Annotated in this window: 210 protein-coding genes, 1 tRNA gene and 1 riboswitch (1 of these 212 cut by a window edge); of the genes, 136 read left to right on the top strand and 75 right to left on the bottom strand. The window is 69.7% G+C overall.

All coding sequences use genetic code 11. The features are described 5' to 3' along the window. A partial coding sequence (rfbA, locus tag NQ152_RS13950) for a glucose-1-phosphate thymidylyltransferase RfbA (RefSeq protein WP_257524444.1) occupies positions 1-820 on the bottom strand: 820 nt, incomplete at its 3' end. Between the two features lie 105 nt (positions 821-925). Here rfbA and NQ152_RS13955 point away from each other — a divergent pair. Genes NQ152_RS13955 through NQ152_RS13970 form a run of 4 tightly spaced genes read left to right on the top strand, consistent with a single transcriptional unit; the run spans position 926 to position 5,015 of the window. Next, a complete protein-coding gene (locus NQ152_RS13955) occupies positions 926-2,887 on the top strand; it encodes a DUF6541 family protein (RefSeq protein ID WP_257524445.1) in 1,962 nt (653 codons plus the stop codon). Between the two features lie 51 nt (positions 2,888-2,938). After that, the gene (locus NQ152_RS13960; protein WP_257524446.1) at positions 2,939-3,685 is read left to right on the top strand and encodes a glycosyltransferase family 2 protein; all 747 of its coding nucleotides are present in this window, start codon (positions 2,939-2,941) and stop codon (positions 3,683-3,685) included. Continuing rightward, positions 3,682-4,077 (top strand): DUF2304 domain-containing protein, encoded by a 396-nt coding sequence (locus NQ152_RS13965; protein ID WP_257524447.1) that lies wholly within the window; start codon positions 3,682-3,684, stop codon positions 4,075-4,077. Before NQ152_RS13960 ends, NQ152_RS13965 begins: the two co-directional genes overlap by 4 nt. Then, positions 4,074-5,015, top strand: a complete 942-nt coding sequence (locus NQ152_RS13970) for a glycosyltransferase (RefSeq protein ID WP_257524448.1) — start codon at positions 4,074-4,076, stop codon at positions 5,013-5,015. The genes NQ152_RS13965 and NQ152_RS13970 overlap by 4 nt, the downstream gene beginning before the upstream one ends. Here NQ152_RS13970 and NQ152_RS13975 read toward each other — a convergent pair. Next, positions 4,987-6,156, bottom strand: a complete 1,170-nt coding sequence (locus NQ152_RS13975; RefSeq protein WP_257524449.1) for a polysaccharide biosynthesis protein — start codon at positions 6,154-6,156, stop codon at positions 4,987-4,989. The genes NQ152_RS13970 and NQ152_RS13975 overlap by 29 nt on opposite strands. Positions 6,157-6,294: 138 nt before the next feature. Between NQ152_RS13975 and NQ152_RS13980 the strand changes: the two genes are divergently transcribed. Beyond that, on the top strand, positions 6,295-7,047 hold the full coding sequence (locus NQ152_RS13980) for a glycosyltransferase (protein WP_257524450.1): 753 nt from the start codon (positions 6,295-6,297) through the stop codon (positions 7,045-7,047). Between the two features lie 3 nt (positions 7,048-7,050). On the opposite strand, the gene NQ152_RS13985 is transcribed toward NQ152_RS13980, so the two are convergent. From NQ152_RS13985 to NQ152_RS13995, 3 genes are read right to left on the bottom strand one after another with little or no spacing between them, the layout of a single operon-like run. After that, complete coding sequence (locus NQ152_RS13985) at positions 7,051-8,157, bottom strand: acyltransferase (RefSeq protein ID WP_257524451.1); 1,107 nt, start codon at positions 8,155-8,157, stop codon at positions 7,051-7,053. Beyond that, positions 8,154-9,290, bottom strand: a complete 1,137-nt coding sequence (locus NQ152_RS13990) for an NAD(P)-dependent oxidoreductase (RefSeq protein WP_257524452.1) — start codon at positions 9,288-9,290, stop codon at positions 8,154-8,156. Before NQ152_RS13990 ends, NQ152_RS13985 begins: the two co-directional genes overlap by 4 nt. A 36-nt stretch (positions 9,291-9,326) precedes the next feature. After that, complete coding sequence (locus NQ152_RS13995) at positions 9,327-10,217, bottom strand: glycosyltransferase family 2 protein (protein ID WP_257524453.1); 891 nt, start codon at positions 10,215-10,217, stop codon at positions 9,327-9,329. A 294-nt stretch (positions 10,218-10,511) separates the two neighbouring features. Here NQ152_RS13995 and glf point away from each other — a divergent pair, with 294 nt between their 5' ends. The 3 genes from glf to NQ152_RS14010 are packed head-to-tail and all read left to right on the top strand — an operon-like array spanning position 10,512 to position 13,204. After that, complete coding sequence (glf, locus tag NQ152_RS14000; RefSeq protein WP_257524454.1) at positions 10,512-11,648, top strand: UDP-galactopyranose mutase; 1,137 nt, start codon at positions 10,512-10,514, stop codon at positions 11,646-11,648. 24 nt (positions 11,649-11,672) lie between these two features. Then, positions 11,673-12,464, top strand: a complete 792-nt coding sequence (locus NQ152_RS14005; protein ID WP_257502906.1) for an ABC transporter permease — start codon at positions 11,673-11,675, stop codon at positions 12,462-12,464. After that, entirely contained in the window at positions 12,464-13,204 is a 741-nt protein-coding gene (locus NQ152_RS14010; RefSeq protein ID WP_257502905.1) for an ABC transporter ATP-binding protein, read from the top strand. The genes NQ152_RS14005 and NQ152_RS14010 overlap by 1 nt, the downstream gene beginning before the upstream one ends. A 63-nt stretch (positions 13,205-13,267) precedes the next feature. Here the strand turns inward: NQ152_RS14010 and NQ152_RS14015 are convergent, their stop codons facing one another. Continuing rightward, entirely contained in the window at positions 13,268-14,263 is a 996-nt protein-coding gene (locus NQ152_RS14015) for a glycosyltransferase (protein ID WP_257524599.1), read from the bottom strand. Next, positions 14,263-16,173 carry a glycosyltransferase gene (locus tag NQ152_RS14020; RefSeq protein ID WP_257502904.1) on the bottom strand — a complete coding sequence of 637 codons (1,911 nt, stop codon included), beginning with the start codon at positions 16,171-16,173 and terminating at the stop codon, positions 14,263-14,265. The genes NQ152_RS14015 and NQ152_RS14020 overlap by 1 nt, the downstream gene beginning before the upstream one ends. A 143-nt stretch (positions 16,174-16,316) precedes the next feature. Here NQ152_RS14020 and galE point away from each other — a divergent pair, with 143 nt between their 5' ends. After that, a complete protein-coding gene (galE, locus tag NQ152_RS14025; RefSeq protein ID WP_257524455.1) occupies positions 16,317-17,309 on the top strand; it encodes a UDP-glucose 4-epimerase GalE in 993 nt (330 codons plus the stop codon). An 8-nt stretch (positions 17,310-17,317) separates the two neighbouring features. Here the strand turns inward: galE and NQ152_RS14030 are convergent, their stop codons facing one another. Together NQ152_RS14030 and NQ152_RS14035 are read right to left on the bottom strand one after the other, a co-directional pair. Beyond that, positions 17,318-18,649 (bottom strand): O-antigen ligase family protein, encoded by a 1,332-nt coding sequence (locus NQ152_RS14030; protein WP_257524456.1) that lies wholly within the window; start codon positions 18,647-18,649, stop codon positions 17,318-17,320. After that, entirely contained in the window at positions 18,646-20,046 is a 1,401-nt protein-coding gene (locus NQ152_RS14035; RefSeq protein ID WP_257524457.1) for an O-antigen ligase, read from the bottom strand. The genes NQ152_RS14030 and NQ152_RS14035 overlap by 4 nt, the downstream gene beginning before the upstream one ends. A gap of 86 nt (positions 20,047-20,132) precedes the next feature. Here NQ152_RS14035 and manA point away from each other — a divergent pair, with 86 nt between their 5' ends. From manA to NQ152_RS14055, 4 genes are all read left to right on the top strand, one after another. After that, the gene (manA, locus tag NQ152_RS14040) at positions 20,133-21,317 is read left to right on the top strand and encodes a mannose-6-phosphate isomerase, class I (protein ID WP_257524458.1); all 1,185 of its coding nucleotides are present in this window, start codon (positions 20,133-20,135) and stop codon (positions 21,315-21,317) included. A gap of 179 nt (positions 21,318-21,496) precedes the next feature. Further along, the gene (locus NQ152_RS14045; RefSeq protein ID WP_091705126.1) at positions 21,497-21,817 is read left to right on the top strand and encodes a WhiB family transcriptional regulator; all 321 of its coding nucleotides are present in this window, start codon (positions 21,497-21,499) and stop codon (positions 21,815-21,817) included. A gap of 103 nt (positions 21,818-21,920) precedes the next feature. Continuing rightward, positions 21,921-24,767, top strand: a complete 2,847-nt coding sequence (locus NQ152_RS14050; protein WP_257524459.1) for a glycosyltransferase — start codon at positions 21,921-21,923, stop codon at positions 24,765-24,767. Then, a complete protein-coding gene (locus NQ152_RS14055) occupies positions 24,764-26,182 on the top strand; it encodes a DUF5719 family protein (RefSeq protein WP_257524460.1) in 1,419 nt (472 codons plus the stop codon). The genes NQ152_RS14050 and NQ152_RS14055 overlap by 4 nt, the downstream gene beginning before the upstream one ends. 112 nt (positions 26,183-26,294) lie before the next feature. On the opposite strand, the gene NQ152_RS14060 is transcribed toward NQ152_RS14055, so the two are convergent. Next, a complete protein-coding gene (locus tag NQ152_RS14060; RefSeq protein ID WP_374113597.1) occupies positions 26,295-26,612 on the bottom strand; it encodes a metallopeptidase family protein in 318 nt (105 codons plus the stop codon). 270 nt (positions 26,613-26,882) lie between these two features. On the opposite strand from NQ152_RS14060, the gene NQ152_RS14065 reads away from it, so the two are divergent. Continuing rightward, positions 26,883-27,092 carry a DUF3499 domain-containing protein gene (locus NQ152_RS14065; protein WP_257502896.1) on the top strand — a complete coding sequence of 70 codons (210 nt, stop codon included), beginning with the start codon at positions 26,883-26,885 and terminating at the stop codon, positions 27,090-27,092. A 57-nt stretch (positions 27,093-27,149) separates the two neighbouring features. Then, positions 27,150-28,616 carry an adenosylhomocysteinase gene (gene ahcY / locus NQ152_RS14070; RefSeq protein WP_257524461.1) on the top strand — a complete coding sequence of 489 codons (1,467 nt, stop codon included), beginning with the start codon at positions 27,150-27,152 and terminating at the stop codon, positions 28,614-28,616. 160 nt (positions 28,617-28,776) lie between these two features. Here ahcY and NQ152_RS14075 read toward each other — a convergent pair whose 3' ends face one another. Then, a complete protein-coding gene (locus NQ152_RS14075; RefSeq protein ID WP_257502894.1) occupies positions 28,777-29,634 on the bottom strand; it encodes an RDD family protein in 858 nt (285 codons plus the stop codon). A gap of 16 nt (positions 29,635-29,650) precedes the next feature. Here NQ152_RS14075 and NQ152_RS14080 point away from each other — a divergent pair, with 16 nt between their 5' ends. From NQ152_RS14080 to katG, 3 genes are all read left to right on the top strand, one after another. Next, positions 29,651-30,646 (top strand): stage II sporulation protein M, encoded by a 996-nt coding sequence (locus tag NQ152_RS14080; RefSeq protein WP_257524462.1) that lies wholly within the window; start codon positions 29,651-29,653, stop codon positions 30,644-30,646. Between the two features lie 66 nt (positions 30,647-30,712). Further along, complete coding sequence (locus NQ152_RS14085; RefSeq protein ID WP_257524463.1) at positions 30,713-31,150, top strand: Fur family transcriptional regulator; 438 nt, start codon at positions 30,713-30,715, stop codon at positions 31,148-31,150. An 82-nt stretch (positions 31,151-31,232) separates the two neighbouring features. After that, complete coding sequence (katG, locus tag NQ152_RS14090) at positions 31,233-33,533, top strand: catalase/peroxidase HPI (protein ID WP_257524464.1); 2,301 nt, start codon at positions 31,233-31,235, stop codon at positions 33,531-33,533. Between the two features lie 66 nt (positions 33,534-33,599). Here the strand turns inward: katG and aqpZ are convergent, their stop codons facing one another. From aqpZ to NQ152_RS14120, 6 genes are all read right to left on the bottom strand, one after another. Continuing rightward, positions 33,600-34,418, bottom strand: a complete 819-nt coding sequence (gene aqpZ, locus NQ152_RS14095; protein ID WP_257502890.1) for an aquaporin Z — start codon at positions 34,416-34,418, stop codon at positions 33,600-33,602. 109 nt (positions 34,419-34,527) lie between these two features. Next, positions 34,528-35,835: a DUF58 domain-containing protein gene (locus tag NQ152_RS14100; protein ID WP_257524465.1), complete on the bottom strand. Its 1,308-nt coding sequence runs from the start codon at positions 35,833-35,835 to the stop codon at positions 34,528-34,530. Between the two features lie 37 nt (positions 35,836-35,872). Continuing rightward, complete coding sequence (locus NQ152_RS14105) at positions 35,873-36,802, bottom strand: MoxR family ATPase (RefSeq protein WP_257524600.1); 930 nt, start codon at positions 36,800-36,802, stop codon at positions 35,873-35,875. Positions 36,803-36,897: 95 nt separating this feature from the next. Further along, a complete protein-coding gene (locus NQ152_RS14110) occupies positions 36,898-38,076 on the bottom strand; it encodes a DUF4350 domain-containing protein (RefSeq protein ID WP_257524466.1) in 1,179 nt (392 codons plus the stop codon). Beyond that, complete coding sequence (locus NQ152_RS17305) at positions 38,073-38,750, bottom strand: DUF4129 domain-containing protein (protein ID WP_257502887.1); 678 nt, start codon at positions 38,748-38,750, stop codon at positions 38,073-38,075. The genes NQ152_RS14110 and NQ152_RS17305 overlap by 4 nt, the downstream gene beginning before the upstream one ends. Beyond that, complete coding sequence (locus tag NQ152_RS14120; RefSeq protein ID WP_257524612.1) at positions 38,741-40,264, bottom strand: hypothetical protein; 1,524 nt, start codon at positions 40,262-40,264, stop codon at positions 38,741-38,743. The genes NQ152_RS17305 and NQ152_RS14120 overlap by 10 nt, the downstream gene beginning before the upstream one ends. A 288-nt stretch (positions 40,265-40,552) precedes the next feature. Here NQ152_RS14120 and mtrA point away from each other — a divergent pair, with 288 nt between their 5' ends. The 5 genes from mtrA (at position 40,553) to hpf (ending at position 46,174) form a co-directional block, all read left to right on the top strand. Beyond that, complete coding sequence (gene mtrA / locus NQ152_RS14125) at positions 40,553-41,233, top strand: MtrAB system response regulator MtrA (protein WP_257502884.1); 681 nt, start codon at positions 40,553-40,555, stop codon at positions 41,231-41,233. Positions 41,234-41,241: 8 nt separating this feature from the next. After that, positions 41,242-42,948 carry an MtrAB system histidine kinase MtrB gene (mtrB, locus tag NQ152_RS14130; protein ID WP_257502883.1) on the top strand — a complete coding sequence of 569 codons (1,707 nt, stop codon included), beginning with the start codon at positions 41,242-41,244 and terminating at the stop codon, positions 42,946-42,948. Then, positions 42,945-44,627 carry an LpqB family beta-propeller domain-containing protein gene (locus NQ152_RS14135; RefSeq protein ID WP_257524467.1) on the top strand — a complete coding sequence of 561 codons (1,683 nt, stop codon included), beginning with the start codon at positions 42,945-42,947 and terminating at the stop codon, positions 44,625-44,627. Before mtrB ends, NQ152_RS14135 begins: the two co-directional genes overlap by 4 nt. Positions 44,628-44,726: 99 nt before the next feature. Next, positions 44,727-45,428 carry a phosphoribosyltransferase family protein gene (locus tag NQ152_RS14140; RefSeq protein ID WP_257524468.1) on the top strand — a complete coding sequence of 234 codons (702 nt, stop codon included), beginning with the start codon at positions 44,727-44,729 and terminating at the stop codon, positions 45,426-45,428. Positions 45,429-45,517: 89 nt separating this feature from the next. Continuing rightward, entirely contained in the window at positions 45,518-46,174 is a 657-nt protein-coding gene (gene hpf, locus NQ152_RS14145; protein WP_257502880.1) for a ribosome hibernation-promoting factor, HPF/YfiA family, read from the top strand. 74 nt (positions 46,175-46,248) lie between these two features. On the opposite strand, the gene NQ152_RS14150 is transcribed toward hpf, so the two are convergent. The 3 genes from NQ152_RS14150 to NQ152_RS14160 form a co-directional block, all read right to left on the bottom strand. Then, positions 46,249-47,598, bottom strand: a complete 1,350-nt coding sequence (locus NQ152_RS14150; protein ID WP_257502879.1) for a hypothetical protein — start codon at positions 47,596-47,598, stop codon at positions 46,249-46,251. 53 nt (positions 47,599-47,651) lie between these two features. Then, on the bottom strand, positions 47,652-49,385 hold the full coding sequence (locus tag NQ152_RS14155) for a DEAD/DEAH box helicase (protein WP_257524601.1): 1,734 nt from the start codon (positions 49,383-49,385) through the stop codon (positions 47,652-47,654). A 115-nt stretch (positions 49,386-49,500) separates the two neighbouring features. Further along, positions 49,501-50,106 (bottom strand): PadR family transcriptional regulator, encoded by a 606-nt coding sequence (locus tag NQ152_RS14160; RefSeq protein ID WP_257524602.1) that lies wholly within the window; start codon positions 50,104-50,106, stop codon positions 49,501-49,503. Between the two features lie 250 nt (positions 50,107-50,356). Here NQ152_RS14160 and secA point away from each other — a divergent pair, with 250 nt between their 5' ends. The 3 genes from secA to NQ152_RS14175 all read left to right on the top strand — a co-directional run bounded on the left by secA (position 50,357) and on the right by NQ152_RS14175 (position 55,021). Further along, positions 50,357-53,164, top strand: a complete 2,808-nt coding sequence (secA, locus tag NQ152_RS14165) for a preprotein translocase subunit SecA (RefSeq protein WP_257502877.1) — start codon at positions 50,357-50,359, stop codon at positions 53,162-53,164. A 138-nt stretch (positions 53,165-53,302) separates the two neighbouring features. After that, positions 53,303-54,529, top strand: a complete 1,227-nt coding sequence (locus NQ152_RS14170) for a pyridoxal phosphate-dependent aminotransferase (RefSeq protein WP_257502876.1) — start codon at positions 53,303-53,305, stop codon at positions 54,527-54,529. Between the two features lie 144 nt (positions 54,530-54,673). After that, positions 54,674-55,021, top strand: a complete 348-nt coding sequence (locus tag NQ152_RS14175) for a hypothetical protein (RefSeq protein ID WP_257502875.1) — start codon at positions 54,674-54,676, stop codon at positions 55,019-55,021. A 57-nt stretch (positions 55,022-55,078) separates the two neighbouring features. Here NQ152_RS14175 and NQ152_RS14180 read toward each other — a convergent pair whose 3' ends face one another. After that, positions 55,079-55,519, bottom strand: a complete 441-nt coding sequence (locus NQ152_RS14180) for an Rv3235 family protein (protein WP_257502874.1) — start codon at positions 55,517-55,519, stop codon at positions 55,079-55,081. 128 nt (positions 55,520-55,647) lie between these two features. On the opposite strand from NQ152_RS14180, the gene NQ152_RS14185 reads away from it, so the two are divergent. Beyond that, positions 55,648-56,247 carry a hypothetical protein gene (locus NQ152_RS14185; protein ID WP_257502873.1) on the top strand — a complete coding sequence of 200 codons (600 nt, stop codon included), beginning with the start codon at positions 55,648-55,650 and terminating at the stop codon, positions 56,245-56,247. A gap of 67 nt (positions 56,248-56,314) precedes the next feature. Here the strand turns inward: NQ152_RS14185 and NQ152_RS14190 are convergent, their stop codons facing one another. Then, positions 56,315-56,596 (bottom strand): helix-turn-helix domain-containing protein, encoded by a 282-nt coding sequence (locus NQ152_RS14190; protein ID WP_257502872.1) that lies wholly within the window; start codon positions 56,594-56,596, stop codon positions 56,315-56,317. Positions 56,597-56,694: 98 nt separating this feature from the next. Between NQ152_RS14190 and NQ152_RS14195 the strand changes: the two genes are divergently transcribed. The 3 genes from NQ152_RS14195 to NQ152_RS14205 all read left to right on the top strand — a co-directional run bounded on the left by NQ152_RS14195 (position 56,695) and on the right by NQ152_RS14205 (position 60,166). Continuing rightward, positions 56,695-57,324, top strand: coding sequence for an SAF domain-containing protein (locus tag NQ152_RS14195; RefSeq protein ID WP_257502871.1), 630 nt, complete (start codon positions 56,695-56,697; stop codon positions 57,322-57,324). Continuing rightward, positions 57,321-58,610 (top strand): P-loop NTPase, encoded by a 1,290-nt coding sequence (locus tag NQ152_RS14200; RefSeq protein WP_257524469.1) that lies wholly within the window; start codon positions 57,321-57,323, stop codon positions 58,608-58,610. The genes NQ152_RS14195 and NQ152_RS14200 overlap by 4 nt, the downstream gene beginning before the upstream one ends. Before the next feature lie 68 nt (positions 58,611-58,678). Then, positions 58,679-60,166: a sensor histidine kinase gene (locus NQ152_RS14205; RefSeq protein WP_257502869.1), complete on the top strand. Its 1,488-nt coding sequence runs from the start codon at positions 58,679-58,681 to the stop codon at positions 60,164-60,166. A 334-nt stretch (positions 60,167-60,500) separates the two neighbouring features. On the opposite strand, the gene NQ152_RS14210 is transcribed toward NQ152_RS14205, so the two are convergent. Then, on the bottom strand, positions 60,501-60,749 hold the full coding sequence (locus NQ152_RS14210) for a WhiB family transcriptional regulator (protein ID WP_019182239.1): 249 nt from the start codon (positions 60,747-60,749) through the stop codon (positions 60,501-60,503). A 248-nt stretch (positions 60,750-60,997) separates the two neighbouring features. On the opposite strand from NQ152_RS14210, the gene NQ152_RS14215 reads away from it, so the two are divergent. Next, on the top strand, positions 60,998-61,393 hold the full coding sequence (locus tag NQ152_RS14215; RefSeq protein ID WP_257524470.1) for a histidine kinase: 396 nt from the start codon (positions 60,998-61,000) through the stop codon (positions 61,391-61,393). Between the two features lie 7 nt (positions 61,394-61,400). Here NQ152_RS14215 and bcp read toward each other — a convergent pair whose 3' ends face one another. From bcp to aroA, 3 genes are read right to left on the bottom strand one after another with little or no spacing between them, the layout of a single operon-like run. Beyond that, positions 61,401-61,877, bottom strand: coding sequence for a thioredoxin-dependent thiol peroxidase (gene bcp, locus NQ152_RS14220; RefSeq protein WP_257524471.1), 477 nt, complete (start codon positions 61,875-61,877; stop codon positions 61,401-61,403). Positions 61,878-61,919: 42 nt separating this feature from the next. Further along, positions 61,920-62,969, bottom strand: coding sequence for a ribosome small subunit-dependent GTPase A (gene rsgA, locus NQ152_RS14225; RefSeq protein ID WP_257524472.1), 1,050 nt, complete (start codon positions 62,967-62,969; stop codon positions 61,920-61,922). Between the two features lie 11 nt (positions 62,970-62,980). Then, positions 62,981-64,357 carry a 3-phosphoshikimate 1-carboxyvinyltransferase gene (gene aroA, locus NQ152_RS14230; protein WP_257524473.1) on the bottom strand — a complete coding sequence of 459 codons (1,377 nt, stop codon included), beginning with the start codon at positions 64,355-64,357 and terminating at the stop codon, positions 62,981-62,983. 66 nt (positions 64,358-64,423) lie between these two features. Between aroA and NQ152_RS14235 the strand changes: the two genes are divergently transcribed. The 3 genes from NQ152_RS14235 to NQ152_RS14245 are packed head-to-tail and all read left to right on the top strand — an operon-like array spanning position 64,424 to position 66,707. Further along, positions 64,424-65,110, top strand: a complete 687-nt coding sequence (locus tag NQ152_RS14235) for a sigma-70 family RNA polymerase sigma factor (protein ID WP_306815990.1) — start codon at positions 64,424-64,426, stop codon at positions 65,108-65,110. Further along, positions 65,107-65,349, top strand: coding sequence for a zf-HC2 domain-containing protein (locus NQ152_RS14240; protein WP_257502863.1), 243 nt, complete (start codon positions 65,107-65,109; stop codon positions 65,347-65,349). Before NQ152_RS14235 ends, NQ152_RS14240 begins: the two co-directional genes overlap by 4 nt. Positions 65,350-65,402: 53 nt before the next feature. Beyond that, entirely contained in the window at positions 65,403-66,707 is a 1,305-nt protein-coding gene (locus NQ152_RS14245; protein ID WP_257524474.1) for a GNAT family N-acetyltransferase, read from the top strand. Between the two features lie 88 nt (positions 66,708-66,795). On the opposite strand, the gene NQ152_RS14250 is transcribed toward NQ152_RS14245, so the two are convergent. Further along, positions 66,796-70,533 (bottom strand): multifunctional oxoglutarate decarboxylase/oxoglutarate dehydrogenase thiamine pyrophosphate-binding subunit/dihydrolipoyllysine-residue succinyltransferase subunit, encoded by a 3,738-nt coding sequence (locus NQ152_RS14250; RefSeq protein WP_257524475.1) that lies wholly within the window; start codon positions 70,531-70,533, stop codon positions 66,796-66,798. Positions 70,534-70,707: 174 nt separating this feature from the next. Here NQ152_RS14250 and NQ152_RS14255 point away from each other — a divergent pair, with 174 nt between their 5' ends. The 3 genes from NQ152_RS14255 to NQ152_RS14265 all read left to right on the top strand — a co-directional run bounded on the left by NQ152_RS14255 (position 70,708) and on the right by NQ152_RS14265 (position 74,697). Further along, a complete protein-coding gene (locus NQ152_RS14255; protein WP_257524476.1) occupies positions 70,708-72,165 on the top strand; it encodes a GuaB1 family IMP dehydrogenase-related protein in 1,458 nt (485 codons plus the stop codon). Positions 72,166-72,310: 145 nt separating this feature from the next. Continuing rightward, complete coding sequence (locus tag NQ152_RS14260; RefSeq protein ID WP_257502859.1) at positions 72,311-73,645, top strand: hemolysin family protein; 1,335 nt, start codon at positions 72,311-72,313, stop codon at positions 73,643-73,645. Beyond that, on the top strand, positions 73,642-74,697 hold the full coding sequence (locus NQ152_RS14265; protein ID WP_257524477.1) for a hemolysin family protein: 1,056 nt from the start codon (positions 73,642-73,644) through the stop codon (positions 74,695-74,697). Before NQ152_RS14260 ends, NQ152_RS14265 begins: the two co-directional genes overlap by 4 nt. 149 nt (positions 74,698-74,846) lie before the next feature. Here the strand turns inward: NQ152_RS14265 and NQ152_RS14270 are convergent, their stop codons facing one another. Continuing rightward, entirely contained in the window at positions 74,847-75,914 is a 1,068-nt protein-coding gene (locus NQ152_RS14270; protein ID WP_257524478.1) for an NADH:flavin oxidoreductase/NADH oxidase, read from the bottom strand. 121 nt (positions 75,915-76,035) lie between these two features. Between NQ152_RS14270 and NQ152_RS14275 the strand changes: the two genes are divergently transcribed. From NQ152_RS14275 to NQ152_RS14290, 4 genes are all read left to right on the top strand, one after another. Beyond that, on the top strand, positions 76,036-76,869 hold the full coding sequence (locus NQ152_RS14275; protein WP_257524603.1) for an ADP/ATP-dependent (S)-NAD(P)H-hydrate dehydratase: 834 nt from the start codon (positions 76,036-76,038) through the stop codon (positions 76,867-76,869). A gap of 102 nt (positions 76,870-76,971) precedes the next feature. Beyond that, positions 76,972-78,192: a glycosyltransferase 87 family protein gene (locus NQ152_RS14280; protein WP_257524479.1), complete on the top strand. Its 1,221-nt coding sequence runs from the start codon at positions 76,972-76,974 to the stop codon at positions 78,190-78,192. 13 nt (positions 78,193-78,205) lie between these two features. Beyond that, positions 78,206-78,577 (top strand): thiamine-binding protein, encoded by a 372-nt coding sequence (locus NQ152_RS14285; protein WP_257502854.1) that lies wholly within the window; start codon positions 78,206-78,208, stop codon positions 78,575-78,577. Positions 78,578-78,638: 61 nt separating this feature from the next. After that, positions 78,639-79,457 carry an NUDIX domain-containing protein gene (locus tag NQ152_RS14290; RefSeq protein WP_257524480.1) on the top strand — a complete coding sequence of 273 codons (819 nt, stop codon included), beginning with the start codon at positions 78,639-78,641 and terminating at the stop codon, positions 79,455-79,457. A gap of 6 nt (positions 79,458-79,463) precedes the next feature. On the opposite strand, the gene NQ152_RS14295 is transcribed toward NQ152_RS14290, so the two are convergent. Next, positions 79,464-80,675, bottom strand: a complete 1,212-nt coding sequence (locus tag NQ152_RS14295) for a homoserine O-acetyltransferase (RefSeq protein WP_257524481.1) — start codon at positions 80,673-80,675, stop codon at positions 79,464-79,466. Between the two features lie 76 nt (positions 80,676-80,751). On the opposite strand from NQ152_RS14295, the gene NQ152_RS14300 reads away from it, so the two are divergent. Further along, positions 80,752-81,693, top strand: coding sequence for a hypothetical protein (locus NQ152_RS14300; protein ID WP_257524482.1), 942 nt, complete (start codon positions 80,752-80,754; stop codon positions 81,691-81,693). Positions 81,694-81,760: 67 nt separating this feature from the next. On the opposite strand, the gene NQ152_RS14305 is transcribed toward NQ152_RS14300, so the two are convergent. Beyond that, a complete protein-coding gene (locus tag NQ152_RS14305) occupies positions 81,761-83,083 on the bottom strand; it encodes a bifunctional o-acetylhomoserine/o-acetylserine sulfhydrylase (RefSeq protein ID WP_257502850.1) in 1,323 nt (440 codons plus the stop codon). A gap of 186 nt (positions 83,084-83,269) precedes the next feature. Here NQ152_RS14305 and NQ152_RS14310 point away from each other — a divergent pair, with 186 nt between their 5' ends. Genes NQ152_RS14310 through NQ152_RS14320 form a run of 3 tightly spaced genes read left to right on the top strand, consistent with a single transcriptional unit; the run spans position 83,270 to position 85,410 of the window. Beyond that, positions 83,270-84,055 carry an SDR family oxidoreductase gene (locus tag NQ152_RS14310; protein ID WP_257524483.1) on the top strand — a complete coding sequence of 262 codons (786 nt, stop codon included), beginning with the start codon at positions 83,270-83,272 and terminating at the stop codon, positions 84,053-84,055. 35 nt (positions 84,056-84,090) lie between these two features. Continuing rightward, positions 84,091-84,783, top strand: coding sequence for a uracil-DNA glycosylase (locus NQ152_RS14315; protein WP_257524484.1), 693 nt, complete (start codon positions 84,091-84,093; stop codon positions 84,781-84,783). Positions 84,784-84,798: 15 nt separating this feature from the next. Then, complete coding sequence (locus tag NQ152_RS14320; protein WP_257502847.1) at positions 84,799-85,410, top strand: GNAT family N-acetyltransferase; 612 nt, start codon at positions 84,799-84,801, stop codon at positions 85,408-85,410. A gap of 51 nt (positions 85,411-85,461) precedes the next feature. On the opposite strand, the gene NQ152_RS14325 is transcribed toward NQ152_RS14320, so the two are convergent. The 9 genes from NQ152_RS14325 to NQ152_RS14365 all read right to left on the bottom strand — a co-directional run bounded on the left by NQ152_RS14325 (position 85,462) and on the right by NQ152_RS14365 (position 94,454). After that, complete coding sequence (locus NQ152_RS14325) at positions 85,462-85,839, bottom strand: protealysin inhibitor emfourin (protein ID WP_257524485.1); 378 nt, start codon at positions 85,837-85,839, stop codon at positions 85,462-85,464. Then, positions 85,814-86,884, bottom strand: coding sequence for a M4 family metallopeptidase (locus tag NQ152_RS14330; protein WP_257524486.1), 1,071 nt, complete (start codon positions 86,882-86,884; stop codon positions 85,814-85,816). Before NQ152_RS14330 ends, NQ152_RS14325 begins: the two co-directional genes overlap by 26 nt. A gap of 204 nt (positions 86,885-87,088) precedes the next feature. Beyond that, on the bottom strand, positions 87,089-88,045 hold the full coding sequence (locus NQ152_RS14335; protein WP_257524487.1) for an endonuclease domain-containing protein: 957 nt from the start codon (positions 88,043-88,045) through the stop codon (positions 87,089-87,091). Between the two features lie 339 nt (positions 88,046-88,384). Next, entirely contained in the window at positions 88,385-89,185 is an 801-nt protein-coding gene (locus NQ152_RS14340; protein WP_257524488.1) for an ATP-binding cassette domain-containing protein, read from the bottom strand. Further along, positions 89,182-89,970 carry an ABC transporter ATP-binding protein gene (locus NQ152_RS14345; protein WP_257524489.1) on the bottom strand — a complete coding sequence of 263 codons (789 nt, stop codon included), beginning with the start codon at positions 89,968-89,970 and terminating at the stop codon, positions 89,182-89,184. The genes NQ152_RS14340 and NQ152_RS14345 overlap by 4 nt, the downstream gene beginning before the upstream one ends. Further along, positions 89,967-90,890, bottom strand: a complete 924-nt coding sequence (locus NQ152_RS14350) for an ABC transporter permease (RefSeq protein WP_257502840.1) — start codon at positions 90,888-90,890, stop codon at positions 89,967-89,969. The genes NQ152_RS14345 and NQ152_RS14350 overlap by 4 nt, the downstream gene beginning before the upstream one ends. Then, positions 90,887-91,837: an ABC transporter permease gene (locus NQ152_RS14355; protein WP_257524490.1), complete on the bottom strand. Its 951-nt coding sequence runs from the start codon at positions 91,835-91,837 to the stop codon at positions 90,887-90,889. The genes NQ152_RS14350 and NQ152_RS14355 overlap by 4 nt, the downstream gene beginning before the upstream one ends. Continuing rightward, a complete protein-coding gene (locus NQ152_RS14360) occupies positions 91,834-93,345 on the bottom strand; it encodes an ABC transporter substrate-binding protein (protein WP_257524491.1) in 1,512 nt (503 codons plus the stop codon). Before NQ152_RS14360 ends, NQ152_RS14355 begins: the two co-directional genes overlap by 4 nt. A gap of 143 nt (positions 93,346-93,488) precedes the next feature. After that, positions 93,489-94,454: an alpha/beta hydrolase gene (locus tag NQ152_RS14365; RefSeq protein WP_374113598.1), complete on the bottom strand. Its 966-nt coding sequence runs from the start codon at positions 94,452-94,454 to the stop codon at positions 93,489-93,491. A 49-nt stretch (positions 94,455-94,503) separates the two neighbouring features. Here NQ152_RS14365 and NQ152_RS14370 point away from each other — a divergent pair, with 49 nt between their 5' ends. The 4 genes from NQ152_RS14370 (at position 94,504) to NQ152_RS14385 (ending at position 96,897) form a co-directional block, all read left to right on the top strand. After that, a complete protein-coding gene (locus tag NQ152_RS14370; protein ID WP_257502836.1) occupies positions 94,504-95,013 on the top strand; it encodes a carboxymuconolactone decarboxylase family protein in 510 nt (169 codons plus the stop codon). Next, positions 95,010-95,738, top strand: coding sequence for a tyrosine-protein phosphatase (locus tag NQ152_RS14375; RefSeq protein WP_257524493.1), 729 nt, complete (start codon positions 95,010-95,012; stop codon positions 95,736-95,738). Before NQ152_RS14370 ends, NQ152_RS14375 begins: the two co-directional genes overlap by 4 nt. Before the next feature lie 73 nt (positions 95,739-95,811). Further along, a complete protein-coding gene (locus NQ152_RS14380) occupies positions 95,812-96,291 on the top strand; it encodes a siderophore-interacting protein (RefSeq protein ID WP_257524494.1) in 480 nt (159 codons plus the stop codon). A gap of 60 nt (positions 96,292-96,351) precedes the next feature. Next, the gene (locus NQ152_RS14385) at positions 96,352-96,897 is read left to right on the top strand and encodes a hypothetical protein (RefSeq protein ID WP_257524495.1); all 546 of its coding nucleotides are present in this window, start codon (positions 96,352-96,354) and stop codon (positions 96,895-96,897) included. Positions 96,898-96,907: 10 nt separating this feature from the next. On the opposite strand, the gene NQ152_RS14390 is transcribed toward NQ152_RS14385, so the two are convergent. The 4 genes from NQ152_RS14390 to NQ152_RS14405 all read right to left on the bottom strand — a co-directional run bounded on the left by NQ152_RS14390 (position 96,908) and on the right by NQ152_RS14405 (position 101,163). Beyond that, positions 96,908-97,378 (bottom strand): Fe-S oxidoreductase, encoded by a 471-nt coding sequence (locus NQ152_RS14390; RefSeq protein WP_257502832.1) that lies wholly within the window; start codon positions 97,376-97,378, stop codon positions 96,908-96,910. Then, complete coding sequence (locus NQ152_RS14395) at positions 97,375-98,196, bottom strand: arginase family protein (RefSeq protein WP_257502831.1); 822 nt, start codon at positions 98,194-98,196, stop codon at positions 97,375-97,377. Before NQ152_RS14395 ends, NQ152_RS14390 begins: the two co-directional genes overlap by 4 nt. Positions 98,197-98,317: 121 nt before the next feature. Continuing rightward, positions 98,318-99,067 carry a PspA/IM30 family protein gene (locus NQ152_RS14400; protein WP_257502830.1) on the bottom strand — a complete coding sequence of 250 codons (750 nt, stop codon included), beginning with the start codon at positions 99,065-99,067 and terminating at the stop codon, positions 98,318-98,320. Between the two features lie 77 nt (positions 99,068-99,144). Continuing rightward, a complete protein-coding gene (locus tag NQ152_RS14405; RefSeq protein ID WP_257524496.1) occupies positions 99,145-101,163 on the bottom strand; it encodes a TPM domain-containing protein in 2,019 nt (672 codons plus the stop codon). 192 nt (positions 101,164-101,355) lie between these two features. Between NQ152_RS14405 and NQ152_RS14410 the strand changes: the two genes are divergently transcribed. The 10 genes from NQ152_RS14410 (at position 101,356) to NQ152_RS14455 (ending at position 112,279) form a co-directional block, all read left to right on the top strand. After that, positions 101,356-102,387, top strand: coding sequence for a hypothetical protein (locus NQ152_RS14410; protein ID WP_257524497.1), 1,032 nt, complete (start codon positions 101,356-101,358; stop codon positions 102,385-102,387). Between the two features lie 80 nt (positions 102,388-102,467). After that, positions 102,468-103,304: a DUF3097 domain-containing protein gene (locus tag NQ152_RS14415; RefSeq protein ID WP_257502827.1), complete on the top strand. Its 837-nt coding sequence runs from the start codon at positions 102,468-102,470 to the stop codon at positions 103,302-103,304. A 106-nt stretch (positions 103,305-103,410) separates the two neighbouring features. Next, positions 103,411-104,073 (top strand): tRNA (guanosine(46)-N7)-methyltransferase TrmB, encoded by a 663-nt coding sequence (gene trmB / locus NQ152_RS14420; protein WP_257524605.1) that lies wholly within the window; start codon positions 103,411-103,413, stop codon positions 104,071-104,073. Then, positions 104,073-105,404 carry an MFS transporter gene (locus NQ152_RS14425; protein WP_257502826.1) on the top strand — a complete coding sequence of 444 codons (1,332 nt, stop codon included), beginning with the start codon at positions 104,073-104,075 and terminating at the stop codon, positions 105,402-105,404. Before trmB ends, NQ152_RS14425 begins: the two co-directional genes overlap by 1 nt. A 4-nt stretch (positions 105,405-105,408) precedes the next feature. Continuing rightward, complete coding sequence (locus NQ152_RS14430) at positions 105,409-106,299, top strand: CPBP family intramembrane glutamic endopeptidase (RefSeq protein ID WP_257524498.1); 891 nt, start codon at positions 105,409-105,411, stop codon at positions 106,297-106,299. A gap of 54 nt (positions 106,300-106,353) precedes the next feature. After that, positions 106,354-106,418, top strand: a riboswitch (guanidine-III (ykkC-III) riboswitch). Positions 106,419-106,430: 12 nt separating this feature from the next. Continuing rightward, positions 106,431-106,751 carry a multidrug efflux SMR transporter gene (locus NQ152_RS14435; RefSeq protein WP_257524499.1) on the top strand — a complete coding sequence of 107 codons (321 nt, stop codon included), beginning with the start codon at positions 106,431-106,433 and terminating at the stop codon, positions 106,749-106,751. Between the two features lie 1,029 nt (positions 106,752-107,780). Further along, on the top strand, positions 107,781-108,428 hold the full coding sequence (locus tag NQ152_RS14440; protein ID WP_257524500.1) for a type IV toxin-antitoxin system AbiEi family antitoxin: 648 nt from the start codon (positions 107,781-107,783) through the stop codon (positions 108,426-108,428). After that, the gene (locus NQ152_RS14445; RefSeq protein WP_257524501.1) at positions 108,421-109,266 is read left to right on the top strand and encodes a nucleotidyl transferase AbiEii/AbiGii toxin family protein; all 846 of its coding nucleotides are present in this window, start codon (positions 108,421-108,423) and stop codon (positions 109,264-109,266) included. Before NQ152_RS14440 ends, NQ152_RS14445 begins: the two co-directional genes overlap by 8 nt. Before the next feature lie 798 nt (positions 109,267-110,064). After that, the gene (locus NQ152_RS14450; RefSeq protein WP_257524502.1) at positions 110,065-110,850 is read left to right on the top strand and encodes a nucleotidyltransferase domain-containing protein; all 786 of its coding nucleotides are present in this window, start codon (positions 110,065-110,067) and stop codon (positions 110,848-110,850) included. A gap of 304 nt (positions 110,851-111,154) precedes the next feature. Next, complete coding sequence (locus tag NQ152_RS14455; protein ID WP_257502820.1) at positions 111,155-112,279, top strand: site-specific integrase; 1,125 nt, start codon at positions 111,155-111,157, stop codon at positions 112,277-112,279. 25 nt (positions 112,280-112,304) lie between these two features. Here NQ152_RS14455 and NQ152_RS14460 read toward each other — a convergent pair. Together NQ152_RS14460 and NQ152_RS14465 are read right to left on the bottom strand one after the other, a co-directional pair. Further along, positions 112,305-112,380: transfer RNA gene (locus NQ152_RS14460), tRNA-Arg, on the bottom strand. 42 nt (positions 112,381-112,422) lie between these two features. Beyond that, on the bottom strand, positions 112,423-113,235 hold the full coding sequence (locus NQ152_RS14465) for an SGNH/GDSL hydrolase family protein (RefSeq protein WP_257524503.1): 813 nt from the start codon (positions 113,233-113,235) through the stop codon (positions 112,423-112,425). 182 nt (positions 113,236-113,417) lie between these two features. Between NQ152_RS14465 and NQ152_RS14470 the strand changes: the two genes are divergently transcribed. The 11 genes from NQ152_RS14470 (at position 113,418) to NQ152_RS14520 (ending at position 127,567) form a co-directional block, all read left to right on the top strand. Continuing rightward, entirely contained in the window at positions 113,418-114,287 is an 870-nt protein-coding gene (locus tag NQ152_RS14470) for a transglutaminase family protein (RefSeq protein ID WP_257524504.1), read from the top strand. Positions 114,288-114,425: 138 nt separating this feature from the next. Further along, on the top strand, positions 114,426-116,093 hold the full coding sequence (argS, locus tag NQ152_RS14475) for an arginine--tRNA ligase (RefSeq protein ID WP_257524505.1): 1,668 nt from the start codon (positions 114,426-114,428) through the stop codon (positions 116,091-116,093). An 8-nt stretch (positions 116,094-116,101) separates the two neighbouring features. Beyond that, on the top strand, positions 116,102-116,923 hold the full coding sequence (locus NQ152_RS14480; protein ID WP_257524506.1) for a DUF2993 domain-containing protein: 822 nt from the start codon (positions 116,102-116,104) through the stop codon (positions 116,921-116,923). A gap of 154 nt (positions 116,924-117,077) precedes the next feature. Next, positions 117,078-118,526 (top strand): diaminopimelate decarboxylase, encoded by a 1,449-nt coding sequence (gene lysA / locus NQ152_RS14485; protein ID WP_257524507.1) that lies wholly within the window; start codon positions 117,078-117,080, stop codon positions 118,524-118,526. After that, entirely contained in the window at positions 118,523-119,848 is a 1,326-nt protein-coding gene (locus NQ152_RS14490; protein ID WP_257524508.1) for a homoserine dehydrogenase, read from the top strand. Before lysA ends, NQ152_RS14490 begins: the two co-directional genes overlap by 4 nt. Position 119,849: 1 nt before the next feature. Continuing rightward, positions 119,850-120,941, top strand: coding sequence for a threonine synthase (thrC, locus tag NQ152_RS14495; RefSeq protein WP_257524509.1), 1,092 nt, complete (start codon positions 119,850-119,852; stop codon positions 120,939-120,941). 91 nt (positions 120,942-121,032) lie between these two features. Further along, complete coding sequence (thrB, locus tag NQ152_RS14500; protein WP_257502812.1) at positions 121,033-121,959, top strand: homoserine kinase; 927 nt, start codon at positions 121,033-121,035, stop codon at positions 121,957-121,959. Positions 121,960-122,114: 155 nt separating this feature from the next. Next, on the top strand, positions 122,115-124,361 hold the full coding sequence (gene rho, locus NQ152_RS14505) for a transcription termination factor Rho (protein ID WP_257524510.1): 2,247 nt from the start codon (positions 122,115-122,117) through the stop codon (positions 124,359-124,361). A 21-nt stretch (positions 124,362-124,382) separates the two neighbouring features. Next, on the top strand, positions 124,383-125,462 hold the full coding sequence (gene prfA / locus NQ152_RS14510) for a peptide chain release factor 1 (RefSeq protein ID WP_257502810.1): 1,080 nt from the start codon (positions 124,383-124,385) through the stop codon (positions 125,460-125,462). A 352-nt stretch (positions 125,463-125,814) separates the two neighbouring features. Then, positions 125,815-126,771 (top strand): endonuclease domain-containing protein, encoded by a 957-nt coding sequence (locus tag NQ152_RS14515; RefSeq protein ID WP_257524511.1) that lies wholly within the window; start codon positions 125,815-125,817, stop codon positions 126,769-126,771. A gap of 394 nt (positions 126,772-127,165) precedes the next feature. Then, the gene (locus tag NQ152_RS14520; RefSeq protein ID WP_257524512.1) at positions 127,166-127,567 is read left to right on the top strand and encodes a hypothetical protein; all 402 of its coding nucleotides are present in this window, start codon (positions 127,166-127,168) and stop codon (positions 127,565-127,567) included. Between the two features lie 7 nt (positions 127,568-127,574). Here NQ152_RS14520 and epsC read toward each other — a convergent pair whose 3' ends face one another. From epsC to cysK (NQ152_RS14535), 3 genes are read right to left on the bottom strand one after another with little or no spacing between them, the layout of a single operon-like run. Continuing rightward, a complete protein-coding gene (gene epsC, locus NQ152_RS14525; protein ID WP_257524606.1) occupies positions 127,575-128,144 on the bottom strand; it encodes a serine O-acetyltransferase EpsC in 570 nt (189 codons plus the stop codon). 8 nt (positions 128,145-128,152) lie between these two features. Beyond that, complete coding sequence (gene cysK / locus NQ152_RS14530) at positions 128,153-129,103, bottom strand: cysteine synthase A (RefSeq protein ID WP_257524513.1); 951 nt, start codon at positions 129,101-129,103, stop codon at positions 128,153-128,155. A 26-nt stretch (positions 129,104-129,129) separates the two neighbouring features. Then, on the bottom strand, positions 129,130-130,068 hold the full coding sequence (gene cysK / locus NQ152_RS14535) for a cysteine synthase A (RefSeq protein ID WP_257524514.1): 939 nt from the start codon (positions 130,066-130,068) through the stop codon (positions 129,130-129,132). 124 nt (positions 130,069-130,192) lie between these two features. On the opposite strand from cysK (NQ152_RS14535), the gene prmC reads away from it, so the two are divergent. From prmC to NQ152_RS14600, 13 genes are all read left to right on the top strand, one after another. Then, the gene (gene prmC, locus NQ152_RS14540) at positions 130,193-131,074 is read left to right on the top strand and encodes a peptide chain release factor N(5)-glutamine methyltransferase (protein WP_257524515.1); all 882 of its coding nucleotides are present in this window, start codon (positions 130,193-130,195) and stop codon (positions 131,072-131,074) included. A 44-nt stretch (positions 131,075-131,118) separates the two neighbouring features. After that, positions 131,119-131,913: an L-threonylcarbamoyladenylate synthase gene (locus NQ152_RS14545; RefSeq protein ID WP_257524516.1), complete on the top strand. Its 795-nt coding sequence runs from the start codon at positions 131,119-131,121 to the stop codon at positions 131,911-131,913. Beyond that, the gene (locus NQ152_RS14550) at positions 131,910-133,088 is read left to right on the top strand and encodes an MraY family glycosyltransferase (RefSeq protein WP_257502803.1); all 1,179 of its coding nucleotides are present in this window, start codon (positions 131,910-131,912) and stop codon (positions 133,086-133,088) included. Before NQ152_RS14545 ends, NQ152_RS14550 begins: the two co-directional genes overlap by 4 nt. Further along, complete coding sequence (locus NQ152_RS14555; protein ID WP_257502802.1) at positions 133,085-133,594, top strand: hypothetical protein; 510 nt, start codon at positions 133,085-133,087, stop codon at positions 133,592-133,594. The genes NQ152_RS14550 and NQ152_RS14555 overlap by 4 nt, the downstream gene beginning before the upstream one ends. Positions 133,595-133,736: 142 nt before the next feature. Then, entirely contained in the window at positions 133,737-134,531 is a 795-nt protein-coding gene (atpB, locus tag NQ152_RS14560; protein WP_257502801.1) for a F0F1 ATP synthase subunit A, read from the top strand. Positions 134,532-134,577: 46 nt separating this feature from the next. Next, positions 134,578-134,814 carry an ATP synthase F0 subunit C gene (gene atpE, locus NQ152_RS14565; RefSeq protein WP_257502800.1) on the top strand — a complete coding sequence of 79 codons (237 nt, stop codon included), beginning with the start codon at positions 134,578-134,580 and terminating at the stop codon, positions 134,812-134,814. A gap of 27 nt (positions 134,815-134,841) precedes the next feature. Next, complete coding sequence (locus NQ152_RS14570) at positions 134,842-135,408, top strand: F0F1 ATP synthase subunit B (protein WP_257502799.1); 567 nt, start codon at positions 134,842-134,844, stop codon at positions 135,406-135,408. Next, positions 135,408-136,199 carry a F0F1 ATP synthase subunit delta gene (locus NQ152_RS14575; RefSeq protein WP_257524517.1) on the top strand — a complete coding sequence of 264 codons (792 nt, stop codon included), beginning with the start codon at positions 135,408-135,410 and terminating at the stop codon, positions 136,197-136,199. The genes NQ152_RS14570 and NQ152_RS14575 overlap by 1 nt, the downstream gene beginning before the upstream one ends. Before the next feature lie 78 nt (positions 136,200-136,277). Beyond that, positions 136,278-137,918, top strand: a complete 1,641-nt coding sequence (gene atpA, locus NQ152_RS14580) for a F0F1 ATP synthase subunit alpha (RefSeq protein WP_257502797.1) — start codon at positions 136,278-136,280, stop codon at positions 137,916-137,918. Between the two features lie 18 nt (positions 137,919-137,936). Continuing rightward, on the top strand, positions 137,937-138,833 hold the full coding sequence (locus NQ152_RS14585) for a F0F1 ATP synthase subunit gamma (protein WP_257502796.1): 897 nt from the start codon (positions 137,937-137,939) through the stop codon (positions 138,831-138,833). Between the two features lie 26 nt (positions 138,834-138,859). Then, entirely contained in the window at positions 138,860-140,308 is a 1,449-nt protein-coding gene (atpD, locus tag NQ152_RS14590; protein WP_257502795.1) for a F0F1 ATP synthase subunit beta, read from the top strand. Between the two features lie 2 nt (positions 140,309-140,310). Beyond that, entirely contained in the window at positions 140,311-140,571 is a 261-nt protein-coding gene (locus tag NQ152_RS14595; RefSeq protein WP_257502794.1) for a F0F1 ATP synthase subunit epsilon, read from the top strand. Between the two features lies 1 nt (position 140,572). Next, a complete protein-coding gene (locus tag NQ152_RS14600; protein WP_257524518.1) occupies positions 140,573-141,322 on the top strand; it encodes a YaaA family protein in 750 nt (249 codons plus the stop codon). 4 nt (positions 141,323-141,326) lie between these two features. Here the strand turns inward: NQ152_RS14600 and NQ152_RS14605 are convergent, their stop codons facing one another. Then, complete coding sequence (locus tag NQ152_RS14605) at positions 141,327-141,830, bottom strand: DUF4282 domain-containing protein (protein ID WP_257502792.1); 504 nt, start codon at positions 141,828-141,830, stop codon at positions 141,327-141,329. A gap of 174 nt (positions 141,831-142,004) precedes the next feature. On the opposite strand from NQ152_RS14605, the gene NQ152_RS14610 reads away from it, so the two are divergent. The 5 genes from NQ152_RS14610 (at position 142,005) to NQ152_RS14630 (ending at position 149,383) form a co-directional block, all read left to right on the top strand. Beyond that, positions 142,005-142,793 (top strand): DUF5684 domain-containing protein, encoded by a 789-nt coding sequence (locus NQ152_RS14610; protein ID WP_257524519.1) that lies wholly within the window; start codon positions 142,005-142,007, stop codon positions 142,791-142,793. Between the two features lie 97 nt (positions 142,794-142,890). After that, positions 142,891-143,889, top strand: a complete 999-nt coding sequence (locus NQ152_RS14615; protein WP_257502789.1) for an aldo/keto reductase — start codon at positions 142,891-142,893, stop codon at positions 143,887-143,889. A 167-nt stretch (positions 143,890-144,056) separates the two neighbouring features. Further along, entirely contained in the window at positions 144,057-144,872 is an 816-nt protein-coding gene (locus tag NQ152_RS14620; protein WP_257502788.1) for a PP2C family serine/threonine-protein phosphatase, read from the top strand. A gap of 72 nt (positions 144,873-144,944) precedes the next feature. After that, positions 144,945-147,785, top strand: a complete 2,841-nt coding sequence (locus NQ152_RS14625; protein WP_257524520.1) for an FtsK/SpoIIIE domain-containing protein — start codon at positions 144,945-144,947, stop codon at positions 147,783-147,785. Positions 147,786-147,817: 32 nt separating this feature from the next. Then, positions 147,818-149,383, top strand: a complete 1,566-nt coding sequence (locus NQ152_RS14630) for an APC family permease (protein WP_257524521.1) — start codon at positions 147,818-147,820, stop codon at positions 149,381-149,383. A 19-nt stretch (positions 149,384-149,402) separates the two neighbouring features. Here NQ152_RS14630 and ald read toward each other — a convergent pair whose 3' ends face one another. Both ald and NQ152_RS14640 read right to left on the bottom strand, forming a co-directional pair. Then, a complete protein-coding gene (ald, locus tag NQ152_RS14635) occupies positions 149,403-150,518 on the bottom strand; it encodes an alanine dehydrogenase (protein ID WP_257524522.1) in 1,116 nt (371 codons plus the stop codon). Between the two features lie 58 nt (positions 150,519-150,576). Further along, positions 150,577-151,566, bottom strand: coding sequence for an asparaginase (locus NQ152_RS14640; protein WP_257524523.1), 990 nt, complete (start codon positions 151,564-151,566; stop codon positions 150,577-150,579). A gap of 52 nt (positions 151,567-151,618) precedes the next feature. On the opposite strand from NQ152_RS14640, the gene NQ152_RS14645 reads away from it, so the two are divergent. After that, positions 151,619-152,149, top strand: a complete 531-nt coding sequence (locus tag NQ152_RS14645) for an OsmC family protein (RefSeq protein ID WP_257524524.1) — start codon at positions 151,619-151,621, stop codon at positions 152,147-152,149. Here the strand turns inward: NQ152_RS14645 and NQ152_RS14650 are convergent. Next, positions 152,146-152,862, bottom strand: coding sequence for a 1-acyl-sn-glycerol-3-phosphate acyltransferase (locus tag NQ152_RS14650; protein ID WP_257524607.1), 717 nt, complete (start codon positions 152,860-152,862; stop codon positions 152,146-152,148). The two genes, NQ152_RS14645 and NQ152_RS14650, sit on opposite strands and share 4 nt — an antisense overlap. 181 nt (positions 152,863-153,043) lie before the next feature. Here NQ152_RS14650 and NQ152_RS14655 point away from each other — a divergent pair, with 181 nt between their 5' ends. Both NQ152_RS14655 and NQ152_RS14660 read left to right on the top strand, forming a co-directional pair. Continuing rightward, positions 153,044-153,997, top strand: coding sequence for an FKBP-type peptidyl-prolyl cis-trans isomerase (locus tag NQ152_RS14655; RefSeq protein WP_257502781.1), 954 nt, complete (start codon positions 153,044-153,046; stop codon positions 153,995-153,997). A 104-nt stretch (positions 153,998-154,101) separates the two neighbouring features. After that, on the top strand, positions 154,102-155,190 hold the full coding sequence (locus NQ152_RS14660) for a 1-deoxy-D-xylulose-5-phosphate reductoisomerase (RefSeq protein ID WP_257502780.1): 1,089 nt from the start codon (positions 154,102-154,104) through the stop codon (positions 155,188-155,190). 123 nt (positions 155,191-155,313) lie between these two features. Here the strand turns inward: NQ152_RS14660 and NQ152_RS14665 are convergent, their stop codons facing one another. After that, positions 155,314-156,933 (bottom strand): Mur ligase family protein, encoded by a 1,620-nt coding sequence (locus NQ152_RS14665; RefSeq protein ID WP_257524525.1) that lies wholly within the window; start codon positions 156,931-156,933, stop codon positions 155,314-155,316. Between the two features lie 181 nt (positions 156,934-157,114). On the opposite strand from NQ152_RS14665, the gene NQ152_RS14670 reads away from it, so the two are divergent. After that, positions 157,115-158,458 (top strand): site-2 protease family protein, encoded by a 1,344-nt coding sequence (locus NQ152_RS14670; protein WP_257524526.1) that lies wholly within the window; start codon positions 157,115-157,117, stop codon positions 158,456-158,458. A gap of 105 nt (positions 158,459-158,563) precedes the next feature. Here the strand turns inward: NQ152_RS14670 and NQ152_RS14675 are convergent, their stop codons facing one another. Continuing rightward, positions 158,564-160,516 carry an anthranilate synthase family protein gene (locus NQ152_RS14675; RefSeq protein WP_257524527.1) on the bottom strand — a complete coding sequence of 651 codons (1,953 nt, stop codon included), beginning with the start codon at positions 160,514-160,516 and terminating at the stop codon, positions 158,564-158,566. Between the two features lie 283 nt (positions 160,517-160,799). Here NQ152_RS14675 and ispG point away from each other — a divergent pair, with 283 nt between their 5' ends. After that, positions 160,800-161,951 (top strand): flavodoxin-dependent (E)-4-hydroxy-3-methylbut-2-enyl-diphosphate synthase, encoded by a 1,152-nt coding sequence (ispG, locus tag NQ152_RS14680; RefSeq protein ID WP_257502776.1) that lies wholly within the window; start codon positions 160,800-160,802, stop codon positions 161,949-161,951. A gap of 129 nt (positions 161,952-162,080) precedes the next feature. Here ispG and NQ152_RS14685 read toward each other — a convergent pair whose 3' ends face one another. Beyond that, positions 162,081-163,100, bottom strand: coding sequence for a 1-aminocyclopropane-1-carboxylate deaminase (locus NQ152_RS14685; RefSeq protein ID WP_257524528.1), 1,020 nt, complete (start codon positions 163,098-163,100; stop codon positions 162,081-162,083). Positions 163,101-163,280: 180 nt separating this feature from the next. Here NQ152_RS14685 and NQ152_RS14690 point away from each other — a divergent pair, with 180 nt between their 5' ends. Continuing rightward, positions 163,281-165,080 carry a proline--tRNA ligase gene (locus NQ152_RS14690; RefSeq protein ID WP_257502773.1) on the top strand — a complete coding sequence of 600 codons (1,800 nt, stop codon included), beginning with the start codon at positions 163,281-163,283 and terminating at the stop codon, positions 165,078-165,080. A 12-nt stretch (positions 165,081-165,092) separates the two neighbouring features. Here the strand turns inward: NQ152_RS14690 and NQ152_RS14695 are convergent, their stop codons facing one another. Further along, positions 165,093-165,599 carry a pyridoxamine 5'-phosphate oxidase family protein gene (locus tag NQ152_RS14695; RefSeq protein WP_257524529.1) on the bottom strand — a complete coding sequence of 169 codons (507 nt, stop codon included), beginning with the start codon at positions 165,597-165,599 and terminating at the stop codon, positions 165,093-165,095. Between the two features lie 59 nt (positions 165,600-165,658). Then, positions 165,659-166,480, bottom strand: a complete 822-nt coding sequence (locus tag NQ152_RS17310; protein WP_257524530.1) for a DUF1206 domain-containing protein — start codon at positions 166,478-166,480, stop codon at positions 165,659-165,661. Positions 166,481-166,541: 61 nt separating this feature from the next. On the opposite strand from NQ152_RS17310, the gene NQ152_RS14705 reads away from it, so the two are divergent. The 5 genes from NQ152_RS14705 (at position 166,542) to rbfA (ending at position 173,211) form a co-directional block, all read left to right on the top strand. After that, positions 166,542-168,374, top strand: coding sequence for a lipase family protein (locus NQ152_RS14705; protein WP_257524531.1), 1,833 nt, complete (start codon positions 166,542-166,544; stop codon positions 168,372-168,374). Positions 168,375-168,482: 108 nt separating this feature from the next. Beyond that, entirely contained in the window at positions 168,483-169,469 is a 987-nt protein-coding gene (gene nusA / locus NQ152_RS14710; protein WP_257502769.1) for a transcription termination factor NusA, read from the top strand. A 41-nt stretch (positions 169,470-169,510) separates the two neighbouring features. Further along, a complete protein-coding gene (locus NQ152_RS14715; protein ID WP_257502768.1) occupies positions 169,511-169,783 on the top strand; it encodes a YlxR family protein in 273 nt (90 codons plus the stop codon). Between the two features lie 58 nt (positions 169,784-169,841). Then, complete coding sequence (gene infB / locus NQ152_RS14720) at positions 169,842-172,664, top strand: translation initiation factor IF-2 (protein WP_257524532.1); 2,823 nt, start codon at positions 169,842-169,844, stop codon at positions 172,662-172,664. 58 nt (positions 172,665-172,722) lie between these two features. Beyond that, positions 172,723-173,211: a 30S ribosome-binding factor RbfA gene (gene rbfA / locus NQ152_RS14725; RefSeq protein ID WP_257502766.1), complete on the top strand. Its 489-nt coding sequence runs from the start codon at positions 172,723-172,725 to the stop codon at positions 173,209-173,211. Here the strand turns inward: rbfA and NQ152_RS14730 are convergent. Continuing rightward, positions 173,121-174,506, bottom strand: coding sequence for a glycosyltransferase (locus NQ152_RS14730; protein WP_257524533.1), 1,386 nt, complete (start codon positions 174,504-174,506; stop codon positions 173,121-173,123). The genes rbfA and NQ152_RS14730 overlap by 91 nt on opposite strands. A 63-nt stretch (positions 174,507-174,569) precedes the next feature. Here NQ152_RS14730 and NQ152_RS14735 point away from each other — a divergent pair, with 63 nt between their 5' ends. Beyond that, positions 174,570-175,214, top strand: a complete 645-nt coding sequence (locus tag NQ152_RS14735) for a TetR/AcrR family transcriptional regulator (RefSeq protein WP_257502764.1) — start codon at positions 174,570-174,572, stop codon at positions 175,212-175,214. Here the strand turns inward: NQ152_RS14735 and NQ152_RS14740 are convergent, their stop codons facing one another. Beyond that, entirely contained in the window at positions 175,215-176,081 is an 867-nt protein-coding gene (locus NQ152_RS14740; RefSeq protein WP_257524534.1) for an A/G-specific adenine glycosylase, read from the bottom strand. It abuts the gene before it with no gap. A gap of 161 nt (positions 176,082-176,242) precedes the next feature. Here NQ152_RS14740 and NQ152_RS14745 point away from each other — a divergent pair, with 161 nt between their 5' ends. The 13 genes from NQ152_RS14745 (at position 176,243) to NQ152_RS14805 (ending at position 189,160) form a co-directional block, all read left to right on the top strand. Then, positions 176,243-176,827: a hypothetical protein gene (locus NQ152_RS14745; RefSeq protein WP_257524535.1), complete on the top strand. Its 585-nt coding sequence runs from the start codon at positions 176,243-176,245 to the stop codon at positions 176,825-176,827. Between the two features lie 24 nt (positions 176,828-176,851). Then, positions 176,852-177,538 carry a uridine kinase gene (locus NQ152_RS14750; protein ID WP_257502761.1) on the top strand — a complete coding sequence of 229 codons (687 nt, stop codon included), beginning with the start codon at positions 176,852-176,854 and terminating at the stop codon, positions 177,536-177,538. Next, positions 177,538-178,428 carry a tRNA pseudouridine(55) synthase TruB gene (gene truB / locus NQ152_RS14755; protein ID WP_257524536.1) on the top strand — a complete coding sequence of 297 codons (891 nt, stop codon included), beginning with the start codon at positions 177,538-177,540 and terminating at the stop codon, positions 178,426-178,428. Before NQ152_RS14750 ends, truB begins: the two co-directional genes overlap by 1 nt. After that, positions 178,425-178,793 carry a hypothetical protein gene (locus NQ152_RS14760; protein WP_257524537.1) on the top strand — a complete coding sequence of 123 codons (369 nt, stop codon included), beginning with the start codon at positions 178,425-178,427 and terminating at the stop codon, positions 178,791-178,793. The genes truB and NQ152_RS14760 overlap by 4 nt, the downstream gene beginning before the upstream one ends. 24 nt (positions 178,794-178,817) lie before the next feature. Next, a complete protein-coding gene (locus NQ152_RS14765; RefSeq protein ID WP_257524538.1) occupies positions 178,818-179,267 on the top strand; it encodes a hypothetical protein in 450 nt (149 codons plus the stop codon). Beyond that, positions 179,264-180,223 carry a bifunctional riboflavin kinase/FAD synthetase gene (locus tag NQ152_RS14770; protein ID WP_257524608.1) on the top strand — a complete coding sequence of 320 codons (960 nt, stop codon included), beginning with the start codon at positions 179,264-179,266 and terminating at the stop codon, positions 180,221-180,223. The genes NQ152_RS14765 and NQ152_RS14770 overlap by 4 nt, the downstream gene beginning before the upstream one ends. Positions 180,224-180,520: 297 nt before the next feature. Beyond that, positions 180,521-181,528 (top strand): deoxyribose-phosphate aldolase, encoded by a 1,008-nt coding sequence (gene deoC, locus NQ152_RS14775; protein ID WP_257524539.1) that lies wholly within the window; start codon positions 180,521-180,523, stop codon positions 181,526-181,528. Between the two features lie 73 nt (positions 181,529-181,601). Beyond that, positions 181,602-183,137, top strand: a complete 1,536-nt coding sequence (locus NQ152_RS14780) for an aldehyde dehydrogenase family protein (protein ID WP_257524540.1) — start codon at positions 181,602-181,604, stop codon at positions 183,135-183,137. Beyond that, positions 183,134-183,994 carry an aldehyde dehydrogenase gene (locus NQ152_RS14785; protein ID WP_257524541.1) on the top strand — a complete coding sequence of 287 codons (861 nt, stop codon included), beginning with the start codon at positions 183,134-183,136 and terminating at the stop codon, positions 183,992-183,994. Before NQ152_RS14780 ends, NQ152_RS14785 begins: the two co-directional genes overlap by 4 nt. A gap of 97 nt (positions 183,995-184,091) precedes the next feature. Beyond that, positions 184,092-184,991 carry a glycerophosphodiester phosphodiesterase family protein gene (locus NQ152_RS14790; RefSeq protein ID WP_257524542.1) on the top strand — a complete coding sequence of 300 codons (900 nt, stop codon included), beginning with the start codon at positions 184,092-184,094 and terminating at the stop codon, positions 184,989-184,991. A 32-nt stretch (positions 184,992-185,023) separates the two neighbouring features. After that, a complete protein-coding gene (locus NQ152_RS14795) occupies positions 185,024-185,668 on the top strand; it encodes a hypothetical protein (protein WP_257524543.1) in 645 nt (214 codons plus the stop codon). 204 nt (positions 185,669-185,872) lie between these two features. Next, entirely contained in the window at positions 185,873-188,035 is a 2,163-nt protein-coding gene (locus NQ152_RS14800) for a DEAD/DEAH box helicase (protein WP_257502752.1), read from the top strand. Positions 188,036-188,131: 96 nt separating this feature from the next. Next, entirely contained in the window at positions 188,132-189,160 is a 1,029-nt protein-coding gene (locus NQ152_RS14805) for an ATP-dependent 6-phosphofructokinase (RefSeq protein WP_257502751.1), read from the top strand. A gap of 306 nt (positions 189,161-189,466) precedes the next feature. On the opposite strand, the gene NQ152_RS14810 is transcribed toward NQ152_RS14805, so the two are convergent. The 3 genes from NQ152_RS14810 to NQ152_RS14820 all read right to left on the bottom strand — a co-directional run bounded on the left by NQ152_RS14810 (position 189,467) and on the right by NQ152_RS14820 (position 194,468). Further along, positions 189,467-190,399, bottom strand: a complete 933-nt coding sequence (locus NQ152_RS14810; protein ID WP_257502750.1) for a hypothetical protein — start codon at positions 190,397-190,399, stop codon at positions 189,467-189,469. A gap of 291 nt (positions 190,400-190,690) precedes the next feature. Then, on the bottom strand, positions 190,691-192,808 hold the full coding sequence (locus tag NQ152_RS14815; RefSeq protein WP_257524544.1) for a S9 family peptidase: 2,118 nt from the start codon (positions 192,806-192,808) through the stop codon (positions 190,691-190,693). 40 nt (positions 192,809-192,848) lie between these two features. Beyond that, positions 192,849-194,468 carry an MFS transporter gene (locus NQ152_RS14820; protein WP_257524545.1) on the bottom strand — a complete coding sequence of 540 codons (1,620 nt, stop codon included), beginning with the start codon at positions 194,466-194,468 and terminating at the stop codon, positions 192,849-192,851. A gap of 246 nt (positions 194,469-194,714) precedes the next feature. Between NQ152_RS14820 and NQ152_RS14825 the strand changes: the two genes are divergently transcribed. The 5 genes from NQ152_RS14825 to NQ152_RS14845 all read left to right on the top strand — a co-directional run bounded on the left by NQ152_RS14825 (position 194,715) and on the right by NQ152_RS14845 (position 199,467). Further along, positions 194,715-196,010 carry an inorganic phosphate transporter gene (locus NQ152_RS14825; RefSeq protein ID WP_257502747.1) on the top strand — a complete coding sequence of 432 codons (1,296 nt, stop codon included), beginning with the start codon at positions 194,715-194,717 and terminating at the stop codon, positions 196,008-196,010. After that, positions 196,007-196,342 carry a peptidase gene (locus tag NQ152_RS14830; RefSeq protein WP_257524546.1) on the top strand — a complete coding sequence of 112 codons (336 nt, stop codon included), beginning with the start codon at positions 196,007-196,009 and terminating at the stop codon, positions 196,340-196,342. The genes NQ152_RS14825 and NQ152_RS14830 overlap by 4 nt, the downstream gene beginning before the upstream one ends. Before the next feature lie 35 nt (positions 196,343-196,377). Continuing rightward, complete coding sequence (locus NQ152_RS14835; RefSeq protein WP_257524547.1) at positions 196,378-197,289, top strand: phosphodiesterase; 912 nt, start codon at positions 196,378-196,380, stop codon at positions 197,287-197,289. A gap of 167 nt (positions 197,290-197,456) precedes the next feature. Then, positions 197,457-198,941, top strand: coding sequence for an aspartate ammonia-lyase (locus tag NQ152_RS14840; protein WP_257524548.1), 1,485 nt, complete (start codon positions 197,457-197,459; stop codon positions 198,939-198,941). A 64-nt stretch (positions 198,942-199,005) separates the two neighbouring features. Further along, a complete protein-coding gene (locus NQ152_RS14845; RefSeq protein ID WP_257502743.1) occupies positions 199,006-199,467 on the top strand; it encodes a DUF4190 domain-containing protein in 462 nt (153 codons plus the stop codon). A 68-nt stretch (positions 199,468-199,535) separates the two neighbouring features. On the opposite strand, the gene NQ152_RS14850 is transcribed toward NQ152_RS14845, so the two are convergent. Beyond that, positions 199,536-200,402 (bottom strand): fumarylacetoacetate hydrolase family protein, encoded by an 867-nt coding sequence (locus tag NQ152_RS14850; RefSeq protein WP_257502742.1) that lies wholly within the window; start codon positions 200,400-200,402, stop codon positions 199,536-199,538. Positions 200,403-200,466: 64 nt separating this feature from the next. On the opposite strand from NQ152_RS14850, the gene NQ152_RS14855 reads away from it, so the two are divergent. The 4 genes from NQ152_RS14855 (at position 200,467) to NQ152_RS14870 (ending at position 204,234) form a co-directional block, all read left to right on the top strand. Continuing rightward, positions 200,467-201,699 carry a PrsW family intramembrane metalloprotease gene (locus NQ152_RS14855; protein WP_257502741.1) on the top strand — a complete coding sequence of 411 codons (1,233 nt, stop codon included), beginning with the start codon at positions 200,467-200,469 and terminating at the stop codon, positions 201,697-201,699. A gap of 205 nt (positions 201,700-201,904) precedes the next feature. After that, positions 201,905-202,273, top strand: coding sequence for an FKBP-type peptidyl-prolyl cis-trans isomerase (locus NQ152_RS14860; RefSeq protein WP_257502740.1), 369 nt, complete (start codon positions 201,905-201,907; stop codon positions 202,271-202,273). 183 nt (positions 202,274-202,456) lie between these two features. Continuing rightward, positions 202,457-203,017, top strand: coding sequence for a YceI family protein (locus tag NQ152_RS14865; RefSeq protein ID WP_257502739.1), 561 nt, complete (start codon positions 202,457-202,459; stop codon positions 203,015-203,017). 167 nt (positions 203,018-203,184) lie between these two features. After that, entirely contained in the window at positions 203,185-204,234 is a 1,050-nt protein-coding gene (locus NQ152_RS14870) for a DUF2776 domain-containing protein (RefSeq protein WP_257502738.1), read from the top strand. Positions 204,235-204,240: 6 nt separating this feature from the next. Here NQ152_RS14870 and NQ152_RS14875 read toward each other — a convergent pair whose 3' ends face one another. Further along, positions 204,241-205,170: a DMT family transporter gene (locus NQ152_RS14875; protein ID WP_257502969.1), complete on the bottom strand. Its 930-nt coding sequence runs from the start codon at positions 205,168-205,170 to the stop codon at positions 204,241-204,243. A 151-nt stretch (positions 205,171-205,321) separates the two neighbouring features. After that, entirely contained in the window at positions 205,322-206,629 is a 1,308-nt protein-coding gene (locus NQ152_RS14880) for an MFS transporter (RefSeq protein WP_257524549.1), read from the bottom strand. A 152-nt stretch (positions 206,630-206,781) separates the two neighbouring features. Between NQ152_RS14880 and rpsO the strand changes: the two genes are divergently transcribed. Continuing rightward, positions 206,782-207,051: a 30S ribosomal protein S15 gene (gene rpsO, locus NQ152_RS14885; RefSeq protein ID WP_019180606.1), complete on the top strand. Its 270-nt coding sequence runs from the start codon at positions 206,782-206,784 to the stop codon at positions 207,049-207,051. 162 nt (positions 207,052-207,213) lie between these two features. Here the strand turns inward: rpsO and NQ152_RS14890 are convergent, their stop codons facing one another. Both NQ152_RS14890 and NQ152_RS14895 read right to left on the bottom strand, forming a co-directional pair. After that, positions 207,214-208,242: an isopenicillin N synthase family oxygenase gene (locus NQ152_RS14890; protein WP_257524550.1), complete on the bottom strand. Its 1,029-nt coding sequence runs from the start codon at positions 208,240-208,242 to the stop codon at positions 207,214-207,216. Positions 208,243-208,322: 80 nt separating this feature from the next. After that, positions 208,323-209,534: an acyltransferase family protein gene (locus tag NQ152_RS14895; protein WP_257524551.1), complete on the bottom strand. Its 1,212-nt coding sequence runs from the start codon at positions 209,532-209,534 to the stop codon at positions 208,323-208,325. 77 nt (positions 209,535-209,611) lie between these two features. On the opposite strand from NQ152_RS14895, the gene NQ152_RS14900 reads away from it, so the two are divergent. The 4 genes from NQ152_RS14900 to NQ152_RS14915 all read left to right on the top strand — a co-directional run bounded on the left by NQ152_RS14900 (position 209,612) and on the right by NQ152_RS14915 (position 213,867). Then, on the top strand, positions 209,612-210,592 hold the full coding sequence (locus NQ152_RS14900) for an alpha/beta fold hydrolase (RefSeq protein ID WP_306815993.1): 981 nt from the start codon (positions 209,612-209,614) through the stop codon (positions 210,590-210,592). Between the two features lie 156 nt (positions 210,593-210,748). Beyond that, positions 210,749-211,957, top strand: a complete 1,209-nt coding sequence (locus tag NQ152_RS14905) for an LLM class flavin-dependent oxidoreductase (protein ID WP_257524610.1) — start codon at positions 210,749-210,751, stop codon at positions 211,955-211,957. A gap of 1 nt (position 211,958) precedes the next feature. Next, on the top strand, positions 211,959-212,603 hold the full coding sequence (locus NQ152_RS14910) for an FMN reductase (protein ID WP_257502733.1): 645 nt from the start codon (positions 211,959-211,961) through the stop codon (positions 212,601-212,603). Between the two features lie 109 nt (positions 212,604-212,712). Next, positions 212,713-213,867 (top strand): N(5)-(carboxyethyl)ornithine synthase, encoded by a 1,155-nt coding sequence (locus tag NQ152_RS14915; protein ID WP_257524552.1) that lies wholly within the window; start codon positions 212,713-212,715, stop codon positions 213,865-213,867. A 110-nt stretch (positions 213,868-213,977) separates the two neighbouring features. On the opposite strand, the gene NQ152_RS14920 is transcribed toward NQ152_RS14915, so the two are convergent. Genes NQ152_RS14920 through NQ152_RS14930 form a run of 3 tightly spaced genes read right to left on the bottom strand, consistent with a single transcriptional unit; the run spans position 213,978 to position 214,605 of the window. Further along, entirely contained in the window at positions 213,978-214,163 is a 186-nt protein-coding gene (locus NQ152_RS14920; protein WP_257502731.1) for a hypothetical protein, read from the bottom strand. A gap of 13 nt (positions 214,164-214,176) precedes the next feature. Beyond that, positions 214,177-214,407, bottom strand: coding sequence for a hypothetical protein (locus NQ152_RS14925; protein WP_257502730.1), 231 nt, complete (start codon positions 214,405-214,407; stop codon positions 214,177-214,179). Between the two features lie 12 nt (positions 214,408-214,419). Continuing rightward, positions 214,420-214,605: a DUF5302 domain-containing protein gene (locus NQ152_RS14930; RefSeq protein WP_257502729.1), complete on the bottom strand. Its 186-nt coding sequence runs from the start codon at positions 214,603-214,605 to the stop codon at positions 214,420-214,422. A 368-nt stretch (positions 214,606-214,973) separates the two neighbouring features. On the opposite strand from NQ152_RS14930, the gene NQ152_RS14935 reads away from it, so the two are divergent. The 3 genes from NQ152_RS14935 to NQ152_RS14945 all read left to right on the top strand — a co-directional run bounded on the left by NQ152_RS14935 (position 214,974) and on the right by NQ152_RS14945 (position 219,290). Beyond that, positions 214,974-217,265 carry a polyribonucleotide nucleotidyltransferase gene (locus tag NQ152_RS14935; protein ID WP_257524553.1) on the top strand — a complete coding sequence of 764 codons (2,292 nt, stop codon included), beginning with the start codon at positions 214,974-214,976 and terminating at the stop codon, positions 217,263-217,265. 291 nt (positions 217,266-217,556) lie between these two features. Continuing rightward, positions 217,557-218,591, top strand: a complete 1,035-nt coding sequence (locus NQ152_RS14940) for an aldo/keto reductase (protein ID WP_306815994.1) — start codon at positions 217,557-217,559, stop codon at positions 218,589-218,591. Between the two features lie 96 nt (positions 218,592-218,687). Further along, positions 218,688-219,290: a histidine phosphatase family protein gene (locus NQ152_RS14945; RefSeq protein WP_285178289.1), complete on the top strand. Its 603-nt coding sequence runs from the start codon at positions 218,688-218,690 to the stop codon at positions 219,288-219,290. Here NQ152_RS14945 and NQ152_RS14950 read toward each other — a convergent pair. After that, the gene (locus tag NQ152_RS14950) at positions 219,287-219,799 is read right to left on the bottom strand and encodes a GNAT family N-acetyltransferase (RefSeq protein WP_257502726.1); all 513 of its coding nucleotides are present in this window, start codon (positions 219,797-219,799) and stop codon (positions 219,287-219,289) included. The two genes, NQ152_RS14945 and NQ152_RS14950, sit on opposite strands and share 4 nt — an antisense overlap. 78 nt (positions 219,800-219,877) lie before the next feature. Here NQ152_RS14950 and dapB point away from each other — a divergent pair, with 78 nt between their 5' ends. Together dapB and NQ152_RS14960 are read left to right on the top strand one after the other, a co-directional pair. Then, positions 219,878-220,690 (top strand): 4-hydroxy-tetrahydrodipicolinate reductase, encoded by an 813-nt coding sequence (gene dapB, locus NQ152_RS14955; RefSeq protein WP_257502725.1) that lies wholly within the window; start codon positions 219,878-219,880, stop codon positions 220,688-220,690. Then, a complete protein-coding gene (locus NQ152_RS14960) occupies positions 220,687-221,136 on the top strand; it encodes a hypothetical protein (protein ID WP_257502724.1) in 450 nt (149 codons plus the stop codon). Before dapB ends, NQ152_RS14960 begins: the two co-directional genes overlap by 4 nt. Here NQ152_RS14960 and NQ152_RS14965 read toward each other — a convergent pair. The 4 genes from NQ152_RS14965 to NQ152_RS14980 form a co-directional block, all read right to left on the bottom strand. Further along, positions 221,133-222,056 carry a TIGR01777 family oxidoreductase gene (locus NQ152_RS14965; protein WP_257502723.1) on the bottom strand — a complete coding sequence of 308 codons (924 nt, stop codon included), beginning with the start codon at positions 222,054-222,056 and terminating at the stop codon, positions 221,133-221,135. The two genes, NQ152_RS14960 and NQ152_RS14965, sit on opposite strands and share 4 nt — an antisense overlap. Beyond that, complete coding sequence (locus NQ152_RS14970) at positions 222,049-222,474, bottom strand: OsmC family protein (protein WP_257502722.1); 426 nt, start codon at positions 222,472-222,474, stop codon at positions 222,049-222,051. Before NQ152_RS14970 ends, NQ152_RS14965 begins: the two co-directional genes overlap by 8 nt. Positions 222,475-222,574: 100 nt before the next feature. Continuing rightward, complete coding sequence (locus tag NQ152_RS14975; RefSeq protein ID WP_257524555.1) at positions 222,575-223,168, bottom strand: DUF4395 domain-containing protein; 594 nt, start codon at positions 223,166-223,168, stop codon at positions 222,575-222,577. After that, a complete protein-coding gene (locus NQ152_RS14980) occupies positions 223,161-223,598 on the bottom strand; it encodes a thioredoxin family protein (protein ID WP_257502720.1) in 438 nt (145 codons plus the stop codon). Before NQ152_RS14980 ends, NQ152_RS14975 begins: the two co-directional genes overlap by 8 nt. Positions 223,599-223,720: 122 nt before the next feature. Here NQ152_RS14980 and NQ152_RS14985 point away from each other — a divergent pair, with 122 nt between their 5' ends. From NQ152_RS14985 to NQ152_RS15000, 4 genes are all read left to right on the top strand, one after another. Continuing rightward, on the top strand, positions 223,721-224,530 hold the full coding sequence (locus tag NQ152_RS14985; RefSeq protein ID WP_257502719.1) for a thymidylate synthase: 810 nt from the start codon (positions 223,721-223,723) through the stop codon (positions 224,528-224,530). Next, positions 224,527-225,048, top strand: a complete 522-nt coding sequence (locus tag NQ152_RS14990) for a dihydrofolate reductase (protein ID WP_257502718.1) — start codon at positions 224,527-224,529, stop codon at positions 225,046-225,048. Before NQ152_RS14985 ends, NQ152_RS14990 begins: the two co-directional genes overlap by 4 nt. A gap of 160 nt (positions 225,049-225,208) precedes the next feature. Next, complete coding sequence (locus NQ152_RS14995; protein WP_257502717.1) at positions 225,209-225,865, top strand: hypothetical protein; 657 nt, start codon at positions 225,209-225,211, stop codon at positions 225,863-225,865. After that, a protein-coding gene (locus NQ152_RS15000) for a YhgE/Pip domain-containing protein (RefSeq protein ID WP_257502716.1) crosses the window boundary here: on the top strand, positions 225,862-226,861 show its 5' portion. It continues 812 nt past the right edge of the window; 1,000 of the gene's 1,812 nt are visible here — the first part of the coding sequence; its start codon is at positions 225,862-225,864; its stop codon lies off the right edge, out of view. The genes NQ152_RS14995 and NQ152_RS15000 overlap by 4 nt, the downstream gene beginning before the upstream one ends.

A 226,861-nucleotide genomic window follows, 5' to 3' on the forward strand; every position in this document is an offset into this window, starting at 1 on the left:
TGACCAGCTTCTCCGCACGCTCCCGGAGCTGGTCATCGCTGAGGAACCCCTGCCGCCAGGCGACCTCTTCGGGCACCCCGATCCGCAGCCCGGTGCGCCGCTCCATGGTGCGCACATAATCCGCCGCATCCGTCATCTGATCGAACGTGCCGGTGTCCAGCCACGCGGTGCCGCGGGGCAGGACCTCCACCTGCAGCGCGCCGCGCTCCAGGTAGGCGCGGTTCACGTCGGTGATCTCGTACTCCCCGCGGGGGGAGGGGGCCAGGGTGCGGGCGATGTCGATGACGTCGTTGTCATAGAAGTACAGGCCCGGTACGGCGTAGCTGCTCTTGGGACGGGCGGGCTTCTCCTCCAGTGAGACCGCGGTCCCGGCAGCATCGAATTCCACGACGCCGTACGCGGTCGGGTCGGCGACCCAATACGCGAAGATCGCCCCGCCCTCCACATCCGAGTACCGCTTCAACTGCGTGCCCAACCCCGGCCCGTACAGCAGGTTGTCGCCCAGGACCAGGGCGACCTTGTCGGTGCCGATGAACTCCGCGCCGATCGTGAACGCCTGCGCCAGCCCATCCGGGGACGGCTGCCGCGCGAACGTCAGGTTCACCCCGAACTGCGACCCATCCCCGAGCAGCCGCTCGAACTGCTCCGCATCATGCGGGGTCGTGATGATCAGGATGTCTCGAATCCCGGCCAGCATCAACGTCGACAGCGGGTAATACACCATCGGCTTGTCGTACACCGGAATCAGCTGCTTGGAGATCCCCAACGTGATCGGATGCAACCGCGTCCCCGAACCACCCGCCAGAATGATGCCTTTCACCATCCCATGGTGTCACAGGCACCGGCTCACGCTTTTCCCAGCGGGGGCATCGGTATCCTGAATCGTCCGCCGAGTCCTGTGCGGTCTCTGAGAGGTCATCCATCCGTGCAGTGGTTCGCGTTCATGTGGGCGGCAGTGGCCACCCTTCTTCTCCTGGGTGTCATCGGGGTTCCACTCGCCAGGATCATCGGTCTGCGCGGATTCGCCGCCATTGCGATCGCGCCCGCGTTCGCGGTCACCGTGGTCGGCCTCGCCGCCGTGGTCGCCCCCTGGATCGGCCTACGTTGGTCCGTGCTGCCCGTGCTGCTCGTGGCTATCGTTCTCGGGGGAGCGCTCTTCGCGGTCCGTTATGCGACGCGTCGCTGGGAACCCGCGCGCGCACCGCGGCGCCCCTTCGACGCCTGGCTGCTCCTGGCCGTAGTCGTTGCAGCAGCCCTGCTCACGTATCGAGTCACCGTGATCGTGGGCAGCCCCGAGAACATCTCGCAGACATTCGACAACATCTTCCATCTCAATGGAATTCGTTTCGTGCTGGACACGGGCAACGCATCCTCGCTGTGGTTGGGGCACATGACCAACCCCGACGGTGGATTGGCGTTCTACCCCGCAGGGTGGCACGCGCTCGTCGCGCTGGTCGTCCAGATCTCCGGCGTGGCAATCCCGGTTGCGGTGAACGGGGTGACCGTGGTCGTCTCAGCCGTCCTGTGGCCCCTCGGTGTCCTGCTGCTCGCGCGCACGCTCTTCGGTCGCTCCCACGTCCTTGCCGTGTCCACCGGCGTGCTCGCTGCCTCACTCCCGGTGTTCCCGATCCTGTTGATGGACTACGGAGTGCTGTATCCCTACCAACTGGGGCTCGCGCTGCTGCCGGCCGCCCTCGCCGCGACTCTGAAAGCGCTCGGCCTGGTCGGCGGCAGACGGACAGCGCCCGGACAGTTGTGGTGGACCGTGGCAGTTCTCGGCTGTCTCCCCGGCCTGGCGCTCGCGCACCCGGGCGCCATCGTCGCGTGGCTTGCGCTGACCGCTCCCATGGCCGTGGCATTCGCAGTGCGCAGACTCCGCAGCGCGAAAAGCACGCTGATGCGCTGGGTCGTGGTCGTCTCGTTCGCGGTCTACCTCGCTATCGGCGCCGTGCTTCTGGACACGCTCAGACCCCCGCTGGAGGCGCGGGGGTGGCCGCCGCAGATGAGCATGCTCGACGCCGTGTGGGACGTGCTGACGATATCCGCGTGGTACCACACGCCCGCCCTGCTTGCGGCTGTGGCGGTCGCAGCCGGCGTCGTCTGGGCGATCATCGCGCGCTCGGCCCCGGGACTGATCGCGCTCGGGATGTACGTGGTCGTCGCAATCCTCTACCTGGCGGTTGCGGCACTGCCGCTGCCTGCGCTGCGTGACGCACTCACGGGCGGCTGGTACAACAACTTGCCCCGTGTCGCGGCACTTCTGCCGTTCGTGCTGGTGCCCCTCGGTGCCTACGGCGCCGCCTGCACGTGGAGCTGGCTGGGGCGGCGCAGACGGGTGAACAAGCTGTCACGCGCACTGCCCCGCGGGCTCAAGGGCGCCGTCGGGATCGCAGCGACCGCGCTGGCCGTACTCGGACTCCAGGTTTCATCGCTGTCCCCCGTGTGGGTCGCGGAACAATGGACGGGGAGTGTGTTCATCATGGGCCCGGATTCTCCTCTGCTCAGCTCGGACGAAGCGGAGCTTCTCTCGCGGCTCGATGAGCATGTCCCCGCGGGGGTTGCGGTCGCAGGCAGCCCATGGACGGGGGCGTCATTGGCCTACGCGCTCGCGGACCGTCCGGTGCTGATGCCTCACACACTCATGGAGATCAGCGCCGAGCTCCGCGCCGTGAACGAGGGGCTGTCCAGCGCGACACCCGATGGCGCCACGTGCCGCGCGATCGACGACCTCGGCGTCGGCTTCGTCCTGGACTTTCCTGGCCCTGAGGTTCACCCGGGCGAGCACGTCTTTCCGGGGTTGCAGAATCTTGCAGATTCGGGTGCGGTGCGACTGGTTGACCAGGAAGGCGATGCGCGCCTGTACGCGGTGACCGGTTGTGGATTCTGATGCACCGCAGATCAAAGAGCCTTCCTGCGCCGTCGGTAGAATGACGGGACCATGACCGAATCGCCCGATCGCGTGCTGATCATCGTGCCTGCCTGGAACGAAGCCCGGAACGTCGGCCACACGGTGCGCGAGATCCGCGCGGCGAGCCCGCAGTACGATGTCGCGGTCGTGGACGACGGATCGACCGACGACACCGCCGAGATCGCGCGCGCGGCCGGAGCCACCGTCATCTCGATGCCGTTCAACCTGGGTGTGGGGGGCGCGATGCGCACGGGCTTCACATACGCCCAGCGGCATGGCTACCAGCGGGCCATCCAGGTGGATGCCGACGGCCAGCACAATCCTGCGGACATCGGCAGGGTGCTTGCCGGCCTCGAGGTCGCTGACATCTCCATCGGGGCCCGCTTCGCGGACGTGGGCGACTACCAGGTGCGCGGACCACGACGATGGGCGATGATCTTCCTCGCCAAGGTGCTCTCCCGCGTGGCGCGGACACGGCTCACGGACGCGACCAGCGGGTTCCGGGCGGCCGGGCCGCGCGCGATCGCGCAGTACGTGCGCTACTACCCGGCCGAATACTTCGGGGACACCCTGGACTCGCTGGTCGCGGCCTGCCACGCGGGACTGACCGTCACCCAGGTTCCGGTGGCGATGCGACCACGCATGCACGGGACCTCCACGCAGGGCACGGTCGGAGCCACGATGTACCTTCTGCGCGCCGTCTTCGCCCTGAGCCTCGCGGTGATGCGCCGAGCGCGGCCGGCGCGGCCCGCGGCGCTGCAGGAGACGCCGGCATGATCGTCGTCTTCAGCATCGCGCTGGCTCTGCTGATCCTGGTGATCGTGGTGTGGATGCTTCTCGCGCGCAAGCTGCGCGAGAAGTACGCCGCGATGTGGCTGATCATCGGCCTCGCGGTCCTGGTTCTGGGCGTGTTCCCTCAGTTGCTGCTCCGGCTCACCGAGACTCTCGGCGTTCAGGTTCCCGCCAACCTCCTGTTCTCGCTCGCGATCGTGCTGCTGCTGGGTGTGACGCTGCACCTGTCGTGGGAGCTGTCCCAGGCGGAGGACGAGATCCGGCGGGTAGCGGAGGAGGCGGCCATCGCGCGAACGGAGATCGCCGCGCTGCACGATCGTGTGGCGGATCTGGAGCGGACCGCCCACCGTCCCGGTCCGGGCGGAACCGGCGCGTGACCGCAGACGGAGTGTGGGCGGTCGTCACGTCGTATCGCCCCGAGGCCGGACTGCTGCGCGCCCTCACTGCGCTGAGCGACCAGGTCGACCAGATCGTCGTCGTCGACGACGGCAGCGGTCCGGAAGCGGCGCCGGTTCTGGAAGCGGCGCAGAGCGCGGGCAGCCGAGTCGTCCGGCTCCGTGACAACAGCGGCATCGCCGTGGCACTGAACGCCGGCATCCGCGCCGCGCTGGACCAGGGCGCGCGAGCCGTCGTGACGTTCGATCAGGACTCCGTCGTGCAGGCCGGCTTTGTCCGCGCCCTGCTGACAGCGCGGGATGCTGTTCGCCGGACCGGGCGGAGGCATGGCCCGGTGGTCCCCGAGTACTTCGCCGACGTGCGCCAAGTGCACTCCGTCGAACACGACGGCACTCTGGTGGCCCGGCACGCCATCCAGTCCGGCATGCTGCTGGATCGAGAATTGCTCGAGACGGTCGGCCTCATGCGGGAGGACCTGTTCATCGATTTGGTCGACACGGAATTCGAGCTGCGGTGCGCAGCAGCAGGCCTTCCCACGATCGCCGCTCCGGGTCTCACGCTCGCGCACGCCCTGGGTCGTCAGTACGAGCGACGGATGCTCGGTCGCATCGTCCGGCTTCCCGGGATTCCGCCTGTCGTGACGCTGAGCAATCCGTTCCGGTACTACTACCGGGTGCGGAACCGCCTCGTCGTCAACCGCGAGTTCTGGCGCGCGCAGTTCGGCTGGGTGGCTCGGGACACGCTGCTCGAAGCGCTTCACTACGGCAACGCACTGCTGCTGGCACGGCCCCGCCGCGCGCTGTGGCGACTGTACCTCTCCGCAGCGCGCGACGCCCGCCGAGGGCGGATGGGGCGGATGCCGAGTGGTCTTGCCGAGCTGGCGTCGACGATCAGCTGGGCTGCTCCGCCGGCGGAGTGACATCATCGCGCCGGGCGAGCCGCAGCGAGCGGACAGCCGGTATCAGCAGCACGGCGAACGCCGTCGCCTCCGAGGCGGCAACGCCGAGCGCGACAAGTCCCGCCGAGCCCAGCGTCGAGCCGGTGACCATCGTGACGATACCCACGATCGCGGCCGCCAGGGTGGCGGCGAAGACCAGGCGGTAACGGTGGGCAGGGATCAGGACGTTGCGGATCAGCGGGGTCGTCGCGGACAGGAAGAAGAAGGCCACCCCGAAGAGCGCACTCGGCAGTGGCGCGGCTGCGACACTCGCCCCGAACAACAACCCGGTCGCCCACGGCCCGAGCAGGCCGATGGCAAGCCCTCCCAACAGTCCCAGCGCCACGTGCGAGACGATCGCAAGGCGGTGACGACGGTGGCGGTCCGACGCTGCCGGGTCCAGAACCCACGCCTGGAAGGCGTTGCCGAAGGCGATCACGGCCATGACGGCGATGCGGTACGTGCGATCGGCGGAAGCAAAAGAGCTTGCCTCGGCGGCGTTCAGGCCGGCTGTCGCGATGGGGATCGCTGTGGAGCCGTAGGCGTTCCCGGTCGCGTCGATGGCGGCGGTGGGCACCAGCGTGCGCAAGACGGTCAACAGGCCGCGGGATCGCACGTCGCCCCGCATCCCACCGTGGGCCGTGATCCGCGCGTGCGTCGCGAACGCCGGAACAGAGAACGCCAGCAGCAGGATCGGATACCACAGCACCTGACCGGTCAACCCGACGACGGGCAGGGAGATGGCCGAGGCAGCGAGCTTGGGCAGTGCGTCGAACAGCATGAGCGCCCGCGGGTTGCCCTGGCCGATGCAGAACCATGCGGGCGTGAAGCCCCCGATCGTCATCGCGACCGCCACCGCGACGGACTCCAGCCGGTACGAGGGGCCGGAGATCACGAAGGTCGCAAGCGCTGCGGCGGGAACGGCGATCACCGAGGTGACCAGCCGGGAGCGGATGCTCTCGTGAAGGATGACCGCACGCTCCTGCACCGAGCTGGTCCGCGCCACCCGCACGGGTCCGACGACGCCCCACCCGAACAGCACACCGACCATGCCGAGGATGCCGATCGACTGACCCGCCGAGAAGTTCGCCCATCCGTCGGCGCCGACGACGCGCGAAATCACGGGAAGTATGATGAAGGGAGCGAGCGCCGAGAGGATCGGTGCCCCCGTGAAACCCGCGAGCCTGAGCATGAGCGACCGCATCGGAAGCCAGTTTAGTGCCGGAGCCCGCTTTGACGCGTCGAAGGGCGGCCAGGCCCCGTGAGTGAGCCCGTGTTCGTCAGCGTCTGCATGGCGACGTACAACGGGTCCGCCTATGTCGAGCACCAGCTCCGTTCCATCCTCGCCGAGCTGCTTGCGGGCGACGAGGTCGTGGTCGTGGACGACGCGAGCACCGATGACACGGTCGCCGTGGTGGAGGCCGTCGGCGACGCCCGGGTGCGCGTCATCCGTCAGCCCGCGAACCGGGGGTACGTGCGCACATTCGAGACGGCCCTGCTCGCCGCCCAGGGCGAGGTGATCCTGCTCGCCGATCAGGACGACGAGTGGGTCGCCGGCCGGCGGGCGATGCTCGTCTCGGCCGCGCAGGCGGCCGGGGTCGCGGCATCCAATCTGGAGCTGCTCGGAACGGGGGAGCCGCTGCGCTCGCCGCTGTCGGGGCGACCCTGGCTGCTGCGCGAGGCGACCTCGCGGCAGCGGGTGCGCAATGAGCTTCGCATCCTCGCGGGAGTGGCACCGTACTTCGGGTGCGCCATGGCGGTGCGGCGGGACATGCTGGCCGCGATCACGCCGTTCCCCGCCTTCTTGACCGAATCGCACGACCTGTGGATCGCGACCGTCGCGAACGCGACCGGCCACCTGCGCCACGTCGAGCCGGCCACCGTGCGGCGGCGCGTCCACGCGGCCAATGCGTCCTCGCCGCGCCCGCGCGGGGTGCGGCGCGCCCTCGGTTCCCGCTGGATGCTGGTGCGCGCCTGGCGCGAGGCGCTGCGGCGTCGCCGCGCGCTGGGCTGAGCCTCACGCCTGCTGGATATCGCCCGGGGGACCGACGGGTTCCGGCCGCAGGTGACCGCCGTGCGGCCGGACCCGCAGCATCGCCGGTCGCTCGATCAGCACCCAGCTGAGCCAGGCCAGCGCGAAGGTGACGATGACGGTGATCAGGATGTAGAGGGGCATGCCGAGCGCGGCACCGCCGACCAGCACGACGAGTTGCTGGACCGGCCACGCGTAGATGTAGAACCCGTAGGAGACGTCGTTGCGCGCGATCCACGCCGGCTGCGGCACCCACGTCGACAGCGAGAGCAGGCCGTAGGCCAGCAGTGGCGCGGAGGCCTGCCCGCCCCACCTCGGGATCACCCAGATCAGCAGCACGGCGGCGACGAGCGCCGCGATGCCCAGGATGCGGTTGACCCCCCACTTCTCGATGAGGAAGAACATGAGCGAGCCGCCGAGGAAGAACGGCAGGAGCCGGGCGAACAGCTCGAAGCTGACGTCCAGGCCGACACGCTGTGCTCCGCCGATGAACGCGTACATCGCGACGCTCAGGAGCCAGAGGACGCCGATGAGGACCGGCGACCGCCGGAACAGCGCGACGAACCCGAGCACCCAGACGACGAGATAGCAGAGGAATTCGTAGAAGAGCGTCCACAGGGAGCCGTTCCACGCTCCCGGGTACGGAACGCCCTGAAGCGTGGCCCCGATGCTGTAGTGATCGATGTGCAGGGCGAGGTTGCCCCAGACGTACTGGAATGGCGTGATGGGCGTGGTGAGGAACCCGGCGAACGAGCCCTGCTCGATCAGGAGCGCGATCGGCGCGAACAGGAACGCCGTCACCATGAGCACCACCACGAACGCGGGATAGATGCGCGCGATACGGTGCAGCAGGTACTCGCCGGGCGAGGTCCGCAGGCGGCTGCGGGTGATCAGGAAGCCGCTCAGCACGAAGAAGCCGCCGACCGCCCAGCCCCCCAGGTTCTCCCCCTGGATAGAGGGGCCGGTGCCCTGCCCCGCGATGTACCAGCTGTGCGCGAACAGCACCAGGGCGGCGAGGATCAGGCGGAAGAGGTTGAGGCTGTTCCTGCGGTAGGGGTACGGCGTGCCGCGCAGCGCTGCCGGCAGCGTCACTTCAGCAGGTTCCGTGAGGCCATCTCCTCGAGGGAGCGCTGGTAGCTGTCATCCTCGATCGGTTCGGTGAGCACCCAGTCCACGAAGCGGGCGACACCTTCGCGGAACTCCACGGCGGGGGTGTAGCCCAGGACCTCCCGCAACCGGGTCGTGTCCGCGATGTTGTGGCGGATATCGCCGAGGCGGTAGTTGCCCGACACTCGCGTGGGCACGCGCGTGCCGAAGGCGGCGAAGAGCGCGTCGACGACCTCGAGCACCGTGGTGGCGGTGCCTGAGCCCACGTTGAAGACTCCGCCCGCGGCATCCGGGTTCGTCGCCGCACGGAAGGTGGCTTCGACGACGTCATCGATGTACACGAAGTCGCGGCTCTCCAGTCCGTCCTCGAAGATGTTGATCTCTTTGCCGGAGCGGACCAGGGTCGAGAAGATCGACAGGATGCCGGTGTACGGGTTCTTGAGGGACTGCCCGGGTCCGTACACGTTCTGATAGCGCAGCGACACCGGTTCGATGCCGATGGTCGGGGCCACGGTGAGGATCAGCGACTCCTGCATCTGCTTGGTGATGCCGTATACCGACGACGGGTGCAGTTTCGCGTTCTCGTCCGTCGGGATGACGCTGAGCGGCCCGGCCCCCGGGATATGCACGTCGAAGTCACCGGCCGCCATGTCGGCGTCGGTGCGATGCGAGGGGTAGACGATGGTCCCGTCCGGCGCGCGGTAGGCGCCCTCGCCGTAGATGGAGCGTGACGACGCGATCAGTATCCGCCGCACGGTGTGCGGCTCGTTCGCGAGCAGGTCGAGCAGCTTGGCGGTCCCGCCGACGTTGGTCTCGGTGTACCGGTCGATCTCGTACATCGACTGGCCGGTGCCGGTCTCGGCCGCCAGGTGCACGACGACCGTCGCACCGGCGATCGCGCTGCGCAGATCCTCCGTGGAGGTGACCGTTCCGCGGATCACGGTCGCGACCCCGTCAAGGGACCGCAGCAGGGGCGATGTGGTCGCCGGGTCGGTCCCGTGCACCTGCGGGATCAGCGCATCGAGCACCGTGACCGTGGACCCGGCCTCGACGAAGCGGCGGGCCAGGCGAGTGCCGATGAAGCCGGCTCCGCCCGTGATGAGCACATGATCGGACATGCGGGTGACTCCTGGGATGGGGACCCGCGAGCCGGGTCAGAGGGCGACGATGTGCGCCAGGGTCGATTCTATCCCGGTGCGGTTTCCGCCTCGGAGGACTTTGGGCAGCTCGGTGATCGCATGCAGTCGGGACATCACGCGCCAGCGTGCGGTGCGGGCCGTGCGCGTCCAGCGCTTCTCCACCGCGAGCCGGCGTGCCTGCGCATAGTAGGAGCGCTCGTCGGTGAAGCGGCGACCGTCCAGCAGCGTCTTCTGCGAGGCGCTGCCGCCGTGCCGGCGATACGAGAAGGCGAGCCTCGGATTGTACGCGAGGGTGCCGCCTTCGAAGGCGATGTCCATCAGCAGGGCCAGATCCTGGATGATCGGCAGTCCGTCGCGGAAGTCGATGCGCTGGAGGGTCTCGGTCCGGAACGTCAGCGACGGCCAGTACAGCCAGTCGCCCCGGATCAGGCTGGTCGCCATCCGCTCTCCGGTCAGCACGGCGATCCCGTCACCGCCGCGCGGAGCCAGCATGCGTTGTTTCACGCGGTCCGCGAGCAAATGAACCGGCGTGCCGTGCTGGTCGATCACCTGGACGCCCGGCTGAATAACGTCGGCGTGCGGCACCGCGGCGATGGTCCGGCCGATCACATCCAGGTAGTTCGGATGCACCAGGTCGTCGCAGCCGAGGATGACGATGTGCTCAGTGGTTGCTCGACGGATCGCCTCACGATAGTTCTCGGTGATCCCGAGGTTGACGCGGTTGCGGGTGTAGGAGATCCGCGCATCGTCGAGCGCGGCGAAGTAGGCCGGGACCGACTCGTCCGGGTAGCAGTCATCGATGACGATCAGCCGCCAGTCCGGGTTGCGCTGAGCGCGCACCGAATCGACGGTCTCGAACAGCAGCGCCGGGTCGCCCCAGAAGGGCACGAAGATCTCGATTGTCATAGCCACTCAAGCGTAGGTCCAACGGCCGGGAGGATCCTCTGCGCCCATGATCGGCGTCCCGTCTGCGGCGTTGCCTTCGCGCGACTCGGGTGCGACGCGTGGGAGTCCGAGCCAGTCCCGCGGCGGCGGCAAATCGGGGCGGGGCATGGTGGCGGTGCTGACCGGGCCACCGCGTTGCCACGCCAGAGGTGAGGGCAGCTCTCAGACGGCGGTCGATAGAATGATCTCGCGGCGGTGCGATCGGCCCGCCGCGCCGCCGTGTCTGCGGCGACCGCGAACCAAGAGGGCGCACACATGGATCTTCTCGTCGTCGGCTCCGGCTTCTTCGGTCTCACCATCGCCGAACGCGCGGCATCCGACGGTCGCAAGGTGACCGTCATCGACCGCCGTCATCACATCGGCGGCAACGCCTACAGCGAGAACGAGCCCCAGACCGGCATCGAGGTGCACCGTTACGGGGCACACCTGTTCCACACCTCCAACCCGAGCGTGTGGGAGTACGTGAACCGGTTCACGACGTTCACGAACTACATCCACCGCGTGTACACGAACCACAAGGGCGTGGTGTACCCGCTGCCGATCAACCTCGGCACGATCAACCAGTTCTTCCAGGCCGCGTACTCTCCGGACGAGGCCCGCGCGGTCCTCCGCGAGCTGTCGGCTGAGTTCGATGTGAAGGATGCCGCGAACCTCGAGGAGAAGGGCATCGCGCTGATCGGTCGCCCCCTGTACGAGGCGTTCATCCGCGATTACACCGCCAAGCAGTGGCAGACCGACCCGAAGAACCTGCCTGCCGAGGTGATCAGCCGACTGCCGGTGCGGTACAACTACGACAACCGCTACTTCAACGACACGTGGGAGGGTCTGCCCACTGACGGATACACGGCGTGGATCGAGCGGATGGCCGATCACCCCAATATCGAGGTGAAGCTCGGAGTCGACTTCTTCGACGAGCGGCAGCCGCTGAACAAGGCGGCCACCGTCGGACAGGTCCCGATCGTCTACACCGGGCCGATCGACCGGTACTTCGACGATGCCGCGGGCGCGTTGTCCTGGCGCACCCTAGACTTCGAGGAGGAGGTCCTCAGCGTCGGCGACTTCCAGGGCACGCCCGTGATGAACTACGCCGACGCGGACATCCCGTATACGCGCATCCACGAGTTCAAGCACTTCCATCCCGAGCGCGCTGACCGCTACCCGGCCGACAAGACCGTCATCATGCGCGAGTTCTCCCGCTTCGCCACGCGCGACGACGAGCCGTACTACCCGGTGAACACCGCCGAGGACCGCGCGGGCCTGCTGGCCTACCGGGAGCTCGCCAAGGGCGAGAAGGACGTCTACTTCGGCGGCCGTCTGGGCACCTACCAGTACCTCGACATGCACATGGCGATCGGCTCGGCGCTGTCGATGTGGCACAACCAGCTCGCGTGACGCCACCCCCATAGACTCGACTCCGTGACCACAGCCGCCGTCGGCGCTCCCGGCTCGCCGAGGCGCTACCTCCACGCGTTGTGGCTGCTCTCCGCGCGGGACCTCCGCGTCCGCTACGCCACGAGCGCGCTCGGCTACCTGTGGTCCGTCCTGGACCCGCTCGTGATGAGCCTGATCTACTGGTTCGTCTTCACGCAGGTCTTCGGCCGCGGCGTCGGGGAGGAGCCGTACATCGTGTTCCTGATGTCGGCGCTGCTGCCGTGGATGTGGTTCAACTCGTCGGTGTCCGATTTCACCCGCGCCTTCAACAAGGATGCGCGGCTGGTGCGCTCCACCGCGATCCCGCGGACGATCTGGGTGAACCGCATCGTGCTGAGCAAGGGCATCGAGTATCTGCTGTCCATCCCGGTTCTGGTCCTGTTCGCCGTCTTCGCCGGCGCGACCGTGGGCTGGGGCTTGCTTTGGTTCCCGCTGGCGGTGCTGCTGCAGGGGATCCTGCTGGTCGGGCTGGGTCTTCTCGTCGCGCCGCTGTGCGTGCTCTACGCCGACCTGGAGCGCACCACCCGACTCATCCTGCGCGCGCTGTTCTACGCGTCGCCGGTCATCTACGGTGTCTCGGACCTGCCCGCGCCCTTCTCCGAGATCGCCGCCTTCAACCCGCTCGCGGGCATCTTCACGCTGTACCGTGTCGGATTCTTTCCGGATCAGTGGGACACCTTCAGCGTCGTGCTCGCCGCCGTGATGAGCGTGGTCTTCCTCTGCCTCGGCATCCTGGTGTTCCGTAGCCTGGAGCGTCCCGTGCTGAAGGAGCTGTGATGACCGGACTGGCGATCGAGGTGCGCGACCTGGGCGTCCGGTTCCGTCGCAACCGCAGAGGGCGGCGGAGCTTCAAGGATCTGTTCGCGGATTCGTCGCGCCGGTCGAAGCCGGGCGAGTTCTGGGCGCTGCGGAACGTGTCCTTCGACGTGCGGCCGGGGGAGTCGATCGGAGTGGTCGGGCGCAACGGACAGGGCAAGTCGACGCTGCTCAAGCTCGTGGCCGGCGTGCTGCTACCCGACGAGGGCGCGGTGACGGTGCACGGCGGCGTCGCCCCGCTGATCGAGATCACCGGGGGGTTCGTGGGCGATCTGACCGTGCGCGAGAACGTCCGCCTGACCGCCGGCCTGCATGGGATGTCACGGGCCGAGGTGGCGCGGCGGTTCGACGGAATCATCGATTTCGCGGAGTTGCGCGACTCCATCGACACGCCCTACAAGCACCTGTCGAACGGCATGAAGGTGCGTCTGGCCTTCTCCGTCGTCTCCCAGCTCGAGGAGCCGATCCTGCTCGTCGACGAGGTGCTGGCCGTCGGCGACAAGGCCTTCCGCGAGAAATGCTACCGGCGCATCGACGAGCTTCTGGCCGAAGGCAGGACGCTGTTCTTCGTCAGCCACAATGAGCGGGATCTGCGGCGCTTCTGCACCCGGGGCCTGTATCTGGACCGGGGCGCGCTCGCACTGGATGCCCCGATTGGCGAAGTGCTGGACCGTTACAACGCCGACTACAACGGGGGCTGACCGGACGGCTCGGCCGGCAACGCGGGACCGGAGCCCGGCGGAGCAGAGCAGTCCGGGCCGCCGTCAGCGGGCGGTGGCCGCAAGCGGCGGCATCGGCTGCCAGGAGGAATCCCGGGCGATCCGGCGACCGTCCCGAATGCCGCGGAACAGGTTGCTCGTGCCGCGGACCGTGTGCTCGACGGCGAAGAGCCGGATGAGCTCCTTGACGAACGTGAGCGCCGTCCCGGCACCGAACAGCATCGGGTTGTAGACACCCAGCGAACGGTAGTAGTTCTTCATGTGGCCGCGGTTGCGCATGATGTAGTACCGATACGCATTGCTGCTTGCGTTCATGTGGCGGATGCCCATGTCCCACTGCTTGATCTCGCGCGTCCGCCGCAGCACAAACTCGTTCACGATCACCGAGGTGGTCTTGCGCGAGGCGAGCCAGCCGTACATCTGGTCGTCCCAGTAGATGAAGAAGCGAGGATCGGGCAGGCCGATCTGCTGCACGATGTCGCGGTGGATGAACATCCCCTCGAAGCAGCCGGAGTTCATCTCCTTGAAGCCGGTCTCGTCGAAGCCGGCCGGGGCGAACGGGATCGGGATGCCCAGCGGCTCGGCAACCCGGTACTGCCAGTAGAACTCGCTGCCGTCGTAGTCGTAGCGGCGCCCTTGGATGCTCTTGAACCGCGGCGCCCAGGATCCCATCCGGGCCAGGCCGTCGGGCAGCACCTCGACGTCGTCGTCCATGAGCCACATCCAGGTGGAGCCGAGCTCGTACGCGACGCGCATCCCCTCGCTGAAACCACCCGAGCCGCCGGTGTTCGTCTCCAGCCGCCGGTAGACCAGCTCCGACCCGAGACGCTCCCGGAAGGACTCCACGACCAGCGTGGTGTCGTCCACGGACGCGTTGTCGATGATGACGACGTGCCCGGGCTTCGGGTCCATGCGCGTGATGCTCTCCAGCAGCCTCGTCAGCAGTCCCGAGCGGTTGTACGTGACGATCGCGATCGTGGCCGATGCCGGATCGAACGCCGGTTCCGTCTCGAGACCCTCGTGGCGCGAAGGGGATACGATCACGAGCTTTCCCCGAACGTACGGCGCCACTCCGCCAGCGATGTCATCTCTGTCTGGGCGCGGCGGTAGCGCTGCGACAACGCAGGCCACTCCCTGCGGAGTCGGCGATGCAGGCGGACGCTATCGAGGAGCATGCGTCGATAGTTTGCCCGGTTGCGCACGTACTTGTTCTGGCCCGACCCGTCCGCAGCGCTGACCAAGGCGGAGTCGTAGAGCGGCAGGCGCCACCATTGCGCGTCGAGCTTGCCGAATTCGACCTCCGGCTGGCTGACGTTCTCCGGCCTGGGGGCGTGGAACCAGTGCGAGACCAGCGTCACAGCCGTGAACCAACGCAGCTTGAGGCCTGTGGGATTGTCGAGTTCATGCAGAGAGGCCCGCTTGAAGACTTGGCGACCGCGTCGAGATCTGAGCGGGACCCCGGTGTCCTTGTGTACCCGCGTCTCGGGAAACTTCTTTGCGAGGTCGCGGGCTGCGGGCATGGCGGTGGCCAGGTTCGCCCGCATATGCTCAGGACCGGACAGGACATCGCGCAGGGCGCGATGGCGCAGTGCCACCGGATAATACTGCATCATCATCAGATGCTTCAGATCCACTCGTCGGCTGTGCTTTAGCAGGCGACCGCCGCGCGGCACCGGGGAATGCAAGAGGCCTGCCACGATCCGGTTGCGGGCATGGAAGTATGCCTGCCAGTCGATTGAGTCATCCTTGCCGACCCAGGAGACATGCCACAACGCAACACCGGGCACCGACACGGTAGGGAAACCAGCGTCGCGAGCGCGCAAACAGTACTCCGCGTCGTCCCATTTGATGAACGCGGGCAAAGCGAGCCCGACGGCACGAATGACCTCAACGGGTATCAGGCACATCCACCAGCCGTTGTAATCGGCATCGAGACGCATGTGCAGCATGGGTGTCTGGCGGAGGTTGGATGCCGAGAAGTCGTGAGGAAGTTTGTCCTGGTAGAGCGCCCGCCACATGAAGGGCTCGTCGTCCACCACCTCGGCCCAGGCATGCAGCTTCGGGCGATCGAGGAGGTCGAACATGTGTGCGCCGACAATGGTGGGAGTGGACGCGTAGCGCCCGAAAACGATGGAGCGTCGCACCGACTCGGGCTCGAGGCGGACGTCGTCATCCAAGAGCTGTACGAAGTCGCTTTCAGGACGGTCCAGCGTTTCCGCCATCGCCCGCGAGAACCCTCCCGAGCCGCCCAGGTTCGGCTGCGTGATGACCTGAAGGGTATCCCCCAGTGTGGCGGCGACCTCTGCGAACTCCGGCTGCGCATCGACCCGGCGGTCGCCCTGATCAACAACGAAGATCCGGTCGACGACCTCAAGAACATCAGGCTCTGCCGCGAGGTTCAATAGGGTCCAGATGCAGTAGTCCGGTTTGTTGAACGTCGTGATGCCGATGGACGCTTTGCCCATGCGCGCGGGTTCCTGCTCCGTGGTCCACTCCGCGCCTTGAAAGAGCACGTCTTTGTCGTCGGCGACGAGGTCGAACCAGATCCAACCGCCGTCGCTGAACTGATCGAGCTGGAGTTCGAACGAGTTCGTCGCATCGCCGTCTGCTTCACGGGTCTCAAGGCGCTGACTCACACCGGACCCGGTGGACCGGTAGATCAAGATGGTGCAGGGACCTTCGGTGCGAACAGTCAGCGTCACGTGTCGCACCGCGGTCCAGTGCTGCCAGTATGAAGCCGGGAAGGCGTTGAAGTAGGTGCCGAACGACACGCGCCGCCCCGCGAGGATTCGCGCCTGATGGCGCCCCAGGATGTTTCCCATGTGTGCCAGGTTCGACACGCGAACCGGCTCGTCGTCGATGATCGACCACGTCTCCGGGTCCGCGTAGAGAGGCAGCAGATCGGGATCGCGATCGAGGGGGAAGACGACATTCTGCAGGACGTGAGGCACGTGGAAAACTCCGAAAAGACGGCGACTGGCGCCGAGTCGTGGGGCCGGGAGTAGCCTACCCTCCGATCATGAGGATCTTCTGGATCCGCCGCCTGCCGTAGCCTCAACTGCGTGGGTGCTGCAATCGAAGGGCGAGCGGTGCGATGAAGGTCTTGATCACCGGGGGTGCAGGGTTCATCGGCAGCACGGTCGCATCGGCGTGCATGGATGCCGGAATCATCCCCGTGATTCTGGATGACCTTTCCACCGGCCGCGAAGCTTTCACGCGTGGTCGGTTGTTCTACCGAGGAGATATCGCGGACGCCTCCCTCCTCGACCAGATCGCTGCCGATCACCCTGACCTTTCGTTCGCGATCCACTGTGCGGCAAAGGTGGTCGTCCCCGACTCGGTCATAGATCCGCTGGGCTACTACGACACGAATGTAGCCAAGACGATCGAGCTGCTCCGCGGCCTGCAACGCAACGGCATCGGCAAGGTCATCTTCAGTTCCTCTGCTTCCGTCTACGACGCGGAGGACGGCGGCGCCGTGACCGAGGAAGGGCCGATCCAACCGGCCAGCCCATACGCCCGGACGAAGGCGATGGTCGAGCAGATCCTCGCCGACAGTGCGGGTGCCGGGGATTTGCGAGCCATCGCGCTTCGATATTTCAACCCGATCGGCGCGGATCCCCAGTCTCGGAGCGGTCTTCCCCAGCGCGACCCGTCGCATGTGCTGGGCCTGTTGATCTCCGCGCATCGGCACGGTGGAACCTTCACCATCACCGGAACAGACTGGCCGACGCGGGACGGGTCGGGACTGAGGGACTTCATCCACGTGTGGGACCTCGCGCGCGCGCATGTCCAAGCGGTTCGGCGCTTTGACCTCGTCACAGAGAAAGCGGCCTTCCGTGCCGTCAATGTCGGCGGGGGCACCGGAACGACCATCCGGGAACTCGTCGCCGCGTTCGAGCGGGTCACCGGGGCCAGCGTCGACGTGCGCATCGGGCCCCGCCGCGCCGGTGATGTCGCGGGCGCGTACGCGGACGTGCAGCGGGCAGCGGATCTGCTCGGCTGGCGGGCAGAGCTGACCATTGACGAAGGCATTCGCGACTCGCTCGCGTGGGCTGAGTCCTTCGACTCAGCGTCGGGGCACTGAGCCCCGGGCTACGCGTTGGAAGGCCGACCTTCCTGGATACGCGGCAGGTCCGGCCCACCGCCGATCGCATCGATGCGCTCCCGCCACGAGCGGGATTGACCGGCGCGCACCGCGCAGAGCACGAGCAGGAGCCAGCCGAATCCGAACAGCGCGAAGCTCTCGAACATGGAATTCACCAGCAGGGTGATCAGCAGCAGCGGAGTCCACGCGTAGATCACCGAGCGGCGCTCGCTCGCGTCCAGCCACGACCGCACCAGGGCGGTGCCCACGAAGGCGGTGAACAGCAGCAGCCCGGCCCACCCGAGCTGCAGCAGCACGTCGAAGTACGCGTTCAGGCCGGTCGCATGGCTCGTGCGCAGTCCGTAGTTGATGGCGTTGAACGGGAACACCTGGGGATCCCAGGGGCCGAACCACCCCCAGCCCTGCACGGGCTTGGAGCGCAGATAGTCGACCATCGTGTTCCACAGGTCCACGCGCATCGAGAAGTCGGTGCCGGCTCCCAGGAAGGCGATGATCGGATGCCGTGCCGCGTAGCCGATGATCACGCCCACCACCACCAGCCCGCCGAAGGCGAACTGCAGAGCCGACCGCCGCTCCGGGCTCGTGTGCCGCACCAAGGCCAGCGCACCCACGGCCAGGCCCACGGCGAGTGCGAGGACCAGGACGGTGGGGGAGTCGCTGAGGGCAGCGAGGCCGCCGGCGAGCACGACGGAGTACACCGACACGCCGACGCGCACGGACTGGGTGCGGTACTCGATCAGGAACGTGATCAGGGCGATCACCGCGGCGAAGCCCAGCAGGTTTCGCGTGCCGAAGATCCCCTGGATCGGGCCGAGCTGGGCGATGTCGCCCTGGATGCCGAGAAACCGGAAGGGCATGTCCAGGATGACGCCGGCGAGTATCTCGACGCCGAGGGAGATCGACAGCAGCACGCGCATGACGTCGCCCAGTGCGCGCGCGGTCTGCAGCGTGTCGCGGACATGACCGATCGTGACGGCGAGGAAGGCCAGGGCGGCCGTGGAGACCCAGCCCCACAATGACGTCGAGGGGCTCTGGCTCCAGAACGCGCTGATCAGTGCCCAGGCCACGAACAGCACCAGCGTGGTCGGCACGAGACGCACGAGCGAGATCTCCCGGCGTCGGGAGACGAGGATGCCGATGCCGAGCAGGCAGAGGCCCACGATGATCGAGACGTAGGTGACGCGTCCGGCGATCTTCTCGATCGCGAAGGAGGAGAAGACCGCGCCCAGGACGGCGATCGTGTACGCGCGGGCGAGCGCGGCCGACCCGAGCAGTCCGATCCAGCGCGCGGGGCCGGCGCCTCGTACCGGGTCGGTCACGAGGCCCGCGTGGTCAGCTCGCCACGCTCGATGGCGATGCGCAGCTCGGCGGCGCCTTCGCCGATGTGCGGCGACTGCTTCATCTTGAACGGGAGCATGACCAGGAACAGCCAGCCCCACAGCAGCAGCGGACTGGATTCGGCCAGGCCCTGCACCAGCAGGATGGCGCCGACCAGCGTGGGCAGCAGGGTCAGGGGTGAGTACGGCCGGTCGGCCCGCAGATCCCATCGGGGTCGGTCGACGGCGAAGAACCACGAGCGCCAGATGTAGGCGAGGTAGGCCATGGCGAGCAGGGCGACGCCGATCGCGCCGAGTTGGAAGAAGACGTCGATCCATACGTTGTGCGCCTGCATCACGGACTGGCCGTGATCGAGGATCCACCCGTCGAACGCCGGATCGCTCGTGATCCACGGGGTGGAGAATCCCCAGCCCAGCACCGGCCGCTGCATCGCGCGATCCAGCACCGCCTGCCAGATCATCTCCCGGCCGGTCAGGTCGGTGCTGCGGCCGAGCGCTGCGAAGATCGTGTCGCGCAGCAGCCAGAACGCCGCAGCGCCGCCCAGCCCGACCACGGCGAACCCGATGTAATACCGGGTGCGCTCGCCGGGGCGGCGCGCGCGGCGCATCAACAGCACCGTCACCAGCACGATCACCACAGCCGCCGCGGCCACGTACGCGGTCGCCGATGCCGCCCGATAGAACAGGTAGTCAGCCAAGACGATCCACCCGCCCAGCAGAACGCGGCCGGCCGCGCCGGCGGCGAAGCGGATCGCGAACACGACGATCGCCAGGAGGGCGACCGGTCCGAGCAGATTGGCGTTGCCCATGATGCCCTGGATCCGGCCTTCGTCGAACAGGTTGTTCCGCGACCAGTACAGGATCGGGTCGACGGGCTCGGTGCGAGGCACGAAACCGGGCAGCAGGGGCACGCGGACGAACAGTGCGACCCAGAGCTCGAAGATCAGTGACAGCGCGAGGACCCACTTCAGCGCCGCGGAGGTGGCGCGGATCACTTCGCGCCAGGTCAGCACACTCCCGATGAACAGTGCCTGCAGAGTCGTGATGCCCAGCAGCAGGAGCGTGAGCGCGGTCGCCTCCCGCCACTGCGACCAGATGATCGACAGCGCGGCCCACAGCACGTACGCCATCGTGAACCAGGGCAGGCGGCGCCACTGCACCGGTGGCCGCACCGCGAACCACAGTCCGAGTGAGAGCACCCCGCCGGCGATCGTCACCACCGCCGTCGGCAGCTGGCCGATCGCGTTGATCCACGCCGTGCCGGACAGCGCCATGAACAGCACGAAGATGCACCAGCCGCGGAGCATCAGGTGACCCGTCTTCTCGCGGACCGGTGCCGCCGGCGGGGTCGACGCCGGGTGCTTCGTGTAGACGGCCATCGTCTGATCAGGGTAGCGCCTGGCCCGCAACCCCCGTGCGCGATGACCAGTGCGGCGATGACGGTGCCCGACTCTACGCTGGAGGCATGCTGGTGCCCCTTGCGAACACCCCCCGCGACTACGACTGGGGCAGCGTCACGCTCCTGGCCGGGCTGGAGGGCCGGGATCCCTCCGGGCGCCCGGAAGCGGAGGTGTGGTTCGGCGATCACCCGGGAAGTCCCGCGCTGGTGCCGGACGGACGCCCCCTCGGTGTCTGGCTCGCCGAAGAGGGCGCGCGCACCGGCGCTCCTGCCCACCTTCCGTACCTGCTGAAGCTGCTGGCCGCGGCATCCCCGCTGTCCATCCAGGCGCACCCCTCCCGCGCGCAGGCGGTCGCGGGTTTCGCGAAGGAAGAGGCGGCCGGTGTGCCCCGGGATGCGGCGGAGCGGACGTACCGCGACGAGAACCACAAACCCGAACTGATCGTCGCGCTCAGCGAGACCTTCACCGCGCTGGCCGGACTCCGGGAGATCGCAGCCACGCGTCGGCTGTTGCAGGCGCTGGGCCCGGCAGCGGCCGGCCTGGCCGCCAGGCTGAACGGGCCGGATGCCGCGGCCGCACTGCGCGACGCGCTTGGGTGGCTGCTCTCCGGTCAGGCGCAGCCCGACGTCGAGGCGATCATCGCGGCCGCAGCCACGACCGACGACGCAGAGTTCGGCCCCGAGTTGGCACGCATGAAGGATCTCGCTGCGCGGCATCCCGGTGACCCCGGCGTGGTGGTGGCGATGCTGATGAACCTGGTCACCCTGCACCGCGGTGAGGCGGTGTTCGTCCCGGCGGGTGTGCTGCACGCGTATCTGGAGGGACTCGGCGTCGAAGTCATGGCGGCCAGCGACAACGTCCTGCGCGGAGGGCTCACCGCCAAGCACATCGACGTCGCCGAACTGCTCGACGTCCTCGATTCCACACCGGGGCCCATCCGAGTGCTGCGTCCGCAGCGACTCGGCGGCGGGGCGGCCCGGTACGAGACGGATGTCGCCGATTTCGCGCTGCTGCGCGTCAGCGTCGCGCCCGACGGGTCCTCTCGCGTGCCCGTGACCGGGACCACGATCGCACTCGCCACGAAGGGAGTCCTCGAGGTCCGGGGCAACCGGTCGGGCGAGGCGGTCGAGCTCCGCCCGGGACAGGCACTGCTCGTGACCCCGGACGAGCAGCACGTGATCCTTTCCGGTTACGGAGAGCTCTTCCTGGCTCTGCCCGGGTCGGCATCCGCGGGTGCGGGCGGGTCCTGACGTGAGATGATGCCGCGTCACGGTCCCGCGCGGACGATCGCGACACGCCGACGGCGCGTCGTAAACGTTCAAGCGCCAGGTGAGGCTTTACGATCTGCGACTTGACCCCAGCGAACTACACCGGTGTAATTATCACTACACACGCGAGCCAGCGTGGGGTGAGAAGGTGGGAGAGCGAGATGACGGGTTACCGTTCCGGCGTTCCCGACAATTGGTTCGTCGATCCTGTTCAGCTGGGTGTGCCGGGGGTGCGTCGCCCGCTCGAGGGTGAGGACGGAAACCCGCTGGGCTGGCAGACAGACGCACTGTGTGCGCAGACCGACCCTGAGGCGTTCTTCCCTGAGAAGGGCGGCTCCACGCGAGACGCGAAGAAGATCTGCACCACGTGCGACGTCCGGGGCGAGTGCCTGGAATATGCGCTGCAGAACGACGAGCGCTTCGGCATCTGGGGCGGGCTCAGCGAGCGCGAGCGCCGCAAGCTCAAGCGCCGCGCGAGCTGACGCGGCCGCGTCGCCGCGCCGGTACGGCGACGACGGCCGGTTCCGGCCGACAGCGGCGCGTACACCCGGCGCGGCTGATCCACGCGCCTAGGCTGTCCACGTCATGCCCGCCAGAGTCCACGCCATTCTCGTCGTGCGCCCCGATGGGCGCACCCCCGCCGCGCACCATCTGCGTCGCACCCTCGCCGCCCTTGCGGAGCAGAGCCGACGGGTCGATGCGCTGACGATCGTGGTCTGCGGAGACGACGCCGGCGTGACCGCCGTCGCGGCGGCATCCGGAGCCGAATCGGTCATCAGTGCACCCGCGTCGACAGGATTCGCCGCCGCGACCGCGATGGCGACGCTGCGGTTGAGCGGCGACGCGGTATGGATCCTCGCACAGGACACCGCGCCGGAACCGGAGGCGCTCAGCCGTCTGGTCGGCGCTCTCGAGCTCGGGCCGTCAGTCGCCTTCGCCGCCCCCAAGCTTGTGCGCTGGGATGACCGTGCCGAGATCGTCTCCCTCGGCGTGAGCATGACGGCGTTCGGTCGCAGCGTCGGCCTGGCCGATCACGAACTGGATCAGGGTCAGCACGACGCGCGCGAGGACGTGCTGGGCGCCGACATCCGCGGCATTCTGGTCCGGACCGAGGTGTGGCGCGAACTCGGTGGGATCGATCGCGGTCTGGTGGGCGCGGACGAAGGCCTCGATCTGGGCGTGCGGGCACGGCTCATCGGCGGGCGGGTCCTGCTGGTGCCGACCGCTCTGGTCGCAGTGGCCGGAGACGGCGTCGCGGGGCTCCCGGCACCGCTGACCGGCGCGCGGCGCCGGCGCCGCGCGTTCGCGTCCCGCACGGCTGAGCTGCATCGTCGCCTCGCCTATGCGCCGCCGCCGGCCGTGCCGTTCCTGTGGCTGGCGATCCTGCCGACCGCGCTGTGGCGGTCCGTTCTGCAGATCGTCCGCAAGCGGCCGTCTCTGGTCTGGCCCGAGTGGGGGGCGGCGGCGGTGGCGACTGTGAGCCTGCCGGCCGTCGCGCGGGCCCGCTCGCGCATCCGCACCACGCGCACGGTGTCGTGGGCACAGCTGGCGCCCCTGCGGGTGACCCGACGGGACCTGCGCGAGCAGCTCGACGACGATGCCGATTCGACGGCCCCCTCCCGGCGGGGAGAACTCCGGTTCTTCACCGGCGGGGGTGCATGGCTGGTGCTCGGCGCCGTGGTGGTCTCGATCGGGGCGTTCCCCGCTCTTGCGGCGTGGCCCGTTCTCGGCGGCGGCGGCCTGGAGCCCCTGGCGGCCACGGCTGCGCGGCTGTGGGGCGACGCCGCTTACGGTCTGCGCGCCTCGGGCCTGGGCACCATCGGGCCGGCCGATCCGTTCGCGGCGGTCCTGGCCATCGTGGGCAGCCTCTGGCCCCTGGAGCCCTCCCGGGCCCTGGTGGTGCTGTGGCTGCTCGCGCTGCCCCTGTCCGCACTGGGTGGGTGGTTCGCGGCCACGCGGGTGACGGACCGGCCGCTGCTGCGCTTCGCCGGCGGTGCGATCTGGGCACTTGCGCCCACCCTTCTGGCCGCGCTCGTGCAGGGCCGCCCCAGCGCGGTCATCGCCCACCTGCTGCTGCCCTGGCTCTTCTACGCCGGTTCCGTCGCGCATCGATCCTGGGTCGCGTCCGGAGCAGCATCCGTGGTCTTCGCCGCCGTCGCCGCCTCGGCACCGTCCCTCGTCCCCGCGCTGATCGTGATCTGGCTCGCCGCGGTCATCCTCACCCTGATCCTGCGGCGCGGCCGCGGGGTCGCCAGGGTGATCTGGCTGGTCGTGCCCGCCGCGCTGCTGGCAGCTCCGATCGTGTGGCACCAGCTGCGCGTGGGCAACCCGCTCGGACTGCTCGCCGACCCCGGACTGACCTGGCTGGGCGGCCAGGTGGGCGCGGACACCGCCGGTCGCGCCCTGCTGGCCGCAGGCATACCGACCTCCGACATCGTCGGGTGGGTCGGCTTCGTGCCGGGGTGGCCGACGTGGTGGGTGCCGCTGCTGGCTGCGCCGGTCGCGCTCCTTGCGCTCATGGCGCCGCTCACGCAGCGCTGGGCCGCCGGAGTCGCCCTCCTGGTGATCGCCGCACTCGGCCTGGCGACCGCCTTTGCAGCGGTCGGGATCTCGGTCGCCTTCGCGCAGTCGCTGCCCGTGCCGCTGTGGCCCGGCGCCGGCCTCAGCCTGGCCTGGCTGGGGGTGCTCGGCGGAGCGTTGGCCGCACTCGATGTGGGACTGGCGCCTCGGCTCGCCGCCGCGCGCAACGTGGCGGCGGTTGGCGTGGTGCTCGCGCTGACGGTGCTGGCCCTGCCCAGCCTCTCCGCGATGGCGCGCGGCACCGCCCTCCTGAGCAACGGTCCCCCGAGCACGCTGCCGGCCTACGTCAGCGCCGCCGGACGCGAGGATCCCGATGTCGGGACGATGATCCTGACGCCGCAGAACGCCGGGGGAGTGTCCGCACGGGTCGTGTGGGGTGGGAGCGAGACGCTGAACGGTCAGGCGACGATGATCTCGACGCGCGTGAAGGCGACCGCTGCAGACGAGGCGATCGCGTCCCTGACCGCGGACCTGGTCACCTCCACCACGGATGCCGCTGTCGCCGTCCTGGCCGGGCACGGCATCAGCTTCGTGCTGCTGGCGCCGAGTCCGGGTGCCGAGTCGGACACCGCACGCGCCTTCCGCCTCGCAGCGGCCACCGCCCTCGACCAGCGCGACGGTCTGGACTCCGTGGGCGAGACCGCCAAGGGAGTGCTCTGGCGTGTCACGCAGCCCACCGAGCCGCGGGCGCAGGCGTCGGCATCCGTTCATGAGGTCGCGCGGGGGATCGCGCTGGCGCAGCTCGCCGCCGTCGCCGTCGCTCTGCTGCTCGCGGTTCCCACGGCGGCGTCGCGCCGCGAGGCTCGGCGCACCTCTCGGGTCGTCGGCCCGCACTGGCAGGAGGGTCGATGAGCGACCGGCGTGTATTCCGCTGGGCGAGCACCAGCGCACGGCTGCTGGTGGGCACCCTGGTGGCGATCGGATTCGTCATCGCGGTGGTCACTGCCGTCTCTCTGCCGTGGCCGACCGCGGCCCGCGAACCGGTCGCGATCACGGCGATGCCGGCGCCGTCGGCGAGCGTGGTCGTCTGCCCGGGCGGGCTCCTCGCGCTCGGCCGGGAGCTGGAAGACGCGGGCCGCATCGTGACGGCGGCGCCGCAGACGGTGATCAGCGGCGTGGCGCAGGGGCGTCCGGTGCCGACGACGCGTCCGCTCACCACGCCCGCTTCGGACGGATCGGCGCCGGCCACGGCAGTGGTGGCCGAGCCGGTGGACGGCACCCGCACCGATGTGGCGGCATCCGGATCGTCCACGATCGTCGCGGAGGACCTGAGCGGATTCGCCGCGGCCGCCTGCCGACCTGCCCTGATGGAATCCTGGCTCGTGGGCGGATCCGCGGCGACAGGGGCGTCGGACACCGTCCTGCTCGCGAATCCGGGAACGGTCGCCGCGACCGTGCAGCTGACCGTCTTCGGCGCGAGCGGTCCCCAGGTTCCCGCGGGTGCCGGTGAGCTGGTCGTCGGTCCCGGCGCCCAGGCGGTGCTCCCGCTGGCCGGCCTCCAGCTCGGTGAGCAGAGCCCCGTCATCCGGGTCACCGCGACCGGCGCCCCGGTGCAGGCGGCGCTGCAGACGAGCATCACACGCACGCTCGTCCCCGGTGGCGTGGACCAGGTCGGCGCGACCGTGGCGCCGGACCGCATCCAGGTGATGCCCGGGGTCACGGTGACCCAGAACCCGGACGCGGAGGGCTCCTCGGATGCCGCGACCGTCGTGCGCATCCTCTCACCGGATCAGGACACCACTGCCGTGATCACCGCGTCCGCGGTCGGGACCGCCGCATCGAACGCGGCGCCCACCACGGTCCCGCTCACGGCGGGCATCCCGACCGAGGTCGACCTCGGCGGGCTGGCGACGGGTCTGTACACCGTCGAGGTCTCGGCGGACACGCCGGTGGTCGCAGCGGTGTGGCAGACCACCGGATTCGGCGAAGGCGCGGACTTCGCCTGGTACAGCGCGGCACCGCCGGTCACCGGAGAGGGACTGTTCGCGACACCCCCCGGGCCGACCCCGGTGCTGACCCTGGCCAATCCGACTGAAGAGCCGGTGACCACCGCGGTGGAGGCGGTCGATGGCGGCTTCGTCACGGAGGTCACCGTTGCGCCCGGTGAGAGCGCCTCGGTGCGGCTTTCCGCGCGCACCGTCTACCTGCTCGAAGCCGGAGGCGCCGGCATCCGTGCCGGTCTGTCGCTCACCGGCGACGGCGCGCTCGCCGGTTTCCCGGTATGGCCCTCGGATGCCGCGGCGCCGCAGGTCACCGTCTACCCGTAGGCACGTCACCACGGACGTGGCTACGCGCGGTCCGGTGCTGCGGAGATCTGGCTACGCCGCCTTCGGCGGCCCGGTGCTCCAGTAGTGGCCCAGCCGCTGATCGACGCGCGGCTCAAAAGTATCGGAAGCGCTCCGGACCGAGATCCCACGGGTCGCGGTCGAGGTATTCGGCGGCCGCGCGAAAGACGCTGCCCTCGATCATGATCCGCCGGTGCAGATCGTCGTCGCGGTGCAGATGGCTCAGTCGCTCGATGGGCAGCCGGTAGAGGATGATCCGCTTCTCGTCGGTCAGCACCCGCCACCGGGGGATGCCGTCATCGTCAGCCGCCGGCGGCATGTCGCCGACTTCGAAGCTCACGTCGCGAAGCTCCGGCCATGCCGAGCGGAGGAACTCGGCGGCGGTGCCCACCGCCAGATCGAACCGCTCCACGCGCGTTTCCAGCGGAGGAAGCGGCGGACGCACGATGGGGCTGCGGCCCTCGCGTCCGTGGCGGCCGTGACGGGCCGGTCGACGGACCGGTGCGGCCGTTTCTTTGCTCCGTCGCCATACCATGCGTCCATCTTATGGGCCCAGCGGGAAGCGGCTCGGGGTGTGCGACACCAGCCGGCTGACCGACCAGATACCGGATTCGCGCGCGCGGGACCGGCGCTGCGGCGCGGCATCCGGTCGATCCCTGCGCCGCTGGATAACGTGGGTGCGATGCGCCAGAGACTCTGCTCGAAGGTGGGATGCGCCCGAGAGGCGGTCTCCACCTTGACGTACGACTACCCCGACCAGATGGCCGCCCTCGGTCCGCTGGGTGCCGGCGGTGACCCGCACGCGCACGACCTGTGCGCCATCCACACCGATCGGCTGTCGATGCCGCGCGGGTGGGTCGTGGTTCGGCACGAGACCATCGCGCAGCGCTGACTGCGCCATTGCGCTGAGCCCAGTCCGCCTTCCCGAATGGTCTGGGAGAATGGGCGGATGAGCACCGACCTCACCGCCCCCGCAGTGCTGAATTACCGCGTCGCCGATCTGGCGCTCGCCCCGGCGGGCCGGCATCAGATCCGGCTGGCCGAGAACGAGATGCCCGGCCTGATGGCCCTGCGTGCGGAGTTCGGTCCGTCGCAGCCGCTCGCCGGCGCGCGCATCGCGGGGTCGCTGCACATGACGGTGCAGACCGCCGTGCTGATCGAGACGCTGGTGGCGCTGGGCGCGCAGGTGCGCTGGGCCAGTTGCAACATCTTCTCCACCCAGGACGAAGCCGCCGCCGCCATCGCCGTCGGCCCGCACGGGAGCCCGGATGCGCCCGCCGGGGTTCCGGTGTTCGCGTGGAAGGGTGAGACGCTCGAGGAGTATTGGGCGTGCACCGATCGGATCTTCGACTGGTCTGCGGAGGGATTCGACGGGCCCAACCTGATCCTGGACGACGGCGGCGACGCCACCATGCTGGTGCACCTGGGCGTGCAGTTCGAGGCGGCCGGCGAGGTGCCCGATGCCGCCGAGGGTGACGCGCACGAGTACCGCGTGGTGCTGCAGACGCTCCGCGCCAGTCTCGCGGCCGACCCCGAGCGGTGGACGCAGATCAGCCGCGAGCTGATCGGGGTGACCGAGGAGACCACCACCGGTGTGCATCGGCTGTACGAGCTGGCCGCGGCCGGACAGCTGCTGTTCCCGGGCATCAATGTGAACGACTCCGTCACCAAGTCGAAGTTCGACAACAAGTACGGCATCCGCCATTCCCTGCCGGACGGACTGAACCGCGCCACCGATGTGCTGATCGGCGGCAAGGCGGTCTTCGTGGCCGGCTACGGCGATGTCGGCAAGGGCGCGGCCGAGGCGCTGCGCGGCCAGGGCGCGCGGGTCATCGTCGGCGAAGTGGATCCCATCTGCGCGCTGCAGGCCGCGATGGACGGATTCCAGGTTGCACGCCTGGAGTCGGTGCTGGGAGAGGTCGACATCGTCGTGACCGGGACCGGCAACAAGGACGTCATCACCGTCGAGCACCTGCTCGGGCTGAAGCACCTGGCGATCGTGGCGAACGTCGGTCACTTCGACAACGAGATCGACATGGCCGGGCTGGAGCAGCTCGCCGGCGCCGAGGCGATCGAGATCAAACCGCAGGTGCACGAGTGGCGGATGCCGAACGGACGCAGCGTGCTCGTGCTGAGCGAGGGACGCCTGATGAACCTCGGCAACGCGACCGGGCATCCGTCCTTCGTGATGAGCGCGTCCTTCACGAACCAGGTGCTCGCCCAGCTGGAACTGTTCACCAACATCGAGCAGTACCCGGTCGGCGTGTACGTGCTGCCGAAGGCGCTCGATGAGAAGGTGGCGCGCCTGCACCTGGCCGCGCTCGGTGTCGAGCTGACCGTGTTGACGCCCGAGCAGGCCGCGTACATCGGGGTTCCCGTGGACGGCCCGTACAAGCTGGACCACTACCGGTACTGAGCTCCGCAGTCACACGTTGCGCCCTCCGGCGGCTCCGCGCTCGCCGGAACTGACCGCGGACCGCTGCGCGCCTCCGAGCGAAAAGGGGCTCCGCAGTCAGTAACTGCGGAGTGCGGGGGCTACCGGGTCGCGGAAAGCGACTGCGGAGCAGCGCGCCGTCTCAGCGCTCCGGGAACCCGCGGGGTGCTCCAGTCGGACCGGTCAGCGCCGCCACCCGCTGCTGCTCGAGCTGCAGGGCGCGCAGCTCGCGGTCCCGCCGCACCGCCACGACCGCGCGCAGGAACGTCTCCTCGTCCACGGCGGGCACGGGCGAGACGTGCACTGCCGCCTCGGCGGCGAGGGTTGCCGCGAGCCGAGCCCGCGCAGGCGGCTGCATGGCGGCCGCGCTCTGGGTGAACTGGGCGATGCGCCGAGACAGTCGATCCGGGAGGCGGGCGACGTCCGCCACTGCGGCCCAGCCTGCCAGCGCCGGCGGCACGGGCGGCCCCGGCGGCGGAAGCCGGGGTGTGCGGGTGCGCTCGGAATAGGTTCCGGCCAGAAGATCGCCGAGCCGCTGGGCACGGGGCGTGAATGCGCCCACCAGCGCAGCGACCGCCCCCAGGGTGAGCCAGATCTCGAGGACCCCGGTGAGTGCGCGGATGAACGCCTGCCGGAAGCCGGACGCACCTCCGTCGGTGCGCACGATCCGGCCCCCTACCGCGAGCTTGCCGAGACTGCGACCGCGGGTCATCGTCTCGACCACGGTCGGGATGACGACCGTGACGGTGACCAGGACGGTGACGCTCAGGATGGGCAGCGCGACCGCGTCCACGAGGCTCTGCCCGACGAGCCACGAGGTGACGAGCAGGAACAGCAGGAGCGCGCCGATGCCGACCAGGACATCGATCAGCGCGCCCAGCCCACGCAGGAAGAACCCGACCGGCTGCACGTCCAGCGCAACGGCCTCGCCGGTGAGCACCTCGTCCTGCTGGATCTCGATCACCCGCGCGGGCGCGACGGGGGGATCCGAAGCGGGCATGGGTACAGTAAACCAAATGGACCTGGACGCCCTCACCCTCGCGCGGCGAGACGAATGGGCGCGGCTGGACGAACTGAGCAGGAAGCGACGGCTCACCGGCGCGCAGGTCGATGAGCTCGTCACTCGCTACCGGGCGGCGTCGGCGGATCTCGCCGACATCAAGAGCTCGGCCGGTCGCACGGCTCAGGGCGACTACGTCTCGACCATGCTCGCCCGCGCCCGGCTGCGTCTGACCGGTGCACCGGAGAACGTCGCCCGCCAGATTCCGCGCTTCTTCGCGCTGCAGCTGCCGGCTGCCCTGTATCGCGTGCGCTGGACGACGCTGGTCATCGCCGTCGGCTTCATCGTGGTGGCGGTGCTGGTCGCGTTCTGGGTGTCCCGGGATCCCGCACTCGTGGCCTCCCTCGGCAGTCGTGCCGAGCTCGAGTACTACGCGCAGAACAGTTTCACCGACTACTACAGCGAGAATCCGGCAGCGGTGTTCGCGGGCACGGTGTGGACGAACAACGCGTGGATCGCCGCGCAGTGCGTACTGTTCGGGATCACCGGTGTGTGGCCGCTGATGGTGCTGGTGCAGAACGCGGTGGGTGTCGGGACCGCGGCCGCCGTGATGCTCGCGTTCGACCGCGGCGATGTCTTCCTGCTGTTCATCCTGCCGCACGGGATGCTGGAGCTGACGTGCATCTTCGTCGCCGCGGCCGCGGGACTGCACATCTTCTGGGCCTGGGTGGCACCCGGACCTCGCACGCGCGGTGACGCGCTCGCCGCGTCCGGCCGATCCCTCGCCACGATCGCGGTCGGACTGGTCATCGCGCTGGCCGTCTCGGGCGCGATCGAGGGGTTCGTCACCGCGCAGCCCTGGCCGTGGGCGCTGAAGATCGGGATCGGCGCGGTGGCGCTGGCCGCCTTCCTGCTGTACATGCTGGTCGTCGGCGGTCGCGCGCACCGTCGCGGTGAGACCGGCGACCTGCCCGAGTACGAGGCGGGCACGGCCCGGCTCGTCGCCGGCTGACCCGCGGGACGCCGCCGGCCGCCGTCGCGGCCTGTTTTGAATCGCTAAAAAGTGTAGGCTGGTGTCATGACCGACGCAGAGCAGCACAGCGCGACGGCGGACGCGATCCGCGCCGCCGGGCTCCGGGTCACCGACTCCCGACGTGCCGTGCTCGACGCGCTCCGTCGGCATTCGCACGCGAGCGTCGATGCGATCCACGCCGACGTGCTGCCCGGCATCCCGAGCACCAGTCCGCAGTCCGTCTACAACGCGCTGGCCGACTTCACCGACGCCGGACTGGTGCGTCGCATCGAGCCCGCCGGGCACCCGATGCTGTTCGAGCTGCGGGTCGGCGACAACCACCACCACCTGATCTGCAGCGGCTGCGGCCGGATCGAGGACGTGGACTGCGTCGTCGGCGAAGCGCCCTGTCTGCAGCCCTCCGATGCGCGCGGATTCACCGTCACGGCCGCCGACGTGACCTTCTGGGGTGTCTGCGCCGAGTGCGCCTCGCTCCCGGCCTGAGATATCGGCCCACCCACTGCCACGACAACCCCAAGGCCGCTGATCCTGAGCGGCCGCTGACCCCCCAAGGGAAGGACACCCCATGACCGACGAGACGATCCCCGAGATCGGCGAAGACGCGAGCGGCATCGACCAGGCCGTCACCGACATCGACACCCCGGTGGACGAGCGCGCCGACGGCGAGACCCGTCCGCGCCCGAACGAGGCGGAAGCCTGCCCGGTGATCCACGGGCAGCCGCACCCGACGACCGGCTCGGCCAACGCCGTCTGGTGGCCGAACCAGCTGAATCTCAAGATCCTCGCGAAGAACCCCGCCGTGGCCAACCCGCTCGGCGAGGACTTCGACTACCGGGCGGCGTTCCAGTCGCTCGACCTGGCTGCGGTGAAGGCGGACATCGCCGAGCTGCTCACGACCTCGCAGGACTGGTGGCCGGCCGACTTCGGCAACTACGGCCCGCTGATGATCCGCATGGCCTGGCACAGCGCCGGAACCTACCGGATCACCGACGGTCGCGGCGGCGGCGGCACCGGACAGCAGCGGTTCGCGCCCCTGAACAGCTGGCCGGACAACGTGAGCCTGGACAAGGCACGGCGTCTGCTGTGGCCGGTGAAGAAGAAGTACGGCCAGAACCTGTCTTGGGCTGACCTGATCATCCTCGCCGGCAACGTCGCCCTCGAGTCCATGGGCTTCAACACGTTCGGCTACGCCGGCGGCCGCCCCGACGTGTGGGAGCCGGACGCGGACGTGTACTGGGGTCCCGAGACCACGTGGCTGGGCGACGAGCGCTACACCGGTGACCGCGAGCTGGAAAAGCCCCTGGCCGCCGTGCAGATGGGTCTCATCTACGTCAACCCCGAGGGCCCCAATGGAGAGCCCGACCCGCTCAAGTCCGCGCACGACATCCGCACCACCTTCGGCCGGATGGCCATGAACGACGAGGAGACCGTCGCGCTGATCGCCGGCGGTCACACCTTCGGCAAGACCCACGGCGCCGCGCCGGACTCCAACCTCGAGGGCAACCCCGAGTCGGCCGGACTGGAGATGCAGGGCCTGGGCTGGAAGAACAACTTCGGCACCGGCAAGGGCGATGACACCATCACCTCGGGCCTGGAGGTCACCTGGACCTATCACCCCACGCGCTGGGACAACGAGTTCTTCCACATCCTCTACGCGTACGACTGGGAGCTCATGCGCAGCCCCGGCGGTGGCCACCAGTGGCGGCCGAAGAACGGGATGGGTGCGGACATGGTGCCGCTGGCCCACTCGGACGGGCGTCGTGAGCCGCGCATGCTGACCAGCGACATCGCGCTGCGTATGGACCCCGAGTACGACAAGATCTCGCGGAAGTTCAAGGACGACCCGGTGGCCTTCGGCGACGCCTTCTCACGTGCGTGGTTCAAACTGACCCACCGCGACATGGGCCCGATCGACCGCTACCTGGGCCCCGAGGTGCCCACCGAAGAGCTCATCTGGCAGGATCCCGTGCCGGTCGTCGACCATGCGCTCATCGACGCCACCGACGCTGCCGCGCTGAAAGAGCGCATCCTGGCGACCGGACTGTCGGTCGCACAGCTGGTGACCACCACCTGGGCTGCCGCATCCACGTTCCGTGGCAGCGACAAGCGCGGCGGCGTGAACGGCGCCCGGATCCGCCTGGAGCCGCAGAAGGACTGGCAGATCAACCGCCCGGCCGAACTGGCCACCGTGCTGGCTGCGCTGGAGGGCGTGCAGGCCGAGTTCAACCAGGACCGCACCGACGGCAAGAAGGTGTCGCTGGCCGACATCATCGTGCTGGCCGGCAACGCAGCGGTCGAGCAGGCGGCACGGGCGGGCGGCGTGGAGGCCGAAGTCGACTTCCACCCGGGCCGCACGGACGCCACGCAGGAGCAGACCGATGTCCTGTCCTTCACGTATCTGGAGCCGGCCGCTGACGGGTTCCGCAACCACTACGGACGCAACGCGGTCCTGCCGCAGGAGCACCACCTCATCGACAAGGCGAACCTGCTCACCCTGAGCGCGCCCGAGATGACCGTGCTCGTGGGTGGTCTGCGGGTGCTCGGCGCTAACTGGGACGGTTCCGAGTACGGCGTGTTCACTGACCGTCCGGGCGTGCTGTCGAACGACTTCTTCGTCCGGCTGCTCGACCTCGGCACGACGTGGACGCCGCTGGATCCGGGTTCGCAGGCGTTCGAGGGCACGAAGGACGGTTCCGGAGCCGCGGTCGGTCGCGGCACCCGCGTCGACTTGCTGTTCGGCTCCAACTCCGAGCTGCGTGCCGTCGCAGAGGTCTACGCGAGCGACGACGCGCAGGAGAAGTTCGTGCGCGATTTCGTCGCCGCGTGGGGCAAGGTCACCGAGCTGGACCGCTTCGACCTGGTCTGATCCCGCAGACGCAGGAGGCCCGTCCCCGACTGGGGGCGGGCCTCCTGCGTGCGCAGTGCGCTGCCGCTACCGCACGCGCGCTTCGCGCTGTGCGGCCGGGGCGACCCGGGGCTCGAACAGCGCGCGGTGCAGGAAACCCGCGAGCACGCCGCCGACCAGCGGGAACACCAGGAACACCCAGAGCTGGATGAGCGCGTCGCCGCCGCCGTAGATGGCCGTCGCGATCGAACGGGCCGGGTTGACCGAGGTGTTGTCGATCGGGATCGACGCGAGATGGATGAAAGTCAGGGTCAGGCCGATCGCGATTCCGGCGAAATTGCCTGCGCCGCGCTTGGCGTGGGTCACGCCTAGGATTACGAGCACGAAGATCGCCGTGAGGAGGACTTCCGCGGTGATCGCGGCCCCCAACCCGAACCCGCCAGGCGAGTGTTCGCCGAAGCCGTTGCTGGCGAAACCGCCGTCCTGCGCGGCGCTGAGCCAGTTGCCCGGTCCGAACAGCCCGATCAGCACGATCAGAGTGGTTCCCAGCGCCCCGCCGACGATCTGGGCGACGATGTACCCGGGGGTGTCCTTCCACGCGAACCGGCCCGCGGCGGCCAGGCCGAACGTCACCGCCGGATTGAAGTGGCCGCCCGAGACCGGCCCCCACGTATAGATCGCGGCGAGCAGGGTCAGGCCGAACGCGAGGGCCACCCCGACGAAACCGACACCGAGCGAGGTGCCGTTCTCGCTCGCGCCGAAGTCGGCGGCGAACAGGGCGGTGCCGATCGAACCGAAGACGAGCACGAACGTGCCGAGCGCCTCCGCGACCAGCTTCGTCGCGGTGCTGGCCTGGTCGGCGCCGGCCTCGTCGGCTCTGCGCGCACTGCTGGGGGTATCCGACATGGCGGACTCCTTTCCTCGTCGTGAGCGTAGCCCTCCGGCAGGGGCCGCCAACAGAGTATGTCGTCGCGTGTCCGCGCGGGCGCCGGACCTCGTACGTCCTCCGCGGGGCTCAGAGGCGACCGGCGGCCTTCAGCGCCAGGTACCGGTCGGCGATCCTCGGCGGCAGCGCCTCGGCCGACGCAGCGACCGCCTCGGCGCCCGCTCGGCCGATGGCCGCGGCCACCCGCGCCGCGTCACGGACCGTCTGCTCGTGCGCGGCGGCCCGGTACACGCCCGCTGCGTTCCCGCGGTCGTCATCGGCAGCGGCATCGTCTGCGACGGTGACCGTGCCGACCAGGACGTGGGCCCGGCGCGAGAGTGCCGGCAGCGAGCCGAGGAAGCCACGGGCGGATTCCGGTGCGTCCTGCGCCGTCAGGATCACCACGAGCGACGGCCGCGAGCTGAGTCTGCGCACCTGTGCGAACGCGGCATCCCAATCCGTTTCGATCAGCTGCGGCTCGACCGGTGCCATCGCCTCCACGAGCGCGGGCAGCAGCGCCGGCCCGTCCACGCGGGTGACGCGAGCACGGGCGACGCGGTCGAACATGAGAAGGTGCGTGTGATCGCCCGCGCGCGAAGCGAGCGCTGCCAGCAGCAGTGCGGCCTCCATCGCGGCATCCAGTCGTACGCCGTCTCCCACCCGTGCGGCGGCCGTGCGTCCCGTGTCCAGCAGGATCACGACATGGCGGTCCCGCTCGGGGCGCCACGTGCGCAGCATCGTCGCGCCCGCGCGCGCGGTGGCGCGCCAGTCGATCGAGCGGACGTCATCCCCGCGCACGTATTCGCGCAGGCTGTCGAACTCGGTGCCCTGCCCGCGGACCTGCACACTGGTGTTGCCGTCCAGCTCGCGCAGGCGGGCCAGTCGCGAAGGCAGGTGCCGACGGGCGGTGAACGGCGGCAGCACTCGCAGCGCGCCCCGGCTCGGTATCCGCGCCTGACGCCCGGCCAGTCGCCACGGCCCGTCCGCGCGGACCACGACGAACGCAGAGCTCAGTTCGCCCCGGCGCCGGGGCAGCAGCGGGACCACGATCCGCCGACGCTCCCCGGCGGGCACGTCGACCGCCGGGCGGTCGGGCGACGCGCCCGCGGTGGGCTGCCAGGCGTCGCGGATCTGACCGTGGAGCCGCCGCGCACCGGTGTTCTCCAGCCACAGCTCCGTCTCCACGGGCTCTCCGAGCAGAGCGCGGCCCGGCACCCGGCGGTGCACCCGGATTCGGCGCGGATCGGCCGCGGCGGCGGCATCGGCGAGCGCGAGGGCGGCGCACAGCGCAAGCCAGACCGCGGCGGCGGCCCAGGCGTTGAGGCCGGCGACCGAGAGCAGCACGACGGGCACCGTGCCGAGTCCGACCAGAAGCGGCACGCGGCCGGAGATGAACACTAGAGGTCCTGATCCGCGGGAGCGGTCTGGAGCCGACTCACATGGGTACCCGGGTCTGCTGCAGCACCGAGCCCAGCACGGCATCGACGGAGACGCCTTCGAGCTCGGCGTCCGGACGCAGGCGGATGCGGTGGCGCCAGGTGGGCACGAGCATGGTCTGCACGTGGTCGGGGGTGATCGCCGGGTACCCGCCGAGCCATGCCCACGCCTTCGACGCGGCCAGCAGCGCCGTGGTCGCGCGCGGGCTGACGCCGAGCTGCACCGAGGGCGAGCGCCGGGTCGCCTGGGCCAGATCGACGATGTAGGCCAGGACGTCGTCGGCCACCATGACCGCCGCCGCGGCCCGCTGCGCCGCGCGGATCTCCGCGGCATCGACGGTCTGCTGCAGCCCGGCGGCGGCGAGATCCTGCGGGTCGAAGCCCCCGGCGTGGCGGCGCAGCACCGTCAGCTCGGCGTCGCGGGGCGGGATGTCCACGATCAGCTTCAGCAGGAAGCGATCCAGCTGCGCCTCCGGCAGCGTGTAGGTGCCCTCCTGCTCGATCGGGTTCTGGGTGGCGGCGACGATGAACGGCTCGGGCAGCGGACGGGCGACGCCGTCGGTGGAGACCTGTCGCTCCTCCATGGCCTCCAGCAGGGCGGACTGCGTCTTCGGGGGTGTGCGGTTGATCTCGTCGGCCAGCAGGACGTTGGTGAACACCGGACCCGCGCGGAACTCGAACTCGCCCGCGCGCGCGTCGTACACCAGGGATCCGGACACGTCGCCCGGCATCAGGTCGGGCGTGAACTGGATGCGCTTGGTGTCCAGTCCCAGCGCACCGCTGAACGCCCGCACCAGCAGCGTCTTCGCGACGCCGGGCACCCCTTCGATCAGCACGTGCCCGCGCGCCAGCAGGGCGATCAGGAGGCCGGTGACAGCGCCGTCCTGGCCGACCACGGCCTTGCCCACCTCGATCCGCACCCGGTTCATGGACTCCCGCAGTGCGGCGTCGTCGAGGGCGGGGCTCGCGGATGCCGGGGCGGCAGCCGTCTGCTCGCCGGCTGCGTCGCGCGGGCTGGGGTCTGTCATCGGGTGTTCCTTTCAGGACGCACGGCCGTCTGCACGGTCTGCTCGAGGGCGCGGAGGTCTTCGCTGAGCGCGACGAGCTCCGGGTCGGTACGGGGCAGTTCGTCGATGAGGATGCGCCGGACCCTGCCACGGTCCAGTCCGGCGCGGGCGGCCGTGGCATCCGAGATCTCGGCGGCGGAGGCGGACGGACCCAGGCCCAGCGTCCGGGACAGGCGGGTGAGCGCCCCGATGCGCAACTGGTCGGCCGCGTGCAGCGCATCGCGGGCGTGCGCATACAGTCGCGCGCGTCCCTCGGTCGTCTCCGCTGCACGGACGGTCACCGGCATCCGCTCGGCGACCAGTGGACCGAAGCGGCGGCCGCGCCAGATCGCGGCGGTGATACCGGCCACCAGGAGCAGCACGATGACCGGGCTGACCCACGGGGGCGTGAGCTCGCCCAGTGAAGCGTCCGCGTCGGCGAGGTCGCTGTCGCCGATGTCGGGCAGGTACCACACGAGCGTGGCATGCCGGCCGAGCAGATTCACCGCGAGGGCCGCGTTGCCCTCCGCGGCGAGGTGCTCGTTGGTGAACAGAGCCCGGCCGTCCACGGCGACCGCCCGGGCTCCGGCGTCGTCGCCGACGAGCAGGCCGTATCCGCCGCCGGTCGGGAAGCACGCCGTGGCCTGCGGACCGGGTGCGTAGATCGCGCCGGGCGAAACGGGTCCGGCGCGCTGCGCCTCGGGCAGGGCGCACGCGGGCGGGACGGCCTGGCCTGGACCGACACCGTGCGGGGTGGCGCCCGGCAGCAGCAGTCGCAGGGTGCGGGAGCGAGGCTCGATCAGGACGACCTCTGTCGCGGCATCCGCGACAGAGGTGAGGGCATCGTCGGACAGGTGCGGCGCATCGGCCATCGCCAGGGTCGCCGCACCGCGGCCGAGTGCATCCTCTGCGGAGGCTCGATCGCGCGCCACGATGACATCCACTCCGTGTTCGCTGAGGATCTGGGTCAGCGCACGGGCGCCGGTCGGACCCGCCGACTCCGGGTCGAGCGCCTCGCGCTCGGCCCACTGCCCGATGCCTGCCAGAGCGGACCCGGCGATCCCGACCGCGACGAGCGCGGCGGCGATGACCATCCACCCGGCGATGGGCCGACGGCGCCCGGCGGGCGCGGCGACGGTGTCGGCTGCGGCGGTCACGTGCTCGCCCCGACCAGGACCGGCAGCACCGGTCGGGTGGCGCGGACGGTGTCCTCCACGGCCCCGATGCGCCGGTACAGTTCCTCGGTACCCGGTCGGCGCAGGTAGCGGACGTCCTCGAACGCGGCAGCGGCCGATTCCAGCTGGTCCGCGCAGGCCGGGTACGCGCGCGCGGCGGCCCGGGCGAAGGCATGCACGGTCGCACCGGGCGGGGTGTCCACGGCTCCGCGCTCGAGTAGTCCGCGGGCCAGTGCCCGGAAGCGGAGGATGATCGCGGTGTCCCAGTCGCCGGCGGCGGCGGAGGATGCAGCGTCCCGGCGCAACTGGTCGGCGCTGCGCTGCTCGTCCGCACCGAACAGGTCGGCCGGACCGCGAGAACGGGCCGTGAACCGCGGGACGCCCCAGATCAGGAAGGCGGCGAGGATCACCAGTCCCACCACCACGGCCGCCACGACAGCGACCCAGGGTCCCCACTCGCCGGGAAGCTCGGACGAGAACAGCGACTCGAAGAAGTCGGCGATCGCCCGTGCGATGCGGTCGAGGGGGGTGGGTTCGGCGATCGCGTACCGTGGATCGGCCAGTTCCCGCTCGGCCCACCTGCGCGCTTCTTCGCGATCGGGGACGAGCGGCGGCACGGACGCGGCCAGCCGGGAGAACACGCCGGCTACGACCACGGCGACTCCGGGTCGATCGCACTGCCGGCCGAACCGGGTGCGGTCCAGCGCGTCGCCGACGGCGGTTCATCCTGCGTGCCCCGCTGCGTGGGGTCGGATTCCGCTGCGGTGGCGGGCTCCGCGGGTGGGACCGATGCGGCCGATGACGGGTACCCGGGCTGGGCCGGGTGGCCGGCCGGGGCCGCATCGGGCCGCGCCGCGGCAGGGGGAGCCGGCGGCGGGGGATACCCGGGATACCCCTGCTGCGCGGGATACCCCTGCTGCGCGGGATACCCCTGCTGCGCGGGATACCCCTGCTGCGCGGGATACCCCTGCTGACCGGGATAGCCCTGCTGCGCGGGATACCCCGGTGCGTACCCGGCGGGGGCCGGGGGCTGCGGCTGGGCCGGCGCATACGGCTGTCCCGCATACGCGGGGGGATAGCCCTGCGCGGCCGGATAGCCGGGCGCCGCGGGGAAGACCGGGCGCGGCGCGATCTTCCGTCCGATGTTCTCCCGGTACGGATCGGCCAGACCGATCGCCCCGGCGTCGCGTCGCTCGACGTAGGCGAGCAGGTCGATGTCCAGGCCTTCGCGTCGCATCCGGCAGTCGATGTAGATGAGGGCCGTCGCCGTGCCCTGTACCACGACGGCCACGGACTGGATGAGCAGCGTGACCACCTGGGTCAGCACCAGTGCGACCAGCATGCCGATGATCGCGGACGGTTCCGGGTCGCCGGTCGGGCTGATGATCGTCGTCAGCCCGGTGGTGAGGAACGAGAACGGGATGCTGATGACCTGCGAGAGCGCCCCGAACGTGAGCGAGATGATGACGATCGTGCCCAGCGCGGCCCAGAACCGGCCGCGGATGAGCACCCAGGAGCGGGCGATGGCACCGCGGATGGTGGCCTGCTCGAGGATGATGGTCGCCGGGACCAGCAGCAGTTTGGTGGTCAGCCACAGCGCCAGCGGGATCGCGGAGAGGATCACGAGGATGGTCAGGGCGACCGCGAGGGGCAGCGCGGCCACGCCGACCGCGATGATCGCGACGGCGACGATGCCGATCAGGACCAGCACCGCCAGGGTGAGCAGCAGGGAGTATCCGATCAGGCGCCACGCCACCGGCTTGACCCGCTGCCACAGTGCACGCAGTGTCAGCTTCTCGGCGACCGCGGCGTGCGCGACCTCGCTGACCACGACGCCCTGCACGATCACCCCGAGCGCACCGGCGGCAAGACCCAGGACGAGCGCCGTGATGGAGGTCAGGGCGATCGAGCCGGCCATCACGGCCTCGAACTCGTCGGTTCCCTCGCGGAGCGTGTCCAGCCGCGTGAACGAGGCCACCGCGACCGCGCCGACCCCGAGCAGCACCAGAAGGTACGCGGCCGTCTGCACGCACAGCGCGAAGCCGAGCAGGACGCGGGGGTTCTGCCGCAGAGCGGCGAAGGACCGTCCCAGGATGATGCCGAAAGTCAGCGGATGCAGCGGGATGATGCCGGCGCGGGATGCCGGTGTCCAGGCCGGATAGGCGGTCACGGATGGCCCTCCTCGTGTCGACTGTGTCGTTCCGGGCCTCGGGCCCCCGACCATGACGTGCGGACGAGCCCCCTGCCGGGCTCGGACCAGACCACGGGCGCGCTGACGCGCCCCCGGGCTGAGCCACTATCGTGTCACACCGACCGGCCCCGACAGCGGTCCTCCGGTGCGCGCGCGGCCCGCGTTCGGCCTGTCCACAGCCGGTGTCCACTACTCTGTGGGAAGCGCACGGGGAAGGCGTGAGAACGGCGCGCGCCCCGGCCCGACGCAAAGGACGAAACGCGGGAGATGACATCACGCATCCTGGTGGTCGATGACGACACGGCCCTGGCCGAGATGATCGGCATCGTCCTTCGCACGGAGGGATTCGAAACGGCGTTCTGCGCAGACGGTTCCAAGGCGGTCGAGACCTGGCGTGCCGAGCGTCCGGATCTGATCCTGCTGGACCTCATGCTTCCCGGGATGGACGGCATCGAGATCTGCACGCGGATACGCGCCGAATCCGGGGTTCCGATCATCATGCTCACCGCACGCACCGACACCGCGGACGTGGTCAAGGGCCTCGAATCCGGCGCTGACGACTACATCGTGAAGCCGTTCAACCCGAAGGAACTGGTCGCGCGCATCCGCACCCGGCTGCGCCCGGCCGCGCAGCAGGCGAACGAGACGCTGCGCATCGGCGACCTCACCGTCGACGTGGCCGCCCACGAGGTGCGCCGCGACGAGTCGCCGATCGCGCTGACACCGCTTGAATTCGAGCTGCTGGTGGCGCTGGCCTCGAAGCCGCAGCAGGTCTTCTCTCGGGAGATGTTGCTGGAACAGGTCTGGGGCTACCACTACAAGGCCGACACCCGCCTCGTCAACGTGCACGTCCAGCGCCTCCGCGCCAAGGTGGAACTCGACCCCGACAACCCGAAGATCGTCACGACGGTGCGCGGCGTCGGCTACCGCGCCGGCGCCGTGGTGTGAGGTCCTCGATGCCCCCCGCAACGGCGGTGACGGCATCCCGCCTCCCGGCGACCGCGTGGCGTGACTGGCGCTCGTGGCCGGACAGCCTTGCGAATCTGTGGCGGCGCTCGCTGCGGTTCCGGACCATCCTGATCACGCTGGCGCTGACGGCCCTCGCGATCCTCGTCGCGTGCATCTGGATGGCGCTGGCGATTCAGAACGATCTGTTCCAGGCCCGCAAGGACCAGGTGCTGCGCGATTCGCTGCGGGCCACCCAGGCGGCACAGGCCACTCTGGATGCCGCCGCCGTCCAGGGCGACACGGTACAGATCCAGAACCTGTGGAACAGCGTGCGGGCCACACTGGCGGAGCGGTCCTCGACCGACATGATCGCCGCGTTCCGGATCGATCGGACCCCGTCCCAGCTGGCGCCGCAGGACTTCACCACCCCGGGGCTGACCGAGCAGGTGATCTCCGAGGGCATGCACGAAGCGGTGCAGTCGGACGCGGCGCAGCAGTGGTGGCAGTCCGTCGAGCTTCCCCTGACGAACGGACCGGTGCCCGGGATCATCGTCGGTCAGCAGCTGACGGTTCCCGACGTGGGCGGCTACGAGCTGTACCTGGCATACGACCTGGACAGCGCGTCTCAGACCCTCGGCTTCGTGCAGACCACGCTGTGGATCGTCGGCAGCTCCCTGGTCGTGCTGATCGGGGCGATCTCCTGGTTCGTTCTGCGCTCGGTGACGATCCCCATCGGCGAGGCGGCGGACACCAGTGCCAAGCTCGCCGCCGGAGAGCTCGGCGTGCGCCTGCCCGTGCGCGGCGAAGACGAGCTGGCCACCCTGGGACGGTCCTTCAACGCCATGGCCGACAGCATCGAATCGCAGATCAAGGAGCTCGCCGATCTTTCCCTGGTCCAGCAGCGATTCGTCTCGGATGTCTCGCACGAACTGCGCACACCACTCACGACCATCCGGCTGGCGGCGGACATGATCAACGACCACCGGCAGAGCTTCGATCCCGCCACCGCGCGCGCAGCCGAACTGCTGAACGCGCAGGTGCAGCGTTTCGAGACGCTGCTGACCGATCTGCTCGAGATCAGCCGCTACGACGCCGGTTCGGTGCAGCTCGAGCTCGAGCCGACCAGCCTTGCACACCTCGCCGAAGACGTGATCGCGTCGATGCATCAGCTGGCCGAACAGCACGGCACCGACGTGCGTCTGGTCGCTCCGGGGGGCTATTCGCCGGTCGAGATGGACCCCCGCCGAGTGCGCCGCATCGTGCGCAACCTCCTGGGCAACGCGATCGAGCACGGTGAGGGCAGGCCGATCGTGATCACGGTCGACAGCGACCAGCAGGCGGTTGCCATCGGCGTGCGCGACTACGGCCTCGGCATGACGCCGCAGGACGCGGAGCGGGTGTTCGACCGGTTCTGGCGCGCCGATCCTTCGCGCACGCGCACGATCGGCGGCACCGGCCTGGGGCTGTCCATCGCGCTCGGCGACGCGCGGCTGCACGGCGGCGAGCTGGCCGTGTGGTCCGATCTGGGCCGCGGTTCCCACTTCGTCCTGACTCTTCCCCGCCACGGCGGCGTCCTGACCGCCCCCTCGCCCATCCCGGCGGATCCGGGGGATGACTCCGGCGCCGCACTGGAGGACTTCGGCCTCACCCAGCCCATCCAGATCCCGACCGGCGAGGTCCGGGCGGATGCCGCGACCCGGGGGAGTGCATCGTGAGAGCGCGTCGGGGCATCGCTGCCGTCGTCGCGGCCGCAGCCCTCGTCCTGTCCGCGTGCGCCGGTCTGCCGGCCGGCGGGCCGGTGAATCCGGGGCTGGCGGCGGGGGATGATGCGTTCTCGCCGGAGTTCCTCTTCCGTCCCGACGAGCCGCAGCCCGGAGCGACCCCCGAGCAGATCGTCGAGGGCTTCATCCGCGCCGGGTCCGGTCCCGGACCCGCGGCGAACTGGGACGTCGCGCGCATGTTCCTCGCGCCATCGATCCGGGAGACCTGGAAGCCGGAGGCGAGCGTCACGATCGATGTGCCGGACGAACGCACTGCGGTCGCGCCGACCGAGGGTGCCGTGTCAGTGTCCCTGGTCGCGGTGGCGACGGTGGACCAGACCGGTGCCTATCAACCGGCCGAGGCGGGCATCACCCAGCTCTCGTTCCACCTCGCCCAGCAGGACAACGGCGAGTGGCGGATCACCGAAGCGCCGGATGGGGTGGTCGTGGACCGCGACGTGTTCGCGAATGTCTTCCACCGCTATTCGCTGATGTTCTTCGATCCCACGTGGCAGTTCCTGGTGCCCGACGTGCGCTGGTTCCCGACCACTAACGCCGCGACGCGGATCGCCGGAGCTCTGGTGAACGGCGCGCCCAGTCCCTGGCTTCTGGATTCGGTGCGCAACGCCTTTCCCGAGGGCGTCTCGCTGGCCCGCCCCTCCGTGCCGTTGGAGTCCGGAGTGGCCCAGGTGGCGCTCAGCGCGGACGCGCTGCTGATCGAGCCCACGACCCTGGACCGGATGCAGACCCAGCTGACCGCGAGCCTGGCCACCGCCGGTGTCTCCCGGGCTCAGATGTCGGTCGAGTCCGCGCCGCTGATCGCCGAGCCGGTCGCCACCCGCTCCACGCGGGTGACCGGTCCGCCTCTGGTGCTCACCGAGGAGGGGTTCGGCTTCCTCGCGGGCGACGAACTCACGCAGATCCCCGGTCTGTCGTCGTCGATGGCCAACGTGATTCCCACCGCCATCCAGGTCGCCACCGACCGGGACTTCGCCGCCGTGCGGCTCGTGGACGGCACGGTCGCGCGCGTGCCGGCGGGAGGCGGTGTCACCGTGGTGGACTCTCGAGCCGGTCTGGTCAACCCGAGCGCCGACCCGTTCGGCTACATCTGGAGCGTTCCGCGCGACCAGCCCTCGGCGGTGACGGTGTTCTCCGCCGGGGGCCAGCAGTTCCCGATCGCCGACGCCTGGCCCGGAGCGACGCAGATCGTCGCCATGACGGTGTCGCGGGACGGCGCGCGGCTCGCGGCGCTGCTGGTCGCCGGTGACCGGACGGAGGTGCGGGTGGCCGGTGTCGTCCGCGGCGACGACAATCAGCCGATCCGGATCGGCGACCCGGTGCCTCTCGGTGTGCTCTCCGGCGCGGGGGCGGGTCTGACCTGGCTGGACGACGTCAGCCTCGGCGTGCTGACAGCACGTGCCGAGGGGCCGCTGTTCACCGAGCAGCTGGCCGGGGGTCCCGGTTCGACCATCGACGCGCCGATCGGTGCCGCATCGATAGCCGGGGCGAACTCGATCTCGAGCGTCCGCCTCCGCGCCGAGGACGGGTCGCTATTCGTCAAGCGGGGGGCGAACTGGCAGCGCACCACCGGCGGCGTCCTCGTCCTGGCCACCCAGCAGGGCTCCCCCCCGTAGCCGCCGCCCGCATTCCTCCCCAGCCCGGGCGGGTTCGATGTCATGCACGGACGAGCCGCCGTCCAGCCCTGCGGCGGCGCATGGCGTCATCGTGGGCGAGTGGAGCAAACCGGATGGGTCGGCACGACGGTGCGCGAGGCGCTGGGCGGCGCGCTTGCGCTCGTGTTGCCGATCGCGTGCGCCGGATGCGCTGAGCCCGACGTCGCACTGTGCGAGGACTGCCGCGGCCTCCTGCTGCCGTCCGTCGAGCACAGCCTCCCGGGGGTGTGGAGCGGTCTGCGATTCGAAGGGGTGACCGCCCGGGTGGTGCGCGCCCTGAAGGAGGACGGCCGGACCGGTCTGGCCCGCCATCTTGCGCCGGCGCTGCGGGCCGCAGTGGGTGCGGCGGAGGCCGCGGCATCCGCACCTCCCGACGGGGCCGCATCGGCCAGCACGACCGTCGTCGTGCCCGTTCCGACCTCGCGTGCCGGCTACCGGCGCCGCGGCTACCGGGTGGTCGAACTGGTGGCGCGCCGCGGTGGCCTGCGGCCTGCGCGGCTGCTGCGGATCGGGCGCGTCACGGCCGATCAGCGCGGTCTGGACCGGGCCGAGCGCCGCCGGAACGTCGCCGGCTCGCTGGTCGCAGGCGGCGTCGAAGGCCTGCGCGTCGTCGTCGTCGATGACGTCGTGACGACCGGAGCGACCCTGGCCGAGGCGGTCCGCGCCCTGCGGGCCGGCGGCGCCGAGGTGATCGGGGCTGCGGCCATCGCGGGCACACCACGGCACGGCGCAGGCAGTGACGCATTCGCGACTCCCAGGTGACAGGCGACCCGGGGCCGGGATAGCGTGGGGATGACAAGGCGACTCAGGGTCCGCCCTTGGCCGGGCGGACCGGAACAAGGAGGTCAAGGATGGAAACCAGCATTGTCGGCGTGGGAGTGGGCATCACCGATCGCTTCCGCTCGGTTGTTGACGACAAGACCGCCCGCATCGAGACCCTTGCGCCACGCGCTCAGCGCGTGGATGTCAAAGTGACCCACCGGGCGTACCACAACGGTCGCATGGAGGACGAAACGGTCGAGCTGACGCTCACCGGGCGGGGTCCTCTGGTTCGGGCCGAGGCAACAGACGCCGACAAGTTCGCCGCGCTGGACATGGCGGTGGACAAGCTGTGCGAGCAGCTGCGGCGCGCGAAGGACAAGCGCGTCGATGCCCGCAACCACCCGCGCGGTGCCAAGTTCGAGAAGGAGAGCGGCGAGCTCTCCGGCATCGACGTGCAGCCGGCATCGATGGATGTGATCCAGGCCGTGGCCACCGGAGAGATCCCGGTGGTGGCCGGCGGCCAGGACGAGGCGGATTACACCCCCGTGGTCATCCGCACGAAGGAGTTCGACCCGGAGTGGATGTCTGTCGAGGAAGCCGTTGACCGCATGGAACTGGTCGGGCACGACTTCTTCCTGTTCATCGACGCGCGCACCGATCACCCCAGCGTCGTGTACCGCCGCAAAGGCTGGGATTACGGCGTGATCTCTCTGACCACCCAGACGGCGCCGGCGGCAGTCGCGTAGCGACCGAGAGCTCTGGTCCGCTCAGTGGAGCGCACGGAAAACGGGATGCCTCGCACGAGGCATCCCGTTTTCCGTCAGTCGAACATGCCGCCCAGCAGGCTGCCGATGACCAGGCCGCCGAGGATGCCGCCCATCGGATCCCCGCGACGCTGGCCGCCGTCGTCGCCGCCGCCGTAGCCCCATCCGCCGGGTCCGCCGGGGGGCCGCGACTGGTCGATGTCGCGCTGCGCGAGCTGAAGCCCCTCGCTGGCGAGGTACGCGATCCGGCGCGACATCGCCAGCGCCTGCTCGCGGTGATCCTCGTCGATGACGGTGGCGGCGGCGGCCGAGGCGCCCAGGTAGCGGTCGAGGTCGAGACGGATCCGCTCCGCTTCGGCCACGCGCGTGCGGGCGTCGGCGCCGATCCAGCCGCGGTGCCCGGCGATCACGTCGCGCGCCACCGCCAGCTGCCGGTCCGCGTCGTCGATGGAGTGACGGACCTGCTCGAGCGGGGGGATCTGGCGCGCTGCCCGCTCGCGCGCGGTCTCGATGGCCGCGTCCAGGCCGGTGTTGGCCGCGCGGAGGCGGGTCAGGTCCGTGAACGGATTGGTCTTCGCGCCGACCGGCGGCAACGAGGCGAGCGCCTGCTCGAGCGAGGCCACGGCGGTGGCCACCCCAGGCACGGCCGGGGCGTTGCGGGCCTCGACCAGATCACCGCGCGAGTCCTCCACGACCGCGGCGAGCGTGGATTCGGCTCGGAGCGCCTCGATCTCGAAGGTCTCGACGGCGTCGATCAGCGCGACCGCGCGGCGCCCCGCCTCGATCGCCGTCTCCAGTGCCAGATTCGCCTGCTCCCGCTGCCCGGCTTCGCGGCGACGCGACGCGATACCCGCGCTGTGCTGAGCGAACTTCAGCAGCTGCTCGGCTTCATCCGCGTTCTCGGCGACCTGCCGCAGGGCATCGTCGGAGTAGCGCTCCGCCAGGCGGGCGATGGTCTCGCGGGTGTGGGGGAGGCGGGCACGCTGGCGCTCCGCATCCGCCTCGAGTGCGGCGAGGATCTCGGGAGCGCGTCGGGCCTTGGCGATCGGCTCGGCGAGCGCCGCCGTGCGGTCATCGAGCAGCTCCTGAGCCCACTCACTGAGCTGCACGATCCGCGCGTTGCGGGTGCGCAGCTCCTCGGGGGTGTCCGGGATCTCGTCGAAGTTCAGCTGATTGAGGTGGAAGGCCTCCTGCAGGTGCTGGCGCACCGAGGTGAGAGCCTCGCGCAGCTCGCGGGTCGGCCCGACGCCCAGTTCCGCCTCGGCGAAGTCGAGCTCGTCGGTGGTGACGCGGAGTCGCTCGTCGGCCTCGACCAGCGCCCTGCCCGCGCGCCGGGCCAGGTCGGCGTCCTGCGCCTCCAGCGCTTCCTGCTCTTCTCGCTTGCGTTTACCCCAGAATCCAGCCATGAGTAGATCCTAGGTTCGCTTCCGGGGTGCACGTCTGCGGTTCGCCGACGCGGTCACGCGTCGTCGACGGAGTCCCGATGACGCGGTTTGCGCGCAGGACGGTCGTCTGCGTCCGGCCGGCGCGGTCCGCCGGAGTCCGGGCGCAGCTCGATGAGCTTTCCCGAGATGCGCGTGTCGGCGAGTCGTGCGAGCGTCTCGGCGGACAGGTCGGCCGGCAGCTCGACGAGCGAGAAGTCGGGACGGATCTGGATCGCACCGAAATCGCCGCGGCTGAGTCCGCCTTCGTTGGCCAGCGCGCCGACGATCTGGCGCGGCTCGACGCGGTGGCGTTTGCCGACAGCCAGGCGATACGTGGCCATCCGGCTGTTGCTGGTCCGCTGACGCCGCTCGGGGCGCTCAGCGCGGTCGTCGCGGTCGAATCGTCCGGGCCGCTCGCCGCGGTCGCTGCGGTCGTCGCGGTCGAATTTCTGTCGCGCCGGTTCCGGCTCCAGCAGCAGCGGCGATTCGCCCTGGGCGACGACGGCCAGCGCCGCGGCGACATCGACCTCGGGGACGTCGTGGTGGCGCACGTAGTGGGCGATGACGTCCCGGAAGCCGGCGATCCGATCGGTCTGATCCAGCGCCGCGGTGATCCGGTCGTCGAAGCGGGCAAGGCGGGTCACGTTGACGTCTTCGGCGGTGGGCAGCTGCATCTGGGTGAGCGGCTGGCGGGTCGCCCGCTCGATCGCCGAAACGAGGCCGCGCTCGCGCGGGGTGACGAAGCTGATCGCGACGCCGGTGCGTCCGGCGCGGCCGGTGCGGCCGATGCGGTGCACGTAGGACTCGGGGTCGGTGGGGATGTCGAAGTTGATCACGTGCGAGATCCGGTCGACGTCCAATCCACGGGCTGCGACATCCGTCGCCACCAGGATGTCGAGCTTGCCGGACTTGAGCTGGTTCACGGTCCGCTCGCGCTGCACCTGGGCGATGTCGCCGTTGATCGCGGCGGCGCTGTAGCCGCGTGCGCGCAGCTTCTCCGCGACCTCCTCGGTCGCGGACTTGGTGCGGGCGAACACGATCATGCCCTCGAAGTTCTCCACCTCCAGGATGCGGGTGAGCGCATCGATCTTCTGCTGGAAGGACACGATCAGGTACCGCTGCGTCGTAGAGGCCGAGGTGGTCGTCTTGGTCTTGACGGTGATCTCTTCGGGGTCGTGCAGATACTGCTTCGACATGCGGCGGATCGCGGCCGGCATCGTCGCGGAGAACAGAGCGACCTGCTTGGTCGACGGCGTGTCGGCGAGGATCGTCTCGACATCCTCGGCGAAGCCCATTTTGAGCATCTCGTCGGCCTCGTCCAGCACCAGGTACTTCAGCTCGGACAGATCCAGCGTGCCCTTGTCCAGGTGATCCATGATGCGCCCGGGCGTGCCGACGATGATGTGCACGCCCCGGCGCAGTGCGGACAGCTGCACCCCGTAGCCCTGACCGCCGTACACCGGCAGCACGCGGACGCCGCGTGTGTGCGAGGCGTACTTCTCGAACGCCTCGCAGACCTGAAGCGCGAGCTCGCGCGTGGGTGCGAGCACGAGCGCCTGGGGCGACTTCTGCGACACGTCCAGGCGGTCCAGGATGGGCAGCGCGAACGCCGCCGTCTTGCCGGTTCCGGTCTGCGCGAGACCGACGACGTCGCGTCCGGCCAGCAGCGTCGGGATCGTCGCAGCCTGGATGGCGGACGGGGTCTCGTACCCGACGTCGCGGAGCGCCTTGAGCACCGCATCGCCCAATCCGAGGTCGGCGAACGTCATCGCGGCGGGCTCCTCAGGAGCCGCGGCCTCGACGGAGACATCGTCTGTTGACACAGTTAAGGGTAAGGCGTCCGCCTGAGAGCTCACACCGCACCCACCACCGGGGCGATGCGGCTCAGGCGATCGCGACCGTCTCGACGCGCGCCGGGCGCCCCCGCTTGGGACGCTCGCTGGCCAGTGCGAGCGGCGTCGCGGCTTCCGGATGCCGGGACAGCAGGCGCTGGGTCTCCTCCAGCCACCGCAGCTCTGCTTCGGCGTGCGCGATCCCGGCCTCGGCGATCAGCGTGCGGCCCAGCTCCTGCGGACCGGGCAGCGACGCAGCCGCGCGTGCGACCCGGGTCAGCTCGTCCAGCTGCGCCCGGGAGGCCCGCTGCTGCGCGCGGATGATGCCCGCGACGTCCACCCCCGGCAGGCTGGTCGCGACGGCGAGCTTGGTCGCCAGTTCGTCGCGGGCACCCTGACTCCGCTCGACCGGGGCGGCCAGCCATGACGCCACCGCGGCGGAGCCGGCATCCGTGATGGCGTAGTACACGTGCCCGTGGCTGTCGGTCTCCCCCTTCTGGACGAACCCGTCGCGCTCGAGCCGGTCCAGGGTGTTGTAGATCTGCCCGACATTCAGCGGCCGGCTGGAACCGGTCCGCCGCTCGAACTCCGCCCGCAGCTGGTACCCGTAGCAGGGACCTTGGTCGAGGATGGCCAGCAGGCTCTGCCGCACCGACATGGGAACTCCCGCTTCTGTCTGCACGCCCGTTGCATGCATACCCGGTATGTAGTCACGGAGTATATGCATACCGGGAAAGCACCGCGGGATGCCGGGATCCCGCGTGTCGGTCGCCGCGCGCGCCGCATGCGCTCTCAGTCACAGGGCACTCCAAGGTCACAGGCGGATAACATGACTGGGTATGCCTGTGCGCTCAGCGTCGGGCGGCAAAGGCGCGGATCGCGCCGCACCTGACAGATGGAGATGCTTCGTGGCCAACGCTCTCGAGAAACTGCTTCGTGCCGGGGAGGGACGCATCCTCCGGCGCCTCAAGCAGGTCGTGAAGGCGGTCAACGCCCTCGAAGAGGACTACGCGCACTTGACCGACGATGAGCTGCGCGGTGAGACCGCAGAGCTGCGCGCCCGCTTCGAGGCCGGTGCCACCCTGGACCAGCTGATGCCGGAGGCCTTCGCCGCGGTGCGCGAGGCGTCCAAGCGCACCCTGGGCCAGCGGCCGTACGACGTGCAGATCATGGGCGGCGCGGCGCTTCATCTGGGCAACATCGCCGAGATGAAGACCGGTGAGGGCAAGACGCTGACCGCGGTCTTCCCGGTGTATCTGAACGCGATCGCCGGCAAGGGCGTGCACGTGATCACCGTCAACGACTACCTGGCGTCCTACCAGTCCGAGCTGATGGGGCGCATCTACCGGGCGCTCGGGATGACCACCGGCACCATCGTCGCCGGTCAGACCCCGGACATCCGCCGTCAGCAGTACGAGGCGGACATCACCTACGGCACCAACAACGAGTTCGGGTTCGACTACCTGCGCGACAACATGGCGTGGCGCAAAGAAGACCTGGTCCAGCGGGGGCACTACTTCGCGATCGTCGACGAGGTCGACTCGATCCTCATCGACGAGGCCCGTACTCCGCTGATCATCTCGGGGCCGTCCTCGGGCGAGGCGAACCGGTGGTTCGTGGAGTTCGCGAAGATCGCCAAGACCCTCGAGGCGGGCGTCGACTACGAGGTCGATGAGAAGAAGCGCACCATCGGCGTGCTCGAGCCCGGCATCGAGAAGGTCGAGGACTACCTCGGCATCGACAACCTGTACGAGTCGGCGAACACCCCCCTCATCTCGTTCCTGAACAACTCGATCAAGGCCCTCGCCCTGTTCAAGCGCGACACGGACTACGTCGTGATGAACGACGAGGTGATGATCGTCGACGAGCACACCGGCCGCATCCTGGTCGGGCGGCGCTACAACGAGGGCATCCACCAGGCCATCGAGGCCAAGGAGGGCGTGCCGGTCAAGGCCGAGAACCAGACTCTGGCGACCGTGACGCTGCAGAACTACTTCCGCCTGTACGAGAAGCTCGCCGGGATGACCGGTACCGCCGAGACCGAGGCGGCGGAGTTCATGTCCACCTACCAGCTCGGCGTGGTCCCCATCCCGACGAACAAGCCGATGATCCGCAAGGATCAGTCCGACCTGGTGTACAAGAACGAGCAGGCCAAGTTCGATCAGGTCGTCGAGGACATCGTCAAGCGCCACGAGACCGGTCAGCCCGTCCTGGTCGGCACGGTGAGTGTCGAAAAGAGCGAGTACCTGTCCCGGCTGCTGGCGAAGAAGGGCATCAAGCACGAGGTCCTCAACGCCAAGAACCACGCCCGCGAGGCGGAGATCGTCGCCCGCGCGGGACGCCTGGGCGCGGTCACCGTCGCGACCAACATGGCCGGCCGTGGCACCGACATCATGCTGGGCGGCAACGCCGAATTCCTCGCCGTCCAGGAGATGAAGGCCAAGGGCCTGGACCCGGTCGAGACGCCGGAGGAGTACGAGGCGGAGTGGGATGCCGTGTACGAGGGCACCCGCGAGCACGTCGCCGAGGAGGCGACCAAGGTGGTGGAGGCGGGCGGCCTGTACGTGCTGGGCACCGAGCGTCACGAGTCGCGCCGCATCGACAACCAGCTGCGTGGACGTTCCGGCCGCCAGGGCGACCCGGGGGAGAGCCGCTTCTACCTGTCGCTGACGGATGACCTGATGCGCCTGTTCCAGTCCGGTGCGGCCGAGGCGATCCTCGCGCGCACGAATTTCCCGGACGACGTGGCCATCGAATCGACCATGGTCTCGCGCGCCATCAAGAGCGCGCAGTCTCAGGTCGAAGGGCGCAACGCCGAGATCCGCAAGAACGTCCTCAAGTACGACGACGTCCTGAACCGTCAGCGCGAGGCGATCTACTCCGACCGCCGGCACATCCTCGAGGGCGATGACATCGCCGATCGCGTGCAGCACTTCATCGAGGATGCGATCAACGCCGTGATCGACGATCACACCTCCAGTGGACACACCGAGAGCTGGGACTTCGATGCCCTCTGGACCGAGCTGAAGACGCTCTACCCGGTGGGTGTCACGATCGACGAGGTCGTCTCCGAGGCGGGCACCAAGGGTCGCATCACACCCGAAGGGCTCAAACGCGAGATCCTCTCCGACGCGAAGATCGCGTACAGCAAGCGCGAGGAGACCCTCGGCACGGCCGCAACCCGCGAGCTGGAGCGACGCGTCGTGCTGCAGGTGCTGGATCGCCGCTGGCGTGACCACCTCTACGAGATGGATTACCTCAAGGACGGCATCGGCCTGCGCGCCATGGCGCAGCGCGACCCGCTGATCGAGTACCAGCGCGAGGGCTACCAGATGTTCCAGTCCATGATGGGGCAGATCAAGGAGGAGACGGTCGGGTACCTCTACAACCTCGAAGTAGAGGTGCGTCGTCCCGCCGAAGGCGACGGCGAGGCTGCCGAGGTGCAGGCCAAGGGGCTCGCGATCGTTCCGGTCGAAGGCCAGCGCCTGGAGTACTCCGCGGCCAACGACGCCGGCGAGGTCGAGGTCCGCAACGACCGCGGTCAGGTGCAGCAGGCTGCCACCAACCGTCTTCGTCAGGCCGCGGCATCCGCTGCCCCCGCCGCAGCACCCGTGAAGGAAGCTCCGCGTGGAGCGTTCGGGCAGCGCACGGATGCCGCACCGGCGGCCGCGCCGCAGAACCGGGCGCAGCGCCGCGCGGTCGACAAGAAGAAGTGAGGGCCGCGGGCCAATCCTGACCCGCTGGCCCTCTCGGACGTGGCGGTGGGCCCGCTTTTCGGGCCGGAGCGGCGCTGCCGTGACGCTGTCGATGCGCCGGCGCGCATCGATCCACGTCGCGGCAACTATCCTGAACCGATGAGCCCCCTCCGCCCCCTGGACCAGTCGAGCAAGCTGAAGGACGTTCTCTACGAGATCCGCGGGCAGGCGCTCGTCGAGGCGCATCGCCTCGAGAGCGACGGGCACACCATCCTCAAGCTGAACACCGGTAACCCGGCCGGGTTCGGGTTCGAGGCGCCGTTCCAGATCGTGCGGGACATGATCGAGGCCATCCCGCGCGCGCACGGGTACAGCGACAGCCGCGGCATCATCTCCGCGCGCCGGGCGGTGGTGTACCGCTACGAGCAGCTGGAGACCTTCCCCGCTTTCGGGCCGGACGATGTGTTCCTCGGCAACGGCGTGTCCGAGCTGATCACGATGACCATGCAGGCGCTGCTGGATGAAGGCGACGAGGTGCTCATCCCGGCGCCGGACTACCCGCTCTGGACGGCGATGACCAGCCTCGGCGGCGGCACCCCGCTGCACTACCGCTGCGATGAGCTCAACGGCTGGCAGCCGGACCTGGAGGACATCCGCGCGCAGATCACTCCCCGCACCAAGGCGATCGTGGTGATCAATCCGAACAACCCCACCGGCGCCGTCTACACGCGAGAGGTGCTCGAGGGCATCGCCGCCATCGCGCGGGAGCATTCGCTGCTGCTGCTGTCCGACGAGATCTATGACCGCATCCTCTTCGACGATGCCGAGCACATCCCGATGGCCACCATCGCACCCGACCTGCTGTGCCTGACCTTCAACGGCCTGTCCAAGACCTATCGCGTCGCCGGATACCGCTCGGGCTGGCTGGTCATCACGGGCCCGCAGGATCATGCGGCGGGCTTCCTGGAGGGCATCAACCTGCTCGCCTCCACGCGCCTGTGCCCGAATGTGCCCGCGCAGCACGCCGTCCAGGCGGCACTGTCGGGGGTGCAGTCGATCGACTCGCTCATCGCCCCGACGGGCCGGCTCCACGAGCAGCGGGATGCCGCGTGGCAGGGTCTCGAGGCGATTCCGGGTGTCAGCTGCGTCAAACCGGCGGGCGCGTTGTACGCGTTCCCCCGTTTCGATCCCGAGGTGTACGAGATCCGCGACGACGCCAAGCTCGTCTACGACTTCCTCGTGGCCGAGCACGTCCTGCTGGTCCAGGGGACCGGATTCAACTGGCCCACGCCCGACCACGTCCGCATCGTGACGCTGCCCGAGGCGAGGGTGCTGTCCGAAGCCATCGAACGGCTCGGGAACTTCCTGTCCTCGTACCGGCAGTGACCGGTCCGGGGTAGGGGTTCCGCCGCCGACCTCCGCACAGAAGGCCGTCCGGGCGCGGCTCGCCGATCTGTGTGTGACGAGGGGCGCGGCCGCGGCATCCGTCAAGCCCTTCCGGGGCCGCCGCACGGGTCCTATCGTGACGACATGTCCATCGAACTGAACAAAGCCGCCCTCCGCAACGCCCGCTCGCTCGTCCGCGACGGAAAGGTCGTCCGTGACGAGCGCGACGACTGGTCGGAGGCGGCGCCCACGGCGGACGAGGAGAACGCGTTCATCGAGCGGGAGGGATGGACGGAGTATTCGCACTGGCACCTCGGCGTCGATCACAGCGAGAACGCGGAGACGAAAGGCGCGTACTCGTTCCCCTTCGGCGACTTCCGCAAAGTGCACCGATCCGGTGTGATCGCCGGCGAGAGCCGCGCCGGTCAGTTCGATCACATCGAGATCCGCGACGCCCTGAAGAAGCTGCTGGAGCTCATCGACACGGAGTGATCCGCTCACGGTGCGGAAACCTGGCTGCAGCGACGCCGGATCAGACCCGGAGCCCGGTCAGAGGAGGGCGAGGGACGTGGCCCGCCAGCGTCCGTCCATGCCCTCCAGCCGCAGCGCGACCGCCCGGGTACGCGCGGGACCCTGCACGATCACGACCGCCTCGAGCACACCGTCCGCCGGGGACGAGTGATGCACCGACAGCAGCGCATGCACCGGGCGCTTCGCGGGCACGCCCCGGGCGCTGCGGGCGCGCGCGGCCAGGTTGGCGCGGGTCACCAGCTTGCGGTACGCATCCTCGGTGAGCCAGCGTGCGAGCTGGTCGACCTCGCGCACCCCTGCGAAGACTTCGAGCACCCCGCGCGTGAGGTTGCGCAGGAACGGCTCCGGGGCGGGAAGGTGCGTGGACGGTGTGCGCTGCGGGGCGAAGAACTCCGAGAGCTCGAGCGCACCGACCGGCGCGGAATCTGCGCGGGCGGCCCGCGAGGGCGTCGTTGCCATGAGTGCCAATCTCGACGGGGGGATGTCTTGCGGAAATTAGACCACGAGGCAAGTACCCGGAAGAAGACTCGAAATCCAGCTGTGGAGAACTTCTCATCCAGTCGTGATGATTGCCCTACTCTCGCTGGGTGCGCTGGGATCGCTTCTTCGACGACCTCGAAGGTCAGCTCGCTTCGGAGTGGGAGGCGGAGCGCGCGGCGCTGGACACCGAGGCAGAGCGGCTGCGGCTTTCGCGGGTCATCCTGCGGGAACGGCTGAGTGCGCTCATCGGTCGCAGCCGCGAGACTCCCGCCCCGTCCTTCGAAGTCGCCGACGGCACCGTGCTGGCCGCGGAGGTGACCGGCGTCGGCGCGGACTGGGCGGCGCTGGAAGGCGGTCGCTCCGGCGCTCTGATCGTACCGTTCGGCGCCATCACGGCCATCGGGATGCCGCACGCGGATGTGCTGCGCAGCGCGCGGCCGGCAGCCGGTCCGGTGTCCCTGGCGGAGCGGATGACGCTCGGCTTCGTGCTGCGCGACCTGGTGCGTCGCCGGGTCTGCATCCGGGCGCATCTGGTGCACGGACGAATGCTCGCCGGAACGATCGATCGCGCCGGAGCGGACCACTTCGACATCGCCCTGCACGAGCCGGGAACGCCGCGGCGTGCTACGGATGTCACCGGGCACCGCCTCGTGCCGTTCTCGGCACTGGCCTGGATCCGCCTGGACGCGGGTGCGGCACTGAGCTGACCGACTGCCGCGCGTTCGACGGGCGCTCGCGCGGTGCGACCCGGTCGACGACCGGTGGCCGCGCCCCTCAGTCCGGCGTGCCGACGATCCCGGTGCCCCACAGCTCCGGGAAGCTGGCCTCGTTCGACTGCCGCCACAGCGCCATGCGCCGTGCCTCCTCGGTCTGCGCGTCGAGGTATTCCGCCACGCTGGCCTCTTCGATCCGCCAGCGCGCCGGGGAGCCCACCCGCATTCCGCGCAGACGGCGCTGTTCCACGAGGGCCATGACCTCATCGACCGTTACTCCGAGCACCTCCGCGACCTGTGCCGGAGCCAGCAGGCGCACGTCAGACGTCGGAATCCCGGACATGTCCCCATTATGTGGGCGGGCCGATCCGTGCCGATGGAGCACACGCGCGCTGTGGATAACCGCGGCGGCGATTCGGCGCTCTGCGTCACGATGGTCTCATGACCGCACTCGAGACCGCTCGGCCCCGACCGCGTGCCTTCTGGGGGGACGTGAGGTTCATCCTCGGCATCCTTCTGGTCATCGCCTCGGTCGCGGGTGTCTGGTTCGTCGTGACCGCTGCCCGGCAGACCGCACCGGCGTTCGCGGCCAGTCGCACCATCGTGCCCGGTGAGGCCATCTCCAGCGACGATGTGCGCGTGGTGGAGGTGGCTCTGGGGCAGGTCGGCGATGCGTACCTGTCCCCGGACGTGCTGGCCGACGGGATGGTCGCCACCCGCACCATCGAATCCGGCGAACTCGTTCCGCGCGCCGCGGTCGGGGATGCGGACGGCCTGCGCACCACCAGCCTGGTCCTGCGCAGCGCCGTCGACGTGCCCGCTTCGGTCGACGCCGGAACGGTGGTCGAGGTCTGGGCTGCGCCGCTGCTCGAGCGCGGACGCTACGACGCGCCGCGCATCCTGGTCGCCGACGCGACCGTCGTCTCGGTGACCCGCGATGACTCGATGATCGGTGGCGGTTCGGCCGCGCTGGAGGTCGTCATCCCGCGAGCCGACGTCGCGGCTGCGCTCGCCGCGATGGCGGACGAGTCGGCGCTGTCGGTCGTTCCCACGTCGGGCGCGACGCCGTGAGGGTCATCGTCGCGGTCGACGAGCCGCACGGCAGCGCGCTCGCGGACGGGCTGGAGCACGAGCGCGTCGAGGTCGTCGCGGTGGTCGCGGCATCCGCTCTGTCCCTGGCAGCGGAGGACGGCGCTCGCGGGACCGAAGGTGAGCGGGTCGCCGGAGCCCTCGCCGAGGCCGACGTCGTCGTGCTGGAAGTGTCTCGGGCGTCCCTGACCGCGGCGTGCGTTGCGCTGTGCGATCGCAACGCCGTGCGGATCGCCCCGCTCAGCAAGGGGCCGGCAGATGACCGGATCGCGGCGGCGTTCGGCCTGGAGCAGACGCTGCCGCTGGGGGTGGAGGCGTGGCAGCTGGCGGAGCGGCTCGCCGGCTCACCCCTGCTCGGGACGACGCACCGCCCGAGTCGGCATCGCGATGCGAGTTCAGAGGCGCCGCGGATCATCGCAGTGTGGGGACCCGCCGGCGCGCCCGGACGAACGACGCTTGCCATCGAGCTCTCGGTCGAGCTGGCCCGCGGGGGTCGGCACGTCGGGCTCGTGGATGCCGATTCGCACGCTCCGTCGATCGCGCTCGCGCTCGGGCTGGCCGACGAGGCGCCCGGGTTCGCCGCCGCATGCCGGCAGGCCGAGCTCGGGGGACTGGACGGCGGCGAGCTCACCCGCATCAGCGCACCCATCGGCCACACCGGGGTGGATGTGCTCACCGGCCTGAACCGTCCCTCGCGCTGGCCGGAGCTGAGTGAGTCCCGGGTGGCGACAGCGCTCGGCGCGTGCCGCGAATGGGCGGACCACACCGTCGTCGACATCGCGGCGTCCCTCGAGCGCGACGAGGAGATCATGAGCGACCTGGACGGCCCGCGCCGCAACGCCGCCACGCTGTCCGCGCTGCGCAGCGCCGACCTGGTGGTCGCCGTCGCGGCCGCCGACCCGCTGGGTGTCTCCCGGTTCCTGCGCGCCTACCCGGAGCTGCGCGCAGCGATCGGGGCGACACCGGTCGCGGTCGTGGCGAACCGCCTGCGGCCCGGCGCACTCGGCATCGATGCGCGGGGCCAGGTGCGCCGCACCCTGGATCGCTTCGGCGGCGTGACGGACGTCTGGTTCGTGCCCACGGATACCCGCGCCGCCGATGCCGCGCTTCTGGCGGCGCGTCCGATCGGCGAGGTCGCTCCGCGCTCGCCGATCCCGCTTGCGGTGCGACGGCTCGTCGGTGAGGGTGTCGCTCCCGTTCCGGCGCCGGAACGGCGCATCCGGCGCAGCTCGCGCCGCCGCCTTCCCGCGGTGGCGGCGTCCGCGTAGCCGGCTTCCGGCAGCGTCGCCGTGAGCACGCGACGGTGCCGGAAGCGGCCCGACTCTAAGCTTGAAGGATGTCGACGCTCAGCGATCTCGTCTACGCCCAGGGCCGTTCGAGTGCGGAGGACGTCGAGTGGCTCCACCGCCTCGCCGGGGACGGGCAGCTGCTGGCCGACCTGGCCTTCGCGGACATCGTCTTCTGGGTGCCCACTGAGGACGACTCCTTCGTCGCCGTCGCACACACCCGACCCAGCGGCGCGGCGACCCTCTTCTACCGCGACATCGTCGGGGATCGGGTGCGACCGCAGTGGCGCACCCAGGTGCGGGACGCGTTCCAGGGCACCCGGATCGTCGATTCGGCATCCCCGGACTGGTTCGAGGAGACTCCGACCCGTGTCCGGGCGGTGCCGATCGTCCGCTCGCGGGGAACCGAACCGGCGCTGACGATCGGCGTCCTGACCCGGCACACCAATCTCGGTGAGGCCCGCACGCCGTCGCGGCAGCAGATCACCTTCAACGACTGCGCCGACGACCTGTTCGGCATGATCGGGTCCGGCGAGTTCCCCGACCTGGCGGCGCCCACCGCGCCGCGCCGCGGCGCGCCTCGGGCATCGGACGGGCTGATCCGGCTGGACGTGGACGGCATCACGACGTTCGCGAGCCCGAACGCGCTGTCGGCGTTCAACCGGCTCGGCTTCGACGACGAGCTGGAGGGGGAGTCGCTGATCGAAGTCGTGACGCGGATCATGCCCGGCCGGCGCGAATTCGACGAGTCGCTGCCGGTCGTGGTGACCGGCCGCGCACCGTGGCGGACCGATATCGAAGCGCGTGGCGTCACCGTCTCGCTCCGCACGATCCCGCTGCGCGATCGCGGCACCCGGATCGGAGCGATCATGCTCTGCCGTGATGTGACGGAGATCCGCCACCAGGAGCAGGAGCTGATCACCAAGGACGCGACGATCCGCGAGATCCACCACCGGGTCAAGAACAACCTGCAGACGGTCGCCTCGTTGCTGCGGATCCAGGCTCGCCGCTCGCACAGCGAGGAGGCCCGCGAGGCCCTCACGCAGGCCATGCGCCGCGTGGCGGCGATCGCCGTCGTTCACGACACACTCTCGGAGGGTCTGGCGCAGAACGTCGATTTCGACGAGGTGTTCGCCCGCGTCCTCAAGCTCGTCGCCGAGGTCGCGGCCGCGCCGAACACGCGCGCCCGCACCCACTCCACGGGCCGCTTCGGCACGCTCCCCAGTGCGTATGCGACGCCGCTCGCGCTGGCGTTGACCGAACTGGTCACCAACGCCGTGGAGCACGGGCTCGCCGGGAAGGAAGGCGATGTGGAGATCGTCACCGAACGCACCGAGGAGCGCCTCGAGGTGCGTGTGCGCGACAGCGGGTCGGGCCTGCCCGAGGGGCAGGTCGGGCAGGGCCTGGGCACGCAGATCGTCCGCACCCTCATCCAGGGGGAGCTCGGCGGCACCATCGACTGGCACACGCTTGTGGGCAGCGGCACCGAGGTCACGATCGACATCCCGATGCGCTACATCGAGCGCGACAATTCGTAGCTCAGGACCCGGCTGCAGGGCCCAGTAGCCGGCTGCCGATCAGCAGCCGGCTGCCGTCCGTCGCAGCGCCCTTGCCCGCCCTGCCGGTCGCCGGAACTCCGCATCCGCCCTTTCGCGTCCCACTTGTGCATGCTCTGTGCGGCGTGTCGCATGCCGAAGTGGGACACGACCGAGGGGCACCGGACCGACGGGGGGAGGCGGGCCGTCGAAGGACAGGGGAGGCGGGGAGTCGACGAGGGAGGCGCCGAGGACGATGGAGGCGCGAGCGGGCGCTTCTGTGCGGCGCAGGCGCTTCTGCGCGGCTGCGAGCGCGGGGGTGTGGAGGGGACCGCTGTCAGGAGGCGCGACGAGCGCGAGCGGCGCGGCGCTTGAGGGCACGGCGCTCATCCTCGGAGAGCCCGCCCCACACGCCGGAGTCCTGCCCGGATTCCAGGGCGTATTGCAGGCAGATCTCCGTCACGGTGCAACGTGCGCAGACGGATTTGGCCTTCTCGATCTGATCGACAGCAGGGCCGGTGTTCCCTACGGGGAAAAACAGCTCGGGGTCGACGGTCAGGCAGGCAGCCTTATCGCGCCAGTCCATGGGAATGCTCCTTGTGACGGTGATGGGGTGTTACAGAGCCCGGATTCGGGTCCGCTACCCTGTGGGGATGTGCGAGAGATGTCTCGCCCCACCTCGCTGTGGGAGCACACTGCTCTAACAATGGTCCCACAGCGGTCTGCGCGAATCAAGGGTTCAGCGGCACGTTAAGTACCGTTTTGCTGAGGATCCGCCGCATGGTGTAGAGGGTTTCGACAAAGCCGTGACGGCTGACAAGAGGGTTCTGATCAATGCGTACACACACGGTGGACCGGCTCGCGGCGGTCGTGCTGGGACTCGAAGGACTCGCGGTGGCAGCGCTGGTGGGCTGGCAGATCTGGGCGCTCGCCGCCGGTGACACCGGCGCGGTGGAGACCGCCATCGCGTTGCTGGTCCTCACCGCCGTCGGCGCGGCAGCAGTGCTGGCTTTCGCGGTGGCCACCTGGCGGGGGCAGTCATGGGGCCGCTCCGGTGGAGTGGTCACGCAGCTGCTCATCCTGGCCGTCGCGCTGGGCGCGGTGACCGGCGCCTACTCGTCTGCTGCCACCGGGCTCGCCCTCGCCGTCCCCGGGCTGGTCGCGCTCGTTCTGCTGGTGCTCGCCGTCCGCGCAGCCGGCCGTCGAGCCGGGGGAGCGGCGCCCGAATAGCGAGCGTTCAGCCGTCCAGTCCGACGAGCTTGCGCACGCGCGCGACGTGCCCGGTGGCCTTCACGTTGTACAGAGCCTCCTGGATCCCGCCCTCGGGGTCCAGCACGAACGTCGAGCGGATGACGCCCTGGTAGACCCTGCCGTAATTCTTCTTCTCGCCCCACGCTCCGTACTGGCCCAGAACGGTGTGCTCGGGGTCGCTCAGCAGGTCGTAGGTCAGGCCGTCCCGTTCACGGAAGCGCCGCAGCTTCTCGGGCAGATCGGGCGAGATCCCCAGGACGGTGTAGCCCGCGGCCTTCAACGGCGCGAGGCTGTCACGGAAGTCGCACGCCTCTGTCGTGCAGCCCGGCGTCATGGCCTCGGGGTAGAAGAAGAGCACGACTCCGTGGCCGCGCAGATCGTGCAGGGAGACGCGTTGGTCATCCTGGTTCAGCAGGGTGAAATCGGGGGCGGGGGATCCGGGCTTCAGGACGATGGTGCTCATCCCCCCAGAGTAGGGCGATCCACGTGCGTGGGGGATGCCGCGTCAGGGCTGATGGTGATGGCCGAACGTCAAGAGCAGTCGCTGCAGGGAGTCCAGCCGCGCCGGGCCGTTCGGCCCCAGGCGCCCCTCGGCGACCGCCTCCACGATGGCGCAGTCCGGGGCGTCCGGAAGGTGGGTGCAGCCGCGCGGACAGTCCTTCGCGACCTCGGCGAGCTCGGTGAACGCGCCGAGGATGTTCGCCGGATCGACGTGGCCGAGGCCGAACGAGCGCACGCCGGGTGTGTCGATCACCCATCCGTTGCCGCCGTCGCCCCGATAGCGCAGCGACACCGTGGAGGAGGAGGTGTGCCGCCCGCGCCCGGTCACCTCGTTGACGTGCCCTGTCGCGCGCATCGCACTCGGCACGAGGGCGTTCACGAGCGTGGACTTGCCGACGCCGGAGTGCCCGACGAAGACCGTGGAATGACCGATCAGCTCCGCGCCGATCCGCTCCAGCGGCATCTCCTCCTGCGCGCTGGTGAACACCTCCAGATCGAGCCCCTCGAAGTGCGAGAGGAACTCGGCAGGGTCGGCGAGGTCCGTCTTGGTCACCACGAGGAGGGGGCGCACCCCGGCATCCAGCGCCGCGACCAGATAGCGATCGACGAGGCGTTCACGCGGTTCCGGGTCGGCGGCGGCGACCACGATGAGCATCTGATCCGCGTTGGCCACGATGATCCGCTCGACCTGGTCGGTGTCGTCGGCGGATCGGCGCAGCAGGGACGTGCGCTCCTCGATGCCGACGATGCGCCCGAGGGTCCCCTCGTCGCCGGAGATGTCACCGACGACGCGCGCGCGATCGCCGGTGACGATCTGCATCCTGCGCAGCTCCCGTGCACGTGTGGCCGAGACGCGGCGCTCGTCTGGCGCATCCTCGTCCACCAGGACCGTGTACCGGCCACGATCGACGCCGAGCACACGGGCGATCACGGCATCCGCATGCGCGGGTCTGCGCTTGGTGCGCGGACGATTCGCCTTCGGATTGGGCCGCGCACGCAGCGTCGTCTCATCGAACTCGGGTTCGTCGTCCTCATCGTCCTCGAGCCAGCTCACCGGGCGCGACCTCAGGAGACCAGATCGTGCAGGGGCTGCGGTCGGGCGTCGTCATCCGGCGAGCCGTCCAGCATCGCCTGCCACAGCTCCGGGAACTCGGGAAGGGTCTTGGCCGTGGTGCCGATGTCGTCGATCTCGACGTCCGGCACGGCCAGCCCGATGAGGGCCCCGGTGGTCGCCAGCCGGTGGTCGTGGTGTGCACGCCAGGTGCCGCCGTGCAGAGGGCGGGGGACGATGCGGATGCCGTCGGGCAGCTCGTGCGCCTCGCCTCCGCGGGCGCGCAGCTCGCTCACGAGCGCTGCGATGCGGTCGGTCTCGTGCCCGCGGATGTGGCCGATCCCGTAGAACGTGCTCGGAGCATCGGCGAACGCGGCGAGCGCGACGAGGGTGGGCGTGAGTTCGCCGGCGGCGGACAGGTCCAGGTCCACACCGGCGATGCCGCTGCCCGCGGTCACCGTGAGCGACCCACCGCGGCGGACCGCACGCGCACCCATCAGCGAGAGGATCTCGGTCAGCATCGCACCGGGCTGCGTCGAATGCGCCGGCCAGCCGGTCACCGATATCGAGCCGCCCGCGATCATCGCCGCGGCCAGGAACGGCGCGGCGTTGGAGAGGTCGGGTTCGATCGCGACGTCCTTCGCCCGAACGGGACCAGCCGGCACGACCCACTCGCCCGGGGCGGGGCGCTCGACGTGGACGCCACGGTGGGCCAGGGATTCGATCGTCATGTCGATGTGCGGCATGCTCGGCAGGCGCTCGCCGCGATGGATGAGGTGCAGTCCGACATCGAAGCGGGGAGCAGCCAGCAGCAGACCGGACACGAACTGGCTGGAGGCGCTCGCGTCGACGACGACCTCTCCGCCGCGGACGTGCCCATGGCCGCGCACGATGAACGGCAGGGACCAGTGCCCGCCGTCATCGATGTCCACACCGACATCGCGCAGCGCCTTGATCATCGTTCCCATCGGGCGGTGCAGGGCGCTCTCGTGGGCGGTCAGCGTTACGTCCCCCCGCGCGAAGCCGGCCAGCCCTGCGACGAAGCGCATCACGGTCCCGGCCTGCCCGCAGTCGACCTCAGTGGCTCCCTGCAGCGGCCAGAGGGGGGTGATGACGAGGTCGTCGCCGTACTTGCCGGCGCCCGGGGTTCGCTCGGTCCCGATGCCGAGCGCGCGCAGAGCCGTGATCATCCGGGCCGAGTCGTCGGAGTGCAGGGGCGAGGTCAGGCGGCTCGGGCCGTCGGCCAGCGCCGCGAGGATCAGCTCACGGTTGGTGAGCGACTTCGATCCCGGCACTGTGACGGTCGCCCGCAACGGGCCGTCGGCGGTCGGTGCGGCCCATCGGCCACGCGCCGATGGTTTCGGGGGTTGGGAATACCGGTCACCAGTCATCGGGTTCTACCCTACTGAACCGTTGCGAACAACAAGCCGCGACGTAACCAGCAGAAAGTGGGCCGTATGATCGCCCTGCTCGATCGGCCGGTCGCCGACGACGTTTCCGCGCTCGCCCTGGCCTGGGACCCCGCCGCCGTAGACTTGCGCGTGATGAATGACGAGGCAGAGGACGCCACCGACGCGCGCACCCAGTTCGAGGTGCAGGCGCTTCCTTTCATGGATCAGCTCTACGCGGCGGCGATGCGGATGACCCGCAACCCCGCAGACGCGGCCGACCTCGTGCAGGAGACGTTCGTGAAGGCGTTCGGATCCTGGGCGACGTTCACCCAGGGCACCAACCTGAAGGCGTGGCTGTACCGCATCCTCACCAACACCTACATCAACATCTATCGCAAACGGCAGCGCGAGCCCTACCAGGGCACGATCGACGAGCTCGAGGACTGGCAGCTGGGCGGGGCGGAATCGACCACCGCGACCAGCAGCAGGTCGGCCGAGGCTGAGGCGATAGACCGGATGCCGGCATCCGTGGTGAAGGATGCGCTGCAGGCGATCCCCGAGGACTTCCGGTTGGCGGTGTACCTTGCGGATGTCGAGGGCTTCGCATACCAGGAGATCGCCGACATCATGAAGACACCCATCGGCACGGTCATGAGCCGCCTGCATCGTGGCAGGCGGATGCTTCGTGAACTGCTGGCGGACTATGCGGCCGAGCGCGGGATCAGCGCAGCCGCGACAGGGAGCAGGAAATGACCGACTGCGGCTGTGAGAAGGCCCGACGCGACCTGGAGGAGTACCTCCGGCACGAGGTGTGCAAGACATCGCAGAGCGACATCGCCCAGCATCTGGAGAACTGCCCCAGCTGCCGGGACGAGGCGCTCGTATCCCGCACCCTGACCGAAGTGGTCGCCCGTGCGTGCAAGGAGACCGCTCCTGAGGAGCTGCGCGATCAGGTGCTCAGCCGCTTGCGCGCGGCGCAGGCCACCCACTGAGGCAGGCGGCACCCGCTACCTCGCCGTGTCCGGCGGCTGGGTAATCTGGGCTCATGGTTGCCCGCGACTGGAAGAACGCCCCTGCCGACCCCGCAGCAGTCGCCGCCGTCGCGGCGACAGGTCTCGAATACCGCGTGATCGACACCGCCGATGCAGCGGTGTTCGACCCGTATCTGCAGGCCGAGACGCGAGGATTCCTCTCCGGTGAGCAGAGCGAGGAGCAGCTGGGCGGATCCCGCGAGGGTCTGGCCTTCCGCCGTTTCACGGGTGTCTACGATCCGGCTGCGCTCGACACGTCCCAGCCGGTCGGGACCGTCAATTCCTGGGTCACCGAGATGAGCATGCCCGGCCGTCGCGGCATCCCGATGTGGGCGATCAGCGGCGTCACCGTCGCCCCCACGCACCGCCGCAAGGGCATCGCACGCGCCATGCTGGAGGGCGAGCTGCGAACCGCCGCCGACCTCGGGCTGCCCCTCGCCGGGCTCACTGTGTCCGAGGCGACCATCTACGGGCGCTTCGGCTTCTCACCCGCGACCTTCGCCACCGACTGGTCGATCGAGACGAAGCGGGCGATCTGGGCAGGTCCGCGACCGGAGGGTCGCTTGGACTTCGTGGACCGGGAGCGCCTGCGTGACATGCTCGGCGAGGTCCACGACCGGGTACGCCCGGCCCGTCCCGGTGAGATCGAGGGATGGCCGGGGCTGTGGCGTCGCATGTCGGGGACGGCGCCGGGACAGGAGAACGCCCACAAGGTGCGCGGTGTGCGGTATGCCGATGCCACCGGCGCCACCCGGGGGGTCGCGGTCTACCGCCTCTCGGACGAGGGAGCGGACTTCACCAAGCACGAGCTCGAACTGCACCAGCTGGTCGGTGAGACCCCGGACGCGTACGCGGCGCTGTGGCGGTTCATCCTGGAGCATGACCTGGTATCGGTCGTGAAGGCCTCGCTGCTGTCGGTGGACGAGCCGCTGAGGTGGATGATCGCCGACCAGCGCGGCGCGAAAGTCGAAACGTCCGAGCACGGGTGGCTGCGCATCCTCGACGTGCCGGCCGTCCTGACCGCCCGGACCTACGCCGCCCCCGGCTCCTTCGTGCTGCGCGTCACGGATCCGCTCGGATTCGCGGACGGCAGCTGGCGGCTCGAGATCGACGACACGGGGAACGCGACCGTCGTCGCGGCCGATGCGTCGCCGGACCTCACGCTGTCGGTCAACTCGCTCTCGTCGCTCCTGCTGGGCGGCGTGCGGGCTGCCACGCTTGCCGCGGCCGGACTGGTGGACGCGCGGCCGGCGGCGCTCGCCGCGTTCGAGGCGGCCTTCACCGCCCCGGCATCGCCGTACTTGAGCCTCTGGTACTGACCCTGCGTCCGGGGGCGCATCGGCCCGGACGACGAAAAGCGGATGCCGCGGGAACTGCTCCCCGCGGCATCCGCTCGTCGACGCACGCTCAGACGGTGAGAGCCCGCTTCAGGATCTCCGCCTGCTCGCGGGCGTGCACCTTCGGCGACCCGGTCGCCGTCGATGCCGCCGATGCCCGTGAGATGCGCGCGATCGTGCGCCCGTGCAGGTGCTTGACGACCTCGAGGGCGATGAACGGCCACGCGCCCTGGTTCTCCGGCTCGTCCTGCACCCAGAACAGCTCCGCGTCGGGGTAGCTGTCCAGAACCGCGTTGAGCTCTTCGATCGGGGCGGGGTAGTACTGCTCCAGGCGCACCAGGGCGACCTGCGGGTTGGGGTTCTTCTCCAGCTCGGCCTTGAGGTCCCAGTGGATCTTGCCGGCGTGCAGCAGCACGCGCTTGACGGCCTTGCGGTCCAGATCGCGCGAGTCATCCAGCACCGGTTCGAACTTTCCGGTGAGGAAGTCATCCACGCTGCTGGTCGCACCGCGCAGGCGCAGCATCGCCTTCGGGGTGAACACGATCAGCGGACGCCGCGGACGGGCGTACGCCTGCCGGCGCAGCAGGTGGAAATACGATGCCGGCGTCGACGGGCGCGCGACGATCATGTTGTCCTGCGCGCACATCTGCAGGTAGCGCTCGATGCGCGCCGACGAGTGGTCGGGCCCCTGCCCCTCGTAGCCGTGGGGGAGCAGCAGCACGACGCTCGACTGCTGGCCCCACTTCTGGTCTGCGGACGAGATGAACTCGTCGATCACGGACTGGGCGCCGTTGGCGAAGTCGCCGAACTGCGCCTCCCAGAGCACCAGCGCATCTGCGCGCTCCACCGAATAGCCGTATTCGAACGCCATCGCCGCGTACTCGCTGAGCAGCGAGTCATACACCCAGAAGCGGCCCTGGTTGTCGCTCAGATTGGCCAGCGGGATCCACTCCTGGCCGTTGGCGCGATCGTGCAGCACCGAGTGGCGCTGCACGAACGTGCCGCGGCGCGAGTCCTGACCGGCCAGGCGCACCGAGGTGCCCTCGAGCAGCAGCGAGCCGAACGCCAGCAGCTCGGAGAAGCCCCAGTCGATCGAGCCGTTGCGGCTCATGTCCAGGCGCTTCTCCAGCAGTTGCTGCAGCTTCGTGTGCACGGTGAAGCCGTCGGGCTTGTTCACGAACGCATCGCCGATCATCTGAACGACCTCGCGGGACACGCCCGTCGTCTCCGGAGCCCCGACGGCGGGTTCGAGGATCGCCTCCGTGACGATCGGCGAGGTGCCCGTCTCAGCCGCGTGCGTCTCGGCGAATGCGACCTCCAGACCGTCCTGGAAGTCGCGCTTGGCCTGCTCGTACTCCTCTTCGGTGATGTCGCCGCGGCCGACCAGGGCTTCGACGTACAGGCGGCGGACCGAGCGCTTCGCCTCGATGAGGTTGGTCATCAGCGGCTGCGTCATCGAGGGGTCGTCTCCCTCGTTGTGACCGCGGCGGCGGTAGCAGACGAGGTCTATCACGACGTCGCGGTGCCAGCGCTGACGGTACGCGAAGGCGAGCTGCGACACGCGGACCACGGCTTCGGGGTCGTCGCCGTTCACGTGGAAGATCGGGGCCTGGATGGTCTTGGCCACGTCCGTGGCGTACACGGAGGTGCGGGCGTCCTGCGGCACGGTCGTGAACCCGACCTGGTTGTTGACCACGACGTGGATGGTGCCGCCGGTGCGGAACCCGCGCAGCTGCGACATCTGCAGCGTCTCGACGACCACGCCCTGGCCGGCGAAGGCCGCGTCCCCGTGGACGAGGATCGGAAGCCAGGAGAACGAGCCGATCGGCTTGCGATCCTGCTTGGCCCGCACGATGCCCTCGAGCACGCCGTCGACGGTCTCCAGGTGGGACGGGTTGGCCGCGAGGTAGACCGGCAGCTCTTCGCCGCGGTCATCCACGAACGTGCCCTCGGTGCCGAGGTGGTACTTCACGTCGCCGGAGCCGCTCTTGCTGCCGACGGCGACCGAACCCTCGAACTCGCGGAACACCTGGCCGTACGTCTTGCCGGCGATGTTGGTGAGCACGTTCAGCCGCCCGCGGTGGGCCATGCCGATCGCGGTGCCGTCCAGCCCGGCATCCGCCGCGCCCTGCAGGATCTCATCCAGCAGCGGGATGAGGGACTCGCCGCCCTCGAGGCTGAAGCGCTTCTGGCCGACGTACTTCGTCTGCAGGAACGTCTCGAATGCCTCGGCCTGGTTCAGCTTGCTCAGGATGCGCAGCTGCTCGTCGTGACCGGGCTTCTGGTACTTCAGCTCGACGTTCTCCTGGAACCAGCGGCGCTGCTCCGGGTCCTGGATGTGCATGTACTCGATGCCGATGGTGCGGCAGTACGAGTCGCGCAGCACACCGAGGATGTCGCGCAGCTTCATCTGACGCTTGCCGCCGAATCCGCCGGTGACGAAGTAGCGGTCCAGGTCCCAGAAGGTCAGACCGTGCTGCTCGATCTCCAGGTCGGGGTGCGTGCGCTGCACGTACTCGAGCGGGTCGATGTCCGCCATCAGGTGGCCGCGGACGCGGAAGGAATTGATCAGCTCCTGCACCCGGGCGGTCTTGTCGACCCGCTCGGCCACATCCACGTTGATGTCCGCCGCCCACCGGATGGGAGCGTACGGGATGCGCAGCGCGGCGAAGATGTCCTCGTAGAAGTCGCGCTGCCCGATGAGCAGCTCGTGCACCTTCTTGAGGAACTCACCCGACCCTGCGCCCTGGATGACGCGGTGGTCGTACGTGCTGGTGAGGGTGATCGTCTTGCCGATCGCCAGCTCGTTCAGAGTCTTGTCGCTGGAACCCTGGAACTCGGCCGGGTACTCCAGCGCGCCGGCGCCGATGATGGCGCCCTGCCCCTTCATCAGGCGCGGCACGGAGTGGACCGTGCCGATCCCGCCCGGGTTGGTCAGCGAAATGGTGGTGCCCTGGAAATCGGCGGCGGTCAGCTTGTTGCCGCGCGCGCGGGTGATCAGGTCCTCGTACGAGACGAGATACTCGCTGAAGGTGAGCGTGTCGGCGCGCTTGATGCTCGGCACCAGCAGCGCGCGCGTGCCATCCGGCTTGGGCAGATCGATGGCGATGCCGAGGTTGATGTGGGCGGGGGCGACCACGGACGGTTTGCCGTCGATCTCCGCGTAGAAGACGTTCTGGCTCGGGAACTCCTTCAGCGCCCGGATCAGCGCCCAGCCGATGAGGTGCGTGAAGCTGATCTTGCCGCCGCGCGTGCGGGACATGTGGTTGTTGATGACGATGCGGTTGTCGATCATCAGCTTCGCCGGGATGGTGCGGACGCTGGTCGCGGTCGGGACGGTCAGAGACTCGTCCATGTTCACGGCGAGGGTCTTGGTCATGCCCTTGAGCACGGTGACCTTGTCGGCTTCGGGGTTCTCCGTCGTGGCGGACGGGGCGACCGCGGGCGCCTGCGCCGGGATCGGCTGCGGCGCCGCCGGCCGTGCAGTGGTGCGGGCCACCGGCTGTGCACCCAGCACGGGAATCGGAGCGGTCACCGGGTGCGGGTCCTCGGCCGGGGCGGACGGTGCTGCGGAAGGCTGCGTCGGCGCAGCGGGCGCACCGTCACCGGTCGTCCCCGGAGCGGTGGTCCCAGGCCCGTCCGTCGCCGTCGTGTCCACGGGGTGATAGGCCTCGAGGATCGGCCACCACGCCTTGTCCACTGAGTTCTTATCCACCTTGAACTGCTCGTAGAGTTCGTCGACGAGCCATTCGTTGGCTCCGAACTCTCCCTCGCTCGACACTCCGACGCCCGTGATCTGGCTCGACACGCTCGATCGCCCGCTTTCATGAGACTTTTGAGAGCGTGCGGGGCGCTTGAATTGCCCACACGCACGACTGTTAAGCCTAACTCAGTCTGGTGTGGCCGTCCCCGGAGGGGAAGGGGGCAGGGGAACACGATTGCTCATCCTTATCCGCACAGCAAGAGTCACTACCCTTTCGGTATGGAGTTCTACGGTGAACAGCCCGAAGTGGACCTGACCTATTCGGACGTGTTCCTGGTGCCACGCCACTCGTCCATCACGAGCAGGCTGGATGTGGATCTCTCCCCCGGAGACGGAACGACCGCGACGATTCCGCTCGTCTCGGCGAACATGAACTCGGTCACGGGGGCACGACTGGCCGCGACGCTGGCCCGCCGCGGCGGGTTGGGCGTGCTGCCTCAGGACATGCCCCTGCAGGAGCTGGATGCCGCGATCCGCTGGGTCAAGGGTCAGCCGGTCCGCTGGGACACCCCGCTCGTGCTGCCACCCGACGCGACCGTCGCCGACGCGCTCCGGCTCCTGCCCGCGACCGAGGGCCACGGCATCGTCGTGGCGGAGGCTTCGGCCGGGCCGGTGAACATCGACGCCGTCCTCGGCGTCGTGCCGGCAACACGCCTGGGCACAGCCCTGTCCGATGCGCGCCTGGGTGACCTGGCGCGCAGTCGGACGGCATCCATCGACGCGGACGATGTGGAAAGCGACCGCCACGCCTTCGACCTTCTCGTCGCCGCCGACGCCGAGACGGTCTGCGTCCTGCATCACGGCTTCGTGGTCGGCACCCTCTCCCGACGCAGCGCGCTGCGCTCCACCCTGTACCGCGCCGCGGTGGACTCCGCCGGACGCCTCAGCGTCGCGGCAGCGGTCGGGATCAACGGCGACGTGGCCGCGAAGGCGAAAGCGCTCGCCGCCGCAGGAGTCGACGTGCTGGTCGTGGACACCGCCCACGGCCACCAGGAGGGGATGCTGGAGGCGCTGCGCACCGTCGCCGGCCTGGATCTGGGCATCCCGATCGCGGCCGGCAACGTCGTCACGGCCGAGGGGGTGACCGATCTGGTCCGATCCGGGGCGGACATCCTCAAGGTCGGCGTCGGTCCCGGCGCCATGTGCACCACCCGCATGATGACGGCCGTGGGTCGTCCGCAGTTCTCCGCCGTGCTGGAGACCGCGGAGGCGGCCCGGATGCTGGGTGCGTCGGTATGGGCGGACGGAGGCGTGCGCTACCCGCGCGACGTCGCCCTGGCGCTGGCTGCGGGGGCGGCATCCGTCATGATCGGCTCATGGTTCGCCGGCACGATCGAGTCGCCCGGCGAACTGCAGGTCGATGAGGCCGGACGCGCCTACAAGGAGTCGTGGGGGATGGCCTCGACCAAGGCCGTGCACGCCCGGTTCGGCCGGATGGATCCGTACGACCTGGCGCGCAAGGAGCTGTTCGCCGAGGGCATCTCCTCCTCGAAGATCTACCTGGACCCGCTTCGTCCCGGCTTGGAGGACCTGATCGACATGATCACCTCGGGCGTGCGCTCGTCGTTCACCTACGCCGGTGCCGCGTCGGTGGCCGAGTTCCACGAGCGTGCACGTGTCGGGCTGCAGTCCGCCGCCGGCTACGAAGAGGGCAAGGCACTGCCGGTCAGCTGGTGACTGCGGCCTCGGACAAGCCGGCGGCGGCGCTCACGTGGACGTGATCCGCACGACTGCTCTGCCGTAGACTGACCGGCACGATGGACGACCCCCCCAGTAGACGCTCGCCCCACTGCCAGCCTTCCTCTCCGGGGGGTGATGCGTGATGGAGTACGTCATGCTGGGCGTGGGGCTCCTGCTCACGGTCGGGACCGGCCTGTTCGTCGCAAGCGAGTTCGCGCTCGTCAATCTGGATCGTGCGGATCTCGAGGCACGCCGCGACGCCGGCGAGACCCGCCTGGCGCTGACCATCAGCGCGCTGCGGATCACCTCCACGCACCTCTCCAGCGCGCAGCTGGGCATCACGCTGACCACGCTGCTGACCGGCTACGCGATGGAGCCGGCGATCTCCAGCCTGCTCAGGCCGGTGTTCGCGGCATGGGGATGGCCCGAGGGTGTGGCAGCGCCGCTGGCCGTGTTCGTGGGGATCACGATCGCGACGATCCTGTCGATGATCCTGGGCGAGCTGATCCCGAAGAACTTCGCGCTGGCCGTTCCGCGCCAGACGGCCAAGCTCGTGATGCCGTTCCAGGTCGGCTTCACGATGGTGTTCCGTCCGGCGATCGCGTTGCTCAACGGCAGCGCCAACGGCGTGCTGCGCCTCATCGGCGTCGAACCGAAAGAAGAGCTCTCCGGCGCCCGCACGGCTGAGGAGCTCTCCAGCCTGGTGCGCCGTTCGGCGCTTGCGGGCGTCCTCGAGGAGGACACCGCATCCCTTCTGGATCGCAGCCTCAGGTTCGCCCGGCTCACGGCCGCGGACGTGATGACCCCGCGGCCGAGCATCCACGCGCTGTCCGCGGAGGACTCGGCGGAGGATGTCATCCAGCTCGCCCGCCGCACCGGACACAGCCGCTTCCCGGTGTACGAGGAGTCGATGGACGACATCGTCGGCATCGTTCACCTGAAGGCCGCGGTCGGCGTTCCCCGCGACCGCCGCCGCGACGTTCCGGCAGCGGCGCTGGCGACCGAGCCGCTGCGCGTGCCGGAGGCCGTGCACCTGGACACCCTGGTGTCCGAGCTGCGGGCGCGGGGCTATCAGATGGCGATCGTGGTGGACGAGTACGGCGGCACCGCCGGGGTGGTCACCCTCGAAGATCTCGTCGAGGAGATCGTGGGCGAGGTGCTCGACGAGCACGACCGTCGCCGCGCCGGCATCATCCGCGGCGAGGGATCCCTCAGCTTCCCGGGCGATCTGCGCCCCGATGAGGTGCGCGATCGCACCGGCATCCGCATTCCGGAAGGCGATGTGTACGACACCGTGGGCGGGTACATCATGAGCGTCCTGGAGCGCATCCCTGTGGTGGGCGACAAGATCCAGATCGATGACGGCACGCTGGATGTGCAGCGGATGGACGGCCGCCGGGTCGACCGGGTCCGCTTCACCCACACTCCGGCCGCCGAACCGGCGCAGGATGCCGCGGGGCGGGGTGAGCGCTCATGAACGACTGGGCCGGAATCGCGTGGCTGTTCGTGCTGCTGGCGTTCAACGCCTTCTTCGTCGGAGCCGAGTTCGCCGTCATCTCGGCGCGCCGATCGCAGATCGAGCCGCTCGCCGAGAAGGGCTCCCGCTCGGCGAAGACCGCGCTGTACGCGATGGAGCATGCGACGCTCATGCTGGCGACCAGCCAGCTGGGCATCACGATCTGCTCGCTGCTGATCCTGAACGTCTCCGAACCGGCGATCCACCACCTCCTGGCCGAGCCGCTGGGGCTGACCGGCCTGGGCGAGGCGATGGTGGACACGATCGCGTTCCTCATCGCGCTGCTGCTGGTGTCCTACTTGCACGTCGTGTTCGGCGAGATGGTGCCCAAGAACCTCGCGTTCTCGGTGCCCGATCGGGCCGTGCTCATGCTGGCGACGCCGCTGGTGTGGGTCTCGCGCGTCTTCCACCCCGTCATCGTGGCGCTGAACTGGATCGCGAACCACGCCGTGCGCCTGTTCGGGGTCGAGCCTCGCAATGAGGCGGCCTCGACGTTCACGCTGGACGAAGTGACCACGATCGTGAACCAGTCCCGGATCGAGGGGGTGCTGGACGACGCGGCCGGTACCGTCTCGGCGGCGCTGGAGTTCACCGACAAGAGGGCCAAGGAGATCGCGGTCCCGCTCACACAGCTGGTGACCCTGCCCGTGTCGGTGACGCCCGACGAGATCGAGCGATCCGTCGCCAAGCACGGATTCTCGCGGTACGTGATCGTGGACGCCGCCGGCATCCCGATCGGGTACGTGCACCTGAAGGACATCCTGCGCGCCGCCGAAGGCCCGGATGCGGCGGCCGACATCGCCCAGCCGATCCCGAGAAGGCGCATCCACCAGATGGTGCCCGTGCTGGAGACGACCGACCTCGAGGACGCGCTCGCGCTCATGCGTCGCGCCGGGCGCCACCTCGCACAGGTGCGCAACGCGGCGGGCGAGACGACGGCGGTGCTGTTCCTGGAGGACATCATCGAGGAGCTCATCGGAGAAGTGCAGGACGCGACCCGACGCCGTCGCTGACTCCGCCGTGCGCACGGCTTTCCGCCGAGCGCACGGCTTCTCGCCGCCGCCAGGTCGTGCGTTCGGCGCCAGGTCGTGCGCTCGGCGCCGGGTCGCGCGCTCGGCGCCGGGTCGTGGGCTCGCGGAGGAGCCTCGACGTCTGGGACGGGTCAGGCCGCGCGGGCGCGCAGGTACTGCTTCGGCCAGTAGTCGATCTCGACACCGAGCTCGCTCGCGGCCCGCAGCGCGAAGTGCGGATCGCGCAGCCACTCGCGCCCCGCCATGACCGCATCGGCATCGCCGGCGGTGAGCACGTCCTCCGCCTGCGCGGCGTCGGTGATCAGGCCCACCGCGCTGACCGGGACCCCGGCGCCGCGGCGGACGTGCGCGGCGAAGCCGACCTGATACCCCGGCGCGGTGAGGACCTTCTGATGCGCGACCAGTCCGCCGCTGGAGATGTCGAAGAAGTCCGCCCCGCGCTCGGCAGCCCACGCCGCGACCGTGGTGGTCTCCGCGACGTCCCAGCCGCCCTCCGCCCAGTCCGACGCCGAGAAGCGGACGAAGATGGGCGCGTCGGGCGCGGCATCCCGCACCCTCTCGACGATGCGAAGCAGCAGCCGGGCGCGGTCCGGCAGCGGACCGCCGTACTCGTCCGCGCGGAGGTTGGACAGCGGCGAGAGGAACTGGTGCAGCAGGTAGCCGTGGGCGGCATGGATCTCCAGGACCTGGAACCCGGCCTGCACGGCGCGTCGCGCGGCCGCCGCGAAGTCCTCGACGACGGCGTCGATCGCGGCGGTGTCCATGGCGTGCGGGGCGGCGAACCCGTCGAACGCGATCGCCGAGGGCGCCACGGTCGGCCAGCCGCCGGCATCGTGCGGCACCGAGCCGCGGTGGCCCGACAGCGGGGACCAGGTCGAGGCCTTCCGCCCGGCGTGGGCGAGCTGCACCCCGGCGAGGGCTCCGCGGGCCCGGATCGCGGAGACGATCGGAGCCCACGCGTCGCGCTGCGCGTCGTTCCACAGCCCGGTGTCATCGGGCGAGATGCGTCCCTCGGCCGAGACAGCGGTGGCCTCGGCCATGACGATGCCGGCCCCGCCGGAGGCGAACTGGGCCAGATGGGTGTGATGCCACTCCTGCGGTACTCCCGCGACGGCGCTGTACTGGCACATCGGCGCGACCCACAGGCGGTTGCGGGCGGTGAGACCGCGCAGGGGCAGGGGGGAGAAGAGCAGGCTCATCGAGGAACTCCAACGCGGGTAGGGTGTGGGCATGTCCGGTGCCGACGTGTTTCGTTCCGGCACGGCAGGTGCCGACGTGTCTCGTTCGGCGACGTCCGGATCCGGGGCGTCCCACTCGAGCATGGTCCATCCGTGGACGGTGCAGGACACCGCCGTCGTGCTACGGAGACCAACCGTTGACGATGACAAGTATTCCCGCGGCGTCCTGGGCGTGCGCACCGGATCCGACGCCTATCCCGGCGCGGCCGTGCTCGGTGTCGAGGCCGCGTGGCGCACCGGCCTGGGCATGGTGCGCTACCTCGGGCCGGCCGTGCCCACCTCGCTCGTGCTGCAGCGGCGTCCCGAGACCGTCACCGCCGACGGACGCGTCCAGGCATGGCTGATCGGATCCGGTACGGATGCGGCGGTCAGATCGGATGCCGAGACGGAGGCGCTGCGCGGCATCCTCTCCTCGTCGCTGCCCGTGATCGCCGACGCCGGTGCCCTGGATCTGGTGCCCGGCGCGACGGGTCCGCTGATCGTGACCCCGCACGCCCGGGAGCACGCGCGTCTGCGCGCGGCGCTGCGCCTGTCCGAGGTCGCTCCGGCGGATGAGGGCGCACGCGCCGCGGCCGCCGCGGAGACGGCCGGGGCGCTGGGGGCCACGGTGGTCCTGAAGGGTGCGGTCACGATCGTGGCCGCACCGGGCGGGTCTGTCACAGCAGTCTCGGCCGGCACGCCGTGGCTTTCCACCGCGGGTACCGGCGACGTCCTGGCCGGCGCCATCGGCGCGCTCGTGGCGGGCGCGCGATCCGCCGATGATCTCAGCGCACTCGCGGCCGCCGCAGTGTGGCTGCACGGCCGCGCGGCGACCTTGGCCGCCGACGATCTGGGCCCGCTGGGCGGGCCGGTCACCGCGATGGATGTCGCGGCGGCTCTGCCGCGCGCGGTGGCGGAGGCGCTGTCGGCACCCTGAGCGCCGACGTGCGGAACCGGCCGAGCCGGAACCGGCCGAGCCGGAACCGGCCGAGCCGGAACCGGCCGGGGAGTGCTGCGCACGGCCGCCTAGAATCGACAGGTGTCGAGACGCGCGGTGCTGTGGATCGGGTTCGCGATCGTCCATCTCGTCGTCGGCGTCCTCGGCTTCGTCCTCCCCGGCCAGGCGATGGGCGATGTGACCAACGTGTACGGCCCGTGGTCCGCTGCCGCGATGGAGGGCCGGGGGATCGTCGGGATCACCGAGGCCTGGGTCTACCCGCAGCTCGCGCTGGTGCCGATGTTCCTCGCGCAGGGATTCACGTGGGTCGCGGGCTACGAGGTCGCGTGGGCGATCCTGGTCACGATCTGCGACGCGCTGGCCTTCGCTCTGCTGGTGGGCAACGGCCGCGCCCGCGGAAGGATCGCGGGGGCATGGTTCTGGCTGGCGTTCATCCTGCTCCTCGGCCCCGTCGGCATGTACCGGCTCGAGGGGGTGACTGTCGCACTGTCCGTGACGGGCTGCCTCTGGCTGATCCGGCGTCCCTGGCTCGCGTCGATCCTGCTGGCGGTCGCGACGTGGATCAAGGTCTGGCCGGCTGCGCTGCTGGTCGCGGCGCTGATCGCCGTCCGGCAGCGCCTCGCCGTCATCGGCGGGGCGCTGATCGTGTCCGCCGCCACCCTGATCGCCGTGGTCGCGTCCGGAGGCGGACGCTACGTGTTCGGCTTCATCACCGGCCAGACCGACCGCGGACTGCAGCTCGAGGCGCCGGTCAGCGCCTACTACCTGTGGCGCGCGGTGCTGGGCATCCCTGGCTCGTTCATCTACTACGACCGCGACCTGCTCACCTTCCAGGTGGCCGGTCCGCACGTCGAGGCGGTGATCGCCGTGATGACGCCGCTGCTGATGATCGCCGTGCTCGGCGTGGCGGCGCTGGGCGCGTACAAGGCCTGGCGCGGCGCATCCTTCCTCAGACTGTTCCCGCCCCTGGCGCTGTCCCTCGTCCTGGCGTTCGTCGTGTTCAACAAGGTCGGATCGCCGCAGTACATCGCGTGGATCATCGCGCCGCTGGTGATCGGCCTGGTCGTGGACCGCGGTCGCTGGTGGGCCCCCGCCTGGCTCGGCCTGGGCATCGCCTTGCTGACCCAGCTGGTCTATCCGGTGATGTACTGGGCTCTGCTGAACGCCGGCGCGATCCCGACCGCGGTCCTGACCCTTCGCAACGCGCTCCTGGTCGTGCTCCTGGTGTGGATGACCGTCCGCCTCGCGCGCGTTCCCGAGCGCGCCCGCGCTCGTCTGCCCCTCGCCGTCCCGCTCGCCTGATCCGGAGGTCCTCATGCTCGTCGCCTTCTCCGTCGCTCCCAGCGGCGCACCCTCGGTCGCCCCGCGTGGCTCCGCTGAGCCGACCGGCCCCGCGCCCGCAGACGCCTCGGTCCACGACGCCGTGGCCGCGGCCGTCCGGATCGTGCGCGAGTCGGGACTGCCGCACCGGACCACCTCGATGTTCACGGAGCTCGAGGGGGAGTGGGACGAGGTCTTCGACGTGGTCAAGCGTGCCACCGAGGCGGTGCTGCCGTTCGGTTCGCGTGTCTCGCTGGTGTTGAAAGCGGACATCCGTCCCGGCTTCAGCGGTGAGATCGACGGCAAGATCGAGCGTCTGGAACGCGCCCTGGACACTCCCGGGGACAGCGACGTCGAAGCGGTCTGACGCTCAGCGCACCGCACGTCCGCAGCCGCAGCCGCACGATCGATCGCCCTAGGCTGGTCGGATGCCAGAGCCGACATCCTCCGACCGCGCCGTCCAGGCCCTGGAGGACGTGACCGCGGACACGCGTCCGCGGCTGCCCGGTGACGGAACCGATCCGCACGTCCCGGTCGCCGCGACCGTGGTGATCGTCCGGGATCGGCCGGCCGGACCCGAGATCCTGATGATCGAGCGACCCGACCGCGGCTCGTTCGCCGGGGCGTGGGTCTTCCCGGGCGGCAAGCTGGAGGACGCCGATCGCGCGGCTGCGCACGCTCTGCCGAGCCGCCCCACTGCGTGGCGCCCGCGGCCGGTCGCGGACGAGGGCACCCTGCGCGCCACGGCGGACGAACTGGCCGCCGCCCATCATGCCGGCGCGCGGGAGACCGAGGAGGAGACCGGCCTGCGGGTGGATGCCGCGTCCCTCGTGGCCCTGTCCTGCTGGGATCCGCCGCCGGGGATCGCGCTGCGCATCAGGACATGGTTCTTCCTCGCCCTCGATCCCGGGGGTGCACTCACCCTGGCACCGGACGAGGTCGCGAACGCCCGGTGGGTTCAGCCGGCCGAGATGCTGGACCGCCACGGCCGCGGAGAGGTGACGCTGTACCCGCCGACGTGGGTGACGCTGCACGAACTGGCAGCGCAGCCGGATGCGGCCGCCATGCTCGGGATGGCCCGGATGAGCGGCATCCGCCGATTCGAGACCGTCGCGCGACGCGGTGGCGAGGGCCCCATGCTGCTCTGGCAGGGCGACGCGGCCTACCACGACGCAATGGGCGACGCGCCATCCCGGCACCGTCTGGAGATGGCCGCGCTGCCCTGGATCTACACGCGCACCGACTGATCCGGGTCAGCGGGCGGGTGACTCCAGCAGTCGCCGCAGGTGCGCGCCGACGGCGGTCGACTCGATCAGGAACCCGTCGTGTCCGAAGTCGCTGGCCAGCACCACCGCGCCGTCCCCCAGAGTCCTCCGCACGTTCCGGGCGATCCGGTGCTGACCGTCGACCGGGAAGAGACGGTCGCTGTCGATCCCGAGGACCAGGGTGCGCGCCGTGATCCGACCCAGAGCCTCCTCGACTCCGCCGCGGTCACGCCCCACATCGTGCGAGTTCATCGCCTCGACCAGCGTGATGTAACTGTTCGCGTCGAACCTGCGGGTGAAGCGGTTGCCGTGGAAATCCAGGTACGACGCGACGGCGAACCGTCCGCCGTGCCCGAGCGGACTGACTCCGGACTGCCATGACCGCTGGAAGCGCTGGTTCAGCTCGGTGGGGGAGCGGTAGTTCAGCAGCGCCATGCGTCTGGCCAGAGCCAGCCCCCGGTGCGGCCCGTCGCCGTCGCCGGCGTCGTAGTACTCGCCGCCCTGGAATCGAGGATCGATGTGGATCGCTTCCAGCTGCACCGAGTTCAGCGCGATCTGGTCGGCGGTGTTGACCGGTGGCGCCGAGAGGATGCCGAGGCGCTCGACCCGGTCGGGTGCGGTGATCGCCCATTCCAGGGCGTGCATCCCGCCCATCGACCCGCCCACGACACCGGCCCACACGTCGATCCCCAGTGCGTCAGCCAGGCGCACCTGTGCGGCGACCTGGTCGCGGACCGTGAGATAGGGAAAACGCGAGGCCCACTCGTAGCCGTCCGGCGCGATGCTCGACGGGCCGGTGGAGCCCTGGCAGCCGCCGAGCATGTTGGGCGCGACCACGAACCAGGTGTCGGTGTCGATCGGCGCTCCCGGACCGACGATGTCGTGCCACCATCCCTCCGTGGGGTGGCCCGGCCCGGCGTCGCCGCGCACGTGGCTGTCGCCGGTCAGGGCGTGCAGGATCAGCACGGCGTTGTCGCGCGTGGGGGACAGCTCCCCCCAGGTCTCGTAGGCCAGCCGGTACGCGGGCAGCTCCTGCCCGCCCTCCGTCCGGAAGGAACCGAACCCGGCGAAACGGCGCTCGCCCACCGGATCGCCGTCGCGCCATGCCCCGGTGGCCGGTGGCCGGCCGAGCAGCATCCGTGCGTCCGCCTCCGTGATCGGCGCGCTCGGCACCGTGTCTTCGGAGGTCTGCCAGTCCATCCGCCCATTCTCCCGTGTCCGCGGGGGTCCCGATGGCGTGTTACGCGTGTCCGCCGGTGGGAGTACCGTGCTCGGCATGGATGTGATCGAATACCTGCTCGACTCCGATCCCGCGATCCGCTGGCAGGTGCTGCGGGACCTGACCGGCGCACCGGAGGACGAGGTCGCCGCCGAGCGGGCGCGTGTGGCCACCGAGGGGTGGGGAGCGCGGCTGCTGGCCGACCAGGCCGAGAACGGCCTGTGGGACGACGGGGTCTACCGGCCCGGGTGGGTCGATGAGAGCCGGCCGTTCTACGACGCGTGGACCGCCACGCATCCTTCGCTCGAGCTGCTACGGGATTTCGGTGCCGATCCGCAGGCGCCCGAAGTGGTGGAGGCGATCACCCTGGTCCGGGAGAACGTGCGCTGGGACCATGACGGTCAGCGATACTTCGACGGCGAGGTCGAGCCGTGCGTCAACGGCGGAGCGCTTGCGAACGCCGCGTACTTCGGGCAGGACGGGGCGCGCATCGTCGAGACGCTGCTGGCCGGTCAGCTGCCCGACGGCGGGTGGAACTGCTGGGACGAGGACGGCACGAGCCGCTCGTCGTTCCACTCCACCGTCTGCGTGCTCGAGGGGCTGTGGGCGTGGGAGCAGGCGACCGGCGGCTCGGATGCTGCGGCGGCAGCGCGCGCGAAGGGGGACGAGTACCTGCTGGAGCGGCGTCTGTTCCGACGCGCATCCACCGGGGAGACGATCGACCCCCGGTTCACGATGCCGTCCTTCCCGACCCGGTGGTACTACGACGTGCTGCGTGGGCTCGACTACCTCCGTCGGGCGCATTCCGAGCGCGACCCGCGCTGCGCGGAGGCCGTCGAGCTCGTCCGCGGCAAGCAGCTCCCGTTCGGGCTGTGGAAGCTGGAGCAGACCCACCAGGGTCCCACCGCGTTCGCGATGGAGGGCGAGCACGAGGGGTTCCCGAGCCGGTGGGTCACGCTGCGGGCGATGCGCGTCCTGCGATGGTGGGACGACGCCTGAGAGCGTGGCCGGACGACCGAACGCCCGGCCATGAGGTGACCGGGCGTTCGGATGCGGAACGCAGCGCTCAGGCGCGAGCGGCCTCGCTGACCCGGCGCGCAGCGGCCAGCGCCTGCTCGAGGTCGGCCTTGAGGTCGTCGATGTTCTCCAGTCCGAGCGACAGACGCACCAGGCCCGGTGTGACGCCGCTGGTGAGCTGCTGCTCGGGGGTGAGCTGCGAGTGCGTGGTGGAGGCGGGGTGGATCACCAGCGAGCGGACGTCGCCGATGTTCGCGAGGTGACTGAACAGGGTCAATGTGTTCACGAACTCACGGCCCGCCTCGACACCGCCCTTCAGCTCGAAGGACAACACGGCGCCCACGCCCTTGGGGGCGTACTCGTTGGCCTTGGCATACCAGGGTGAACTGGGCAGGCCCGAGTAGTTGACCGAGGCGACGTCGGGGTGATCCTCCAGCCACTCGGCGGTCTCCTGAGCGTTCTGCACGTGGCGTTCGATCCGCAGCGACAGTGTCTCGATGCCCTGGATCAGCAGCCATGCGCTCTGCGGGGAGATGGCGGCACCGAGGTCGCGCAGCAGCTGCACACGGGCCTTGATGATATACGCCAGGCTGTCTCCGACCGCCGCGGTGTAGCTGGCGCCGTGATAGCTGGGATCCGGAACGGTCAGGCCGGGGAACTTGTCGACGTTCTTGGACCACTCGAACGTGCCGCCGTCGACGATGACGCCGCCGATGACGGTGCCGTGGCCGCCCAGGAACTTCGTGGCCGAGTGCACGATGATGTCCGCACCGAACTCGAAGGGCTTGATCAGGTACGGGGTGGCGATCGTGTTGTCCACGATGAGGGGGACGCCGTTCGCATGCGCGACGTCGGCCACCAGGCGGATGTCGAGGATGTTGATCTTCGGGTTGCCGATCGTCTCGGCGAAGAACAGCTTGGTGTTCGGCCGGACGGCCGCGCGCCACTCCTCCGCATCGTCCTGGTTCTCGACGAACGTGACGTCGATCCCGAGCTTCTTCAGCGTGTACTTGAACAGGTTGTACGTGCCGCCGTAGATCGAGCTGGAGGAGACGATGTGATCTCCCGCCTCGGCGATGTTCAGCACCGCGAACGTCTCGGCCGCCTGGCCGCTGGCGACGAGGAGGGCGCCGGTGCCACCCTCGAGAGCTGCGACGCGCTGCTCGACGACATCCTGCGTCGGGTTCTGGATGCGCGTGTAGATGTTCCCGAACTCCGCCAGCGCGAAGAGGTTGGCGGCGTGCGTGGTGTTGTCGAAGACGTAGGAGGTCGTCTGGTAGATGGGGGTGGCGCGGGCTTTGGTCACCGGGTCGGGCTGGGCGCCGGAGTGGATCTGCTTGGTCTCGAAACGCCAGTTCTCGGGTGCGGACATGTGCGTACTCCTGCGGGTCTGTCGGGCGGCGGCGGCGGACACCGCGGCCTGAACCGAGACTAGGCAGTCTCGTGTTCGTCGACAACGAAGGGGAAATGTGACGTAACACCCCGCAGCGCGGCGGCGACACCCGCAGACCGGCAGGCGCGGTGCTGAAGGCGACGCGAACCTGGGTAGCGTTGTCGCATGGCGACGCGACGTGCAGTGGTGACCGGGGCGAGTTCGGGGATCGGTGAGGCCGCCGCGCGCGCGCTCCGCGCCGGCGGATGGGACGTCGTTGGCGTCGCGCGACGTGCCGACCGTCTGCAGGCGCTGGAGGAGGCGACCGGCGTGGTCGCGTTCGCGGCGGATCTGACCCGGCAGGAAGACGTCGATGCGCTCGCCCTGTGGCTGGCCGACACCGGACCCGTCCACGCGCTGGTCCACGTCGCGGGCGGGGCACGCGGCACCGAGCGGGTCGAGGACGCTCGTCCCGCCGACTGGCAGTGGATGTTCGAGGCGAACGTGCTGTCCGCCCAGCGCCTCGTGGCGGCGCTGCTTCCTCAGCTGCGTGCGGCCGCGGCATCCGACGGCCATGCCGACACCCTCTTCGTGACCTCCACCGCAGCGGTGACGGCCTACCCGGGCGGCTCCGGATACAACGCGGCCAAAGCGGGCGAGGCGATGCTCGCGCACGCGCTCAGACTCGAGCTGAACGGGGAGCCGATCCGCGTGATCGAGGTCGCGCCGGGCATGGTGTTCACCGAGGAGTTCACCCTCAACCGGCTGGGCGGTGACCAGTATGCTGCCGAGCGGGTCTACGAGGGCGTGGCGAACCCGCTCACCGCCGAAGATGTCGCAGACGTCATCGCCTACGCGCTGAACGCGCCCGGTCACGTGAACCTGGATCTGATCACGATGCGCCCGGTGGCGCAGTCCGCGCAGCACCTGCTCGCGCGCGGTCCGCTCCGGGTGCGCAACGCCGAGGTCTGACCGCCTCACGCCGAGACGAACCAGGAGCCTGAGGGATGCCCCGGTCACTGACGCAACTCGCCGACGCCGGCCTGATCGATGCCGGGTGGGCGGGGGCGCTGGCTCCCGTCGCGCCGGTGATCGCGGAACTGGGGGAGCGTCTGCGTGCGGAAACCGCCGCCGGTCGCGGCTACCTGCCCGCCGGTGACCATGTGCTGCGCGCCTTCCAGCGCCCGCTGGCCGGCGCGAAGGTGCTCATCGTCGGCCAGGATCCGTACCCGACGCCGGGTCATCCGATCGGCCTGTCCTTCGCCGTGGACAAGCACGTGCGGCCGCTTCCGCGGAGCCTGTCGAACATCTACCGGGAGCTGAACGAGGACCTCGGGTTCCCGCCCGCGCCCCACGGGGACCTGTCCGGGTGGAGCGATCAGGGCGTTGTGCTGCTGAACCGCGTGCTGACCGTCGCACCCGGAGCACCGGCATCCCACCGCGGGTGGGGGTGGGAGAAGGTCACCGAGCACGCCATTCGCGAACTGGTCGCCCGCGGAGGGCCGCTGGTGGCGATCCTGTGGGGGCGGGATGCCGGTAACCTGCGCCCGCTGCTGGGAACCACCCCGATCGTCGAATCGCCGCACCCGTCTCCGCTGTCGGCGAACCGCGGCTTCTTCGGGTCGCGGCCGTTCTCGCGGGCGAACGACATGCTTGTCCAGCAGGGTGCCGAACCCATCGACTGGCGACTGCCGGGCTGAGCGTAGGCTGTCGGCATGCTGGAGGAGGAATACGACCGCGACCGTCGCAGGCTGCCGCGCCACCTGCGCAGACTCCCCGCGCCGGAGCCGGAATTCTCCTTCACGATCCGGCCGGTCGAGGACCGCGACATCCCCGACATCCGGGAGATCTACAACTACTACGTGACCAACTCCGTGGTCACCTTCGACGAGAAGAAGTGGACGTTGGCCCAGTGGCGGGACAAGGCCGCGTACCTGGCCAAACTCAAGCTCCCCTTCCTGGTCGCACAGTCGCCGTCCGGCCAGATCCTCGGGTACGCGCTGGTGCAGCCGATGTCGAGCAAGTCCGCGTACCGCTACTCGGTGGAGAACTCGATCTACCTCGGGCATGCCGCGGCGGGCAAAGGCCTGGGCCGTGCGCTCCTGCAGGCGCTCATCGAAGCCTGCGAGGCGGCCGGGATCCGCGAGATTGTGGCGGTGATCAGCGACAAGGGCGCTGAGGCATCCATCGCCCTGCACGAGAAACTGGGCTTCGTCGAGGTCGGACGCATGGGACGGGTGGGCTTCAAGTTCGGCCGGTGGCTGGGGACGATCTACATGCAGAAGCACCTCAAACCCCCGAAGAAGAAGAGCCTCTTCCGGCGGTGACCGGCGTCCGGGACCGGCGCGGCGATGGGTCGCCGGGGGCGGTCGTGGGCGCTAAGGGCGGGCGGGCGACCGCGCGGCCGACCGCACCGCGTCGATGAGGTCGCGCCACGGCCCCTGCACTTCGGGATCGGCCAGCGCCGCCGCACGCTCCGCGTCGCCGCAGCGGGCGTCCACGTGCCATACGAAGCGATCCGCGCCACTCGGGGGCAGCGCGCGGCCCGGAGTCGCGGCATCCCACGGGCATTCGTCGATGAGCGCGATCCACTGCGGCGCGGCGTCGGCGTCGGGCTGCGCGCGCCACGTCCGCCGCAGTCCGGCGAATCCCCCGGTCCGCGTCACGGTGACGGCGATCGCCGTCCCGCCGTGATCCCCGCTGTGGTTCGCCGCCTCGGCGCCCGCGCTCTCAGGCGATTCCGCCGCTTCGTCCATTCCGCACACCGACGCCCGTCCAGCCCGCTCGGACCGCATCGACCTCCTCCGAGTCCTCACCGTACTCCGCCTCGGCCGCGGCCAGGGTGGCGGCGGCGAAGGCCGTGAAGTCCGCCGTCGAGGACAGCGACCCGGAGGTGAGGGCGCGGTACCAGATCAGCCCAGCCCGCTCCCAGGCGCGGCCGCCGAGGGCTCGGGCTGCGAGGTAGAACGCATGGTTGGGGATGCCGGAATTTATGTGCACGCCGCCGTTGTCGTCACTGGTCTGCACGTACCCGTCCATATGCGCCGGCTGCGGGTCACGGCCGAGGACGTCATCGTCATACGCCGTTCCGGGTGCGGCCAGCGAGCGCAGCGCGACTCCCTGCACGGCCGCGGTGAAGATGCCCGCGCCGATCAGCCAGGAGCCCTGCTCGACCGTCTGCCCCAGGGAGTGCTGCTCGGCGAGCGCGCCGAAGACGTCGGACACGGACTCGTTCAGCGCCCCCGACTGGCCCTCGTAGACCAGGCCGACCTCGTGCTCGGTCATCCCGTGCGTGAGCTCGTGCGCGATCACGGACAGTGAGCCGGTGAATCCGACGAACACCTCGCCGTCGCCGTCGCCGAACACCATCCGCTCGCCGTTCCAGAAGGCGTTGTCGTAGTCGCGGCCGTAGTGCACGGTCGCCAGCAGCGGACTGCCGGCGCCGTCGATGCTGCTGCGGCCATAGGCATCCCAGAAGAAGTCGAACGTGGCCCCGAGCCCGTCGAAGGCCTCATCGACGGCGACGTCGCCGCTCGGCGGGTCGTCCTCGCCGCGCACGCGGACACCGGGCAGCTGCTCGCGGTTCTGCGCGTCGGAGACCGTGCGGTCGGGTGCCGGTCCGCTCTCCACGACGAGTGTTCCCGGCTCGCCGATCGATATGCGCAGACGGGAGCGGACCGGCCGGTACTCGCGCGGGGTCTCCAGCGTGCTCCGCGCGGCCTCGGCGGCACGCGCCCACGCGGGCTCCTGCACCGCGGCGATCCTGGCAAGCAGATACGGAGGGACGATCGCGTGCGTCATGGTTCGAGGCTAACCCTCGCGCCCGACACGCAGACCGGATGCCGCGCCCCTCGCGCGTCGCCGCGCTGCTCGCCTGTCGCGTCGCCGCCCCGCTCGCCTGTCGCCTCGCCGCCCTGCTCGCCTGTCGCGTCGCCGCCCCGCTCGCCTGTCATGACACGCCGGGCGGGCTGGCAGTTCGTGACGGGCGAGCGAACGGGCGCCGGGTCAGGACCGCTGCGCGATCGCTGCGCGCACGCGGGCGATGAACGTGCTGGGATGCGCGAACAGTTCCGCCTTCGTCACCCGGATCACCTGCCAGCCCGCCGCCGCGAGCCGCTCGTAGCGCAGGATGTCGTGTGCCCACTGTTCCGGGTCGAGGAGGTGGTGTTCGCCCTCGTACTCGATCCCGATCTTCAGGTCCGGGTAGGCCAGATCCACGCATGCCAGCCGCACACCCGCCTCGAGAACGTCGACGTTCAGCTCAGGCTCGGGCAGGAGCGCGCTCACGAGTGTCAGTCGAGCCACGGTCTCCGGCCGCGAAGCGGAGCGCGTGCGTAGCTGCGGCAGGGCAGCGCGGAGCGCGGGGATGCCCACCCGGCGTCCGGATCGAACGGCTGCCTCGAGTTCGGCGAGCGTGGCCAGTGGTGAGGGCACCCGCCAGTCCCGGATGGCAGCGTCGCCGGCCGCAACGAGGTCGTAGGGATCGCGAAACGTCGCACCGAGCATCGCCCACGTCGAGGCCGGAGATGCGACGAGCAGCCCGGTTCGTGCATCACGACGGATCGTGGTCAACCGCGGCGTGGTCTCGTGACCACGAACGCCCCGGCTCCGCGGAAGGCGCAGCGGCGGGAACACGGCGACATCGACCTCCGGACGCTCCACCAGCGACCGCGGAACGGGGAGTCCCCAGATGACCGCGGCGGTGAGGTGGCTGAAGAAGTGTCCGTCGGCCATCCACTCGGCGTACTCGCGGGCAAGGCGCAGGTGATCGCGTTCGGCCGGACCGAGGGGCCGGCCGAATCGGTCGAACTCATCGTCGCCCGGGTCGGGGCGGGCGCGGACACCGTGGAAGGGTCTGTGCAGATCCGTTCTTCTGAGGCGCGAGGCAGGCACGCCGGCGCGGATCGCGGCAGCGACGCTGAAATGAGCGCCGAGGCTGGCCGGCAATGTAGGTTCACGCATCCGCCCAGGGTGTCCGCCTCCGGACCGCGCGCTGTCCAGTCCGCGCGGTTTCGTGGATCGCGGGTGCGGCGGGGCCCCTGTGTAGGAAGCGACGCACAGCCGCCGACTCCTGCTCGCCTGTCACGACGCGCGGGGCGGGCCTGCGGTTCGTGACGGGGGAGCTGACTGACGGCCGCCGACTCCTGCTTGCCTGTCACGACGCTCTGGGCGGGTCGGCGGTTCGTGACGGGGGAGCTGGCCGACAGGTGCTGACTGCCTGCTCGCCTGTCACGACGCGCCGCGCGGGCCTGCGGTTCGTGACAGGAGAGCCGAGGGCGGAGCGGGCCCTACCCGCGGTGGTCAGGACGAGCCCGGCTCGATGACCGGGATCGACGCGAGCAGGCGCCGCGTATAGGCGACCTGCGGCTGCATCAGGACCTTTTCGGTCGGGCCCTCCTCCACGATGCGGCCGTCCTTCATCACGATCACTTCGTCGCAGAGGTTCTGCACCACGCCGATATCGTGCGAGACCAGCACGAGGGTCAGCCGGTCGCGCACACGCAGCTCGCGCAGCAGCTCGAGGATCTGGGCGCGGACGGTCACATCCAGGGCCGAGAGCGGCTCGTCGCCGACCAGGAGCTTGGGCCGGTGCACGACCGCCCGCGCGATCGCGATCCGCTGACGCTGGCCACCGGAGAACTCGTGCGGGAACCGCTCGGCCATCTCCGGCTCCAGCCCGACCTCTTCGAGCACCTCCCGCACGCGTGCGCGGCGGTCACCCTCGATGCCCAGCGCCCAGAGCGGTTCGCCGATGATGCGTCCGACGCTCATCCGCGGGTCCAGCGACGCATACGGATCCTGGAACACGACGCCGGTCTCGCGGCGCAGCCAGTGCAGCGAATGGGCGCTGGCTGCGGCATCCACCGGTCTGCCGTCGAACTCGACGGTGCCCGCGGTCGGGACATCCAGCGCAAGCAGCAGCCGCACCAGGGTGGACTTGCCAGACCCGGACTCGCCGATGATGCCGAGAGCCGATCCGGCGCGCACGTCCAGATCCGCATCCGCCAGCGCGGTCGTGTACGTCGTGCGCTCGAACATGCTCTGCCGCGGGACCGGATAGCGGCGCGTCAGCCCGCGGGCGCGCACCAGGAACTGCGTCATCGCACACCCCCGGGGCGCCAGAGCGTGGCGGTCGCATCCCGCAGCAGCCCCTGCGTGACGGGGGAGGAGGGCGCGCTCAGCAGCGTCGAGATGGGCGCGGTCTCCACGACGCGGCCGTGCTCGAGCACGACCCCGTGCGTCGCGATCTGGGACAGTACCGCGAGGTCGTGCGTGATGAAGACCAGCGACATGCCGTCGTCCTGCACGAGCGAGAGCATCAGCTCGAGGATCTCGGACTGGATGGTCACATCCAGCGCCGTGGTCGGCTCATCCGCGATCAGCAGGCGCGGCCGGCAGGCGAGCGCCATCGCGATCGCGGCACGCTGACGCTGACCGCCGGAGAGCTGGTGCGGGTAGCGGGCGACGATGCGCTCCGGATCAGGCAGGGCGACGCGGGATGCTTCGGCGATCGCCCTCGCGCGGGCCTGCGTACGCGACAGGCCCTCGTGGATGCGGACCGACTCGGCGATCTGACGACCGATCGTGCGGATCGGGTTCAGCGCGGTGCGCGGTTCCTGGAACACGATGCCGATCTCATCGCCGCGCAGCGTCGCGAGCTCGCGGTCGGTCATGCCGATCAGTTCCCGCCCGTTCCAGCGGACGCTGCCACCGGCCTCCGCGCCGTCGGGCAACAGGCCGAGGATCGCAAGGGCGGTCAGGGACTTGCCTGATCCGGACTCGCCGATCAAACCCACCCGCGCGCCGTCGGGCACCGCGAAGGACACGCCGTCGACGACCCGGCGGCCGTCGATGTCGACGCTCAGATCCGTCACTTCGAGGCTCACGCGACCACCTCCGGGACGTGCCGGATCGCCCCGCGTGGCGGGTGCAGCGGGTCTCGGCCGCGCGAGAGCGTCGGGTCGGTGGCCTCCCGCAGCGCATCACCGAGCAGATTCAACCCGAGGACCGTGAAGGTGATCGCCAACCCCGGCCACAGCACCGACAGCGGATAGACCGTGATGTACTGCTGCAGCTCGGCCAGCAGCAGACCCCAGGACGGCTCTGTGACCGGGGCGCCGAAACCGAGGTAGGACAGACCCGCCTCGGCGAGCACCGCGACCGCCATGCCCCAGGACAGCTGGACGATGAAGACCGGGGCGACGTTGGGCAGCAGATGACGCCACAGATTCTGCAGGGGGGAGAGCCCGGAGGCCCGCCCGGCCAGCACGAAGTCGCTGTGCAGCACGCGGCGCAGCTCGGGTCGGGTCACGCGCGCGATGTTGACGCCGAAGCCGATTCCGACCGACCAGATCACCACGGCCAGCGATCCGCCCCACACCGCGCTGATCATCATGGCGATGATCAGCACCGGGAATGCGATCAGGATGTCCACCAGCACCGCGACCGACTCGCGGATCCACCGCGCGGTCAGGGCACCGAGCCCGGCCAGAGCGATGCCGATGAGGGTCGCGATCACGCCGGCTCCTACTGCGACGACCACGGTCGTGCGCGAACCCGCCATGAGCAGGCTCAGGATGTCGCGGCCGGACCCGTCGGTTCCCATCAGGTGCGGCCAGCCCGGCAGCGCCCACCGGTTCGCGATCTCCACCTGGCGCGGGTCGAAGGGCGTCCAGAACAGCGCCACGAGCGCCGTCAGGGCAACCACCGCGACCACGACCAGACCGAACCGGCCGGTGGACAGTGCCCACAATCGACGTAGCCACCTCCAGCGTCCGGCGTGCGCGCCTGGGCTGACCGCGGTCATGTCGCCTCCCGTTGCCGCGGGTCAAGGACGCGGTGCACCAGGTCGACGAGGAATCCGACGACCAGGACGAACCCGGTCAGCACGAGCAGCTCGCCCTGGACCTTCGGCAGGTCGCGTCTGCTCACGTCGTCCACCAGCATCCTGCCCACTCCGGGCAGCGTGAACAGCTGCTCGATGACGACCGCGCCGACGATGATCCCGGCCACCTGCAGGCCCAGCACGGTGACGACGGACAGCCCGACGTTGGGCAGGCCGTGCCGGATGAGGGCGGCGTTGCGCGTCAGCCCTTTCGCGGCCGCGGTGCGGACATAGTCCTGACCGATCGCCTGCATCGTCGCGCTGCGCACGAAGCGCATCAGCATTGCTCCCTCCACGATGCCGATCGTCAGCGCAGGCAGCAGGAGCGAGCGCAGCGCGGCAGCGGGATCGTGCCACCCGGCGCGCGGAAAGCCCTGCGCGGGCAGCCAGCCCAGCCACACCGCGAAGACGACCACGAGCATCATGCCGGCCCACACCACCGGGACTGCGGCCAGCGCCTGCGCGCCGACGCTCAGCGCCGTGCCCGCCGCGCGGCCGCGGCGCATCGCGGAGAGGACACCGAGCGGCAGGCTGAACAGCAGCGCGATCGTCATGGAGAGGATGCCGAGCGGGACCGTCACCTGCGCCTTCTCGGCCAGCTCCGCCGTCACGCTGGAGCCGGTCAGCAGCGAGGAGCCGAGATCCCCGCGGAACACTCCGCCGATCCAGTCCAGGTACTGAACGGGCAGCGCCTGGTTCAGCCCGAGGCGTTCCCGGATCCCCTCGATCTGCTCCGGCGTGCTGTTGGTGCCGGCGATGAGCTGCGCGATGTCACCGGGAAGCACTCGCAGGGTCAGGAAGATCAGCACGCTGGCGACGAGAAGACCGAGCAGGAGCAGGGCCAGCCGCGTCAGCGTGTAGCGGATCACCCGTTGCTCTTGGCGAGCTCTGCGAGGTTGAGGCGCTCGTTGACGTTGACCGACGGCATACCCGTGATGTTAGTGCCCACCGCGACGACCGAGGCGCCGTTGTAGAGCCAGTCGGCGGCGGCGTCCTCAGAGACGATGCGCGCGGCATCCGCGAGCAGTTCTGCGGCGGCGCCTTCGTCGGTGGCGGCCAGGGACTGCGTGAACAGGGCCTGCACCTCGGGGTTGTCGTAGGTGAAGTAGTAGTCCGGATCGGCCCAGTTCTCGAAGTCGCGTGCTTCGGTGTGCAGCACGAAGCTCAGGTCGTAGTCCTGGTTGATGTAGACGTCGTTGAGCCAGGTGGGGAAGTCGACCGAATTGACCTCGAGCGTGATGCCCACCTCGTTCAGGTCCGACACCAGGATCTGCGGGATGGTGGTGGAGTAGAAGCTGGGGATGGTCAGCTCCAGCGTGATGTCCTCGGCGCCGGCCTCGGCCAGCAGGTCCCGCGCGGCGTCCGGGTCGTACGGGGCGACGTCGGCGAGGTCCTCGAAGCCCGGATCGAGGGAAGGGATGGGACCGTACATCGTCTCGCCGGAGGCGAGCGCCTCGACGAACGCGTCGTGGTCGATGGCCTGGCGGATCGCCTGACGCACCCGCTTGTCGGCGAGCGGCCCCGAGGTCTGATTGAACGCCAGCGTGCCCTTGTCGGTGGACGGGCCGGTGACCAGGGCGAACGCGCCGGTGGCCTCGACCTGCTCCTGCAGATTCGCGTCGAACCCGGTCACCGCGTCGACCTCACCGGCCAGGGCGGCGTTCAGCGCGGCCTGGTTGTCGGGGATGTAGTCGAAGACGACCTCGGCGACCTGCGCTTTGTCGCCCCAGTAGGCCTCGTTGCGGGCGAACGTGATGCTGTCGCCCTGGCGCCAGCCGGCCAGCGTGAACGGGCCGGTGCCGTTGGCCTTGGTCTGGTAGTCGACGGTGTCACCCTCCTTGAGGATGAGACCGGCCCGCCCGGTGAGGTTCCACAGCAGGCTGGAATCCGGTGCGCTCAGCGTCAGCACGACGTTCTGGCCGTCCGCGGCGATGGTGGCCACGTTCGCCAGCCGCCGCGAGTCGCTCCACTCCGGGGTGTTCTTGCGGGTCGTCAGCGTCCACACCACATCCTGCGGGGTCAGCGCCTGGCCGTCGTGGAAGGTGACCCCCTCGCGCAGCGTGAACGTATAGGTCAGACCGTCCGGCGACACATCCCACTCCTCCGCCAGCGCCGGGACGATGTCCTGCTCGGCGGTGCGGGAGATCAGCCCCTGATAGATGTTGTCCACCAGGATCTGATCCAGCGCGGCGCCCGCCGTCTCACGGATGTCCAGGTTGCCCGGCTCGAGCACCAGCCGGATCACCGCGGACGCATCCGGGTCGGGTGCGCTCGAGGTGGTCGGCTCGGGCGTCGCACTGCCACTGGTGCACGCCGAGAGCAGCAGCGCTCCTGCGGCGAGGAGGGCGGTGGCGGCAAGGGTGGTGCGGCGGAGCATGGGGGTCCTTTCGGAGGAGCATCCGATTGGTGCTCGGATGCCGGGAGCGGGCGACTCTGCGGGAATCAGGTCGGTCCGGTAGTCCAGCCTAGAGAACCGGCGAACCAGGGGGCGTGCCCGTTACGCGGAACGCAATACAAGTGTTAACCCTTCCCCGCGATGGTCCGCAGGTGCTCGGCCAGCCCAACCGGGACCTCTTCCTGCAGATTGTGGCCCGAAGGCAGGACAGTCAGGGATGCCGCGGGAACGCGCTCCGCGAATTCCGCGGCGTCCTGGTCGGTGACGTAGCCGTGGTCGCCGCGCAGCAGGGCGATCGGCGCGCGAACCTCGGCCAGGTCGTCCCAGCCGGTCGCGGACAGCACCGCCGAGACGGCATCCGACGTGGCCGGCTGAGCAGACGCGGCCGCGCCGGATGCGGCATCCGGGGATGCCGGCCGGTCCGCCGGCGCCGCTGCGAGGTGGGCGAAATGGTGCTTCCATTCCACCCGTCCGTCCGCCCGGACGCGCGAATTGAAGTAGACCCCGCGCTCGGCCGCGCGGCGGGTGCCGCCGAGGCCGAACGCCATCGCGCGGTCCACGAGCTCATCGCGCGATGACCAGTCGACGGGTCCGGCGAAGAAGTCCCGGATCTGGGCGGGCCCGGCGTTCGGGTTCACGCCCGGGGTGATGTCGAGGATCACCAGCTGTCTGACCAGATCGGGGCGGGATGCCGCGACGGCCGCTGCGGTGAGCCCGCCGAGCGAGTGGCCGACCAGGATCTGCGGGGCATCGGTCCACGCCTCGAGGGCGGCGACGACATCGGGGGCCAGGACGCGACCCGTGTAGGCGAAGTCGGCGCGCCATGAGGAGTCGCCGTGGCCGGGCAGGTCGATCGCGAGAGCGGGCATGCCGAGCGCGAGGATCGTCGTGTCCCAGGTGTGCGCGTTCAGACCGGCGCCGTGCAGGAAGGTCAGGACCGGAGGCGCCTCGCCGTAGCGCACCGCGCTCAGCGTGCGGCCGTCTGCGAGGGCCAGCTCCAGCCGCTCGGCGGGGGGGATCTGCGCCGCGATCCCGGCGTCGGCGGCCTGCTCGGGCAGGAAGGAGAACTCGTCGATGGGTTCGCTCACCATGTCATTGTGCCCTTCCCGTGTGCTCGGTGCCGCTGAGTAGGCTGAACGCATGAGCGAACTGGCGCGGGTACACCTCTCCAAGTCGGCACCGGAGGCGTACAAGACCTTGTCCGCGTTCTCCAAGACCGTCGGCGGGATCGCCGATGATGCGGGGATCGATGCGCGCCTCCGGGAGCTCGTGCAGATCCACGTGTCGCAGCTGAACGGTTGCGCGTACTGCGTCCGGGTGCATCTGGAACGGGCCGAGAAGGCCGGGGTCACCGCCGACACCATCGCGCAGCTGCCGGTGTGGCGTGAGTCCGGCGTGTTCACCGAACGCGAGCGGGCCGGACTCGAGCTGGCGGAGTCGTTCACGTTCGTTTCGGACGAGGGCATCCCGGACGAGGTCTACAACCGCGTCGGTGGCATCCTCACCGAGAGCGAGTACGTCGCCTTGAGCTGGATCCTGGTCGCGATCAACGCCTTCAACCGCGTCGCCATCGCCGGCCGGTACAGTGTTCCGTCCCGCGAGGACATGGCGGGGGAGGACCGCGACGCCGCGTCCGGCGCGGTGTGGTGAGCGCACCCGCCGATCCGGTCGTCCGTGGCGCCGTCAACTTCCGCGACGTCGGAGGTCTTCCGGCGGGCGCTGCGCGCACCCGCTCCGGAGTCCTCTACCGCTCGGGGAACCTGGCCGGTCTCGAGGACGACGGCGTGATCGCGCTGGGCGGACTCGGCATCCGTCGCATCATCGACCTGCGCGCGGATGACGAGGTCGTGCACGCGCCCAGCCGGCTCGGGGGCCTGACGCTGCGCACCCAGCGGGTGCCGCTGTTCCTCGGCTCGGTGGCATCGATGTTCGAGGAGGACATCTCGCTGGATGAGATGTACCGGCGACTGGTCGAGGACTCCTCGACCCGTGTGGTCGATGTGGTGCGCGGCATCGTCGCCGATCAGCCGGTGCTGGTGCACTGCACCGTCGGGAAGGACCGCACCGGCGTCACGGTGGCGCTCGCCCTGGCCGCGGCGGGCGTGGATGAGGACGCGATCGTCGCGGACTACGCCCGCACCGAGGGTCTTCTGCCGCAATGGCGCAACCGGCACGTCGTCCAGCTCCTGCGGCGCCTGCACCCCGAGGCGGTCCACCTCGAAGATCTCGCGACGCGGTCACCGGCGCCGGTCATGCGGACGCTGCTGTCCCGCGTCATGGCCGGGTACGGGTCGGCAGCCGACTACCTCTTGGCGCACGGGCTGAGCGAAGGGGAGCTGACCGAGCTGCGCCGGGTGCTCCTGCGCGCGGACTGACCGTCCCGGCGCCGCCAGGTTCGCCCGCAACCAAGGTTAGGCAACCCTTGCCCAGGGGTATAGTGAAGGTGCCATGATCTCCAGCACCGAGCACAACGCCGCCGCCTGCCGCGCCTCGCGGCACACGCGCGTCCAGCATTTGATCACGGCGGACGAGTCCTCGCTCGCCGAGCTGGAGGCTCTGCTTGCCACGCTACCGATCTGCTCGACCGGCCGCGTGTTCATCGAGGTTCCGGACGCGTCCTGGTTCGGTGGCGACGGACAGGACGACCTGCACGTGCCCAGCCGAATGGTGGTGACGTGGCTTGATCGCGCCGCGCGCACCGGGTCACCGGGGTCGGGTCGGGCCTGCACGCCGGGACAGGCCTTGGCGCGTGCGGTGACGGCATGGGCCGACGAGATGCTCTGCACGGACGATGACCACACGCGGATCTTCCTGCTGGGCGGCTACCTCGGAACGGCCGACATCGTGGACCACCTGACCGACCGCAACGGCGTCGCAGCGGACAGCATCCACACGCCGGAGCGCTTCGGGCTGGCCACCGCGCGCTGAGCCCCGGAGCTTCGCAGCGCGGCGCCGCTGCCACTGGCGCACCGTCGCTACACTCGCGGCATGACGGCAGTTCCGCCCATCCCCGCTCCCGTCCGCGTCGATCCGCGCGACCTGCGCCTCCCCAGGTGGGTGATCGTCTGGCTCACGGTCTCAGCGATCATCCAGACCTACGACGCGTGCTACGTCCTGCTCGGCCCGCTGTCGCACGAGGGCGGCCCGCTGGCGGCGATGTGGCCTGGCCATGTGTTCTACGGATCATTCGACCACCGCTATGCGCAGTTCGACGCGTTCGGCAGTGCGCAGAGCTGGGCGAACCTGCTCGAGGTCATCGTCATCGTGTGGGCCCTGGCGCACGCGAGGCGCTGGTCGGGCGTCGTGGTCGCTCTGGTCGTGACGGTCGCGACCTTCTGGAAGACCGTGATCTATTTCCTGGTGGAGATCTCCAGCGGTCTGGAGATGACGCGGCAGTCGCTCGAGCGCGGCGACCTCGTCGGCTTCCTCATGGTCGCGGTGCTTCCGAACGCGTTCTGGATCGCATTCCCGCTGGCGGTCGTGATCGTCCTCGGCCGTCAGGTGCTGCGCGTGGGTCGGGCCGCCGGCGCGTGAATCGGCCGGCTCAGGCGGGGGATGACCGGCCGGGCCGGGAACGGGGCACGTAGTTGCCGTCCTCCAGCCCCGCTTCGATCTCGAACCGGTTGCGCAGCGGGTCGCGCCCGGCCAGCAGGTACAGCAGGGGCATCAGGAATCCGTAGGTGCGCCACTGGCGCGCGTGGACCGCCTCGTGGGCGAGCACCCGCTCGGTGACCGGCGCATCCCCGGTCAGGTAGCACCCGCCCACGCACACCCCGCCTCGGCGGTAGGCCCAGCGCGGCAGCCCGCGGAACACCCACAGTCCTGCGCGTCGTTCGATGCGCCCGGTGCTCCACATCGCCCCCCAGATCCAGCCCACCACAGTGCCGTAGAGGTAGCCGGCGTGGCTGACGGGCGAGTCGAGGAACGGCAGGAACCGATCCAGGCGCCTGCCTCGCGCGACGGCGCGATCGGCCTCCGCGCGCCATCCGGCCGGAGGGCTCGGGATCGGGCTCACGCCAGGGCCCCGACGATTCTCAGGATCGTGCCGAGGTCCTCGACCGCCGCCGTCGGCGAGGGCGGGGCGAAGCCGGTGATGCTCGATCCGGCGAGCGGCAGTGCGGCGCGCACCTCCGCGATCGACCCGAGCAGGTCCGCGAGCGGGACGCCGAACGGTACCGACGCCGTCACGCCGGCCATCGCCGCCGGGTCCAGGACGTCCAGGTCGACGTGGATGTAGACGGCCGTCGCTCCGGTCGCCGTGACCGCCTCCGCGAGGGCACCGTGCCGGCTGAGGGTCGCAGCATCCAGCGTGCGCAGTCCGAGATCCGCGACGGCGACCTCCTCGGCGGGCTCGTACTGCCGCGCGCCCGCGATCACGACGCGAGCGGCCGGTACGTCACCGGATGCCAGGCCGAGGCCGTCCGCGCCCTCGCCCAAGATCGCGCGCAAGGTCATGCCGCTGAACGCCCCGGACGGTGAGGAGTCCGGAGCATGCAGATCCGGGTGCGCGTCCAGCCACACCACGGCCAGCTCGGGATGCCGCCGCACGGCGTGCCCGACACCGCCGACCGCGATCCCGCAGTCGCCGCCGATGAGCATGACCGGCTCGGAATGGGGCGCGAGTTCGAGGTCGACCTGATCCCGGGTGCGGCGCAGCGTGCTGTAGCGCTGCACCCCGGTTCCGATGGTCTCGCCCGCCTCGAGTGGCACCTCGATGGTGGTGGAGGAGGCGCGGGGCAGATCCCCGGCGATCGCCTGCGCGCCGTCGATGAGCTGCATCGCGCGGGAAGAAGGCGATCCCTGCCACTGCGGGACGATCACGAATCGGGCCATGTCCTCATCCTCCCGCAGGTCCGCCGTGCTCGCGTACGCGCCGCACGCTCTGCTTCCGCTGACGGAGAACGGGCGGAGCCCCGGAAGGGATCCGCCCGTTCGCTCCTGCTGCTTACGGCGTCTACGGCGCCGTCGGCGCGTCGATCGCCTGCTGTCCGGGAGCACCGGACTTCAACTCGGCCAGACGCGTTTCCACCTCGCTGAGCTCGCCCAGGTCCTCGAGGCTGTTGAACTGCGCATCCAGACTGGAAGCAGCCAGCTCCTCCTTGCCCTGAGCGAGCGCCTCCTGCCGACGGATCTTGTCCTCGAACCGGCCCAGCTCGCTGGTCGGATCGAGCACGTCGATGGATTTGACGGCGTCGTGGACCTTGTTCTGCGCCTCGGCGGTCTTCGCACGCGCGAGCAGCTCGCTCCGCTTGCTGCGCAGCTGCTCGAGCTTCTGCTTCATGCCGTTGAGGCCGTCCTTGAGCTTGGCGACCACCTCGCTCTGCGACGCGATCGTCGGCTCGACCGCCCGCGCCTCGCGCTCCGAGCCGATCTGGCGCTGGAGGGCGATCTTGGCCAGGTTGTCGAACTTGTCCGCGTCCGCCGTGGAACCCGCGGCGCGCAGCTGATCGGCCTTCCGGCTGGCAGCGAGTGCCTTGTTGCCCCACTCGGTGGCTTCCTGGATGTCTTCCTCGTGGTCGCGCTCCAGAAGACGGAGGTTGCCGATCGTCTCTGCGATCGCCGCCTCGGCATCGGCGATGCTGTTCGAGTAGTCGCGGACGAGCTGGTCGAGCATCTTCTGAGGGTCCTCGGCGGAGTCGAGCATCGAGTTGATGTTCGCCCTCAGGAGGGTCGAGATGCGACCGAAGATGGACTGCTTTGCCATCCGTGTTTCCTTCCTATCGATGATTCGGGAACGTACGTGTGTGACGAGTCTGCGGGAATCCGTGGCGCGGGGCGTGCTCAGAAGCGACCACCCCCTCGGCGACCGCGGGTGCCGCCGCCGCCGAAGCTGCCCGGACTGATCCGGCTGCGCCCGCCCCCGCCACGCATGCCGCCCATGCCCCCGGAGGACCCGCGGCCGGAGCCGCCACCGAGCATCGAGTTGATCACGATGCCGCCCAGGATCGCGCCGAGCATGCCGCCGCTGTCTCCGCCGCGACTGCCGCCGCCGAGTCCGCCGAGCATGCCGCCCATCCCGCCGCCCTGAAATGCGCCGACGTCGGTCTGAGCGTGTTGGATCGCCTGGCCGGCGAGCTGATTGGCGCGCTGCGCGTACTGCAGCGCCTGCTCCGGATCGGCCGACTGCAGCTGCTGCGCCTGGGCCAGCGCCGCGCCCGCCTCGGCCAGTCGCGTGCGCGCCGCCGCCCCGATCGCGCCGCGTCGCGCGGTGATGTAATCCTCGGCCGCAGAGACCTGCGCCTGGGCCTGCATGATCTGCTGGCCCACCATCTGCCGGGCACGCTGCGCCTTCGCCGCCGCGTCCCGCACGCCCGCCACGACGCCGTCGATCTGGGCGTTGGCGGCCTCCAGGCTCTGCAGGGCCTGCAGCGGCCGGCGCGCGGAGGAGGCGAGGTTCGCCTTGGCCGCGTCCACCTGCTGCCGCGTCGCCGCGATCGCCGCCGCGACGCGCCCGTCGGTGTCGGGAAGGGCGGATGCCGTGGCGATGTCGCCTTCGAGTTCGATGATCAGCTCCGCGGCGCTGCGGTCGCCCTCGGCGAGATCCCGGCCGAGCTTGTCGATCGCCTCCTCGAGAAGGACGGCCTGGCCGACCGATTCCTCTGCGGCACGGATGCTCACTGCGGCCTCACCGGATCTGCCCGCCCCGATCGCGGCATCCGCAGCGGCCAGCTGCTCGTCGGCGAATACGATGCGCTGGCTCGCCTGCTGGGCGTTGTCGGCAACGGTCGCCAGCGCTTCGGGCGCGTAGGCGGCGGACAGCGTACGCAGGTGCGCCGCCGCCTCTTCGATGGATGCCGCGGCCCGATCGCGCTGGGTCTTCACGCGCGCGAGGGCCTCCGGGGCGTTCTGCTCGAGCCGGCGCAGTTCGTCGAACGCGGCGGCCTTGTCGTCCAGGCCCGCGTTGGCCTCTTCGCACAGCCGGATGATCTCGGCGTTCCACGCGCGGGTCTGCTCGTCGGTGTCCTCGGTCGTGTCATCCAGCTGCTGCTTGAGAGTGAACGCCGTGTTGAGGTTTTCGTGCGCCTTCTGCAGCGCCTGCTGGAATTCGACGGTGGCCGCGTCGCCGAACTGAGCCCTGGCGAAACCGAGCTCCTGCTCACTCGTCTTGACGGCGTCGTCGGTGTGGACCAGGGCCGATGACGCACGGCGGGCGAGCTCCTTGACGTCGATCCGTTCGATCGCGGGTTCCGCCCCACCGGCGACCTGTCCCCTTCTGCGCCGGTTGCGCAGCACCAGGACGATCGCCACGACCGCGATCGCGGCGATCACCAGGAAGATGATCAGACCCGTGGGGAAGCCTCCTCCGCCGGCGCCGGATCCGGAGCCACCGTCGGCAGCGTCGGAGAAGCCCGCCGCAGCGGTGTCGACGGCGCCCACCCAGTCCTCGTCGGCCAGGCGGGGCTGCACGGTCTGCTCGATCGTTCCGAGCTGCTCGAAGGTCACCGGGCCTTCGGAGTCGCCCGAGATGTAGAACTGACGGGTTTCGGTCGCGACCGCCAGCAGATACTGCGTGGGGCCGAGCCCGTTGATCTCAGCGGTCGTGTTCGCCCAATCCTCTGAACTGGTGGGATCGGTGAACTCGTCGACGAACACGACCCACAGGTCGACCCCGGTGTCGGCTTTGAGCTGCTCGAGGCGGGTCTGAGCCTGGTTCGCCTGGGCGCTGGAGAGTGCGCCGACGTCATCGAGCACGTACCCCACGCCGAGTGTGACCGGGTCCGTCGCCGACGCGGTGCCGGACGCGCCCGCGAACAGCAGGGTGAGAGCCGTCGTGAGCGCCACTGCCCATCGCGCACGCATCGTTCCCTCCTCGGGGACGCGCGGCGCAGGCCCCGGGCATCGAGTCTATGCAACCCGTGGGCGGGAGGCGAGCGCGGGGACCGGTGCTCGGACCGCGAACGCTCCCTCAGCTGCGGCCGCACCGGAACGCCATCCGGCGCCGCTGCGAACGGCCGAATATCAGCAATACTGAGAATTCGACAGAGGGGGACCATGTCCGTACTTTCCATCGTCGCGTCGTCGGGATCGGTGCTCACCGCGGCGCTGCTGGTGCTGACCGGTTCACCCGCCGCCGCCGCAGAGACCGCGCCCCCGCCTCCCATCGACCTGGTCCTGCACCTTCCGGCCGGCCTGAGCGTCGAGGACCTTCGGGCGCCGGGCGACCATGGCTCCCTCGCGGTGGCGGGGTGTCCGGCCGACGGAGCACTCCTGCTCGCCTCCACGTTGCAGAGTCCGACCGGGGACGGCGGCGTCGTGGAGGTGCCGATGAGGCTGGAGACCATGCCGGGGTCCGACGACGGGCCGGTCGCGTGGCAGCTGCGGGGGATCAGCGCATGGCTGGCCGCGAACGATCCCGGACCGCTCTCGAGCGTGCTGCTGGAGGCGTCCTGCATGCGGCCCGGGAACGAGACCGCACGAGTCACCGCCGTGCTGCCTCCGGTCGACGCCCCGCTTCCCATCGACCTGGTCCTGCACCTTCCGGCCGGCCTGAGCGTCGAGGACCTTCGGGCGCCGGGCGACCATGGGTCCCTCACGGTGGCGGGGTGTCCGGCCGACGGAGTACTCCTGCTCGCCTCCACGTTGCAGAGTCCGACCGGGGACGGCGGCGTCGTGGAGGTGCCGATGAGGCTGGAAACGGTGCCGGGGTCCGACGACGGGCCGGTCGCGTGGCAGCTGCGGGGGATCAGCGCATGGCTGGCCGCGAACGATCCCGGACCGCTCTCGAGCGTGCTGCTGGAGGCGTCCTGCATGCGGCCCGGGAACGAGACCGCACGGGTCACCGCCGTGCTGCCTCCGGTCGACGCCCCGCTTCAGTCCCTCCCCCCGACGACGCCGGGGACCCCGGTGCCCGAGGGTGGCGTGGACCCCGCGACCGTGCCCGCGGCATCCGAGCCCAGCGCCGCTCCGCGGATGCTGGCGGAATCCGGAGCCCCGACCCTCGCGGCGTGGCCGATCGTCGTCGGCCTCCTGCTCATCTTGACCGGCAGCGCAGCGGTCGCCGCCCGCGGCCGCAGAGTCCACTGAGGGAACGGGTTTCGGCGACCTCGTCGTGTGAGCGGCCGCCCGGAGCGCGGCGCAGGTAGCGTGTCGTCCTCGGAGGACTGATGGACGATCGATACGCGGCAGACGTGCTCGCAGCCGGATGGCGCGACACCCATCGGCGACCGGTTCCGGTGCTCGCCGCCGCCCGGGATGTCGTGGTCGAGGTCGCCGCGGACGGGTTCTGCGGAGCGGTCGTCGGAGTCGCCTCCGGCCTGGTCGAGCTCGAAGACCGGCACGGGCGCCGCCGGCTGTTCCCGCTCGGCCCCGGATTCCTCGTCGACGGTGCCGATGTGGTGCTGACCGCACCGGCGGTCGCGGCGGCACCGCGCACGGCGAAGCGGACCGCGTCCGGATCGTTCGCTGCGCCCGAGGCCCGCGCGCGGGTGGCGCGGGCCAGCCGAATCCTCGTCGAAGGCCGCCACGATGCCGAGTTGGTGGAGAAGGTGTGGGGTGCCGACCTGCGCGCCGAGGGCGTCGTCGTGGAGTACCTGCAGGGCGTCGACCTGCTCGCCGAGACGCTCCAGAACGAGCCCCCGACCGCGGAGCGCCGCTACGGGGTCCTGGTCGATCACCTCGTGCCGGGTTCGAAGGAATCGCGGATCGCCGATTCGGTGGCCCGCGGACCGCACGGGCGTTTCGTCCGCATCGTCGGGCACCCGTACGTGGACGTCTGGCAGTGCGTCACCCCCAAAGCGATGGGCATTGCGCGCTGGCCGGACGTTCCGCGGGGAACCGATATCAAGGTCGGGACCTGCCGCGCGCTGGGCTGGCCGTCCGACACGCCCGCCGACCTGGGCATGGCCTGGCAGCGCATCCTGGCGCGCGTGCACAGCTACCGGGACCTGGACCCGGCCCTGCTCGGCCGCGTCGAGGAGCTGATCGACTTCGTCACCGACTGAGCGACCCGGCGATACCGGAGTCGGCGCGCGTGGTTAGCCTGGAGGGGTGTCCGACCCTTCCACGTTCCGCGATCGCCCCGTGTCCTTCGTCCGCCGCAACGGCCGGATGACCGATGGGCAGGAGCGCGCCTGGACGGACCTCGCCCCGCGGTACGTGCTGGAGGCACCGCGCGACGACGCGGCCACCAGCGTGCGCCCCGGCGCGGCGATCGATCCGCGCGAGGTGTGGGGGCGGGATGCGCCGCTCATCGTCGAGATCGGGTCCGGACAGGGCCATGCCATCATCCACGCGGCCGCCTCCCGCCCGGAGGCGGACTTCCTCGCGATCGAGGTGTTCACCGCCGGGCTGGCGCGGACCATGCTGGGTGCCGAGCGCGCGGCCGTCGAGAACCTGCGCCTGGTCGAGGCGAACGCGCCCGAGGTCCTGGAGCATCTGCTGCCGCCGGCATCCGTCGACGAGCTCTGGGTGTTCTTCCCGGACCCGTGGCACAAGAACAAGCACACCAAGCGACGGCTGGTCACCCCCGAGTTCGCCACCACCGCCGCCGGCGCCCTCCGCGACGGCGGCACGCTGCGCCTGGCCACGGACTGGGAGCAGTACGCCCGGCAGATGCGAGAGGTGCTGGATGCCGCACCCGAGTTCGAGCGCGCATTCCAGGGCGACTGGGCGGAGCGGTTCGACGGGCGGGTCCTGACGGCCTTCGAACGCAAGGGTGCTCGCGCCGGTCGCGCGATCCGCGATCTCAGCTACGTCCGCCAGCACCGGTAATGAGCGAGGCGGAGGAGGCGGCATCCGCTCCGGTGGCCGGGTCCGCCGCCGATCGGAGGCCGGACCGCGATCGCTGGCGGGTGCTCCGCCCCCTCGCGCACCGCGATTTCCGCGCCCTGTTCGCGGCCGTGGTGCTGTCGATCTTCGCCGCCGGAATGTGGGCGGTCGTCATGGTCTACGCGGTCATCGCCGTCGGCGGGGGACCGCTGGACCTGTCGCTGGTGGCGGCGGCCAACGCGACCGGACTGCTGGTGTGCGCGATTCCGGGCGGGATCGTGGCGGACCGGGTGTCCCGCCGGCTGATCGTGCGCACCGTCTCGCTCGCGGACTTCCTCGCCATCACCTCCGTGGTCGTCGTCGGAGCGTACGGCCCGGTCGGCATCGTGCAGCTGGTCGGGGTGGCCTTCGTCCTCGGCGCGGGCGCCGGGTTCTTCTTCCCCGCGTACAGCGCCATCCTTCCGCGCATCCTGCCGCCCGGCCAGCTTCTGGCGGCGAACGGGCTGGAAGGCGCCATCCGCCCCGCCTTGCAGCAGGCGGCCGGGCCGGCCGCGGCCGGGATGCTCCTGGCCGCGTTGATCCCCGCCCAGGCCGCGGTGGTGATCGCCGTCGCCCACGGCGCCGCGTTCGTGATCCTGCTCTTCCTCGGACCGGAACCGGTCCCCCCGGGCGAGGACAGCGGTGCCGGCGGAGCGGCTCCGGTGCACACGAGCGTGTTCGCCGACCTCCGCGAGGCGGTCGTGTTCACCGTGCGTACCCCGTGGCTGCTGTGGACCCTGCTGTACGCCACCATGTGGGTGCTCGTGGCGGTGGGCCCCGAGGAGGTGTTGCTGCCGTTCCTGACCCGCGAGCGGGTCGGCGAGGATCCGCGCCTGTTCGGGTTCCTGCTCGCCGTCTACGGAGCCGGCGGGGTACTCGGGTCCATCGTCGTCTCCTCGAGGAAGCTCCCGCGGCGGTACCTGACCACGATGAACCTGGTCTGGGGCGTCAGCACCCTGCCCTTCGTGGTGGTCGGACTCACCGACCAGTACTGGCTGCTCCTGCTCTCGCTCTTCATCATCGGCTTCGGCTTCAGCTACGGCAACGTGATCTGGGGAACCCTGCTGCAGCGCAGGGTCCCGCGACACATGCTCGGGCGGGTGTCCAGCCTGGACTTCTTCGTCTCGCTGGCGCTCATGCCTCTGTCCATGGCGATCGCCGGGCCGCTCGCGGAGGTGCTCTCCCTGCAGACGATCTTCATCGGCGCCGGCATCCTTCCGCTCCTGTTCGGCATCGTCGCGATCCTCGCCGCGCGCATGCCGCACGACGAGCTGGCGCATCCGCTGACAGACTGAACAGATGCCCGCTCACCCCGCCGCCGTGCTCGGTATCCGCCCCAAGGTCTCCGTCGGACTGATCCCCGCCCTGCTGGTGTGCCTGGCCGCGCCCGCGTTCTTCGTACTGCAGATCGCCTGGCTGGGCTGGGCACTTCTGGCCGCCGGGATGCTGAGCGCCTGGCTGCTGCGCTCGCGCACGGATTCGGAGGCCGCCGCGGCCCACGCGAACGTCGGCGCACCGGAGACGCGGACCCCGAGCCTGGTGCGGGACCTCTCCCTGATCACCCTCGGAATGCTCATCGTCAGCGCGATCCCGCTGGCCGCGGAGCTGGACAACCTCGCCTTCCTGCGGTTCGGCCTCGCGCTGGGCGGTGCGGTGGTCGTGCCGTATGCGGTGTCGCGGTTCGTCTTCCGCGATCACGCGATCCGCTTCCCGTGGCGCGGCGGCGGCCGCTGGACGGCATTCCAGTGGACCTGGCTGGTCGCCGTCCTGGCCCTCGGCTGGCTGATCCTGCCGTTCTACTTCATCACCTCCGGTGTCTACACGAACTGGCCGGTGGTGGACACACCGGAAATGATCGCGCGCCTGTTCGTCGGTGTGGGCGCCGTCGGCATCTGGGACGAGCTGTTCTTCATCTGCACCGTCTTCGCCCTGCTGCGACGGCACTTCCCGGACTGGCAGGCCAACCTGCTCCAGGCGATCGTGTTCGTCTCGTTCCTCTGGGAACTCGGGTACCAGGCGTGGGGACCGCTGCTGACGATTCCGTTCGCGCTTCTGCAGGCCTACATCTTCAAGCGCACCCGGTCGCTGACGTACGTGGTCACCGTGCATCTCCTCTTCGATGCGGTGGTGTTCCTCGTGCTGGTGCACGCACACAACCCCGGCCTGCTGGACGGCCTGTTCCTCATCTGACGCACGCGCGCCGCGGTGCACAGCGTGTGCGCAGCGCGACGCGGTAGCCTGGAACGCGGATCCTCTCCCGGATCCCCGGACGACGGATCAGTACCCGGTGAGCGACAAGACTGGCCATGGAGGCGAGTCCCGTGTCGTGGGTCATCCTTGTCGTATCCGGCGTCCTCGAAGCCGTCTGGGCCACCGCGCTCGGCAAGTCCGAGGGGTTCACGAAACTCTGGCCGAGCGTGCTCTTCGCCGTCACGCTGACCGCGAGCATGGCGGGTCTGGCGTGGGCGATGCGCGACATCTCGACGGGTACCGCCTACGCCGTGTGGGTCGGGATCGGTGCCGCGCTGACTGTCGGCTACGCGATGATCACCGGTGCGGAGCCGTTCTCGATCGTGCGTCTGCTGCTGATCCTGGGACTGGTCGGCTGCATCGTCGGCCTGAAGCTGGTGAGCGCGGAATAGGATGCGCGGATGCCGCGGCCGGAGCACACCGGATGCCCGTTCATCCTTCACCTTCAGCTTCATGTCGAAGTGATGTGAAGCCGAACTCTTGACGCGCATGCCGGGCTGAGTATCTTTACTTCTGCGGAGAGAAAACGGAAACGAAAGGAACCCGCAAGGGAACTCGATACGGAAACCGAACATCGCAGACGATCGGCCCGGGGCTTCGGCTCCGGGCCGATCTTCGTTGCCGTCGGCGCATGGGTCCACGGCGCCTGGAGATGTGAAAAGCCGCCCCGAAGGACGGCCTTTCACGTCTGTGCCCCCGACTGGAATCGAACCAGCGACCTTTGGTACCGGAAACCTCATTCGGGTCGGCTAATGGGGGCGATGACCTGCGAAAACCGTGTGATTCCGCGGGAGTACAGACGAGTTGCATCATCAAGATTCGAATGGATTCTCAAAGAGTGTTGTCATTTTGTTGTCACGCGAGGCAGGTGGAGAGGGTTGTCGGCGGACGCTGAAACCCCCGGCTCACGGACCCTTGGCCTCCTGACCCACCACGGTCTTGCTCGCGCTCCGGCAATCAGCGAACAAGCGATCGGCGCAGCGCAGTGTCCGACGTGAGCGATTGCTGATGGGTCATGGGTGGGGCGTCGGCTCGATAGGCGGCTAGCCACGGCCGGAGCCGGGGATGTCCATGTGGAGCACGCGCAGCGAAGCGAGCATGAACGACATTGACATTCCCAAGCGCAGGCTGAGGCTGGGCCGTCGAGGCGATGGCCTGTCGCGATCACTGGCAAGTGTCGCTGTGACACGAGTTATCGCCGTTTCGGCGGTGAGTCGAGAGGTCGACGTCGGTCCAGTCCGTCGGCGTGAGAACTCAAGAGGGGACGGCGGGCGGTCAAGGATGCGACTTCGCGGTTGTGACGGAGATCGGGACCGCGTATTGATGGGGCGAGAAGTTTGTAGCCGCGGATAGACGTCTGATGCGATTTACTCATCGGAAATCTACGCTGGGCGTATACTTTCGATGACTAGAGGAGCATCATGACCGCGGACGTCGACATCGTGCGCGCTGTCGCGCGGGCGCCACTTCGCACACTGCGCCTTAAAGATATGCCCGAGCTGGCCCGGAATACATGGCGGGCGACGGACCGCTTGGTCGAGCAGGGCGCGCTGGTGCGATTGACTCACGGTGTCTACACGGCGCCTCCCGATGGCCGCGATGGTCGGAAGTGGAAGCCACCGTTGGAGGCGGCCGCCCTCGCGCTTGCGACTGCCCGCTTTGGCGCTCGAGAAGCCGCGCTCATGGGTGTCAGCGCCGCACGCCATTGGGCTGCCATCCCCCGGGCGATCGGGGTCGCCACGGTTGCGGTGCCCCGGCGCGGATACGCACCTCTCAATATCGAGGGAGGTGGTCTCGTCAAGTTCGTCCCACGAAGGATGGAGGCCCTCGAGCTCGTTCTGGAGCGCACAGGACTCGGGGACGGGCTCGTCACGACACCCGAGCAAACCCTTTTCGACCTGCTGGGCCGCACGGATCGCGAAGGGCTCGGCCGCGAAGTCGCTGGCGCCATTGAGAACCTCACGGCGCAGGTCCAGCCGGACGAGTTCGCCGAGATCATCGCGCGCGCGCGCATCGTGCCCTCCGGCGCACGGGACATGCTGAATCGACTGGAGAAGTCGAATGGCTGAGTGGAGAGCCGAAGACCACCCTCGGGATGTCGACGGACGATTCGACGACCCTGAACGCAGCTCTCCCAAAGTCGTCCTCCCCACGCCTGTCCCAGGGGTCCTCGAAGACGACGAACGGGAAAAGATCGAGGACACATTCGGTGTTGACTCGGAGCAGGTCACCCGGGACCATGTCATCTCACACGCACTCGCCGCCATCAGTAGCGTGGGCACCGACGACATCGTCTTCTTCGGAGGCACTGCCCTGTCCCGCACGCACCTCACAGACCTGCGCCTGTCGGAGGATATTGACCTCATGGCGTTCGGAGACAGATCAGCCATCGCCGACAAGATCGAGAGCGCCCTCACCCGTCAGCTGCGCCGTAGCTTCGGCACAGTGACGTTTACCCCGCGGTTGAAGAACACGAGGCACCCGGATCCCTCCGTGATGCAGGTGGGCGATGTGCGCGTGCAGATCCAGTTGCTATCGTCCGAGGGCTATCCGCCGTGGCCGACCGAGGTCGTGGATATCGAGCAGCGCTACAGCGACGCTCCGCCCGCGCGCTTAAGGGTGCTCACCCCTGCAGCGTTCGTCGCATCGAAGCTGTCGTCGTGGAGCGACCGGGAAGCCCCGCGAGACCTCTATGACCTATGGGCCCTCGCCGAGGCGGGGTACATCGACGCGACCGCGTCCGAGGTATTCCGGCGATGGGGTCCGTACACGAGCGCGTCCAAGGTCTCCTTCACGCGCCTTCCATCCGCTGCCGAGTGGAGTGCATCGTTGGAACATCAATGCCTTCCGGTCGTCACGCCCCAGGAGGCAGCCGACCGGGTGCGCGATGCACTCCAGGATCTCTGACCGACCACGCTCGACAAGGGCAGAACCCGGCCTGAGTCGGCATTAGACCTGTGCGGACTCAATCGCGGTGGACGCTCCTCAGGTGGACAACGTTCGGCTCGATTTCGGTCGCTTGCTGAGCGCTTGGCGGCTTAGTCCGGACCACGTCGAGAGCATCGCCCACGACACGTCGACTCGTCGCAGCGTGTGGACCAGTTCATCCCGCTCTTGGAGCAGGGCGCGTTCCGCTCGATGTAGCTTCTCGAGCTGGCGTGAGATGTCGCGAAGACGCGTGAGTCCGTCTTCACGGCCGCCCCAAACGAGTTGGAGATCTCGGTTTGCTGCGGCTGAGCGTTCCGCTTCAGCCAGCTCCCTTGCTCGCTCACGTGCCACTGCGGCGGCGGCGTCGTTGGCTTCCCGCTGCCGGCGGTACGCTTCTTCGCGGCGAACTTTTGGCTTCGTATACCTGCTTCGTGCCATGCAACCTGGTTTACACGGCATCCCAGACATTGCAAGGGATCGGAAGCCACCCACTTATAGTGCCTGCGTGCATTGCTGTTCTCGAGTTTCCGGGCTCGGCGCGCTGCTGGATCGCTCGGGGGGTCTGCCCGAGGTGAGGGTCTGCGCCTGAGCGCGCGCGAGGGCCATTCAGCTGCGGGTGGGACCGCTATCGGGCTTCAGCGAGACCCGGTCTACCGCAACGCGCCGTCGCTGCGTGAACGCTCCAGAGGCTTGCCTTCACTCGGCGTGCGCGCGATGAACGTGAAGGGACCGGGGTTGCGCACATCCCGCGGAGCGCGTCCGCGGTACCTTCGATCGGTGCGCTCGGTTCCCTTATCGCTTGATCCGTTCGTGATCGCTGAGATCGACCGACGCCTCTCGAGTGTGTCCACCGAGGAAGATGTTCGGATTCCCTGGGCGATCGAAAGCGGAAGCCGCGCGTGGGGTTTCCCCTCCCCCGACAGCGACTACGACTGCCGGTTCCTGTTCTTGCGGACTCGAGACGACTACCTGTCACTCTGGCCAGCCCGCGATGTGATCGAGACACCGCTCGACAAGATCTATGACGTCAATGGGTGGGACGTCGCGAAGGCGGTCAAGCTGATCGCCAAGGGCAACGCGACAGCCGTCGAGTGGCTTCGTTCGCCGATCGTCTACGCCGGGGACACGTCGTTCCGCGATGAATTGCTGACCCTCGCCGATGAAATTGTCGAGCGCGGCGCGATCGGCCGCCATTACCTGCATGTCGCAAAAAAGCAGCGTGCCGGCACGCCCACGCTGAAGCGCTTCTTCTACGGACTGCGACCGGCTGCCGCGCTGCGATGGCTTGAGACGCACCCGACAGCAGTGGTGCCACCGATGGATCTGCCGACGCTGCTGGCGGAGAGTGATGTCAGCGACGAGGTGCATCGCGCTGCGCTCGAGCTGATCGCTCTGAAGGCGGAGACCCGGGAACTGGGCGCGGCCCCGGCGCCAGCCGTACTGGAACGCTTTGTCGTTGTACAGCTTGAGCACGCCGAACACTTCGAATCAGAGCCAGTCACTAACGACATGGACCGGACGTGCGCCCTCGCGGATGCCTTCATGCGAACGCAACTCGATTGACCGACGATCGGGGCGTTACCGATGTCGTTCACGTCCCGCAACCGGGCATTTATGGCACCCATCGGTGAATAGCCGACCGGCGAGGACCAGCTTTCGGGTCGGCGCTTCCCAGCACCAACGATCAGTTGTCACCGATTCGTTCCTCACGCCCGCCAGTTACTTGGTGGAGTAACAGGTCGGCGCGGGCAACGGTTCCGGACGGCTCGAAGCTGGCCGAGACGACAGCGCTCTCGACATCTCCGCGGAGACAGAGCACAATGTCGCCCAGGAGGCCGGCTGTGAGTAGCGCTGATGGGTAGCGCTGATGGGTAGCGTCTACCCCTACACAACGGCCGGCGGCGCGAAGCGGTACCGGATCAGCTACCGGCGCCCCGACCATTCGCAGACCACCGAGCGCGGGTTCGCGACGAAGCGCGATGCGGAAGCGCGTCTCGCTGAGCTCGAAGTGTCGAAGAATCGCGGCGAGTACGTCGACCCGGCCAGCGCGGAGGTCACGATCACCACGCTTGGCAAGGAGTGGCTGCAGCAGCGTGAGGGCGTGTTGAAGCCGTCGTCGATGCGGCCGCTGCAGTCGGCTTGGTCGAAGCACGTGGAGCCGAAGTGGGGTGCCCGGAAGATCGGGAGCATCCGTCATTCGGAGGTGCAGACGTGGGTGTCGACGATCGCGGGCGGATCCACGACCATCCGACGCGCGCACGGAGTACTCGCCGGCATCCTCGACACTGCCGTCCAGGATCACCGCTTGACGCGCAACGTCGCCCGCGACATCTCATTCCCACCGAAGACTCGCAATGCGCGCAGGCACTATCTCGCTCACGCGCAAGTGCAGGGCCTCGCCGACAACACCAGACACCCCACCCTCGTCCTGTTCCTGGCGTATACAGGCCTCAGATGGGGCGAGGCGACCGCACTACGCATCAGACACGTTGACACGCTCAGACGGCGCGTGAGGGTCGAAGAAAACGCCGTCCTGGTATCGGCGGAGGTGCACGTCGGGTCACCGAAGACGCACCGCTCGAGGTCAGTCCCCTACCCCGAGTTCCTCGCCCTCCCCCTCGCACAGCTCGCCGAAGGCAAGACGCGTGACCAGCTGCTGTTCGGAGACGGCACAAATCACGTGAAGATCCCCGCGTCACGCAACGGATGGTTCACCGCGGCCGTACGCGCCTCACAGGCTGCCGATCCCGACTTCCCGAGAGTCACGCCCCACGATCTGCGCCATACGGCCGCGTCGCTCGCTGTACAGGCCGGCGCACACGTGAAGTCCGTGCAGCGGATGCTCGGCCACGCGTCAGCCGCGATGACTCTCGATGTCTACGCAGACCTGTTCGACGACGATCTCGACACCGTCGCGGCTGCTCTCGATCAGGCGAAGCGCGACTCGATTGTTGTCACGGTGTTGTCACGAGAAAGGGATCGCAAGGTCTGAATGACCCGCGATCCCTTGTCCCGTATGGTGCCCCCGACTGGAATCGAACCAGCGACCTTTGGTACCGGAAACCAACGCTCTATCCCCTGAGCTACGGAGGCGTACCGATCGAGGTTATCACCGGGCGCGGCGCTTCGTTCGCGTCAGGGGCCGATCGGGTCCGGCCGACGCGGACCGTCGGCCGCGGCATCCGTCCCCTCGCCGAGTCCCGCGAGCGCTTCGGCGAGGCGCGTCGCGAGGTACGCGTGACCGTCCGTCGAGGGGTGGTCACGGCCGATCGCCGTGTCGATGACCTCGGCGTAGTTCTCGGTCGTGATCCAGCCCTCGGCAATCGGGGAGATGTACCACCAGCTGCGGGCCGCCGCCAGGTCGGCCAGGTCCGCGTCGATGCGCGCGGTCGCTGTCTCCACCGGCAGCACCTGCGGGGCCGGACCGAGGATGACGACGGATGCCTCGGGGTAGAGCGCCGCCAGCGCATCCCACGCCGCGGTCACCGCCTCCCGGTAGCCGCTGTCCGGCAGGCGCCGGTCGTTGATGGAGCCCTCGATCAGAACCAGGTCCGGATCCAGAGCCGGGTCGAGGGCGGCGATGCGCTGGCCGTAGGAGCCTCCGTCCAGGCCGGGTTTGAGATAGCCGCTGCCACGGACGCCGTCCACGGTGGTGTCCCAGCCGAGTCGCTGGCCGATCACGTACGCGTACCCGAGCGAGGGGAGGGATGCCGCCGACCCGTACGTCCAGGAGTCCCCGAAGATGAGCACGCGCGGCTGCTCGGGCAGCGCCAGCGGAAGCGGCCCCGCCACGGCGGCGACGGCATCCCGGCCGGTCGCGACCACCGCGCCGGGGTCCGCGGTCCACGGCCGGACAGCGGCGACCGCGCACACCGCGGCGACCGCGAGCGCCGCGACGGCCAGCGGCCAGAACCGACGTGCGCGTCGGGCGGTGGCGGGCGGGTTCACGTCAGAACAGTAAGCGATGATGCTCGCTGCGCAGAACACGCGTCTGCGCACGTCGGGGCGGGGCGACCTCCTGCCCGCAAACGGGCGCGATTCCGGGGCGGTGGGGCTCGCCGCCGCGGCGCCGGAGGAACCTGATTCGCGGTGCGCGCGAAGCAGTCGATCCGGCGTGCGAGGATACTCCGGTGCAACGCTTCGTGACCGCTGAACTGGACCTTGAACTGGGGTCCTCCGTCGACCTCATCTTCCAAGTCGCGGCGGCCCAGCACGTGCCGCTGGTGAGCGAGGAGCTGACCTTCACCCAGGGCGAGCGGGTCTACACGCCCACCGAGATCGTCGACCAGTCCGGAAGCCGTCTGCACCGGCTCACCGGCGAGGCCGGCCGACTGGAAGTGCGCTACCACGCCACCGTCGAGGGGCAGATCACCAGCGGCCGCACCAGCGATCTCGAAGCGATCACCTACCTGCGGCCGAGCCGGTACTGCCAGTCGGACGAGGTCTTCAGCCAGGCGCGCCGCCAGTTCCGCGGGCTGCAGGGCCACGAACTGATCGCGGCCGTGTCGGAGTTCGTCGCGACCAGTACGACGTACACGCCAGGACTCAGTCAGGGCACCGACAGCGCGGTGACCACCCTGATGACCGGCCAGGGCGTCTGCCGCGACTACGCGCACGTCGTGATCTCGCTGCTGCGGGCGATGGACATGCCTGCCCGCTACACCGCGTGCTACGCGCCGGGTCTGCAGCCGATGGACTTCCACGCCGTCGCCGAGGCCTTCCACGACGGGGCCTGGTACGTCATCGACGCCACCCGGCTGGCGGACCGGCGCTCGCTGGTGCGCATCGCCACCGGGCGCGATGCCGCCGACTGCGCGTTCCTCAGCTATCACGGCGGACACGTCGCACTGGCGCACATGCGCGTGGACGCGTGGGTCATGCCCGACGCGGCCTCCGCCGGGGGCCTGGAGGGCGGGGGCGGGCCGGACGTGCCCGCGGCGGCAGAGGCGGCATCCGATCCCCGGCTGGACGATTTCACCACGCCGGTGCAGCTGGCCTGACTGTCGGCGCCACCCTTTCCCCCGGGTTCCAGGCGCTTCGCCTGTCACGACACGCCGACGGGGCCGGCACTCGGTGACAGGGGAACCGGTGCGGGGGACAGCGGGGCTCACAGCTCGGAAACGTAGACTGGTGCGGCCATGAACCCTGCCGAACTCTCCGCCGCCCTGCTCGCCATCGTCAGCCCGCTCGCCGAGGCGCGCCGAGAGGGTTCCTCGGCAGGGCTGACCGCCGCCGACCTCCCGCTGGATCGCCCGAAGAACCGCGACCACGGTGACTGGTCCTCCAACGCGGCGTTGAAGCTCGCGAAGGCCGTCGGAGCGAACCCGCGCGAACTGGCGACCGAGATCGCGGCCGGACTCGCACGGACGGCGGGGGTCGCGAGCGTCGAGGTCGCCGGTCCGGGCTTCATCAACATCCGCCTGGATGCCGCGGCCGCCGGCGCGCTCGCCAAGACGATCGTGGACGCCGGTGCCGCCTTCGGCACCAACGATTCGCAGCACGGCAACGCGATCAACGTCGAATTCGTCAGCGCCAACCCCACCGGCCCGCTGCACATCGGGCACACGCGGTGGGCCGCGCTGGGCGACTCCATCGCCCGGCTGCTGCTCGCCAGCGGCGCGACGGTGGCCCGCGAGTTCTACATCAACGACGCGGGCGTGCAGATGGACCGGTTCGGGCAGTCGGTGCTCGCCTCGGTCAAGGGCGAGCCCGGTCCGGAGGGCGGCTACGCCGGTGCGTACATCGACGACCTGGCCCGTCGCGTCCTGGAGGCTCGTCCGGACCTGCCGGACCTGGATGCCGCCGAGCAGGTGCTCGTCGCCCGCGACCTGGCCTACGGGTTCCAACTCGGTGAGCTGCAGGCATCCCTGGCGAAATTCCACGTCAACTTCGATGTCTGGTTCTCCGAGCGCACGCTGCACGCGGTGGGCAGCGATGGCGAGCCCAGCCTGATCGACGAGGCGGTCGAGCGGCTCCGCGCGCAGGGCCACGTGTTCGACAACGACGGCGCGGTCTGGGTGCGCACCACCGACTTCGGTGACGACAAGGACCGCGTCATCCGCCGCTCCAACGGCGAGTACACCTACTTCGCCGCGGATGCCGCGTACTACCTGAACAAGGGCGATCGCGGGTTCGCGCACAAGATCTACCTGCTCGGCGCCGATCACCACGGCTACGTGCACCGGTTGAAAGCCCTCGCGGGCGCCGCCGGTGACGACCCCGAGAAGGACATCGAGGTCCTGATCGGCCAGCTGGTGTCGATCAACGGCGCACGGCTGTCCAAGCGCGCCGGCAACATCATCGAGATGGACGACCTGCGCGAGTGGCTCGGCACCGATGCGCTGCGGTACTCGCTGGCGCGCTACCCGGCCGACTCGCCGCTCACCCTGGACCCCGAGCTGCTGCGCAAGCGGACCAACGACAACCCGGTGTTCTACGTGCAGTACGCGCACGCCAGGACGCACAACGTCGCACGCAACGCCGTCGGCGCCGGCGTCGACCGCAGCGAATTCGCGCCCGAGCTGCTGGACCACGAGACCGAGTCCGCGCTGCTGGGCGCGCTGCAGGAGTTCCCCCGCATCGTGGCGTTCGCGGCCGAGGTGCGCGAACCGCACCGTGTGGCCCGCTACCTCGAGGAGCTCGCCGGGCTGTACCACCGCTGGTACGACAACTGCCGGGTGATCCCGCTCGGCGACGAGCCCGTCGGCAGCGTGCACCGCACCCGGCTCTGGTTGAACGATGCGACCGGACAGGTGCTGCGCAACGGGCTCGACCTGCTGGGCGTGGACGCGCCGGAGCGGATGTAGGCGCAGCCATGACGGCCGCCCAGACCCAGCCCACCGAGCCCCTTCCGGAATGGGCCTACACCGAGCAGGCGCCCCGGAAGCGCCGCGGGGCGTGGCCGTGGCTCGTCGCCGTCCTGGTCGTGGCAGGTCTGGCCCTGGCGGCGTGGTTCGCGGGGGAGTGGATCGCCCGCGACATCGTGGCCTCCACGATCCGGCAGCAGGTCATCACTCAGCTCGCGCTGCCGGCCGACCAGGAGGTGGACGTCGCGGTCGAGGGGATGGTTCTTCCGCAGCTGATCGCGGGCAGCCTGGACGATGTCACCATCGCATCCGATGACGTCGCACTCGGCGCGTTGGTCGGCGATGTGACCGTCCGGGCGCAGGACATCGCCATCCGGGGGGATGCCGCGGCCGGAGCGGCGTCGGCGACCGTCGTGCTCGACACCGAACAGCTCCGTAGTCTGCTGTCCACGGTCGAGGGTTTCCCCGCCGAGTCCGTCGGCCTGGCAGAACCGAACGTCACCATGACCACCGAGCTGCGCCTGTTCGGTCTCGCCCTGCCGATCGGGGTGGCGCTCACCCCCGGCGCGGTGGACGGGGACATCGTGCTCACGCCGGCATCCCTGCAGCTGGCCGGCAACGACGTGTCGGCCGAAGCGCTCCGAGCGCAGTTCGGCGCCGTGGCGGACACGGTGCTGCGGGACTGGACGATCTGCATCGCGTCGTACCTGCCGGCCGGGGTGCGGCTTGCGGGGATCTCGGTGACCGGTGAGCAGGTGGTCGCCGATCTGGACATCGACGGCGCCATCGTCCGCGACCCCGCGCTCCAGCAGCCCGGTGCCTGTGCGTGAGGATTGTCACCGAAGCGTGCTGTGCAGATGCCGTGCCATAGACTTCTGGGGACCGCCCGGCGCGTGAGTCCGCCGCTGCCGCGGCACACCCGCTGAGCCCGGGCTCACCCCCGCAGCAGTCGCGCCGAAGCACCCTTTCCACGATTGGTTCGAGTTGTCCGTCTCTCCTTCGCTCGCCCCGGACTGGCTCCTGCCCCCGGACGATGCGAACGCGCTCGCCGCCGGCGTCTGGCCGACAGCCGCGAAGCGGGACGACGAGGGTGTGCTGCGGTTCGCGGGAGTGCCGGCCACCGACCTGCGCGACCGATTCGGCACCCCGCTGTATGTGGTCGACGAGGACGAGGTCCGCACACACGCACGGCGAACCCTCGCCGCCTTCCGGTCCGCGACCGAGCCGTACGGCGTGCAGGCCCGCGTCTACTACGCCGGCAAGGCCTTCCTGTGCGCCGAGGTGGTGCGCTGGGTGACCGGCGAGGGCCTTGCCGTGGACGTGTGCACCGGAGGCGAACTCGCCGTCGCCCTCGCGGCAGGGGCCGACCCCGCCCGCCTCGGATTCCACGGCAACAACAAGAGCGTCGCAGAGCTGCAGAACGCGGTCGACGTCGGCATCGGCTCGATCGTGTTGGACAGCTGGATCGAACTCGAGCGGCTGGCCGCGATCCTGGAGCGCCGCACCGCGGACGATGCCCCCGCGCAGGCCGTCCTCGTGCGCGTCAACAGCGGCGTGCACGCCGAGACGCACGAGTTCCTGGCGACGGCGCACGAGGATCAGAAGTTCGGCTTCACACTCGAGGAGGCCCCGGCCGTGGTCGCTCGCATCCGCGAGCTGCCCGCGCTGGTGTTCGCGGGTCTGCACTGCCACATCGGATCCCAGATCTTCGGCACGGCGGGCTTCGAGGAGTCCGCGGCGCGGATCGTCGAACTGCACGCGACCCTGCTGGCCGGCGGCGAGATCCCGGTGCTCAATCTCGGCGGCGGGTTCGGAATCGCCTACACCTCCGCCGATGACCCCACGCCGATCGAGGCGCTCGCCTCCGGCATCGTCGACGCCGTGGCCCGCGAGTGCGAGGTGCGCGGCATCCCCATGCCCGACCTCGCCTTCGAACCGGGACGGGCCATCGTGGGGCAGGCCGGGGTGACCCTGTACGAGGTCGGCACGACCAAGCCGGTCGAGATCGGCGCCGGGGCGCAGCGACTGTACGTGAGCGTGGACGGCGGAATGAGCGACAACGCGCGCCCGGCGCTGTACGGCGCGCAGTTCAGCGCGCGGATCGCGTCCCGCGTGAGCGAGGCGGCGCCCGCACTGGTGCGGGTGGTCGGCAAGCACTGCGAGTCCGGTGACATCGTGGTGGATGCCGAGTACCTTCCGGCGGACATCGTCCCGGGCGACGTGCTGGCAGTGCCGGCGACCGGCGCGTACTGCTTCTCGCTCGCGAGCAACTACAACTACGTGGCGCGTCCGCCGGTCGTCGCGGTGCGCGACGGCTCCGCACGGATCATCGTGCGCGGCGTGAGCGTGGACGACCTCCTGGCCCACGACGCCGGCCTGGACGAGACACCCGCCTTCGGCGGGGACGACGACGCAACAGAGGGAGCCGGATGATCGACCACCGCCGACTGAGAGTGGCGCTGCTGGGGGCCGGGGCCGTGGGCTCGCAGGTCGCCGCGCTGCTGCTCAAGCACGCGGACGAACTCGCCGACCGCGCCGGGGCAGCGCTGGAGCTGGTGGGCATCGCCGTGCGCGACCTGGACGCGCCGCGTGAGACCGATCTGCCGCGAGAGCTGTTCACCACGGACGCGGAGTCCCTCATCGTCGGCGCGGACATCGTGATCGAGCTGATCGGCGGGATCGAGCCGGCCAAGACGTACCTCCTGCAGGCGATCAACTCCGGCGCCGACGTCGTCACCGCCAACAAGGCGCTGCTGGCCACCCACGGACCGGAGATCTTCGACGCCGCCGACCAGGTCGGCGCGCAGGTCTACTACGAGGCGGCGGCCGCCGGCGCCATCCCGATCATCCGTCCGCTTCGCGATTCGCTCGCCGGCGACCGCGTCCGGCGCATCATGGGCATCGTGAACGGGACGACCAACTACATCCTCGATCGCATGGACAGCGAGGGCGCCGACTTCGCGGACGTGCTCGCACAGGCGCAGGCCCTCGGGTACGCCGAATCGGACCCCACCGCCGACGTCGAAGGCTACGACGCCGCGCAGAAGGCGGCGATCCTGGCCAGCCTCGCCTTCCACACGACGGTGCCGCTGGATGCCGTGCACCGCGAGGGGATCACCTCGATCGACACGTCGACCATCGACTCGGCGCGCCACGCGGGCTACGTCATCAAACTGCTGGCGGTCTGCGAGCGAATCGCCGCAGAACCGGGTGCGGACGCACCGGAGTCGATCTCGGTGCGCGTGTATCCGGCGCTGATCCACCGGCATCACCCGCTGGCCAGCGTCCACGGCGCCAACAACGCCGTCTTCGTCGAAGCCGAGGCCGCCGGCAACCTGATGTTCTACGGCGCCGGTGCCGGCGGCGTGCAGACGGCGTCCGCGGTGCTGGGCGATGTCGTCTCCGCGGCCCGACGCCACATCGCCGGCGGCGTCGGCGTGGCCGAGTCCACCCGCGCGAACCTGCCGATCGTCCCGATCGGCCACGTCACCACCCGCTACCAGATCACGCTCGAAGTCGACGACCGGCCCGGCGTGCTCGCCACGATCGCCGGCATCCTCAGCGATGGCCGAGTGTCGATCGCCACGGTGGAGCAGACCGTGATCGATGACGCCGCCCTCGGCGTCCCCGCTGCGCGGCTGGTCATCGGAACCCACAAAGCACGAGAGCAGGACCTCAGCGACACCGTCGATCGACTCGCCGCCAGCGGCGTGGTCGAACGGGTCGTGTCGGTGCTGCGTGTAGAAGGAGATTGACATGGCACACGTCTGGCGCGGAGTCCTCCGCGAATACGCCGATCGGCTGGGAGTCACGGGTGCGTCGACCGTCGTCACGCTCGGCGAGGGCGGTACGCCGCTGCTGCCCGCGCCCGCGCTGTCGCGTCGCACCGGGGCGGACGTCTGGGTGAAGTTCGAGGGGATGAACCCCACCGGCTCGTTCAAGGACCGCGGCATGACCGTTGCCGTCTCGCGGGCGATCGAGCACGGCGCGAAGGCGATCATCTGCGCCTCCACGGGCAACACCTCGGCATCGGCCGCGGCGTACGCCGCCCACGCCGGGATCACCGCCGCAGTGCTGGTCCCCGAGGGCAAGATCGCCATGGGCAAGCTGAGCCAGGCGGTCGCCCACAACGGCCAGCTGATCCAGATCCGCGGCAACTTCGACGACTGCCTCGAGATCGCCCGGGAGCTGGCCGATCACTACCCGGTGCACCTGGTGAACTCGGTCAACCCGGACCGGATCGAAGGCCAGAAGACGGCGGCCTACGAGGTCGTCGAGACGCTCGGCGACGCTCCGGACTTCCACTTCATCCCGGTGGGCAACGCGGGCAACTACACCGCCTACTCACGCGGATACCGCGAGGAGGCCGACCGCGGCATCTCCACGCGCGTGCCGCGCATGTTCGGCTTCCAGGCCGAGGGCAGTGCACCGCTGGTGCGCGGCGAGATCGTCAAGAACCCCGAGACCATCGCCAGCGCGATCCGCATCGGCAATCCGGCATCGTGGGAGCTCGCCCTGGAAGCACGCGACGCGACCGACGGGTATTTCGGCGCGATCGACGACGACCGCATCCTGGCGGCCCAGAAGCTCCTTGCCGGCGAAGTGGGCATCTTCGTGGAGCCGGCCTCCGCGATCAGCGTCGCGGGTCTGCTCGAGCGCGCCGAGGCCGGGGTCATCCCGCAGGGATCGCGGGTCGTGCTGACCGTCACCGGCCACGGGCTGAAGGACCCCCAGTGGGCGCTGCGCAATGCGGACGGCACCCAGGTGGAGCCCACGATCGTGGAGGCGACCACGTCGGACGTGGCATCCGTGCTCGGCCTGACACCTGCCCCGGCGGGTATCGCGTGAGCGCACGCTCCGCGCGCGTCCGGAATCCTGCGGACCGGCCGCCGCACCCGGCCACCGGGCGAGGCGGCGCGGAACGCGGCGGGTGCGGGGGATGACCACGCGGTCGGTTGCGGTACGTGTGCCGGCGACCAGTGCCAACCTCGGACCCGGGTTCGACACGCTGGGTCTGGCGCTGAGCGTCTACGACGAACTCGTGGTCAGCCGGATTCCCGGCGACGGCGTCGAGGTGACCGTCGAAGGTGAGGGCGCCCAGGACGTTCCCCGCGACGCGTCGAACCTGGTCGTCCGCTCGATGGCGTACGCGTTCGAGTCGGTCGGCCGGCGGATGCCCGGCGTGCGGCTGGAAGCGCGCAATGTCATCCCGCACGGACGCGGCCTGGGTTCATCCGGTGCTGCGGTCGTCTCCGGTCTGCTCGCGGCCAAGGGCCTGCTGGCCGGAGACGTCGAGTTCGGCGCCGACACGTTGCTGCGCCTGGCCACCGAGCTGGAAGGCCATCCCGACAACGTCGCCCCCGCCCTGTTCGGCGGTCTCACCATCGCATGGGTGGACGAGTCCGGCCCCCAGCACAAGAAGCTCCTCGTGCACCGGGGCGTCTCGCCGTTGATCTTCGTCCCGGAGTCCACGATGTCCACGAGCGTCGCGCGCAGTCTGCAGCCGCTGCAGGTGCCGCGCGAGGATGCCGTCTTCAACGTCTCGCGGTCCGCACTGCTGATCGCCGCGCTCATGCAGAGCCCCGAGCTGCTGCTGGCCGCGACCGAGGACAAGCTGCACCAGAGCTACCGCGCACAGGCCATGCCGGACACGGACCGCCTCGTGCAGAGCCTCCGCCACGCCGGTTTCGCAGCCGTCGTCTCCGGCGCCGGACCGAGCGTCCTGGTGCTCGCCGACGGCCCCGGACGGCGGCTCGCAGCGGCCGATCTGGCGGCCCGTTCCACGGACACTCCGTGGGAGGCGCTCATGCTCGCCGTCGACTTCAAGGGTGGTACAGTGAGGGACATAACGGAGGGTTCCACGTAGCTACGTGAATCTGGCCTCCGCTCGCAATCTGCGAAACTCTGCGCGACCCCCGCCTTCCCAAGTTCGAAGCCTGTGAAGCGGCGCGGGCTGACGTCCGTTGTGGCGTGCGTCTCGCGCAGACATGATCATCCACACGTTTCATGTAGGGAGAACTCGTGGAGTCCATCTCCGAGATCCAGACCGCCGATGCCAATGGGGAAGAGCGCACCGAAGCGCCCGAATCCATCGAGAACGTCGACGCCACCGCGACCGAGAACGTCGCCGAGACCACCGCGGACCGCGCCCAGGCGCCCGCCGAGCCCGAGAGCCCAGCCGAGGAGGGCGCGGCGCAGGGCGATGCCGCACCGGCCGATGAGCCGGCCGCAGCCGAGACCCAGGCCGCTGCGACCGAGGTCGCCGCCGACGCCCCCGCCGACTCGCCGGTGGATGCCGCACCGGCCGCGACCGAAGCACCCGTCGAGCCTGCGCCCGTCAAGGCGCCGCGCAAGCGCGCACCCCGCCGTGCGAAGAGCACCGACGTCGCGACCGCCGAGCCGGCCGCCGCAGCGGCGCCTGCCGCAGTAGAGCCCGCCACCGAGGCGCCCGCCGCAGCAGAACCCGCCGCTGCCCCCGCGACGGACGCCCCCGCCGCAGAGGTCCCGGCAGTCGCCGAGGCCTCCGAGGCTGGCGATGCATCCGCCGCCGCCGCCCCCGCTGTCGAGGCTCCCGCTGTCGAGGCCCCCGCCGTCGAGGCTCCCGCTGTCGAGGCCCCCGCTGTCGAGGCTCCCGCTGTCGAGGCTCCCGCTGTCGAGGCTCCGGCCGAGGCGCAGACCGCCGACACGGCCCCCGAGACCACTGGTTCGGCACGGCGCCAGTCCGCACCGCGCTCGAAGGCTGCCGAGAAGCCGTCGAACGGCGAGAACGGCGAGTCCGCGGACGCTGCTGACGGAGGCGACTCCGGCGAGGGCCACGGCGACGGTCAGGGCGAGGAGACCCCCAGCCGCAGCCGCAGCCGCAGCCGGAACCGCAACCGCAATCGCAACGCTCAGGGCGGCCAGTCCGCCCCGGCGGCCCCGGCAAAGGGCGACGCCGACGCGCAGAGCGCCCCGAGCGCCAAGCTGCAGAGCCAGGCACCGGCATCCGACGCCGACGACGAGGGCGGGCAGGCGGGCAACCGCAACCGCCAGCGCAACAAGCGTCGCGGCCAGGGCGTCGCCGACGAGTTCGACACCGAGATCGGCGAAGACGACGTCCTCGTGCCGATCGCCGGCATCCTCGACGTGCTCGACAACTACGCGTTCGTCCGCACCACCGGCTACCTGCCCGGCACCAGCGACGTCTACGTCTCGCTCGGCCAGGTCAAGAAGTACAACCTGCGCAAGGGCGATGCCGTCGTCGGTGCCATCAAGCAGCCGCGCGAGGGCGAACAGCCCGGGCGCCAGAAGTACAACGCGCTGGTCAAGGTCGACGCCGTCAACGGTCTGTCGGTGGAGGATGCCGCGGAGCGCGTCGAGTTCGGCAAGCTGACCCCGCTGTACCCGCAGGATCGCCTGCGCCTGGAGACCGCGCCGGAGAAGCTCACCCAGCGGATCATCGACCTGGTCGCGCCCATCGGCAAGGGCCAGCGCGGCCTTATCGTCGCGCCGCCCAAGGCCGGCAAGACGATCGTGCTGCAGCAGATCGCGAACGCGATCGCGACGAACAACCCCGAGGTCCACCTCATGGTCGTGCTCGTCGACGAGCGCCCCGAAGAGGTCACCGACATGCAGCGCACGGTCAAGGGCGAGGTCATCGCCTCGACCTTCGATCGTCCCGCGGAGGATCACACCACCGTCGCCGAGCTGGCTATCGAGCGCGCCAAGCGCCTCGTCGAGCTGGGTCGCGACGTCGTTGTGCTCCTGGACTCGATCACCCGTCTGAGCCGCGCCTACAACATCTCGGCCCCGGCATCCGGTCGTGTGCTCACCGGTGGTGTCGACGCTTCGGCGCTGTACCCGCCCAAGCGCTTCTTCGGCGCGGCACGCAACATCGAGAACGGCGGATCGCTCACGATCATCGCGACCGCTCTCGTGGAGACCGGCTCGAAGATGGACGAAGTCATCTTCGAGGAGTTCAAGGGCACCGGCAACAGCGAGCTGCGCCTGTCGCGTCAGCTCGCCGACAAGCGGATTTTCCCCGCGGTGGACGTGAACGCGTCCAGCACGCGTCGCGAAGAGATGCTGCTCTCGCCCGACGAGGTCAAGATCACCTGGAAGCTGCGTCGCGCCCTCGCCGGCCTGGACACCCAGCAGGCTCTCGAAGTCGTGCTGGGCAAGCTCAAGGAGACGCAGTCCAACGTCGAGTTCCTGGTCCAGATGCAGAAGTCGATCCCCGCGCCGACCGGCGGTGGCAGCAGCCACGGGCACGAGAACAGCATTCGCTGACGCACGTCGTTCGGAGCATTCATGTTCGAATCGGTGAAGACCCTCATCGAGGAGCACAAAGCCGTCCAGGAGGAACTCTCCGACCCGGCTGTGCACGCCGATGCGGCGCGCGCCAAGCGCGTCAATCGGCGCTACGCCGAGCTGTCGCGGATCGTCGCGGCGTACGACGCGTGGACGGCGGCCACCGGCGACCTTGAGGCCGCTCAGGAGTTCGCCAAGGAGGACGAGGCGTTCGCCGCCGAGGTGCCCGCGCTCGAGGAGCGCGTCGAGGAGACGCAGGAGAAGCTGCGGCGCCTCCTCATCCCGCGCGACCCCGACGACGGCCGCGACGTGATCATGGAGATCAAGGGTGGCGAAGGCGGCGCCGAGAGCGCCCTGTTCGCGGCCGACCTGCTGCGCATGTACCTCCAGTACGCAGCATCCCGTGGGTGGAAGACCGAGCTGCTGGAACGCACCGAATCGGACCTGGGCGGCTACAAGGACGTCCAGGTCGCGATCAAGGGCTCCTCCAGCGACCCCGCGCAGGGCGTCTGGGCGTCGCTGAAGTACGAGGGCGGCGTGCACCGCGTGCAGCGGGTGCCCGCAACCGAGTCGCAGGGTCGCATCCACACCTCCACGACCGGCGTGCTGGTCTTCCCCGAGGTCGACGAGCCCGACGAGGTGCAGATCAGCCCGAACGACCTCAAGATCGACGTCTTCCGCTCGTCCGGACCGGGTGGTCAGTCCGTCAACACGACCGACTCCGCGGTGCGCATCACCCACCTGCCCACGGGCATCGTCGTGTCGATGCAGAACGAGAAGTCCCAGCTGCAGAACCGCGAGGCCGGCATGCGCGTACTGCGCGCCCGCATCCTCGCGAAACAGCAGGAAGAGCTGGATGCCGCGTCCTCGGCCGCCCGCAAGTCGCAGATCCGCGGCATGGATCGCTCGGAGCGCATTCGCACGTACAACTTCCCGGAGAACCGCATCGCGGACCACCGCACCGGCTACAAGGCGTACAACCTCGACCAGGTGATGGACGGCGCGCTGGACCCGATCATCCAGTCGTGCATCGCCGCCGACGAGGAAGAGCGCCTGGCCGCCCTCGGCTCCGAGGACTGACCCCCGCGGCGGCCGTCCGTGCCGCCCCCGTTGCGCCCGCTGCGCCGCGCCCGCTGCGCCCGCCCGCGCCCCCGCGCCCGCCGCCCCGCTGTTCACTTGCCCTGTTTGTACGCTCGTGAGGCCTCTGCGCGTACATACAGGGCAAGTGAAGCGGTGGGGCGCGCGCCGTGAGCGCCGCGAGCCCGCGTGTGGCCCCGACGGTGTCCGGGTGCGCCGACCCCCTCTGTTCACTTGCCCTGTTTGTACGCTCGGGCGGCGGTTGCGCGTACATGCAGGGCAAGTGAACGGGTGGGGCGCACCGGCCTGTGGACAGCGCGGACGATGGCGACGTCGACTGTGCAAGGGTGCCGAGATGACCACCGAACCACCCGCGGCGTTCCGGGTGGCCGACGCACGCCGTGACGGGATGACCCGGCGCCAGGTCGACCGCGCCGAGCTCGAGAGGCCCTTCACCGGCCTGCGCGCTGCTCGGGCCGACACCGGCCCCGCCGATCCGGATGCGCACCCGGCCGACGTGCGGCGGGAAGCGCTGATTCGCGCCGCGCGCCAGTTCGCGGCGCACATGCACGAGGGGGAGTTCTTCTCGCACGCCACCGCGGCCGTGCTGTGGGGGCTACCCCTGCCGGCACTGGATCTCACGGAGCTCGACGTCGCCGTCTGCGCGCCGAGCCGCGCACCCCGTGGGCGCGGGGTCCGCGGTCACCAGCTCGCCGGCGCTCAGGTCACCGCGGTGTCCGGTGCGCATGGCCTCCGCATGACCAGCCCCGCCTCGACCTGGGCTCAGCTGGGTCGAGTGGTGCGGCATCCGTATGATCTCACGGCGGTAGCGGATGCCGTCATCCTGGTACCGCGCATCGCCGGACCGTTCGGCCGGGTGCTGCGACCGCCGCTCGCCGACGTGGCCGACCTCGAGAGGGAGCTGCGCCGCGGCCGGCGGATCGGGATCGCCGCGCTCGAAGAGGCGCTGCTGCGCACCCGGCACGGCAGCGTCTCGCGACCCGAGACCTGGTGCCGGCTCACGATCGTGGATGCCGGCTTGCCCGAGCCGGTCCTGGACCACGACGTCTACGACGACGCGGGCCAGTTCGTCGCGTGCGTCGACCTGGCCTACCCCGGGCTGCGGATCGCCATCGAGTACGAGGGCGACCACCACCGGGTCGACCTGCGCCAGTGGAATCGGGACATCGCGAAGCACGATCGTCTCGCGGAGCTGGGGTGGCGCGTGATCCGGGTGACCAGGTCCATGGTCTTCGACGAGCCGGGTGTGCTCATCGGCCGGGTGCGCTCCGCGCTCCGCGCTCGCGCATAGCCGCGCCCGGGCAGGCACCCCCCGGGCAGGCACGCCCCGGGTACCCACGCCCGGGCACCGGCGTGGCCGCTGACCCGGCATCCGGCGTTGTTCACTTGCCCTGTATGTACGAAGAGTAGGCCCCTCCCCGTGCATACAGGGCAAGTGAACCGGGGGAGCGAGCGTCCCCGTGCAATCAGGGCAAGTGAACCGGGGGAGCGAGCGTCCCCGTGCAATCAGGGCAAGTGAACCGGGGGAGCGAGCGTTCCCCGTGCACACAGGGCAAGTGAACCGGGGGGAGCGAGCGTCCCCGTGCACACAGGGCGAGTGGACGGGGGAGGAGGCGCGCCGCAGGAACGGGGCGGGCGAAGGGGGAGCAGCCCGAGCGGGCGAGGGGGCGCGATACGCTCGGGCCATGATCACGTTCCTCATCCGCGCCGCCATCTTCGTGTTCTCCGCGGCGCTCGGCCTGATCGTCGCCGACGTGATTCTGCCGGGCTTCGTCATCCACTGGAGCGACTGGTGGGGCTTCGTGCTGGCCGTCGTCATCTTCGCCGTGATCCAGAGCGTGCTGGCACCGCTGATCTTCAAGATCACCCGCCGCCACGCGGAACCGCTGCTCGGCGGCATCGGAATCATCTCGACGTTCATCGCGATCGTCATCGTGGTGATCATCCCGGGCGCGGGCATCGGCATCTCGGAGCCGGTCGCGTGGGTGCTCGCCCCGGTGATCGTCTGGATCATCACCGCGCTGGCCACCTGGCTGCTGCCGATGGTGTTCCTCAAGCGCCGCGCGGCCGAGCGCCGCGCGGACTGACCCCGCTTCAGATGCTGTACTCGGGCGCCGTGAGCAGCGCCCGGGTGTCCTCCCCGACCACGCGTGCCCGCGGCTTCGCCGGCACACCGACCAGGATGCTGTCGGGGGGAGCGTCCTTGGTCACCACCGCGTTCGCTCCGACGACCGAGCCGGCCCCGATCGTGATGGGACCGAGGACTTTCGCTCCGGCGCCGACCGCGACGCCGTCGCCGAGAGTGGGATGCCGCTTGCCGCCCTCGCGCTGACGTCCGCCGAGGGTGACACCGTGGTAGAGCATCACATCGTCACCGAGCTCGGCGGTCTCGCCGATGACAACCCCCATCCCGTGGTCGATGAAGAATCGGCGGCCGATCGTGGCGCCCGGGTGGATCTCGACCCCGGTGAGCCAGCGGGTGAGCTGCGAGCCCATCCGTGCCAGGAAGCGCGCCCGTCGGATCCACAGCGCGTGCCACACCCGGTACCCCCACACCGCGTGCAGCCCCGGGTACAGCAGGACGAGCTCCACGCCGTTGCGCGCGGCGGGGTCGCGCAGCTTGGCGGCGGAGACGTCTTCGCGCAGGCGGGCGAACAGACCGATGCGATCGCTCACTTCGCGGGCTCCGGATCGCGCAGGTGCTCGTAGAGCGCGGTGGAGAGGTATCGCTCTCCGGCGTCCGGGACGATCACGACGATGCGCTTCCCGTCCGCCTCCGGACGTGCTGCGATCTGCAGAGCCGCCCACACCGCGGCACCCGCCGACATGCCGGCCAGGATCCCCTCGCGGTTGGCCAGTTCCCGGGCGACCCGGATGGCGTCGTCGAACTCGACGTCGACGATCTCGTCGATGACCGAGCGGTCCAGCACGTCCGGGACGAAGTTCGGGCCGATGCCCTGGATGCGGTGCCCGCCCGCGCGACCCTCGCTCAGAACGGGCGAGTCCTTCGGCTCGACGACGACGATCTTGACGTCGGGATTGCGCTGCTTGAGCACCTGGCCGACACCGGTGACGGTGCCGCCGGTCCCGGAGCCGGCGACGAAGTAGTCCACGTCCCCGTCGGTGTCCCGCCAGATCTCCTCCGCCGTCGTGCGGCGGTGGATCTCGGCGTTCGCAGCGCTGTCGAACTGGCGGGCCAGGACCGCGCCGGCCGTCTCGGCAGCGATCCGTTCGGCGGTCGCGACGGCCTCGGTCATGCCCTTGTGCGGATCCGTCAGCACCAGCTGCGCACCGTACGCCTTCAGCAGGGTGCGGCGCTCCTTGGACATCGACGCCGGCATCGTGAGGATCACCTTGTACCCCCGGGCGGCGCCGATCAGGGCCAGCGAGATCCCGGTGTTGCCGCTGGTGGATTCGACGATGGTGCCGCCGGGCTGCAGTTCGCCCGAGGCCTCGAGGGCTTCGACGAGAGCGAAACCCAGGCGATCCTTGACGCTCGAGCCCGGGTTGTAGAACTCCAGCTTGGCCAGCACCTCGCCGCCCAGATCCTTCGTGAGCGCGTTCAGCCGCACCAACGGCGTATCGCCGAACGCGGAGGTGATGTCGGGGTGGATGCCGGGCACGGAACGCCCTTTCTGGAGGTGCGGGCTCAGTCTTCGCGAAGGTCTTCGTACAGCGCGGTCGAGAGGTAGCGCTCTCCGTAGGACGGGACGATCACGACGATGTTCTTTCCGGCGGCCTCGGGACGGGCGGCGACCTGCAGGGCGGCCCAGATCGCGGCGCCGGAGGAGATGCCCACCAGGATGCCGTCCTGGACGCCGACGGCACGCGCCGTCGCGATGGCGTCGGGGAATTCGACGTCGATGACCTCGTCGATGACGCTGCGGTCGAGGATCGGCGGGATGAAGTTCGCTCCGATGCCCTGGATCTTGTGCGGTCCGGCCGTGCCCTTGGTCAGAAGCGGGGAGTCCGCCGGCTCGACGGCGATCACCTTCGCAGCCGGCACGCGCTCCTTGAGCACCTGGCCCACCCCGGTGATCGTGCCGCCGGTGCCGATGCCGGCGACGAAATAGTCGACCTTGCCGTCGGTGTCGCGGATGATCTCCTCGGCGGTGGTGCGGCGGTGGATGGCGACGTTCGCCTCGTTCTCGAACTGCCGCGCCAGGAACGCGCCGGGGGTCTCCGCGACGATCTCCTCGGCCTTGGCCAGCGCACCTTTCATGCCGCCCGCAGGGTCGGTCAGGACAAGCTGCGCGCCGTACGCCTTCAGCAGCAGTCGGCGCTCCATCGACATCGACGAGGGCATGGCCAGGATGACCCGGTAGCCCCGGGCGGCGCCGACCATCGCCAGCGCGATGCCCGTGTTGCCGCTGGTCGCCTCGACGATGGTGCCGCCCGGGGGCAGCGCGCCGGACGCTTCGGCGGCGTCCACGATCGCGATGCCGATGCGGTCCTTGACGCTGGCCGCCGGGCTGTAGAACTCGAGCTTCGCGAGGACGACACCGTCGACGCCCTCGGCCACGCGGTTGAGGCGGACGAGCGGGGTGTCGCCGAACGCGGAGGTGATATCGGAGTGGATGCCGGACATGTCGGGCCTTTCACAGTGCCATCGTGTGCGCACCAGCCTACGGGGAGCAGGTGCGTCCGGGGCGATCCATGACGCCGGCGCCGGCCGGGACGCGACCTGGACCGGCATAGGCTGTATGCCGCTCATGTCCTCGCCCTCCGCTTCCGCCGCATCGCTCGCGGCTGCCCTCCGCAGCGCGACCGAGCGGCTCACGCGCGCCGGCATCGCGGACGCGTCGGTGGATGCCGAGCTGCTGGCGGCGCACATCCTGGGCACCGGCCGCGGAGCGGTCCAAGCGGCCGCGATCCGCGGCGACGCCATCGACGCGCAGGACGCCCGGCGTCTGGACGAGCTGGTCGCGCGACGGGAGACCCGGGAACCGCTCCAGCATCTGACCGGCGCCGCACCGTTCCGCCACCTCGAGCTGCGCGTCGGGCCCGGCGTCTTCGTCCCCCGGCCGGAGACGGAGATCGTGGCTCAGCTGGCGATCGACGCACTGTCGGCCGCGGCATCCCCGGCACCCATCGCCGTGGACCTGGGGACCGGCAGCGGTGCACTCGCCCTCGCGATGGCGACCGAGGTGCCGCACTCCCGTGTCTTCGCCGCCGAGAACTCCGTCGAGGCGTTCGTGTGGGCGAGGCAGAACTTCGCGCTGGTCGGCGCGGACAACGCGCGCGTCGCGTTCGTCGACATCGAGCGGGCCTTCCCGGAGCTGAACGGTCAGGTCTCCGTCGTTGCGTCCAACCCTCCCTACGTTCCGGATGCCGCGATCCCGCGCGACCCCGAGGTGCGACTGTTCGATCCCCCCGCCGCCCTGTACGGCGGAGCGGACGGACTGGACGTGGTCCGCGTGGTCAGTCGCGTCGGTCTGCGTCTGACGCATCCGGGCGGCAGCCTCGTGATCGAGCACGGCGAGTGGCAGGGCGCGGCTATCCGGGAGCTGCTCACCGCCGACGGCTGGCGAGCGGCCTCGACCCACCCCGACCTCACCTCGCGCGACCGCGCGACCACCGCGATCGCGCCCTGAGTCGGAGAGGCCCGCGACACCGGCCCGGCTAGACTGGCCCGGACATGTCCCCTGTATTCGACTGCCGTGACGAGGCGCAGCTGCTGGCCGGGATGCGCCAAGCGCGCCAGGCCATCGGCAGGGGCGAACTGGTCGTGCTCCCGACCGACACGGTCTACGGCGTCGCGGCGGACGCCTTCAGCGCCCGCGCGGTCCAGCGCCTGCTGGAAGCCAAGGGCCGTGGGCGTTCCTCGCCTCCGCCCGTGCTCGTGGCAGGCATCGCCACGCTGCGCGCCCTGGTGGCCGAGGTCCCGGCGCCGGTCGAACGGCTCGTGGAGGCGTTCTGGCCGGGCGGGCTGACGATCGTGCTGCCTGCGCAGCCGTCGCTGTCCTGGGACCTGGGCGACACGCAGGGCACCGTCGCGGTCCGGATGCCCGCCAACAACCTGGCCCTCGAGCTGCTGGAGGAGACTGGGCCGCTCGCGGTCTCCAGCGCCAACCTGACCGGAAAGCCCGCCGCGATCCTGGCCTGGGACGCGCAGAACATGCTCGGCGACAGCGTTGCGGTGTACCTCGACGGCGGGCCCTCCGCCACCGGCATCGCCTCGACCATCATCGATGCGACCAGCCTCGTCAGCGGCAGCACCGACGTGGAACCCGTGATCCGCGTCCTGCGCGAGGGGGCGATCGACCGGGCGGCCCTGCGCGAGATCGTCGGCGACCTGCTCGAGCCCGACCCCGTCCGCGAGCCGGACGACACGTTCATCCCGTCGCTGCCGGACGCCCCTGAGACCGTCGGCCCGGACGGCGGCCGGGGGGCAGGGGGTTCCGGGCTGAGCCCCGAACAGGGCAGCGCGTGAAGCAGTACATCTTCACCATCCTGTTCACGGCGGCCGTGACCCTGTCGCTGTCCTGGGCGGTGTGGCGACTGAGCCTGAAATACAAGCTGTATCCCGGCATCCGCGAGCGCGACGTCCACAAGACCCCGACGCCGCGCCTGGGCGGGGTGGCGATGTTCCTCGGCGTGGTGGCCGCGTTCGCCGTGTCCTCGCAGCATCCGTATTTCGCGATCTTCTGGGTGGACCCGGCTCCCGTCTACGCGATCCTCGGCGCTGCGCTTCTCATCGTCGTCGTCGGAGTGGCCGACGATCTGTGGGATCTGGACTGGATGATCAAGCTGGGTGCCCAGTTCCTCGCCGCCGGCATCATCGCGTGGTTCGGGCAGCTGCAGATCTTCTCACTGCCGATCGGCGGGCTGATCATCGGCTCCAGCTGGGTGAGCTTCACGCTCACCGTCTTCTCGATCGTCGTCGTCATGAACGCGGTCAACTTCATCGACGGGCTGGACGGCCTGGTAGCGGGCGTCTGCCTGATCGCGAACGTGGTGTTCTTCGCGTACTCGTACATCCTGGTCCGCGACACCGGGTCCAGCACCTACTTCAACCTCGCATCCTTCATTGCAGCCGTGCTGATCGGCGCGTGCATCGGGTTCCTGCCGCTGAACTGGAGCCCGGCGAAGCTGTTCATGGGCGACTCCGGTGCGCTTCTGCTCGGTCTGCTGATGGCCTGCTCGGCCATCGCGATCACCGGCCAGCTCGAACCGGCCGTGCTGGACCCCGAAGGGTTCGGCCGCTCACAGCTGCTCGGTGCCTTCATCCCGATCCTGCTGCCCGTGGTGGTGGTGCTGCTGCCACTGCTGGATTTCGGTCTGGCGGTGGTGCGCCGCATGGCCGCCGGCAAGTCCCCGTTCTCGCCCGACCGCAAGCACCTGCATCACCGGATGCTGGACATGGGCCACACCGACCGCGACGCGGTCCTGATCTTCTACGCGTGGACGGCGGTGTTCAGCCTCGCCGTGCTCCTGATGTACATCGGCACGCGGGAGAACTGGATCGGCCAGTACTGGATCGGCGTGGCCTTCGCCCTCGTCGGCGCCGCCGCCTGTCTCGTCGTCACCCTGCTGCCCACGTGGCGGCGCAAGCCCGCCGTCCTCGCCCCGAGCGATGACACCCCGACCCTGGAGGCCGCTCGATGAGTGCCCACACCGTTTCAAGCACACCGATCCTGCGCGCCACGCTGCTGTGGTCCGGGGTGGTCGCCGCGGTCCTCGCGGTCATCGGCGCGGTCGCCGGCTATCTCGCCGATGGGGTGACCGGCATGTGGAGCGCACTGATCGGCGTCCTGATCGCCGCCGTCTTCCTCGCGATCACCGGCGCCAGCATCCTGATCGCGAACCGCTGGTACGGCGATCCGCTCTATGTGCCGGTCTTCTTCGGGATCGTGCTGGGCGGCTGGATCCTCAAGCTGATCGTGTTCATCGTGGCACTCCTGGTCCTGCGCGGACAGCCGTGGATCAGCCCGGTGATCTTCTTCATCGCCGTCGTCGTCAGCGTGCTCGCCTCGCTCGTGGTCGATGTCATCGTGCTCACCAGAATGCGCGTCCCCACGGTCAGCGATGCGTCGCTGCCCACCGAGGTGGTCGACGAAACGGCGCCCCCGACGAAGTCGGCGACGCCGCGCACCCCGCCTGCGGATTCTTGAGCCCCGTTCGTTTGCTAGGGTAATAATGCGCCCGCCCACTCACCCGTGAGTGCTTGCGGAGTGACTCTCACCGACCATCGTCACAACGATTAATCTCGTTGCCCCGAAGCTGGAGCCAGCGCTGTTACTTCAAGCCGCGACCATGATCGCCACTGCAGTCGAATCGGACGATAGCGGTTTCCACGCGCCGTCGATCTGGGAATTCTTCCCCAACGCCATCCTCTTCGAGGGCACATGGTTCGAGCTGACCAGGATCAACCTGATCCAGATCCTCGCCACCGTCGCCATCGTCGTGATCTTCTGGCTCGGCACCCGCCGGATGAAGGTCGTGCCGGGACGGTTCCAGAGCCTCGTCGAGATGGGACTGGACTTCGTCCGCGTCAACATCGCGCACGACCTCCTCGGCAAGAAGGACGGGGATCGCTTCCTCCCCATTCTGACCACCATCTTCTTCATGATCCTGTTCATGAACCTGACCGGGATCATCCCGTTCCTGAACATCGCCGGAACGAGCATCATCGCGGTGCCGCTGCTGCTGGCGATCATCTCGTACGTCACGTTCATCTACGCCGGCGTCAAGAAGAGCCCCAAGAACTTCTTCAAGAACTCGCTGTTCCCCGCGGGTGTGCCGTGGCCGATCTACATCATCGTCACGCCGATCGAGTTCATCTCGACCTTCATCGTCCGGCCCGTCACGCTGACGCTCCGACTGCTGATGAACATGATGGTCGGCCACCTGCTGCTGGTGCTGTTCTTCGCAGCGACCCAGTTCTTCTTCTTCACGGCCGGAGGCTGGTGGTCGCTCCTCGGAGTCGGATCGCTCGCATTCGGATTCGTGTTCACCCTGTTCGAACTCCTGGTGGCAGTCCTCCAGGCGTACGTCTTCGCCCTCCTCACCGCGGTGTACATCCAGCTCGCGGTGGCGGAAGAGCACTGATCCCGGGTCGGCCCAGCCACCCGACAACCGAAAGGAAAACCAACTCGTGGACTCAACTACGGTTCTGGCCGAGGTCTCCGGCAGCATCGCGACCGTCGGATACGGCCTCGCCGCCATCGGGCCCGCCATCGGCGTCGGCATCGTCGTCGGCAAGACGATCGAGGGTGTCGCCCGTCAGCCTGAGCTCGCAGGTCGCCTGCAGGTGCTCATGTGGATCGGTATCGCCTTCACCGAGGCGCTCGCCTTCATCGGCATCGCCACAGCCTTCATCTTCGGCTACTGAACCTCGACGACGACTTAAGGAGACAGGATGCTGAACGCTCTTGTCACATTCGCCGCAGAGGGAGGCGAGGCTGAGCCGAGCCCTCTGCTGCCGGCGATCTATGACATCGTCTGGTCGGCGGTGTGCTTCATCGTCATCCTCTTCATCTTCTGGAAGGTCGCCCTTCCCCGGATGAAGAAGCTGCTCGACGAACGCGCAGCCGCGATCGAAGGCAACATCGAGATGGCAGCCGAGGCGCAGAGCAAGGCTGAGGCCGCGCTCGAGGCCTACACTGCCCAGCTCGCCGGTGCCCGCACCGAGGCCGGGGAGATCCGCGAAGCCGCCCGCGAGGACGGCAGGAAGATCCTCACCGAGGCGAAGGAAGCAGCATCCTCCGAGGCGGCCCGCATCGCTGCGAGTGCGCGTGCGCAGATCGAGGCGGAGCGCCAGTCGGCGTTCGTGTCGCTGCGTTCCGAGGTCGGAACCCTCGCGCTCGACCTCGCCGGCGGTGTCATCGGGGAGACCCTCTCCGACGACGCCAAGGCACAGTCCGTCGTGGACCGCTTCCTCGCCGAGCTCGAGGCGTCCGAGACCGCTCAGAAGGCGTCGAGCTAATGGGCAGCGCGACCACTCAGGCCACTGCGGCAGCGACGGCGGCGCTGGCCGCCGTACCCGCCGTCGACATCGACACCGCCCGCGAGCTGTTCGCGGCGGCGCATGCCGTCGGGGACTCGCCGCAGCTGAGCGGCGCGCTGGCCGATTCGTCCGCGGCCGACTCGGCGCGCTCGAATGTCGTGGCGGCCGTGTTCGGCCCGATCTTCCAGCCGGCCACGGTCACCCTGCTGCAGACGATCGTCGCTTCGCGCTGGTCCTCGGCATCCGATCTGGTGGACGGAATCGAAGAGCTCGCCATCCGCGCCGCCTCGCTCGCCGAGCCCGACGCTGACGTCGAGGGCGATCTGTTCCGGCTGTCCCGCCTGGTGGCGGAGAACCCCGAGCTCGAGCTCGCACTGGGCAGTCGCCTGGGTGACGAGTCGGCCAAGGGCGCCTTGATCGAGTCGCTGCTCGCGGGTCGTGCGAGTACGGCGGCGACGCTGATCGCGGCCTCCCTCGTCCAGCAGCAGCGCGAGCGCCGGGTCCGGCAGCTGCTGAACAGCGCGATGGATCTGGTTGCAGACCAGCGGGGGCGCACGGTGGCAACCGTCGTCGCGGCGCGGCCGCTCAGCCAGGCGCAGTCCGAGCGCCTGATCGCACTGCTGTCCCAGCGTTACGGCACCACCGTCTCGCTGAACACGGTGATCGACCCCACGGTCGTCGGCGGCCTGCGCGTGCAGATCGCGGACGACGTGATCGATGCGAGCGTCGCGGCACGACTCGCCGACCTGCGCCAGCGACTGGCTGGCTAGATAAGACTTCCCGCGCTGCTTCGAGCCCGAAGCCGCACGGAGATTTGAGGCTCCGGCCTCACCGAACGAAGGAACACCATGGCAGATATCTCAATCAGCCCCGACGCCATTCGCGACGCGCTGAAGGACTTCGTCGCCGCGTATGAGCCCACGGGCGCGGCGGCGACCGAGGTCGGCACCGTCGTGGACGCAGCGGACGGCATCGCGCACCTCGAAGGCCTTCCGGGCGTCATGGCGAACGAGCTCGTCCGGTTCGCCGACGGCACCTCCGGTCTCGCACTGAACCTGGACGAGCACGAGGTCGGCGTCGTCGTCCTCGGGGAGTTCTCGGGCATCGAGGCCGGTCAGGAAGTCACCCGCACCGGCGAGGTCCTCTCCGTCGCAGTGGGCGACGGGTACCTCGGTCGCGTCGTCGACCCGCTCGGAAACCCCATCGACGGCCTCGGCGCCGTCGCGACGGAAGGTCGCCGGGCGCTCGAGCTGCAGGCCCCGGGCGTCATGCAGCGCAAGAGCGTGCACGAGCCCATGCAGACGGGCATCAAGGCGATCGACGCCATGATCCCGGTCGGCCGCGGTCAGCGTCAGCTGATCATCGGCGACCGCCAGACCGGCAAGACGGCCATCGCGATCGACACGATCATCAACCAGAAGGCCAACTGGGAATCCGGCGACGTCCAGAAGCAGGTCCGCTGCATCTACGTCGCTATCGGCCAGAAGGGCTCGACCATCGCGGCCGTCAAGGGCGCCCTGGAAGATGCCGGTGCGATGGAGTACACGACCATCGTCGCGGCTCCGGCATCCGACCCGGCCGGCTTCAAGTACCTGGCGCCGTACACCGGCTCGGCCATCGGCCAGCACTGGATGTACGACGGCAAGCACGTGCTGATCATCTTCGACGACCTCACCAAGCAGGCCGAGGCGTACCGTGCCGTGTCGCTGCTGCTGCGCCGCCCGCCGGGCCGCGAAGCGTACCCCGGTGACGTGTTCTATCTGCACTCCCGTCTGCTGGAGCGCTGTGCGAAGCTCTCCGACGAGCTGGGCGCCGGATCGATGACCGGTCTGCCGATCATCGAGACGAAGGCCAACGACGTGTCGGCCTACATCCCGACCAACGTCATCTCGATCACCGACGGTCAGATCTTCCTCCAGTCCGACCTGTTCAACGCCAACCAGCGTCCCGCGGTCGACGTGGGCATCTCGGTCTCCCGCGTGGGCGGTGACGCTCAGGTCAAGTCCATCAAGAAGGTCTCCGGCACGCTCAAGCTCGAGCTGGCCCAGTACCGCTCGCTCGAGGCGTTCGCGATGTTCGCCAGCGACCTGGACGCCGCATCGCGTCGTCAGCTGGCCCGCGGGGCCCGACTGACCGAGCTGCTCAAGCAGCCGCAGTACTCGCCGTACCCCGTGGAGGAGCAGGTCGTCTCGATCTGGACCGGCACGAACGGCAAGCTGGACACCATCGAGGTCGAGGACGTGCTGCGGTTCGAGCGCGACCTGCTGGACCACGTCCGCCGCAACACGACGATCCTCGATCGCCTGCGCGAGACGAACGTGCTCGACGACGACACCGCGAGCGAGCTCGGCCGCGTTGTGGACGAGTTCACGCTGCAGTTCCAGGGCGGCAGCGGTCAGCACATCGACAACCCCGGCCACGAGGAATTCAAGGCCGCCGAGGTTGAGGACGTCAACCAGGAGCAGATCGTCAAGGGCCGCCGCAAGTAGCGGCGGCAGACACGGACTATGGGCGCACAACTGAGGGTCTACAAGCAGAAGATCAGCACTGCTCAGACGACCAAGAAGATCACCAAGGCGATGGAGCTCATCGCTGCATCGCGGATCCAGAAGGCGATGGCGCGCGTGCGCGCCTCGGCGCCGTTCGCGCGCGCTGTGACGCGGGCGGTTTCGGCCGTGGCCACGCACTCCAACATCGATCACCCGCTGACGACCGCGCGGGACGTGAAGTCCTCCGCGGTCGTGATCTTCGCGTCGGACCGCGGCCTGGCCGGCGCGTTCAACTCGCAGATCATGCGCGAGGGCCTGGAGCTGGCGACGCTGCTGCAGTCGCAGGGCAAGGAAGTGACCTATTACCTCGTCGGTCGCAAGGCGGTCGCCTTCTTCCAGTTCCGCCGCATCAAGAGCGAGGCCGAGTGGACCGGCGACACCGACACCCCTGAGTTCCGCTTCGCGGAGCAGATCTCCGGCACGCTGCTGGAGGCCTTCGAGCGGGGTTCGGAGCAGGGCGGCGTCGACGAGATCCATCTGGTCTACAACCGCTTCGTCAGCATGATGACGCAGACGCCCGAAACCGTGCGTCTGCTGCCCCTCGAGGTCGTCGAGGCCAGCGAGTCGCAGGCGGACGTGCAGGCATTCCCGCTCTACGAGTTCGAGCCGGATGCCGCGACCGTCCTGGACGCGCTCCTGCCGGTGTACATCCAGAGCCGCATCTTCAACGCCCTCCTGCAGTCCTCGGCTGCCAAGCACGCCGCTACGCAGAAGGCGATGAAGTCGGCCAGCGACAACGCCGACAAGCTCATCACCGACTACACCCGCCTGCGCAACAACGCGCGTCAGGCGGAGATCACCCAGCAGATCGCCGAGATCGTCGGCGGGGCCGACGCCCTGTCGTCGGCGAAGTAGAAACCACTCCGAAAGAGAAGAAGACAATGACCCCCACCGCTACCGCCGAACAGACCTTGGTCATCGGGCGCGTTGCGCGCGTCACCGGTCCGGTCGTCGACATCGAGTTCCCGCACGACTCGCTTCCCGACATCTACAACGCGCTCAAGACGACGATCACCATCGGCGACGAGTCGAACGAGATCACGCTCGAGGTCGCGCAGCACCTCGGCGACGACCTCGTTCGCGCGATCGCCCTGAAGCCCACCGACGGCGTCGTCCGCGGCCAGGAAGTGCGCGACACCGGCGGCCCGATCACCGTGCCCGTCGGCGACGTCACCAAGGGCAAGGTGTTCAACGTCATCGGCGAGGTCCTCAACGCCAAGCCGGGCGAGCAGATCGAGATCACCGAGCGCTGGGGCATCCACCGCAAGGCGCCCAGCTTCGACCTCCTCGAGTCCAAGACGCAGATGTTCGAGACCGGCATCAAGGTCATCGACCTGCTCACGCCGTACGTGCTGGGTGGGAAGATCGGCCTGTTCGGAGGCGCCGGAGTCGGCAAGACCGTCCTCATCCAGGAGATGATCCAGCGCGTCGCGCAGGATCACGGTGGCGTGTCCGTGTTCGCCGGTGTCGGTGAGCGCACGCGTGAGGGCAACGACCTGATCCACGAGATGGAGGAGGCCGGCGTCTTCGACAAGACCGCGCTGGTCTTCGGCCAGATGGACGAGCCGCCCGGGACGCGCCTGCGCGTGGCCCTGTCCGCCCTGACGATGGCGGAGTACTTCCGCGACGTCCAGGGCCAGGACGTGCTGCTGTTCATCGACAACATCTTCCGCTTCACTCAGGCCGGTTCCGAGGTCTCGACCCTGCTGGGCCGCATGCCGTCCGCGGTGGGCTACCAGCCGAACCTCGCCGACGAGATGGGTGTGCTCCAGGAGCGCATCACCTCCACGCGCGGTCACTCGATCACGTCGCTGCAGGCCATCTACGTCCCCGCGGACGACTACACCGACCCGGCGCCGGCGACCACCTTCGCCCACCTCGACGCAACCACCGAGCTGTCGCGTGAGATCGCGTCCAAGGGCCTGTACCCGGCCGTGGACCCGCTGACCTCGACGAGCCGCATCCTGGATCCGCGCTACATCGGCGCCGACCACTACCGGGTGGCGACCGCCGTCAAGCAGATCCTCCAGAAGAACAAGGAGCTGCAGGAGATCATCGCGATCCTCGGTGTGGACGAGCTGTCCGAAGAGGACAAGGTCGTCGTCTCGCGTGCGCGTCGCATCCAGCAGTTCCTCTCGCAGAACACCTACATGGCGAAGAAGTTCACGGGCGTCGAGGGTTCGACCGTTCCGATCGCCGAGACGATCGAGTCGTTCGACGCGATCGTGAAGGGTGATTTCGACCACGTGGCCGAGCAGGCGTTCTTCAACGTCGGCGGCATCTCGGACGTCGAGGAGAACTGGGCTCGTATCCAGAAGGAGAACGGCTGATCATGGCGCTCACCGTCAACCTCGTCGCGGCCGACCACGAGGTCTGGTCCGGCGAGGCGAGCCTCGTCGTGGCCAGGACCGTCCTCGGCGAGATCGGCATCATGACCGGTCACGAGCCCATCCTGGGTGTGCTCGCGGCCGGCGAGGTGCGCATCACGCTCGAAGACGGCAACAAGATCGTCGCCAACGCACAGGACGGCTTCCTCTCCGTCGAGAACGACGTCGTCACCATCGTCGCGGGCAACGCGGCGATCATGCGGTAGCTTGCTCGTTCTGCTGCCCCCCTCCGAGACCAAGCGGTCCGGAGGGGGTTCGGCGTCTCTGGACCTGGAGGCCCTCGCCCTGCCCGGACTGCGTCCGCAGCGCGAACTGGTCCTCGACGCTCTCATTTCGCTGTCGGCCGATGCCGCGGCGGCGGCGCGCGCGCTCGGCCTCGGAGCCACGCAGCACCACGAGGTCGCACGCAACGCCGTCTTGCGCTCCGCACCCACGATGCCGGCCATCGACCGCTACACCGGGGTGCTCTACGACGCGCTGGACGCGGCATCCCTGGACCCCCCGGCCCGGCGCTGGCTCGGAGCGAACACGCTCATCCACACCGCGCCGCTCGGACCGGTCGGCGCGCTGGATCGCATTCCGGCGTACCGGCTCGGAGCCGGCGTCTCGCTGCCGGGCGCGCCGCCGCTGCGACGGGTCTGGGCGGATGCGGTGACTGCGGCGCTGAGCGCATCACCCTCGCGCTTCGTGCTCGACCTGCGCTCGGAGGCCTACGTCGCGCTGGGACCCGTGCCGGCATCGCTCCCGTCGGTGTACGTGCGCGTGGTCAGCGAAGGGCCCGAGGGTACCGTGCGCGCACTGAACCACTTCAACAAGCACGCGAAGGGTGCACTGGTGCGCGCGCTGGCGGACAGCCGCCCGCGGATCGGCTCGGTGCGCGCGTTCAGCCGCTGGGCGGATGCCGCCGGCCTGAGGACCCGCTCAGGCAGAACGGGCGAACTCCAGCTGTTCGCCTGAGGGGTCAGCGCCGCAGGGTGTCCCGGGTGTTCTCCGCCGTGCGCTCGGTGTTCTCGGCGATCGCGATCAGCGCGACGACCGCCTCGATCACGAAGCGGAGCACGACGACCGCCAGGAACGTCACGATCGGGACGATGATGAGCGTCGCCACGATCAGTGAGATCCCGGCACCGACGTTGAAGAACAGCGCGGAGATGCCGTTGACCAGCCCGGTGACGAAGTAGACGATGAAGCCGATGGCGATCGCGACGAGCCCGACGAGATAGAACACGCTCGCCAGGCGGCGTGTGATGAACGTCCGGAACGACAGGTCGAAGAGGGCTCGGAAGAACCCCCGGCTCACGTCGTCGAACTCTCCGCCGAGGGAGCTCGGCACGCCGGTGTCGTCCGGGTCTGCCCCTGGATCGTAGGTCGGCGAGGCGGTCGTGACCGGTTCCGCCGCGCGTGCGGCCTGGGCGGCGGGCTGGCTGGGAAGCGGTGGGGGCGTGGGGGTGGTCGAGTCGGTCATGTGGGTCCTTCCACGTCGTCTGGGGGTCCCCGCAAGGCTAGCGACCGGCGACACGTGTGGCGAGTATCGACCAATGCCTGCGCGGTCACCCCCGCCGTCGCTAGCATGTGACCAGCAGGGCGGATGCCTCGCCGACGTGGTGCACGTCGTCGTTCGTCTCTGGGAAGGACGCTCATGTACGACTATCCCGACGGGTCCCTGATCGCGATCTGGGCCGCTTTCGCATTCTTCTGGGTGATTTTCGCGCTCGGCTTCTACATTCTCAGTTCCATCTTCCTGATGAAGATCTTCGATAAAGCGGGCGTGCAGGGCAGGTGGCGGGCGTGGGTGCCCGTCTACAACACGATGGTCTTCAGCAAGCTCGGAGACCTGAGTCCCTGGTTGATCCTGATCGCGATCGGCGCATCGATCCTGCTCGGCTGGATTCCGGTGCTCGGCTGGCTGGTCGGCCTGGCGACCCTCGCAGTGACTCTGCTGGCCGCGTGGCGGGTGGGACTGAAGCTGCAGAAGGAGCCGGTCTGGCTGATCCTCTACTTCTTCCTGAGCATCGTGTGGCTGGGTATCCTCGCCTTCGACAGGTCGCGCTGGAACCCGGCCGTGCCCCCCGCGCCGTGGGCGAACAACTCGTTCCTCGCCGACCGTACGGTCTGGGCCGGAGTCCCGAACCAGACACCGGTGGGCGGTTACCAGTCCGCAGGCATGCAGTATCCCGCCCCCGGGGCCTACCCGCCGCCGCCGCCGGCAGGCTACGCGCCGCCGCCGCCGGCAGGGTACGCGCCCCCGCCGCCGCCCGCCGGGTACGCGCCGCCTCCGGCCCCTCCCGGCTACACGCCGCCCCCGGCGCCCCCGGCCGCGGGGCCGTCCGCCCCGGAACCGCCCGCTGCCCCGCCTGCGGCGCCCGAGCCGCCGGCCGCGCCCGAGCCGCCCACGACGCCCCCCGCGCCGGAACGCCCGCAGGGCTAGCGCCCGCGCGTCTGGCGGAAGCCCCCACCGTCGGTGGGGGCTTCCGCTGCCGCCGGCGGTGACGCCGACCGCTGTGCAGCGGCGTTAGCGTGGAGGGATGAGTTCGCCAGACAGCACCCTGCCCCACCGCCGCGTCGGCGCATCCGGCCTCCTCGTCTCCGCGGTCGGTCTCGGCTGCAACAACTTCGGCAGACCCGGTACGAACACACAGACCCTGGAAGGCACCGCGGAGGTGCTGGAGGCTGCTCTCGATGCGGGGATCACCTTCCTGGACACCGCCGACATGTATGGCGCCGAGCCGGGTCTGAGTGAAACGCTGATGGGTCGCGCGCTCGAAGGACGCCGCGACCGCGTGGTGCTGGCCACCAAGTTCGGTCATCCCGGGCGTGACATGGGCTACGCGACCACGGCGGCCAAGGGCTCCCGGTCCTACGTGCGCACGGCCGTCGAAGCATCGCTGACCCGGCTGCGCACGGACTGGATCGACCTGTACCAGCTGCATGTGCCGGACGCCGGCACGCCGATCGCCGAGACCATCTCCGTCCTGGATGACCTCGTCCGGGAGGGGAAGATCCGCTACTACGGCCACTCGAATCTGGCCGGCTGGCAGATCGCGGAGGCGGATTTCACCGCGCCCGATCGCGGCACCGGCTTCATCTCCGCGCAGAACCATTACAGCCTGCTCGCGCGTGCCGCCGAGCGAGAGGTGCTCCCGGCTGTGGAGCGGTTCGGCGTGGGGTTCTTCCCGTTCTTCCCGCTGCACAACGGGCTGCTGACCGGGAAGTTCACGCGCGAGGGCGGCCCCGCCGGCAGTCGCATCATGATGCAGCGCAGGCACGTCTGGGAGGAGGCCCCGTGGGACGCGCTGGAGCAGTACCAGGGCTTCTGCGACCAGCGCGGCATCTCGATGCTGGAGGCGACCTTCGGCTGGATGCTGTCACGCCCGGCGCTCAGCAGCGTCATCGCCGGCGCGACCAGCGCCGAGCAGGTCCGCGCCAATGCGGCCGCCGCAGCCGCGTGGTCGCCGTCGGCCGAGGATCTCGAGACGATCGACGCGCTGTTCCCGCTTCCAGAAGACCCGGCAGCCCGCGTCTAGCCGGGCATGTTCGCTATCAGCGAACACACTGCCGAGGATGCGGCCGCCGACGTGTGGAGCGACCAGCGCAACCGGGCAGCGTGGGGGAGTCCAGTAGGATGTGAGCACGTCGATGAGACCAAGACCGGTCATGTCGCCGCCGATGTCGGCTAACGGGAGGACAGGGCGTGCCCGAAGTATCCACCCACTTCCAATCGGTGTCGGTGGCGAGCGGGACGATCGAATTGACCTGGGCGGGCGCGACCCACACCGGCCGCAGACGTGAGGTCAACCAGGACGCCCTGCTGACCAGCTACCCGCTCTTCATCGTGGCCGACGGCATGGGCGGGCACATCGGCGGTGAGATCGCCAGTGCCAGCACGGTCGATCGCCTGGGCGGTGTCGTCACAGCGGGGGCGGTCACCCCGAAGACGATCGAGAAGGCGCTGTCGCGCGCGGTCAAGGACATCGCCTCGCACCCGGAGACCACCGACGACGGCACCGGCACGACGCTGACCGGCGTGTACCTCGACGTCAACGAAGATCCGCCGCACTGGGTCACTCTGAACATCGGCGATTCCCGCGTGTATCTGTTCCGTGACGGCGTGATCGAGCAGATCACGACCGACCACTCCGTCGTTCAAGAGCTCATCGCCGCCGGGCGGCTCAGTCCGGAAGAGGCCGAGAACCATCCGTACGGCAACGTCATCACTCGCGCCGTCGGCCCGAGCGAGAGCGTCTCTCCTGACTATGTCCGACTGGACGTACTGGATGGCGACCGGTTCGTGATCTGCTCGGACGGTCTGACGAAGGAACTGACGGACTACGGCATCCAGCATTTCCTGACGGAGAACGCCGACCCCGCCGATGCCGTGAACGCGATGCTCGATGCCGCACTCGAGAACGGCGGTCGCGACAACATCACCGTCATCGTCCTGGACGTCGCATGGGGCAGCCAGGATACGCCCGGCTCCGCGACCGACACGGCCTCCTCCCCAGCCTGAGCCGGGCTGGACTCATCCACACGGACCACCCGATCCCTCGCGGACCGGCGCACGGGCGGGTTGACTGCAGGCGTGCTCCGGTCCGCCGCCCCCGCCCCGCTCCCGCCGTCCTCCTCGCCGGACGGCGCCGCCACTTCGGCTGAACCGCTCGAGCTGCCGGCGCCCTGGCACCCGCCTGCGCGGCCGGGCGTGCCGATCCTGGCCTCGGTGATCCCCGTGCTGGGTGCGGTGGGGCTGTGGGCCGTCACGGGGTCCGTGCTCACGCTCTGGTTCGCGGCGCTCGGTCCGCTGATCGCCGGAGCGACCATGCTCGACGGCATCCGCGGCGCGCGCCGGGAGCGCAGACGTGCCGAGTCCCGCGCACGGAGCGCCCGCGCTCGGGTTGCGAGCCAGATCGGCCAGCGGCACGCCGACGAACGCGCACGCCGGTGGGCGCGGCACCCGGATGTGGCGGCCTTCCTCGCCCGCGACGGCGAGATCTGGCGCCCCGTCCCGGGGCGGGGGCACGCGCTGGTCGTCGGCGCGGGCACCGATCGCAGCGAGGTGCGGGTGACCGGCGGCGGCGACGACCCCGAATCGGTTCAGCTCCGCGCCCGGGCGGCACGCCTCGAGCGCGCGCCCGTGGTGGTCGCGGCGGCCTCCGGCATCGCCATCGTCGGGCGGCCGGTGCTGGCCGGCGCGGTCGCCCGTGCCCTGGCGATCCAGCTGTGCATGGCGCTTCCACCCGGCGAGCTTCGGATCATCGGTCCGGTCCGGGGCGAGGACGAATGGGCGGAGCGTCTCCCGCACCGCCAGGCCGGCACCGGCACGGCCCTGTGCCTGGTCGGCCCGGGCCAGGCGATTCCCCCGGGAGCCGAGATCGCGATCGTGCGCGCGGAGGTCGCGCCGCCGCCGGCGTGCGGATCGGTGCTGACCGTCATCTCACCGGGCCGCGCGCACATCGACGCCGAGGGCGATGTGCGTGAGATCGCCGTGGAAGCGCTCAGCCTGGGCCAGGCGGCGACGCTGGCGGACGAACTCGCGGCGCGCGCCGCCCGACTCCTCGGGACAGCCCGCACGCCCGAGACCGTCGCCTTGGCCCCGTTGCTGGCGGACGCGCCGACCGCGGCCCGCGGGCGATTGCCCGCCGTGATCGGGCACGAGGCGGGCGAGACCTTCGTGATCGACCTCGTCGCGGACGGCCCGCATGCCGTGGTGGCCGGAGTCACCGGGGCCGGCAAGTCCGAGCTTCTGGTCACGTGGGTCGTGGCGCTGTGCGCGACGCACTCGACCAGCGAGGTCAGCTTCCTCCTGGCCGACTTCAAGGGGGGCACCGCGTTCGACGCGCTCGCGGGCATTCCGCACGTCACCGGCGTGCTCACCGATCTGGACGGCGCCGGCGCGCGGCGAGCGATCGAGAGCCTCCGTGCCGAAGTGCGGTGGCGCGAGACGGAGCTGTCCCGCGCGGGCGCCCGCGACATCCTGGATCCGCGGGTAGTGCTGCCGCGGCTGGTGATCGTCGTCGACGAGTTCGCCGCGCTCCTGGGCGAGCATCCCGAGCTGCACGCCGTGTTCACCGATGTGGCAGCGCGCGGACGCGCGCTCGGAATGCACCTGGTCCTGGGCACACAGCGACCCTCCGGCGTCGTCCGTGAGAGCCTCCTCGCCAACTGTCCGCTACGGATCAGCCTGCGTGTCACCGACGCGCAGGACAGCCGCGTGATCCTCGGCAGCGAGGAGGCCGCCTCGCTCCCGGGCGGAGCGGCCGGCCGCGGTCTGGCGCTGGTGCGTGCGGCGGCAGATCCGGCGCTGCGCCGCGTGCGCATCGCGCTGTCCAGCGCTGCGGATGTCGAAGCGGTGGTGCGTTCCACCGACGGACCGGCTCCGCGCAGGCCGTGGCTGCCCGAACTGCCCGACCGGGTCGAGGTCGAGGATCTGGTCGCCGCGGTCGCACGCCCGCGCGACACGCTGCTGATCGGGCTCGCCGACGAACCCGATCAGCAGCGACAGCGCCCGGTCGGGGTGGGCCTGCGCGAACGCGGGTTGCTCATCGTCGGTGCGGGAGGCAGCGGCAAGACGACGGCGCTGCGCACCCTCGCCGGGCAGGCGCCGGGTGAGGTGCATTGGGTGCCGTCCAGGGGGGAGGAGGGATGGGATGCCGTCTGCGCACTCGCCCGGCACGCACCCGCGCCGGCCAGCCTGGTCGTGCTCGACGATCTGGACGCGCTCGCCTCCGCGCTTCCTCTGGAGTACTCCCGCGAGCTGGTCGAGCGACTGGAGAGGCTGGTCCGCGGCGCGGGTTCGGCGGGCATCTTCGTGGCCGCATCCGCGCAGCGGCTGGTGGGCGCAGTCGCGCGGCTCGCGGACCTGCTGCCACATCGGCTGATGCTCGCCGCGGCCTCGCGCGCCGAGTACGTCACCGCGGGCGGTGACCCCGCCCACTACGCGCCGGGCAGCCCTCCGGGTCGCGGTCGCCTGGACGGGCGTGCCGTCCAGGTCGCGACCGGCCCCGCGCAGGCGACCGTGCGGTCCAGGACGACCCAACCGTGGCATCCGGACCGACCGCTGACCGGTGTCGTGCTGCGGCGGTCGCCGGCTGCGCGCGGCGTGCTCTCGGAGTGGGCACGGCAGGGCGCGTCGGTGCTCTCGCTGGACGAATACTCCGGTGAGACGGAGTGGGCGGCCGGGCCGCCCATCGTGGTGGCGGGGGATGCCGAGGAATGGCAGCGCCACTGGCGGGCGCTCAGCACCATCCGATCCGACCACGACTTCGTCGTCGAATCGTCGTTCGCGTCGGAATTGCGGTTGCTGACCGGCGAGCGTGCGCTGCCGCCGTACTGCGATCCGGGCGCCCCGCGCGCATGGCTGCTTAGCGCGGGAGGGGCGCCGGAGCGCATCGTCCTGCCGGCCGAGCCGGAGCAGCGCCGCTATTGACCGGGGCGGAGGGCGCCCCATACGTTCGCAGTGTGGCTACATCCCCGACAATCCTGGACCGACCCGAAGGGAAAGGACTCGCGGCCGGAACGCTCGGCCTGTGGGGCTCGACCGTCATCGGCTTGGCCTCCACCGCGCCGGTCTACTCCCTCGTGGCGACACTCGGCTTCGTCGTGCTCGCGGTCGGAGCACAGGCGCCTATCGCGTTCGTCATCGCGTTCGTGCCCATGCTGTTCATCGCCTTCGCGTACCGCGAACTGAACAACGCCGTCCCCGACTGCGGGACCACCTTCACGTGGGCCTCGAAGGCGTTCGGGCCCTGGGTCGGATGGCTCGGCGGGTGGGGCGTCGCCGTGGCCGGAATGGTCGTCCTCGCGAACCTGGCGCAGATCGCCGGCATCTACTTCTGGGCGCTCGTGGACGGCATCGTGGGCAACCCCGACGGCAGCCTGCTCTCCGACGACGTCGCGCTCGTGACGGCCACCGGCGTGGTCTTCATCGCGCTGATGACCTGGGTCAGCTGGCGCGGTGTCGAGATCGGCGAGCGGATCCAGAACATCCTGCTCGGCATCCAATATCTGGCCCTTGTGGTCTTCGTCGTCGCGGCGCTATGGCAGTTCTTCGCCGGCACCGCACCGAATCCGACGCCCTTCGACTGGGCGTGGTTCAACCCCTTCGCCTTCACCGAATGGAGCGGTTTCGTCGAGGCGATCCTGCTCGCCCTGTTCATCTACTGGGGCTGGGACACGTGCCTGGCTCTGAACGAGGAGACGAAGGACCCCAAGCGCATCCCCGGTCGGGCCGCGCTGCTGACCACCGTCATCCTCCTGGTCACCTACGTCGGGGTGACCGTTGCCGCGATGATGTACGCGGGCCTGGGCGATACCGGAACCGGGCTGGGCAACGAAGCGATTGCCGACGACTTCTTCCTCGCGATCAAGGACGGCCTGCTCGGACCGGTCGGCTGGGTCCTGGTGGTCGCGGTGATGATCTCGGCGATCTCATCGACGCAGACGACGATTCTTCCCACCGCTCGCGGCACGCTGTCCATGGCCGCCTACCGGGCGCTTCCGAAGCGGTTCGCCACCGTCCACCCCAGATACAAGACACCGTCCTTCTCGACGCTCGTGATGGGCGTCGTGGCGTCCGTCTACTACGTCGGCATGACGCTGATCAGCGACAACATCCTGCAGGACTCGATCCTCTCGCTGGGACTCGCGATCGCGTTCTACTACGCGATCACCGGCTACGCGTGCGTCTGGTACTTCCGTCGCGAACTGTTCATGTCCGCCCGGGACTTCATCTACAAGGGACTGCTCCCGCTCCTGGGCGCGCTGATGCTCACCTACGCGTTCATCCAGTCCGCCATCGACATGTACGACGTCGACTACGGCTACACGGTGCTGTTCGGGATCGGCGGCACATTCGTCCTCGGTATCGGGGCACTGGCGTTCGGGGTGGTGCTGATGCTGCTGTGGTTCGCGTTCCCGCGGTCCAAACCGTTCTTCCGGGGCGAGAGCCTCAATCGGGAAACGCCCGTCCTGGTCCCTGAGGACCCCGCCGAGTACGGCCGGTCGATCGACGGCGGGCTGGTCTAGCGCGGCCCTGCACCCGCCGTCAGGCCACCGCGTCTGCGAGGGGGACCAGTTCCAGGGCGTGTGCGGTGGCCACCCCGGCGTTCACGACGGCGCCGGCGACCGTGTTCAGCCCTGCGGTCAGCGCCGCGTCGGCGCGCAGCGCGTCCTTCCAGCCGTGCCGGGCGATCTGCCGGATGTACGGAAGCGTCGCATTGGTCAGGGCGGAGGTGGACGTGTTCGGCACTGCGCCGGGCATGTTGGCGACGCAGTAGAAGATGCTGCCGTGCACCGGGAACGTCGGATCGGCGTGTGTGGTCGGCCGGGTGTCCTCGAAGCAGCCGCCCTGGTCGACGGCGATGTCCACCAGCACGCTGCCCGGCCGCATCCGGGCCACCATGTCGTTCGTGACCAGCTTGGGCGCCTTGGCTCCCGGGATCAGGACCGATCCGATGACCAGGTCCGACTCCACGACGGCGCGGTCCAGATCCAGCGGGTTGGACGCCGCGGTCTTGACCCGCCCCTGGAAGTGGTCGTCCAGAAAGCGCAGACGCTGGATGTTGGTGTCGAAGATCGTCACATCGGCGCCGAGCCCCGCCGCGATCACCGCCGAGTTGGCCCCGGCGACTCCACCGCCGATGATCGTGACGCGGGCCGGCCGCGTGCCGGGCACGCCCGACATCAGCAGCCCCAGCCCTCCCGCCGAGCGCATCAGCGTCGCCGCCCCCACCGTCGGTGCCAGTCGCCCGGCGACCTCGCTCATCGGGGCCAGCAAGGGCAGCCCGCCGCCGGGCAGCTGGACGGTCTCGTACGCGATCGCGGTGACCCGATCGGCGATCAGCCGCTCGGTCAGCGGCCGGTCGGCGGCCAGGTGCAGGTAGGTGAAGATCACCAGATCGCCGCGGAAGTAGCCGTACTCCTCGGCGATTGGCTCTTTCACCTTCAGCAGCAGCTCGGCTCGCGCCCAGACATCCGCTGCCTCGTCGAGCAGTTCTGCTCCCGCGGCCTCGTACTCGGCGTCGGGCATGGACGAGCCCAGGCCCGCGCCGCGCTGCACGAACACCTCGTGGCCTGCCTGGACGAGGTCGTGGACGCCGGAGGGCGTCAGCGCCACCCGGTACTCGTTGTTCTTTACTTCGGTGGGGACGCTGATCCTCATCGTGGGGAATCCTTTCCGCTCCGCCGTTGGAGCGCTCACGCCCCTTGTGGGGGCGCCTCTACAACGCGGGGCGGATCGCCCCGACGACCTGCCCTCCGCCGGTGACCGACAGAGGAAGCTTCGCCACCGCATCCGCGACATCGGACGCGGCGAGCGCACCCTCGCGCTCGAGCAGCCGGAGCGCGACGATGGTGGCCGCCCGCCCGCTTCCGTCGAGCATCTTCAGGGCCACCGTCGTGCCGTTGGGCGCGACCATGACCATGACGCCCTCGGCGCCGCCCTTCGCGAACACCCCGAGTCGCTCGATGACCACCGTGTCGGCACGCCCGGGACCGTCGATCGTCCACGGGTGCTCGCGCACGGCGCGCACGAGGGCGCCGGCGCTGCGGTGCAGCGCGAAGGGCGAGCGCTCAGCGGCGGTTCCGATCCGGTGGATGGCCTTGGCCAGGCCGGCCAGGCTCATCGAGAACACCGGGGCGCCGCAGCCGTCGATCGCCGTGGTGGCCGCCCGTTCGCCGACCAGTCGCTCCGCCACGTCGCGGATGTGCGCCTGCAGCGGATGCTGCGGCTGGAGGTAGCTGTCGGTGGGCCAGCCGTTGGACACGCACGTCAGCAGCATCGCGGCGTGCTTGCCGGAGCAGTTCATCCGGATCGCCGCGGGGCCGCTGCCATCGCGGACCACCTCGTCGCGGGTCGACTGATCCCCCGGCCAGGCGGCCGGGCAGCCCAACGCGTCCTCGCCGAGCGCGGCCGCGTCGAGGATGTCCCGCACCACGGACACGTGCCGGTCCGTTCCGGCATGGCTCGCGGTGGACAGGGCGAGTCGCTCGCCCTCGAGCGGCGCGCCGGCGGTCAGGCACGCCAGCGCCTGGATCGGCTTCAGGCTGGAGCGGGGCAGGATCGGCGCCACAGTGTCACCCACCGCGGCGACGACCGTCCCGTCGGGGCCGAGGACGATGGCGGAGCCGGTGTGACGGGACTCGATGAAGCCGCTGCGCTCCACGACGGCCAGTTCGACGGCGTCGGCTGCGGCGAAGGTCTGCGGCACCCCGCCAGCCTACCGTCGGACGAGCGTGCACCCGGGGTGTCAGACTGGGGGAATGTTGGGCGAACACCGCTACGAGCTGCGCACGACGTGGACCGGCGATCGGGGCAGCGGGACCAGTGGCTACCGTGACTACGATCGGTCCTGCACCATCCAGATCGACGGCAAGCCGGATCTTCCGGCGTCCGCCGACAAGCCGTTCCGTGGCGATCCGACGCGGTGGAACCCGGAGGATCTGCTGCTCGCCGCGCTCAGCGAGTGCCATCTGCTGTCGTACCTGCATGCCTGCGTGAAGGCCGGCGTGGTCGTCGTCGGCTACCGGGATGCGGCATCCGGTGTGATGGTGGAGGACGGACGCGGAGGCGGCGCATTCCGTGAGGTCCTGCTGCGGCCGCACGTCATCGTCGCCGAGGAGTCCATGGTGGATGCCGCCACCTCCGCGCACGCGCAGGCACACGAGTGGTGCTTCATCGCCAACTCGGTCAACTTCCCTGTGCGGCACGAGCCGACCGTCGTCGCGCTCCCCGCAGTCCCGTCCGCGAGCGGCCAGGGCGCCGATCACGCCTCGGGGGTGCCGCGGCCCTAGCGACGCTCGTGCGGGAGGACCTGCTTGATCCGTTCGATCGGGCTGTGCGCGGGCGCCTCGTTGTAGGCGTTGGCCAGCTCCTGGCCGGAGAGCGCATGGATGGCCGCCATGATGTCATCCGTCGCCAGGCGCCGCGCCTTGCCGGAATCGGCGGGGCCGTGGTGGGACAGATCCAGCGGCTCACCGAAGCGGACCGTCACCCGCGGTGTCAGCGCCGGGAACCGGGCACCGACCGGCATCACCCGGTCGGTGCCGATCAGGCCCACCGGAACGACGGGGGCCCCGGTCTGCAGGGCGAGGAAGGCCACACCGGTGCGGCCCTTGTACAGCCGGCCGTCGAGCGAACGCGTGCCCTCCGGGTACAGCGCGACGGCGCTGCCGGTCTCCAGCAGCTGGCGCTGCTGATCCAGCGCATCCAGCGCGGCCTGCCCCGCTCCGCGTTTGACCGGCACCGCACCGATCGCTGTGAAGAACTCGCGCGAGAACCACCCGGCGATGCCGGGACCGTCGAAGTAGCTCGATTTGGCGAGGAAATGAACGGGTCGGGGCGCGGCGATCGGAATGGCGATCGAGTCGATGAACGACAGGTGGTTGCTCGCGAAGATGACCGGCCCGGTCTTGGGGACGTTCGCCTTGCCCTCGACGCGGGGACGATAGATCAGCCGCGCGAGGGGTGCCACCACGTAGCGCCCGAAACCGTACGTCGCACCCATCTGCCGGACGGCTGGCTGATCGGGGGAGTCGGCTTCTCGGGCGTCGGGGATCTCCGCGGAAGTCACCCGTTGAGGGTACTCCCGTATTCATTCCAGCGTTGGCATAGTCACCTCTCAGCGGAGACAGAGGAAACATGCGAGAAGATGGGGATTCCCCCTTTCCCCTTCTCAGAGGTTCATTTTGCGCATTCGCCCGCTCGCAGCCCTGTCCGTCGCCGCGCTTTCGGCCCTTCTCCTGGCCGGCTGCGCGTCGGGCACGCCGGATGACTCCGCGAGTCCATCCGCCTCGGTCGTCGATCTGTGCGAGGCCAAAGCACCCTCGGGTGCCGCCGCCGAGGCGGTCACGGTCGAGGGCGCGGCGGGCGAGGAAGCCGCCGCCACGTTCGATTTCCCCCTGGAGATCCCCGAGCTTCAGTCCACCGTGATCGAGGAGGGCTCGGGCGACCCGGTCGAGGCGGGGCAGCTGGTGCGGTTCGCGCTGACCGGCTTCAGCGCTGAAACCGGCGAGAATATCGGCGCGATCGGCTACGGCGAGACCCCGCTGCTGCCGGCCCAGATCTCGCCCGACAACCCGATCGGTCAGATCCTGGGCTGCGCGACGCCGGGCACCCGGGTGGTCGCGACGTTCCCGCCCAGCGACCCGAACGCCGGTGAGGTGTATGTGTTCGACTTCCTCGATGTCGTCCCGACCGCCGCCTGGGGCGAGCCGCAGGAGCCCGTCGAGGGGATGCCCGTGGTCACGCTCGATGACGACGGCGCCCCGACGGTCGAACTGCCGGACGGCGACGCGCCGACCGAGGTGGAGCTGGAAACCCTGAAGAAGGGCGATGGGCCCACCGTTCTCAGCGGCGACACCGTGCTGGTGCAGTACTCCGGCGTGAAGTGGTCGGACGGCACCGTGTTCGACTCCAGCTGGGAGGCCGGTGCGCCCACGTCGTTCCAGACCACCGGTGTGGTCGACGGTTTCCGTCAGGCGCTCGAGGGGCAGACCGTCGGCTCCCAGGTCGTCGCGGTGATCCCGCCGGCCTTCGGCTACGGCGAGGGCGAGATCAACGACGCCGACCTCAAGGGCGAGACGCTCGTCTTCGTGGTCGACATCCTCGGCCTCGAGCACGCCCCGGTCGCAGCCCAGTAGGAGACCCGGCACCGAGGGTGCGGCAGACCAGCGCCTGGCCGCACCCTCCGTGCTCGCCCCGTCACCGAGGGCGGCCGCCGCGCGCGAGTAACTAGCATGACTTCATGCGTCGCGTCATCATCCTCGGGTCCACGGGCTCGATCGGCACCCAGGCCCTCGAGGTCATCCGCTCTCACCCGCGGCGCTTCGAGGTGGTGGGGCTGTCCGCCGGCTCCAACCGCGCGGCGATGCAGGCGCAGGCCGAGCAGTTCCAGGTGGAGTACACGGCCCTCGGGGCGGACGAGGCCGAGCAGCTGGTGCGCGATGTCGAGGCCGACGTCGTGCTCAACGGCATCACCGGCTCGGTCGGACTGGGACCGACCCTCGCCGCGCTGGAGACGGGCCGGACCCTGGCGCTGGCCAACAAGGAGTCTCTGATCGTGGGGGGCGAGCTGGTCACCGCGATCGCCCGGCCGGGCCAGATCGTCCCGGTCGACTCCGAGCACTCCGCCATCGCGCAGGCACTCCTGGCCGGAGACCGCTCCGAGGTGCGCCGACTGGTGCTGACAGCATCCGGCGGTCCTTTCCGTGGTCGCTCGCGCGCGGCCCTGGCCGATGTCACACCGGCCGAGGCCCTGGCCCACCCCACCTGGGACATGGGCCGGATGGTGACGACCAACTCGGCGACCCTGGTCAACAAGGGGCTCGAGGTGATCGAAGCGCACCTCCTGTTCGGCGTGCCGTACCACCAGATCGACGTCGTCGTTCATCCTCAGTCGATGGTGCACTCGATGGTGGAGTTCATCGACGGGTCCACGCTCGCCCAGGCCTCGCCGCCGGACATGCGGCTGCCCATCTCGCTGGGTCTGGACTGGCCGCACCGCATCGGGGGTGTGGGACGGCCGATCGACTGGACGGTCGCGGCATCCTGGACCTTCGAACCGCTCGACGAGGAGGCCTTCCCCGCCGTAAGCCTGGCGAAGAAGGTCGGCAGCGCCGGCAGCACCTACCCCGCGGTGTTCAACGCGGCCAACGAGCAGGCCGTCGACGCGTTCCACGAGGGTCGCCTGTCGTTCCCCGGCATCGTCGAGCTGATCGAGCGGGTCGTGGAGGCGCACGAACCGGGCTCGGGTCCGGTCACGCGCGCGTCGCTCGCCGAGGCGGAGCGGTGGGCCAGGGATGCCGCGGACCGCGCGATCGCGGTACGCGCCTGACGGGGCCGTCCGCGCGGCATCCCCTCGGCTCGCCTGTCACGACACGCGGAGCGGCCCGGCACTTCGCGCCAGGGGAGCGGACAGCGGCGAGCGGAGAGCGGACAGCGGCGCCGCAGCGGGGGCTCAGTCGGGGTAGGGCACCGGCCAGCGCGGCTCGGGAACCGGCCAGCCCGCGTCCCGCAGCGCCCGGCGGGCCAGTTCGCGGGCGGAGTACGGGGTGCGGACGCCGCGGATGTCCCGGTAGTCCTGGTGTCCGGGTCCTGCCCACAGGATCGCGTCGCCCTCGCCGACCAGCTTGACCGCCTCGACGATCGCCAGCTCCGGCGGTGAGTATTCGTGGATCTCGGCATCCGGCCGCGCCCGACGCGCCCCCTCGATCAGGGTCGCACGGATCGTGTCGATGTCCTCGAAGCGCGGGTGATGGTCGGTGACGACGAGGATGTCGCTGCCTTCGACGCCGGTGCGGCCCATGTCGTGGCGCTTGGACGCGTCCCGGTCCCCGTCGGCGCCGAACAGCATGAGCACCCTGCCCGGGGTCACCCGTCGGACGGCGGCCAGCGTCTTCTCGAACGCGTCGGGCGAGTGGCCGAAGTCCACATAGACCGCCGGCCCCCGCTCGCCGGACACCCGCTCGGTGCGGCCGGGCAGATACGCCTGGATGCCGCCATCGCGGGCCAGCGCAGCAGCCAGCCGGTCCCATTCGTAGCCGGCCTCGAGCATCATCACGATGGCCAGGCCGGCATTGGCGGCCATGTGACGGCCGATGACCGGGACGATCGTCGTGAGGGAACGCCCGTCCGCGGAGGAGAGGCGGAACTCGGTGCCGGTCTGCCGCTCGTCGAGGATCTCGACCACCCAGTCCGCGGCGGCCGCAGCGTCCGCGTCTGCGGCGATCGCGGGGGTGCCCACGGTCACGAACGGAATCTCGCACCGCGCCACCACCTCTGCGGAGGGGGCGGAGTCGAGCGAGATCACCGCGCGCAGGGCGCGGTCGGGCCGGAAGAGGGGCAGCTTCGCCTCGAAGTATTCGCGCATGTCCGCGTAGTCATCGAGGTGGTCGTGGGAGAGGTTGGTGAAGGCCGCGACGTCGAACACCAGACCGTCCACCCGGCGCCGGCTCAGAGCCTGCGCGCTGACCTCGACGGCGACCGCTTCGACGCCGCGCTCGCGCATCAGCGCGAGGAGCGCGTGCATCTCATACGCCTCGGGCGTGGTCAGGCGGGAGACGATGACCTGCCCGGCGATGTGCCGTTCGGCGGTCGAGGACAGCCCCGTTCTCACCCCGAGCTGAGTGAGGATCCCCTCCAGCAGGTGCGAAACGCTGGTCTTGCCATTGGTCCCGGTCGTGCCGAACAGGAGCGGCAGCTCGTCGTCGCGCCCCGTTCCGTACACCCATGCAGAAAGCTCGCCCAGCTGGGCGCGGGGATCCTCGACGATGACGACGGGCAAGCCGGTGGCCTGGGCGGCGTCGGCGCCGGCGGCATCCGTCACGACCGCGACCGCTCCGCTCTCCGCCGCTGCGGCGGCGTACTCCGCCCCGTGGCGGTTGACGCCCTGCACCGCGACGAACACGTCGCCGGGGCGCAGGTCGGCAGTGGCCAGGGTGAGTCCGGTCAGGGTCACATCGCGCAGATCGCCGCGGGTCTCGCGGCCGAATCGCGCGGCAAGAGCCTCCAGGGTGTGCACCGGGGGGTGGTACGGGCGCAGCACGGGAGGCAGGGAGGAGGGAGTGTCATTCGCCATGGCGGCTCCATCCTCTCATCCGTCGCTCCGGCTTTCCCCGATGCCGGTCCCGGCGCCGGGGCAGGGCGGCCGCACTGCCCCGCCCGCCGCCGGGTGCATCACCACGCCCGTCCGCTGGACGCCCCGGCCGGGAAATCCCGGCGCTCGGCGAACTCCGAGCGGCCGGCGGTAGCGTGTCGGGGTGACTGTCCTCGCGTTCGCCATCGGCATCGTCCTCCTGGTCGTGGGCCTTGCCGTGTCGATCGCCCTGCACGAGCTGGGGCACCTGGTGCCGGCGAAGAAGTTCGGCGTGCGGGTCGGTCAATACATGATCGGATTCGGGCCGACCCTGTGGTCGCGTCAGGTCGGCGAGACGCAGTACGGATTCAAGGCGATCCCGCTCGGCGGCTACATCTCGATGGCCGGCATGTACCCGCCCTCGCCCAAGGACCGGGTGCCGGCCGGATCCGGCCGACGCAACGGCCGCGCCGGCGGCGGATTCTTCGCCACGATGGTCCAGGACGCCCGCACGGCCAACGACGAGACACTGATCGGCGAGGAGGACACGCGCGTCTTCTACCGGCTCCCGGTGTGGAAGCGCGTCATCGTCATGCTCGGCGGCCCGATCATGAACCTGCTGTTCGCGATGGTCCTGTTCGCCATCCTGCTCTCCGGCATCGGCACGCAGACCGCCACCACCGTGATCGCCAGCGTCAGCGAGTGCGTCATCCCGGCCGGCGCGGAGCGCACCGAGTGCAGCCCGGCCGACGCGGTCGCGCCCGCGGCGGCCGCCGGACTGCAGCCGGGGGATGTCATGCTCCAGGTCGCCGGCCGGCCGGTGGAGACCTTCGCCGAGGCATCGGAGATCATCCGCGAGTCGGCCGGGCAGCCGCTGAGCATCCTCATCGAGCGTGACGGTGAGCGCCGGACGGTGTCCCTCACCCCCACGCAGGTGACCAGGGCGGTGACGGATGCCGCGGGGCAGCCGATCCTGGACGCGAACGGCGACGCGCAGATGCAGCAGGTCGGATTCGTGGGGATCGGCCCGGAGATCGCATTCGTGCGCCAGCCGATCTGGGCAGGACCGGCCGCGGCGATCGAGAACGTCGGCGCGGTGGCCGGGATCATCTGGCAGCTGCCGGTGAAAGTGTACGAAACCGGCGTCACGCTGGTCACCGGGCAGGAGCGCGACCCGAACGGGCCCCTGAGCATCGTCGGCGCCGGCATCCTGTCGGGGGAGGTGGCCGCCGCCGACGCGCCCATCCTGAACCGCGTCTCGGGGTTCCTGGCGCTGCTGGCATCGCTGAACATCGCCCTGTTCGTGTTCAACCTCATCCCGCTGCTGCCGCTGGATGGCGGCCATGTCGTCGTGGCGCTGTGGGACGGCATCAAGCGAGCCTGGGCGAAGCTGTTCCGTCGGCCACCGCCGGCGCCGGTGGATGCGACCAAGCTCGTGCCGGTGACCTTCGCCGTCTTCATCGGGCTGATCGTGATGGGTGCGGTGCTGATCCTCGCCGACATCTTCAACCCGATGTCGATCCTCTGACCCGATCGACGGCGTCGCTCTGAGCCGATCGACGGCGTCGCTCTGAGCCGATCGACGGCGTCGCTCTGACCCGACCGACGGCGTCGCCCGGCGCAGACGGTCGGGTCAGGCGTCGACCGGGGAGAGCGCCGCCGAGACGAGGCGCTCGAGCGTCGTCATCCCGTCGCGGGAGAGGATCGATTCCAGGTGCCCCTGCACCGATGCGAACCCCGGGCCGCGCATCGCGTACACGTCGCCGGTGATCGGGTCCGCCGCGACTTCGGCATCGCCGAGGACGGTGGCACCGGCCGGCACACGGGCCGTGAAGGTGTTGTAGAACCCGATGGATGCCGGCGTTCCGAACAGGTCGACGGTCTTCTGCAGGCCCTGGTGCGGAGCATCCAGGGGAGCCAGCTCGATGCCCAGCTCATCGGCCAGGATCTGATGGCTCAGGCACACCGCCAGCAGCGGCCGCCCGGACGCGCGCCGTCGGGCCACCACTTCGCGCATTCGTCGCATCCGTGGTGTGCCGGGGTCGCGCGGATCTCCGGGACCGGGGCCCGAGACGATCAGTTCCGCATCGTCGATCTGGGCATCGGTCACCTCGCTCCACGGGACGATCCGGACATCCAGGCCCAGGTGGCGAAGCTGATGCGAGAGCATCGTGGTGAAGCGGTCCTCGGCGTCCACGACGATCGCGCTGCGCCCTTCGAACGGACCGGCGGTGATCGAATCCTGCGGGTTCAGCCAGAACGAGGCGAGCCGGGCGTTGCGTGAGGCCAGCAGCGCGGCGATGTCGGGATCGTCGGCCAGCGTCCGCGGCTGAGCGGATGGCGCGTCGCCGTCGGCACCGGTGGGCAGCGCGAGCTCGGCCTTCCGGTCGCGGGGGATCGCGCCGATCGCGCCCAGCACGCCGGCGGCCTTGCCGTGCGTCTCGCTCACCTCGCCGAACGGGTCGGAGTGGCGCACCAGGGTGGCGCCCACCGGCACGCGCAGACGACCGTCGACGAGGTACGCCGTCCGGATCAGGATCGGCGCGTCGAGGTCGTGCGTGGACTCGCCGGCCAGGACCGCGTCGGTGCGGGGGGTGAAGAGGGCGGCGACTCCGGAGTAGTACCCGCGCGGTGTCCGTTCGTGCCGCGAGATGACCGTGCACGCGTTCTGCATCGGCGACCCCGTGACGGTGGGCGCGAACATCGTCTCGCGCAGGATGGCGCGCGGGTCGAGCCGGCTGCGGCCGCGCAGCACGTACTCGGTGTGGGTCAGCCGTGACATCTCCTTCAGATGCGGACCGGTGATCCGCCCGCCGTCCGAGCAGACGGCGCTCATCATCTTGAGCTCCTCATCCACCACCATGAACAGCTCCTCGGTCTCCTTCGTGGACTCGAGGAATTCGGTCAGCGTCTCGCTCGTCGCGCCGCCTGCGGGGTGACGGAACGTCCCCGAGATGGGATTCATCGTCACGATGCCGTCCCGCGCGCTGACGTGCGCCTCTGGGCTCGCGCCGACCGCGACGTGCCCGGGGGTGACGATCGCGAACGTCCAATACGCGCCCCGCTCATGCTCCAGCAGCGCCCGGAACCACGTCAGGGCGGCCACCGCGGCGTCCGCGGCGACGCTCGCCGTGAAGTCCCGCCGGATGACGAAGTTGGCGCCCTCACCGTGCCCGATCTCATCGGCGATGACCCGTCGGACGATGCCGGCGTAGTCGTCGTCGGCGATGTCGAAGCCGGCGTCGGCGAGGGGAATCGGCGCGGAGGGCAGCTGCGCCAGCGCCGCAGTCCGATCGAAGAGGGTGCGTTCCCGGACGACGAGGCAGCGCAACGGCGCCCCATCGTCGTGGCACTCGAATCCGCGCTCCCGCACCTGCCGGAAGGGGACGAGCGCGAGCACCTCCTGAGCGCGACCGTGTTCGTCCTGCAGGGGGATGTCGGTCAACAGGTCGACGTCGATCACATCACCGGTGAGCAGCTCGATCGTCGCCGCGTCGCGGGCGACGAGGGCGAACGGGATGCCGCGCGCGGCGATGTCGAGCAGCACGGCGAGATCGTTCGGGGGAGTCGGGGCAGACCCGGTCATGGTCGGTCTTTCGTCGTGGGGGCGGTCGCCCTACGAAGAAGACCGCCCGGAGGCGGTCTGTGGTCGCGCGAACACACCGCCTAGAAGGCGGGCCACCAGGTGCGGTTCGCAAGCATGGGCCGAACCTACCACAGGGTGCAGATTCGGATGGGCCGATACGGATGGGCAGCTGCCGATGGCGGACGCGGATGCCGGTGCGTCCCCGCTCCGGTCGGGCCGGACCTCGCGCGGATGGCGGGGGCATCCAGGCTTCGTGCGGGCGCGGCGGCGTAGGCTGGGTCACGTGCCAGCAGTGAATCTCGGGATGCCCAAGGTCCCCGAAACCCTCGCCCCCCGCCGCAAGTCCAGGCAGATCAAAGTGGGCAAGGTGCTGGTCGGAGGCAACGCGCCGGTCAGTGTGCAGTCGATGACGACGACGCCCACCACCAACATCAACGCCACCCTGCAGCAGATCGCGGAGCTGACGGCGTCCGGATGCGAGATCGTGCGGGTGGCGGTGCCGTCCCAGGACGATGCGGACGTGCTGCACATCATCGCGCAGAAGAGTCAGATCCCGGTGATCGCCGACATCCACTTCCAGCCCAAGTACGTCTACCAGGCGATCGACGCCGGGTGCGCAGCGGTGCGGGTCAATCCGGGCAACATCCGCAAGTTCGACGACCAGGTCGGTGAGATCGCGCGGCGGGCGAAGGAGGCCGGCGTCTCGCTGCGCATCGGAGTGAACGCCGGATCGCTGGACCCTCGTCTGCTGGAGAAGTACGGCAAGGCCACGCCGGAAGCGCTGATGGAGAGCGCGGTGTGGGAGGCGTCCCTCTTCGAGGAGCACGACTTCCACGACTTCAAGATCTCCGTCAAGCACAACGACCCGGTGATCATGGTCCAGGCCTACCGGCTCCTCGCCGAGCGCGGCGACTGGCCGCTGCACCTGGGCGTCACCGAGGCGGGCCCAGCCTTCCAGGGGACGATCAAGAGCGCGACCGCGTTCGGGATCCTGCTCGGTGAGGGGATCGGTGACACGATCCGAGTCTCCCTCTCCGCGCCTCCGGCCGAAGAGGTCAAGGTCGGCCACCAGATCCTGCAGTCGCTGAACCTGCGCGAGCGCAAACTGGAGATCGTCTCGTGCCCCTCGTGCGGGCGCGCCCAGGTCGATGTCTACACGCTGGCCGACAACGTCACCGAAGGCCTGAAAGACATGACGGTTCCGTTGCGCGTCGCCGTGATGGGATGCGTGGTCAACGGCCCCGGCGAGGCGCGCGAGGCCGATCTCGGGGTCGCCTCCGGTAACGGCAAGGGTCAGATCTTCGTCAAGGGCCACGTCATCAAGACCGTCCCCGAGTCCGAGATCGTGGCGACGCTCATCGAGGAGGCCAACCGGCTTGCGGCGGAGATGGGTCCGGCCGCCCCGATCGGAACGGCCCAGGTCGTCACGAGCTGACTTTCGACTCCCGCTTCACGCGTGCCGCGGCATCCGCTGATTCGGAGAACGTCGCCGGATTCGGATGCGACGACCGCAGGGAGCCGGATCCGTTCACCTCACCCGAGAAGCGGATGCCGCGGGCGGCGTCTACGGCCAGAGCGAGTGGTACGCGTTGATCGCCGGCTGCCCGCCCAGGTGGGCGTACAGGACGTGCGAGTCCTTCGGAATGTCCCGGGAGCCCACGAGTTCGATCAGGCCGGCGAGGGACTTGCCCTCGTAGACGGGGTCGGTGATCATCGCCTCCAACTGCGCGCACACGGCCATCGCCGCCATCGTGGAATCGACCGGGATGCCGTATCGGTCGCCCGCCCACCCCGCGAGGACCTGGATCTCGTCGTCGCGCAGCTCGCGGCTCAGCTCGATCAGCTCCGCGGTGTGGCCGGCGATGCGGGTCACCTGATCCGTCGTTGTAGCCAGAGTCGCGGAGGCGTCGATGCCCAGCACCCGCCGCCGGAGGCCGGTCAGCTCCTCCAGCGCCGCGAAGCCGGCGATCATCCCGGCGTGCGTGGAACCGGTCACGGTGCAGACGATGATCGTGTCGAATGTGATGCCCAGCGCCCGCTCCTGCTCGGCGAGCTCGAACGCCCAGTTGGCGAAACCCAGACCGCCCAGCGGGTGCTCCGAGGCGCCGGCGGGAATCGGATAGGGCGTGCCGCCGGCGGCTTCGACCTCCCGCAGCGCCTTCTTCCACGAATCGCGCACCCCGATGTCGAAGCCGGCGTCCTCCAGCCGGGAGTCGGCGCCCATCATGCGGGAGAGCAGGATGTTCCCTACCCGGTCGTTGGTGGGGTCCTCCCACGGCACCCACTTCTCCTGCACCAGGCGCGCCTTCAGGCCCAAATGCGCGGCCACCGCGGCCACCTGTCGCGTGTGGTTGGACTGGTAGCCGCCGATCGAGACGAGCGTGTCCGCTCCCGAGGCGATGACATCGGGCACGATGTACTCGAGCTTCCGAATCTTGTTACCCCCGTAGGCCAGACCGCTGGATACGTCTTCGCGCTTGGCCCAGACCTGGGCGCCGCCCAGGTGCTGCGTCAGCCGCTTCAGGTGCTGGAGCGGACTGGGTCCGAAGGTGAGCGGGTAGCGGGGGAATTCGGCGAGCTTCATGCGTGGCTCCTCGGGGGGCGGATCAACACGGGTGTGTCGGGGGGATGCCTGACCGTGCGAGTTCGCAGAGCAGCCCATTGCGGATGCAATATATTGCATCCGCAATGGCGTCCGTTGTCAAACCCGCGCCGGCGCGAAAGGAGAACGGGCCGCGACGCGACGTCCGTAGACTTGACCCTCGTGGTCACCCGTCTCTCGCACTATTTCCTCCGCACGCTCCGCGAAGACCCCTCCGATGCCGAGGTCGCCTCGCATCGGCTGCTGGTCCGCGCCGGCTACATCCGGCGCCAGGCGCCGGGGATCTTCGCGTGGCTGCCGCTGGGTCTGAAGGTCAAGGGCAAGATCGAGGCGATCATCCGCGACGAGATGGCCAACGCCGGTGCGTACGAGGTGCATTTTCCTGCGCTCGTGCCGCGCGACCCCTATGAGCAGTCCGGTCGGTGGGAGACCTACGGCAATGGCATCTTCCGCCTGAAGGACCGCAAGGACGCGGACTACCTCCTCGCACCCACGCACGAGGAGCTCTTCACGCTGCTCGTGAAGGACCTGTATTCGTCCTACAAGGACCTGCCCCTGGCGATCTACCAGATCCAGGACAAGTACCGCGACGAGGCCAGGCCGCGTGCCGGCCTCCTGCGCGGTCGCGAGTTCACGATGAAAGACGCCTACTCGTTCGACTACACCGACGAGGGGCTGGATGCCTCGTATCAGCGGCAGCGCGACGCGTACGAGCGCATCTTCCAGCGGCTCGGACTCGAATACGTCATCGTCGCTGCCGACAACGGCCTCATGGGCGGTGCGCGCAGCGAGGAGTTCCTGCACCCGACCGCGATCGGCGAGGACACCTTCGTCCGGTCAGCCGGTGGCTACGCGGCGAACGTCGAAGCGTTCACGACGGTGTCGCCCGAGCCGCTGCCGCTGGACGGCCTGCCCGAGCCCGTGATCTTCGACTCGCCGAACACCCCCACGATCGCGACGCTCGTGGCGCACGCGAACGCGCACCTGGACGCGCCGGCCCCCGGCATCGCGGGTCCGGCCACGGATGCGCTGACGCAGTGGACGGCCGCGCACACGCTGAAGAACGTCGTGCTGGCGCTCACGCATCTGGACGGCACCCGCGAAGTGGTCATCGTCGGCATCCCGGGCGACCGCGACATCGACGACAAGCGCGTGGAGGTCGCCTTCGCCCCCGCCACCGTGGAGCAGGCCACTGAGGCGGACTTCGAGAGGAACCCGCTCCTGGTCAAGGGCTACATCGGCCCGTGGTCACCCACCGGCGCCGTGTTCGGCGAGGAGTCGGCCACCGGCATCCGATATCTGCTGGATCCCCGTGTCGTGGACGGCACGGCCTGGATCACCGGCGCCAACGCGGACCAGAAGCACGTGCACTCCCTGGTGGCTGGACGCGACTTCTTCGGCGACGGCTACGTGGAGGCCGCCGACGTGCGCGCCGGAGACCCCGCCCCCGACGGATCGGGACCCGTCGAGCTCGCGCGCGGCATGGAGATCGGCCATGTCTTCCAGCTCGGCCGCTTCTTCGCCGACGTGCTGGGCCTGAAGGTCCTCGATGAGAACGGCAAGCTCGTCACCGTCACGATGGGGTCGTACGGCATCGGCGTGACCCGCATCCTCGCGAACATCGCGGAGCTCAACAACGACGACAAGGGCCTCATCTGGCCGGCGTCGGTCGCGCCGTTCGACGTGCACGTGGTGGCGACCGGTCGCGATGCCGTCGTCTTCGACGTGGCCGAGAGGCTGTCCGCGGAGCTGGAGGCAGCCGGCGTGGACGTCCTCTACGACGACCGCCCCAAGGTCTCGCCGGGGGTCAAGTTCGGTGATGCGGAGCTGGTCGGCGTGCCGCAGATCGTCATCGTCGGCCGCGGTGCGGTCGAGGGCCAGGTCGAACTGTGGGATCGCCGCACAGGGGATCGCGAACTGGTCTCGGTCGCCGATGCGGTGGCCCGTCTCAGCCGGCGCTGACCGGCAGCGACGTCAGCAGCTGATCCGTTCGTGGCGCATGGTGTCGTCGGGCGTGTCCTTGGTGACCAGAGCCTTCAACATGCCCGCCGCCATCACGATCTTGCCGTGCTTGGGCTCCCAGAACTCGCATTCCACCGGGGTGACCTTCAGCAGCGCGATCCCGGGCGTGTCCAGGCCGTCTTCGAACCAGATGTCCAGCGACCCGGTGTACAGCTGCTCCATCTTGGCGCGGTCGTGCACCAGACGTGCCCGGCCGGCGACCGAGACGAACCGCATGCCCTTCGAGTCGAGATAGGACAGTCCCACGTCGTGGTCGGCCTCGACCTCGTCGACCTTCTTGGTGTCCTCCGCCGTGAAGAACCAGATGTCCCCGTTCTCATCCATCTGCCGGGTGCTCATCGGACGTGACACGAGGTTGCCCGAGGCGTCCTGCGTGGTGAGCATCGTGAAATCGATGTCCTCCACCAGTTCCTTGAGTCGCACGATCGCGTCGGTCTGTGTCATCGCTTCATCAGCCATGCCTCGAGGCTCACACGCCGCCGTGGCCGTCGCCAGGGGTTGACAGTCCGGTGAAACCCTCAGAAGCGGGCGAACCGCGCACGGAAGAAGCAGAAGACCCCGTACGCGATGAACCCGACGCCCACCGCGCCGACCAGCCAGGGGCCGAAGTCCAGGGCGAGGAGCGCGGAGACCGCCCCGTCCAGGCCGCCGGCGGCACCGGGGTCGGTCGTGAACGCGGCCACCAGCAGCAGGATGCCCACGATGATCAGCGCGATGCCCTTCGCCACGAATCCGACCACGCCCAGGCCGGCGAGCGAGCGGCCCACGCCGTGCCGTGGGATGTCGATCTTGTTGCGGAACGTGCGGCGCACGCCCATGACCACGAAGGCGATGCCGCCGATGCCGATCCCGACCCCGACGAGCCCCAGCACGATGGAGCCGCCCGGAAGCTGCAGCACACCTCGGCTGGCATTCTCCGCCGCCTCCTCGGCATCCACCCGCGCACCCAGTGCGACGGATGCGGAGATCACGCCGAGCGCGACGAAGATCACCGCCTGACCCCAGCTGCCCACGCGCCCGCCCCACTTCGCCGCCAGCTCCCGGTAGTCCTCGGAGGCCGGCCGCACGAGGATGCCTTCCAGGAAATGCCAGATGCCCAGCGCCCACAGCGTGATCGCGATCAGCCACAGCGCAACGAAACCGAGCGGTGCGCCGGCGATCAGCATGAGCGCACCGGATTGATCCGTGTCGCCATCGCCGCCGAAGGCGACGACGACCGCGATGAGTCCGATCAGGACGTGCACGACGCCGTTCGCGGCGTATCCGGCGCGTGCGGTCCAGCGAAAGGGGGTGCTCTGCTCTGCTTCTCGCGCGACGCGCCTGGGTGCCGCAGAGTCCACCGCGTCAGCCTACGCGCAGTCGCGACGTGCGCCCGGACGGACCCGACTTAGGATTGCCCGCGTGACCGAGACGCCCGCGACCACCGTGTGGAGGCCGCGACTGCGACGCGTGCTCCGGCTGATCGAGGGCGCGCCGGCACCCGCCGTGCTGGGCGCCGGGGTGTTCGTGCTCTTCCTCGGCATCTTCATCGTCACGCGCCCGCTGACCTCGCTGTGGCTGCTGGCCGTCCTGGTCGGTGTCAGCGCGGTCGTCGCCGGAGTGATCGACCTGGCGGATTCGGAGCGGTCCTCTCGACTGTGGTACCGGGTCGTCTGCGGAGTGTGGATCCTGGGCGGTGTCGCGGTGCTGGTGTGGCTCGGCCGTTCGATCGAGCTGCTTCCGACCGTGCTGGGCGTGCTGCTCGTGGTCGGCGGTCTGGGTGCGCTCGGCGGACTGAGCGGCGGCAGAGTCAGCGCGCGCGTGCTGACGATCGCATCCGGTGTGGGCCAGATCGTCTTCGGCATCCTGGCCCTGGTGTGGCCGGATCTGACGCTCCTGGTTGCCGCCGTGCTCTTCGGGATCCGGACCGTCGCATACGGCGTGAGGCTGATCTGGCGTGCCGGGCGGAGTCTCGCCGGCCTGCCGGCGCGACTGACCGACGGGCCCCAGACCCGCCGCAGTCTGATCCTCGGCGATGTGGCCCGGTATGCCCTGGCCGTCGGGTTCCTGGCGCTGGCAGCCTCGGCCTGGTGGGTCAACAGCTGGCTGGCGGAGGGCTCCCCGGTGGTCGACTCCTTCTACGACGCGCCGGCAGAGGCGCCCGACGAGCCCGGCGTGCTGATCCGGGCGGACGCCTACACCGGCGTGCACCCGTCGGGCGGCACGGTGCAGCGCATCCTGTACAGCACCACCGATGCGTACGGGGTGCGCGCGGTGGCCAGCGCGCTGGTGATCACTCCGCTCGAGCCGCCGCCGGGTCCGCGTCCGGTCATATCCTGGAACTGGGGGACGACAGGCGTCGCGCGCGGATGCGCGCCGAGCCTGATGGACACCACCGCGACCCGGTGGGCGATTCCGGGCGTGGAGCAGGCGCTCGCGCGCGGCTGGGTGGTGATCGGGTCCGACTACAGCGGTCGCGGAGCGGACGGCAGGTTCCCGTACCTCATCGGCGCGGGTGAAGCGCGCTCCAGCCTGGACGCCATCCGCGCGGCAGGTCAGCTGGATGACCTCCGCCTATCTGCGGACGTGGTCGTGTGGGGACACTCCCAGGGGGGTCACGCGGCGCTGTGGACCGAGCCGGTGGCGGCCGAATACGCGCCCGAGCTTCGGATCCTCGGGACCGCGACGCTGGCGGCGGTGACCGACCCGCTGGGCATGGCGCGGGAGCTGACGAGGCGGGACGCCTCGGCCGAGCTGTCCATCCTCGTCTCCTGGGTGCTGGTGCCGTACGCGGACCTCTACCCGGACGTGGACGTCGAGGACTACGTCGCCACCTCGGGGCGGGCGATCGTGCGGGAGATGACGCAGCGATGCCTGAGCGAACCAGGATTGTTCGTCTCGGCGATCACCTCCCTCGGGGTCTCCGCGGACCGCCCCCTCTACCCGGCCAACCTGACCGGAGGTCCGCTGGGCAGACGGCTCGAGCAGAACACACCCGCTGGACCGTGGGCAGCCCCGCTGCTGCTGGCGTGGGGTGCCCGCGACGAGGTGATCCCCGCGCAGCTGCCGCACCGGTTCGTCGAGGAGCTGTGCGAGGCCGGAACAGCGGTGCGCTGGGTACCGTACGCGAACGCCGATCACCGGTCGCTGATCGGCCCATCGTCGCCGTTTCTGCCGACCCTGATGCGCTGGACACAGGCACGTTTCGACCGGGACGAGCGGCTGGTCTCCGACTGCTGGCAGCTGGTCGAGTAGCACGCGCCCCAGACGGGTGTTCTCCCAGGCCGCAGGCCCCGGAATCCGGTACCGTTGAGGATGCCGCGCGCATGACGCGACGGCGATAGCTGAATAGGGAGGTCACTTGTGGACATCGATCTGTCATTGCTGAGGACGATTGAGCGAGAGAAGGAGATTCCGTTCGATGAGCTCGTGCGCATCATCGAACAGGCCATCCTGACCGCCTACGCGAAGCACACCACCCCGACCGGTGAGCTCCCGAACGGTGCGCGCGTGCTGCTGGATCGCAAGACCGGCCACGTCGCGGTCTTCCTGCCGATGGTCGACGAGGACGGCGCCGTGATCGGCGAGGAGGAGACAACTCCCGACGACTTCGGGCGCATCGCCGCGTTCGCCGCCAAGCAGGTGATCAGTCAGCGCCTGCGTGACATCGCGGACGATGCAGTCCTGGGCGAGTTCCGCGGCAAGGAGGGCGACATCGTCGCCGGGGTCGTCCAGCAGGGCCCGAATCCGCGCATGGTGCACGTCGATCTGGGATCGATCGAGGCAATTCTCCCGCCCGAGGAGCAGGTGGCCGGTGAGCAGTACGCGCACGGCTCCCGCCTGCGGGTGTACGTCACGTCCGTGGCGAAGGGCAACAAGGGACCGCAGATCACGGTCTCGCGCACGCACCCGGGCCTGGTCCGCAAGCTGTTCGCGCTCGAGGTGCCCGAGATCCACTCGGGGCTGGTGGAGATCGTCTCGCTCGCGCGTGAGGCCGGACACCGCACGAAGATCGCGGTCCGGGCGACCGATCCGACCATCAATGCGAAGGGCGCCTGCATCGGCGAACTCGGACGCCGCGTCCGCGCCGTGACCGAGGAGCTCGGCGGGGAGAAGATCGACATCGTCGACTACGACCCCGAGCTGGCCAAGTTCGTCGCGAATGCGCTGTCGCCCGCGAAGGTGACCTCGAGCTTCATCCTGGACTCCTCCACGAAGGCCGTACGCGCGCTCGTGCCCGACTACCAGCTCTCGCTGGCCATCGGCAAGGAGGGTCAGAACGCCCGTCTGGCCGCCAAGCTGACCGGTGCCAAGATCGACATCCAACCGGACAGCGTGCTGGAGAGCTGACAGCATCCGCTCGCAGAGGACGGCATGCTGAGAGGTGTAAGATGGATTCTGTACGAACGTGCGTCGGATGCCGCGTGCGTGCCCCCCGGTCCACACTCCTTCGAGTCGTGGCCATCGATTCCACCCTCGTCCCCGACGAGCGGGCATCGCTACCGGGACGGGGCGCGTGGGTTCACGAGACGCACGAGTGTGGGGATGCCGCGATCCGGCGCCGCGCCTTCGTGCGGGCATTGCGTGTGTCAGGTCCTCTGGATACGCAGACCTTCGAGAAACGGCTGAATGGCTATGGAAACAAAGTGAACGGCTCGAAATGAGACCCGTCCGCGACTGAGGTCTGCCCTGCCTGGGTGGACCAACCCAGACAGGAGAATTGTGGCTGCCAAACCACGCGTACACGAGATCGCTTCCGAACTCGGTGTAGATAGCAAGGTCGCTCTTGCAAAGCTCAAGGAGCTCGGCGAATTCGTCAAGAGCCCCTCATCGACGATCGAGCCCCCGGTGGCTCGCAAGCTGCGCGCCGCCCTCGAGGCGGACGGCGCAGCCAAGCCCGCCGCCGGTGCCGCGCCGGCTGCGGCCCCTGCGCCGAGCAACGGTGCGCGCCCCGGCGCTGCCCGCCCGGGTGCCGGCCGTCCCGGCGCACCGCGACCGGGGGCTGCCGCCCCTGCGCCCGCTCCGGCTCCGGCGGCTCCCGCCGCGCCGGCGCCCGCGCCCGCGCCTGCGCCTGCGCCCGCTGAGGTCGCCGCGCCCGCCGCGGCGGCAGCGCCCACCGAGGCGCCGTCCCCGGCCGCCCCGGCGGCCGACGCACCGGCTCAGCCGTCCGGCGATGCTGCCACCCCCGGCGCACCGCGTCCGGGTGGAGCGCCGCGTCCCGGCAACAACCCGTTCTCGAGCGCGCAGGGCATGGGCCAGCGCCCGGCCGGCCCGCGCCCGGGCAACAACCCGTTCGCCAGCGCGCAGGGCATGGGTCAGCGACCCAGCCCCGGCAACATCCCCCGTCCTCAGGCACCCCGTCCCGGCGCTCCGCGTCCGGGAGCACCCGGCGCCCGTCCGGGCGGTCCCGGCCGTCCCGGTGGCGGCGGCCGTCCCGGTGGCGCTCCGTTCCAGCAGCGCCCCGGCGGTCCCGGTCGTCCCGGCGGTGCCGGTGGCGGCTTCCAGCGTCCCGGTGGCGCGCCCGGTGGAGCCCCTGCGGGTGGCTTTGCGGGTCGTCCCGGTGGTGGCGGCGGTCGTGGTCGTGGACCCGGCGGCGGTACGGCCGGCGCGTTCGGCAAGGGCGGCGGCAAGTCCAAGCAGCGCAAGTCGCGCAGGGCGAAGCGTCAAGAATTCGAGATGAGGGATGCACCGGTCGTCGGTGGCATCAACGTCTCCCGTGGTAACGGTGAGACCATCCGGATGCGCCGCGGCGCATCGATCTCGGACTTCGCCGACAAGATCGAGACGCTGACCGGCTACACCGTGCAGCCGGGCACGCTCGTGACGATCCTGTTCAACCTGGGTGAGATGGCGACGGCGACCGAATCGCTCGACGAAGCCACCTTCGAGGTGCTCGGCGCCGAGCTGGGCTACAAGATCCAGATGGTCTCGCCCGAGGACGAGGACAAGGAGCTCCTGGAGAGCTTCGGTCTCAACCTCGATCAGGAGCTTGAGGACGAGGATGAGGATGACCTCGAGATCCGTCCTCCGGTCGTGACCGTCATGGGTCACGTCGACCACGGTAAGACCCGACTGCTCGACGCCATCCGCCAGACGAATGTGGTCGCGGGAGAAGCGGGCGGCATCACGCAGCACATCGGCGCCTACCAGGTCTGGACCGAGCACGAGGGCATCGAGCGGGCCATCACCTTCATCGACACACCGGGTCACGAGGCGTTCACCGCCATGCGTGCTCGTGGTGCGCAGGTGACCGACCTCGCGATCCTCGTGGTCGCCGCCGACGACGGCATCATGCCGCAGACGGTCGAGGCGCTCAACCACGCCCAGGCCGCCGGCGTGCCGATCGTGGTCGCGGTGAACAAGATCGACAAGCCGGATGCCAACCCGGGCAAGGTCCGCCAGCAGCTGACCGAGTACGGGCTGGTCGCAGAGGAGTATGGCGGCGACGTCATCTTCGTGGATGTCTCGGCCCGCGACGGCCTGCACATCCAGGAGCTGCTGGATGCCGTGCTGCTGACCGCGGATGCCGGCCTGGACCTGACCGCGAACCCGAACAAGGCCGCGCGCGGTGTCGCCATCGAGGCGAAGCTCGACAAGGGCCGCGGTTCGGTCGCGACCGTGCTCATCCAGTCCGGAACCCTCCGGGTCGGCGACGCGATCGTCGCCGGCACCGCCTACGGCCGCGTGCGTGCCATGGCGGACGAGAACGGCGATCCGGTGCTCGAGGCCTACCCGTCGCGTCCGGTGCAGGTGCAGGGTCTGAACTCCGTGCCCCGCGCCGGTGACACCTTCATCGTCACCGATGAGGATCGTCTGGCCCGTCAGATCGCCGAGAAGCGTGAAGCAGCCGAGCGCAACGCCCAGCTGGCGAAGGCGCGTAAGCGCATCTCGCTCGAGGACTTCACCCGCGCCCTCCAGGAGGGCAAGGTCGAGTCGCTCAACCTCATCATCAAGGGCGACGTGTCCGGTGCGGTCGAGGCGCTCGAGGAGTCGCTGCTCAAGATCGAGGTGGACGACTCAGTCCAGCTGCGGATCATCCACCGAGGCGTCGGTGCCATCACCGAGTCGGATGTGAACCTGGCGACGATCGACAACGCGATCATCATCGGCTTCAACGTCCGGCCCGACGCGAAGGCACGCGAGCGTGCTCAGCGCGAAGGCGTGGACACCCGCTTCTACTCGGTCATCTACAACGCGATCGACGACGTTGAGCAGTCCCTCAAGGGCATGCTCAAGCCGGAGTTCGAAGAGGTCCAGTCGGGCGTGGCCGAGATCCGCGAGGTGTTCCGCTCCTCCAAGTTCGGCAACATCGCCGGTGTCATCGTCCGCTCCGGGACGATCACGCGCAACGCGAAGGCGCGCGTCATCCGCGATGGCGTCGTCATCGCCGATGGCCTGGCCATCGAGTCGCTGCGTCGCTTCAAGGACGACGTGACCGAGGTGCGCACGGACTACGAGGCCGGTATCGGACTCGGCAAGTTCAACGACATCCAGGTCGGCGACGAAATCGAGACGACAGAGCTCGTCGAGAAGCCGCGAGGCTGATCACGACACGGGGGACGCCTTCGGGCGTCCCCCGTGTGCAGTACTACCAGGGAGAGAAATGGCTGGAGAACGGCAGGCGAGAGTCGCGGATCGCATCCGCGTCGTGCTCGCGGAGCGACTCGAGAAGGGGCTGCGTGACCCGCGCCTCGGATTCGTCACGATCACCGACGTGAAGGTGACCGGCGACCTGCAGCACGCGTCGGTGTTCTACACCGTCATGGGCGACGAGGCGCTGAGGGCGGACACCGCCGCCGCGCTGAAGTCGGCGACGGGGCTGCTGCGCACCGAGGTCGGCAAGAACCTCAACACGCGGCTGACTCCGACGCTGGAATTCTTCCTCGACGCGATCCCGGAGAACGCCGATCACATCGCCGCGCTCCTGCGCGAAGCGCGCGAGCGCGATGAGGCCGTCGCCGGACTCGCCGCGTCTGCGAAGTACGCCGGTGACGCGGATCCCTACGTCAAGCCGCGCGAGTTCGACGAGTCGGACGAATCCGACGACGAGGCCGACGCCGGCGACGAGGATCTCCAGCCTGCGAAGGACTGAGCGGGGAAGGGCTCCTCTGCGCCGGCGATGATCCGATCGACCATGGCCGCGAACCCTGCCGCGCCGCTGGACGCTGCGATGTCGGCGGCGATGCGCTGGGCTGCGCGTCGATACCGTGGCTCGGTCGTCACCCGCTCGACGGCGCCCTTGATCGCCGCGGCCGTCGGGCGCTGGGTGCGCAGATTCACGCCTGTACCCGACCACGCGACACGGGCGGCGACCTCGACCTTGTCTTCCTTGCCGGGTGCCACAACCAGCGGCACGCCGTGGCTCAGCGAGTACTGAACGCCGCCGTAGCCGCCGTTGGTGATGAACAGATCGGTGTGCGCGAACAGCTCGTCGTAGGGAAGGAACTCCGCCGCCCGGACATTGACGGGCAGCGTGCCGAGGGCCTGGACGGGCAGACCGCCGGTCGCGACGACGACGAGCGCCCCGCTGTCGGCGAGGCCGTGGATCGTGGGCAGAATGAGCTCGGATGGGTCATCGTTCGCGATCGTGCCCTGCGTCACGTGCACGACGGTGCGCGCCGCTTCGACATCACGCCACCACTCGGGTCGCGCATGCGGCGCCGCCGCCGCAGAAACCGGCCCGGTGAAGACGACGGATGCCGGGGCGTCCGGTCGCCGGTACTCGAAGGTGGGCACGGTGAGCTGGCCGATGGCGTCGGCGCGGGGGAGCCAGTCCAGCACGGCTCCCGACAGGCTGCGCCCGATCGCGCGATGGGCGACCTCATCGGCCGCCGCGTTCACCGGCCGGAAGATGCGCTTGGTGGCGGCGGCGAGGATGGTGTTCCGGATGCTCCCGGCCAGCCCGCCCATCGGCGCGAGCCCCATCCCGAACGGCGCCAGTCCTGGCCCCGGATAGTTCAGAGGCACGAGACCGGCGACGACGACGGGAGCGCGGTCCGCCGGCGAATGCTCGGCGTAGATCGCAGCTCCGAAGAAGAGCGGGTCGCACACGACGACATCGACGTCGGCGCCGGTGACGAGCGCCGAAAGCGCCGCGTACTGCTGTTCCGCGGGGCGCACGAAGATGTGCTCGAAGTCGAAGGCGATCGCCTTGACCGCCGGCATGCCCTCTCGCTCCGGGTACTTCGACGACACCGTTCGGTCGTCGAAGTCCGCCGCCTCCGGCAGGGCGACGTGTTCGGCCCCGGTCGCAGAGACGGCGTCGGCGAAGCGGGCGCCCGTGAGGAAGGTCACATGGTCGCCTCGGTCGACGAAGTGGCGTGCGAGCGGTAGCAAGGGTGAGACGTGTCCGTGCACGGGCACGGAGGCGAAAAGGATTCCAGACATGACTGCTCCACTGACGAATCGGATAATGTGGAAAGTATTCACTACAGGGGTACAGTAGTCAATATGCCGGACCAGAGATCTTCACGTCGCTATTCATCCGCCCTTCGCACGGAGCAGGCCGCGGCCACGCGAGCTCGGATCGTCGCGGCGGCCGCCGAACTCTTCGCGGCGCGCGGTTACGCCGGCACGAGCATGCCGGAGATCGCCCGCAACGCCGGGGTGTCTCCTGAGACCGTCCAGTCGCACGGCCCGAAATCGGCGCTCCTGCGCGCGGCGATCGACGCGTTCGCGTTCGGCGCCGGACGCGACGCCGACGCGAGAGAGACCGCGCTGGGCGAGCAGATGCTCTCCGCCCGGACTGCTGCAGAGGCGGCCGCGGTCGCCGCGGAGGTCCTGACGCAGGTCAACTCCGCAACGCACGGGCTGTGGCTCGCCTTCGCCGAGGCCGCGCGCACCGACGCAGAGATCGCCGAAGCGTTCGGGCAGCTGGCAGCAGGCATCCGGGCGCAGAACGTCACACTCATGCAGGAGTGGATGGCCCGAGGCTTCGCGCGCGACGATCTCGGTCTGGACGACCTCGTCGACCGCGCGGTGCTGATCGGCTCGGTGGAGCTCTACGACCGGGCCGTGCGCGTCGGAGGCATGAGCGTCGGCCAGTACCGACGGCTGCTGGCCGCGATGCTTGGTGAGCTTCTGGTGGCGAGCTGATCAGGCGGGCAGCCGGAGCATCCCCTCGGTGGCCTCGGCCAGTCCGTCGGCCACCAGAGAATCGATCGCACGGTCCCGCTGGCGAGGGTCGGGCCAGTCCGGGAGGACCTCGCAGAGGGGGAGCGTGTGGGACGCGGCATCCCGGAGCATCTTCAGCACCGCACCGCGCGTTTGGCGGTCGCTTCCCTCGAACCGCGCCTGCCGACGGCGCAGGTCACCGGTATCGGGATAGCCCGCGAGTCTCCAGGCGCAGTGCTCGGCGAGCGGGCACAGCCGGCAGCGGGGCACCCGAGCGGTGCAGACGAGTGCGCCGAGCTCCATCGCGGCGGCATTGACGATCGCGGAGCCTTCCAGCGAGTCGGGGAGGATCTCCTCCATGTCCGCCAGGTCGCGCCGGGCAGGGGGACCGGGGTGTGCTCGACCGTGGACGGCGCGGGCGAGCACACGCCGGGTGTTCGTGTCCACGACGGGATGCCGGGCACCGTAGGCGAACACCGCGACGGCGCGTGCGGTGTAGTCGCCTATCCCGGTCAGTGCCAGCAGCGTGTCCACGTCGCTCGGGACGACGCCTCCGTGCCGGGTGACGATCTCGGTCGCCGCGCGATGCAGCCACAGTGCGCGACGCGGGTACCCCAGATTCGCCCACTGTGCCACTGCCGCCGACGGCGCGTCCGACGCGAGGGACGCCGGGTCGGGCCACCGGGCGAGCCACGCCTCGAGGTGGGGCACGACGCGGCTCACCGGGGTCTGCTGCAGCATGAACTCGCTGACCAGCACGCCCCAGGCGGGGAAACCGGGACGCCGCCAGGGCAGGTCTCGCGCGTTCTGCCGGTACCAGCCGATCAGCGGGGCGGCGATCTCGGGCATGCCGATCAGCCTAAGCTCGCCACCGCCTGCGACGCGCGTCACGTTTCGACTCCGAATGTCCTGCGGTCATCGACGGCAGCCTCGCTGACCTTTACGGTGGAGTCAGATCTCCAGAGAGGCGTTCCATGCGGCGACCGGCATGTGTTGTATCGATTCTTGCGGTGGCAATCCTGCTTTCCGGTTGCGTGACAGCGTCCGAGACGGCTGCACCTACCCCCGAACCGCCCTCCACGGCGGCTCCGTCGGCGAGCGTGCCGACGCCCACGCCCACAACGGACCCCGCCGACCCCTCGACGTGGCTCATCTCCGAGGCCGGTATCGGCCCGATCACGCTGAATGCTCCGTTCTCGGACGCGGTCGCCCAACTGCCGACGGACGTCGAGCGCGACCCTGAGGTCTGCACGCACTCGGTGCTGTGGCAGGACGCCGACGGCGACAACCTTTGGATCGTTCGCGACGCGTCCCGCGACGATGCTGCCCCGTTGGAACTGGTCGAATGGGGCGACTGGACCGAGCCGTACGACGTCGGCGGGCCACGGACGGCAGCCGGGATCGGTGTCGGCTCGACCGTGGACGAGGTCTGGGCGGCTTACCCCGACGCGCTCGAGACGACGCAGCGAATCTCCCCGGACATCCACTACATCAGCGTCGACGCGATCTTCTTCTCCTACCGGGAACCGTCCACGGTCATCAATGTCGTCACCGTGACCGACGCCGAACAGCCGCCGTACGAGATCTGCGGCTGAGCGGACCGACCGTAGGCTGGAGGCATGCGCCTGCCCACGACCCCGCTCACCACGCTGCTGCGTGAACTGCGCGACGAGGTCCGCCAGCACTATCGCGGCGGCCGGGTCATCATCGCGGTGGACGGCATCGACGGTGCGGGCAAGACGACCTTCGCCGACGCCTTCGCGGACGTGTTCGCCGAGGACGGCTCCTCGGTCTTCCGGGCATCCATCGACGACTTCCACCGTCCGCGGGCGGAGCGTTATCAGCGCGGTCGCCGCTCGCCGGAGGGTTATTACCGCGACTCGTACGACTACGCGACGTTCCGGCGGGTGCTGATCGACCCGTTCCGCGACGGCGCCCAGACGGCAGGCACGACCGGCTTCCAGCTGGCGGCGTTCGACGTCGCACGCGACACCCCGGTCGAAGCGACCTGGACCACAGCGCCACGGGATGCCGTGCTCATCGTCGACGGCATCTTCCTGCTCCGGCCCGAGCTGCGCGGACTCTGGGACTGGTCGGTGTGGCTGGACGCTCCGGTCGATGTCGCCTACCAGCGAATGGCGTTGCGCGACGGCTCCGATCCGAACCCGGCTGCCGCCTCGAACCTCCGATACCGCGATGGGCAGGAGCTGTACCTGAAGGACGCCCGGCCCAGGCTGGAAGCCTCTGCGATCGTGGACAACGCCGATCTGGCCCATCCCCGTCGCACGTTCGAGGACTACTGCTGATGGCCGCACCCGGTGTGCTGCTGGTGGACAAGCCCGGCGGCATGACCAGCCATGACGTCGTCGCCCGCGCCCGCAAGGCGCTGGGGACCCGCAAGATCGGCCACGCCGGCACGCTGGATCCGATGGCCACCGGCCTGCTGATCCTCGGCGTGGAGGCTGCCACCCGGCTGCTGACCTACATCGTCGGGCTGGACAAGACCTACCAGGCCACGATCCGTCTCGGCGCGACGACAGACACCGATGATGCGGACGGCACGATCCTGACGGTGACGGATGCCGCCGCCCTCGATCCCGCGGCGATCACCGCCGCGATCGCTCCGCTCACGGGCGAGATCTCCCAGGTGCCCAGCCGCGTGTCGGCGATCAAGGTCGCCGGCCGCCGGGCCTACGACCTGGCGCGCGCGGGCGAGGAGGTCACGCTCGCCGCCCGCACCGTGACGGTGTCCCGGTTCGAGGTACTCGACCAGCGCAGCGAGGACGGCTTCGTCGATCTGGACGTCGTCGTGGACTGCTCGAGCGGCACCTACATCCGTGCCCTCGCCCGTGACCTCGGCGACGCTCTCGGCGTGGGCGGTCACCTCACGGCGCTGCGGCGCACCCGCATCGGCCCGTTCGGACTCGACGGTGCGGCAGCCATCGATGCACTCGGCGCCGCCCGGCTGCTCACACCGGCCGATGTGGCCACCACCGTCCTCGGCGCATTCCCGGTGTCCGCGGACGAGGCGCGCGACCTCCGCCACGGCAAACGGCTGGTCGGCGCGGCCGCACGGATCACGCAGGTCCCTGCGGCCGCCATCGACCCCGCCGGACTTCTGGTCGGGATCGTGGAGCGCCGCGGCGACGACGTCAAAAGCGTCATGAACCTTCCCCCCGGAGAGGCATCCGCATGATCCTGTGGTTCACCATCGCCCAGATCGCCGTGGCCGTCCTGGCCGGGCTGCTCGGCATCATCCTCGGCCTGGCCGGCCGACGGCCGAGCGATCTCAGCGTCGGGGGACTCGCGCTCCTGGAGCTGCTACTCATCGCGCAGATCGTCATCGCGATCGTCGCCCCGTTCGCCGGTAACCCGCCCTCCGGCAGCCCGCTGGAGTTCTGGGTGTACCTGGTCTCGGCGGCGCTGATCCCGCCCGCGGCCGTCGTGTGGGCGCTGTTGGAGCGCAGCCGGTGGAGCACCGTCATCATGGGCGTCGCGGCACTCGCGGTCGCGGTGATGCTCTGGCGCATGCAAGCGATCTGGACGATCCAGGTGGCATGAGCCAGCCCGTATGATCAGACAGTCATGTCGTCGTCTTCCCGCCCCCGCATGACCGGTATCGGACGCCTGCTCGTGATCGTCTACGCGATCATGGCGCTGGCAGCCACCGGCCGGTCCTTCGTTCAGATCGTGCAGCGCTTCGATGAGGCGCCGCTGGCCTACACGCTGTCCGCGGCATCCGCGGTGGTCTACATCCTCGCCACCCTCGCGCTGGTCTTCGCCGGGACGAGAGGGTGGTACCTGATCGCCTGGGTGGCGATCTGCTTCGAACTGGCGGGCGTGCTGGTGATCGGCGCCCTGAGCCTGCTGCTGCCGGACCTGTTCGCACATCCCACGGTGTGGTCCTGGTTCGGGATGGGCTACCTGTTCGTGCCGCTCGTGCTGCCGTTCTTCGGAATCTGGTGGCTGGCCTCGCATCGCCCCGTCGCAGCGACCGCGACAGCGGATGCCGCACCGACCGCGGTGACGCCGTGATCGTCTTCCATGATCCCGCCGAGGTCCCCGCGGACTTCGGTCCCTCCATCGTCGCGATCGGCAAGTTTGACGGAGTGCACTCCGGGCACAGGGCCGTGCTGGACCGAGCCAGGGTCGATGCCGCAACCGGAGACGCGCAGGTCGTCGCGGTCACCTTCGATCGAAACCCGCTCGCGCTGCTTCGCCCAGAGGTGTGCCCGCCCGACCTGATCGGCGTGCACCAGAAGGTGCACCTGCTGGCCGAGACGGGCATCGATGCGGCGCTGGTGCTGCGCTTCGATCGGGAACTGGCCGACCTCACCGCCGAGGAGTTCGTCCAGCGCGTGCTGGTGGACGCGCTCAAGGTCCGCACCGTGCTGGTCGGCCGCGACTTCCGGTTCGGCCGAGGCGGTGCGGGCAACCCCGACGTCCTGCGTGAGCTGGGCGCCCGGTTCGGGTTCGACGTGGACGTCGTCGACGATGTGCGCGCGATCGACGCGGGCCGCAGGGTCTCCTCGACGTGGATCCGGGAGCTGTTGGCAGCCGGCGACGTCGAGACGGCGGCGAAGCTTCTCGGTCGCCCCGCGTCGGTGTGGGGCGAAGTCGTGCACGGTCTGAAGCGCGGCCGCGAACTGGGCTTTCCGACCGCCAACCTGTCGCCTGACCTGGAGGGGTTCGTGCCCGCCGACGGCGTGTACGCCGGCTGGCTCGTGGACCAGGGCTCGGCCGACGGGCTGCGCCGCGGTGCGCGGTATCCGGCCGCCATCTCCGTCGGCGTGAACCCGACCTTCGACGATGTCGCCGTCCGTCAGGTGGAGGCGTACGTGCTTGACGAGACCGACCTGGATCTGTACGGCCGGGACGTCGAGATCCAGTTCGTCGCCCGCATCCGCGGAATGACGGCATTCTCGGGGATCGACACGCTCATCGCGCAGATCACCGACGACGTCGGGCGGGTTCGCGCGGCGCTGGCCTGACCTCGTCCGCGGCCGTGGGTCGGTCATCGCCTGCACCCCGGCGATCCCGCGACGGCCGTGATGCGGCGCTGCTCGGCCCTCTCCTGCCGCGCGGGCGAGGCAGGTGGCTCCCGGCCGCGGGACGAAGCGCAGGGGTAGGCTTGAGACTCGGATCGAAGCTCGCCGCCGACGCGATCGCGGCAGCGCGGCGGGGACCCGGACGGGGTCGCCGGCCCGCACGGCAGCGGATGAGTGCCCGTGCGTCGCGGACTGCACACGGCACCACCCTCGCGGCGTGCTGAAGAAGGAGACAGAGCGATGAGCCGGACCGACCTGCAGACCTTGCCCGAACGCGCCGTGGAGCTGCTCGGCGGAGAACCGGACGACACCACCCTGAGCCGCTACCTGCACGGTCTTCCCGGCGTGGATGCGGTCGGGCTCGAGCAGCGCGCGGCCGGGCTCGGCACCCGTTCGATAAAGACGACTTCGAAGGCGTGGGCGCTGGACAAGATCATCCAGCTGATCGACCTGACCACGCTGGAGGGCGCCGACACCCCCGGAAAGGTGCGATCACTGGTCGCGAAGGCACTGGCGCCGGACGCCGCGGACCCCACCTGCCCGCGGGTCGCGGCCGTCTGCGTCTACGGCGACATGGTGCCGCATGCCGTCGCGGCGCTCGGCGGCGCGCACGGCGACCCGGACGACGGACTCGTGTCGATCGCGGCGGTGGCCACGGCCTTCCCGAGCGGTCGCGCGTCGCTGGAGGTCAAGCTCGCCGACACCGCGGATGCCGTCGCGGGCGGTGCGGACGAGATCGACATGGTGATCGACCGCGGCGCTTTCCTGGCCGGCCGGTACGGCGTGGTCTTCGACCAGATCGCCCGCGTGAAGCAGGCCTGCCGCCGGGCCGACGGCTCGTACGCGTCGTTGAAGGTGATCCTCGAGACCGGCGAGCTGAACACCTACGACAACATCAAACGTGCGTCGTGGCTGGCGATCCTCGCCGGCGGCGACTTCATCAAGACCTCCACCGGCAAGGTGCAGCCGGCTGCGACGCTGCCCACGACGCTGCTCATGCTCGAAGTCGTCCGCGACTGGCACCGCGCCACCGGCGAGAAGATCGGGGTCAAACCGGCCGGCGGCATCCGCACCTCCAAGGACGCGATCAAATACCTGGTGACGGTCGCCGAGACGGTCGGTGAGGAGTGGCTGCAGCCGCACCTGTTCCGCTACGGCGCGTCCAGCCTGCTCAACGACGTTCTGCTGCAGCGGCAGAAGATCCGCACCGGCGCGTACTCCGGCGCCGATTACGTGACCATCGACTGATCGGCGACCGCCGGACTCCGCCGCACGTCCGATTTCGCATCGCCGCCGTCGGCGGCTCCTCGAAAGGGATTCCATGACATTCCTCGAATACGCCCCCGCGCCCGAGTCGCGCAGCATCCTGAATCTGCGGGACGAGTACGGGCTGTTCATCGACGGCAGGTTCGTCGAGGGCACCGGCGCGAACTTCGCGACCATCTCGCCCGCCGACGAGTCGCACATCGCGATGATCTCCTCCGCGAGCGAGGCCGACGTCGGCACCGCCGTCGCCGCTGCACGCCGCGCCTACGACAAGACCTGGTCTAAGATGAGCGGCCGCGATCGCGGAAAGTACCTCTACCGGATCGCGCGGCTCATCCAGGAGCGCGCCCGTGAACTCGCGGTGGCCGAGAGCCTGGACAACGGCAAGCCGATCAAGGAGAGCCGCGACGTCGACGTCCCCCTGGTCGCGGCCTGGTTCTTCTACTACGCGGGGTGGGCCGACAAGCTGGACTACGCCGGGCTCGGTGCCGATCCGCGGGCGCTGGGCGTGGCCGGACAGGTCATCCCCTGGAACTTCCCGCTGCTGATGCTGGCGTGGAAGATCGCCCCCGCACTGGCCGCCGGCAACACGGTCGTGCTCAAGCCGGCCGAGACGACCCCGCTGTCGGCGCTCGTCTTCGCCGAGATCCTGCAGCAGGCCGACCTCCCCCCTGGCGTGGTCAACATCATCACCGGCGCGGGTGAGACCGGCGCGGCCCTGGTCGCGCATCCCGATGTCGACAAGGTCGCCTTCACCGGCTCCACCGGCGTCGGCCGGGCGATCGCGAAGCAGGTCGCCGGCTCGGGCAAGAAGCTCACCCTGGAGCTCGGGGGCAAGGCCGCCAACATCGTCTTCGACGACGCGCCGATCGATCAGGCGATCGAGGGCATCGTGAACGGCATCTTCTTCAACCAGGGCCATGTGTGCTGCGCGGGAAGTCGGCTGCTGGTGCAGGAGAGCGTGCATGACGAGGTCATCGACCGGCTCAAGCAGCGGCTGTCCACCCTGCGCCTCGGCGATCCGCTGGACAAGAACACCGATATCGGCGCCATCAACTCGCGCGCGCAGCTGGATCGCATCCGCGCGCTGACGAAGGTCGGCGAAGACGAGGGCGCGGAGCGGTGGAGCGCCGACTGCGTGATCCCGGACAGCGGATTCTGGTTCGCGCCGACGATCTTCACCAACGTCCAGGCCAGTCACCGCATCGCACGCGAGGAGATCTTCGGGCCGGTGCTGTCGGTGTTGACCTTCCGCACCCCCGCCGAGGCGATCGCCAAGGCCAACAACACTCCGTACGGGCTGTCCGCCGGCATCTGGAGCGACAAGGGCTCCCGCATCCTCGCCGTCGCCGACCGTCTGCGCGCCGGTGTGGTCTGGGCGAACACATTCAACCGGTTCGACCCCGCGTCGCCGTTCGGCGGCTACAAGGAGTCCGGGTACGGCCGCGAGGGCGGCCGACACGGGCTGGCCGCCTACCTGGCCCCGGGCTCATCAGCTCCACGTGCCGGCCGCGCGGCGATCGCCGCCGCCCCGGCGCCGTCGCTTGCCGCCCGAACCCCGCGCGCCGCGAAGAAGGGAGCGAAGCGATGACCCGCCTCGCCGTACCCAAGACCTACAAGCTGTACATCGGGGGCGCCTTCCCGCGCAGCGAATCCGGACGGACCTACGAGATCGAAACGACCAAGGGCGAATTCCTCGCGAACGTCGCGAAGGCATCGCGCAAGGACGCCCGCGACGCGATCGTGGCCGCGCGCGGCGCGCTGAAGGCCTGGTCCGGCGCGACCGCGTACAACCGCGGTCAGGTGCTGTATCGGATCGCCGAACTGCTCGAGGGCCGACGCGCGCAGTTCATCGACGAGATCGTGCGCCTCGAGGGCGCCGGCGTCGCCGCGGCATCGGCACAGGTGGACGAGGCCATCGATCGATGGGTCTGGTATGCCGGGTGGACCGACAAGCACGCGCAGGTCACCGGCAATGCGAACCCCGTCGCGGGACCGTACTTCAACATCTCGGTGCCCGAGCCGACCGGGGTGGTCGCCGTCATCGCGCCGCAGGACTCCTCCCTGCTCGGGCTCGTGTCCGCCGTCGCCCCTCCGCTCGTGACCGGCAACACGGTCGTCGTGGTCGCCAGTGAGCGGCTGCCGCTGTCGGCCATCACCCTGGCCGAGGTGCTGGCCACCTCGGACGTGCCCGGGGGAGTGGTCAACGTCCTCACCGGCTCACCGGCCGAGATCGCACCCTGGCTCGCCTCCCACGCGGACGTGAACGCCCTGGACCTGGTCGGAGCGGGAGGCCTGGACTGGGTGGACCTGCAGATCGCGGCGGCGGACACGTTGAAGCGTGTCCTCACTCCCGAAGAGGGCCCCGATGCCGCGGCCCCGAGTCTGGACCGGATCAGCGCCTTCACCGAGACCAAGACGGTCTGGCACACCAAGAGCATGCTCTGACGGACCCCGCACGGGCTCGATAACGGAAAGGTAACGACGCATGTAGGGTGGTCGAACACGTCGACGCGGACGTGGGAACCGCCGGAGGACATGCCCGATGCCCGACGACCCCGTCGCCGATCCGCTCCGGAGCCGGCTGCACGCGCTGCTGATCGTCGGCGTGCTCGCCGTCGCGAGCCTGATCATCGCTTTCCTGGGGGCGACGCCGGCGCGCGTGAGTGCGACGGAGCTGCTCGGTTCGACCCGAACAGCAGGTGAGGCGGCTTTCATCGCCAGCCACCGCGGCGGCGGTGCGGCAGCCCCGGAGAACACCCTCCCGGCCATCTCGGCTGCGCTGGCGGGCGGCTTCGACTACGTCGAGGTGGATGTCGCCCTCACCGCCGACCGGCATCCCGTGCTCATGCACGATGTCACCGTGGACCGCACCACGGACGGTTCCGGCGCCCTGTCCACACTCACCCTCGCCCAGGTGCAGGCACTGGATGCCGGGTCCTGGTTCTCCGACGAGTACGCCGGCACGCCGGTGCCGACGTTCCACGAGTTCCTCGACGTTCTGGCGGACTCCAGCCACCGCGCCATCGTCGAGCTGAAGGGACAGTGGGATGCCGCGGCCGTGGCGGCGCTGATGGCCGAGGTGACGATGCGCCGGCTCGAGCGGCGCATCGCGGTCTCCAGCTTCGACGCGCGGACCCTCGCCGCCGCCGGCACGGCTTCGCCGGTGGTCCCGCGGCTGTTCATCCTGCGTCACCTTCCGCGCGACCTCGTCAGTGCGGCGCGGGAGGCCGGGGTGCGCGGGATCGTGGTGAGCCGCCGCGCGCTCCTGGATCGTCCCGAGATCGTCGACGAGCTGCACGCGGCCGGGATCCGGGTCGTCGTGTACACCCTCAACAGCAACACGCAGTGGGATGAGGTCACCGCCCTCGGTGTGGACGGTATCGTGACCGACGATCCCGCAACACTGTCAACGTGGCAGCAGAGTGTCGCCGGCCAGCAGTAGCCATCGACCGGGATCCCGATACCGGAGGTTCCATGTCCCCCGCGTCCTCGCGTCGCTCGGCGCCCGCGCGCGCCGCCGCCGGCGTCGCAGCGGCGATCGCGCTGTGCCTCGGCCTGGCCGGCTGTCAGCCCGAGCCGTCGCCGACCGCGAGTCGGTCACCCTCGACGACGCCGTCCGCGACCGCCGCCCCCACTCCGACCCCGACCGAGACAGCCGCCGCCGGTGACTCCATCGAGCTGCCGACGGCGTGCGAACAGCTCTACTCCCCGGGGATGCTCGCCGCTCTGCAGCAGCAGGCGCCACTGAACGACCCCGGCGTCACGATGACCTCCACCCAGGTGGTCGGAGCGCTCGAGATCCTCAGCTCAGGCATCCCGACCATCCGCTGCTCGTGGGGCCTACCCAGCGAGACGGGCCTGGCCACGAACGTCTCCCTCGTCGACGCCGCACAGTCCACGGCGCTCCTGGACGCCTTCGCGAACTCTGGGTTCGCCTGCGAGCCCAGCGGCGAGGGCACCATCTGCCGATACACGCAGACCGTCATCGACCTCGACGACAATCAGGTGGAGCTGACCGAGACGCACGTCCTGCGCGGCAACGGCTGGGTCTCGACTGCGACGATCAACTTCGCGCCCGAGGGATACACCGAAGACATCGTCGCCACCCTCTGGGGCTGAAACCCGCGCGATTCCGCTAGACTGGTCCGCGAGGATCTCGTCCCGACACGGCCGCAGCTCGCAGAAGCGAGTGCCCGCGGCCCGGAGGCGGCGACATCCCGTCCCGCGTTCGTGACGGCGTATGCCGCCCGCGGGAGCACGCCGACATCTCCGGTCCCGACCGGTCATCCGCCGGAGTATCCGGTACACACGCTCAGGAGGAGCATGCCGACCACGGCAACTGCCGCCCACGGCTCTGCGGCACAGCGCCGCAGGAAGCCCTCGTCTTCGCGCCGCGACGACGAGGCGCCGATCATCCCCATCCTCGCCCGCAAGGTGCGTGAGGTGGAGGCGAAGGCCCAGCGCGGCAAGCTCGGGCCCACCAACCGGGTCAAGTTCCAGGTGATCGCCTTCCTGGTGCGTGAAGAGCGTGCGCGGGTCAAGGCGGACACCGAGCTGGCCGACGCGGCCCGTGCCGAGCTGCTCAAGCGGCTGGACGGGGTCGCGACGATCCTGGCCAAGACCGCCGCACGCGACACGTCGCTGATCCAGCTGCTGGAGGTCGACCAGGCGGCGTCGCCGGTCGCACGACGGATGCGCCGCGACTGGCTGCTGGAATCCGGTGCCGAACTGGCGCCGGACGAACTGATCATCACCGACGTCGCCCCGCAGACGGCGACCGTGGTGCCGGCCGCCCTGGCCGAGCGCCAGGTCATCCCTCCGAGCATCGAGTCCCGGCAGATGGCCAATCCGTTCCTCGCCCCGGATCTGACCTCCCACGCGCCGAAGGAGACGCCGCGTCGTCGCCTGGACGGCTGGGAGCTGATGGGGCCGCTGTACAAGGCGTTCGAAACCGGCGCCGGCGGCGGGCAGGCCTCGATGGAGCTTCCCCCGGTTCCCGAGTTCGACCGGCTCTCGCCCAAGGGCTCCGAGATCATGGTGCACCAGTCGCGCTTCCTCGAATCGGTCCGGGCCGGGCACCGCACGTTCCTGCTCGCTGACGAGCCGGGACTGGGCAAGACCGCGGAATCCGTACTCGCGGCATCCGTCGCGGGCGCCTACCCGCTGCTGGCCGTGGTGCCGAACGTGGTCAAGATGAACTGGGCCCGCGAGGTCGAGCGCTGGACGCCGCAGCGTCGCGCCACCGTGATCTCCGGCGACGGCGAGGACGTCGACGCTTTCGCGGACGTCTTCATCGTCAACTACGAGATCCTGGACCGTCACCTGGCCTGGCTCAGCTCGATCGGGCTGAAGGGCATGGTCGTCGACGAGGCGCACTTCATCAAGAACCTCAGCTCGCAGCGCTCGCAGAACGTGCTCGCCCTGGCCGCCCGCATCCGCGAGCAGGTGCGCGACCCGCTCCTGCTGGCACTGACCGGTACACCGCTGATCAACGACGTCGAGGACTTCGACGCGATCTGGCGCTTCCTCGGCTGGACCACGGGTGAGAAGCCCGGTCCGCTCCTGATGGAGCGCCTCGACGAGACGGGGCTGACCCCGGCCGACAAGGCGTTCTATCCCGAAGCCCGCAAGGCGGTCATCTCGATGGGGATCGTCCGGCGCAAGAAGAAGGATGTCGCCGCCGACCTGCCCGACAAGCTCGTGGCCGATCTTCCGGTCGAGTTGGACGACGAGTTCGGGCGCAGCATCCGCCAGGCCGAGCGTGAGCTCGGCGCGCGTCTGGCCGACCGGTACCGCCGGATCATCGATGCCCGCGGAGCCCGCGGGCTGGCACCCGGCGAGATCGACCCGGATATCGTGCGACTCGTGGCCCAGAACGAACTGGACGAGTCCAAGGCTGCCGGCACCGGCTCGGAGAACGTCTTCACCATGGTCCGCAAGATCGGACAGGCCAAGGCGCTGCTGGCGGCGGACTACACCGTGCAGCTGCAGCGATCCGTCGGCAAGGTCGTCTTCTTCGCCAAGCACATCGACGTGATGGATGCCGCGGAGGCGCACTTCGCCGCCGCGGGTCTGCGCACGATCTCGGTGCGCGGCGACCAGACCACGCCGGCTCGCCAGCAGGCGATCGACGCGTTCAACAACGACCCGGACATCGGCGTCGCGGTGTGCTCGCTGACCGCGGCAGGCGTCGGGGTGAACATGCAGGCGGCATCCAACGTGGTCCTGGCGGAGCTGTCCTGGACCGCCGCCGAGCAGACGCAGGCGATCGACCGGGTGCACCGCATCGGGCAGGACGAGCCGGTCACCGCGTGGCGGATCATCGCGGCGCACACGATCGACACGAAGATCGCCGAACTCATCGACTCCAAGCAGGGGCTGGCGCAGCGTGCGCTGGACGGCGAAGCGGTCGACCCGCAGTCGAGCGATTCGGTGCAACTCTCGGCGCTGATGCACCTGGTGCGTCAGGCGCTCGGAGCGGACTAGCGTCACCGGCCGACGCATGCGGCGGCCGCACCCCCGGCGGTAGGGTCGGGGGTGGCAGCGCCGCCCGATCGAAATCCGACAGCGAGGACCACACCCATGAAGATCGGCATCCTGACCAGCGGCGGCGACTGCCCCGGACTCAATGCGGTCATCCGGGGCATCGTGCTGAAGGGAACGACCAACTACGACGTCGAGTTCGTCGGCATCCGCGACGGGTGGCGCGGCGTCGTGGATGCCGACTTCTTCCCCCTCACCCGGCACGAGGTGAAGGGTCTGTCCAAGGTGGGCGGCACCATCCTCGGCACCAGCCGCACCAACCCGTACGACGGGCCGCGCGGCGGGGCGGAGAACATCTCCAAGACGCTGTACGGGCACCGTATCGACGGCATCGTCGCGATCGGCGGCGAGGGCACCCTCGCAGCGGCTGACCGGCTCGCCAGGGATGGCATCAACGTGCTGGGCGTTCCCAAGACGATCGACAACGACCTGCGCGGGACGGACTACTCGTTCGGCTTCGACACCGCGGTGAACATCGCCACGGAGGCGATGGACCGGCTGCGCACCACCGGCGACTCGCACCAGCGATGCATGGTCGCCGAGGTCATGGGCCGGCACGTGGGGTGGATCGCGTTGCATGCGGGGATCGCGGCGGGCGCGCACGCCATCTGCATCCCCGAGGTGCCCATGTCGATCGAGGACATCTGCGACCTGGTGTCCAAGGCGCACGACCGCGGCCGGGCGCCCCTCGTGGTCGTCTCGGAGGGCTTCACGCTCACCGGCATGGAGGGGGCCTACAGCGACAAGGGCCTGGACGCGTTCAACCGTCCCCGGCTCGGAGGCATCAGCGAGGTCCTCGCACCCGAGATCGAGCGGATCACCGGCATCGAGACGCGCTCGACCGTCCTCGGGCACATCCAGCGCGGCGGATCGCCCTCCGCGTTCGACCGCGTGCTGGCCACCCGTCTGGGTCTGCACACCGCGGATGCGATCGTGGAGGGCTCATGGGGGCAGATGGTCGCGATGCGCGGCACCGACATCGTCCGCGTCCCGTTCGCAGACGCGCTCGGCGAGCTCAACACCGTCCCGCTGTACCGCTACGAAGAAGCCGCAGCTCTCTTCGGCTGAGGCTCCCGCTCGCGCGTCCCACTTGTTGTTGCTCGGAGGCCCCGCAGGAAACGACAAGTGGGACACGGCCGGGGCGGTGCGGGGCTGCGGCGGCTGTGAGGCGGACGCTCCGGCATCCGCTGACCCTGCGCGTCCCACTTGTTGTTGCTCGTAGGCTCCGCAGGCAACGACAACTGGGACACGGGTGGCCGCGGCGGTGCGGGGACGCCCGCAGGCAACGACAACTGGGACACGGCCGTCGCGGGACGCGGCGGCCGGCGCGGCCCGGCCGCCGCGGCCGTGCCGCCGGGGTGGGAGCGGGGGCTATCACCCACCTCGTGGGCGCGCCCAGCCCGCTGCATACAGGGCGTCGCGGACCATGTCGACCGCGCGGGGAGGACGCCCGCGCATGTGATGACGCAGGATCCGCACGTGGGTCCACCCCGCGCGCGCGATCGCACTCCATCGATCGGCGTCGGCCTCGAACTGGCGCGGGTCATCCGCGTGCACGCGACCGTCATACTCCACGCCGACGCGAAGAGCCGGATACGCCAGGTCCAGCCGGGCGATGAGCCGTCCGCGGTCATCCCGCAGCTCCCAATTCAGCTCCGGTTCCGGAAGGCCGTTGCGAGTGAGGACGAGTCGAAGCCGGGTCTCCTCCGGCGACTCCGCCCCTGCGCGCACCTCACGGAGCGCCCGCGCGAGCATGCGTCCGGAGACGTCTCCCATCGTCCGCACTTCCTCGCGCAGCTCGTCGATCGTCGCCAGCGGGCGGCGGCGGGCGATCAGGAAATCGGCGGCGGCGATCAGATCATCGATCGCCCAGGCGATCCCGGCCTGGCGCCAGGCGCGCACGGGGTGCTCGACGGGAAGCCCGTCCACGAGCGTCACGGCGGATTCACGGGTCTGCAGCCGGTGCCCGACGACACCCCGCGTGCGTGGTTCGCGGGCTGGACGGTGGGCGGACACGTGGATGCCGGGACGGTGCGGCCACCGCGGCAGCGGTGCTCCGACGAGGGCGAGCGCGGTCTCGTGACTGAAGAACTGGAAGTCCCTGAGCCGCGGGGCGATCACCTCGCACTGGTGGCGCAGCGACGGCGGAGCGTCCTGGTCCGCAGTCACGGCGATTCGGATGCCGTGGAACGGCGCGGACAGGTCGGCGGCGCGCAGCCGCTGCGGCGTGACGCCGGCGGCAATCGCCTCGGCGAAGCTGAACCCGCGATCGCGGAGGTCGTCGGGTAGTTCTGAGGGACGCGGCATCCTGAATCATGATCCGGTGCCGCGGCTCCTCATGCCCACGCCGCCGGGTCGGTGCGTATGTCCGGCGCGGAGCTGCCCTGGGGAGGAGCGGTCGCCCGATTGCTGTGTCCCGGTTGTTGTTGCCCCAGCGCCCCGGTGGCAACAACAACCGGGACACGCGCAGAGGGGACGGATGCCGCGGCGCGGGCACCGGGCCGCGGCCCCAGACCCAGACCCAGACCCAGACCCAGACCCAGACCCAGCCCCAGCCCCAGCCCCAGCCCCAGACCCCGGCCCGCACCCGGGCACGGGTCAGGCGTCAGCGACGCCCAAGACATCCAGCAGCCAGGCGAGCTCGAACGCGCGCTCCCGCCACGCGTTGTACCGGCCGCTGACCCCGCCGTGGCCGGCCACCATCTCGCACTTCAGCAGCGCATCGGCGCCGACCTCCCGCAGCCGCGCCACCCACTTGGCAGGCTCGACGTACATCACCCGGGTGTCGTTGAGTGAGGTCACCGCGAGGATCTTCGGGTACGCGGCATCCGATCGCACGTTCTCGTACGGCGAGTAGGACTTCATGTACGCGTACACGTCCGCGTTGTGCAGCGGATCGCCCCACTCGTCCCACTCGATGACCGTGAGCGGCAGGGACGGGTCCAGGATCGTGGTCAGCGCGTCCACGAACGGCACATCCGCCAGGATGCCGGCGAACAGCTCAGGCGCGAGGTTGGCGACAGCGCCCATCAGCAGCCCGCCCGCGCTGCCGCCCTCGGCGACCAGGCGGTCCGGGCTGGTGTACCCGTGGTCGATCAGATGCCGCGCGCTGTCGACGAAGTCGGTGAACGTGTTGCGCTTGTTCAGCAGCTTGCCGTCCTCGTACCACTGGCGCCCCATCTCCCCGCCACCGCGCACGTGCGCGACCGCGAAGATCACGCCGCGGTCCAGTTCGGACAGGCGGGGGATGGAGAAGCCCGGCTCGATCGAGTGCTCGTAGGAGCCGTACCCGTACAGGTGAACCGGACGGGACGTCTGGCCGGGCTCGCCGAACGAGCGTTTCCAGACCAGTGAGAGCGGGATCTGCGTGCCGTCCTGCGCCGTCGCCCACACGCGCGCCTGCCCATAGTCCTCGGGTTCGTATCCGCCCAGCACGGGCTGCCGCTTGCGCAGCAGCAGCTCGCCGGTGGCGACCTCGTAGTCGAACACGGTGCCGGGGGTGACGAAGGAGCCGTAGCCGAGGCGGATGAGCGGCGGAGCCCACTCCGGGTTGCCGCCGCTGCCGACGGAGTACAGCGGCTCGTCGAACTCGAGTTCCGCGACGGACCCGTCCGAGTAGTCCAGCATCCCGAGCCGGGCGAGCCCGGCGCGGCGATAGGCGATGACCCCCCAGTCCCGGAACGTCGAAACTCCCAGCAGGCGCTGCCCGGGACGGTGCGGCACGACGATCTCGCGTGCTCCGGTGGGATCGGATGCCGTCACCCGGACCAGCTCGAAATCCAGAGCGCCGTCGTTGTGCAGGATGAACAGCACGTCCTCGCCGTCGATGACGGCATGCGAGGAGTCGTATTCGACGCCCTCCCTGCGCGGCCAGATCACACGGGGCGCGGAACGCAGGTCGGCGGCATCCACCAGCCATTCCTCGGAGGTGATGGACGAGCCCATCCCGATCACGAGGTAGCGGTCGCTGCGGGTGAAGCCCGCGCCGACCCAGAACCGCTCGTCCGGCTCGTGGAAGAGCTTCTCGTCGCTCTGGACGGGCGTGCCCAGCTCGTGCAGCCACACGGTGTCCGGACGCCACGCGTCATCGACGGTCGTGTAGACGATGAACCGGCCGTCGGGCGAGAACGTCGCACCCGCGAAGGTGTCGGGGATCTCGTCGGGCAGCTGCGCGCCGGAGACCAGGTCGCGCACCCGGACGGTGTAGCGCTCATCGCCGGCGACGTCCACTCCGTAGAGCATGAGGTCACCGGCGGTGGTCACCTCGAAGCTGCCGAGCGAGAAGAACTCGTGGCCGTCGGCTTCGACGTTCCCGTCGAGCAGGACCTGCTCGCCGGCGACCGGTGCGTCGCCGGCCAAGTCCGGCGGTGTCCAGTCGTCCGGGGCGGCCAGCGGCGCGCGGCACTGGATGCCGTACTGCTTGCCCTCGACGGTGCGGCCGTAGTACCACCAGTCGCCGCGGCGCGTCGGCACGGACAGATCGGTCTCGAGCGTGCGTCCCTTGATCTCGGTGAAGATCTCCTCCTGCAGTCCGGCCAGGTGCGCGGTGCGCGCGCGGGTGTAGGCGTTCTCGGCCTCCAGGTGCGCCAGGACCGCGGCGTCCTCTTTGCCGCGGAACCACTCGTATGCGTCCTGCACGTCGTCGCCGTGATGGCTGCGGATGACGGGATTGCGCGCGGCGACGGGCGGGCTGGGGGGAACGGCGTCGGTGGTCACCGTCCCACGGTATCCGACGAATTCCGGCGCACGGTCGCCGCTAGCCCGGGGGAGCCGGCTGAGCCGCCGCGCGCGAGAGCGGCACCTGGTTCGGGATGCCACGCGAGACCAGCAGCGAGAGGACGGCCAGCACGATCAGACCGAACAGAGCAATCCGCAGCGATGTCAGCTGCGAATCCACGTAGATCTGCTCGAGCGTGGCGGCGTCGTCGCTGTCCAGCCCCGCCTCGCCGGCGATCGTGTCGACGCTCGAGGCGGGCACGATCGCGACGCCACCCTCGGTGCGCTCGTCGACGATCGACTTCGTCTGCTCGGACAGGTCGCTGGCGCCCACCCCGCCGGCGAAAGAGGTGGCCAGGGCGCCGATCAGGATCGAGCCGATCAGCGCGGTGCCCAGGGAGGAGCCGAGGTTCTGGAACACCCCTTGCAGACCACCGACCTCGCTGGTGTCCTTCTCGGTCACGGCCGACATGTTGACGTTGCCCAGCTGAGAGGCCAGCAGCCCCAGCGCCGTCCCCGCGAAGAACATGCCGGCACCGAAGGCGAGGCCGGCCAGCTGTGGCTCCACGGCGGTCAGCAGCAGGATCGAGCTGGCGACCAGGATCCACTGGCCGATGCGCACGATCCGGCGCGGGGACCATCGCGACGACAACCGGGTTCCCACGAATGAGAAGACGATCAGCGAGACCGAGAGCGGGAAGATCCGCACGCCGGTCTCCAGCGCATCCAGTCCCAGGGTCATCTGCAGGTACACCGGCACCATGAAGAACAGGCCGGCGGTGATCGCGTACTGCGCGCCCAGAACGCTCAGCCCGCTGCGCAGCTGCCGGATGGAGAGCAGGTCCACGTGCAGGAGCGGCTCGCGGCCGGCCGCGACCAGGTGCCGCTGTCGGGAGAAGAACAGGACGAGCAGCACGATGCCGGCGAGGATGAGCCACGCGCTCAACGAGATGCCGAGCGGAGCGATCTCGACGCCGTTGACCTCGGGGGAGTGCAGCGGCACGATCCATCCCCAGGTCTTGGTCTGCAGCATCCCGTACACGACCGCCACCAGGCCGGCCGCGGACATAAGCACACTGAGCAGATCGATCCGGATGCTGCGGCGCGATGACGTTTCGCCGATGCGCCCGGCGAAGAGCACGACGATGATCATGATGACGACCTCGCCGGCGAACACCCACCGCCAGTTGAGGTACGTCGTGATGAAGCCCCCGATCAGCGGTCCGGCGGCCACCGCGCCACCGGAGACCGCCCCGATCACCGCGAATGCGGTGATCCGATCCCGGCCGTCGTAGTTGTCGGCGATCAGTGCGGCCACCGCGGGGATCACCAGGACGGCGCCGAGCCCCTCGAAGATCGACCAGCCCAGGAACAGCACCGCCATGTTCGGGCTCAGCGCCGTGGTCAGTGAGCCGGCGGAATAGATCAGGGAGCCGATCACGAGCGCGCGGCGGCGACCCCAGACGTCGCCGAGCTTGGCGCCCAGCAGCATCACCGATGCCATGGTCAGGGTGTAGAACGTGATCGCCGACTGCATAGCGGTGACCGTGCTGTGCAGATCGGCCACCACCGTCGAGATCGACACGTTCATCACCGTGCCGTCCAGGACCATCACGAACTGGGCCGCGCTGAGGATCAGGACGACGGACCACTTCTTCATCTGCCCCCCGAATCCGCCCCGGCGCGGGCGATCGACCACCACTGAACACCATGGGGGATGCCGCGCCCGGGCGCAACGGGAGGCCTGCGCGGGCCGAGCCTGGCAACTGGCTGAGTTGACCGCAGAGTTGGCCGGTGTAAGGATTCTTCTGGCCGGTTGCCGGTTCCTGAATTCCCCGTGAACTCTTCGTTCGCAGACGCCGATCACGTCGGCACCCCTTACTTTCACTCTCTCGGAAAGCAAACGGTGGAAACCGCAACCCTGATCGTCGTGCTGGTCATCGGACTGGCACTGTTCTTCGACTTCACGAACGGCTTCCACGACACCGCGAATGCGATGGCGACGCCCATCGCCACCGGTGCACTCAAGCCCAAGGTCGCGGTGCTGCTTGCCGCGGTCCTGAATCTGGTCGGCGCCTTCCTGTCCACCGAGGTGTCCAAGACCATCTCGCACGGCATCATCCGCGAGGACGAGATCAATTCCGCGGCGTTCCTGCCGCTGATCTTCGCGGGCCTGATCGGCGCGGTCACCTGGAACATGCTCACATGGCTGCTCGGCCTGCCGTCCAGCTCCTCGCACGCGCTGTTCGGCGGCCTGATCGGGGCGACGCTGGTCGGGGCCGGCTGGATGGCCATCGACTACGGCGTGGTGCTCGGGAAGGTGATCCTGCCCGCGGTGCTCGCGCCGCTCACCGCCGGGCTGATCGCCTTCGCCGCCACCCGGATCGCGTACGCTATCACCCGGCGCTACGACTCCAAACCCGACGGACGCGACGGCTTCCGCTGGGGTCAGATCTTCACCTCGTCGCTGGTGGCACTCGCGCACGGCACGAACGACGCGCAGAAGACGATGGGCGTGATCACCCTGACCCTGATCATCGCGGGCTGGCAGAGCACCACGCAGGACGACCCGCAGCTGTGGGTCATCCTCGCCTGTGGCATCACCATCGCGCTCGGAACGTACATGGGCGGCTGGCGGATCATCCGCACGCTGGGCAAGGGCCTGACGGATGTCAAACCGGCACAGGGCTTCTCGGCCGAGTCCTCCACGGCAGCGACGATCCTCGCCTCCAGCGCGCTCGGCTTCGCCCTCTCCACGACACAGGTCGCCTCCGGATCGGTCATCGGGTCGGGACTGGGACGGCGCGGCTCGAAGGTCCGCTGGCGGACCGTGGGCCGGATCATGATCGGATGGCTCCTGACCCTGCCCGCAGCGGGTGCGGTCGGTGGACTGGCCGCGCTGGTCGTCGCCTGGCTGGGCGGGTGGGGCATTCTGATCGACGCGGTCGCCGCCGTCGCGATCATCTTGACGATCTTCCTGCTGTCCCGGCGCAACGCCGTCACGGCCTCCAACGCGATGAGCGAGGTGGCGGAGTCCGGAACGGCCGTGAAGGTCAAGCGCAATCCGCCGCCCACCCGTCGGCAGCGGGCGTCCATGCGCTCCGCGCCGCGGAGAGCCGAGCCTCCGCTGAGGACCGACGCCCCGACGAAGACCGAGGTGCTCCTGACGCCCGAGGCTCCTCGCAAGGAGGAGTCGAAATGACCCTGACCATCGACTGGCTGGCGTTCATCGAGGTCTTCGTCGCCGCACTGCTGGCCGCTGTTGTCGTGGTGGGCTCCTACTCGCTGGGGCTGCGTCTTCTCGTGCGCGCCGGCCGCGTGCCGGTCGTCGCGCCGGCGGAATTCACCGATGCGATCGCGGTCATCACCGAGAAGGAGTCCAAGCGCGCAGCCAAGGCCGCAGCCAAATCGGCCCGGAAAAGCCCTCTGACGGCGCAGCAGCGCCAGGTCGCGGCGGTAGGCGCCTACGTCTGCTTCGTGCTGTGCGGGCTCGCCGTGCTCGGCGGCCTGATGCTGATCATCCTCACCCGCTGAGCCGGCGCGTCGGCGTCCGCGCTTAGGCTGACTGCATGGACGAGGCATCCGTGCAGTTCGGGCAGTACCCCCCCGCCCTGCGTACGATCGTGCACCTGAGCGACACGCACCTGCTGGCAGGGAACGTACCACTGGGCGGGCACTACGACGCCGGCGCGAACCTGCACCGCACCCTCGCGGCCGTCGAGCGTCTCGGGATCCGCCCCGATGCCATCGTCTTCACCGGCGACCTGACCGACCTCGGCGAGCCGGAGGCGTACGCGGCTCTGCGCGGCGCCGTGGAACCGCTCGCCGAGCGGCTCGGGGCGCCGGTGGTATGGGTGGCCGGCAATCACGACGAGCGTCCCGCCCTGCGCCGTGGCCTGCTCGACCTGGAGCCCACCGAGCAGCCCGTGACCGGCGTCCGGGACCTGGGCGGGCTGCGCCTGGTCGTGCTGGACACCACGGTGCCCGGCTGGCACCACGGGGAGCTGGACGAGTCCCAGCTGCAGTGGCTGCGGGCCGTGCTGTCCGAGCCGGCCCCCCTCGGCACACTCGTCGCGATGCACCACCCTCCGCTGCCCTCGCACCTGCCGCTGTTCGACATCCTCGAGCTGCGGGAGCAGCCGCGGCTGGCCGAGGTGCTCGCCGGCACCGACGTGCGCGGCATCCTGGCCGGTCATCTGCATCATTCGACGAACGGCACCTTCGCCGGAATCCCGGTCAGCGTCGCCGCGGCCACCTGTTACACGATGAACCTCGCGCGCCCGGCGGTGGATGTCAACGGGATGGATGCCGGACAGTCGTTCCACCTCGTCCATGTCTACGCGGACACCATCACGCACGCCGTCGTCCCAGTGGTGGACGCTCCGACCGGCGATTACTTCTCCGCGGAGTGGGTGCAGCGGATGGCCGCGCTGACCCCCGCCGAGAGGCTCGAGGCGTTCTCACGCAAACGCCGGGCGTGAGCCGGCGGCACGCCGCGGTCGAACTGGACCACAGCCCGCCGCGCTCTCCCTCGCGTACACCGGGAGCGCCCGCACTGTCCGGCCGGTACGGGTTGCGGCGCGGCCGGCGCGGGTAGGGTCGAAGCAACCCCTTCACACCGCCGTGATCGACCCACAAGGACATGCACATGGCTCTGGACGCACTGACGCGCACTCGCACCGAAACCGATTCGCTGGGCTCACTCGAGATCCCTGCCGATGCCTATTGGGGCATCCACACCGCACGGGCACTGGAGAACTTCCCGATCTCCAAACGCCCCATCTCCGTCTACAAGGACCTCGTCCGCGGCCTGGCGATGGTCAAGCAGGCCTCCGCCCGGGCCAACCGGGAGATCGGGGCGCTGGATCCGGCCAAGGCCGATCTCATCGACCGAGCGTCGCAGCTGGTCATCGACGGACAGTTCCACGACCAGTTCGTCGTGGGCGTCATCCAGGGCGGCGCCGGCACATCGACCAACATGAACGCGAACGAGGTGATCACCAACATCGCGCTCGAGCTGGCCGGCCGGGACAAGGGCGACTACGCGTTCCTGTCGCCGATCGATGACACCAACCGCAGCCAGTCCACCAACGACGTGTATCCCACTGCCATCAAGGTCGGTCTCGGACTGGATCTGCTCACGCTGCTGGAGGAGCTGGATCTGCTGCGCCGGGCGTTTCTGACCAAGGCGGTCGAGTTCCACGACGTGCTCAAGGTGGGTCGCACGCAGCTGCAGGACGCCGTGCCGATGACGCTCGGGCAGGAGTTCCATGGGTTCGCGACGACCCTCGGTGAGGACTACAGCCGCCTCAAGGAGAACGCGTACCTGCTGTGCGAGATCAATATGGGGGCCACCGCGATCGGCACCGGCATCACCACGCACCCGGACTACGGAACGGCGGTCCTGCGCCATCTGCGTGAGATCAGCGGGCTGGACCTGGACACTGCCACCGATCTTGTCGAATCGACCAGTGACACCGGCGCGTTCATGTCCTTCTCGTCCTCGCTCAAACGCAACGCCGTCAAGCTGTCCAAGATCTGCAATGATCTGCGGCTGCTCTCCAGCGGTCCGCAGGCCGGGTTCGGTGAGATAAACCTGCCGGCCCGCCAGGCCGGCTCGAGCATCATGCCCGGCAAGGTCAACCCGGTGATCCCCGAGGTCGTCAACCAGGTGGCCTTCGCCGTGGTCGGCGCCGACATGACCGTCACCATGGCAGTGGAGGCGGGTCAGCTGCAGCTGAATGCGTTCGAACCGGTGATCGCCCACTCGCTCTTCCAGTCCATCACCTGGATGCGGCGGGCCATGCACACGCTGCGCGTCAACTGCGTGGTGGGCATCACCGCCAACCACGAGCGTCTGGGTGTGATGGTCGGTGCCTCCGTCGGCGTCATCACTGCGCTCACGCCGTTCATCGGCTACGCGGCGGCGGCTGCTCTGGCCAAGACGGCGCTGCTGACCGGACGCAATGTCGCCGATCTGGTCGTCGAGGCCGGGCTGATGGATCGCCATGACGTGATCAAGCAGCTCTCTCCGGCACGCCTGTCGGGTCTGGAGATCATCACCGCCGCGATCCCCGTCATACCGCGGTCGGCCCCGGATCCCGACCCGGGCGTGTGGGCGCCGGAGATCTGAGGATTGCCGCGCCGAGCCGCTGACCGCTAGCGTCGAAGTCCAAGCATCCTTGAGAGGCGCTCCCATGACCGATCCACAGCCCCCGGACGTCCCGGCCCCCAACGACTACAACCGGCCCCCCGCGCCCCCCGCCTACAACGCGCCGCCGCCGGCCAATCAACCCGCCTACGGGCAGCAGTCCTACTCGGCAGCGCCTCCGGCACCGTACGGCGACCCGGCGAACCCGACCATTCCCGGCAAGACCATGGGCATCGTCGCGTTCATCCTGTCGTTCTTCGTCCAGCTCGTCGCGCTGATCCTCGGCATCGTCGCTCTCGTGCAGAGCCGCAAGGCCGGATACCCGAACGGCTGGGCGCTGGCCGCGATCATCATCAGCTCGGTGCTGATCGTGATCGGCATCATCGTCGCGATCTTCCTGTTCATCGCTTTCGGAGCGGCTGCCGCGGAGTACGCGCGTCTGTGCGCGGAGTACGGCAGCGGTGTCCACGAGATCAACGGCGTCACCGTGACGCTGACCTGTTCGTAACGCCGATCTGATCGGGAGAGCCGCCGGTGCCGCGAGGGCACCGGCGGCTCTCGCGTTGCGGGGTGCCGTCAGTCCAGGATGCGGCAATGCGTCGTCAGGGCGCCGATGCCGTCGATGCCCACGGTCACCGTGGAACGGTCCCGCAGGAACACCTGCGGGTCGCGGGAGTACCCGGCACCCCCGGGGCTCCCGGTCGAGATCAGCGTGCCGGGCAGCAGCGTGGCCGACGTGGACAGGTGCGAGACCAGCGTGGCCACCGGGCGCACCATCTGGCTGGTCGAGGCGTCCTGAAGCGTGTGTCCATCCACGACCGTCCAGATGTGCAGGTCCTGCGGATCGGGGACCTCGTCGGCCGTCACCACGAACGGTCCGGTGGGGGTGAACCCGTCGAAGGACTTGCAGCGCGACCACTGCGCCTCGGAGTACTGGATGTCGCGCGCGGTGATGTCGTTGACCACGGTGTAGCCCCACACGTGGGACAGGGCGTCCTCCGGTGAGACGTCCTTCGCCGGGGTGCCGATGATCACGCCCAGCTCCGCCTCGTAGTCGATGGACTCGCTGAGGGACCGCGGCCAGGTCGTGGTCTTGTCGTGTCCGCTGAGCGAGTTGGGCCAGAGCACGAACACGGTGGGCGTGGAATCCGTCTGCAGCCCCAGCTCGCTGGAGTGCGCCGAGTAGTTCAGCCCGATCGCCAGCACCACCGGGGGAGTGAGCACCGCGGAGGCGAATCCGACATCGGCGAGCGGATGCCGAGGGCCGTCGTGGGACGAGGCATCCCGCACTCGATCGAGCAGTTCGTCGCCGCCGGCGATGAGCTCCTCCAGATAGCGGGGGGCGCCGGCGAAGAGATCCTCGACGAGGATCGCCGTCTCTCCCTGCACCACCGCAAGCCTCGGCTCTTCGCACGCAGGCAGGGTCACATGGGCGAAACGCATTGTTCTACGTTACCCGCCGGTTCGGGCGCCCGGTGCGGCCGGTCCGCAGCCCTAGGCTGTGCGCATGACGAATCCACCGGGCCCGTTCGACGCCCGGACGCCCTCCGCCCGACCGTCCCTCACCCCGCCGGCGTTCGCCTCCCCGCTCGCGCAGCCCCGCGTGGCCCCCGGCGCGTCGATCCCGGTCGCCACGGCCTCGCCGGCGGTCGTGCCGGTACCCCCGCGGAAGGGACGCACGGCGCCGGTGTGGATCAGCGGCATCCTCGTACTGATCCTGGTCGGGCTGGTCGGCTACTTCCTCAACGCCATCGGTCCCGGCGCGTCGATCATCGGCATGATCCTCGCGTTCGTCCCCCTCGTCGCGGTGCTGCTGGCGGTGCGCATCATCGACCGATGGGAGCCGGAGCCCAAGGGGCTGCTGCTGTTCGCGGTGGCCTGGGGCGCGATCGCCGCAGTCGGCATCACCCTGGGTGTCGACATCCTGATCACGATGATCCTGGGCGCGGACGACTCGCAGATCCGGGACGCGTTCGCCGCCGTCGTGCAGGCACCCCTCGTCGAGGAGTTCGCGAAGGGCCTCGGGGTCTACCTGATCTTCCTGACCGCGCGTCGCGCCTTCGACGGTCCCATCGACGGCGTCGTCTACGGCGCCCTGGTGGGGGCCGGCTTCGCCTTCACCGAGAACATCCAGTACTTCGCCATCAGCCTCATCGAGGGCGGCGTGGGCGATGTCTCGGTGACCTTCTTCGTGCGCGGCATCCTGTCCCCGTTCGCGCACGTGATGTTCACCAGCGTCACCGGCTTCGCCCTCGGACTCGCGGCCCGGCGCGGCGCACGCGGCGGCCGGGCGGCGGGGCCATGGGTGCTGGGCGTGCTCGGCGCGACGGCGCTGCATGCGCTGTGGAACGGCTCCGCCGTGTTCGGCGACTTCTTCGCCCTCTATCTGACGCTGCAGGTTCCGCTGTTCGTCGGATTCATCCTCGGCATCATCGCGCTGCGACGTGAGGAAGCACGGCTGACCCGGGCGCGGCTGGGCGACTACGCCACGGCGGGATGGTTCACCCCGCAGGAGGTGGACATGCTCGCGACCGCGCCCGGCCGGCGCGCGGCGCTGGCGTGGGCGCGCACTCTGCGCGGAGACCGCACCGCGATCATGAAGGAGTTCATCTCCGACGCCACGGCGCTCGCGGCAGCACGCCAGCGCGCGATCAGCGGCCGCGATGCCGACGCGCGCGAAGACGAGCACGTCCTGCTGGCGCGGACCCGGGCGGCCCGCGCGGCGATGTTCGCGCCCTGATCCGCAAGGGCACGCGGCACGCGCGATCTCATCCCCGGGCGGGCCGTACAGAACCCAGCGCCCGGTGCCGCGGCAAAGCCTGCGTGACGTCCGGGCGCTGAGTCGGCCTGCCATCAGGGTGCCCCGGTCGGGCGCGTCGTGTCAAGGGCGCCGTCTCCAGCGCTCTCGCTTTGACCAGCGCGGGTGTGGGCGGTTGGATGGACTCATGACAGATGACCGCACCAAGCCCGAGATCGACGCGCCCCAGGGTCCGGCCCCCGAAGAACTGGTCATCCGTGACCTGATCGTCGGAGACGGCGCCGAGGCCAAGCCCGGCGACACCGTGACCGTCCACTACGCGGGTGTCGAGTACGAGACCGGCGAGGAATTCGACTCCTCGTGGAATCGCGGCGAGAGCATCCAGTTCCCCCTGCGCGGCCTCATCCAGGGGTGGCAGGACGGCATCCCCGGCATGAAGGTGGGCGGACGCCGCGAACTGGTGATCCCCCCGGAGCTGGCATACGGCCCGGCCGGGGGACACTTCCTCGGTGGCAAGACGCTGATCTTCGTGATCGATCTGATCGCCGTCGGCTGACGATCGCACCGACACGAGGGGGACGGATGCTTCGGCATCCGTCCCCCTCGGCTTTCCTCGGCAGCGGCCGGATGATCACACTCCAAAGATTTTTCCATTCACGGGAATAGATCCGTTCGCGGCCGCGGTTGTCCTGTGGGAACTCGTCGCTGACTGCGGCGACCACGGACACGAAGGAAGACAATGACCGACGCCACCACGCTCGACGTTCCCGGCTACCGCCCCGGCACCTGGGAGCTGGACCCCAGCCACAGCGAGGTCGGTTTCACCGTCCGCCACATGATGATCTCCAAGGTGCGCGGCGCCTTCGGCATCAAGCGCGCGACGCTGATCGCGCCGGAGAACCCGCTAGAGGCCAAGGTGGAGGCCCACGTCGACGCCACTTCGCTGGACACGAAGGACGAGGGTCGCGACGCTCACCTGCGTTCGGCGGACTTTTTCGACGTGGAGACCTACCCCTCCATCGACTTCGTATCCACCGGCGTGCGCGTCGAAAAGGGCGAGATGCTCGTCGACGGCGACCTCACCATCCGCGACGTCACCAAGCCGGTCACCTTCGAGTTCGACTTCGGCGGTTTCGGAGCAGACCCGTGGGGCAACTACAAGGCGGGGGCGACGGCCACGACGGTCATCAACCGTGAGGACTTCGGCCTGACCTGGAACGCCGCGCTGGAGACCGGCGGAGTCCTCGTCGGCAAGGACGTCACCATCACGCTCGACCTGCAGGGCGCCATCCAGGCGTGACCTGACGCTGGAGCAAGGGGGGATGCCGCGGCATCCCCCCTTTCGTCTCACCGCGCGGCATCGGGTCTGTGCCATCCTCGCCCCGAATCCTTGAGAACGCTCGTGGCCGCGGATACCGTGAGCGTGCCGTGCGGGTACGTGAGGGCGCGGCGGTGAGGGGGCGTCCGATGAATTACGGAATCAGCATCCTGTTCCGCGCCATCCCCCTCCTGATGGGGGCGGTCTGCCTGGGATTCGGGCTCTACGTCCTGAGCGGCGGTGACGACGCCGGCCATTTCGTGGCCGGGCACGTCCTGATCGCGCTGACGGCGATCTGCATCGCGCTGTTCACCACGGCGGCGATCATCATCCGTCAGATCACGGACACCTTCGCCGGCGCCTGGAAGATCATCCTTCCCATCGTGGGATACAGCGTCGCGACCGCAACCGTGGCGTGGGGCCTGTGGCTGCGCTCAGACACATCGTCCGCGTCCTTCGTCGCCGGGCACGTCGTCTTCGGCGTCGGGCTGGTCGCCGCGTGCGTGTCCACCGTGGGCGCAGCATCCAGCGCATTCACGCTGATCCCGCGAAACGCCGCGGGCAGTCACGGCGATGGCGTGCCCGCAGAAGCATACGGCCGCCCGATGGCATGGGCACTGCTCGGCGTCCCCGTGGCGGCGACACTCATCGCCGGAGTCTGGGCGGTGGTACTGCTGGTGGGCGGCGCCCGCGCCGATCACTTCGTCGCAGGCCACGTGCTTCTTGGGCTCACTGCGATCTGCTCGAGCCTGATCGCGCTCGTGGGCACGGTCGTGCGCCAGGTGCGCAACCAGTTCGATGAACCCGAGCGCTGGTCGTGGTCGGTGTGGGTCCTGATCATGGGAGCGGCCACTGCGGCGTGGGGGCTGTTTGTGCTGTTCAGCTCCGATCGCCCTGAGCGAGTGGCTCCCGGCTGCATCCTCCTGGGACTGGGGATGATCTGCTTCAGCATCATCTCGAAGGTCTGGTTGCTGGCCTCTGTGTGGCGTCGAGAGTTCCCCCTGGCTGACAGGGTCCCCATCATTCCGGTCATGACGTGTTTGGCATGCCTGTTCTTTGCCGCTTTTCTGGCCGAGGCCGCGACGACCGACCCGAACTTCTTCGTCCCCGCACGCGTCCTCACCGGGCTCGGCGCGGTGTGCTTCACGTTGTTCTCGATCGTGTCGATTCTGGAGGCGGGCACGTCCAAGAAGAAGTGACCGCTGTCATCCCGTCAGCGAGGAATGACGCGGGCGCAACCGGTTCTGTGCCAGCAGGATGCCGAGGAAGACCACGACCGCGCCGACCGGCTCGTTCCACGAGACCTGCTCCCCGAGGATCGCGATGCCGAGTGCGACGCCGACGATGGGCGTCAGGTAGGTGACGGTGGAGGCCCGGGTCGGGCCCCACGCGCGCAACGTGTTCTGGTTCCAGATGTAGGCGATGCCGGTGCCGAGGCAGCCGAGCAGGATGACGCTGCCGATGATCCAGGGATCCAGCGCGACGGGGGTAAGGGCGATGAACGGGGTCAGCGCGAGCATGATCACCGCAGCGATGCCGATGTTCAGGAATGAGAACACCAGGGCGCTCATCCCGGTGTGCGAGACGAACCTGCGCATGTACGCGAGGCTGAAGCCGTAGCAGGCGGTGGCCCCCAGGATCGCGAACTGCGCGACCAGACTCTGGTTGAGATCCAGGCCCCGCCACGGCGCGATGATGACCATCACGCCGAGGATTCCCACCAGGATGCCGGCAATCTGCACCGGCTTGAGCCGCTCGACGCGGAACAGCAGCCCGGCCATCACGGCCGTCATGATCGGCGTGGTGGCGTTGTAGATGCTGGCAAGGCCGGAGGTCACGTGCTGCTGCGCCCAGGAGAACAGCAGGAACGGCACGACGCAGAACGAGACCGCCAGCACCGTCATGTGCGCCCACACCGTGAGGCTGCGCGGCAGCGTGTCGCGGCGGAGTGCCACGAAGACGCCGAGGGTCAGACCTCCCAGGATCAGCCGGGACCAGGCGACCTGCGCGGGGGAGATCCCCTCGAGGGCGACCTTCATGAACAGGAAGCTGGATCCCCAGATGACCCCGGTCAGCACGAACTGCACCCCGATCCACCCCTGCGACAGCGGACGACCGCTCGCGGCACGGGCCAAGTCGCCGGTGGCCGGGACGGCGGCGCGGGATTCGGTGGGCACGCGGCGACTCTAGCTCCGCGGCACGGCGCTCAGGCGCCGTGCCGGATGCGACGTCCGAAATCCGCCGATGGACGGCCGTCCGGCTACGCCGCACAGCCGATCGCGCCTCCTACGGCTCCGGGTGGGCGGCGTCGTATGTGCGGAAGCGGGGGCTCAGCCGCACCAGGAGGGACACCAACCCGATGATGATCAGCCCGCCCAGCAGCGGCGGGAACCACAGTGCGGCGATCGTGGCGAGCGTCCCGGCGTACAGGGCGCCCAGCCGGGGACCACCCGCCACGACGACGATGAACACGCCCTGCAGTCGCCCGCGGATCGCGTCGGGGACCGCCGCCTGCAGCATGGTGCTGCGGAAGATCGAGCTGACGTTGTCCGCGGCGCCGGAAACGGCCAGGGTGAGAGCGGCCAGGACGATGAGGGTCACGTTCGGGACCGTCTCACCGACCCCGGAAGGGGCGAACCAGCCGAGCGCGGCGGCGCCCAGCACGAGGCCGAACGCCGCGATGGATCCGCCGTAGACGATGATGGCGCGCTCGATGCCCAGGCCCTGTCGCCGCACCCGGCCGACCGGGCCGGAGAACAGGCTGCACAGGAATGCGCCGGCCGCGACAGAGGCCGTGAGGATGCCCGTTGTGATGGGCCCACCGCCGAGCAGCACCGCGCCGACGGCGGGCAGAAGCGCGAGCGGCTGGCCGAACGTCATGGCGATGATGTCCAGGACGAACTGCATCCGGATGTTGGAAGCACGTTTCAGGAACCGCCACCCGTCTCGGAGCGATTCCAGGCCCGGGCGGACGATCACACCTTCGGGCCGGATGCTCGGCAGGGTCCACAGTCCGAGGAACAGCGAGCTCATGAGCAGGACATCCAGCGAGTACGTCCATGCGTAGCCGGCGAAGGCCACCATGACGCCGGCCAGAGCGGGTCCGGCCATCACCATGATGCCGAAGGTGATGCCGTTGAGTGCGGATGCCGCGGGCAGCAGTTCGCGCGGGATCAGCCGGGGCACGATCGCCTGCCGGGCCGCCATCACGACGGTGTTGGCCGCGGAGTTGGCGATGCTCAGCGCGTACAGCCACCACACCGTCTCCATCTGCGCCCACGCCAGACCGGCGAGCAGGACGGTGGAGGCGAGGGTGATGGTCGCGGCGACCAGGGCGACGCGGCGCCGGTCGAACGCATCCGCCAGCATTCCGCCGTAGAGCCCGGCGATGATCATCGGAGCCAGGCCGGCGACCGCGATCATCGCGACGGCGAACGTGGACCCGGTCAGCTCGTACATGTGCAGCATGATCGCGACGATGGTCAGCTGGCCGCCGAGGCCCGCCAGCGTCGATCCGATCCACATCCGGGTGAAGGCGGGACTGGCCCGGAACGGGCTGAGGTCGATGAAGTGATCGCGACGCAGTCCCGGCATCCTTCGAGGCTATCCCGTGGCGAAGTCCGGATTAACCGCCGCGCCTCCCGGCTGGTAGACTCTTCAGGTTGCCGTTCGATCGGCCGCGGATAAACAGAGCTCACGCATCAGGCGTCGGGCGCCGCGCAATGAGCAGGAAGGGGATCCCATCTATGCCACTCGAATCTGACGCTAAGAAGGCGATCATCGAAGAGTACGCGACGCACCCCGGTGACACCGGATCCCCCGAGGTGCAGGTCGCGATGCTGACGCAGCGCATCAAGGACCTCACAGAGCACCTGAAGGAGCACAAGCACGACCACCACTCGCGTCGTGGTCTGTTCCTGATGGTCGGTCAGCGCCGTCGTCTGCTCGGCTATCTCCAGGACATCGACATCGCGCGTTACCGCTCGCTGATCGAACGTCTGGGGCTGCGCCGCTAATCGCGCCAGCGCACAATCGCTTTCCGAAGGGCCGTCCCAGGTGTGGGGCGGCCCTTCGCTGTGCGTGCGCCAGACGCCGAGACTGCAACCGCACCTCGAGACTGTGGGTTTTGCCCGCAGTCTGGAGGCTCCGTTGCGGTCTCGCGTTTCCGGGGGAACGTGTCAGGACGAGGCGGATGCTGCGGCGCGGGCCGCGACCAGATCGGCGTGGTGGATCGCCGCGACGTCCGGGTGCGCCCTGAGCCGGGACTTGAGGGCGTTTTCGCCGTAGAGGGCGTGGATCGGGTTGGCCGGATCCTGGGTGACGCCGCGCGCCGCGGCGGCCAGTTCGGCCGGAAGCTTGATCACCGGCAGCCGGGCGTCCAGGGCCGGGTTGAAGAAGAACGGCACCGAGATCCGGTCATCCGGGTAACGCGGCGACACGACCCGGTGGTTCGTGGCAATCAAGTAGCCTCCGGTGGCGTACTCGAGGAGCTCGCCGATGTTGACGACGAACGCGCCGGGCATTGCGGGCGCGTCCACCCATTCGCCGTCACGCTGTACCTGGAGGCCACCCTTGCCAGGTTCCACCCAGAGGAGGGTCAGCACACCGGAGTCCTTGTGCGCCCCGACGCCTTGTTGGGGTGTCGGGTCGTCCTTGCCCGGATAGCGGACGATCTTGATCAGGGTCGACGGCTCGCCGAAGTGCTGGTCGAAGTAGTTCTCCGGGGCGCCCAGGGTCACCGCCCACGCGCGCAGGAGCTTGCGGGCCACGCCGGAGAGATGGTCGTGCCACTGCGCGACGACCTCGCGCAGCTCGGGCTGCGCCTGCGGCCACAGGTTCGGGCCGATCAGCCGGGCGTACGCCGGAGCATCCGGATCCGTCACCGCGGTGCGCTCCGGGCCGATGTCGATCTGTTCGCGCCAGTCCACGCGCCCCTGCGTGCGCTCCCCGCCGACGCGGGTGTAGCCGCGGAAATGCGGGCTGCGGACGTTCTCGATGGCGAGCTTGTCGGCCTCGGGCAGCGCGAAGAACTCCCGCGCGACCCGGTGCAGGTCCGCTTCGAGCTCGGGGGAGATCCCCGTGCCGGTGAGGTAGAAGAAGCCGACGTCGTGCGTGGCGGCGCGGAGGTCGTCGCGGAACGCCGCGGCCGCGTCCGGTCCGGCATCCAGCCGGGACAGATCCAGGATCGGCAGGGTGAGATCGCTCATGGACCCGAGGGTAGGCGGATGCCGCGGCATCCGCGTCTTTGTTGCGCAGCGTTAAGCCGGGGCGCAGGCGCGGCCGGGTCTCAGCCGTTCTGGCGTGGATCGGCGCGTCGGTGCGCCGGACGGGGTTGCTCCGGCGGTCGCCGTGAACCGGTGGGATCGGACCGGTGCCCCTCGCGGTCGAGCATCGCCGGGTCGGCGAACAGCCAGCGAGGTCGCGGCTCGACGAGAGGACGGAAGACCGTGCGCACCGGTCTGGTCGCCAGACCGAGAGCGATCAGCACGGAGGTGACCATGACCACCGGAAGCCAGATCCACGTCGGATCCAGGTCGCGCAGCACTCCGGACTCGCGGAACGGGTACAGCACGAAGGAGTGCAGCAGGTAGACGTACATCGTGTACTGGCCGAAGTGCGTCCACCAGTGCGTCTCGAGCGGCAGCACCGCGAAGAACGCCGTGGACAGCACGATCGCGACGCCGACCAGCGCCAGGCGGACGCCTCCCGCCCACCATTCCGTGCCGCCGATGGACGAGTAGTTCTCGTCGTAGAAGAGCCACTCCCGCAGGTTCATCGCCCGCCATACGTCGACGAAGAACCAGGCCAGCCAGCCGGCCGCCGCCAGGACAGCGGCCGAGGCGGCGAACACCCACCAGGGGCGGGAACGGAGGAGGCCGAGACGGTCGATCACATCGCGCTCGCGCAGCCACCACCCGAGCGTGAAGAAGAACAGCAGGCCGAGGGTCCGCGACAGCGACAGGGTGGAGTCGATGTTCGGCAGGTAACCGGCGCCGATGGAGATCACGATCGTCCACAGCAGCGGCCAGCGCAGCAGCGCGAGGTACGGCAGGACCACGCGGAAGATGCCGAGCGCGAGAAGGAACCACAGCGTCCACGACGGCTGCGTGGGGTTCGGGTTCGCCTGCCCCTCGACGAGCCACTTGGTGACCGTCCAGAGGGACTCGAAGATCACATACGGCAGGAGGATGTCGGTCAGCACGCGCGCCATCTGACGACGGCCCGGGGCATCCGATGTCGAGAAGTACCCGGAGATGATCGCGAACGCCGGCATGTGGAACGCGTAGACCAGGAGGTAGAGGGCGAGCGCGACCTCGGAGTCGTACGTCAGCCGCTGCGCCGCGTGTCCCAGGACGACCAGGGCGATGCACGCGAAGCGCGCGTTGTCCCAGAACGGGACCCGCCGGCGGACCCGGGGCACGGCTCCGCTGCCCGCCGGCGGACCGCGCACGGCGGATGCCGCGGCCGCAGCGGGCGTCGGATTCGTTGATTCGGTCATCACTGCGATCGCCACCCTATCCTGGGTGAACGTGCCGCTGCGGGGACGAGCGGCCAGGTCGACCCGAGGAGAACCGCATGCCCGATGCCCCTCTGTCCGGCGAGGTGCCCGCGTCAGCGCGGCCCGCGCGCGCGTCCGCCCCGGCGGCTGCCGGACGCGATAGTCTCGGCGACGCGATGACCACGATCGACGAGGCACGTGCGAAGGACCGGGCGATCCCCGATCTGGACTGGCGGGTGTTTCCGGAAGGAACGGTGCGCGACATGCTCGCGGCCCCGAGCGGACCGATCGCGCGCGTCCGCCTGGGCGACCCGGATGCGCCGCGCGTCGTCCTGGTCTCCGGCGTCGCAGGCTCGAAGGAGGACTTCGTCCTGCTCTTCCCGCTGTTCGCCGCCGCGGGGTACCGCGTCGAGTCCTACGATCTGGCCGGTCACTATGGATCCGTCGGTGCGGGGCCGGAGAACCTCGATCCGCCCCGCGAGCACTACGACTACCGGCTGTTCCTGGACGACCTGATCGCGGTCCTCGAGGACGGAGCGACCCCCGCACACGTCCTCGGATACAGCTTCGCCGGCCTGGTCGCCGAGCTGGCGCTGGTCGAGCGGCCGGACCTGTTCGCGAGCCTGACCCTGATGTCCGCACCGCCGGCGACCGGGCAGGTCTTCCGCGGGGTCAAGCACATCGGTCCGATCTCGGACATGCCGCCGCACCGCGCAGCCGGGCTGATCCTGTGGGGCATCCGCTACAACCTGAACCGCACCCCGCCGCAGCGGATCGCGTTCGTCAGGGAGCGGATGGTCGCCATCCGCCGCCCGGCCATCGACGACATCGTGGGGCTCATGATGGCGATGCCCGACGTGGCCGATGCCGTGGCCGCGATCGACATCCCCAAGTTCATCGCGGTCGGCGAGCAGGACCTGTGGCCGACCGCGCAGCACGCGGCGTACGCGGCCCGGATCGGAGCCGGCATGACCGTCTATCCCACCGGCCACGCACCCTGCGAGACGGCACCTCACCAGCTGGTGCGCGACATGCTGGAGCTTTTCGGAGCCGCCTGAGTGCTCCGCCGGCCGCATCGCGCCGCACCGGGAATAGATTTCTTCCAGCTCTGTTCTATCAATTACATTCAACTGAATAGAACAGGATGCCGCGGCATCCCGAATCGGAGAGAGATCGTGAACGACACCAGCACCGCGTCCTCCGGGGCGCAGGCCATGCAGTTCGGCATTTTCACGGTGAGCGACATCACCCAGGACCCGACCACCGAACGCACACCCAGCGAGGGTGAGAAGATCCGCAACACGATCGCCGTCGCCAAGCACGCGGAGGAAGTCGGGCTGGACGTGTTCGCATTGGGCGAGCACCACAATCCGCCGTTCTGGTCCTCGTCGCCCACGACGACGCTGGCCTACATCGCCGCGCAGACCGAGCGGATCATCCTGTCGACGGCCACGACGCTGATCACCACGAACGACCCGGTGAAGATCGCCGAAGACTTCGCGATGCTCCAGCACGTCTCGGAGGGCCGCACCGACCTCATGCTCGGCCGCGGCAACACCGGCCCCGTGTACCCCTGGTTCGGACAGGACATCCGCCAGGGCCTGCCCCTGGCCATCGAGAACTACGCCCTGCTGCACAAGCTGTGGCGCGAGGACGTCGTCGATTGGGAGGGAAAGTTCCGCACCCCGCTGCAGGGATTCACCTCCACCCCGCGACCGCTGGATGATGTGCCGCCGTTCGTCTGGCACGGTTCCATCCGCACCCCCGAGATCGCCGAGCAGGCGGCCTACTACGGCGACGGGTTCTTCGCGAACAACATCTTCTGGCCCTCCGAGCACTACCAGCGCCTGATCGCGCTGTACCGGCAGAGGTTCGCCCACTACGGCCACGGCACTGCCGAGCAGGCGATCGTGGGCCTGGGCGGTCAGGCGTTCATGCGCGCGAACTCGCAGGATGCCGTGCGGGAGTTCCGCCCGTACTTCGACAACGCCCCGGTCTATGGCCACGGTCCGTCGATGGAGGACTTCACGCAGATGACTCCGCTGACGGTGGGTTCGCCCCAGCAGGTCATCGACCGCTACGCGGGCATGCGCGATCTGTTCGGCGACTACCAGCGCCAGCTGTTCCTGATGGATCACGCCGGGCTGCCGCTGAAGACCGTCCTGGAGCAGCTGGACATCCTGGGTGGGGAGGTCGTGCCGGTGCTGCGCAAGGAACTCGCCGCCCACCGCCCCGCGGATGTCCCGGACGGCCCCACGCACGCGGCACTCGTGGCCGCGAAGTACGGCGATCAGGCTCCGCGGGCGGCGCGTCCCAACCCCAACCGGGGCGACAACCTGACCGGCGGCTCACCGTACCAGGACGCCTCGCCGCTACCCGCCGGCTCGTCCTTCGGCGCCGCGGCGACCCAGAGCGGAGCCTGAGATGACCCAGCGCCGCATCGCCGTGGTCTCGGCGGGCTTGTCCAACCCCTCCTCCACGAGGCTGCTTGCCGACCGTCTGGCCGCAGCAACCGTCGCCCAACTCGGCGGGCGGGAGATCGATGCGCAGGTGGACGTGTTCGAGCTGCGCGACTACGCGCACGACATCACGAACAACCTGCTCACCGGGTTCGCTCCGCCCGCGCTGGAGACCATGGTGAACACGGTCGTCTCGGCCGACGCGGTCATCGCCGTCACCCCGATCTTCTCGACCAGCTATTCGGGTCTGTTCAAGTCGTTCATCGACATCCTCGACCCGGACGCGCTGACCGGCAAGCCGGTGCTGATCGGTGCGAACGCGGGCACCCCACGGCATTCGCTCGCGATCGACTATGCGATCCGGCCGCTGTTCACATACCTGCACGCCGAACCGGTCTCCACCGGAGTGTTCGCCGCCTCCAGCGACTGGGGCGCCTCCGGCGACCAGGTCGCGCCGCTCGGCGAGCGGATCGACCGGGGCGCCGCCGAGCTGGCCGAGGCGATCGCCCGGCGCAGCCCCGCGGGCCAGGCCGATCCGTTCGACCCGGCCAACTACCTCGGCGAGGGCCGATCGTTCGGACACCTGCTGGGCGGCCTCGCCGGCGAATGACCCGCGGCATCCGGCGGGGGAGTGACCGCTTCCCCGCCGGATGCGCGCCGGTGCCCTGGTAGCGTCGGTGCCACGGAGTCGGTTCGGCCCCCGGCGCGGGAAGAAGAGCATGAGCACTCCACAGAACCTGCTGACTCTCGGGGTCATCGGCGTATCCGGCAAGCCGGACGAGCGGCGCGTGCCGCTGCATCCCGGTCACTTCGACAAGGTCCCGGAGGAGCTGCGCCCGCACCTGCTGCTGGAGTCCGGCTACGGACGGCGCTTCGGCGTCGAGGACGACGAACTGCGACCGCTGGTGGGCGGCATCCTGGAACGCGACGCGCTGATCGCCGCATCCGACGTGGTCCTCCTCCCCAAGCCCCAGCACGGGGATCTGCGCGAGATGCGCGACGGACAGGTGCTGTGGGGCTGGCCGCACCTTGTGCAGGACCGGGAGATGACCCAGATCTCGCTGGACAAGCGACTGACCGTCATCGCGTTCGAAGCGATGAACCACTGGGGTGCCGACGGAAGCTTCGGCTTGCACGTCTTCCACAAGAACAACGAGATCGCGGGGTACTGCTCCGTGCTGCACGCGCTGCAGCTGTGCGGCTCGACCGGGGACTACGGGCGCCGCCTGACCGCCGTGGTGATCGGCTTCGGAGCCACCGCGCGCGGCGCGGTCACCGCCCTGCGCGCCCACGGCGTGCACGACATCCGTGTGCTGACAAACCGGCAGACCGCCTCCGTGGCCGCGCCGATCCACGCTGCGCAGATCATCCAGTTCGACCACGACGGTCCCTACCTCAGCGAGGTCATCACCGATGAGGGGCGGGTGCCGCTGGCGCCGTTCCTGGCCGAGAGCGACATCGTGGTCAACTGCACGCTGCAGGACCCGAACCGGCCGCTGCTGTATCTGAAGACGGACGACCTGGCGGCGTTCCGTCCGGGCAGTCTCATCGTGGACGTCTCGTGCGACGAGGGGATGGGGTTCGAGTGGGCTCGCACCACGAGCTTCGCCGACCCGATGTTCACCGTCGGGCGCAACGTCAATTACTACGCCGTCGATCACAGCCCGTCGTACCTGTGGAACTCCGCGAGCTGGGAGATCAGCGAGGCGCTGCTCGGCTTCCTGCCGATCGTCATGGCCGGTCCCGAAGCGTGGGCGGCGAACGACACGGTGTCGCGGGCGATCGAGGTCAGCGACGGCGAGGTGCGCAACGCCGCGATTCTGGAGTTCCAGCACCGCAGCCCCGAGCGACCGTACGCGGTCGCCGCAGACTAGCGCCGCCGGCCTGGGCCGACCCGTCGTCGCCCGCCGTCGCGACCGACATCCGCCGTGCGGGGTCGCCCGAACCTCTCCCGTTCACTCGGGGGACCCGGTGCGGCGGCGTCTCAGTCGCGCGGGTCGAGCTGACCCGCCTCGATCGCGGCCTCGCGCTTCTCGGCGTCGGCGTCGTCGACGTCATCCTCGACGGTCTCGAGAGGATCGATCGTCGGCGGCGGTGTGTCGAAGTCCGCGGCGTCATCGAGGGGGACCTCGCGCTCATCGTCCGGGTTGCGCTCCTGGAATCCGCTCATCTGAATTCTCCCATCACTCCTGGCCGTAGGGGGGCAGGTCATCCGCCGGGACGTCGGACAAGACGATGTCCGCCTCCGCGCTTCCCTCGGCGGCGGCCTCCTGCTCCTCTTCGACGGAACCGGCGTCGGCGGCATCGACCCCGTGATCCAGGTCGGCGGGATCGATGTCCACGTCCGCGCCGGCCAGATCCGGCAGGTTCGCCGCCTCACGGTCGATCTCGTGGAAAGTGGGGTCGAACACCATCGCCTGCTCCTCTCAGCCGCTCTTGCGGCGGAACTCGCGTTTGGTCTGGGCGGCGCCATGCGTACCGTGCACGGGGGACTCGCCATCCAGGTGGGCCTCGCCGCCGCGGTGCTTGGCGTTCTTCTTCTCGAGCGCCTCCTTGAACTTGCGCTTCATCTCTGCGGATGCGTCATCGGCAGGTTTGTCTTCGGTGCTCATGTGCCCAGCCTAGGCACCGGTTCGGCGCCCCCGCCACCCTTCGCCGCCCGGCGCGCTGCGCTGTCCGCTCGGCGTCCGGTCCGCACTGGTAGTCTGGGTGGGGTTGCCTACGGGCATCCGCTCAATTCAATACGAGCTACACGGAGCAGGCCGGCAGCAAGCTGGTCCCCTGTGGTGGGTTCCCGATTCCGATGCGCGCTCCGCCGCGCTCGATCACCCCAGGGTGAGACTCGGTGGTCTTCTACTGGTGACCAGCGCAGGTACAGCGCGACGGACTGTCGCGCGCCGATAATCTGCCTGTTCCTGCTCCTTCGACATGCTCGCGCGCCATACGGGCGAGCGAGCTTAAACAAAGAAGGAGAGACCTCTTGGAAGGTCCTGAAATCACTGCCGCAGAAGCCGTTCTCGATAACGGCCGTTTCGGCACCCGCACCATCCGTTTCGAAACCGGCCGCCTCGCCCAGCAGGCGCAGGGTGCCGTCGCCGCCTACCTCGATGAGGAGACGATGCTCCTGTCGGCCACCAGCGCCGGCAAGCATCCTCGTGAAGGCTTCGACTTCTTCCCGCTGACCGTCGACGTCGAAGAGCGCTCGTACGCCGCGGGCAAGATCCCCGGTTCGTTCTTCCGCCGCGAAGGCCGCCCCTCCACTGAGGCGATCCTGGTCTGCCGCCTCATCGACCGCCCGCTGCGCCCCTCGTTCGTCGAGGGTCTGCGCAACGAGGTGCAGATCGTCGTGACCGTGCTGTCGATCGCCCCCGGCGAGTTCTACGACGCGCTCGCGATCAACGCTGCGTCGCTCTCGACTCAGATCTCCGGTCTTCCGTTCTCCGGTCCGATCGCCGGCGTGCGTCTGGCGCTGATCCCGGGCCACGGCGAGCACGCCGACCAGTGGATCGCGTTCCCCACCGTGACTCAGCTGGAGGAGGCCGTCTTCGACCTGATCGTCGCCGGTCGCGTCATCACCGACGCCGACGGCAACGACGATGTCGCGATCATGATGGTCGAAGCCGAAGCGACCGAAGGCAGCTGGAACCTGATCAAGGCCGGCGCCGTCAAGCCGAACGAGCAGGTCGTGGCCGAAGGCCTCGAAGCCTCGAAGCCCTTCATCAAGCAGCTCGTGGCCGCGCAGAACGTCGTGGCCAACACCGCGGCGAAGCCGATCAAGCAGTTCCCGGTCTTCCTGCCGTACAGCCAGGAGACGTACGACTTCGTGGCCGGCCGCGCCTACGACAAGCTCGTGCCGATCTACCAGATCGCCGACAAGATCGAGCGCCAGAACGCCGACGATGCGCTGAAGGATGCCGTCAAGGCGGAGCTGCTGGCAGCCGTGGAGTCGGGCCAACTGCCTCCCGTCGCCACGCTGGAGTTCTCGGCGGCGTACAAGTCGGTCACCAAGGTGATCGTGCGCGGACGCATCCTCGCCGAGGGCGTCCGCATGGACGGCCGCGGGCTGGCGGACATCCGTCCGCTCGACGCCGAAGTGCAGGTCATCCCGCGCGTTCACGGCTCGGCCATCTTCCAGCGCGGTGAGACCCAGATCCTGGGTGTCACGACGCTGAACATGCTGAAGATGGAGCAGCAGATCGACTCGCTGTCCCCGGTGACGCACAAGCGGTACATGCACCACTACAACTTCCCGCCGTACTCGACCGGTGAGACCGGTCGAGTGGGCAGCCCCAAGCGTCGCGAGATCGGGCACGGCTTCCTTGCCGAGCGCGCACTCGTGCCGGTGCTGCCCAGCCGCGAGGAGTTCCCCTACGCGATCCGTCAGGTGTCCGAGGCTCTCGGCTCCAACGGCTCGACGTCGATGGGCTCGGTCTGCGCCTCCACCCTGTCGCTGCTGAACGCCGGCGTGCCCCTCCGGGCCGCGGTCGCGGGCATCGCGATGGGACTGGTCACCGACCAGCACGAGGGCCAGACGCGCTACGCGGCGCTGACCGACATCCTGGGAGCCGAGGACGCCCTCGGTGACATGGACTTCAAGGTCGCCGGCACGTCCGAGTTCGTCACCGCGATCCAGCTGGACACGAAGCTCGACGGCATCCCGTCGTCGGTGCTGACCGCCGCGCTGCAGCAGGCCCACGAGGCTCGGCTGACGATCCTCGGCGTTCTGAACGCCGCGATCGACGGTCCGGACGAGATGGCACCGACCGCGCCCCGCGTGATCAGCGTCCAGATTCCGGTCGACAAGATCGGCGAGCTCATCGGCCCCAAGGGCAAGACGATCAACGCGATCCAGGACGAGACGGGAGCCCAGATCTCGATCGAGGAGGACGGCACCGTCTACATCGGCGCCACCGACGGCCCTGCCGCCGAAGCCGCCCGCGCCCAGGTCAACGCGATCGCGAACCCCACCAACCCGGAGATCGGCGAGCAGTTCCTCGGCACCGTCGTGAAGCTCGCGACCTTCGGTGCGTTCATCTCGCTGCTGCCCGGCAAGGACGGACTGCTGCACGTCAGCGAGGTCCGCAAGCTCGCCGGTGGCAAGCGCGTGGAGAACGTCGAGGACGTCCTGAGCGTCGGCCAGAAGCTGCTGGTCAAGATCACCAAGATCGACGACCGCGGCAAGCTGTCGCTGGAGCCGGTCGTCGAAGAGTCCGCCGGCCAGGAGGGTCGCCCCGCGGCCACCCCCGGTGTGGAGGTCCCGGCGGAGGCCTGAGCCCGAGCCGCACCACACTCGAGCGGCCGCTGATCGCGGCTCTTCGATCACGGATGCCCGTTCCCCCCAATCGGGGGAGCGGGCATCCGCTTTAGACCATCTGTCCCCCGAACGGCGGACAGGACGCGGATCATACCCGCTTCGTGACCCAAGTGTTATCGAATGTTTATCGACAGGCCACCGGAATGAGCGGCTCGCGTTCCTGGGCGGCCTAACCTCGAAGAAAGCGCCGGGGGGCGCGGACTTCGAAGACACAGAGGCTCGGCCGGAGCCGACGTGAGGGGGTGGGAGATGGCTCGATCAGATGTCGGCTCTGCCATCTCGTCCACGAGACGCGATGCGCCGACCGCGCCCGCTGATGTGCACCCCTCGTCACCGATCCCGGTACAGGGTCCGGCCGTGGGCGAGAGCGTCCGGGTGCCCCTCGGAGAGACCGGGTTCGCGATCTTTCCGCTGATCCTCGGTGGTGCCGAGTTCGGCTGGAACGTCGACCTGGAATCCAGCCACGAGATCATGGACGCGTACGTGGAGCGCGGCGGCAACGCGCTGCACACGGCCGACAGCTTCGCCGGCGGCCGCAGCGAGCACATCATCGGCCAGTGGCTGCACTCCCGCGGACTGCGCGATGAGATCACCCTCGCCGTCCGCGTCGGCGGGCACCCCGACAACCCGGGCCTGGGCCCGGTCAACCTGGTCCGCGCGGTCGAGGCCTCGCTCACTCGCCTCCGCACCGACCGTGTGGACGTGCTCTACCTGGATGCCACCGATGGTCACGCGGACCTCGAAGACGCCCTGGCCACCGCGGAGTGGCTGGTGGAGTCCGGCAAGGCGCGAGCGATCGGCGCCGTCGGCCTGACCGCCACCCAACTCGTCGAGGCGCGCATCTTCGCCTCTGCCGGCTATCCGCGCATCACCGTGCTCGACGTGCCGTTCAACGTGCTGCGCCGGCACGAGTTCGATGCCGATCTGCGCCTGGTCGCAGGAGCTCAGGGGATGGCCGTCACGCCGTCGCACCCGCTCGAGCACGGGTTCCTCGCCGGCCGGCACCGCACGAAGCTCCGCGGCGGACTGTCCGTCCGTGGCGCTCAGATCGCCGCCAGCATGAATCGGCGCGGAAGCCGCACGCTGCGCGCCCTGGATGCGGTCGGAACGGAGCTGGGCGTGCCCGATGCCGCCGTGGCGGTCGCGTGGCTGCTCGCGCAGAAGCTGATCGCCGCGCCCATCGTCAACGCGTACGCCGCACACCACGTCGAAGAGCTGGTGCAGGGCGTCGGCGTCCAGCTCAGCCGCGTCCAGCTCGCCGATATCGCACGCGCGTCCGAATAGCGCCGATACGTTCGATCGCGGGCTGCCGCTACAGCCCGTGACATAGGCTGGGAGGGTACGCGTAAAGCACCCCGACCCCCGACGAAGCGAGCTGGCGTGACGCACTACATCTACCTCGTGCGGCACGGCGAGCATCAGGATGCCGAGCACGGACTCGTCGATGGGCCGCTCTCACCGCGTGGTCGGCGGCAGGCTTCGCTGCTGGCCGATCGCCTGTCGGGCATCCCCTTCGACGCGGTGTGGCACTCGCCCCTGGAGCGGGCGAGCCAGACCGCTCGCGCCGTCGCCGAGCGGATGCCTTCTCTCTCGCCCGAGCCGTCGTCTCTGCTGTTCGACTGCGTCCCGACCGGCATGACCGATCAGACCCCGGCCGTGTTCGAGCCGTTCTTCGGCAGCGTGACCGAGGCCGAGGTCGACGCCGGCCGGGCGCAGATGGCGGACGCCGCCAGCGAGTACCTCGTCCGCAAGAGCGGCGAGGTGCACGAACTGCTCATCACGCACAACTTCGTCATCGGGTGGTTCGTGCGCGAAGTGCTGGGGGCCCCGGACTGGCGCTGGATGACGCTGAACCAAGCGCACTGCGGGCTCACCGTGATCTCGCAGAAGCAGGGCCGCCCCTGGACGCTGGTCTCCCACAACGACCTGGGGCATCTCCCGATGGAGCTGCGCACCGGCCTGCCCGAGGATCCCCTGGTCTAGCTCGGGGCGTCGATCACCGCGGCGCTGCCGCCGTCAGTTCCGGACTGCAGCGCCTTGCCGTACCAGCGCGTCGCATTCGGGTTGTCGTTGTACGGGTCGATCGGGACGAAGCCGGTGGCCTCGTACAAGCGGCCGGCGGCCTCCAGCGTGTGGTGGGTGTCCAGGACGAGCTCGGCGGCGCCGAACTCCGCAGCCCGCCGCCGGAGGTCCTCCATCAGCAGACGGCCCCACCCGCGACCCCGGGTCTCGGGTCGCAGGTAGAGATGCTTCACCTCGTACCGCGGCCCGTGCGGGCCGTCCTCGATGCGGCGGATGCCGCCGCATCCGACCCCGTCCTCGCCGTCCGTCACGACGAGGAACACGCCCTGGGGCGGCTCGAAGGCCGCCGGATCCGGGAAGACCGTCGCGTAGGTGTGCCCCGGAAACGTGGCGGTGCGCATGCGGAAGTAGTCGGCGAGAAGCTCGTGCGCAGCAGGGTCGTCGACCGGAAGCGGAGTGATCGTCGGCATGGTCTCGAGCGTACCGGCGGCGCCCGGCGAGGCCGCACGGCACGACCGGCACGACGTGCCGCCGATACGATGGGATCCATGACGACACGCGTGGCCCTGGTCGGCGGCACCGGCAAGCTGGGCGGGATCATCCGGGGTGTCATCGACACGGAGCATGACTTCGAGGTCATCGCCACGCTCACCTCGAAGTCGCAGCTGTCCGAGCTCGACGGCGCCGATCTGGTCGTTGACGCCTCGAGCCCGGCCGTGTCCATCGACGTCGTCCGCGCCTCGATCGAGCGAGGCATGAACGTGCTGGTGGGCACATCGGGATGGTCCGCGGAACGCATCGCACTGATCCGCCCGATCGTGGCCGCCGCCGGCACCGGCGCCGTCTTCATCCCGAACTTCTCGCTCGGCTCAGTCCTCGGTACGGCTCTGGCCGCGGCGGCGGCGCCCTTCTTCCCGTCCGTCGAAATCGTCGAGGCGCACCGCGAGACCAAGATCGACTCACCCAGCGGGACGGCGGTGCGCACGGCGGAGCTCATCGGCGCAGCGCGGGCAGAGGTGGGTCCGGTCGAATCGCCGCACGTCGACCAGCGCGCCCGAGGGCAGCAGGTCGCCAGCATTCCGATCCACTCCCTGCGCCGCCCCGGGGTCGTGGCGCGGCAGGACGTGATCCTGTCGGGTCCGGGGGAGTCGCTCACGCTCACCCACGACACCGTCGAGCCCGCTCTGGCCTACGCCCCCGGGATCCGGCTGGCGCTGGGAGCGGCTCGCGACGCCCGAGGCGTCTTCATCGGACTGGACAGCTTCCTGGACATCGGCATCCGCATGCCCCAACCGGCGCCGGAGCGACCCGTCGCCGAGACCGACGTACCGGGCCAGGTCGCCCGCGTCACCGGAGCATGAGCGCCCGCATCGGTGTCGCGGTGATGGCGGCGCTCCTCGTGCTGTACATCGTCCTGGTCGCGCAGCGGGCGTGGCTGCTTCTGATCAGCGGAGAGCCGATCGGCATCGCGATGGGCGCGGCGCTGGTCGTGCTGCCCGTCATCGCGGCCTGGGCCCTGGGACGCGAGCTGTGGTTCGGCATCCGCGCCGAGCAGCTCGCGCGCCGGCTCGAGACCGAGGGCGGCTTGCCCGATGACGAGGTGTCGGTACGGCCGAGCGGCAGAGTCATGCGCGAAGACGGGGATCTCGTCTTTCCCGCCTATCGGGCCCAGGTCGAGGCGGATCCGGACGACTGGCGCGCCTGGTACCGGCTCGGTCTGGCGTACGACGCCGCCGGCGACCGCAGACGAGCCCGTGCCGCGGTGCGGCGGGCGATCCAGCTGGAGACGGGGTCGCGTCGTCGCTAGTCCGGCGGTGCGGGCACCGCGGCATCCACAGCCTCTTCGACCGTCTCGGAGGTGAAGCGGAATCCGGATTCGCCCAACACGACCGGGAGCACGGCGGCATCGCCGGTCAGCAGCCCCTCGGTCGCGTCGGCGCCGAGCACGAGCCTGAGCGCCCAGGCCGGTGCGGGCACGACGAACGGCCGGTTCATCCGCATCGCCAGCGCGAAGCCGAGGTCGTTCGCGTTCGCGGGGTTCGGACCGACGAGATTCACCGGACCCTCGATGTCGGCGTCCAGGAGATGACGGATGCCGCGCACCTCGTCCGCGAGCGAGATCCAGGGCCATTTCTGCTGTCCGCCGGCGATCGGGCCGGCCACACCCAGACGGGTGAGCAGCACGAGCGGTTTCAGTACGCCCTCCGGATGCACCACGGGCGCCGTGCGCATCAGCGCCACGCGCGCACGCGACCCGGCACCCAGCGCCGCTGCCTCCCACTCCCCGCACAGGTCGGCGAGGAACGTCTCCCCGCGCGGGGATCTCTCGGTCAGCACCCGGCCGGGTGCTGACCCGTAGTAGCCCACGGCGGAGGCCGACAGGAACGCGGGGGCGTCGGTGCCCAGTTCACGCACAGCGCGTGCGAGGGCGCGCGCCGGCGTGATCCGCGACCACAGCAGCGTGTTCTTGTAGCCGGAGGTCCACGGGAATCGGCCGATCGATGCCCCGTTCAGCCCGACCACCGCGTCTGCGCCATCCAGGACAGCCGGATCGAGCGGCGACGCGTCGGTCAGCCATTCGATCTCGTCGGCCATCTCCGCGGGACGGCGCACGAGGGTGGTGACCCGGATCCCGTCCGCGCGGAGGCTGGCGACCAGGGCGGACCCGATCAGTCCGGATGCGCCGGCCACGACGATCCGGCGCGTCCGGGCAGCCGGTTCAGGCAAGCGTCGCCTCGAGAGTGATCTCGATGCCCGCGAGGGCCTGCGAGACGGGGCAGTTGACCTTGGCATCGGCCGCGATGCGGTCGAAATCCTCCTGGCCCAGTCCGGGCACGACGGCGTTGACGTTCAGGTGGCTTCCGGTGATCCCGGTGCCGGGCTTGAAGGTCACGGACGCCGTCGTCTCGATCGACTCCGGCGGGGTGCCGTTCTGCGCCAGCCCGTTCGAGAACGCCATGCTGAAGCACGAGGCGTGGGCGGCGGCGATCAGCTCTTCGGGCGTGGTGAACGATGTGGAGCCTTCGCTGCGCGCCTTCCAGTTGATATCGAACGTGCCGATGCCGGAGGACTGGAACGCGACCGTGCCGGATCCATCGGTCAAACCGCCCTTCCAGACGGTTTTGGCTTCGCTCGTGACGGTCATCGGAACCTCCTGATCGGGATGCGCCCGCGCGCCGGACGCTTTGCCGTCAGCCTAACGGCGCGGTCCGCACAGCGCGACCGATCGAACCCGCCGGTCCGGATCAGGCCGCGGAGGGACGCGCACGCCCCACGATGCCCGCACGCTGGAGCAGCAGGTACAGCCGGCAGCCCAGGCAGAGCCCGAAGACGGCATTCAGGAAAGCCGCGACGAAGGCGGCCGCGGCCGCGATCGGCAGCGCCCACGGAACCCCGCCCAGGTGCAGCACGAGACCGATCATCACCACCACCAGGCCCACTCCCTGCGCGAATCGTGGGGGCCGGGGATCCTCCAGATCGGCGGGCGGACTCAATCGCGGCTGGACGAGTCTGCGATACACCGCGCCCCACGGTGCCGTACGCGGGGACAGCACACCCCACAGGAAGAGCAGTGCGAGCACGACCAGAAGCAGGAACGCCGGATCCAGTGCGCGCTGTGCGAGGGTGGCCGAGTGAATCGCCCAGCCCTCCGGCGTGAACGTCGTATTCGACAGTGGCGCGTAGGCGTACCAGCCGAAGCCTGCGCCGCCGCGCCGGGTGGACAGCCCGGTCAGACCCAGCAGCACGTCGACGAGCAGGAGCAGCGATGTGATGCCGGCCGCGAAGCGGGGGCCGCGGGGATCGAGGCCCCGCGGGTCCCCGGCCGTTCGGTCAGACACTCGCCGGCTGCCCGGTCAGGCGGTTGAGCTCCAGCTCCAGGACGTCACGGTTGGGGCTGCCGCCGAACCGGGTCTGCACCGCGCCGTCACCGTCCAGCACGAGGGTCGTCGGGGTCTGCAGGATGTTGAAGTGCTTCGCGATGTCCGGCCGGTGGGTCACGTCGACGTCCAGGTGCAGGACGCCGTCGTGGGCTTCGGCGACCGAGGCGAGCGTGCGGTGCACGCCCGGGCAGCGCGAGCAGAGGTCCGTGCTGAACTGCAGCAGCGTCGCCGTCCGGCCGAGCGCTTCAGCACCCAGACGCGCGGGCTGGACGATCTCGTGCGGGATATCCCGCCGGGGGCGACCCTGGCGCCATCTGACGAACACACCCAGCGCGACCGTCACGGCGAGAAGCAGCGCGAGGCCGATGAGGGCGGGAACGAGGGTCACAGCATCCCAGGCTAACTGCTTGCGGCTGAATAAGAGCCGGATGTGGGAACTCCGACGTTCTGCACGGCACGCCGTACCGCCGGGCGGGGCGACCGCGACCGGGGAGGGATACCATCGACTCGATGTCTGCGACCACCCCGAACCCCTACGAAGACCTGCTGCGCGACGTGCTCGAGCACGGTGCGATCAAGACGGATCGCACCGGCACCGGTACGCGCAGTGTGTTCGGCCGGCAGCTGAACTTCGACCTGTCCCAGGGGTTTCCGCTGGTGACGACCAAGCGCGTGCACATGAAGTCGATCGTGTACGAGCTGCTCTGGTTCCTCCGCGGCGAGTCGAACGTGTCGTGGCTGCAGGAGCACGGCGTCACGATCTGGGACGAGTGGGCCGATGCCGCAGGCGAGCTCGGCCCGGTGTACGGGGTGCAGTGGCGTTCGTGGCCGACCGCGTCCGGAGAGACGATCGATCAGATCGCGGGCGTCATCGACGAGATCCGCCGCAATCCCGACTCCCGCCGCCTGATCGTCTCCGCCTGGAACCCGGCGGACATCCCGGACATGGCACTGGCGCCCTGCCACGCGCTGTTCCAGTTCTACGTGGCCGATGGGCGACTCTCCTGTCAGCTCTACCAGCGCAGCGCCGACCTCTTCCTGGGCGTTCCGTTCAACATCGCCTCTTACGCCCTGCTGACCCACATGGTCGCGCAGCAGACCGGGCTGGCGGTCGGGGACTTCGTGTGGACCGGGGGAGACTGCCACATCTACGACAACCACATCGAGCAGGTCAGGCAGCAGCTGGAGCGCGAGCCGTTCCCGCCGCCTACGTTGCGCATCACCCGCACACCGGACTCGATCTTCGAATACGAATACGACGACTTCGTCATCGAGGACTATCAGCACCATCCCGCGATCCGCGGCGCCGTCGCGGTATGAGCGCAGCCTCGAGGCTCGGCCTGATCTGGGCCGAGGCCGCGGACGGTGTCATCGGCCGCGACGGCGGTATGCCGTGGCATGTTCCGGAGGACCTCGCGCACTTCAAGGCGGTCACCGCCGGGTCGCCGGTGGTGATGGGACGCAAGACGTGGGACTCGCTGCCCGAGCGGTTCCGCCCGCTGCCGGCGCGTCGCAACATCGTGGTCACACGCAGCGAGAGGTGGTCGGCTCCCGGCGCCGAGCGCGCGGGTTCCCTGCAGGCCGCGCTGGCCGCCGCGGCCGGCGATGGTCCCGCACGGATCTGGCTGATCGGCGGCGGCGAGCTGTTCCGGGAGGGCATCGCGCTGGCGGACCGGCTCGAGGTGACCGAACTGGACACGACCGTCGCGGGCGACACCTACGCCCCCGCACGCACCGGCTGGGATGTCGTCAGCGCGGATCCCGGTCGTGGCTGGGCGACCTCCACCAGCGGCATCCGCTACCGCTTCCTGCGGATGGAGCGCAGCGGCGGGTCCTGAGCGCTCCGAGCACCCGGGACCTTGCGGTGGCAACCGTCCCCGACCATAGTGGGGCCGACAGTGGGGACAGCGACGCACCATCGGCCCGGAGGGAGTGGACATGGACGCCCGATCCCGCCGCACTCGCCGAAGGCCGATGGTACCGAGGGCGCGGTGACGCGTGCGCGTTCAGCTGAACGCGGTGGCCAAGGCCGAGCGTGAGCATGCCCTACCGGTCACCAGCGTGCTGTTCGAGACCGGACGCAGCACATTCGGCTTCGCCGAAACGGAGCAACGGCCGACTGTGCTGGGGCTGCTCGCCTCCGGGCGCATGCACGCCGACACGGGCGAGGTGCTCATCGACGGCAGGGCGGATCCCGCGGCGCTGCGCCGCCGTGTCGCGCTCGTGGACGCGCCGGATATCTCCGCGCCGGAGCCCAACGTCGCCGTCGTGGCCGTGGTCGCCGAGGAGCTCATGTTCGCGGGGCACCGCTCCGGACCGGTGTCCGCCCGCCGCTGGCTGAAGGAGCAGTCGATGTCGGAGGTCGCCGGCCGCCCCTTCAGCAATCTCGAGCCGCCGCAGCGTCTGCGCCTGTTGTGCGAACTGGCGGCCCTGCGCAAGGGCGTGGAGGGCCTCGTGCTGGTCTCGCCCGACCGGCACGGCGGCGACCCGCGCGTGTGGTGGGGATTGGCAGACGAGTTCGCCGGCCGCGGCATGGCGGTGCTGGTCATCGCGGGGGAGGCCTCGCGGCTGGTGCTGGGCGCAGAGCTGGGCACACCGGACGAGCCCGCGGCGGACGAGGACCAGTCGCTCCCCTCCGCGAAGAGGACCACGTGAAGATCTCGCACATGGTCGCGGCCGAGCTTCGGCGCCTGGTGTCCACGCCGATGCTCGCCCTGGCGCTGTTCGCGCTGCTGTGCGTGCCCATCCTGTACGGGGGGTTCTATCTGTGGGCCAACCAGAACCCTTACGATCGGCTGGCCGAGATCCCCGCCGCGGTGATCGTGCTGGACCAGGGTGCCGAGATCGACGGCTCTCAGCGCAATCTGGGCGAGGAGATCTCGCAGGAACTGCTCAAGAGCAACACCTTCGACTGGACCGCCATCGGCGAGAAGAAGGGGGAGGCCGGTCTCATCGAGGGGCGCTTCGAGTTCGCGATCGTCATCCCGAAGGACTTCTCCGCCGACATCGCATCCATCACCGGGTCGGATCCGGAGCGTGCGCGCATCCAGCTGCGAACCAACGACGCCAACAACTACCTCGCCTCCACCATCGGCACCCAGGCGGTGCAGCGCGTGCAGACCGTCGTCGCCGAGAAGGTGGTGACCACGGCGGCGGAGGCGGTGCTGGCGGGGCTGGCGGAGATCCGCGCGAAGCTGGCGGAGGCGGCATCCGGAGCATCGCAGCTGGTCAGCGGCCTGGGCACAGCCGGTTCCGGGGTGCAACAGCTGCGTTCCGGGGCGCAGCAGCTCGCGGACGGCACCGTCCAGCTGCGCGACGGCGCGCAGGCCCTGGCCTCCGGATCCGCGCAGGTCGCGGCCGGAGTGCGCGAACTGGACGGCATCGCCGACGAGGCCGGGTCGCTGGCGTCCGCGGCGACCGCACGGCTACCGCAGCTGGAGTCCGATATCACCCAGGTGCTCACCGACGCGGGGCTCAGCCAAGCCCAGATCGATCAGGCGCTCGCGGCCCTGGCCCCGGTCGGGGACCGCATCCGCACTCTCGACGATCGGCTTCAGAACGCCGTCGGCAGGATCGACGAGCTGGCCGCCGGCGCGGACGAGGTGGCCTCCGGCTCCTCGACGCTGGCGTCCGGCCTTGACACCGCCACAT

Source organism: Microbacterium sp. zg.B48 (genome assembly GCF_024623505.1).
GTDB lineage: Bacteria > Actinomycetota > Actinomycetes > Actinomycetales > Microbacteriaceae > Microbacterium.

What these genes read in the sequence shown, in the direction of transcription:
- NQ152_RS13960 (WP_257524446.1), top strand. Translation starts at nt 2,939, where the DNA reads ATGACCGAATCGCCCGATCGCGTGCTGATCATCGTGCCTGCCTGGAAC.
- NQ152_RS13965 (WP_257524447.1), top strand. Translation starts at nt 3,682, where the DNA reads ATGATCGTCGTCTTCAGCATCGCGCTGGCTCTGCTGATCCTGGTGATC.
- NQ152_RS13990 (WP_257524452.1), bottom strand. Translation starts at nt 9,290, where the DNA reads ATGTCCGATCATGTGCTCATCACGGGCGGAGCCGGCTTCATCGGCACT.
- NQ152_RS13995 (WP_257524453.1), bottom strand. Translation starts at nt 10,217, where the DNA reads ATGACAATCGAGATCTTCGTGCCCTTCTGGGGCGACCCGGCGCTGCTG.
- glf (WP_257524454.1), top strand. Translation starts at nt 10,512, where the DNA reads ATGGATCTTCTCGTCGTCGGCTCCGGCTTCTTCGGTCTCACCATCGCC.
- NQ152_RS14010 (WP_257502905.1), top strand. Translation starts at nt 12,464, where the DNA reads ATGACCGGACTGGCGATCGAGGTGCGCGACCTGGGCGTCCGGTTCCGT.
- galE (WP_257524455.1), top strand. Translation starts at nt 16,317, where the DNA reads ATGAAGGTCTTGATCACCGGGGGTGCAGGGTTCATCGGCAGCACGGTC.
- NQ152_RS14035 (WP_257524457.1), bottom strand. Translation starts at nt 20,046, where the DNA reads ATGGCCGTCTACACGAAGCACCCGGCGTCGACCCCGCCGGCGGCACCG.
- manA (WP_257524458.1), top strand. Translation starts at nt 20,133, where the DNA reads ATGCTGGTGCCCCTTGCGAACACCCCCCGCGACTACGACTGGGGCAGC.
- NQ152_RS14045 (WP_091705126.1), top strand. Translation starts at nt 21,497, where the DNA reads ATGACGGGTTACCGTTCCGGCGTTCCCGACAATTGGTTCGTCGATCCT.
- NQ152_RS14050 (WP_257524459.1), top strand. Translation starts at nt 21,921, where the DNA reads ATGCCCGCCAGAGTCCACGCCATTCTCGTCGTGCGCCCCGATGGGCGC.
- NQ152_RS14055 (WP_257524460.1), top strand. Translation starts at nt 24,764, where the DNA reads ATGAGCGACCGGCGTGTATTCCGCTGGGCGAGCACCAGCGCACGGCTG.
- NQ152_RS14065 (WP_257502896.1), top strand. Translation starts at nt 26,883, where the DNA reads ATGCGCCAGAGACTCTGCTCGAAGGTGGGATGCGCCCGAGAGGCGGTC.
- ahcY (WP_257524461.1), top strand. Translation starts at nt 27,150, where the DNA reads ATGAGCACCGACCTCACCGCCCCCGCAGTGCTGAATTACCGCGTCGCC.
- NQ152_RS14075 (WP_257502894.1), bottom strand. Translation starts at nt 29,634, where the DNA reads ATGCCCGCTTCGGATCCCCCCGTCGCGCCCGCGCGGGTGATCGAGATC.
- NQ152_RS14080 (WP_257524462.1), top strand. Translation starts at nt 29,651, where the DNA reads ATGGACCTGGACGCCCTCACCCTCGCGCGGCGAGACGAATGGGCGCGG.
- NQ152_RS14085 (WP_257524463.1), top strand. Translation starts at nt 30,713, where the DNA reads ATGACCGACGCAGAGCAGCACAGCGCGACGGCGGACGCGATCCGCGCC.
- katG (WP_257524464.1), top strand. Translation starts at nt 31,233, where the DNA reads ATGACCGACGAGACGATCCCCGAGATCGGCGAAGACGCGAGCGGCATC.
- aqpZ (WP_257502890.1), bottom strand. Translation starts at nt 34,418, where the DNA reads ATGTCGGATACCCCCAGCAGTGCGCGCAGAGCCGACGAGGCCGGCGCC.
- NQ152_RS14105 (WP_257524600.1), bottom strand. Translation starts at nt 36,802, where the DNA reads ATGAACCGGGTGCGGATCGAGGTGGGCAAGGCCGTGGTCGGCCAGGAC.
- mtrA (WP_257502884.1), top strand. Translation starts at nt 40,553, where the DNA reads ATGACATCACGCATCCTGGTGGTCGATGACGACACGGCCCTGGCCGAG.
- mtrB (WP_257502883.1), top strand. Translation starts at nt 41,242, where the DNA reads ATGCCCCCCGCAACGGCGGTGACGGCATCCCGCCTCCCGGCGACCGCG.
- hpf (WP_257502880.1), top strand. Translation starts at nt 45,518, where the DNA reads ATGGAAACCAGCATTGTCGGCGTGGGAGTGGGCATCACCGATCGCTTC.
- NQ152_RS14150 (WP_257502879.1), bottom strand. Translation starts at nt 47,598, where the DNA reads ATGGCTGGATTCTGGGGTAAACGCAAGCGAGAAGAGCAGGAAGCGCTG.
- NQ152_RS14155 (WP_257524601.1), bottom strand. Translation starts at nt 49,385, where the DNA reads ATGACGTTCGCCGACCTCGGATTGGGCGATGCGGTGCTCAAGGCGCTC.
- NQ152_RS14160 (WP_257524602.1), bottom strand. Translation starts at nt 50,106, where the DNA reads ATGTCGGTGCGGCAGAGCCTGCTGGCCATCCTCGACCAAGGTCCCTGC.
- NQ152_RS14170 (WP_257502876.1), top strand. Translation starts at nt 53,303, where the DNA reads ATGAGCCCCCTCCGCCCCCTGGACCAGTCGAGCAAGCTGAAGGACGTT.
- NQ152_RS14175 (WP_257502875.1), top strand. Translation starts at nt 54,674, where the DNA reads ATGTCCATCGAACTGAACAAAGCCGCCCTCCGCAACGCCCGCTCGCTC.
- NQ152_RS14180 (WP_257502874.1), bottom strand. Translation starts at nt 55,519, where the DNA reads ATGGCAACGACGCCCTCGCGGGCCGCCCGCGCAGATTCCGCGCCGGTC.
- NQ152_RS14190 (WP_257502872.1), bottom strand. Translation starts at nt 56,596, where the DNA reads ATGTCCGGGATTCCGACGTCTGACGTGCGCCTGCTGGCTCCGGCACAG.
- NQ152_RS14195 (WP_257502871.1), top strand. Translation starts at nt 56,695, where the DNA reads ATGACCGCACTCGAGACCGCTCGGCCCCGACCGCGTGCCTTCTGGGGG.
- NQ152_RS14205 (WP_257502869.1), top strand. Translation starts at nt 58,679, where the DNA reads ATGTCGACGCTCAGCGATCTCGTCTACGCCCAGGGCCGTTCGAGTGCG.
- NQ152_RS14210 (WP_019182239.1), bottom strand. Translation starts at nt 60,749, where the DNA reads ATGGACTGGCGCGATAAGGCTGCCTGCCTGACCGTCGACCCCGAGCTG.
- NQ152_RS14215 (WP_257524470.1), top strand. Translation starts at nt 60,998, where the DNA reads ATGCGTACACACACGGTGGACCGGCTCGCGGCGGTCGTGCTGGGACTC.
- bcp (WP_257524471.1), bottom strand. Translation starts at nt 61,877, where the DNA reads ATGAGCACCATCGTCCTGAAGCCCGGATCCCCCGCCCCCGATTTCACC.
- aroA (WP_257524473.1), bottom strand. Translation starts at nt 64,357, where the DNA reads ATGACTGGTGACCGGTATTCCCAACCCCCGAAACCATCGGCGCGTGGC.
- NQ152_RS14235 (WP_306815990.1), top strand. Translation starts at nt 64,424, where the DNA reads ATGATCGCCCTGCTCGATCGGCCGGTCGCCGACGACGTTTCCGCGCTC.
- NQ152_RS14240 (WP_257502863.1), top strand. Translation starts at nt 65,107, where the DNA reads ATGACCGACTGCGGCTGTGAGAAGGCCCGACGCGACCTGGAGGAGTAC.
- NQ152_RS14245 (WP_257524474.1), top strand. Translation starts at nt 65,403, where the DNA reads ATGGTTGCCCGCGACTGGAAGAACGCCCCTGCCGACCCCGCAGCAGTC.
- NQ152_RS14255 (WP_257524476.1), top strand. Translation starts at nt 70,708, where the DNA reads ATGGAGTTCTACGGTGAACAGCCCGAAGTGGACCTGACCTATTCGGAC.
- NQ152_RS14260 (WP_257502859.1), top strand. Translation starts at nt 72,311, where the DNA reads ATGGAGTACGTCATGCTGGGCGTGGGGCTCCTGCTCACGGTCGGGACC.
- NQ152_RS14265 (WP_257524477.1), top strand. Translation starts at nt 73,642, where the DNA reads ATGAACGACTGGGCCGGAATCGCGTGGCTGTTCGTGCTGCTGGCGTTC.
- NQ152_RS14270 (WP_257524478.1), bottom strand. Translation starts at nt 75,914, where the DNA reads ATGAGCCTGCTCTTCTCCCCCCTGCCCCTGCGCGGTCTCACCGCCCGC.
- NQ152_RS14275 (WP_257524603.1), top strand. Translation starts at nt 76,036, where the DNA reads ATGGTCCATCCGTGGACGGTGCAGGACACCGCCGTCGTGCTACGGAGA.
- NQ152_RS14285 (WP_257502854.1), top strand. Translation starts at nt 78,206, where the DNA reads ATGCTCGTCGCCTTCTCCGTCGCTCCCAGCGGCGCACCCTCGGTCGCC.
- NQ152_RS14290 (WP_257524480.1), top strand. Translation starts at nt 78,639, where the DNA reads ATGCCAGAGCCGACATCCTCCGACCGCGCCGTCCAGGCCCTGGAGGAC.
- NQ152_RS14295 (WP_257524481.1), bottom strand. Translation starts at nt 80,675, where the DNA reads ATGGACTGGCAGACCTCCGAAGACACGGTGCCGAGCGCGCCGATCACG.
- NQ152_RS14300 (WP_257524482.1), top strand. Translation starts at nt 80,752, where the DNA reads ATGGATGTGATCGAATACCTGCTCGACTCCGATCCCGCGATCCGCTGG.
- NQ152_RS14305 (WP_257502850.1), bottom strand. Translation starts at nt 83,083, where the DNA reads ATGTCCGCACCCGAGAACTGGCGTTTCGAGACCAAGCAGATCCACTCC.
- NQ152_RS14310 (WP_257524483.1), top strand. Translation starts at nt 83,270, where the DNA reads ATGGCGACGCGACGTGCAGTGGTGACCGGGGCGAGTTCGGGGATCGGT.
- NQ152_RS14315 (WP_257524484.1), top strand. Translation starts at nt 84,091, where the DNA reads ATGCCCCGGTCACTGACGCAACTCGCCGACGCCGGCCTGATCGATGCC.
- NQ152_RS14320 (WP_257502847.1), top strand. Translation starts at nt 84,799, where the DNA reads ATGCTGGAGGAGGAATACGACCGCGACCGTCGCAGGCTGCCGCGCCAC.
- NQ152_RS14325 (WP_257524485.1), bottom strand. Translation starts at nt 85,839, where the DNA reads ATGGACGAAGCGGCGGAATCGCCTGAGAGCGCGGGCGCCGAGGCGGCG.
- NQ152_RS14330 (WP_257524486.1), bottom strand. Translation starts at nt 86,884, where the DNA reads ATGACGCACGCGATCGTCCCTCCGTATCTGCTTGCCAGGATCGCCGCG.
- NQ152_RS14335 (WP_257524487.1), bottom strand. Translation starts at nt 88,045, where the DNA reads ATGCGTGAACCTACATTGCCGGCCAGCCTCGGCGCTCATTTCAGCGTC.
- NQ152_RS14340 (WP_257524488.1), bottom strand. Translation starts at nt 89,185, where the DNA reads ATGACGCAGTTCCTGGTGCGCGCCCGCGGGCTGACGCGCCGCTATCCG.
- NQ152_RS14350 (WP_257502840.1), bottom strand. Translation starts at nt 90,890, where the DNA reads ATGACCGCGGTCAGCCCAGGCGCGCACGCCGGACGCTGGAGGTGGCTA.
- NQ152_RS14360 (WP_257524491.1), bottom strand. Translation starts at nt 93,345, where the DNA reads ATGCTCCGCCGCACCACCCTTGCCGCCACCGCCCTCCTCGCCGCAGGA.
- NQ152_RS14365 (WP_374113598.1), bottom strand. Translation starts at nt 94,454, where the DNA reads ATGGTGAGCGAACCCATCGACGAGTTCTCCTTCCTGCCCGAGCAGGCC.
- NQ152_RS14370 (WP_257502836.1), top strand. Translation starts at nt 94,504, where the DNA reads ATGAGCGAACTGGCGCGGGTACACCTCTCCAAGTCGGCACCGGAGGCG.
- NQ152_RS14380 (WP_257524494.1), top strand. Translation starts at nt 95,812, where the DNA reads ATGATCTCCAGCACCGAGCACAACGCCGCCGCCTGCCGCGCCTCGCGG.
- NQ152_RS14385 (WP_257524495.1), top strand. Translation starts at nt 96,352, where the DNA reads ATGACGGCAGTTCCGCCCATCCCCGCTCCCGTCCGCGTCGATCCGCGC.
- NQ152_RS14395 (WP_257502831.1), bottom strand. Translation starts at nt 98,196, where the DNA reads ATGGCCCGATTCGTGATCGTCCCGCAGTGGCAGGGATCGCCTTCTTCC.
- NQ152_RS14400 (WP_257502830.1), bottom strand. Translation starts at nt 99,067, where the DNA reads ATGGCAAAGCAGTCCATCTTCGGTCGCATCTCGACCCTCCTGAGGGCG.
- NQ152_RS14405 (WP_257524496.1), bottom strand. Translation starts at nt 101,163, where the DNA reads ATGCGTGCGCGATGGGCAGTGGCGCTCACGACGGCTCTCACCCTGCTG.
- NQ152_RS14410 (WP_257524497.1), top strand. Translation starts at nt 101,356, where the DNA reads ATGTCCGTACTTTCCATCGTCGCGTCGTCGGGATCGGTGCTCACCGCG.
- NQ152_RS14415 (WP_257502827.1), top strand. Translation starts at nt 102,468, where the DNA reads ATGGACGATCGATACGCGGCAGACGTGCTCGCAGCCGGATGGCGCGAC.
- trmB (WP_257524605.1), top strand. Translation starts at nt 103,411, where the DNA reads ATGACCGATGGGCAGGAGCGCGCCTGGACGGACCTCGCCCCGCGGTAC.
- NQ152_RS14425 (WP_257502826.1), top strand. Translation starts at nt 104,073, where the DNA reads ATGAGCGAGGCGGAGGAGGCGGCATCCGCTCCGGTGGCCGGGTCCGCC.
- NQ152_RS14430 (WP_257524498.1), top strand. Translation starts at nt 105,409, where the DNA reads ATGCCCGCTCACCCCGCCGCCGTGCTCGGTATCCGCCCCAAGGTCTCC.
- NQ152_RS14440 (WP_257524500.1), top strand. Translation starts at nt 107,781, where the DNA reads ATGACCGCGGACGTCGACATCGTGCGCGCTGTCGCGCGGGCGCCACTT.
- NQ152_RS14445 (WP_257524501.1), top strand. Translation starts at nt 108,421, where the DNA reads ATGGCTGAGTGGAGAGCCGAAGACCACCCTCGGGATGTCGACGGACGA.
- NQ152_RS14455 (WP_257502820.1), top strand. Translation starts at nt 111,155, where the DNA reads ATGGGTAGCGTCTACCCCTACACAACGGCCGGCGGCGCGAAGCGGTAC.
- argS (WP_257524505.1), top strand. Translation starts at nt 114,426, where the DNA reads ATGAACCCTGCCGAACTCTCCGCCGCCCTGCTCGCCATCGTCAGCCCG.
- NQ152_RS14480 (WP_257524506.1), top strand. Translation starts at nt 116,102, where the DNA reads ATGACGGCCGCCCAGACCCAGCCCACCGAGCCCCTTCCGGAATGGGCC.
- NQ152_RS14490 (WP_257524508.1), top strand. Translation starts at nt 118,523, where the DNA reads ATGATCGACCACCGCCGACTGAGAGTGGCGCTGCTGGGGGCCGGGGCC.
- thrC (WP_257524509.1), top strand. Translation starts at nt 119,850, where the DNA reads ATGGCACACGTCTGGCGCGGAGTCCTCCGCGAATACGCCGATCGGCTG.
- thrB (WP_257502812.1), top strand. Translation starts at nt 121,033, where the DNA reads ATGACCACGCGGTCGGTTGCGGTACGTGTGCCGGCGACCAGTGCCAAC.
- prfA (WP_257502810.1), top strand. Translation starts at nt 124,383, where the DNA reads ATGTTCGAATCGGTGAAGACCCTCATCGAGGAGCACAAAGCCGTCCAG.
- NQ152_RS14515 (WP_257524511.1), top strand. Translation starts at nt 125,815, where the DNA reads ATGACCACCGAACCACCCGCGGCGTTCCGGGTGGCCGACGCACGCCGT.
- NQ152_RS14520 (WP_257524512.1), top strand. Translation starts at nt 127,166, where the DNA reads ATGATCACGTTCCTCATCCGCGCCGCCATCTTCGTGTTCTCCGCGGCG.
- cysK (WP_257524514.1), bottom strand. Translation starts at nt 130,068, where the DNA reads ATGTCCGGCATCCACTCCGATATCACCTCCGCGTTCGGCGACACCCCG.
- prmC (WP_257524515.1), top strand. Translation starts at nt 130,193, where the DNA reads ATGTCCTCGCCCTCCGCTTCCGCCGCATCGCTCGCGGCTGCCCTCCGC.
- NQ152_RS14545 (WP_257524516.1), top strand. Translation starts at nt 131,119, where the DNA reads ATGTCCCCTGTATTCGACTGCCGTGACGAGGCGCAGCTGCTGGCCGGG.
- NQ152_RS14555 (WP_257502802.1), top strand. Translation starts at nt 133,085, where the DNA reads ATGAGTGCCCACACCGTTTCAAGCACACCGATCCTGCGCGCCACGCTG.
- atpB (WP_257502801.1), top strand. Translation starts at nt 133,737, where the DNA reads ATGATCGCCACTGCAGTCGAATCGGACGATAGCGGTTTCCACGCGCCG.
- NQ152_RS14570 (WP_257502799.1), top strand. Translation starts at nt 134,842, where the DNA reads ATGCTGAACGCTCTTGTCACATTCGCCGCAGAGGGAGGCGAGGCTGAG.
- NQ152_RS14575 (WP_257524517.1), top strand. Translation starts at nt 135,408, where the DNA reads ATGGGCAGCGCGACCACTCAGGCCACTGCGGCAGCGACGGCGGCGCTG.
- atpA (WP_257502797.1), top strand. Translation starts at nt 136,278, where the DNA reads ATGGCAGATATCTCAATCAGCCCCGACGCCATTCGCGACGCGCTGAAG.
- NQ152_RS14585 (WP_257502796.1), top strand. Translation starts at nt 137,937, where the DNA reads ATGGGCGCACAACTGAGGGTCTACAAGCAGAAGATCAGCACTGCTCAG.
- atpD (WP_257502795.1), top strand. Translation starts at nt 138,860, where the DNA reads ATGACCCCCACCGCTACCGCCGAACAGACCTTGGTCATCGGGCGCGTT.
- NQ152_RS14595 (WP_257502794.1), top strand. Translation starts at nt 140,311, where the DNA reads ATGGCGCTCACCGTCAACCTCGTCGCGGCCGACCACGAGGTCTGGTCC.
- NQ152_RS14605 (WP_257502792.1), bottom strand. Translation starts at nt 141,830, where the DNA reads ATGACCGACTCGACCACCCCCACGCCCCCACCGCTTCCCAGCCAGCCC.
- NQ152_RS14610 (WP_257524519.1), top strand. Translation starts at nt 142,005, where the DNA reads ATGTACGACTATCCCGACGGGTCCCTGATCGCGATCTGGGCCGCTTTC.
- NQ152_RS14615 (WP_257502789.1), top strand. Translation starts at nt 142,891, where the DNA reads ATGAGTTCGCCAGACAGCACCCTGCCCCACCGCCGCGTCGGCGCATCC.
- ald (WP_257524522.1), bottom strand. Translation starts at nt 150,518, where the DNA reads ATGAGGATCAGCGTCCCCACCGAAGTAAAGAACAACGAGTACCGGGTG.
- NQ152_RS14645 (WP_257524524.1), top strand. Translation starts at nt 151,619, where the DNA reads ATGTTGGGCGAACACCGCTACGAGCTGCGCACGACGTGGACCGGCGAT.
- NQ152_RS14650 (WP_257524607.1), bottom strand. Translation starts at nt 152,862, where the DNA reads ATGGGTGCGACGTACGGTTTCGGGCGCTACGTGGTGGCACCCCTCGCG.
- NQ152_RS14660 (WP_257502780.1), top strand. Translation starts at nt 154,102, where the DNA reads ATGCGTCGCGTCATCATCCTCGGGTCCACGGGCTCGATCGGCACCCAG.
- NQ152_RS14665 (WP_257524525.1), bottom strand. Translation starts at nt 156,933, where the DNA reads ATGGCGAATGACACTCCCTCCTCCCTGCCTCCCGTGCTGCGCCCGTAC.
- NQ152_RS14675 (WP_257524527.1), bottom strand. Translation starts at nt 160,516, where the DNA reads ATGACCGGGTCTGCCCCGACTCCCCCGAACGATCTCGCCGTGCTGCTC.
- NQ152_RS14685 (WP_257524528.1), bottom strand. Translation starts at nt 163,100, where the DNA reads ATGAAGCTCGCCGAATTCCCCCGCTACCCGCTCACCTTCGGACCCAGT.
- NQ152_RS14695 (WP_257524529.1), bottom strand. Translation starts at nt 165,599, where the DNA reads ATGGCTGATGAAGCGATGACACAGACCGACGCGATCGTGCGACTCAAG.
- NQ152_RS14715 (WP_257502768.1), top strand. Translation starts at nt 169,511, where the DNA reads ATGGATTCTGTACGAACGTGCGTCGGATGCCGCGTGCGTGCCCCCCGG.
- rbfA (WP_257502766.1), top strand. Translation starts at nt 172,723, where the DNA reads ATGGCTGGAGAACGGCAGGCGAGAGTCGCGGATCGCATCCGCGTCGTG.
- NQ152_RS14730 (WP_257524533.1), bottom strand. Translation starts at nt 174,506, where the DNA reads ATGTCTGGAATCCTTTTCGCCTCCGTGCCCGTGCACGGACACGTCTCA.
- NQ152_RS14735 (WP_257502764.1), top strand. Translation starts at nt 174,570, where the DNA reads ATGCCGGACCAGAGATCTTCACGTCGCTATTCATCCGCCCTTCGCACG.
- NQ152_RS14740 (WP_257524534.1), bottom strand. Translation starts at nt 176,081, where the DNA reads ATGCCCGAGATCGCCGCCCCGCTGATCGGCTGGTACCGGCAGAACGCG.
- NQ152_RS14750 (WP_257502761.1), top strand. Translation starts at nt 176,852, where the DNA reads ATGCGCCTGCCCACGACCCCGCTCACCACGCTGCTGCGTGAACTGCGC.
- truB (WP_257524536.1), top strand. Translation starts at nt 177,538, where the DNA reads ATGGCCGCACCCGGTGTGCTGCTGGTGGACAAGCCCGGCGGCATGACC.
- NQ152_RS14760 (WP_257524537.1), top strand. Translation starts at nt 178,425, where the DNA reads ATGATCCTGTGGTTCACCATCGCCCAGATCGCCGTGGCCGTCCTGGCC.
- NQ152_RS14765 (WP_257524538.1), top strand. Translation starts at nt 178,818, where the DNA reads ATGTCGTCGTCTTCCCGCCCCCGCATGACCGGTATCGGACGCCTGCTC.
- deoC (WP_257524539.1), top strand. Translation starts at nt 180,521, where the DNA reads ATGAGCCGGACCGACCTGCAGACCTTGCCCGAACGCGCCGTGGAGCTG.
- NQ152_RS14780 (WP_257524540.1), top strand. Translation starts at nt 181,602, where the DNA reads ATGACATTCCTCGAATACGCCCCCGCGCCCGAGTCGCGCAGCATCCTG.
- NQ152_RS14785 (WP_257524541.1), top strand. Translation starts at nt 183,134, where the DNA reads ATGACCCGCCTCGCCGTACCCAAGACCTACAAGCTGTACATCGGGGGC.
- NQ152_RS14790 (WP_257524542.1), top strand. Translation starts at nt 184,092, where the DNA reads ATGCCCGACGACCCCGTCGCCGATCCGCTCCGGAGCCGGCTGCACGCG.
- NQ152_RS14795 (WP_257524543.1), top strand. Translation starts at nt 185,024, where the DNA reads ATGTCCCCCGCGTCCTCGCGTCGCTCGGCGCCCGCGCGCGCCGCCGCC.
- NQ152_RS14800 (WP_257502752.1), top strand. Translation starts at nt 185,873, where the DNA reads ATGCCGACCACGGCAACTGCCGCCCACGGCTCTGCGGCACAGCGCCGC.
- NQ152_RS14805 (WP_257502751.1), top strand. Translation starts at nt 188,132, where the DNA reads ATGAAGATCGGCATCCTGACCAGCGGCGGCGACTGCCCCGGACTCAAT.
- NQ152_RS14810 (WP_257502750.1), bottom strand. Translation starts at nt 190,399, where the DNA reads ATGCCGCGTCCCTCAGAACTACCCGACGACCTCCGCGATCGCGGGTTC.
- NQ152_RS14820 (WP_257524545.1), bottom strand. Translation starts at nt 194,468, where the DNA reads ATGAAGAAGTGGTCCGTCGTCCTGATCCTCAGCGCGGCCCAGTTCGTG.
- NQ152_RS14830 (WP_257524546.1), top strand. Translation starts at nt 196,007, where the DNA reads ATGACCCTGACCATCGACTGGCTGGCGTTCATCGAGGTCTTCGTCGCC.
- NQ152_RS14835 (WP_257524547.1), top strand. Translation starts at nt 196,378, where the DNA reads ATGGACGAGGCATCCGTGCAGTTCGGGCAGTACCCCCCCGCCCTGCGT.
- NQ152_RS14840 (WP_257524548.1), top strand. Translation starts at nt 197,457, where the DNA reads ATGGCTCTGGACGCACTGACGCGCACTCGCACCGAAACCGATTCGCTG.
- NQ152_RS14845 (WP_257502743.1), top strand. Translation starts at nt 199,006, where the DNA reads ATGACCGATCCACAGCCCCCGGACGTCCCGGCCCCCAACGACTACAAC.
- NQ152_RS14850 (WP_257502742.1), bottom strand. Translation starts at nt 200,402, where the DNA reads ATGCGTTTCGCCCATGTGACCCTGCCTGCGTGCGAAGAGCCGAGGCTT.
- NQ152_RS14855 (WP_257502741.1), top strand. Translation starts at nt 200,467, where the DNA reads ATGACGAATCCACCGGGCCCGTTCGACGCCCGGACGCCCTCCGCCCGA.
- NQ152_RS14860 (WP_257502740.1), top strand. Translation starts at nt 201,905, where the DNA reads ATGACAGATGACCGCACCAAGCCCGAGATCGACGCGCCCCAGGGTCCG.
- NQ152_RS14865 (WP_257502739.1), top strand. Translation starts at nt 202,457, where the DNA reads ATGACCGACGCCACCACGCTCGACGTTCCCGGCTACCGCCCCGGCACC.
- NQ152_RS14870 (WP_257502738.1), top strand. Translation starts at nt 203,185, where the DNA reads ATGAATTACGGAATCAGCATCCTGTTCCGCGCCATCCCCCTCCTGATG.
- NQ152_RS14880 (WP_257524549.1), bottom strand. Translation starts at nt 206,629, where the DNA reads ATGCCGGGACTGCGTCGCGATCACTTCATCGACCTCAGCCCGTTCCGG.
- rpsO (WP_019180606.1), top strand. Translation starts at nt 206,782, where the DNA reads ATGCCACTCGAATCTGACGCTAAGAAGGCGATCATCGAAGAGTACGCG.
- NQ152_RS14890 (WP_257524550.1), bottom strand. Translation starts at nt 208,242, where the DNA reads ATGAGCGATCTCACCCTGCCGATCCTGGATCTGTCCCGGCTGGATGCC.
- NQ152_RS14895 (WP_257524551.1), bottom strand. Translation starts at nt 209,534, where the DNA reads ATGACCGAATCAACGAATCCGACGCCCGCTGCGGCCGCGGCATCCGCC.
- NQ152_RS14900 (WP_306815993.1), top strand. Translation starts at nt 209,612, where the DNA reads ATGCCCGATGCCCCTCTGTCCGGCGAGGTGCCCGCGTCAGCGCGGCCC.
- NQ152_RS14905 (WP_257524610.1), top strand. Translation starts at nt 210,749, where the DNA reads ATGCAGTTCGGCATTTTCACGGTGAGCGACATCACCCAGGACCCGACC.
- NQ152_RS14910 (WP_257502733.1), top strand. Translation starts at nt 211,959, where the DNA reads ATGACCCAGCGCCGCATCGCCGTGGTCTCGGCGGGCTTGTCCAACCCC.
- NQ152_RS14915 (WP_257524552.1), top strand. Translation starts at nt 212,713, where the DNA reads ATGAGCACTCCACAGAACCTGCTGACTCTCGGGGTCATCGGCGTATCC.
- NQ152_RS14920 (WP_257502731.1), bottom strand. Translation starts at nt 214,163, where the DNA reads ATGAGCGGATTCCAGGAGCGCAACCCGGACGATGAGCGCGAGGTCCCC.
- NQ152_RS14925 (WP_257502730.1), bottom strand. Translation starts at nt 214,407, where the DNA reads ATGGTGTTCGACCCCACTTTCCACGAGATCGACCGTGAGGCGGCGAAC.
- NQ152_RS14930 (WP_257502729.1), bottom strand. Translation starts at nt 214,605, where the DNA reads ATGAGCACCGAAGACAAACCTGCCGATGACGCATCCGCAGAGATGAAG.
- NQ152_RS14940 (WP_306815994.1), top strand. Translation starts at nt 217,557, where the DNA reads ATGGCTCGATCAGATGTCGGCTCTGCCATCTCGTCCACGAGACGCGAT.
- NQ152_RS14950 (WP_257502726.1), bottom strand. Translation starts at nt 219,799, where the DNA reads ATGCCGACGATCACTCCGCTTCCGGTCGACGACCCTGCTGCGCACGAG.
- dapB (WP_257502725.1), top strand. Translation starts at nt 219,878, where the DNA reads ATGACGACACGCGTGGCCCTGGTCGGCGGCACCGGCAAGCTGGGCGGG.
- NQ152_RS14960 (WP_257502724.1), top strand. Translation starts at nt 220,687, where the DNA reads ATGAGCGCCCGCATCGGTGTCGCGGTGATGGCGGCGCTCCTCGTGCTG.
- NQ152_RS14970 (WP_257502722.1), bottom strand. Translation starts at nt 222,474, where the DNA reads ATGACCGTCACGAGCGAAGCCAAAACCGTCTGGAAGGGCGGTTTGACC.
- NQ152_RS14985 (WP_257502719.1), top strand. Translation starts at nt 223,721, where the DNA reads ATGTCTGCGACCACCCCGAACCCCTACGAAGACCTGCTGCGCGACGTG.
- NQ152_RS14990 (WP_257502718.1), top strand. Translation starts at nt 224,527, where the DNA reads ATGAGCGCAGCCTCGAGGCTCGGCCTGATCTGGGCCGAGGCCGCGGAC.